Source organism: Chryseobacterium sp. GVT01B, assembly GCF_019970045.1.
In the GTDB taxonomy this organism is placed as follows: Bacteria; Bacteroidota; Bacteroidia; order Flavobacteriales; family Weeksellaceae; genus Chryseobacterium.
The window spans coordinates 1-230,686 of the sequence record NZ_JAHXYI010000005.1 but is presented as its reverse complement, the minus strand read 5'-3'; the positions used below and the strand labels follow the sequence as shown (position 1 = coordinate 230,686).

General features: G+C 36.2%; 203 protein-coding genes, 1 tRNA gene and 1 riboswitch (1 of these 205 cut by a window edge). Of the genes, 116 read left to right on the top strand and 88 right to left on the bottom strand.

The features are described 5' to 3' along the window. The 3 genes in view from LC457_RS13465 to LC457_RS13455 are tightly spaced (at most 31 nt apart) and all read right to left on the bottom strand, a layout consistent with a single transcriptional unit that may run on beyond the window. Positions 1-320: the 5' portion of an organic hydroperoxide resistance protein gene (locus tag LC457_RS13465; RefSeq protein WP_223600337.1), read on the bottom strand. It extends 106 nt beyond the left edge of the window; only the first 320 of its 426 coding nucleotides appear in the window; its start codon is at positions 318-320; the stop codon falls past the left edge of the window. Next, a complete protein-coding gene (locus LC457_RS13460; RefSeq protein ID WP_223600336.1) occupies positions 317-754 on the bottom strand; it encodes a MarR family winged helix-turn-helix transcriptional regulator in 438 nt (145 codons plus the stop codon). Before LC457_RS13460 ends, LC457_RS13465 begins: the two co-directional genes overlap by 4 nt. A gap of 31 nt (positions 755-785) precedes the next feature. Further along, complete coding sequence (locus tag LC457_RS13455; protein WP_223600335.1) at positions 786-1,418, bottom strand: NAD(P)H-dependent oxidoreductase; 633 nt, start codon at positions 1,416-1,418, stop codon at positions 786-788. 257 nt (positions 1,419-1,675) lie between these two features. Between LC457_RS13455 and LC457_RS13450 the strand changes: the two genes are divergently transcribed. Beyond that, positions 1,676-2,428: an SDR family oxidoreductase gene (locus LC457_RS13450; protein ID WP_223600334.1), complete on the top strand. Its 753-nt coding sequence runs from the start codon at positions 1,676-1,678 to the stop codon at positions 2,426-2,428. 28 nt (positions 2,429-2,456) lie between these two features. Here LC457_RS13450 and LC457_RS13445 read toward each other — a convergent pair whose 3' ends face one another. The 14 genes from LC457_RS13445 to LC457_RS13380 form a co-directional block, all read right to left on the bottom strand. Then, positions 2,457-2,768, bottom strand: coding sequence for a hypothetical protein (locus LC457_RS13445; protein ID WP_223600333.1), 312 nt, complete (start codon positions 2,766-2,768; stop codon positions 2,457-2,459). A gap of 69 nt (positions 2,769-2,837) precedes the next feature. Continuing rightward, the gene (locus LC457_RS13440; protein ID WP_223600332.1) at positions 2,838-3,797 is read right to left on the bottom strand and encodes a protein-glutamine glutaminase; all 960 of its coding nucleotides are present in this window, start codon (positions 3,795-3,797) and stop codon (positions 2,838-2,840) included. 500 nt (positions 3,798-4,297) lie between these two features. After that, positions 4,298-5,026: a lipoyl(octanoyl) transferase LipB gene (lipB, locus tag LC457_RS13435; RefSeq protein WP_223600331.1), complete on the bottom strand. Its 729-nt coding sequence runs from the start codon at positions 5,024-5,026 to the stop codon at positions 4,298-4,300. Positions 5,027-5,057: 31 nt separating this feature from the next. After that, on the bottom strand, positions 5,058-5,792 hold the full coding sequence (gene trpA, locus LC457_RS13430; RefSeq protein WP_223600330.1) for a tryptophan synthase subunit alpha: 735 nt from the start codon (positions 5,790-5,792) through the stop codon (positions 5,058-5,060). 92 nt (positions 5,793-5,884) lie between these two features. After that, positions 5,885-7,063, bottom strand: a complete 1,179-nt coding sequence (gene trpB, locus LC457_RS13425; protein ID WP_223600329.1) for a tryptophan synthase subunit beta — start codon at positions 7,061-7,063, stop codon at positions 5,885-5,887. 4 nt (positions 7,064-7,067) lie between these two features. Beyond that, a complete protein-coding gene (locus tag LC457_RS13420; protein WP_223600328.1) occupies positions 7,068-7,613 on the bottom strand; it encodes a GNAT family N-acetyltransferase in 546 nt (181 codons plus the stop codon). Then, positions 7,610-8,119 carry a hypothetical protein gene (locus LC457_RS13415; protein ID WP_223600327.1) on the bottom strand — a complete coding sequence of 170 codons (510 nt, stop codon included), beginning with the start codon at positions 8,117-8,119 and terminating at the stop codon, positions 7,610-7,612. The genes LC457_RS13420 and LC457_RS13415 overlap by 4 nt, the downstream gene beginning before the upstream one ends. A 29-nt stretch (positions 8,120-8,148) precedes the next feature. Next, positions 8,149-8,829, bottom strand: coding sequence for a phosphoribosylanthranilate isomerase (locus LC457_RS13410; RefSeq protein ID WP_223600326.1), 681 nt, complete (start codon positions 8,827-8,829; stop codon positions 8,149-8,151). Positions 8,830-8,849: 20 nt separating this feature from the next. Next, positions 8,850-9,623 (bottom strand): indole-3-glycerol phosphate synthase TrpC, encoded by a 774-nt coding sequence (gene trpC, locus LC457_RS13405; protein WP_223600325.1) that lies wholly within the window; start codon positions 9,621-9,623, stop codon positions 8,850-8,852. A 56-nt stretch (positions 9,624-9,679) separates the two neighbouring features. Next, the gene (gene trpD / locus LC457_RS13400; RefSeq protein WP_223600324.1) at positions 9,680-10,666 is read right to left on the bottom strand and encodes an anthranilate phosphoribosyltransferase; all 987 of its coding nucleotides are present in this window, start codon (positions 10,664-10,666) and stop codon (positions 9,680-9,682) included. 41 nt (positions 10,667-10,707) lie between these two features. Then, a complete protein-coding gene (locus LC457_RS13395) occupies positions 10,708-11,307 on the bottom strand; it encodes an aminodeoxychorismate/anthranilate synthase component II (protein ID WP_223600323.1) in 600 nt (199 codons plus the stop codon). A 111-nt stretch (positions 11,308-11,418) separates the two neighbouring features. Next, positions 11,419-12,843, bottom strand: a complete 1,425-nt coding sequence (locus LC457_RS13390; RefSeq protein ID WP_223600322.1) for an anthranilate synthase component I family protein — start codon at positions 12,841-12,843, stop codon at positions 11,419-11,421. 246 nt (positions 12,844-13,089) lie between these two features. After that, complete coding sequence (locus LC457_RS13385) at positions 13,090-13,734, bottom strand: hypothetical protein (protein WP_223600321.1); 645 nt, start codon at positions 13,732-13,734, stop codon at positions 13,090-13,092. Positions 13,735-13,923: 189 nt separating this feature from the next. Continuing rightward, complete coding sequence (locus LC457_RS13380; protein WP_223600320.1) at positions 13,924-14,376, bottom strand: cupin domain-containing protein; 453 nt, start codon at positions 14,374-14,376, stop codon at positions 13,924-13,926. A 201-nt stretch (positions 14,377-14,577) separates the two neighbouring features. Between LC457_RS13380 and LC457_RS13375 the strand changes: the two genes are divergently transcribed. The 4 genes from LC457_RS13375 to lysS all read left to right on the top strand — a co-directional run bounded on the left by LC457_RS13375 (position 14,578) and on the right by lysS (position 18,054). Next, a complete protein-coding gene (locus tag LC457_RS13375; RefSeq protein ID WP_047423548.1) occupies positions 14,578-14,796 on the top strand; it encodes a hypothetical protein in 219 nt (72 codons plus the stop codon). Then, positions 14,796-15,170, top strand: coding sequence for a c-type cytochrome (locus LC457_RS13370; RefSeq protein ID WP_223600319.1), 375 nt, complete (start codon positions 14,796-14,798; stop codon positions 15,168-15,170). Before LC457_RS13375 ends, LC457_RS13370 begins: the two co-directional genes overlap by 1 nt. 3 nt (positions 15,171-15,173) lie before the next feature. Further along, positions 15,174-16,103, top strand: a complete 930-nt coding sequence (gene rlmF, locus LC457_RS13365; protein WP_223600318.1) for a 23S rRNA (adenine(1618)-N(6))-methyltransferase RlmF — start codon at positions 15,174-15,176, stop codon at positions 16,101-16,103. Positions 16,104-16,356: 253 nt separating this feature from the next. Continuing rightward, entirely contained in the window at positions 16,357-18,054 is a 1,698-nt protein-coding gene (gene lysS, locus LC457_RS13360) for a lysine--tRNA ligase (RefSeq protein WP_223600317.1), read from the top strand. 36 nt (positions 18,055-18,090) lie between these two features. Here the strand turns inward: lysS and LC457_RS13355 are convergent, their stop codons facing one another. The 3 genes from LC457_RS13355 to LC457_RS13345 are packed head-to-tail and all read right to left on the bottom strand — an operon-like array spanning position 18,091 to position 20,956. Further along, positions 18,091-18,606: a ClbS/DfsB family four-helix bundle protein gene (locus LC457_RS13355; protein WP_223600316.1), complete on the bottom strand. Its 516-nt coding sequence runs from the start codon at positions 18,604-18,606 to the stop codon at positions 18,091-18,093. 5 nt (positions 18,607-18,611) lie between these two features. Further along, positions 18,612-19,616: a cytochrome d ubiquinol oxidase subunit II gene (locus tag LC457_RS13350; protein ID WP_223600315.1), complete on the bottom strand. Its 1,005-nt coding sequence runs from the start codon at positions 19,614-19,616 to the stop codon at positions 18,612-18,614. Continuing rightward, positions 19,613-20,956: a cytochrome ubiquinol oxidase subunit I gene (locus LC457_RS13345; protein ID WP_223600314.1), complete on the bottom strand. Its 1,344-nt coding sequence runs from the start codon at positions 20,954-20,956 to the stop codon at positions 19,613-19,615. Before LC457_RS13345 ends, LC457_RS13350 begins: the two co-directional genes overlap by 4 nt. Before the next feature lie 233 nt (positions 20,957-21,189). Between LC457_RS13345 and gyrB the strand changes: the two genes are divergently transcribed. The 7 genes from gyrB to LC457_RS13310 all read left to right on the top strand — a co-directional run bounded on the left by gyrB (position 21,190) and on the right by LC457_RS13310 (position 31,722). Next, positions 21,190-23,124, top strand: a complete 1,935-nt coding sequence (gyrB, locus tag LC457_RS13340; RefSeq protein WP_213278630.1) for a DNA topoisomerase (ATP-hydrolyzing) subunit B — start codon at positions 21,190-21,192, stop codon at positions 23,122-23,124. An 82-nt stretch (positions 23,125-23,206) separates the two neighbouring features. After that, entirely contained in the window at positions 23,207-23,629 is a 423-nt protein-coding gene (locus LC457_RS13335; RefSeq protein WP_223600313.1) for a DUF5684 domain-containing protein, read from the top strand. A gap of 487 nt (positions 23,630-24,116) precedes the next feature. Beyond that, complete coding sequence (locus LC457_RS13330) at positions 24,117-26,039, top strand: DUF3857 domain-containing protein (RefSeq protein WP_223600312.1); 1,923 nt, start codon at positions 24,117-24,119, stop codon at positions 26,037-26,039. A 31-nt stretch (positions 26,040-26,070) separates the two neighbouring features. Next, positions 26,071-27,963 (top strand): DUF3857 domain-containing protein, encoded by a 1,893-nt coding sequence (locus tag LC457_RS13325; protein WP_223600311.1) that lies wholly within the window; start codon positions 26,071-26,073, stop codon positions 27,961-27,963. A 2-nt stretch (positions 27,964-27,965) separates the two neighbouring features. Further along, on the top strand, positions 27,966-29,900 hold the full coding sequence (locus LC457_RS13320; protein WP_223600310.1) for a transglutaminase-like domain-containing protein: 1,935 nt from the start codon (positions 27,966-27,968) through the stop codon (positions 29,898-29,900). A gap of 102 nt (positions 29,901-30,002) precedes the next feature. Then, positions 30,003-30,827: an RsiV family protein gene (locus LC457_RS13315; protein WP_223600309.1), complete on the top strand. Its 825-nt coding sequence runs from the start codon at positions 30,003-30,005 to the stop codon at positions 30,825-30,827. Positions 30,828-30,870: 43 nt separating this feature from the next. Further along, positions 30,871-31,722 (top strand): diacylglycerol kinase family protein, encoded by an 852-nt coding sequence (locus LC457_RS13310; protein WP_223600308.1) that lies wholly within the window; start codon positions 30,871-30,873, stop codon positions 31,720-31,722. 160 nt (positions 31,723-31,882) lie between these two features. On the opposite strand, the gene LC457_RS13305 is transcribed toward LC457_RS13310, so the two are convergent. Beyond that, positions 31,883-33,163 (bottom strand): dicarboxylate/amino acid:cation symporter, encoded by a 1,281-nt coding sequence (locus tag LC457_RS13305; protein WP_223600307.1) that lies wholly within the window; start codon positions 33,161-33,163, stop codon positions 31,883-31,885. A gap of 182 nt (positions 33,164-33,345) precedes the next feature. Beyond that, complete coding sequence (gene ggt, locus LC457_RS13300) at positions 33,346-35,034, bottom strand: gamma-glutamyltransferase (RefSeq protein ID WP_223600306.1); 1,689 nt, start codon at positions 35,032-35,034, stop codon at positions 33,346-33,348. 200 nt (positions 35,035-35,234) lie between these two features. On the opposite strand from ggt, the gene LC457_RS13295 reads away from it, so the two are divergent. Together LC457_RS13295 and LC457_RS13290 are read left to right on the top strand one after the other, a co-directional pair. Beyond that, positions 35,235-36,200 carry an NAD-dependent epimerase/dehydratase family protein gene (locus LC457_RS13295; RefSeq protein WP_223600305.1) on the top strand — a complete coding sequence of 322 codons (966 nt, stop codon included), beginning with the start codon at positions 35,235-35,237 and terminating at the stop codon, positions 36,198-36,200. Between the two features lie 84 nt (positions 36,201-36,284). Next, positions 36,285-37,037 carry a polysaccharide deacetylase gene (locus tag LC457_RS13290; RefSeq protein ID WP_223600304.1) on the top strand — a complete coding sequence of 251 codons (753 nt, stop codon included), beginning with the start codon at positions 36,285-36,287 and terminating at the stop codon, positions 37,035-37,037. 184 nt (positions 37,038-37,221) lie between these two features. On the opposite strand, the gene LC457_RS13285 is transcribed toward LC457_RS13290, so the two are convergent. Continuing rightward, complete coding sequence (locus LC457_RS13285; protein WP_223600303.1) at positions 37,222-38,427, bottom strand: metallophosphoesterase; 1,206 nt, start codon at positions 38,425-38,427, stop codon at positions 37,222-37,224. 69 nt (positions 38,428-38,496) lie between these two features. Continuing rightward, complete coding sequence (locus LC457_RS13280; protein ID WP_223600302.1) at positions 38,497-39,564, bottom strand: 3-oxoacyl-ACP synthase III family protein; 1,068 nt, start codon at positions 39,562-39,564, stop codon at positions 38,497-38,499. Positions 39,565-39,665: 101 nt separating this feature from the next. Here LC457_RS13280 and LC457_RS13275 point away from each other — a divergent pair, with 101 nt between their 5' ends. The 8 genes from LC457_RS13275 to LC457_RS13240 all read left to right on the top strand — a co-directional run bounded on the left by LC457_RS13275 (position 39,666) and on the right by LC457_RS13240 (position 45,952). Further along, positions 39,666-40,235: a hypothetical protein gene (locus LC457_RS13275; RefSeq protein WP_034695976.1), complete on the top strand. Its 570-nt coding sequence runs from the start codon at positions 39,666-39,668 to the stop codon at positions 40,233-40,235. 3 nt (positions 40,236-40,238) lie between these two features. After that, positions 40,239-40,970 (top strand): bifunctional demethylmenaquinone methyltransferase/2-methoxy-6-polyprenyl-1,4-benzoquinol methylase UbiE, encoded by a 732-nt coding sequence (gene ubiE, locus LC457_RS13270; RefSeq protein ID WP_047423526.1) that lies wholly within the window; start codon positions 40,239-40,241, stop codon positions 40,968-40,970. Positions 40,971-40,973: 3 nt separating this feature from the next. Then, positions 40,974-41,756, top strand: coding sequence for a porin family protein (locus tag LC457_RS13265; RefSeq protein ID WP_223600301.1), 783 nt, complete (start codon positions 40,974-40,976; stop codon positions 41,754-41,756). A gap of 48 nt (positions 41,757-41,804) precedes the next feature. Further along, positions 41,805-42,197: a hypothetical protein gene (locus LC457_RS13260; protein WP_223600300.1), complete on the top strand. Its 393-nt coding sequence runs from the start codon at positions 41,805-41,807 to the stop codon at positions 42,195-42,197. Beyond that, positions 42,197-42,484: a cell division protein ZapA gene (locus tag LC457_RS13255; protein WP_077415090.1), complete on the top strand. Its 288-nt coding sequence runs from the start codon at positions 42,197-42,199 to the stop codon at positions 42,482-42,484. Before LC457_RS13260 ends, LC457_RS13255 begins: the two co-directional genes overlap by 1 nt. 228 nt (positions 42,485-42,712) lie before the next feature. Further along, positions 42,713-44,281: a ribonuclease Y gene (gene rny, locus LC457_RS13250; RefSeq protein WP_223600299.1), complete on the top strand. Its 1,569-nt coding sequence runs from the start codon at positions 42,713-42,715 to the stop codon at positions 44,279-44,281. A 73-nt stretch (positions 44,282-44,354) separates the two neighbouring features. Beyond that, a complete protein-coding gene (locus LC457_RS13245; RefSeq protein WP_223600298.1) occupies positions 44,355-45,596 on the top strand; it encodes an MFS transporter in 1,242 nt (413 codons plus the stop codon). A gap of 167 nt (positions 45,597-45,763) precedes the next feature. Further along, positions 45,764-45,952: a hypothetical protein gene (locus LC457_RS13240; protein ID WP_223600297.1), complete on the top strand. Its 189-nt coding sequence runs from the start codon at positions 45,764-45,766 to the stop codon at positions 45,950-45,952. Positions 45,953-46,033: 81 nt separating this feature from the next. Here LC457_RS13240 and LC457_RS13235 read toward each other — a convergent pair whose 3' ends face one another. From LC457_RS13235 to LC457_RS13215, 5 genes are all read right to left on the bottom strand, one after another. Further along, positions 46,034-46,969, bottom strand: a complete 936-nt coding sequence (locus LC457_RS13235; protein WP_223600296.1) for a YeiH family protein — start codon at positions 46,967-46,969, stop codon at positions 46,034-46,036. 330 nt (positions 46,970-47,299) lie between these two features. Next, a complete protein-coding gene (locus tag LC457_RS13230) occupies positions 47,300-48,175 on the bottom strand; it encodes a LysR family transcriptional regulator (protein WP_223600295.1) in 876 nt (291 codons plus the stop codon). Between the two features lie 104 nt (positions 48,176-48,279). Further along, positions 48,280-49,587 (bottom strand): voltage-gated chloride channel family protein, encoded by a 1,308-nt coding sequence (locus tag LC457_RS13225; RefSeq protein ID WP_223600294.1) that lies wholly within the window; start codon positions 49,585-49,587, stop codon positions 48,280-48,282. Positions 49,588-49,618: 31 nt separating this feature from the next. After that, positions 49,619-49,686, bottom strand: a riboswitch (Fluoride riboswitch). Positions 49,687-49,882: 196 nt separating this feature from the next. Continuing rightward, positions 49,883-50,722, bottom strand: coding sequence for a GLPGLI family protein (locus LC457_RS13220; RefSeq protein ID WP_223600293.1), 840 nt, complete (start codon positions 50,720-50,722; stop codon positions 49,883-49,885). 78 nt (positions 50,723-50,800) lie between these two features. After that, complete coding sequence (locus LC457_RS13215; RefSeq protein WP_223600292.1) at positions 50,801-51,268, bottom strand: acyl-CoA thioesterase; 468 nt, start codon at positions 51,266-51,268, stop codon at positions 50,801-50,803. Between the two features lie 121 nt (positions 51,269-51,389). Between LC457_RS13215 and LC457_RS13210 the strand changes: the two genes are divergently transcribed. Together LC457_RS13210 and LC457_RS13205 are read left to right on the top strand one after the other, a co-directional pair. Further along, the gene (locus LC457_RS13210; protein ID WP_223600291.1) at positions 51,390-51,746 is read left to right on the top strand and encodes an arsenate reductase family protein; all 357 of its coding nucleotides are present in this window, start codon (positions 51,390-51,392) and stop codon (positions 51,744-51,746) included. Positions 51,747-51,883: 137 nt separating this feature from the next. Further along, on the top strand, positions 51,884-52,069 hold the full coding sequence (locus tag LC457_RS13205) for a hypothetical protein (RefSeq protein WP_223600290.1): 186 nt from the start codon (positions 51,884-51,886) through the stop codon (positions 52,067-52,069). A 59-nt stretch (positions 52,070-52,128) separates the two neighbouring features. Here the strand turns inward: LC457_RS13205 and gcvT are convergent, their stop codons facing one another. The 3 genes from gcvT to idi are packed head-to-tail and all read right to left on the bottom strand — an operon-like array spanning position 52,129 to position 54,198. Then, positions 52,129-53,205, bottom strand: a complete 1,077-nt coding sequence (gene gcvT, locus LC457_RS13200; protein WP_223600289.1) for a glycine cleavage system aminomethyltransferase GcvT — start codon at positions 53,203-53,205, stop codon at positions 52,129-52,131. Between the two features lie 9 nt (positions 53,206-53,214). Beyond that, a complete protein-coding gene (locus tag LC457_RS13195) occupies positions 53,215-53,688 on the bottom strand; it encodes a hypothetical protein (protein WP_223600288.1) in 474 nt (157 codons plus the stop codon). Next, complete coding sequence (idi, locus tag LC457_RS13190) at positions 53,689-54,198, bottom strand: isopentenyl-diphosphate Delta-isomerase (protein WP_223600287.1); 510 nt, start codon at positions 54,196-54,198, stop codon at positions 53,689-53,691. It lies immediately after the preceding gene. Between the two features lie 316 nt (positions 54,199-54,514). On the opposite strand from idi, the gene LC457_RS13185 reads away from it, so the two are divergent. Further along, complete coding sequence (locus LC457_RS13185; protein ID WP_047376850.1) at positions 54,515-54,925, top strand: phosphoheptose isomerase; 411 nt, start codon at positions 54,515-54,517, stop codon at positions 54,923-54,925. Between the two features lie 87 nt (positions 54,926-55,012). After that, positions 55,013-55,972 (top strand): D-2-hydroxyacid dehydrogenase, encoded by a 960-nt coding sequence (locus LC457_RS13180; RefSeq protein ID WP_142716250.1) that lies wholly within the window; start codon positions 55,013-55,015, stop codon positions 55,970-55,972. A gap of 69 nt (positions 55,973-56,041) precedes the next feature. Here LC457_RS13180 and mscL read toward each other — a convergent pair whose 3' ends face one another. Continuing rightward, complete coding sequence (gene mscL, locus LC457_RS13175; RefSeq protein WP_047432100.1) at positions 56,042-56,419, bottom strand: large conductance mechanosensitive channel protein MscL; 378 nt, start codon at positions 56,417-56,419, stop codon at positions 56,042-56,044. 245 nt (positions 56,420-56,664) lie between these two features. On the opposite strand from mscL, the gene LC457_RS13170 reads away from it, so the two are divergent. Beyond that, positions 56,665-58,182 (top strand): NAD(P)H-hydrate dehydratase, encoded by a 1,518-nt coding sequence (locus LC457_RS13170; protein ID WP_223600286.1) that lies wholly within the window; start codon positions 56,665-56,667, stop codon positions 58,180-58,182. Positions 58,183-58,298: 116 nt separating this feature from the next. On the opposite strand, the gene lgt is transcribed toward LC457_RS13170, so the two are convergent. Next, on the bottom strand, positions 58,299-59,162 hold the full coding sequence (gene lgt, locus LC457_RS23395) for a prolipoprotein diacylglyceryl transferase (protein WP_308116411.1): 864 nt from the start codon (positions 59,160-59,162) through the stop codon (positions 58,299-58,301). Between the two features lie 449 nt (positions 59,163-59,611). Beyond that, entirely contained in the window at positions 59,612-59,863 is a 252-nt protein-coding gene (yidD, locus tag LC457_RS13160) for a membrane protein insertion efficiency factor YidD (protein WP_047423501.1), read from the bottom strand. Between the two features lie 102 nt (positions 59,864-59,965). Between yidD and LC457_RS13155 the strand changes: the two genes are divergently transcribed. After that, on the top strand, positions 59,966-61,243 hold the full coding sequence (locus LC457_RS13155) for a replication-associated recombination protein A (RefSeq protein ID WP_223600285.1): 1,278 nt from the start codon (positions 59,966-59,968) through the stop codon (positions 61,241-61,243). Between the two features lie 46 nt (positions 61,244-61,289). Here the strand turns inward: LC457_RS13155 and LC457_RS13150 are convergent, their stop codons facing one another. The 5 genes from LC457_RS13150 to LC457_RS13130 all read right to left on the bottom strand — a co-directional run bounded on the left by LC457_RS13150 (position 61,290) and on the right by LC457_RS13130 (position 66,698). After that, positions 61,290-61,727 (bottom strand): hypothetical protein, encoded by a 438-nt coding sequence (locus LC457_RS13150; protein WP_223600284.1) that lies wholly within the window; start codon positions 61,725-61,727, stop codon positions 61,290-61,292. 115 nt (positions 61,728-61,842) lie between these two features. Next, positions 61,843-64,074 carry a DUF2339 domain-containing protein gene (locus tag LC457_RS13145; protein ID WP_223600283.1) on the bottom strand — a complete coding sequence of 744 codons (2,232 nt, stop codon included), beginning with the start codon at positions 64,072-64,074 and terminating at the stop codon, positions 61,843-61,845. A gap of 111 nt (positions 64,075-64,185) precedes the next feature. Next, positions 64,186-64,896, bottom strand: a complete 711-nt coding sequence (locus LC457_RS13140) for a hypothetical protein (RefSeq protein WP_223600282.1) — start codon at positions 64,894-64,896, stop codon at positions 64,186-64,188. A gap of 363 nt (positions 64,897-65,259) precedes the next feature. Further along, positions 65,260-66,108, bottom strand: a complete 849-nt coding sequence (gene pheA / locus LC457_RS13135; protein WP_223600281.1) for a prephenate dehydratase — start codon at positions 66,106-66,108, stop codon at positions 65,260-65,262. Positions 66,109-66,284: 176 nt separating this feature from the next. Beyond that, positions 66,285-66,698: a thioesterase family protein gene (locus tag LC457_RS13130; protein WP_223600563.1), complete on the bottom strand. Its 414-nt coding sequence runs from the start codon at positions 66,696-66,698 to the stop codon at positions 66,285-66,287. Positions 66,699-66,833: 135 nt separating this feature from the next. Here LC457_RS13130 and dnaA point away from each other — a divergent pair, with 135 nt between their 5' ends. From dnaA to LC457_RS13110, 4 genes are all read left to right on the top strand, one after another. Continuing rightward, on the top strand, positions 66,834-68,288 hold the full coding sequence (gene dnaA / locus LC457_RS13125) for a chromosomal replication initiator protein DnaA (RefSeq protein ID WP_047376841.1): 1,455 nt from the start codon (positions 66,834-66,836) through the stop codon (positions 68,286-68,288). 98 nt (positions 68,289-68,386) lie between these two features. Continuing rightward, positions 68,387-68,839 carry a low molecular weight protein-tyrosine-phosphatase gene (locus tag LC457_RS13120; protein WP_223600280.1) on the top strand — a complete coding sequence of 151 codons (453 nt, stop codon included), beginning with the start codon at positions 68,387-68,389 and terminating at the stop codon, positions 68,837-68,839. 2 nt (positions 68,840-68,841) lie between these two features. Next, positions 68,842-69,342, top strand: a complete 501-nt coding sequence (locus tag LC457_RS13115) for a nuclear transport factor 2 family protein (protein WP_223600279.1) — start codon at positions 68,842-68,844, stop codon at positions 69,340-69,342. A 4-nt stretch (positions 69,343-69,346) separates the two neighbouring features. Further along, a complete protein-coding gene (locus LC457_RS13110; protein WP_223600278.1) occupies positions 69,347-70,045 on the top strand; it encodes an SAM-dependent methyltransferase in 699 nt (232 codons plus the stop codon). 165 nt (positions 70,046-70,210) lie between these two features. Here the strand turns inward: LC457_RS13110 and LC457_RS13105 are convergent, their stop codons facing one another. Further along, a complete protein-coding gene (locus tag LC457_RS13105) occupies positions 70,211-71,092 on the bottom strand; it encodes a DUF4349 domain-containing protein (RefSeq protein ID WP_223600277.1) in 882 nt (293 codons plus the stop codon). Between the two features lie 181 nt (positions 71,093-71,273). Here LC457_RS13105 and LC457_RS13100 point away from each other — a divergent pair, with 181 nt between their 5' ends. Beyond that, complete coding sequence (locus tag LC457_RS13100) at positions 71,274-72,341, top strand: DUF2891 domain-containing protein (RefSeq protein ID WP_223600276.1); 1,068 nt, start codon at positions 71,274-71,276, stop codon at positions 72,339-72,341. Here the strand turns inward: LC457_RS13100 and LC457_RS13095 are convergent. Continuing rightward, positions 72,338-72,811 (bottom strand): DUF962 domain-containing protein, encoded by a 474-nt coding sequence (locus tag LC457_RS13095; RefSeq protein WP_223600275.1) that lies wholly within the window; start codon positions 72,809-72,811, stop codon positions 72,338-72,340. The genes LC457_RS13100 and LC457_RS13095 overlap by 4 nt on opposite strands. Positions 72,812-72,885: 74 nt before the next feature. On the opposite strand from LC457_RS13095, the gene LC457_RS13090 reads away from it, so the two are divergent. The 7 genes from LC457_RS13090 to LC457_RS13060 all read left to right on the top strand — a co-directional run bounded on the left by LC457_RS13090 (position 72,886) and on the right by LC457_RS13060 (position 82,171). Further along, a complete protein-coding gene (locus LC457_RS13090; protein ID WP_223600274.1) occupies positions 72,886-73,731 on the top strand; it encodes an AraC family transcriptional regulator in 846 nt (281 codons plus the stop codon). 89 nt (positions 73,732-73,820) lie between these two features. Further along, on the top strand, positions 73,821-75,131 hold the full coding sequence (locus LC457_RS13085) for a TolC family protein (RefSeq protein ID WP_223600273.1): 1,311 nt from the start codon (positions 73,821-73,823) through the stop codon (positions 75,129-75,131). A 22-nt stretch (positions 75,132-75,153) separates the two neighbouring features. Then, on the top strand, positions 75,154-76,272 hold the full coding sequence (locus LC457_RS13080; RefSeq protein WP_223600272.1) for an HlyD family secretion protein: 1,119 nt from the start codon (positions 75,154-75,156) through the stop codon (positions 76,270-76,272). Between the two features lie 100 nt (positions 76,273-76,372). Beyond that, entirely contained in the window at positions 76,373-77,965 is a 1,593-nt protein-coding gene (locus LC457_RS13075; RefSeq protein ID WP_223600271.1) for an MFS transporter, read from the top strand. 193 nt (positions 77,966-78,158) lie between these two features. Next, positions 78,159-80,369 (top strand): TonB-dependent receptor, encoded by a 2,211-nt coding sequence (locus LC457_RS13070; RefSeq protein WP_223600270.1) that lies wholly within the window; start codon positions 78,159-78,161, stop codon positions 80,367-80,369. 105 nt (positions 80,370-80,474) lie between these two features. Beyond that, a complete protein-coding gene (locus LC457_RS13065) occupies positions 80,475-81,287 on the top strand; it encodes a siderophore-interacting protein (RefSeq protein ID WP_223600269.1) in 813 nt (270 codons plus the stop codon). 179 nt (positions 81,288-81,466) lie between these two features. Continuing rightward, positions 81,467-82,171: a bifunctional 2-polyprenyl-6-hydroxyphenol methylase/3-demethylubiquinol 3-O-methyltransferase UbiG gene (locus tag LC457_RS13060; RefSeq protein ID WP_223600268.1), complete on the top strand. Its 705-nt coding sequence runs from the start codon at positions 81,467-81,469 to the stop codon at positions 82,169-82,171. A 37-nt stretch (positions 82,172-82,208) separates the two neighbouring features. Here LC457_RS13060 and LC457_RS13055 read toward each other — a convergent pair whose 3' ends face one another. The 3 genes from LC457_RS13055 to metG all read right to left on the bottom strand — a co-directional run bounded on the left by LC457_RS13055 (position 82,209) and on the right by metG (position 86,419). Then, positions 82,209-83,144 carry a hypothetical protein gene (locus LC457_RS13055; protein ID WP_223600267.1) on the bottom strand — a complete coding sequence of 312 codons (936 nt, stop codon included), beginning with the start codon at positions 83,142-83,144 and terminating at the stop codon, positions 82,209-82,211. Positions 83,145-83,445: 301 nt separating this feature from the next. Beyond that, positions 83,446-84,318, bottom strand: a complete 873-nt coding sequence (locus LC457_RS13050; protein WP_223600266.1) for a hypothetical protein — start codon at positions 84,316-84,318, stop codon at positions 83,446-83,448. 64 nt (positions 84,319-84,382) lie between these two features. Then, positions 84,383-86,419: a methionine--tRNA ligase gene (gene metG / locus LC457_RS13045; RefSeq protein ID WP_223600264.1), complete on the bottom strand. Its 2,037-nt coding sequence runs from the start codon at positions 86,417-86,419 to the stop codon at positions 84,383-84,385. A 337-nt stretch (positions 86,420-86,756) separates the two neighbouring features. Between metG and LC457_RS13040 the strand changes: the two genes are divergently transcribed. The 4 genes from LC457_RS13040 (at position 86,757) to LC457_RS13025 (ending at position 94,468) form a co-directional block, all read left to right on the top strand. Continuing rightward, positions 86,757-89,525: a SusC/RagA family TonB-linked outer membrane protein gene (locus LC457_RS13040; protein ID WP_223600262.1), complete on the top strand. Its 2,769-nt coding sequence runs from the start codon at positions 86,757-86,759 to the stop codon at positions 89,523-89,525. Positions 89,526-89,530: 5 nt separating this feature from the next. Further along, the gene (locus tag LC457_RS13035; RefSeq protein ID WP_223600261.1) at positions 89,531-91,111 is read left to right on the top strand and encodes a RagB/SusD family nutrient uptake outer membrane protein; all 1,581 of its coding nucleotides are present in this window, start codon (positions 89,531-89,533) and stop codon (positions 91,109-91,111) included. 18 nt (positions 91,112-91,129) lie between these two features. Next, complete coding sequence (locus LC457_RS13030; RefSeq protein WP_223600260.1) at positions 91,130-92,233, top strand: SusE domain-containing protein; 1,104 nt, start codon at positions 91,130-91,132, stop codon at positions 92,231-92,233. 78 nt (positions 92,234-92,311) lie between these two features. Next, positions 92,312-94,468: a glycoside hydrolase family 97 protein gene (locus LC457_RS13025; RefSeq protein WP_223600259.1), complete on the top strand. Its 2,157-nt coding sequence runs from the start codon at positions 92,312-92,314 to the stop codon at positions 94,466-94,468. A gap of 67 nt (positions 94,469-94,535) precedes the next feature. On the opposite strand, the gene LC457_RS13020 is transcribed toward LC457_RS13025, so the two are convergent. Next, positions 94,536-95,534: a sterol desaturase family protein gene (locus LC457_RS13020; RefSeq protein ID WP_223600257.1), complete on the bottom strand. Its 999-nt coding sequence runs from the start codon at positions 95,532-95,534 to the stop codon at positions 94,536-94,538. A 191-nt stretch (positions 95,535-95,725) separates the two neighbouring features. Here LC457_RS13020 and LC457_RS13015 point away from each other — a divergent pair, with 191 nt between their 5' ends. The 11 genes from LC457_RS13015 to LC457_RS12965 all read left to right on the top strand — a co-directional run bounded on the left by LC457_RS13015 (position 95,726) and on the right by LC457_RS12965 (position 109,979). Next, a complete protein-coding gene (locus LC457_RS13015) occupies positions 95,726-97,585 on the top strand; it encodes a glycoside hydrolase family 13 protein (protein WP_223600255.1) in 1,860 nt (619 codons plus the stop codon). Between the two features lie 9 nt (positions 97,586-97,594). Next, complete coding sequence (locus LC457_RS13010; protein ID WP_223600254.1) at positions 97,595-98,113, top strand: nuclear transport factor 2 family protein; 519 nt, start codon at positions 97,595-97,597, stop codon at positions 98,111-98,113. Beyond that, positions 98,113-99,531, top strand: a complete 1,419-nt coding sequence (locus LC457_RS13005; protein WP_223600252.1) for an MFS transporter — start codon at positions 98,113-98,115, stop codon at positions 99,529-99,531. The genes LC457_RS13010 and LC457_RS13005 overlap by 1 nt, the downstream gene beginning before the upstream one ends. A gap of 490 nt (positions 99,532-100,021) precedes the next feature. Beyond that, entirely contained in the window at positions 100,022-100,750 is a 729-nt protein-coding gene (locus tag LC457_RS13000; protein WP_047423383.1) for a pirin family protein, read from the top strand. Between the two features lie 38 nt (positions 100,751-100,788). Then, positions 100,789-101,340 carry an NADPH-dependent FMN reductase gene (locus LC457_RS12995; protein WP_223600250.1) on the top strand — a complete coding sequence of 184 codons (552 nt, stop codon included), beginning with the start codon at positions 100,789-100,791 and terminating at the stop codon, positions 101,338-101,340. 281 nt (positions 101,341-101,621) lie between these two features. Beyond that, positions 101,622-102,614, top strand: a complete 993-nt coding sequence (purM, locus tag LC457_RS12990; RefSeq protein ID WP_223600249.1) for a phosphoribosylformylglycinamidine cyclo-ligase — start codon at positions 101,622-101,624, stop codon at positions 102,612-102,614. Between the two features lie 75 nt (positions 102,615-102,689). Continuing rightward, positions 102,690-103,253: a phosphoribosylglycinamide formyltransferase gene (purN, locus tag LC457_RS12985; protein WP_223600248.1), complete on the top strand. Its 564-nt coding sequence runs from the start codon at positions 102,690-102,692 to the stop codon at positions 103,251-103,253. Between the two features lie 143 nt (positions 103,254-103,396). After that, on the top strand, positions 103,397-104,914 hold the full coding sequence (gene purH, locus LC457_RS12980; RefSeq protein ID WP_142716286.1) for a bifunctional phosphoribosylaminoimidazolecarboxamide formyltransferase/IMP cyclohydrolase: 1,518 nt from the start codon (positions 103,397-103,399) through the stop codon (positions 104,912-104,914). 90 nt (positions 104,915-105,004) lie between these two features. Further along, entirely contained in the window at positions 105,005-106,243 is a 1,239-nt protein-coding gene (purD, locus tag LC457_RS12975) for a phosphoribosylamine--glycine ligase (RefSeq protein WP_223600247.1), read from the top strand. Positions 106,244-106,405: 162 nt separating this feature from the next. Then, on the top strand, positions 106,406-107,935 hold the full coding sequence (gene guaA / locus LC457_RS12970) for a glutamine-hydrolyzing GMP synthase (protein ID WP_223600245.1): 1,530 nt from the start codon (positions 106,406-106,408) through the stop codon (positions 107,933-107,935). A gap of 535 nt (positions 107,936-108,470) precedes the next feature. Then, a complete protein-coding gene (locus LC457_RS12965; RefSeq protein WP_223600243.1) occupies positions 108,471-109,979 on the top strand; it encodes a carbon-nitrogen hydrolase family protein in 1,509 nt (502 codons plus the stop codon). 215 nt (positions 109,980-110,194) lie between these two features. On the opposite strand, the gene LC457_RS12960 is transcribed toward LC457_RS12965, so the two are convergent. Further along, complete coding sequence (locus LC457_RS12960) at positions 110,195-110,356, bottom strand: hypothetical protein (protein ID WP_167498792.1); 162 nt, start codon at positions 110,354-110,356, stop codon at positions 110,195-110,197. A gap of 210 nt (positions 110,357-110,566) precedes the next feature. On the opposite strand from LC457_RS12960, the gene LC457_RS12955 reads away from it, so the two are divergent. The 3 genes from LC457_RS12955 to LC457_RS12945 all read left to right on the top strand — a co-directional run bounded on the left by LC457_RS12955 (position 110,567) and on the right by LC457_RS12945 (position 114,356). Continuing rightward, the gene (locus LC457_RS12955) at positions 110,567-112,213 is read left to right on the top strand and encodes an AarF/ABC1/UbiB kinase family protein (RefSeq protein WP_223600242.1); all 1,647 of its coding nucleotides are present in this window, start codon (positions 110,567-110,569) and stop codon (positions 112,211-112,213) included. A gap of 103 nt (positions 112,214-112,316) precedes the next feature. Continuing rightward, positions 112,317-112,826, top strand: coding sequence for a hypothetical protein (locus LC457_RS12950; protein WP_223600240.1), 510 nt, complete (start codon positions 112,317-112,319; stop codon positions 112,824-112,826). Between the two features lie 177 nt (positions 112,827-113,003). Beyond that, the gene (locus LC457_RS12945; protein ID WP_223600238.1) at positions 113,004-114,356 is read left to right on the top strand and encodes a DEAD/DEAH box helicase; all 1,353 of its coding nucleotides are present in this window, start codon (positions 113,004-113,006) and stop codon (positions 114,354-114,356) included. Between the two features lie 41 nt (positions 114,357-114,397). Here the strand turns inward: LC457_RS12945 and LC457_RS12940 are convergent, their stop codons facing one another. From LC457_RS12940 to LC457_RS12920, 5 genes are all read right to left on the bottom strand, one after another. Continuing rightward, on the bottom strand, positions 114,398-115,348 hold the full coding sequence (locus tag LC457_RS12940) for a tetratricopeptide repeat protein (protein ID WP_223600236.1): 951 nt from the start codon (positions 115,346-115,348) through the stop codon (positions 114,398-114,400). 10 nt (positions 115,349-115,358) lie between these two features. After that, positions 115,359-116,015, bottom strand: a complete 657-nt coding sequence (locus tag LC457_RS12935) for a GDSL-type esterase/lipase family protein (protein WP_047423368.1) — start codon at positions 116,013-116,015, stop codon at positions 115,359-115,361. A gap of 65 nt (positions 116,016-116,080) precedes the next feature. Further along, a complete protein-coding gene (locus LC457_RS12930; RefSeq protein WP_223600234.1) occupies positions 116,081-116,545 on the bottom strand; it encodes a lipocalin family protein in 465 nt (154 codons plus the stop codon). Between the two features lie 284 nt (positions 116,546-116,829). Continuing rightward, positions 116,830-117,993: an iron-containing alcohol dehydrogenase gene (locus tag LC457_RS12925; protein ID WP_047423365.1), complete on the bottom strand. Its 1,164-nt coding sequence runs from the start codon at positions 117,991-117,993 to the stop codon at positions 116,830-116,832. Between the two features lie 113 nt (positions 117,994-118,106). After that, a complete protein-coding gene (locus LC457_RS12920; protein ID WP_223600232.1) occupies positions 118,107-118,514 on the bottom strand; it encodes a helix-turn-helix domain-containing protein in 408 nt (135 codons plus the stop codon). Between the two features lie 99 nt (positions 118,515-118,613). On the opposite strand from LC457_RS12920, the gene lpdA reads away from it, so the two are divergent. Then, positions 118,614-120,014 (top strand): dihydrolipoyl dehydrogenase, encoded by a 1,401-nt coding sequence (gene lpdA, locus LC457_RS12915; protein WP_223600230.1) that lies wholly within the window; start codon positions 118,614-118,616, stop codon positions 120,012-120,014. Positions 120,015-120,249: 235 nt separating this feature from the next. Here the strand turns inward: lpdA and LC457_RS12910 are convergent, their stop codons facing one another. The 3 genes from LC457_RS12910 to LC457_RS12900 form a co-directional block, all read right to left on the bottom strand. Beyond that, positions 120,250-120,855, bottom strand: a complete 606-nt coding sequence (locus tag LC457_RS12910) for a hypothetical protein (RefSeq protein ID WP_223600228.1) — start codon at positions 120,853-120,855, stop codon at positions 120,250-120,252. A 33-nt stretch (positions 120,856-120,888) separates the two neighbouring features. Further along, the gene (locus tag LC457_RS12905) at positions 120,889-121,290 is read right to left on the bottom strand and encodes a hypothetical protein (RefSeq protein WP_223600227.1); all 402 of its coding nucleotides are present in this window, start codon (positions 121,288-121,290) and stop codon (positions 120,889-120,891) included. A gap of 72 nt (positions 121,291-121,362) precedes the next feature. Continuing rightward, complete coding sequence (locus LC457_RS12900; protein ID WP_223600226.1) at positions 121,363-122,082, bottom strand: hypothetical protein; 720 nt, start codon at positions 122,080-122,082, stop codon at positions 121,363-121,365. A 130-nt stretch (positions 122,083-122,212) separates the two neighbouring features. Here LC457_RS12900 and LC457_RS12895 point away from each other — a divergent pair, with 130 nt between their 5' ends. Continuing rightward, positions 122,213-124,747: a phosphoenolpyruvate carboxylase gene (locus LC457_RS12895; protein ID WP_223600225.1), complete on the top strand. Its 2,535-nt coding sequence runs from the start codon at positions 122,213-122,215 to the stop codon at positions 124,745-124,747. Between the two features lie 221 nt (positions 124,748-124,968). On the opposite strand, the gene LC457_RS12890 is transcribed toward LC457_RS12895, so the two are convergent. After that, entirely contained in the window at positions 124,969-126,570 is a 1,602-nt protein-coding gene (locus LC457_RS12890) for a S8/S53 family peptidase (RefSeq protein WP_223600224.1), read from the bottom strand. Between the two features lie 88 nt (positions 126,571-126,658). Between LC457_RS12890 and LC457_RS12885 the strand changes: the two genes are divergently transcribed. The 4 genes from LC457_RS12885 (at position 126,659) to LC457_RS12870 (ending at position 129,826) form a co-directional block, all read left to right on the top strand. Beyond that, complete coding sequence (locus tag LC457_RS12885) at positions 126,659-127,783, top strand: DegT/DnrJ/EryC1/StrS aminotransferase family protein (RefSeq protein ID WP_223600222.1); 1,125 nt, start codon at positions 126,659-126,661, stop codon at positions 127,781-127,783. Beyond that, positions 127,783-128,193, top strand: a complete 411-nt coding sequence (locus tag LC457_RS12880) for a hypothetical protein (protein ID WP_223600220.1) — start codon at positions 127,783-127,785, stop codon at positions 128,191-128,193. Before LC457_RS12885 ends, LC457_RS12880 begins: the two co-directional genes overlap by 1 nt. A gap of 9 nt (positions 128,194-128,202) precedes the next feature. Continuing rightward, positions 128,203-129,225, top strand: coding sequence for a UDP-glucose 4-epimerase GalE (galE, locus tag LC457_RS12875; protein WP_223600218.1), 1,023 nt, complete (start codon positions 128,203-128,205; stop codon positions 129,223-129,225). A 148-nt stretch (positions 129,226-129,373) separates the two neighbouring features. Beyond that, complete coding sequence (locus LC457_RS12870; RefSeq protein ID WP_223600217.1) at positions 129,374-129,826, top strand: adenylyltransferase/cytidyltransferase family protein; 453 nt, start codon at positions 129,374-129,376, stop codon at positions 129,824-129,826. Between the two features lie 45 nt (positions 129,827-129,871). Here the strand turns inward: LC457_RS12870 and LC457_RS12865 are convergent, their stop codons facing one another. From LC457_RS12865 to pnuC, 5 genes are all read right to left on the bottom strand, one after another. Next, positions 129,872-132,481 (bottom strand): TonB-dependent receptor domain-containing protein, encoded by a 2,610-nt coding sequence (locus tag LC457_RS12865; RefSeq protein ID WP_223600215.1) that lies wholly within the window; start codon positions 132,479-132,481, stop codon positions 129,872-129,874. 133 nt (positions 132,482-132,614) lie between these two features. Further along, entirely contained in the window at positions 132,615-133,640 is a 1,026-nt protein-coding gene (mltG, locus tag LC457_RS12860) for an endolytic transglycosylase MltG (RefSeq protein ID WP_223600213.1), read from the bottom strand. A gap of 31 nt (positions 133,641-133,671) precedes the next feature. Continuing rightward, positions 133,672-134,439, bottom strand: a complete 768-nt coding sequence (gene dapF / locus LC457_RS12855) for a diaminopimelate epimerase (RefSeq protein WP_223600211.1) — start codon at positions 134,437-134,439, stop codon at positions 133,672-133,674. Positions 134,440-134,529: 90 nt separating this feature from the next. Beyond that, on the bottom strand, positions 134,530-135,210 hold the full coding sequence (locus LC457_RS12850) for a hypothetical protein (protein ID WP_223600209.1): 681 nt from the start codon (positions 135,208-135,210) through the stop codon (positions 134,530-134,532). Between the two features lie 4 nt (positions 135,211-135,214). Beyond that, the gene (gene pnuC / locus LC457_RS12845) at positions 135,215-135,886 is read right to left on the bottom strand and encodes a nicotinamide riboside transporter PnuC (RefSeq protein ID WP_223600207.1); all 672 of its coding nucleotides are present in this window, start codon (positions 135,884-135,886) and stop codon (positions 135,215-135,217) included. A 164-nt stretch (positions 135,887-136,050) separates the two neighbouring features. On the opposite strand from pnuC, the gene LC457_RS12840 reads away from it, so the two are divergent. From LC457_RS12840 to hemN, 3 genes are all read left to right on the top strand, one after another. Continuing rightward, positions 136,051-137,568, top strand: a complete 1,518-nt coding sequence (locus LC457_RS12840; RefSeq protein ID WP_223600205.1) for an amino acid permease — start codon at positions 136,051-136,053, stop codon at positions 137,566-137,568. Between the two features lie 48 nt (positions 137,569-137,616). Then, positions 137,617-138,630 carry a glycosyl hydrolase gene (locus LC457_RS12835; protein ID WP_223600203.1) on the top strand — a complete coding sequence of 338 codons (1,014 nt, stop codon included), beginning with the start codon at positions 137,617-137,619 and terminating at the stop codon, positions 138,628-138,630. A gap of 177 nt (positions 138,631-138,807) precedes the next feature. Beyond that, positions 138,808-140,166, top strand: a complete 1,359-nt coding sequence (gene hemN / locus LC457_RS12830; protein WP_223600201.1) for an oxygen-independent coproporphyrinogen III oxidase — start codon at positions 138,808-138,810, stop codon at positions 140,164-140,166. 141 nt (positions 140,167-140,307) lie between these two features. Here hemN and LC457_RS12825 read toward each other — a convergent pair whose 3' ends face one another. Beyond that, complete coding sequence (locus LC457_RS12825) at positions 140,308-141,672, bottom strand: sorbosone dehydrogenase family protein (RefSeq protein WP_223600199.1); 1,365 nt, start codon at positions 141,670-141,672, stop codon at positions 140,308-140,310. A 217-nt stretch (positions 141,673-141,889) separates the two neighbouring features. On the opposite strand from LC457_RS12825, the gene secD reads away from it, so the two are divergent. From secD to LC457_RS12800, 5 genes are all read left to right on the top strand, one after another. Continuing rightward, positions 141,890-144,799, top strand: a complete 2,910-nt coding sequence (gene secD, locus LC457_RS12820) for a protein translocase subunit SecD (protein WP_223600197.1) — start codon at positions 141,890-141,892, stop codon at positions 144,797-144,799. A 441-nt stretch (positions 144,800-145,240) separates the two neighbouring features. Then, entirely contained in the window at positions 145,241-145,813 is a 573-nt protein-coding gene (locus LC457_RS12815; RefSeq protein WP_223600194.1) for a hypothetical protein, read from the top strand. 83 nt (positions 145,814-145,896) lie between these two features. Then, positions 145,897-147,162, top strand: coding sequence for a hypothetical protein (locus LC457_RS12810; protein ID WP_223600193.1), 1,266 nt, complete (start codon positions 145,897-145,899; stop codon positions 147,160-147,162). Between the two features lie 186 nt (positions 147,163-147,348). Then, a complete protein-coding gene (locus LC457_RS12805) occupies positions 147,349-148,587 on the top strand; it encodes a TCR/Tet family MFS transporter (protein ID WP_223600191.1) in 1,239 nt (412 codons plus the stop codon). A 105-nt stretch (positions 148,588-148,692) separates the two neighbouring features. Further along, complete coding sequence (locus LC457_RS12800) at positions 148,693-149,508, top strand: arylamine N-acetyltransferase (protein ID WP_223600189.1); 816 nt, start codon at positions 148,693-148,695, stop codon at positions 149,506-149,508. Positions 149,509-149,571: 63 nt separating this feature from the next. On the opposite strand, the gene LC457_RS12795 is transcribed toward LC457_RS12800, so the two are convergent. Beyond that, entirely contained in the window at positions 149,572-150,522 is a 951-nt protein-coding gene (locus LC457_RS12795; RefSeq protein WP_223600187.1) for a hypothetical protein, read from the bottom strand. A 441-nt stretch (positions 150,523-150,963) separates the two neighbouring features. Between LC457_RS12795 and LC457_RS12790 the strand changes: the two genes are divergently transcribed. From LC457_RS12790 to LC457_RS12775, 4 genes are all read left to right on the top strand, one after another. Next, positions 150,964-151,305, top strand: a complete 342-nt coding sequence (locus LC457_RS12790; RefSeq protein ID WP_047376773.1) for a twin-arginine translocase TatA/TatE family subunit — start codon at positions 150,964-150,966, stop codon at positions 151,303-151,305. Positions 151,306-151,307: 2 nt separating this feature from the next. Continuing rightward, the gene (locus LC457_RS12785) at positions 151,308-151,874 is read left to right on the top strand and encodes a phosphatase PAP2 family protein (protein ID WP_223600185.1); all 567 of its coding nucleotides are present in this window, start codon (positions 151,308-151,310) and stop codon (positions 151,872-151,874) included. Beyond that, the gene (locus tag LC457_RS12780; RefSeq protein WP_223600183.1) at positions 151,871-152,683 is read left to right on the top strand and encodes a lipopolysaccharide assembly protein LapB; all 813 of its coding nucleotides are present in this window, start codon (positions 151,871-151,873) and stop codon (positions 152,681-152,683) included. Before LC457_RS12785 ends, LC457_RS12780 begins: the two co-directional genes overlap by 4 nt. Before the next feature lie 95 nt (positions 152,684-152,778). Continuing rightward, on the top strand, positions 152,779-153,231 hold the full coding sequence (locus LC457_RS12775; protein ID WP_223600181.1) for a tRNA (cytidine(34)-2'-O)-methyltransferase: 453 nt from the start codon (positions 152,779-152,781) through the stop codon (positions 153,229-153,231). Positions 153,232-153,364: 133 nt separating this feature from the next. Here the strand turns inward: LC457_RS12775 and LC457_RS12770 are convergent, their stop codons facing one another. After that, complete coding sequence (locus LC457_RS12770; protein WP_223600179.1) at positions 153,365-153,838, bottom strand: 23S rRNA (pseudouridine(1915)-N(3))-methyltransferase RlmH; 474 nt, start codon at positions 153,836-153,838, stop codon at positions 153,365-153,367. 326 nt (positions 153,839-154,164) lie between these two features. Between LC457_RS12770 and LC457_RS12765 the strand changes: the two genes are divergently transcribed. After that, a complete protein-coding gene (locus LC457_RS12765) occupies positions 154,165-155,178 on the top strand; it encodes a YihY/virulence factor BrkB family protein (RefSeq protein ID WP_142716321.1) in 1,014 nt (337 codons plus the stop codon). Here the strand turns inward: LC457_RS12765 and nhaA are convergent. The 12 genes from nhaA to LC457_RS12705 all read right to left on the bottom strand — a co-directional run bounded on the left by nhaA (position 155,175) and on the right by LC457_RS12705 (position 170,805). Then, on the bottom strand, positions 155,175-156,353 hold the full coding sequence (gene nhaA / locus LC457_RS12760) for a Na+/H+ antiporter NhaA (protein ID WP_223600177.1): 1,179 nt from the start codon (positions 156,351-156,353) through the stop codon (positions 155,175-155,177). The genes LC457_RS12765 and nhaA overlap by 4 nt on opposite strands. 2 nt (positions 156,354-156,355) lie before the next feature. Beyond that, positions 156,356-158,566 (bottom strand): bifunctional (p)ppGpp synthetase/guanosine-3',5'-bis(diphosphate) 3'-pyrophosphohydrolase, encoded by a 2,211-nt coding sequence (locus LC457_RS12755; protein WP_223600175.1) that lies wholly within the window; start codon positions 158,564-158,566, stop codon positions 156,356-156,358. A 109-nt stretch (positions 158,567-158,675) separates the two neighbouring features. Then, the gene (locus LC457_RS12750; protein ID WP_223600173.1) at positions 158,676-159,041 is read right to left on the bottom strand and encodes a hypothetical protein; all 366 of its coding nucleotides are present in this window, start codon (positions 159,039-159,041) and stop codon (positions 158,676-158,678) included. A 298-nt stretch (positions 159,042-159,339) separates the two neighbouring features. Then, a complete protein-coding gene (acs, locus tag LC457_RS12745) occupies positions 159,340-161,277 on the bottom strand; it encodes an acetate--CoA ligase (protein WP_223600562.1) in 1,938 nt (645 codons plus the stop codon). Positions 161,278-161,306: 29 nt separating this feature from the next. Next, positions 161,307-163,193, bottom strand: coding sequence for an AMP-binding protein (locus LC457_RS12740; RefSeq protein ID WP_223600171.1), 1,887 nt, complete (start codon positions 163,191-163,193; stop codon positions 161,307-161,309). Between the two features lie 149 nt (positions 163,194-163,342). Then, positions 163,343-163,702: a response regulator transcription factor gene (locus LC457_RS12735; RefSeq protein ID WP_047383602.1), complete on the bottom strand. Its 360-nt coding sequence runs from the start codon at positions 163,700-163,702 to the stop codon at positions 163,343-163,345. A 9-nt stretch (positions 163,703-163,711) separates the two neighbouring features. Beyond that, on the bottom strand, positions 163,712-166,414 hold the full coding sequence (locus LC457_RS12730; RefSeq protein ID WP_223600561.1) for an ATP-binding protein: 2,703 nt from the start codon (positions 166,412-166,414) through the stop codon (positions 163,712-163,714). Then, positions 166,407-166,601: a hypothetical protein gene (locus LC457_RS12725; RefSeq protein WP_047423800.1), complete on the bottom strand. Its 195-nt coding sequence runs from the start codon at positions 166,599-166,601 to the stop codon at positions 166,407-166,409. Before LC457_RS12725 ends, LC457_RS12730 begins: the two co-directional genes overlap by 8 nt. A gap of 62 nt (positions 166,602-166,663) precedes the next feature. After that, positions 166,664-166,891, bottom strand: a complete 228-nt coding sequence (locus LC457_RS12720; protein ID WP_034696261.1) for a DUF6814 family protein — start codon at positions 166,889-166,891, stop codon at positions 166,664-166,666. 43 nt (positions 166,892-166,934) lie between these two features. Beyond that, on the bottom strand, positions 166,935-168,515 hold the full coding sequence (locus tag LC457_RS12715) for an MFS transporter (protein ID WP_223600169.1): 1,581 nt from the start codon (positions 168,513-168,515) through the stop codon (positions 166,935-166,937). 228 nt (positions 168,516-168,743) lie between these two features. Next, positions 168,744-170,123, bottom strand: a complete 1,380-nt coding sequence (locus LC457_RS12710; protein ID WP_223600167.1) for a porin — start codon at positions 170,121-170,123, stop codon at positions 168,744-168,746. A gap of 265 nt (positions 170,124-170,388) precedes the next feature. Beyond that, positions 170,389-170,805, bottom strand: a complete 417-nt coding sequence (locus LC457_RS12705) for a helix-turn-helix domain-containing protein (protein ID WP_223600165.1) — start codon at positions 170,803-170,805, stop codon at positions 170,389-170,391. A 160-nt stretch (positions 170,806-170,965) separates the two neighbouring features. Here LC457_RS12705 and LC457_RS12700 point away from each other — a divergent pair, with 160 nt between their 5' ends. The 8 genes from LC457_RS12700 to argH all read left to right on the top strand — a co-directional run bounded on the left by LC457_RS12700 (position 170,966) and on the right by argH (position 179,760). Further along, positions 170,966-171,652, top strand: coding sequence for a GNAT family N-acetyltransferase (locus tag LC457_RS12700; RefSeq protein WP_223600163.1), 687 nt, complete (start codon positions 170,966-170,968; stop codon positions 171,650-171,652). Further along, positions 171,624-172,820, top strand: coding sequence for an argininosuccinate synthase (gene argG / locus LC457_RS12695; protein WP_223600162.1), 1,197 nt, complete (start codon positions 171,624-171,626; stop codon positions 172,818-172,820). Before LC457_RS12700 ends, argG begins: the two co-directional genes overlap by 29 nt. Positions 172,821-172,872: 52 nt before the next feature. After that, positions 172,873-173,838, top strand: a complete 966-nt coding sequence (argC, locus tag LC457_RS12690; RefSeq protein WP_223600160.1) for an N-acetyl-gamma-glutamyl-phosphate reductase — start codon at positions 172,873-172,875, stop codon at positions 173,836-173,838. A 114-nt stretch (positions 173,839-173,952) separates the two neighbouring features. Then, positions 173,953-175,092 carry an aspartate aminotransferase family protein gene (locus LC457_RS12685; RefSeq protein ID WP_223600158.1) on the top strand — a complete coding sequence of 380 codons (1,140 nt, stop codon included), beginning with the start codon at positions 173,953-173,955 and terminating at the stop codon, positions 175,090-175,092. A gap of 153 nt (positions 175,093-175,245) precedes the next feature. After that, entirely contained in the window at positions 175,246-176,202 is a 957-nt protein-coding gene (locus LC457_RS12680) for an N-acetylornithine carbamoyltransferase (protein WP_223600157.1), read from the top strand. Positions 176,203-176,267: 65 nt separating this feature from the next. Continuing rightward, complete coding sequence (gene argB / locus LC457_RS12675; RefSeq protein ID WP_223600156.1) at positions 176,268-177,062, top strand: acetylglutamate kinase; 795 nt, start codon at positions 176,268-176,270, stop codon at positions 177,060-177,062. Further along, entirely contained in the window at positions 177,037-178,119 is a 1,083-nt protein-coding gene (locus LC457_RS12670; RefSeq protein ID WP_223600155.1) for a M20 family metallo-hydrolase, read from the top strand. Before argB ends, LC457_RS12670 begins: the two co-directional genes overlap by 26 nt. Before the next feature lie 336 nt (positions 178,120-178,455). Beyond that, positions 178,456-179,760: an argininosuccinate lyase gene (gene argH / locus LC457_RS12665; RefSeq protein WP_223600154.1), complete on the top strand. Its 1,305-nt coding sequence runs from the start codon at positions 178,456-178,458 to the stop codon at positions 179,758-179,760. Between the two features lie 438 nt (positions 179,761-180,198). On the opposite strand, the gene LC457_RS12660 is transcribed toward argH, so the two are convergent. Further along, the gene (locus tag LC457_RS12660) at positions 180,199-180,660 is read right to left on the bottom strand and encodes an Lrp/AsnC family transcriptional regulator (protein ID WP_002980286.1); all 462 of its coding nucleotides are present in this window, start codon (positions 180,658-180,660) and stop codon (positions 180,199-180,201) included. A 239-nt stretch (positions 180,661-180,899) separates the two neighbouring features. On the opposite strand from LC457_RS12660, the gene LC457_RS12655 reads away from it, so the two are divergent. The 5 genes from LC457_RS12655 to LC457_RS12635 all read left to right on the top strand — a co-directional run bounded on the left by LC457_RS12655 (position 180,900) and on the right by LC457_RS12635 (position 188,732). After that, entirely contained in the window at positions 180,900-181,790 is an 891-nt protein-coding gene (locus LC457_RS12655) for an aspartate carbamoyltransferase catalytic subunit (protein ID WP_262904073.1), read from the top strand. 96 nt (positions 181,791-181,886) lie between these two features. Beyond that, positions 181,887-182,960, top strand: a complete 1,074-nt coding sequence (locus tag LC457_RS12650) for a carbamoyl phosphate synthase small subunit (RefSeq protein WP_047383633.1) — start codon at positions 181,887-181,889, stop codon at positions 182,958-182,960. 167 nt (positions 182,961-183,127) lie between these two features. Next, on the top strand, positions 183,128-186,310 hold the full coding sequence (carB, locus tag LC457_RS12645) for a carbamoyl-phosphate synthase large subunit (RefSeq protein WP_223600153.1): 3,183 nt from the start codon (positions 183,128-183,130) through the stop codon (positions 186,308-186,310). 214 nt (positions 186,311-186,524) lie between these two features. After that, a complete protein-coding gene (locus LC457_RS12640; RefSeq protein WP_223600152.1) occupies positions 186,525-188,087 on the top strand; it encodes a rhomboid family intramembrane serine protease in 1,563 nt (520 codons plus the stop codon). Positions 188,088-188,231: 144 nt separating this feature from the next. After that, on the top strand, positions 188,232-188,732 hold the full coding sequence (locus LC457_RS12635) for a hypothetical protein (RefSeq protein ID WP_223600151.1): 501 nt from the start codon (positions 188,232-188,234) through the stop codon (positions 188,730-188,732). Between the two features lie 121 nt (positions 188,733-188,853). On the opposite strand, the gene LC457_RS12630 is transcribed toward LC457_RS12635, so the two are convergent. Continuing rightward, on the bottom strand, positions 188,854-189,255 hold the full coding sequence (locus tag LC457_RS12630) for a nuclear transport factor 2 family protein (protein WP_223600150.1): 402 nt from the start codon (positions 189,253-189,255) through the stop codon (positions 188,854-188,856). Positions 189,256-189,474: 219 nt separating this feature from the next. Between LC457_RS12630 and LC457_RS12625 the strand changes: the two genes are divergently transcribed. The 3 genes from LC457_RS12625 to LC457_RS12615 all read left to right on the top strand — a co-directional run bounded on the left by LC457_RS12625 (position 189,475) and on the right by LC457_RS12615 (position 194,154). Continuing rightward, a complete protein-coding gene (locus LC457_RS12625; protein WP_223600148.1) occupies positions 189,475-191,625 on the top strand; it encodes a TonB-dependent siderophore receptor in 2,151 nt (716 codons plus the stop codon). Between the two features lie 218 nt (positions 191,626-191,843). Further along, positions 191,844-193,118, top strand: a complete 1,275-nt coding sequence (locus LC457_RS12620) for a PepSY domain-containing protein (protein WP_223600147.1) — start codon at positions 191,844-191,846, stop codon at positions 193,116-193,118. Further along, entirely contained in the window at positions 193,102-194,154 is a 1,053-nt protein-coding gene (locus tag LC457_RS12615) for an alpha/beta hydrolase (RefSeq protein WP_223600146.1), read from the top strand. Before LC457_RS12620 ends, LC457_RS12615 begins: the two co-directional genes overlap by 17 nt. 403 nt (positions 194,155-194,557) lie before the next feature. Here LC457_RS12615 and LC457_RS12610 read toward each other — a convergent pair whose 3' ends face one another. Beyond that, positions 194,558-195,571, bottom strand: coding sequence for a hypothetical protein (locus LC457_RS12610; RefSeq protein WP_223600145.1), 1,014 nt, complete (start codon positions 195,569-195,571; stop codon positions 194,558-194,560). A gap of 33 nt (positions 195,572-195,604) precedes the next feature. Next, positions 195,605-196,459 (bottom strand): hypothetical protein, encoded by an 855-nt coding sequence (locus LC457_RS12605; RefSeq protein WP_223600144.1) that lies wholly within the window; start codon positions 196,457-196,459, stop codon positions 195,605-195,607. A gap of 69 nt (positions 196,460-196,528) precedes the next feature. Here LC457_RS12605 and LC457_RS12600 point away from each other — a divergent pair, with 69 nt between their 5' ends. The 9 genes from LC457_RS12600 (at position 196,529) to LC457_RS12555 (ending at position 201,774) form a co-directional block, all read left to right on the top strand. Next, complete coding sequence (locus LC457_RS12600; protein WP_223600143.1) at positions 196,529-197,047, top strand: Crp/Fnr family transcriptional regulator; 519 nt, start codon at positions 196,529-196,531, stop codon at positions 197,045-197,047. 53 nt (positions 197,048-197,100) lie between these two features. Next, the gene (locus tag LC457_RS12595) at positions 197,101-197,646 is read left to right on the top strand and encodes a DinB family protein (RefSeq protein ID WP_223600142.1); all 546 of its coding nucleotides are present in this window, start codon (positions 197,101-197,103) and stop codon (positions 197,644-197,646) included. A 39-nt stretch (positions 197,647-197,685) separates the two neighbouring features. Beyond that, positions 197,686-198,198: a methylated-DNA--[protein]-cysteine S-methyltransferase gene (locus LC457_RS12590; RefSeq protein ID WP_223600141.1), complete on the top strand. Its 513-nt coding sequence runs from the start codon at positions 197,686-197,688 to the stop codon at positions 198,196-198,198. 94 nt (positions 198,199-198,292) lie between these two features. Then, the gene (locus LC457_RS12585; protein ID WP_223600140.1) at positions 198,293-198,433 is read left to right on the top strand and encodes an isocitrate lyase/phosphoenolpyruvate mutase family protein; all 141 of its coding nucleotides are present in this window, start codon (positions 198,293-198,295) and stop codon (positions 198,431-198,433) included. 2 nt (positions 198,434-198,435) lie between these two features. Then, the gene (locus tag LC457_RS23445; RefSeq protein ID WP_308116406.1) at positions 198,436-199,479 is read left to right on the top strand and encodes a methylated-DNA--[protein]-cysteine S-methyltransferase; all 1,044 of its coding nucleotides are present in this window, start codon (positions 198,436-198,438) and stop codon (positions 199,477-199,479) included. A 59-nt stretch (positions 199,480-199,538) separates the two neighbouring features. Further along, complete coding sequence (locus tag LC457_RS12570; protein WP_223600139.1) at positions 199,539-200,144, top strand: CDP-alcohol phosphatidyltransferase family protein; 606 nt, start codon at positions 199,539-199,541, stop codon at positions 200,142-200,144. Between the two features lie 128 nt (positions 200,145-200,272). After that, the gene (locus LC457_RS12565; protein ID WP_223600138.1) at positions 200,273-200,875 is read left to right on the top strand and encodes a DUF2911 domain-containing protein; all 603 of its coding nucleotides are present in this window, start codon (positions 200,273-200,275) and stop codon (positions 200,873-200,875) included. 3 nt (positions 200,876-200,878) lie between these two features. Beyond that, positions 200,879-201,406, top strand: a complete 528-nt coding sequence (locus LC457_RS12560; protein ID WP_223600137.1) for a GNAT family N-acetyltransferase — start codon at positions 200,879-200,881, stop codon at positions 201,404-201,406. After that, complete coding sequence (locus LC457_RS12555; RefSeq protein WP_223600136.1) at positions 201,403-201,774, top strand: cupin domain-containing protein; 372 nt, start codon at positions 201,403-201,405, stop codon at positions 201,772-201,774. The genes LC457_RS12560 and LC457_RS12555 overlap by 4 nt, the downstream gene beginning before the upstream one ends. A 97-nt stretch (positions 201,775-201,871) precedes the next feature. Here the strand turns inward: LC457_RS12555 and LC457_RS12550 are convergent, their stop codons facing one another. Both LC457_RS12550 and LC457_RS12545 read right to left on the bottom strand, forming a co-directional pair. Then, complete coding sequence (locus LC457_RS12550; protein WP_223600135.1) at positions 201,872-202,615, bottom strand: dienelactone hydrolase family protein; 744 nt, start codon at positions 202,613-202,615, stop codon at positions 201,872-201,874. Positions 202,616-202,784: 169 nt separating this feature from the next. Next, positions 202,785-203,216: a type I restriction enzyme HsdR N-terminal domain-containing protein gene (locus LC457_RS12545; protein WP_209785096.1), complete on the bottom strand. Its 432-nt coding sequence runs from the start codon at positions 203,214-203,216 to the stop codon at positions 202,785-202,787. Positions 203,217-203,223: 7 nt separating this feature from the next. On the opposite strand from LC457_RS12545, the gene holA reads away from it, so the two are divergent. From holA to LC457_RS12530, 3 genes are all read left to right on the top strand, one after another. Next, entirely contained in the window at positions 203,224-204,261 is a 1,038-nt protein-coding gene (gene holA, locus LC457_RS12540) for a DNA polymerase III subunit delta (RefSeq protein ID WP_223600132.1), read from the top strand. A 243-nt stretch (positions 204,262-204,504) separates the two neighbouring features. After that, positions 204,505-205,446, top strand: a complete 942-nt coding sequence (gene trxB / locus LC457_RS12535; protein ID WP_223600131.1) for a thioredoxin-disulfide reductase — start codon at positions 204,505-204,507, stop codon at positions 205,444-205,446. Between the two features lie 405 nt (positions 205,447-205,851). Beyond that, positions 205,852-206,229 (top strand): VOC family protein, encoded by a 378-nt coding sequence (locus LC457_RS12530; RefSeq protein ID WP_223600129.1) that lies wholly within the window; start codon positions 205,852-205,854, stop codon positions 206,227-206,229. Positions 206,230-206,661: 432 nt separating this feature from the next. Here the strand turns inward: LC457_RS12530 and LC457_RS12525 are convergent, their stop codons facing one another. Further along, positions 206,662-207,513 carry a hypothetical protein gene (locus tag LC457_RS12525; protein ID WP_223600128.1) on the bottom strand — a complete coding sequence of 284 codons (852 nt, stop codon included), beginning with the start codon at positions 207,511-207,513 and terminating at the stop codon, positions 206,662-206,664. A 203-nt stretch (positions 207,514-207,716) separates the two neighbouring features. On the opposite strand from LC457_RS12525, the gene LC457_RS12520 reads away from it, so the two are divergent. The 3 genes from LC457_RS12520 to LC457_RS12510 all read left to right on the top strand — a co-directional run bounded on the left by LC457_RS12520 (position 207,717) and on the right by LC457_RS12510 (position 209,815). Then, positions 207,717-207,929, top strand: coding sequence for a glyceraldehyde-3-phosphate dehydrogenase (locus tag LC457_RS12520; RefSeq protein WP_223600127.1), 213 nt, complete (start codon positions 207,717-207,719; stop codon positions 207,927-207,929). 141 nt (positions 207,930-208,070) lie between these two features. Beyond that, a tRNA-Ser gene (locus tag LC457_RS12515) sits at positions 208,071-208,158 on the top strand. A gap of 283 nt (positions 208,159-208,441) precedes the next feature. Then, positions 208,442-209,815 (top strand): site-specific integrase, encoded by a 1,374-nt coding sequence (locus LC457_RS12510; RefSeq protein ID WP_223600126.1) that lies wholly within the window; start codon positions 208,442-208,444, stop codon positions 209,813-209,815. A 51-nt stretch (positions 209,816-209,866) separates the two neighbouring features. Here LC457_RS12510 and LC457_RS12505 read toward each other — a convergent pair whose 3' ends face one another. After that, entirely contained in the window at positions 209,867-210,169 is a 303-nt protein-coding gene (locus LC457_RS12505; protein WP_223600125.1) for a hypothetical protein, read from the bottom strand. Then, positions 210,156-210,428, bottom strand: a complete 273-nt coding sequence (locus LC457_RS12500; RefSeq protein ID WP_223600124.1) for a helix-turn-helix domain-containing protein — start codon at positions 210,426-210,428, stop codon at positions 210,156-210,158. The genes LC457_RS12505 and LC457_RS12500 overlap by 14 nt, the downstream gene beginning before the upstream one ends. 187 nt (positions 210,429-210,615) lie before the next feature. Between LC457_RS12500 and LC457_RS12495 the strand changes: the two genes are divergently transcribed. Beyond that, complete coding sequence (locus tag LC457_RS12495) at positions 210,616-211,209, top strand: hypothetical protein (protein ID WP_223600123.1); 594 nt, start codon at positions 210,616-210,618, stop codon at positions 211,207-211,209. An 896-nt stretch (positions 211,210-212,105) separates the two neighbouring features. Here LC457_RS12495 and LC457_RS12490 read toward each other — a convergent pair. Then, positions 212,106-213,371, bottom strand: a complete 1,266-nt coding sequence (locus LC457_RS12490; RefSeq protein WP_223600122.1) for an FISUMP domain-containing protein — start codon at positions 213,369-213,371, stop codon at positions 212,106-212,108. A 1,299-nt stretch (positions 213,372-214,670) separates the two neighbouring features. Between LC457_RS12490 and LC457_RS12485 the strand changes: the two genes are divergently transcribed. Further along, positions 214,671-215,327, top strand: coding sequence for a DUF937 domain-containing protein (locus LC457_RS12485; RefSeq protein ID WP_223600120.1), 657 nt, complete (start codon positions 214,671-214,673; stop codon positions 215,325-215,327). Positions 215,328-215,746: 419 nt separating this feature from the next. On the opposite strand, the gene LC457_RS12480 is transcribed toward LC457_RS12485, so the two are convergent. Both LC457_RS12480 and dinB read right to left on the bottom strand, forming a co-directional pair. Continuing rightward, positions 215,747-218,800, bottom strand: a complete 3,054-nt coding sequence (locus tag LC457_RS12480; RefSeq protein WP_223600119.1) for a DNA polymerase III subunit alpha — start codon at positions 218,798-218,800, stop codon at positions 215,747-215,749. A 7-nt stretch (positions 218,801-218,807) separates the two neighbouring features. Further along, positions 218,808-219,950 carry a DNA polymerase IV gene (dinB, locus tag LC457_RS12475; RefSeq protein ID WP_223600118.1) on the bottom strand — a complete coding sequence of 381 codons (1,143 nt, stop codon included), beginning with the start codon at positions 219,948-219,950 and terminating at the stop codon, positions 218,808-218,810. A 342-nt stretch (positions 219,951-220,292) separates the two neighbouring features. On the opposite strand from dinB, the gene LC457_RS12470 reads away from it, so the two are divergent. The 6 genes from LC457_RS12470 to LC457_RS12445 form a co-directional block, all read left to right on the top strand. Then, positions 220,293-221,582, top strand: coding sequence for an FISUMP domain-containing protein (locus LC457_RS12470; protein ID WP_223600117.1), 1,290 nt, complete (start codon positions 220,293-220,295; stop codon positions 221,580-221,582). A gap of 1,092 nt (positions 221,583-222,674) precedes the next feature. Then, positions 222,675-223,550 carry an FISUMP domain-containing protein gene (locus LC457_RS12465; protein ID WP_223600116.1) on the top strand — a complete coding sequence of 292 codons (876 nt, stop codon included), beginning with the start codon at positions 222,675-222,677 and terminating at the stop codon, positions 223,548-223,550. Positions 223,551-224,058: 508 nt separating this feature from the next. Then, positions 224,059-224,847, top strand: coding sequence for a hypothetical protein (locus LC457_RS12460; RefSeq protein ID WP_223600115.1), 789 nt, complete (start codon positions 224,059-224,061; stop codon positions 224,845-224,847). Then, the gene (locus tag LC457_RS12455; RefSeq protein ID WP_223600558.1) at positions 224,848-226,644 is read left to right on the top strand and encodes a M36 family metallopeptidase; all 1,797 of its coding nucleotides are present in this window, start codon (positions 224,848-224,850) and stop codon (positions 226,642-226,644) included. It abuts the gene before it with no gap. Between the two features lie 709 nt (positions 226,645-227,353). Beyond that, on the top strand, positions 227,354-228,025 hold the full coding sequence (locus LC457_RS12450; protein ID WP_209785073.1) for a porin family protein: 672 nt from the start codon (positions 227,354-227,356) through the stop codon (positions 228,023-228,025). Positions 228,026-229,002: 977 nt separating this feature from the next. Further along, positions 229,003-230,686, top strand: a 1,684-nt coding sequence (locus tag LC457_RS12445; protein ID WP_223600114.1) for an AMP-binding protein, incomplete at its 3' end; no start/stop codon positions are given.

Sequence of the window (230,686 nt, the reverse complement as noted above, 5' to 3'; positions counted from 1 at the left end):
ATAGAAACTCCTGGGATATTCACATCCAGTTCTGCTGCCAATCCGAAACCTCCATTCTCAATTTGGCCGATGCTTACCTGTGCCGTAACAGTTGTTTCTCCTGTTTTTACTTTAGAAAGACTGATTACTCTGTTCAATGCGCTGTCGAAACATGCAGAATATCCGGCTGCAAAAAGCATTTCAGGGTTGGCAAAATCTTCATTGGCTCCTCCTAATGCTTTCGGCATTCTTACATCAAGATCCAATACTCCGTTTTCACTTTTTACATGTCCGTTTCTGCCTCCTTGAGCAGTTACCTGAGTTGTATATAATGTTTTCATTTATTTTCTATTTTGTTTAATATTTTTAGGACTGTGTCTTTAAGATGCAGCAGTTCTTCCGGCTGTATACCCAGTCTTTCCTGAATTTTTCCCGGAATTTCACATGCTTTTTTCTGAAGCTGTTTTCCTGCTTCGTCTAAAAATACTTCAACCACTCTTTCGTCTTCTTTTTTTCTTTTTCTGATGATAAATCCTTTGGTTTCCAATCTTTTAAGAAGAGGTGTCAAAGTGCCGCTATCGAGAAACAGTTTTTCCCCTATATGGGTTACTGTAAGTCCGTCACCTTCCCATAATACCATCATAACAAGGTACTGCGGATATGTCATGTCCAGCTCATCGAGGAAAGGACGGTAAAGTCCTGTGATCTCTTTGGCGATAACATACAGCGGGAAGCAAATCTGGTTTTCTAGTTTGGGTGTTTTCGGATTTTCCATAAGTTTGAGTACGAAAGATTCGATGAAGGTATTACTTTTTTATGATAAATTCATCCATTGGAATTCTGACTTTTTTCATAGAAGACAGCCAGTCATTGGCTTCGTCACGGTATCCAAGGTATAAAAGGCTTACACTTTTTAGTCCTAATTCTTTTAATCCCAATACTTCATCTACCACTTCATTACTGAATCCTTCTGCCGGAGTACTGTCGATTTTAAGTTCTGCAGCCTGAGCCAGGGCAATTCCTAAGGCAATATAAGTCTGGCGGGCCGTGTGTGCAAAATGCTCTTCAGGAGTCTGTGCCCCATACATTTCTTTAATTTTATCGGTATAGCTTCCGAAACGACCTCTTGGAAGGTCTCTTACATCGGTATGATAATCGTAAACTTTGTCAATTTTTTCATTAGAATAGCTGTCCCATGCTGCAAAGACCAAAACGTGAGAAGAATCTCTCATTACTTCAGGGTTTAAAGCACCTGCTACCATTTTTTCTTTCAGTTCCTGATTTTCTACCACGATGATTCGGAATGGTTGTAATCCCGATGAAGTAGGAGCCAGCCTTGCTGATTCTAAAATAGTATTAAGATCTTCCTTTGAAATTTTTTTGTTCGGGTCATAAGCTTTTACAGCATGTCTCCAGTTTAGGTTTTCTATTAATGACATTTTTTCTTTTGTTTTAAATTAAACTACTTGGTGGTTGTTGAACTTCCTGTTTTTTTAATTGAAGTAAAACAACAGTACAAATGTATAAACAATTTAATTGTGTGCAATTTAATTTTGAAAGATTTTATTGATGACGATTATTGATGAATTAAAATAAATAGTAATATAGTTTGCTTTTAACTCATTTTCGCATGATTCGGATTTTTTAAGATTCTCTCGATTGCAATCTTTGCAGAAGAATTTTAAACCAAAAAACAATGCAGAGATTTAAAAACAAAACAGCTTTAATTACCGGAGGAACAAATGGAATGGGCCTGGCTACCGCTCAGAAATTTATTGAAGAAGGAGGAACAGTCATTATTACAGGAAGAACTGAAGATACTGTGAATAAGGCGCTGGAAAAACTTGGTGAAAAGGCTTTTGGAATTGTATCCGATGCCGGAAATATAAAAGACCTGATGAACCTTCAGCAGGAAGTCAGAAAATATACAGAACAGATTGATCTGGTCTTTCCGAATGCTGGATACGGAAGATTTGCTCCTGTAGAATATGTGGATGAAAACCAGTTTGACGAACTTTTTAATCTTCTCGTAAAAGGTCCTTTTTTTACAGTGCAGCAAATATTACCATTGATGAATAGCGGAAGTTCAGTTATTTTTAATACTTCAGTAGCAACGGATATTGCGATGCATAATTTTTCCGTGTATTCTGCTGCTAAATCTGCTGTGCAGTCTTTCATTAAAACCTTTGCGGTAGAGCTTACAGAACGCGGGATCCGTGTCAACGGAGTGAGTCCCGGACATATTAAGACCAATATTTTCAACAATACAGGCCTAACCGGTGAGCAGATTGAAAGCGCTATTGAAGATATTATTCCTATCATACCTTTTAAAAGACAAGGGGAACCGTCAGAAATAGCTAATGTAGTTCTGTTTCTTGCTTCAGAAGAAGCCTCCTATATCCATGGGGCTGAAGTAAAAGTAGATGCCGGGATTTCTGTGATCAGATAATGGCAGACTATTTCAGAGCAATTAAAGGTTATTTCACCTCTTTAATTTCTTTGATGATATTGGTTTTATTTTCAATACCAATATTATAGGTTTTACTTTTCTTAAGGCTCTGGGTTGCCTTTTCCATCAGAGTTTTGTACTCCGGTGATTTTTTTGAAATATAAAAAACCTGAGCACTGATTCCAATGGCAACACGTACTACTTCATTGGGTTTATCCGGATCTTCGGTGATATCTGAAATAGTAGCATTATTATACCAGGTTAAGTTCTGCGAACTGGAATTACCGGAACAGGATGTGATCATAATAAAAAGTAATAATAAATAGAACCAGGCTTTCATAGCAAAAAGTATTAAGTAAAAAGCTCCTGCAATGTATTAAAATAAATGCAGGAGCTCTATATAAATTAGTTAAAATCCACAGCTTCCTACGCTAGGTGCAGGAGAAGGAGAACATCCTGAAAGGGATGAGAAGATATTCAATACACAATTGGTATTTACATAGTTGTTATCATACAGTAAAGAACCTGCCGGGCTTCTGTAGTACACGTTTCCTGCCGTATTGGCATAAGAAGATACAGATGCAGATCCACAGCTTGTGTTTGTACATGCAGCTCTCCATGCAGCATCAGTTACAGGTCCGCTGGAGAATAATGATGGATCAATGATTCTTTTTTCAACAATTCCGGAAGCATTTTTAAAGCTTACCAATATCGCTACGTGATATACCCATGATACGCAGCATGTTCCTGTAGAAGCTCTCAGGTTACCATACACGAATTGTTTTTCACAGTCGTATCCTGCATTCAATAGTATTTGTCTCATTTTATGGGCTCTTGCATAGCATCCGTCAACAGGATATCTGAATGTAATGCACGGAGAAGAAGCTGTAGAAGTTCCGCAAGCCTGATTTTTTATCTGAGCAAACAGATTGTTTAAAGTGGCAAGGTTAGGAATAACGCTTACTGCTTTTCGGCTTTCTTCTTTTATTTCTTTAGTAAGGATAGATTTGAAATAACGGATATCTTCAGCAGTAGCTTTGTCTACTTTTGCGATTTCGCTGGTATTGGCTTTAAGGAAAACCTGAACAGGAGTTTCGTTTTCAACAGCCTGTCTGATCATGGAAATATAGCCTGCATTTTCTTTACTGTCCTTGATGTAGTAGGGCTGAGCAGTAACCATAAATGAGATTTTAAATTTCCCGTCTTCTTTATCAATCCCTACCGGGACAGTTTTACCGAAGTCTTTCATTGCGATTTCGTTTGACTCTTTGGCAACAAGATTAGGATCCTGATTGGCACCTGAATCTGAACAGGAATTAAATGACAGTACCGTCACGAATACCATCATGGATAAAAGAAATTTTTTCATAGTTTTTATATTTTGGTGGTTAATTTTCAGTGAACATTTTAATTTGTAATAGTTCACTATTTTGTGATATTAAAAGTAATAAAATTTAAAATATACGCAAGAGTTTTTTTAAATAAAATAAATTATTCTTTCATTTTATTGATTTTATGATATTGAAAATGGCGAAAAACTAATGATTATAGTGGTGGATTTAAATAAAACAAGTTTTTTAAAAAATTATGAGTTTTTTGGTTTTCATGGGTTAGATTCCTACGGAATGGACAAACTGTGGGGTAAAACCTCGATTCCAATTGTGTCATTCCGTAGGAATCTGGCCAATTTCACAAATCAGCACTATTTTTCAACATCTATAAGGTTTTGAAAACCTTTGATTTCCAAATTAAAAATAAAACGGTTTAGATTCAGTAAGATTTAAATGTTCTGATAATTATGATAGTATTTAAACTAAAAACCCAGTTTCGACTATTGAAACTGGGTTTATTATATTTTAAGTCAATTGACTATTTGTAAATGAGTTCTGCCTGAAAAACGTCAGCAAAATGTTTTCTGATCTTTGCTTTCAGTTCTTCCATTTCTTCCGGAGTAAGCTCTCTTTCAAGTTCTCTTTTCAGAGAAGTCACCTGCTTATCTTTGATCCCACATGGAATGATGTACTCAAAATAACGCATATCTGTATTTACATTCAATGCAAAACCATGAAGAGTTACCCATCTTGAAGCTTTCACACCCATTGCACACATTTTTCTTGCATAAGGTTTTCCTACATCCAGCCAGACTCCGGTTTCTCCCGGAGAACGTTCTCCTTTAATACCATATTCGGCAATGGTTCTGATGATCACTTCTTCCAGATTTCTCATATATAAATGAATGTCTGTAAAAAAGTTCTCAAGATCCAGGATAGGATAGCCTACAACCTGTCCGTAACCATGATAAGTAATATCTCCGCCACGGTTTACCTTTACGAAAGTGGCATCAATTTCTTTCAGTTTATCAATGCCGGCAAGCATATTTTCTTCATGTCCGCTTTTTCCTAAAGTATACACATGAGGATGCTCTACAAAAAGAAGGTGGTTGGGAGTGGTTGTATGTTGTTCCGCAGGAAGATCTCTGTTTTTTATCTTGGTATCAATGATGTTTTTCATCAGCTGTTCCTGATAATCCCAGGCTGGCTGATATTCTTTGACTCCTAAATCTTCAAATTCTACTGATTTATTTTGATTTGTATTCATTTCAATTTTTGATATACAAATTTAGTGAATTTTACCCTTTTATGGAATGGATAAAATCTATGGCACTTTTCTTCCAGTCTCTATCCTGAAGCAGAATATTCACAAAGGCTGTTCCTATGATACCGCCATCCGCTTTTTCTGTTACATTTTCAAAATCCTCTTTCGATTTAATTCCGAATCCGATCATCACAGGATTTTTGAGTGGGAGGGAAGCTACCCTGGAAAGGTAGTATTCATTTTTTAAAACTGCATTTTCATTTCCGGTTGTAGAGGAAGAGCTTACTGCATACAGAAAACCTGAACTTAAAGAATCCAGATACATCATTCTTTCATCAGAGGTTTCCGGAGTGACCAGAAAGGTAAAATTAAGATTGTACTGCTTTAAAACAGACTGATAGTTTTTCTCAAATTCAATAGGGGGAAGGTCAGGAAGAATCAACCCTGAAACACCGCTTTCGGAACATGCTGCACAGAATCTCTCAAATCCAAAACTTAATACCGGATTAATATAACCCATCAGGATAATGGGAATTCTGATTTCGTCTTTGATGGCTTTTAACTGAGATAATAACTTTTCAATCGTCATTCCGTTTTGTAAAGCCAGCTCATGGGCCTTTTGAATAACCGGACCGTCTGCCACAGGATCAGAATAGGGCATTCCGATCTCGATCATATCTGCCCCGGAATCCTGAATCAGTTTTATAATATCAGCGGTATCATCCAGTTGAGGAATTCCTGCTGTGAAGTATATATTTAGTTTTTTCATTTCTTTCTTTTTGTATTGATGTATTTATGTAAAATGTATTTATGATCAGGTTTTATCTGTTAAAGTCATTTTACGTGAATACTTTTTACATTTTACAAATTCTTCAGATACGTTTCCATATCTTTATCTCCACGGCCGCTCAGACAAATGACAATAACATCATTTTCGCCAAATTTCTTCTTGTCTAAAACTGCCAGAGCATGTGAACTTTCCAATGCCGGAATGATGCCTTCCAGTTTAGTCAGCTCGAAAGCACATTTCAAAGCTTCATCATCATTAATGCTAAAGAATTCAGCACGTTTTTCTTTAAATAAATGCGCATGAAAAGGTCCGATTCCCGGATAATCCAGTCCTGCAGAGATAGAGTGGGGTTCTATAACCTGGCCGTCTTCCGTCTGCATCACAAGACTTTTGCTTCCGTGAAGTACCCCAAGTGTTCCTAAAAATGTAGTTGCTGCAGATTTCCCGGAATCTACTCCCAATCCTCCTGCTTCAGCGGCAATGATTTTCACTGCTTTTTCCTCCACAAAATGATAGAAAGTCCCAGCAGCATTACTTCCACCTCCTACGCAGGCAATCACGTAATCCGGATTTTCTCTTCCGATTTTCTCTTTAAGCTGCTCTTTAATCTCTTTTGAAATAATACTTTGAAATCTTGCTACAAGATCCGGGAATGGGTGAGGACCCACCACGCTTCCAATCACATAATGAGTCGTCTGAGGATTGTTGATCCAGTCTCTTAATGCTTCATTCACTGCATCTTTAAGTGTTTTTGATCCTGAAGTGGCTGGTACTACTTCTGCACCCAGCATTTTCATCCTTGCAACATTCGGGGCTTGTCTCTGGATGTCAATTTCTCCCATGTAAACAATACATTCCAAACCAAGCAAAGCACAGGCTGTAGCGGTGGCAACACCATGTTGTCCGGCTCCGGTTTCAGCAATAATTCTGGTTTTTCCAAGACGTTTTGCCAACAGAACCTGTCCCAGAGCGTTATTGATCTTATGAGCTCCGGTATGGTTGAGGTCTTCACGTTTTAAATAAATCTGAGTCTGGTATTTTTGACTTAGGTTTTTAGCGAAATATAAAGGAGTAGCACGGCCTACATAATTTTTCAGCAAATCCTGATACTCAGCCTGAAAATCTTCAGATTCTATAATTTCAAGATAGTTTTTTTGCAATTCTTCTACATTAGGATAGAGCATTTCTGGGATAAAAGCACCTCCAAACTCTCCATAATATCCGTTTTCATCGGGGTTTTTATAATTCATTTTTTTATTCTTTAGTAATTAAATAAGCATTATTCTGTGCGCTTAGCTGATTAAGCAGTTCTTTGGTTTCCTTTGATGCATTAAAAATCAAGATATCATCGTCTTCAGAGTTAACCCATTCCGAATTGATACTTTCTTTGATCATTTTAGCTTTGTCATGAAGAATTTCAATCAAACACTTTTCATAAAAATGACGGAGATCCGAATGGCAGAAACCAATAGTATCCAAATTTCTCTGAATGACATTTTCTTTGAAATGACGAACTAAAGCGGCTCCATATCCTTTCTTTTTATGAGCAGAAACAAGTCCTACAGCTTCCGCAAAAGAATAATCAGTGCCGGCTATTTTTAAAGTAAAATCAAAATTGACACGCATCACTGCCAGAATATTTTCATCGGTATCCATTATAAAATGAAATTCAGAATCTTTGAAAAAAGTCTGGAAATAAGCAGACCTCATGTTGTTCCAGGCAGAAATATCCCAAAGCTGTAAGATATGTTCTATCTCATTTTCCGTTAAATCCTTCGTTTCCTTTACCTGATATTTCATGAGTTTAAGCTATTAATAAATGTAAGATGATAATCGTATTGTTGTTTGGTAATCAGTTTTTTATAATGTAATAATTCTATTTTATGCATTAAATCAATTAGCGTTGCTTTATCTATTTTGGATTGATACATAGTAATTGCAATTTCCAGATTGTCAATCAGATAATAAGAATCAGAGTCTTCATACAGCAGAAATATTTTAGCATAAATCAATCCTAAGTCATAATTTATAACTGATCTTACATGGCTTTCCAGAAACTTATCCGAAATAATAACAAGATAATAGCTGTTCCACAAACTGATTCTTTCAAAAAAATACTGAATATCGGTTTCCTGAAAATCTTTAATGATTTCAATGAACTCAGACAATAATCCGCCAACTTCCCAATGCTCTATATTGCTGTCATTCTCGGCAACAAAATGATACAAGGCCTGGATTTTTTCATTCCCAAACTTAGGAGGAAATAAGTTTTTATAAAATGTCTTTTTTAGCAAATGTATGTTCATCGTTGTGTTTTTTTAGGGGTTATATCTTTTTATTGATATAGGTTTTTAAACTTTTTTATCCGGTCAATATCTTTATTTCCAGGTTCGATTTCAAATTTTGAATTGATATCTAAAGCAAAAGGCTGCTGTTGTAAAGCTTTGATATTTCCAATATTTTCTTCTGAAATACCACCACTTAAAAAGTAGGGCAGTGGAATTTCAAGATCATTCAGTAAAGTCCAGTCAAACTGTTTTCCTGTTCCACCGAATGCTTTCCCGTCTGTATCAAACAGGTAGTAGGTGATAGGCTGCAGGTTGCAGGTTGTAGGTTGTTGACTGAAAGTTTGCAGTATTTTATTTTTGGTTTCTGAATCATTGTTTCCTATCCTTATCACTTTAATGATCTTGACTTTGGGATCCAGTTTTTGTCTTAATTCAGTAATGAAACGATCACTTTCGTCGCCATGAAGCTGTACAAAATTCAATCCTGCTTTTTGAACAATCTGTAGAATGACCTCTGCTTTTTCGTTTACAAAAACGCCAGTTTTTCCCTGGTGATTTATAGTAGAAATCTCTTCCAGGCTCAGATGATTCAAAACATATCTCGGTGACTTTTCATAAAAGATGAAGCCAAGGAAATCTACGTTCATTGCCATCAATTCTTGAATCTGGCTTAATTGCGTTAAGCCACATACTTTGAGTTTGGGAGTGCTGGTAGGTTGCAGGTTCATTTCAGGTATCATTTTATCTATTAAATTTGTACTGAGAAATCTTCAAATGCTTTAGCCGGGTTCGTATTTTTCATAAAATATTCTCCCATCAGGAAGCCGTCAAATCCTTTTTCTTTTAAAAACTGAAAATCTTCAAGGTTATAAATACCGCTTTCCGCTACAGATAAAACTTCTTTTGGAAGCAGGTTTTTCAGCTGAACAGAATGTTGCAGATCCACTTTGAAGTCTTTAAGGTTTCTGTTGTTGATTCCTACAAGATCAATTTTTGAATTACAATGTTTCAGTTCATCTTCCGTATGAATTTCCAGTAAAACTTCCATGTTCAGTTCATGAGCAAGATCTGTAAATTCTTCTACCTGAGCGGGTGAAAGACAGGATGCGATCAGTAAAATAACATCAGCTCCAATACTTTTAGCTTCAAAGAACTGGTATTCATCAATCATGAAATCTTTTCTCAGAATCGGAATGTTAATATCATTTCTTACACTTACAATATCATTTAAGTTTCCTCCGAAAAAATCATGATCAGTCAGGATAGAAATTCCACTGGCTCCAAAATTTTCGTATGCTGAAACCACTTCTAATGGCTCCACGCTATTGTTGATGATTCCTTTTGAAGGAGATTGTCTTTTAAATTCAGCGATAATTCCGCTTCTATTTTTGATAGATTCTTTCAGAGAATGGGTTTTTCTTCCAAAAAAGCCTGTGTTTTTTAACCGGTCAAGAGATATACGTGATTTTGCTCCGGCAACTTCCTCTTTTTTTCGTTCAATAATTTTATCCAGTATAGTCATTTCTTGTGTTTATGTTTGGTCAATGGTGAATTTTGCTTCGCAAGTGAATAATGAATTTAATTAATCAGGAGATTAAAACTGTTTAATGCTTTTCCACTTTGAAGACTTTCCTGAGCCAGAAGAAGACAGTCGTCATACGTTCCGAAGCGGTGCGTGTTGTACAGTGCTACTGAAGCATTGGCCAGAATCACAGAATTTTGTTGTTCCGTACCTTTTGCTTCCAGGATATTCATAAATATTTTTGCCGTTTCCTGGACAGAACTTCCAGCCTTAATATCCTCCAGCGTTACCGGGTTGAAACCTAAATCTTCTGCAGAATAAATCTCTTCTCCGTTTTTTGTAATGATTTTGCTGTCGTCAGTAAGACTTATTTCATCATATCCGTCAAGGCCATGTACCAGAATAAATTCACGTTCCTCTTTTTGAAGGAGGTACTGATAAATTCTTGCAATTTCCAGGTTGTACACTCCAATCATTGAATATTTGGGTTTTGCAGGATTAACTAATGGTCCCAAAAGGTTAAAAAATGTTCTCAATCCCAAAGATTTTCTCAATAATCCAACGGATTGCAGCGCAGGATGAAAGTAAGGAGCATGGAGAAAACAAATGTTGGCTCTTTTAAGGTCTTCATTCAATTGTTCCGAACTGTTTTTAAACTGATAGCCCAGTTCTTCCAGTACATTGGATGAACCAGTGATAGTGGAAGCTCCATAATTTCCATGTTTGGTTACCTTCTGCCCGGCTCCTGCCACCACAAAGCTTGCTAATGTTGAGATATTGATAGTGTCTTTTCCATCACCTCCCGTTCCCACAATGTCAATGGCGTCACTGGCATCTATGTCTGCAGGAACAGCCATCTGTAGCAGAGCCTCTCTGAATCCTTCCACTTCCTTCAGAGTAATATTTCTCATCAGGAAAACACTTATAAATGCGGTAACTTCTGCGGCATTGAACTTATTCTGTGCAATCTCAATCATGGTAGCCTTAGCTTCTGATTTTGAAAGCGTATTATGGTTGAACAGGTATTGCAGTATTTCTTTCATTTGTGGCGTTTTTATTGTTGTTGATGGGACTTCTAGTGTTTTCACGATAAAAGAAAATTTTTAATGATTACTTCTCCTTCGGGAGTTAAAATACTCTCAGGGTGAAACTGTACTCCATGTACATCATAAGTTTTATGCTGTAAAGCCATGATCATTCCGTCTTTGTCTACAGCTGTGATTTCCAGTTCCTCCGGGAAATCTTCAGGATTTACTGCCCAGCTGTGGTATCTGCCCACTTCCAGTCCTGAATTCAGATCTTTGAAAAGTTTGGTATTTTCTTTTACCAGTTCAGTAGTGGTTGCAACTCCGTGGAAGATTTCAGTCAGATTGATTAGATTTCCTCCGAAAGCTTCAGCAATAGCCTGCTGTCCGAGACATACTCCCAGAATACTTTTTGTAGGGGCATATTCTTTAATAAGGTCTAATAAAATACCCGCTTCTTCGGGAATTCCAGGTCCTGGAGAGAGAATGATCTTATCATACTTTCCGATTTCTTCCAGAGTAATTTCATCATTTCTTACCACATCCACTCTTTGATTCAGAATTCTTTCAATAATCTGGACCAGGTTATAAGTGAAGCTGTCATAGTTGTCAAAAACAAGAACTTTAAGTGGCTGCTGAGTGTTTATATTGTTGTTCATTTCTTTTTTGTTAGGTTGTTTTGCTAGTTGCTAGTTGCTAGTTGCTAGTTGCTAGTTGCTAGTTGCTAGTTGCTAGTTGCTAGTTGCTAGTTGGTGTTGGTAGGGCTTATTTTATTTTTCAACTATTTTTTCTGCTTTTTCCACTGCTTTTTTCAGTGCATTCAGCTTGTTGTTGACTTCCTGCAGTTCATTTTCCGGAACTGATTTAGCCACAATACCGGCACCAGCCTGGTAAAAGAGTGTATTGTTTTTACTTAAGAAAGTTCTGATCATAATGGCCTGGTTACAGGTTCCGTTTAATCCGATCATTCCTATACAGCCGCCATAATATCCGCGGGAATCTTTTTCGTATTGATTAATAAGTTGAAGCGCTTTATGCTTCGGCGCACCGCTCAATGTTCCCTGAGGGAAAGTTGCAGATACCATTTCAAGAGGGTTGATATCAGTGGAAACATCGGCTGTTACTTCACTTACCATATGGATTACGTGAGAGAACAACTGAATTTCTTTAAGCTTGGTTACCGTTACATTTTTTCCGAGTTTTCCAAGATCATTTCTTGCCAGGTCAACCAGCATAGTATGTTCTGCATTTTCTTTAGGATCAGCTTTTAATTCTTCAATAGCCTGAAGATCAGTCTCAAAGTTTCCTGTTCTTTTAGATGTTCCGGCAATCGGGTGGATGATTGCTTTATGGTCTTTTATAATTAATTGGCTTTCAGGGCTTGATCCGAATAATTTGTAATTTCCGTAATCAAAATAGAAAAGATACGGAGAAGGGTTGATATTTCTTAAAGCACGGTATACATTGAATTCATCTCCTTTGAATTTCTGTTCAAACCTTCTGCTCAAAACCAGTTGGAAGACATCGCCACGCATGCAGTGTTTTTGGGCTGTTTTTACTAATTCTCTATAGTCTTCATCAGTAATATTAGACGTTTCCTCATCAGTTTTTTCGAAAGGATACACAGGGGTATTCTGATTTTTAATAAGGTTTTCCAACAGATGGAACTCAGATTTTACCCCGTCAATAGAATTTTCAATGATATACATTTCATCGTTGAAATGGTTGATCGCAATTACATATTGATATAATCTGTATCTCAGAACAGGAATTTCAACTTCCTTACTTTGTGCTTTAAGATTGATCTTTTCGAAAAACTGTACCGCTTCAAAACTTGTATATCCAAAAAGGCTCTGAGCGGTTTGTTCTATAGGATCGTTGGTTTCTTCACATTTAAAAATTTTCCTGAATTCCTCAAATATATCTGTGATATTGCGTTCCATCATGAACTGCTTTACAGGAGCAGAAGCAGGAAGCTTGATTTCATATTCGTTGAGGTTTTTTACTTCAATTCCTGCAATGGCATTTACTGCGATGAAAGAAAAGTTGTTATCAATACTTTTTGAATCCGAGCTTTCCAGAAGAATGGTATCACGGAATTTATCTCTGATTTTAAGATAAATATTCATGGGCGTATGAAGATCTCCCAGTGTTTTTTTCGAAACAGTTTTTATTTTAATTGTGTCAGTATGCATTTTGTTTTTTTGTAAGATTAAAGAATAAAAAAAGGCTTCAACGGTATCCGTCAAAGCCTATATATTGTTTTTTGATTATTTCTGCTGTATGATTAGCAACATGACAATACCTTCAGACCCGACGAAGAGTTTGAAAGCCACCACCAAATATTGTTGCTCATTTTAAACATGGGACAAATGTAGAAATTTTTTTAATACAAAAACTAAAAAATAGTAAAAATTAAAAAAACTTAACATAAAAATCTTCTATTTAAGCTGCTTCAGCTCAAGTTGCAATTCTTTGATTTTCTCTTTGTAAGCTGCTTCATCATAATATTTTACATATTCTTCTAATGCTGAAATGTATTCTTCAATGAACTCCTTATTGGTTCTGTCTGCTTCATATTTGATTTTTGCTGAATTGACAGGAGCCAATTTTGAATACTTAAGACTTGCCTGTCCTTCATCAGACTGATTGTAGAGAATCACTATGTTTTTTTCATAGCCCGGAATATATTTTACAGGAAAAGAAACCTCCGTTTGCGGTATTCTGATTGCATTTTCAATCGGATAGATAGAAGCTGTTGTAGTAGAGAAAAATGTTGAAATATATTTTCCGTCCTGTTTCTTTACAATAGCTTCATAATCATGAATATACATGTCATTCAGGGTAGAGTTGGTTTCTACATCAGACGTAATGATTGCAGTGCTTTCCACTCCGTATTTGTTTAAAAACCATGCGTTTAAAAACTGTCCTCCAAATCCGTTTAATATAGCCAGAGGAATAATGGGGATCAAAAACCATGCTTTTTTGGTCAGGTACGAAAGTCCTCCAAAGAGTACCAGTAACAAAATCACAGTATAAAAACCATGATGACTGGTAAAAAAAAGAATTTTTGAAATTAAAACCATGGATTAAATATAACGATAATAATCTTTTATTAAACGCTGGGATCGCAAAAATGTTATTAAATTACTGTTAAAACGGTCGCCAGGGCGTTTCACTTAGTAAAGTTCGCTGTCATTAGCTGAGCGAAGTGCCCTTGCGAACAAAAAAAGAGTTTTATTTTAATTACTTTGCGAACATAGCGCTTAAAACAATTATTTTACCGGTTCAGACAAAGGAATATCAGGCGTTCCACTGTAGAAAACAATTAGAGTTGCGCCTTTATCTCCGGTTTTTCCTCTATGAGCAATGTTAACCATTTCAGGAAGAACCTGGCCTTTTCTTACCCATTGCGTTTTGCCGTCTTCCTTTCTTTCGATCTGGATTTCTCCTTTTTCTACATACGCAACATTAATGACAGGGTGTTTATGCCAGTCCAGAGCTTTGTTGGGGGGTACGGCAATTTTCAGAACCGATATTTCAGACTGTGTTGTGGGATAAGCCGGATACACAGTTCCATCCCAGGACTTTGTAGTTTTTAAAAGCGTTACAGATTCAATTTTATCAGAATATTCTGATTGTGGCTCGTTCGATGAATTATCACAGGAAAAAAGCAGGGAAGAGAGTAGAGCGAAGAAAGCTGTACCCAATAGATTTTTTTTAGTCATAAACTTTTCAATTAATAGATTGATTTGGTTCGGATGATCCGTGATACAAAAATAGCAAGCCTACTTAAATTTCCCTAATGTTTGAATTATTTTTTATTGATCTGATGACAATTCAGCCCTTAAAAAATATTTATCAAAGAAAACATTTGTCATAAGTTTAAAACTTTATTTTTTATATTTTTGCTACCAAATTAGAAAAAAATGAAAAAAGTATTAGCAATCGCATTTATCGGAGGTTTATTATTAGCAAGCTGCAAAAAAAAGCCAGATCATTCTTTACAGGATACTAACACGATGCTTGAAGAACCAGAAGCAACTACCGTTGTAGATTCTACAGCTAAAACTGCTGCTCCTGCTGCTGCAACTCCTGCTACAACTGCTCCTGAAGCTGCTAAAACAGATTCTACAGCGAAGAAATAATGAAAAAAATACTTTTGGTAGGAACACTCGGTCTTCTGATCATTTCCTGTTCTAAAAAAGAAAATACAGCAGAAGTGGCTCCTTCTTCTGAGACAGCAGCTGTTTCAGAACCGGCAGCATCTAATCTTTCAGGTGATCAGATCATGGAAACATTGGATTGCTCAGGATGTCACGCTGTGAATGAGAGAATGATAGGACCTTCTTATAAGGAAATCGCAGGGAAGTACTCTGAAAAGGATACAGAATTGTTGGCTTCCAAAATTATAGAAGGCGGAAGTGGAGTATGGGGAAGTGTGCCTATGGCTGCCCATCCACAGGTATCTAAAGAAGATGCCAAAAAAATGGTGGAATATATTTTAAGTCAGAAGAAATAAAATATGTCCGCTGAAAAATCCAGTCTGCACACAAGAAATCTGCATCGCAATCCCTATGATTTTGATGAGCTTATCTCTTGTGTGCCGGAACTGAAACACTTTGTTTTCGTTAATGCTTATCAGACGGTTACCATTAATTTCAGCATTCCAAAAGCGGTGAAACTGCTCAATAAAGCCTTACTCTTACATTTTTATCATATTAAAGGCTGGGATATTCCCGACACCAATCTTTGTCCTCCAATTCCCGGAAGGGCAGATTATGTACATTATATTGCTGATCTTTTAGCTGAACAGCTGAGTGCAATTCCCACAGGAAATTCTGTAAAAGGATTGGATATTGGAACAGGAGCCAATCTTGTATATCCTTTAATCAGTAACAAAGCTTATGACTGGGAAATGCTGGGAACAGATATCAATCAGGATTCTTTGGTAAATGCTCAAAATATTCTGGATCAAAATGAAGACCTTATCTCTGTTATTCAGTTGAAAAGTCAGCCTGATACTGATCATATCTTTACCAATATCATTAATCCTGATGATAGGTTTACCTTCACCATGTGTAATCCACCTTTTCATGATTCTGAAGAATCTGCAATGAAGGGAAATATCAGAAAAACAAAAAATCTTAATAAATCAAAGAAAACAAAACCTCTTCTTAACTTTAGCGGCCAGCAGTCGGAACTTTGGTGTGAAGGAGGTGAACTGGCTTTTATCACTAAGATGATTAATGAAAGTGCATTATTTTCAACCCAGGTTCTTTGGTTCACGTGTCTGGTTTCCAAAAAAGACAACCTCAATAAGCTCACCAGTCTTTTAAAGAAAGTAAACGCTGTAGAAGTGAAAACTATTGATATGGCTCAGGGACAAAAGGTAAGCAGAATGCTGGCGTGGACGTTTATTCCTCAAAAAGACAGAACAACCTGGTTTATTTAAGGTTCAAGGTTTCTGGTTGCTAGTTTTTTTGTTGCTGTTTTTGTTAGGTTGTCATTATCTTGATTTTCCATCAAAACTCACCATTCGCTTGCGAAGCAAAATTCACTATTGACAGCATCCCGAATCCTGTATCTCAATATCCCGTACCCCGAATCTCAACATCATTCCTCTTCACTTTTTAAAATTTCTGAAAAAAGCCATTGATGGTCATGTCAAAAATGCCTAAATTTGTACGCTTTTAGAAAAATAAGAAATGCAATTATCAGAACAAGAAATCATTAGAAGAGAAAAGCTGAATAAGCTTACTGAAATGGGGATTAATGCGTTCCCTGCGGATGAGTATACCATTACAGATACTACAGAATCTATAAAACAGGACTTTTCTGAAAGTAAACAGGTGAAGATCGCTGGTAGATTGATGTCCCGCAGAATTCAGGGGAAGGCTTCTTTCGCAGAATTGCAGGATTCTAAAGGAAAAATCCAGGTTTACTTCAACAGAGACGAGATCTGTCCGGGTGAAGATAAAGAACTATATAATGAAGTATACAAACACCTTTTGGATATCGGTGATATTATCGGTATCGAAGGAGAATTGTTTACTACGCAGGTAGGAGAAATGACGGTTTTAGTAAAGAACTTTACACTTCTTACAAAGGCTTTGCGTCCTCTTCCTCAGGCTAAAACCGACGAAAACGGTATTGTACATGACGGTTTTACAGATCCTGAATTAAGATACAGACAGCGTTATGTAGATTTAACGGTAAACCCTCAGGTTAAAGAAATTTTCGTAAAAAGAACAAAATTGTTCAATGCCATGAGAACATTCTTCAACGATGCGGGTTATTTTGAAGTAGAAACTCCTATTTTACAGTCAATTCCTGGTGGAGCTGCAGCAAAACCGTTTATCACGCACCACAATGCATTAGATATCCCATTATATTTAAGAATTGCCAACGAATTATACCTGAAAAGATTGATCGTAGGTGGTTTTGACGGAGTATATGAGTTCTCTAAAAACTTCAGAAATGAAGGGATGGACAGAACACATAACCCTGAGTTTACCGCAATGGAGATCTATGTAGCATACAAAGACTACAACTGGATGATGGATTTCACTGAGAAATTATTGGAATTCTGTGCCACTCAGGTGAATGGAAATTCAGAATCTACTTTTGGTGAACATACGATCAACTGGAAAGCTCCTTACCCAAGAGTTTCCATGACAGAAGCGATCCTGAAATATACAGGATTCGATATTACAGGAAAAACTGAGAAGGAATTATACGATTTTGCCAAGTCTATCGGTATTGAAGTAAACGAGACGATGGGGAAAGGAAAATTAATTGATGAGATCTTCGGTGAGAAATGTGAAGGAAACTTTATTCAACCGACATTCATTACAGATTATCCGATCGAAATGTCTCCACTGACAAAGAAACACAGAAGCAAAGAAGGCTTAACAGAACGTTTTGAATTAATGGTATGTGGTAAAGAAATTGCCAATGCGTATTCAGAGCTTAATGATCCTATCGATCAGAGAGAGCGTTTTGAAGCACAGATGACTTTATCTGAAAGAGGAGACGACGAGGCAATGTTCATCGATCAGGACTTCTTAAGAGCATTGGAATATGGAATGCCGCCAACTTCGGGGTTAGGAATCGGTATGGACAGATTAATCATGTTCTTAACGAATAATGCGTCTATCCAGGAAGTATTATTCTTCCCTCAGATGAGACCTGAAAAAGCGGTTCCACAGATTGAATTGGGAGAAGATGAAAAAGTAATCCTTGAAATCCTTAACTCTCAGGAAGAAGCAATGTCTTTAGCTGAAGTAAAAGAAAGAAGCCAGCTATCCGGTAAAAAATGGGATAAAGCCTCCAAAACTCTTACAAAGAACAATATTGTGAAAGTAGAGAAGATTGACGAAAATCTTTTGATGAAATTGGCTTAAGATTTTTCAGAAGATATAAATATAAAAGGTACAGAGCTATTCTGTACCTTTTTCTTTTTTCCATTTCCGAAGCTGTGTTCTGAAGTTTTTAAACGGAGCTATGGTATTAATATGAATCCATTTCCAGACAGGCCACTGAGCAGGAGTTGTGGCCCATTTTCTTTTTCCGGGAATAAATAATGTATCATCATCAAGGCTTTCTATCCATGCAATAATTTCATTCACCTGATTTTGTAATAATGTTCTTTGTTCTTGTAAGCTATAAGATCCGTATTGGTCATAAAATGACTGATATAATCCCTTCAGGTTATTCCATTTATATTCAGGAGTAGGTGTTTTAACATCAATTCCCTTTTTTTCATCAGACTCCCATTGCAAAAGCAGGTGAGTCCAGCCCAGCTGATAAGAAATGTTTTGTGATGGAGTTTTATCAACTCCGGATTGCAGAAGGTCTTTTTCGTCTTCTTTAATATCATCAAATTCCTGATCGTAAAGCTGGAATCTTTTCTTCAGCTCTTCAATAAGTTCTGTTTTATCCTTGTAATTTGGCATATCTATTATTTTCTCAGTTTACTGAACGATGCCATCAGATAAAATAAAAAAGGAAGAATAAATAATGAACCCAGCATTAAAGCCCATCCCAATGCGGCAATGGTTTTTTCAGGAGCCATATGTTCCAGTAATGAAAGATGCTGTCCGTTTCCTAACAAAATAATATTCGGATTATGCTGATACGTTGCAGCTACTAAAATCATGACCATCTGAAATCCTGCCAACGCACGTACCGGAAGCAGTTTTTGTCGGTTCAACGCTCTTAGAATAAGCAATAATGCAATGGTAGCAAAAGCGATTGCCATAATTCCCAAAGGTTTTGAAAAGACCCACATCAAAAGAGGAATATCTGAAATATAAGCTGTTAAAAACACTAATATTCCGGTAATGACAACAAAGATCATCGTTTGCTTGGACTTTCTTATCATCAGCAAAAGATCTGCTTTATCACGGGTCTCTCTTAATGAAAAGATAGAAGCAAGATAAGCGCACAATGCTACAGTGAATAGCCCCACAGAAACTCCAAACCAGTTCAGCCAGCTAAAAATATATAAATCCACAAAACTTACCGCGTCAGGATTGATAGAATGGGAAACAGTTGCAGCAGCTATTAATCCTAAAAAGAAAGGTGTTAAAAGACTCGCGTAATAGAAAATCTGGGTGTATAAAACCTGCCAGTTGTCTTTCACAGCATCATAGTGTCTGAAAGTAAATGCCGTTCCCCTTGCAATAATTCCTACCAGCATCAATACCAAAGGAATATGAAGATAGGTAGACATGGTGGTATAGATTTCGGGAAACCCTACAAAGAGAATCACAATTGCGATGATCAGCCACATATGATTGGCTTCCCATACAGGAGCAATAGATTCATACATGATTTCCTGAGTCTTATGTCTGGCTTTTTTATTACTGAAAAGCTCTACAATACCAGCTCCGAAATCGGCCCCTCCCAGAATAATATAAAGACAGATGGAAAGCCAGAGAAAACCTATAACAACGTAGATCATGATTTTTTGTTTTTATCGTTAAGCTGAGGGTCGGTAGGATCGTAAAGTTTCGGTACCATTTGAATCTGTCTTCTTAAAAGGAAGATAAGAATCATTGATAATGATATGAAAATTGCAGTAAAGAAGTAGAAGGAATACTGTATTCCAGGCATTGGGGTAACAGCATCTACTGTTCTCATAATTCCGTAAATAATCCACGGCTGTCTTCCCACTTCCGTCACAGTCCATCCTGCTTCCAGGGCAATATATCCAAAAGGAGTTGCAATTAAAAAGGTCTTTAACAGCCAGTTTTTATTCAGCCATTCCTTTCTGAAGAAAAAAGAATATAAATAAATAACTCCAATAATTATCATCACCACTCCGAAAAAGATCATGATCTGAAAAGCATAATGAACAACCGCAATCGGAGGCCATTCATCTCTCGGGAAATCCTTAAGACCTTTTACTTCAGCATTAAAATCATTACTCACCAGAAAACTTAAAACTTTTGGGATTTTCACCGCATATTTCACTTCTTCTTTGTCTTCATCAGGAATTCCCCCAACAATAAATGAAGCTCCTTTTTCAGTTTCAAAATGAGCTTCCATAGCAGCCAGTTTTATCGGTTGTCTTTCTGCTACCGATTTTGCCGCAACATCACCGCTTAAAGGCGCTCCGAATGCTCCGATAAGAGCAAAACCTACCGCAATTCTAAACGCTTTGGTATGAAATTCAATATTTCTTTTTCGCATGATCATAAAGGCATGTACTCCGGCTACCGCAAATCCTGTGGCACAAAATGCAGCAACAGTCATGTGAAGAGCCTGTGGAAACCATGCATCGTTGAACATTGCTTTAATAGGATCTATATTAAGATACTGTCCATTAATATAATCAAAACCCGTTGGAGAATTCATCCATGAATTAGCCGCTACTACAAGAATTCCCGAAGCAAGCCCGCTTACTCCTACAAGAAATCCGCAGAACCAGTGAAACCATTTGTTGAATCTTTCCCAACCATATAAAAAGAACCCGATGGCAATAGCCTCAATGAAAAAGGCTGTTCCCTCCAGTGAAAAAGGCATTCCGAAAATAGGACCTGCATGTTTCATAAAACCGGGCCATAAAAGTCCCAGCTCAAAAGAAAGCATTGTTCCAGAAACAGCTCCGGTAGCAAAAAGGATGGCTACACCTTTGCTCCATGCTTTTGTAAGTCCTTTGTATACTTCATTATTGGTTTTAAGGTATTTCCAATGGGCAAAAGCCATCAGAAAAGGCATCACCATACCCACACAGGAGAATATGATATGAAAGCCCAGAGAAAGTGCCATCTGGGCACGGGCAGCAATAAAATCATCCATAATATCAACTTTTCAGTAAATAAATTTACGCATAAATTATTGATGTTGAGTATGATTTAAAACAGTTGATATTTCAGGAATACAGATTAATTTTGATTCTTTTATGGATTACAATTCCTTATGTTTTCAATAAGAAAACTCTACATTTTTTTGACACTTTTTAACTTTCATACCTCGAAAAAAATCACGATATTTGTAAGTCTTTGCATAGAGCAAGATTTTTAATATTTAATATGAGTCAAAAACAATATACAGCTAGTAGTATTCAGGCATTGGAAGGAATGGAGCACGTTCGTATGCGTCCTTCAATGTACATTGGTGATGTAGGAACAAGAGGTCTTCACCATTTGGTTTATGAAGTAGTAGATAACTCTATTGACGAGGCATTGGCAGGATACTGCGATACGATCTTCGTTAGCATCAAGGAAGGAAACGGAATTGAAGTAAGTGATAACGGTAGAGGTATTCCGGTTGATTTCCACGAAAAAGAGCAGAAATCAGCCCTTGAAGTTGTAATGACAAAAATTGGAGCCGGAGGTAAGTTTGATAAAGATTCTTACAAAGTTTCAGGAGGTCTTCACGGAGTTGGGGTATCGTGTGTGAATGCACTTTCCAATGAAATGGTAACTACTGTTTACAGGGACGGGAATATTTATCAGCAGATTTATTCTAAAGGAAAAGCACAGACTCAGGTTGAAGAGATCGGACATAGTGAGAAAAGAGGTACAAAGCAGTTTTTTCAGCCGGATGATACTATTTTTACTGAACTGATTTACAACTATGATACATTAGCCAGCCGTTTAAGAGAACTTTCTTACCTTAATAAAGGAATTACAATTACGCTTACTGATGAAAGAGAAAAATTGGAAGACGGTTCTTTCCGCTCAGAAATTTTTCATTCTGAAGGAGGGTTGAAAGAATTTGTTGCTTATATCGATGGTAACCGTGAATCTATTATGGAGCACGTGATTTTCATGGAAGGTGAAAGAGACGATATTCCTGTTGAAGTGGCGATGCGTTATAACACGTCATTCAACGAAAATCTTCACTCTTACGTTAATAATATTAATACCCATGAAGGTGGTACTCACCTTGCAGGTTTCAGAAGAGCTTTAACAAGAACTTTAAAGAAGTATGCAGACGAATTGGGACTTCCGGCAAAAGAAAAAGTAGAAATTACCGGTGATGACTTCCGTGAAGGATTAACAGCTGTAATTTCTGTAAAAGTAATGGAACCTCAGTTTGAAGGACAGACCAAAACAAAATTAGGAAACTCTGAAGTTTCTGGTGCTGTTGATAAAATTGTAGGGGAAATGCTTACTAACTTCCTGGAAGAGAATCCTAATGAAGCTAAGGTAATCGTTCAAAAAGTTGTTTTAGCTGCTAAGGCAAGACAGGCTGCGAAAAAAGCGCGTGAAATGGTTCAGAGAAAATCTCCAATGGGAGGTTCTGGTCTTCCCGGGAAACTTTCTGACTGTTCATCCAAAGACCCGGCTGAATCTGAACTATTCCTTGTAGAGGGAGATTCCGCAGGTGGAACGGCTAAACAGGGAAGAGACAGACACTTCCAGGCTATTCTTCCGTTAAGAGGTAAAATTTTGAATGTAGAGAAATCTATGCTTCATAAAGTATATGACAACGAGGAAATCAGAAATATCTATACTGCCCTTGGAGTATCTGTAGGTACTGAAGAAGACAGCAAAGCTTTGAATATGGCGAAGCTTAGATATCATAAAATTGTGATTATGACCGATGCTGATATCGATGGTTCTCACATCTCTACTCTTATTCTTACTTTCTTCTTCAGATATATGAAAGAACTTATTGAGAACGGATATATCTATATTGCTCAACCGCCTTTATACCTATTAAAGAGAGGTAACAAAAAAGTATATGCGTACAATGAAAAAGAACGTGAAGAGTTTACTTTAGAAATGTCTCCGGACGGAAAAGGAGTAGAAGTACAACGTTACAAAGGTCTTGGGGAAATGAACCCTGAACAGCTTTGGGAAACAACCCTGAATCCTGAACACAGAATTCTGAAACAGGTAACCATTGATAATGCAGTGGAAGCAGACAGTGTTTTCTCAATGTTGATGGGAGATGAAGTTCCGCCAAGAAGAGAGTTTATCGAGAAAAATGCGAAATATGCAAAAATTGATGCATAAACCTTTTTAAAAATATAATAAAAAAAGCTTCTAATTATTTAGAAGCTTTTTTTATATTTGGATAAACCAAAAAAACAATAATATGTTAACTCTTTTACAAACAGACCCTTACAATGGGGCAGATGCAGTGTCTGGAGCAGCCGCTGCAGGATTAGGGATCGGAACAATGTTCTTCGGCTTACTGTGCTATATCTTTTATGGATACTGCATGTACAAAATCTTTCAGAAAGCAGGAAGACAAGATGCCTGGGCCGCTTTTATCCCGATTTATAATTCAATAGTATTGCTGGAGATCGTGAAAAAGCCAATATGGTGGATTATTCTGTTCTTTATTCCGTTGGTAAACATCTATGCATGCTGGGTTGTATATGACAGACTAGCCAAAGGTTTTGCCAAAGAAACTCCTCTGTACACCATTCTGATTCTTCTTTTTGGGTTTATCTTTATTCCGGTATTGGGGCTTGGCAGTGATCAGTATGATAGTAAACTGGTTCCAAATGATTAAAAAAAAGTAAATGAAAAACTTAAAGACTTCAGAAATGAGGTCTTTTTTTATGGATTGTAGAATTAATTGTACTTCTGCTTATTATTAATTCTACAGCTTTTGAATTATACGAATCATAATTTATTTTAAATTTGAAACGCAGACAATATGAAGTTTTATCCCTTCATGCACAGAATAAATATCTGGAATGAGTATAAATATTCTGTTTTAACTTTTCAGAATCTTAATAATGAAAAGTTGATAATGTGTTCATATCCTTATAGGTACATCAAAAAAGTACCTTTTAAGTATTAGGTTTAAGGCTTCACAATGTTGAAGCCTTTTATATTTTTTTTAACAGTTATTAAGATTTTCTTATTTTTGCTTGATTTTAATAACTATGATGAAAATATTAGTTCTTGGGGCTTTATCTGTTGCCTCATTACATTTTGCACAAAGCTATCCTGCTTCTGCAATTCCTGAGAATTCCAAAAAATAATAACATTCCATGAAAATTAATACTAAAATTACTGTAGCAGTGAGTTGTCTTGTGTTTAATGTATTTTTTACACAACATAAATTCCTCTCTCCACCTGTCTTTGATGAAGCTGATCTTAAGAAAGCTAACTCACTGATAGAAAAAGATGCTCCTGCTGAGATTCTCTACAATAGTGTTCGATATAATATCATGAATGATAATTCTTTGGAGAAAGAATGGTATTCAAAAATTAAAATCTATGATAAAAAGCGTTCCGAAGATTGGCTTAATATAAGTATCCCTCTTCTTACCGATGAATCTCTGAGTAAGTTTGAAGTCAGAATATATAATTTATCCGATAATAAAGTCGAAAAAATCTTAATTGATAAAAAAGAGCAATTAAAAGAGAATTTTACAAAAGGAATAAATATTTATAAGCTTGCCTTACCTAATATTTCAGACGGATCTGTGATAGAATACAGCTATAAAGTGACAAGTAAGAATATATCCAATCCTGTATATTTTCTGGAGTATAATATTCCCGTTGTTTATCAGGAATATAATTTGGAATACCCAGACGAGCCTATTACTTATTCTTTCAATAGTACAGGAAACGTTATCAAACCAAAATATCATGTCTCCACTACTGAGGATCGTTTAGGAGCTTTATATAATGTTTTCAGATTCGGATATTCGGATATGAAATCTATTCAGAAGGAAAAATATGTAAAAGATTTGGATAGATTCAGGGGGAAAATTAAACCTGAACTTAAAAGATTTTCAACCAAGTATTTTACCTATAGTGAGTTTAAAGATTGGAACAGTCTTGCAGAAAAGCTTTATAACTTTGATGATTTTGGAAGTTTTTTAAGAGGTAATGTGAAAGATGTTCTTCCTGAGAATATTAAGACATATTATGATCCTTTAGGAAGAGCAGATAGAATTTTCAATTTTGTCAAAGAAAATTATAAGTGGAACGAGAAGACGGGAATAATGGCCTCCCAAAGCTTAAGACAACTTATAAAAACAAAATCTGGAAATAGTGCAGATATTAATCTTCTTTTGATCATGCTTTTAAGAGATGCCGGAATTGAAGCTAATCCTCTTTTGATTTCTACAGTTGATAATGGTATTTTAAATATTATTTCGCCTAATGTTAATAATTTGAATTTTGTATTAACATCAGTTAAAATTAATAATCAGATTTATTTTTATGATGCGACTTCCTTTAATTCTAAGGTGAATATTTTACCGGAGAGGGATTGGAATGATTTCGGAATTTTGCTGGAAGGAAAAAAAGGAACCTCTCTTTCATTCTCCAATACTAATATAAGTAAAAAAGAGATGACTATTAAAGCCGGCATAGACCTGGAAAACTCTTTAGTGAAAGGAATATTCACACAAAAGGATAGCGGGATGTATGCAATAAACTCTTATGATGAATTTGATATAAGTAAGGATAAATATAAACAAGCGTTTCCGCTGCAATATAATATAGATGGTAAAAATGTGGAACCAAAGCTCTTGGCCAATGGTGATTTTGAGACTCAGATGACATTTTCCGATACGAATCTGATGGATATAATTGGAGACAAAATAGTAATCAACCCAATCATGTTTTTAAATGCTGAAAAGGAATTGTTTGATCAGTCCCATGAAAGAAAACATCAAATTGATTTTATTTCAGCTTTTAATAAAGAAAAAAGAATAGAATTGGAAATTCCTGAAAATTATAAAGTTTTGAGTCTTCCAAAAGATAAAAAGATTGCTACAGATGATCAGGAAATATCTTTTTTATACAAGGTTGAAACACTTGGTAATAAAATAATAATTACTTCAAAAATAGGTGTTGCTAGCCAAAATTATCCTAAAGAATATTACCCGTTTTTTAAACAAATCTGGAAAACGATCTCTGAAACGGAAAATCAGGTGATTAGTTTAATAAAAAAATAAAACAAAAATTTATTATTTAAAATTAACAGTAATGATGAAATTTTTAATTTTAGGGGCTTTGTCCACCGCCTCATTATATTTTGCACAAAGCTATCCTGCTTCTGTAATTCCTGAAAATTTAAAGAAAAATGCGAATGTTGTTATACGAAAAGATTTTACAACAGCTCAGATCAATAAAATTGATCAAATAAAATATCAGTATAATAAGGTTACCACAGTTTTAAACAAAGATGGTAATGATCAGGCCACAGCCTATATTCCTTATGATAAGCAGAGACGTATTTCAAGTGTAAAAGTTACCATTTACGATGAAGTCGGAAAAAAGATTAAAAGTGTTTCAAAATCTGATTTTCAGGATATAGCAAACAACCCTCAAGGGATTTTTTATTCTGATAACAGAGTCCTGGTGTATTCTTATACACCGGCTCAGTATCCTTATACCGTTGACTTCTCTTATGAAACGGACGATGAAAATACCGTTTTCATTCCTGATTTTGTACCCTTTACTTCTATCAAAACATCCCTGGAAGAAGCGCAGTTTAAAATCATCAATACTTCAGGAATTGAACTGCGTACCAAAATCTATCCGTCAAAATACAACTATGCTTCTGTTGTAGAAAGTGGCAGTGCAAATGATAAAACGTATTCATACAAAAACGTACCTGCTATAGATGATGCTTTTATGATTCCACAACCCGTTAAAATACTACCTGCAGTAAACTTTGCTCTGGCAAAATTCAGTCTGGCAGGAAAGCAGGGAACTTTGAATAACTGGACAGATTTCGGAACCTGGATTTATAATGATCTTCTGATACCTGTTTCAGCGTCTACTCCAGCTATCAAGGCAGAAGTGGCATCTTTGCAACTGCAGGGATCTGTGGAAGATAAGGTGAAGAAAATTTATCAGTACATGCAGAACAAAAGCCGTTATATTGCTGTTGCTTTAGGAATAGGCGGCTGGCAGCCTATGATGCCGGATGAGGTTCAGAAAAAAGGATACGGAGACTGCAAGGGACTTACCAATTATATGAAAGTTCTTCTGAATGAAGCAGGAATTCCTTCCAATTATTGTATTATTACTTCTGGCCGTTCACAGGTTTCTTTTGATCCTGAATTCCCTTCTATGGGTGGAAACCACGTTATCCTGATGGTACCGACTGAAAAAGGAAATATCTGGCTTGAAAATACTTCTCAGCAAATGGCTTTTAACCATTTAAGTTACAGTACAACTGATAGAAATGTACTGGCGGTGACCCCAAAAGGAATTGAACTTATCAATACACCTGTATATAAAGCAGAACAAAATAAGGAAAAACAGGTGTTGAAAATTAACCTTAACGAGGATAACAGTATTGCCGGAACAGGAAACTTTTACTACACAGGGAATCAATATGATTATAACTTAAGGTTCGTAAATCTAAATCCAAAAGAGAAAAATGACGCGGTAAAAGCAAATTTTGACATTTTAAACTTTGAAAAAGTGGAAATGAAAAACTTTACTAATGACAGAGATAATGCTGTTATTACGTATGACCTTGATTTTAAAACCAATAATTTCTCTAAAAAAGCAGGAAACAGCCTTTTATTCAGATCTGTACCCATTTTTTCTGATGTTGTTTATAAGACGGATGAGAACCGTGAACTTCCTTTTGAAGTCAATATGTCCTTTGAAGATGAATATGAAATTGCCTTTGTGCTTCCTTTGGGCTATAAAATTGATGAAACTCCGGATAACTCAAACATCACTTCTGAATTTGGATCATATAAGCTAAGCTTTGTTAAAAATGATAATCAGATAAAAGTGACAAGAAAAATGCAGATTAATAAAGGTCTGTACCCAAAAGAAAAATATAATGATTACATCAGTTTCAGAAAGAAAATTCTGAATATGGATAATTCAAAAATTTTAATAACAAAAATATAACCATGAAAAAACTAATAGTATTGGTCCTTTGCTCTGCCAATGCAATAATGATGAATGCTCAGAAGAAATACGAATTTCTGAACCCTCCGAAATTCAACGATGCAGATTTATCCAAAACTAAATCTTTATTGGATGAAAATGCTCCTGCTGAAATTTTGTATAAATCTGCTTACTTTATGATAGATGCGAACACAGGGAATCTGCACAAAAAATATTATTTCAGGGTTAAGATTTATGATAAAGACAAAGCTGAAGACTGGTTGAATCTTGAAATTCCTATTTATAATGTTGGGACCAACAGAGAATCACTGGGTAAATTCAAGGCTTTTACCTACAATCTTGAAAACGGAATAACGGTTCCCGTGAAAGTAGAAAAAAGTTCACAATATAAAAGTAAGGAGAATAAATATGTTACTCTGACAAAATTTGCTTTTCCGAGTGTGAAAAATGGGTCTATCTTAGAATATCAGTATGAAATTATATCTCCGTTCCGTTTTATGATTCCAGAGGTATTGATAGAATCTGATACCCCTTCCCTGAACACAGAATATGTTCTTGATACTCCTATCAATATGTCTTATAATGTAAACTATACTGGAGGACTTTCACCTAAACACAGGGAAATGGAGGAAAGAAATCTGTATGGTACACAATATAAAACCTTCAGATTTGCTTTTGAGAACTTGAAAGGCTTTAAAACTGAAAAATTTGTAAGAAATGACAGGAATTTCAGAACGAAAATCAGTGCAGAGTTGAACTCCACTAACTTCGGTGAGCTTAAACTGTATTCATCATCTTGGGATCAGATTGGGAAAAGACTTTACGAAAGCGAAGACTTTGGAGGCGAACTGAAAAGAACAAAACTGGCAAAAGAAAACATGCCGGCAGGAGTTTCAGAAATGAAAACCGATCTTGAAAAAGCGAATGCTATTTTCTCATACGTTCAGAAAACATTTACATGGAACAAAGACAAAGGGATTTATACTGAGGATGGTATCAAAAAGCTACTGGAAACCAAAGTAGGGAATGCAGCGGAAATCAATCTTTTCCTAGTAATGATGCTTCGTGAAGCCGGGCTTAAGGCTGATCCGTTGGTAATTTCTACCGTGGAAAACGGATTGATTAATCTGGTATCTCCCAATATTTCCAACATGAATTTTGTATTGGCTTCTATCAATATTGATAATCAATTGCATATCTATGACGCCACATCAAAACAATCTTCTCTGGATGAAATACCTCTTAAAAGCTGGAATCAATATGGGATTTTGGTCACTAAGGGAAAGACTCTGCAGATTCAAATGACCAATATAAAATCAAGCAACACTTTCCTTACAGTCAATGGCAAGATCAATGATGACGGAAGTATTTCCGGAACCTATTCTGACAGAGATACAGGTGCTTATGCAATGTATGTGAAAGACAGCTATGATGACAATGCTGAAAAATATAAAAAGCAGTATAAGGAAAACTTTTCTATGGACTTTACAGATATCAATTCAAAAGTTTTAGAAAACGGTGATTTTGAAAGCAGCATGAAATTCTCCTCAATGAACCTTATTGATAGAGTAGGAAAGAAAATGATCATCAATCCAATGTTATTTTTAAATAAAAGCTCAAACGAATTTGATCAGACGGAAGTAAGACAGTATCCTATCGATTTTGGATCACCGATCACCAAAGTGAAAAAAATCGTTCTTGAAATCCCTGAAGGATATGTCATTGAAGAAATGCCTAAAGAAAAAAGAATCGTTACTGAAGATAAAGAAATAGCATATACCTATTCTGTAGAACAAAAAGGAAATAAACTGGAAGTGACTACCACCACAAAAGTGAGCAGTTCAGATTATCCAAAAGAATATTATCCTGCTTTTAAACAAATCTGGGGAGTAGCATCTAAGTTTGAAAATCAGGTTATAAGCCTTGTTAAAAAGTAATATTTAAGAGAAATTAAGCAAGATTTATAAAAAAAATAAAGTTTTTTCAAAAACCATTCATCTTTTGAATGGTTTTTGTATTTGATACCAAAAATCAGAATTATGAAAAATACGATTGCTGTTGTAGCATTATCTTCTTTCTTAGCAGTGACTGCCTGTAAAAAAAATGAAAAGGCAGAGCCAGTAGAAAAAATCGAAAATAAAACCACTGAAGGATTTGTCGTAGACTCTGTGAAAGTGAATGATTCTACAAAGATCACAGATTCTTTAAAAGTGAGCTACACTTCAAAACTGCTGGTTTTTCCTTCATTAAAAGATAAAAAGTTATTAGACAGCATCTATTTCCAGAATGAAAAAATCAAAGACTTTTCCAAAGCAGGTCTTCAGGCTTACCTTGATAGAGAAAAGAATGATTATTTCAGTTCTATAAAAAATGATAATAAAGATTGGGTTTCAGATGTTACCTATGCTCAGAATTGGTATTCGAGTTCACATATGAATTTGATGTCCAATACAAATGATTATATGCATATCCAGTATGTAGGAAGCGGGTATGAAGGGGGAGCTCATGATAATTATGGCTTTTCAGAAAGAGTTTTTGATCTTAAAAACAGTAAAAAATTAGAATTGAAAGATATTACTTCAATGCCTAAAAATAAAATTGAAGCAATTCTGATGAAAAATATCGATAAAATCAACAGTGGAACGATGGATAGTGACGGAGAAGTAAAAAACTCAGAAATGCTGTTAGTTGAGAAAATTCCTGCATCCGATAACTTTTATTTTGATGATAAAAACCTGTATTTCCATTACAGTCCTTACGAAATTGCCGCTTTTGCAGCAGGAGATATCACAATTCCTGTTTCCTGGGAAGACCTGAAAGGCACACTAAATGCAGAATTTAAAGAAAGAATGAAAATTAAGTAAATTAATGCTTCCAGATCAGGAAGCATTTTTTAATTTTGCGTCAATGGAAAAAGTAGCTTTTATTATCAACCCTTTTTCGGCCAAAAAAAACTATCAGCCGTTTTTGAACGAACTTAAAACAAAGGTTAACAACCCGTTGTATTATGTATCAGAATCTATTCCCGGAACCGATGAGTTTATCCAGTCTCATTTTGAAGAAGTGGATGTTTTTGTGGCCATAGGAGGGGATGGTACCATTTCTACCGTAGCCAAAAATCTGATTAATACAGAAAAAATTCTGGCTATTTTCCCGGCAGGTTCAGGAAACGGATTTTCCAATGAAACTCAGTTCAGTAAAAATCTGGATGAACTTCTAGAAAAAATAAAAGTCAAAAACTCCAGAAAGATTGATACTTTTACGGTAAACGACAGGCTTTCTATCAATGTTTCAGGAACAGGATTTGACGGGAAAGTTGTCAAGGAATTTGAAAAAACAAGCCGTGGATTCAAAAACTATATCAAAGTTTCCTTAAAAACTTTCTTCAACTATAAACCTATTAAGGTGAAGTTTTTGGAAGAAGAGTATCAGCAGTACAATGGAAGGTATCTGATGATGAATATTGCCAATACCCGCCAGTTTGGCAACAACGCTTATATTGCTCCGAAAGCCAGCAAAAGTGATGGCCTGGTAGATATGGTTTTGGTGAAAAAGTTTCCTTTAACCTATTCTGCATTGTTTGCTTTCAGAATGTTTACAAAAAGACTGAAAGACGATGACTATGTCACCTATCTTCCAGTCTCTGAAATATCATTTAAAGTCAATACCAAAAACTGGCATCTGGACGGTGAATTCAATAAAATCAAATCGCCGATTCATGTTAAAGTACAGCCAGCGAGTTTGAGTATTTTGGTTTAAGGGTACGGGTTTCGAGTTTACGAGTTGCTGGTTGTTTGGTTACGAGTTAATTTTGTTTTGAGGGTTCGGGTTGCGAGTTCCGTGTTACACACAACATTAAACTTTGAACTTTGAACCTTGAATTCCCCCTAATCCCTGCAACCTACGATTTGCCACCTGTTTACACTTCCAGCTTTTTCTCAACTTCGGCCGGATGATCCAGGCAGTATTGAAGTTGTTTTTTATCAAGCTGTTTTTCCCAGTTGGCAACCACTACTGTAGCTACAGAATTCCCGATTACATTCGTCAATGCTCTGCATTCACTCATAAATTTATCTATCCCAAGGATTAATGTCATTCCGGCAATTGGAATTTCAGGAACTACTGCCAGGGTTGCTGCGAGTGTTACAAATCCGGCGCCGGTAACTCCAGCTGCTCCTTTTGAACTTAACATGGCTACCAGCAGAAGCATTAGCTGTTTTTCAATAGGAAGATGGATGTTTAATGCCTGTGCAATAAACAGAGAGGCCAGTGTCATGTAAATATTGGTTCCGTCAAGATTGAAGGAATATCCTGTAGGCACTACAAGACCTACAATAGCCCTGGAGCAACCAGCTTTTTCAAGTTTTTCCATGATTCCTGGAAGGGCAGATTCTGAAGAGCTGGTTCCCAAAACAAGAAGAAGTTCTTCTTTAAGGTAAAAAAGAAGCTTAAAAATGTTAAATCCGTTATACCATGCCACGGCTCCTAATACCAAAACTACAAATAGTATAGATGTAATATAGAAGGTACCTACCAGAAATATAAGGTTCAGTACAGAATGAAGCCCGTATTTTCCGATAGTAAATGCCATTGCTCCAAAAGCTCCTATAGGCGCCAGTTTCATAAGCATATGAACGATTTTAAATACCGGAGTTGACAGATCCTGTAAGAAATCAGTTACTTTCTGGCTTTTTTCTTTTGTTAAAACCAAAGCAACTCCCATTAAAATAGCCACCAAAAGAACCTGAAGAATATTATCACCCACCAAAGGACTGAATAAAGTCTCCGGAATAATATTCATAATGAACCCCGTAAGCGTTGATTCATGAGCTTTTGCCTGGTATTGTGAGACATCACCTGAAAGAGTAGCAGGATCAATATTTAAACCATGACCCGGCTGTAAGATATTTCCTACTATTAATCCGATGATAAGTGCAAGCGTTGAAAATGTGAAAAAATAGATCATTGCTTTTATGGCAATCCGGCCTACTTTTTTCAAATCGGTCATGTGGGCAATTCCCAGCGTAAGGGTAATGAAGATGACCGGGGCGATGATCATTTTTACTAATTTGATAAATCCATCTCCCAGAGGTTTCATTTTTTCTCCCAGTTCAGGATAAAATTTTCCAAGAAGAATACCGGCAACGATGGCAATAATCACCTGGAAATAAAGCTGATTGTATATTTTTTTTGCTTTCAAAGAACAGTCGTTTTGTTTTTTTAAGGGCGAAAATTAAGAAAATTTATCTGAAAACATGACAAAAGTCATTGAAAAGATCTGTACTGAGGACTGATCAATAAAAAACTCCGGCTTCATTCTAAAAGGCTTTTGCCTTTTTACGAATGAAGCCGGAGCTGTATTTAATTTTTTGAAAAATACGATTATTCCACTGCAACAGAATCATCTCCACGGCCGTCTGCTACTGCATGGATGCTTCCATTCTCATCAAGAACAATCATTTCTGTTTTTCCAATGTATTTTGTTTTTTCAATAACATAGTTTTTGCTTTTCAGATCCGAAATTGTGCTTTCAGGGAAGTTATTTTCTACCGTAATCGTTTCCGGAAGCCATTGGTGATGGAATTTTGGTGCGTTCACTGACATATTGGCGTTCAGTTTAAAATCAACAACATTTACAATAGACTGGTATACTGAAGTAGGGATGGTAGTTCCTCCGGGAGTTCCCACTACCATATAAGGTTTTCCATTCTTAAGGAGAATAGTTGGGGTCATGGAGGACAGCATTCTCTTATTCGGCTGGATAGAATTGGCTTCTCCGCCCACTGCACCGAACATGTTGGGTACGCCTGGTTTAATAGAGAAATCGTCCATTTCATTATTTAAGAAGAATCCGGCTCCTGAAACCAATACCTTACTTCCGTAATAACCGTTAAGAGTTGTGGTTACAGAAGCTGCATTCCCATCCTTGTCCAAAACGGAAATATGGGTAGTCTGCATAGATTCTTTTGGCTGTTCTATAATTTTACCTACTTCTGCACTGGGTGTAGCTTTATCAAAACTGAAACTCTTCCATCTTCCTTTCAGATAGTCGTCAGAGATCAGGTAAGAAGTTTTATCCTGAATAAAATCCGGATCACCCATATATTCTGCTCTGTCTGCAAAGGCTCTTCTTTCTGCTTCAGCCATGATCTGAACGGCTTTTGTAGAGTTCTGCTGATACTTTTCGAGGTTTTCAAAACTTGCCATTCTCAGCATTTGAGCCAGAAGAACTCCACCGCTTGAAGGTAAAGGCATCGTTACTACATTGCTTCCTTTATATTCAAATTCCAGGGCTTTTCTCTCTGCAACTTTATAATTTTTAAGATCTTCCAGCGTGATAATTCCGTTGCCTCTTTTCATTTCAGCAACTAAAAGATCAGCTGTTTTTCCCTCATAAAAACCTTTTGCTCCTAATTTTTGGATCAGTTTCAAGGTTTCAGCCAGGTCTTTTTGAATTAATAAATCTCCGGCTTTCCATGGAGCGTCCTTTACAAAAATGATAGAAGATTTGTTATGTTTCTGAAATTTTTCCCTTTGGTTATTCAGCATTTCTGCTTCCTTATCTGTAATAGCAAATCCTTGTTCTGCAAGATCAATGGCGGGTTGAATAATCTTTTCCATAGGGAGTTTGCAGTATTTAAGGGTAGCAAAAAAACCGGCCACACTTCCGGGAATACCCACTGCCAGTCTTCCATTTTGAGAAAGATCCGTATCTGCTTTTCCTTTTTTATCAATGTACATATCGCGGGAAGCTTTTTTCGGAGCGGTTTCCCTGTAATCCAATGTGAATTTTTCTCCATTGTTTTTTACGCCTACCAGAAATCCACCACCTCCGATATTTCCTGCTTGTGGGTAAACAACAGCAAGGGCATATTGCGTTGCGGTAACAGCATCATAGGCATTTCCGCCCATCTTTAAGATTTTGGCACCCGCTTCACTGGCTAATGGATGTGCAGAGACTACCACGCCTTTCTTTTTTACCTGTACTTCCTTGATAATATTGATATCTGTGAACTGAGCCCAGCTGAGTTGAGCAGCTAACAGCATCGAAGCAATTAAAATCTTCTTCATATGATTGTTTTTTCTTGAAACAAAATTATTGAATTTTCACTGAACAGCAACCTGATGATCATTGCATTTGATTTTTTCTTTCATTGAAATTATCTAATTGAAAATACAGAGCGTTATTGTGATACTATTTTAAATACACCTTTTTTATTATGGTTGGCATGTTTTTTTTACTTTTGTACAATTCTAAAAAAATCTGAAAAATGGAATCCTATACGGAAAGAATACTGATTACAGGTGCCTTGGGACAAATTGGTACCGAACTTACGAACAGACTTGTTGAAATCCACGGAGCGGAGAATGTTGTTGCTTCAGGATTAGACAGATGGCAGGAAGGAATTACTTCTGCCGGACACTATGAAAGAATGGATGTTACCAATACACAATTGGTAAGACAGGTGATTCATGATTACGAGATTACTACAGTGTATCACTTAGCGTCGCTTTTATCCGGGACTTCGGAAAAGCAACCTATTTTTGCCTGGAAACTGAATCTTGAGCCACTGCTTCATTTTTGTGAAATGGCGAAAGAGGGGCTTCTTAAAAAGATCTTCTGGCCTAGTTCTATCGCTGTATTTGGAAAAGGAATTCCAAAGCATGATGTAGGACAGGATGTAGTGTTGAATCCGACAACCGTTTATGGGATCTCCAAAATGGCAGGGGAGAAGTGGTGTGAATACTATTTCGATAAATATGGTGTAGATGTAAGAAGTATCAGATATCCTGGATTGATCTCATGGAAAACTCCGGCGGGAGGTGGAACTACTGATTATGCGGTTGAGATTTTCTATAAAGCAATTGAAGATGGAAAATATACAAGTTTCATTTCCGAAGATACAGGAATGCCGATGTTGTATATGGACGATGCCATCAATGCAACCTTGAAATTAATGGACGCTCCGAAAGAAAGTTTATCAGTTCGTTCTTCTTATAATTTAGGGGGAATGTCATTTACTCCAAAAGAACTGGCAGCAGAAATTACGAAAGAAATTCCGGATTTTGCTATTGATTATAATCCGGATTTCAGACAGGCAATTGCAGATTCTTGGCCGGCTTCTATTGATGATTCTGTAGCTAAAAAAGACTGGGGTCTGACTTATGATTTCGGAATTTCTGAAATGACAAAGGACATGATCAAGAATCTTAAAGTAAAATTAAGCAAGGATTAATAATGTAAAGTAATACTTTAATTAATAATCTTTTTAACATCTGATTTTTAATATTTTATATAATTTATATAAACTTTAATTTAAATGGTATTATTGACTTTTAACATCACATGTATTGAAGCTGAAGTAAAAAACGGCTCCCAAATTACTGATGATGAGCGATTGAAAATTATAGAAAATAATACCAAAGCAATTCTTAGAATTTTAGATATTCATGATATCAAATCAAGTTTTTTCGTAGAGATTTCTCTTGTCGGAAAACTTCAAAATTTAATAAAAGCAATTTCATCCAAAGGGCATGAAATTGCTTTTTATAATAAAGACTCCAATCCTGAAGAAATTGAAAATGCAAAAAAAAATATTCAGGATCTTCTGGAAAAACAGATCAGGGGAATCCGTCAGAAAGATGTAAAAGTTTCGCAGGAAATTTTGAAGCTGATGGAATTTAATTATGTTTCCAATATCGACAATGCCAATATTCTTTTTCCTTTCAAAAGACTCAAAAGAGATACGGAAATTACAGAAGAGGACGGACTGAGTATTGTCCCTGAAAGTATCTCTCCCTACAGTCAGCTTCCCTATAATGATTTCGTGTTCCAGATCCTGCCGATGAAGTATTATCAGAATATGGTGCTGGAAACATTACAGAATGAAGAATTTGTATTGATCTACCTGAACACGTGGCAATTTACAGATTTTAAGAAATACCGTTTTGATATTCCTTTTTACAGAAGCTTATTTTCGGGCAAAAAAATGGAGGACAAACTAGATGCCCTCCTTACTTTTCTCAATGACCGGGAAATGGCTACTTCCCGTATGAAAGATTATATTTTTTAGGTAGCAGGTTTTAGGTTAAAGGGATTAGGGAGAGAATCTAAGGTTTAAAGTTTAAGGTTGTGTAACCAGCAACTAGTAAACTCGAAACAAAAAAAACGCAACTCGTAACCCGAACCCTCAAAACAAAACTAACTCGCAACCAAACAACCAGCAACTAATAACTCGCATCCCGAACCCCGCATCTCTAACTCAGCTCAAAAAGCGTAATCTCCGGCAATACACCCACTCTTCCCGGATATCCCAATACTCCGAATCCTCTGTTTACATACAGTAGTTTTCCTTCGCTTTCATATAAATCTGCCCATTTTGGATATTTATATTGCACCGGTGACCATTTTACATTTTTAAGATCCAGTCCAAACTGCATCCCATGCGTATGTCCTGAAAGGGTCAGGTGGATGTTTGCAGGGTGTTTTTTTACCACATAATCAAAATGAGTAGGGTCATGGCTCATCAGGATCTTTGTGGCAGATTCCGGTACGTTTTTTAAAGCATCATCTATTTTTCCAAATTGAGGGAACGGTTTTAACCCCCAGTTTTCAACACCCAGAATGTAAAGTTGTTCTCCGTTTCTTTCGATGACTCTGTGTTCGTTTCTCAACATATCAAAGCCAGCCTGCTTTTCATAACCAATCAGTGTATCAAGGTTTTCTTTTTTGGCTGCAGGTGATTCCCAGGATATATAATCTCCGTAATCGTGGTTTCCTAATACTGCAAACTTACCATCTTTGGCCTGGATTTTTGAAAACAACGGAATGAAAGGTTTGAACTCATCTGCAACGTTATTTACCATATCTCCGGTAAACAATACCAGGTCAGGTTTTTGTTCGTTAATCAGATCTATCGCATGTTGTAATTTGCTGGGGTCAGAGAAGCTTCCACTGTGGACATCAGAAATCTGGATGATTTTATATCCTTTGAAGCTTTTTGGGAGGTTATTGAATTTTACCCTTACTCTTCTTACGGTGTGGCGGTATTTACCAAAAGTAATCCCGTCTATGAAAAGGGCGGAAAGAACGCCTCCCATTCCCAAGCCTACGATGCTCAGGAATTTCCTTCTTTCCGGGAAGAAGTTTTCTGAAGACTTGGCAAAGCCGATCAGGTATCCTCCGGTTCTGAAGATATCATCAATTAATAAAAACAGAACTACAAAAATTTTAGGAAGGATGAAAATCAAAAATAACGAGATCATAATCTGAGCCCTTACCGTACTTCTGTCTGATCTTTGGAAGTGGGTGACTTCGTAAGCGAAAATCCCATACACGGCTAATGAAAGTACCCAATATCCGATTCTTATCCATGAATTATCAGTGAGTGTTCTGATAGTCTGATAAATATAAACTTCCAAAAACAGGAAGATTCCAGCGATGATTAAAAAATTCTTTTGCATGTTCTGATCAAAAAAAGCACAAAGAATAACTTCCCTGTGCTTTTATATTTTTTTTGTTTATTAAATATTTTAAGGAAATCTGTAAACGAGCGCATTGATGTTCATTCCGGCACCTACCGAAGTCATCACAATGTTCCCTTTTTGTTTAAACGTTTGACCCTCCATTTTTCCTTTAATTATTAAATCATACATGGTAGGAATTGTTGCCACAGAGGTATTTCCAAGATCCTGAATCGTCATAGGAGAGATCGCGTGGTCATATTCTTTGATGTCATAAAGCCTGTGAAGTCTTTCAATCATCGCGTAATCCATTTTAGCGTTTGCCTGGTGAATTAAGATTTTATCTATATCTTCAATAGAAAGACCTGCATCTGTAATGGTCTCTTTAATGGCAACGGGTACGTTTTTAAGAGCGTATTCGTATATTTTTCTTCCCAGCATTCTTACATAAAGACGTTTTTGGTCTACTTCTTTATTGATAGAAGGGGCATTTTCAAGATAATTCAATTCCGGACCATTGTCACAGATTGTATTGTGGGCAATAATTCCTACATTTTCTTCGTCAGTAGCTTTTACCACAACTGCTCCGGCACCGTCAGCAAAAATCATTCTGTTTCTGTCATGCGGATCTGTTACACGGCTCAGTGTTTCACCTCCAATTACAAGAATTGTTTTTGCTACTTTAGCTTTAATAAGGTTATCAGCCAAAATCATTGCTTCTACCCATCCCGGACATCCGAAAAGCATATCATACGTTACGCATTTTCTGTTTTTGATTCCCAGTTTATTCTTCACTCTAGCTGCCATTGTAGGCATAAAATCAGCATATCCGTTTTCGGTAACTTCTCCGAAATTGCTTGCATAGATGATATAATCCAATTCCTCGCCGTCTACTTTTGCATCCTCAAGGGCAATTTTTGCAGCTTCATAACCGATTTGTGAGTTGGAAAGATCATCCTCAATGAATCTCCTGTTTTCGATTTCTGTAATCTCTACAAATTTCGCAATGGTCTCTTCCACAGGCTTTTCAATCTTTACTCCGTCTTCAGTGTAGAACTCGGAATTCATGAAGTAATCTCTACCAATAACTCTGTTCGGAATATAACATCCAGAGCCAATAATGATCGTATTCGGCATTCGTTTATATGATTTTTTTAAAGATGCAAAGTTAATAATTAATATTAATAACGGAGAATTAAAAATATTATTAAATTTGCAAAAATTGTACTTTACAATCTATGAAAAACAACTCGTCCTTAAAAGGCTTACTTATTGCAGCTGTGGCGTTTATCGTTGCCTTTGGGATCTACTTCCTTTTTTTAGCCAAGAAGAATTATTATGTTGTAGATAATCCTACCCCGAATACGTATTACTTTAAGATCAATAACGGATCTGAAGGAATCATCTCTGCCGGGCAGTATGTGCATGTGGATTTGAATAAAGGGAAAAACTCTATTCAGGTTTTTGATCAGAACAAAAAAATGCTGTATGATTCGGCATTTGAAGTAAATAAACTTCGTGGTCTGATTAATATTACCCATCAGGATTACTATGTAAATGACCAGTATTATGGATACAATCTTAAAAAAGATTCATTACTGGCCAACCTTGATAAAACGGTCATTGACGGAAAAGATTATTACGGAGGAGCCAGACGCTTCAATAAGCTTTACACAGAAGATTTTTATTACAATGTGGATGAAGACTATGACAAAGTGATCAAGAATATCCAGAAAGTGGAATCCCGATCTAAAATCTTCAGAAAGCAGGATTACCTAAATTATTATAAAGAATATTACAAGTTTTAAGTTTTGACAAAAGATATCACCAAAGTTACTCCCTACAATTCAGAGGCTACGAAAAAAAGCCAGGTAGAGGATATGTTCGACAATATTGCACCGAAGTATGACCTTCTGAACCATGTTTTATCCATGAAAATTGATGTTTTGTGGAGAAATAAACTGGTAAGATGGATGAAAAATGATAATCCGCAGGAAGTGCTGGATGTGGCTACAGGAACGGGAGATCTGGCAATTACTATTGAAAAAGGAACCGGTTCTAAAGTAGTTGGATTAGATTTATCACAACAAATGCTGAATGTTGGCGTTATTAAAATAAAAAAACTTAAATTAGACGGCAAAATTTCCATGCAAAAAGGGGATGCGGAAAATTTACCTTTCGAGGACAATAGATTTGATGCTGTTTCCGTTGCATTTGGAGTAAGGAATTTTGAAAACCTTCCCAAAGGTTTAGCAGAGTTAAGAAGAGTAGTTAAAGATAACAAAAGTGTTTATATACTGGAGTTTTCAAAGGTAGAGGGTTTCATGGGGCCATTTTATATGTTTTATTTCAAAAATATATTGCCTGCCATCGGCAGATTGGTTTCTAAGGATAATAGGGCGTATACATACCTTCCGGATTCTGTAAATGCTTTTCCTTTCGGGGAGAAGATGAAGCAAATTCTTTTAGATACGGGATTTAAGAAAGTAGAATATAAAAAATTAAGTTTAGGTATAGCCACAATTTATAAAGCAACAAAGTAACCTATGAATAAATTTCTATTAAAAGCACTGGTTTTAACCTCAGTAAATGTTGCCGTTTTTGCAAACGCGCAATTCAGAACCCGAAACAGAATGGATAAGTTGGAAGATTTCGACGAGCAGAAATTCAGTTGGGGGTTTTATTTGAACGGGAACAGACTGGATTACCGCATTGTTTTGCATCCGAAATATGGGATGAATGATAATGAAAACCTTGTTACCTCCAAGGAAAGTTATAGCTTCGGTGCCGGACTTATTGCAAAATGGAGACTGAATGATTATCTTGATGTAAGGATAGAACCAGGTTTACAGTTTGCACAAAGACAGTTGACTTTTAATACTCAATCCAATGACATTTATGCAGGCGGTTCTTTGACCAATCCTCCTTTTATGCCATTCCCTTTACAGGAAAAGGATAAAGTAAGAGAAATTAAATCTACATTAATTGACATTCCTGTAATGTTGGAACTTCACGGACAAAGATGGTACAATTCAAGACCTTACATTGCTGCGGGGGTGAACTATGTTGTAAACCTTCAGTCTAACTCAACTTCTACAGATGATAACATGCAGGGAATCTACAGATCAACGACTCACAATTTTGCGTGGTCTGCAGAAATGGGAATCCAGTTTTATTTCAACAAATTTAAACTGACTCCTGCCGTAAGAGGAACATTCTTCATGAACAATGAGAAAGTGGCTGATAACGCTACTACACCTCCTTACTGGGCTTCTGCAATCTCAACATTACAGACAAGAGCCGTAATGTTTGTTCTGAAATTTGAATAAAAAATATTTTATTGAAAATACATAGGAGGTGCATCAGCGCCTCCTTTTTTGTTGGTATATCAAAATATAGAGCGTTTTATTTTTGTTAGTGTTATTATTTTTTTATTTTTGCTTCTAGTTAGAATATACAAACCTGAAATGCTTCAAGATTTAGAAAACAATTTTTCAGAATTAGAGAGAAAAATTTTGACTCTGCAAAAGAATTATAAAAATCTTACTGAAAATCTAAGAGAATTAAATATTGAGCATGAAGAGTTGAAGAAGAAGTATGATGAGGAAAGAAGAAAGAATCAGGTATTAGCAGAAGAACAAAAAAATATAAAACTTTATTCAGCAATATCAGGAAATCCTGAACACAATAGATTAATGAAAAACCATATCAACAGATTGGTGAAAGAAATTGATTTCTGTATTGCTCAGCTTCAAAACAGTGGATTATAATGGAGATAAGGAGAATAACCGTCAACATTGCAGGAAGAGTGTATCCGCTGAACGTACCGGCAGCAGAGGAAGAAACTTTGCGTAAAGTAGGGAAGCAGATCGAGAATATGATTAAAGATTTTGAACAGAACTTCGATGTAAGAGATAAACAGGATGCTTTGGCTATGTGTGCCCTTAAACTGGGAACCAATGCAGAAGTAGTTTCTCTTAACTACGAAAAAAATATTAATTCTACCAACGAAAGGTTAACGCAGATTAATCAGTCGTTGAATGAAATCGGGAAATAGATTTTTTTTCCTGAAAAATTACTGCCTACAATAATTCTAACACATTAAAGGTAAACTCAACGCTAAACAATTACCGAACAAATGTCCATCGAATGGCGTGCCGGATTTCCGGATTACAGACAATGGAAATCAGTTCAAATCGTGTTGATTAGGAGTTTACTCTCAATCTCTGGATTATTGTAGGCTTTTTTATTTGGATATGAAGACAATTAAAACTCAATATATATTATGACAACAGCCATTATAGCCGGCGTTATTTGCTTAGTTATTGGGGCAATCATAGGGATGTTTTTCTCTAAAAGCTCATTGAATACTAAGGCAAAATTTATCATAGATGATGCAACAAAAAATGCCGAAAACCTTATAGAAAAAGCTAACGTACAAGCTGAATCCATAAAGAAAGAAAAAAACCTTCAGGCAAAAGAAAAATTCCTGGAATTGAAATCTCAGCATGACGCAGACATTCAGTCCCGTGAAAAGAAAATGCAGGAAGTTGAAAAGAGAACGAAAGACAAAGAGCATAAGCTGAATGATGAACTTAGCAAGACCGGAAAACTTGAAAAAGATTTAGACAAACAGATTGCAGACTACGCTAAGAAGAACGAAATTCTTGAAAGAAAACAGCAGGAATTAGATTTAGCTACGGCTAAGAAAGTAGAAATACTTGAAAAAATATCTAATTATACTGCAGAGGAAGCTAAAGCAGAATTGGTAGAAACCATGAGAGCTGAGGCTAAAACAAGAGCACAGGCACACGTTCAGAGCATCATGGAAGAAGCTCAGATGAATGCGAAAAACGAAGCAAGAAAAATCGTTATTCAGACTATTCAGAGAATTGGAACTGAGCAGGCTATTGAAAATTCAGTATCCGTCTTCAACATTGAGTCTGATGAAGTAAAAGGTAGAATTATCGGTAGAGAAGGTAGAAATATCCGTGCTTTGGAAGCTGTAACAGGAGTTGAAATCATCGTTGATGATACCCCGGAAGCGATCCTCCTTTCATGCTTTGATCCGGTAAGAAGAGAAATTGCAAGATTATCCCTTCACAGATTGGTTACCGATGGTAGAATTCACCCGGCAAGAATTGAAGAAGTCGTTGAAAAAACAAGAAAACAAATTGAAGAGGAAATTATTGAAGTAGGTAAAAGAACGATCATTGATTTAGGAATCCACGGATTACACCCTGAATTGATTAAAATTGTAGGTAGAATGAAATACCGTTCTTCTTACGGACAAAACTTACTACAGCACTCAAGAGAAGTAGCTAACATTGCTGCAACTATGGCTGCTGAATTAGGATTAAACGTGAAACTAGCCAAAAGAGCAGGTCTTTTACACGATATCGGTAAAGTTCCTGAGCAGGAATCAGAACTACCACACGCACTTTTAGGAATGCAGTGGGCTGAGAAATATGGTGAAAACCCTGAAGTAGTGAACGCTATCGGAGCTCACCACGACGAAATTGAAATGAAATCATTATTATCTCCGATCATTCAGGTTGCCGATGCGATTTCAGGAGCAAGACCGGGAGCAAGAAGACAGGTATTGGAATCATACATCCAGAGATTGAAAGACCTTGAATCTGCAGCATTAAGCTTCGACGGAGTATCCAGTGCTTATGCAATCCAGGCTGGTAGAGAACTGAGAGTAATGGTAGAGAGCGGGAAAGTGAACGATGAAGTAGCTTCTCAACTTTCTTACGATATCTCAGAGAAAATTCAGAATGAACTGACTTATCCGGGACAGGTAAAAGTAACAGTAATCAGAGAAACGAGAGCTGTGAATATTGCCAGATAATAATCAGAAAAAGATATTTAATAAAAACCTTTCAAGAAATTGAAAGGTTTTCTATTTTTATCAAAACTTAAAAATGCAAGAACTGTCCATGTCTTCAAAACTGAAGTACATTTTCTCCATTCCCGTTATTATTTCAGCCTTAGGCTATTTTGTAGATATTTATGACCTCCTTTTATTCGGGATCGTCAGAATACCAAGTTTAAAGGCACTGGGACTTAATCCTGATGCCGACGGAACCTTTATTCTGAACTGTCAGATGGTGGGACTTCTTATAGGCGGTGTTTTCTGGGGGATTTTCGGAGATAAAAAAGGAAGACTTTCCGTGCTCTTCGGATCTATTTTAGTGTATTCCTTAGCTAATATTGCCTGCGGGTTTCTTCCTTACTTTCCAAAAGAACATTTGGTGTACCAATATGCCGGTTTGAGGTTTATTGCAGGTATTGGGCTTGCCGGAGAGCTTGGAGCGGGAATTACGCTGGTTTCTGAAAGCCTGCCGAAGAATCTTAGAGCAATTGGAACCTCAGTGGTGGCTGGTTTTGGATTAATGGGAGCTGTAGTAGCTCAGCTTACAGTAGAACTGGCCGGTGGGTGGAATATCTCTTATATTATTGGCGGTATTATGGGAATTATGTTATTGGTACTGAGAATAAGTGTATCCGAATCCGGGATTTATAAGAATATTGAACATAAAAATGTTTCAAAAGGTAATTTTCTATCCTTTTTTACCAATAAAGACAGACTGACAAGGTATTTAAAATGTATTGCTGTAGGATTGCCTACATGGTATTGTATAGGGATTCTTGCCGTTTTAGCCAATCAATTTGCCCCTGAATTAGGGATAAAGGAGATTAACCCCGGAAAAGCAATTATGTGGGCGTATGTAGGGATTTCTGTCGGAGATCTGTTGAGTGGATTTATTTCCCATGCTTTAAAATCACGTAAAATGGCCATCTTCTATATGCTGATCTTTACCCTGATTGGAGTAGCCATCATGTTATTTGGGAATACCAACACGGAGACAAAATATTATCTGTTTTGTGTATGGTTGGGCTTCGGGACAGGTTATTGGGCTATGTTTGTGACCTTGGCTGCGGAACAGTTTGGAACCAATATCAGAAATACAGCAACAACAACGGTGCCCAATATGGTAAGAGGATTGGTACCGGTGATGATATTTGCTTTTGATTCTCTGAAAGGACATTTTCCTGTTGTAGAAAGTGCTGCCATAGTCGGGGTAGTGGTATTTGGCCTTGCATTTTATTCCTCGCTTACCATTTCTGAAACTCACGACAGAGACCTTGAATTTACAGAATAATCTGAACTGTTTAATAAATAAGCCTGTGCTATTCCTTGTTTTGAATATAATAATTAGTTTAAAATCAATAATTTATTAATTTTGTTCTGATTATTGTTGCGTGTAATTAATATTTGTTTAACTTTGGAAGGTAACTAAAACTATATTGTTTAATCAAACTAAATCTCATGAACATTATGAAAAACGCTAAAAAATTAAGAAAACAAGACCTTAAGAATATCGCAGGAGGAGTAAGCGGAAACCCTGATTTATCTCTTTGCGGATGCAGTTGCTCAGGTTCTGTAACAGGACCATGGTATTGTGTACAATATATCGGATGTCCACAGGTTTATACTTGTGATGATGCCGCAATCTAAAAGAAATTATTTCAGTACGAAATAAACATTTCCACATTTAATATGCAGAACCCTTTTGATATCAAAAGGGTTCTGCTCATTTTAATGGATAATATACAGAAGGCTGCCGACACTTATGGTAATCCACAGAAGTACTGCGGTGACTAAAGGTTTAAATCCTATTGATTTTAGGGTTTGGAGAGAAAGGGTAGAGCCAATGAAAAATAAAGTCAGATTCAATCCGGATTTTGCCAAAACAGTGATTGAAGTACTGAAACGGTCAAGAAACGGAAAATAAGTGTTCAGAAGAATGGCTACAATGAAATAACCGATGAACCACGGAATTTTTATTTTTGAATCTTTACTTTTAAAAATAAACATGGTAATCAATGAAACCGGAATAATCCAAAGGGCACGGGCTAACTTAACAGTCGTTGCTATTTTCAGAGCTTCATCACCATATTTGCTGGCTGCACCTACAACAGAGCTTGTGTCATGAATTCCCACTGCACACCAAAGCCCAAACTGTTCCTGTGAAAGATTCAGCAGATGTCCTATGGCAGGATAGACAAACAAAGCAATAGAATTTAAGGTAAAAACAATCGCTAAAGCAAGAGAAATCTGTTTGGTGCTAGGCTTAATAATCGGAGATACTGCGGCAATAGCACTCCCCCCGCAAATAGCTGTTCCTACAGAAATAAGGTAAGACAGAGGTCTTTCCAGCTTAAATATTTTACCCAGAAAATAGCCTAATACCATTACTGTAACAATACTCACAACCGTTAACATCATGCCTGTTTTTCCGGCGTGTAAAGCTTCATCCAGTTTCATCCCGAATCCAAGGCCCACAATTGAGATCTGCAAAAGTAAATGAATATAATGATGAAGATGTTTCTCAAAAGGATTTCCTATAAAAACAGCCAGTCCAAAACCTAAAACAAGGGCAATTGGTGAAGATACAAGAGGGGTAAGGCACAGAACTGCCAATACAATAAAAAATACTTTTCGGGTCATTTCATTCTGAATGAAATCTTTCATAATGCGAACTTTTAAAATCTGCATCAAAATTCCGGAAAATAGTATTACGAAATAAATTGTATTTTGTTATATTGGATAACTAAAAGTTATAATTGATAAAAGCTAAAAGCTAAAAGCTAAAAGCTAAAAGCTAAAAGATGAAAGATGAAAGATGAAAGATGAAAGATCTTGTCGTTAAATTTTACTATTTGCTTAATTATATCAATAGGGTTGGGCTTTAGCCCAGCCAAATAAATTTTAAAAATTCCATTGGCTTTAGCCAAAACTTAAAAGCTTTGTATATTTTTAATAACCATGCTAAAAATAATAGAATTTACATCATAAGTGGAATTATTCTGCAAACCTCAGAAAAAGCTTAATCAGTTCAGATTGTTCTCCTTTAGGCAGAATAAAATGGAAGTCTCTTTCAATACTAAAGTTTTTAATGTCAATCACAGTCAGGACATTGTTTTTAAGTTCATTCAGGATGGTACTGATGGAAAGAAATGCCATACATTCCGAGTGGAGAAGATAATTTTTAATGCTTTCACTGCTTCCCAGCTGCATGACGGTATTCAGTTCATGGATATTGATTTCTTTTTCTTTAAGTCTGTTTTGTATAAACTCAAGAGTTCCGGAACCTTGTTCTCTGAAGATCAGATCCAGATGATAAAGATCTTTTAAGTTTAAGGTTTTATGCGCAAGTGGGTGATCTGATTTTGCTGTCAGAACAATTTCATCAGGTTTAAATGTTTTATATTCAAAATAAGAAGACTGTGATTCTCCTTCAATGATGCCCAGATCAATTTTTTCTTCTTTTAAAAGGGCAGAAATAGCTTCCGTATTTCCAGTAAGAAGCTCAATCTTAATATCTTTATAATACGTATTAAATTTCGCTAAAATTTCAGGTAAAATATACTGCGCAACGGTTGTACTCGCCCCGATAATCAGTTTTCCCTTATGCTGCTGATTGATCTGGCTGATCTCAAATTCCATGTCGCGGTAGATATTTCTGATCTTTTCTGCATGTTCGTACAGAATCTTTCCACTTTGAGTCAGCTGAATAGAAGTTCCTTTACGGTCAAACAGCTTGGCGCCTATCTGAGTTTCAATTTCTTTAATGTGTTTTGTAACAGCTGGTTGCGAAATATGAAGCTCTTCTGAAGCCTTAGTGAAACTTAATCGGGAAGCTACCGTATGGAAAACTTTTAATCTGTAATCGAACATGGGGTAAAATTACGAATTATTGTTGGAAATGTTGAGAGTTGCGGGATTCGGGGTTTAAAGTAACTAGAAACAAAAACAACTATAAACTAGCAACAAAAAGCAACTTATAAAAAATCCGAAATTGAACGATCCTGCTGACTTTCAAATCTTCTGTTTTTTGCTTCTCCGATTTTCTGTTTGCTATAAATACTGTTGTGCCCTGAAAGAAGATAAGATACCACACAGGCAATAGCGACATAAACGCCACATTCTGCTCCAAATAATTCGATTCCCATCAGCATACAGGCTAAAGGAGTATTGGTTGCTCCGGCAAATACTGCTACAAAACCCATTCCTGCCAATAATCCGAACGGCAACGGAATAAAAAGAGATAAAGCACTGCCTAATGTAGCTCCGATAAAGAACAACGGGGTAACTTCTCCACCTTTGAATCCGGCTGAAAGCGTAACAATGGTAAAAATCATTTTTAACGCAAAATCATATAAAGGAAGCTGTTTTTCAAAAGATTCTACAATCACAGGAACACCTAATCCGATATATCGGGTGGTGCCCATCGCAAAAACTGCCAGGGCAATAATAATTCCACCTGCTACAGGACGAAGGGGTGGATATTTAATTTTTGATTTGAAAACAGAGCCTGCCCAATGAATAATCTTACTGAAAGCAGTAGCACAGACCCCGAAGGCTATTCCTGCCAGAATACTGTATAGAATGGGTAAAAACTCCAGCTTAGGAATAAAATCAATGTGATAATGGGTATGTTTTACATTCCATAGGTTGGTTGCCCAATCAGCCAGAATAGCTGAAGCAAAAGCAGGGAATATCGCATTATATCGTATTCTTCCGATCAGAAAAACCTCAAGTCCAAAAACAGCTCCGGCCAAAGGAGTCCCGAAAACAGAACCGAATCCGGCAGCAATGGCCGCAATAATCAATATTTTTCTTTCATTTCTGTCAAGTTTAAAAGGTCTGGTAAGCTGATCTGCTATAGCTCCTGCCATCTGAAGAGCTGTTCCTTCACGCCCTGCAGATCCTCCGAAGAAATGAGTTATCATTGTACCCAGATACACAAAAGGAGCCATTTTAAACGGAATAATTCCTTTGGGCTCATGAATAGTGTCAATCAACAAGTTGTTTCCTGCCTCAACATCTTTTCCGAAGTAATAATAGAGAAGTCCAATCAGAAGTCCTGCTACAGGAAGCAATGCAATCAGCCAGAGATGATTTTCCCTGAAATCTGTTGCCCATTCCAACGATTGCAGAAATCCTGCAGAAGCAGTTCCTACCAATGCACCGATAATGATACTAATACATAGCCATTTTAAAATATAAGGCAGAGCCGGAAATTTTCTGAAGAAAAAGTGAGTGTAAAAAACTGCTTTTTTATCAAGTGTTCTTTGACTTTTTGACATAATAATCCTGATTAGTTATTTGTTAATAATCTTTTAATCAGGCGTCATCAGCTTTTGTAAAGCGGTTGGGTAAGGAAGAACACCATTTCCTTTTGATTATGCAAATATATGAATAAAGATAAAAGATAAAAGATAAAAGATAAAAGATAAAAGATAAAAGATAAAAGATAAAAGATAAAAGATAAAAGATAAAAGATCTTGTCGTTAAAATTCAATAGAGGTGGGCTTTAGCCCGCCCACATCAATTTAACACTTTGCACTGGCTTTAGCCCAAACTTAAAGATAAATCAGAGTTTTAATAGATTGGATAATGTATAGCCTTATCGATTTCGAGCGGGTTGTTGTATTTTCTTATCACTTCCTGCATACTTTTGGTTTGGGTATTCAGTTCATCCACATTATGGATTTCTTTTCCGTTGATATTTATTTTCAGGTCATTGTTGGATTTGTTGAAATTGTTCCTTTCAAAAGCAAAAGGATCATTATAAAATTCCATGATCAGCTTATATTTTTGCTTTTCATTAATGGGAACAGCTTTATTCCCAAAATTGGATTCAAGAAAATCATTGGTAGGATAGAGTTGTGCGAGTTCCTGACTTTTGATAAGATGATAAATGAAATTTTTCTTTGTATCAGACAGTTCAAAGATTAAACCGGGTAGTCCGCGGAGTTTAAACGGACCTTCATTAAATGGAATATCTTTACAGAACCAGGCGATCCAATTTCTTCCTCCAAATTGTGTAGTCGCTTTTTGTAACGTATAATTTTCTACTTTTTTGGTTTCATTAGAAATAACCCAGTTTATTTTATCAGTGGTTTTAAAGGAATAATATCCGTTTTTAATATTGATGAAATTTTCATTATCAAAAGAATTGACTTTTCTTTTTACTACCTGCCCGGACATATCAGTATGACTGGTATTCATCCCGAATTTTTTATTTAAAGAATCTGTAGTTATCAGATTTCTTCCGTAAAATTTTACCTCTTTCGGGGTAATATCCAGTATCATATTCAATTTTTCATAAGTGGTTTCTGTAGAATCCATCTTATACTGCAGTTCATAAATAAACCGATGCGTCTGAGCCTGGCATAACGCCATCATAAGCAAAGCCATTAAAGTAAGAATACTTTTCATATAAGGTGATTGGTCATTTTTTTGTTAATGGTTACTCAAAACTTTAAACCTCGAACCTCGTAATCTCGAAACCCGCTCTTACAAAAATGGTTTCATCTCATCCTCAATCTGCGTTCTCAGTTCCATCAGGCGCTTAGCGTAAATTTCCTGCTGTTTTTCTTCCTCTGTTTCCGGGATCCATTTCGGTACAGGAAGTTTTTTACCATTTTCGTCTACCGCAACAAAAACAATAATACAGTGGGTTTTTTTCTCAAAATTTGGCTGTTTCAGATTTCTCGAAAAGACATTAATGGCGATATGCATGCTGGATGTTCCGGTAAAAATCACCTGAGCATCTACTTTTACCACTTCCCCAATTTTGATGGGATCATAAAAACGAATTCCGCCCACATATACTGTGACAGAATAATCACCACTCCAGGTTGTTGCACATGCATAACCTGCCTGGTCAATCCATTTCATAACACTTCCTCCATGTACATTTCCTCCGTAATTAACATCTGAAGGCTCCGAAATAAACTGAAAAGTAATAGGCTTGTTCTGCATCTTTATAAAATTTGAATAAAGTTATTTAATAATTTCCAAAGTTTTAGATTAAATCCTACTTTTGAAAGACGAAACTTTCAATGAAAGGGAATTTTAACCAATAACAGATTTAGAAACAGTAATGAAGAAAGTATTTTATCTCAACACATGTGATACCTGCAGAAAAATTTTAGCCCAATTTGATCTTACAGACTGGGAACTTCGCGAAATTAAAAAAGAGCCGATCACGAAAGAGGAATTGGCTGAAATGCATAAAAAAACAAAATCATACGAAGCGTTATTCAGTAAAAAATCTACTCAGATCAAATTGAGAGGATTGGATGTGAAGTCTTTAACCGAGAAAGATTTTAAAGAATTACTGCTGGATCATTATACTTTCCTGAAAAGACCTGTCTTTATTACAGACAAGGAGATTTTTGTAGGGAATGATAAGAAAAATGTTGAAGAATTGCAGAAGTTCTTTGGGGTAAACGAATAAATTAAACTTTAAATAGTTGATCTATCCGGCTTAATAATGAATTCATTATTGAGCCGGATATTTAATTATATGTGTTGTAAGTGTTTGATTTATAATGTTATTTATGACTATATTTATAATCGCCAAAAAATTACAATATGAAAACAAACTTTTCAAAAACAAAAAAACTGACCAGGTCAGAATTAAAAGAGGTGAGTGGAGGAATTGCTTTCATCCCGCCTTGCAGTATTTTATGTGGACCTGCAGGAGGAGTGATTTCCAATACACCAGGCGTAGGAGATGTCTGTAGCCCGGACAGGAAAGTCTGCTGTATCTGTTATTAAACAAAAAAGAGGCTGTGAACATCACAGCCTCTCTTATTTAAGTATATCTTCAGAACAGATTATACAAAAGGAGCTTTTACCACTTTTGCAGGAATGTTCTTGTTTCTTACCTGAATAAAGATCTCAGATCCTAATTTGAAATGAGGCTTGTCTACATATGCAAGACCCAATCCGATTTTCTTCATTGGAGACTGTGTTCCGGAAGTTACTTTTCCGATTACATTCCCTTCAGCATCTACTACTGGATAATCATGTCTTGGAACTCCTTTGTCTGTAAGCTCAAAACCAACTAATTTTCTTGTAACTCCTTCTTCTTTTTGTTTTGCGAAAACATCTTTAGAAACGAAATCTTTATCAAACTTAGTGATCCATCCTAGACCTGCTTCGATAGGAGAAGTCGTATCATCGATATCATTTCCGTATAAGCAGAATCCTTTTTCTAATCTTAAAGTGTCTCTGGAAGCTAATCCGCAAGGAATAATTCCTTCTTCTTTACCAGCTTCCATTACAGCGTCCCAAAGTTTTTCAGCACTTTCGTTATTGAAATAAATCTCAAAACCACCGCTTCCAGTGTATCCTGTATTTGAAATGATCACATTATTTTCTCCTGCAACACTTCCCACTGTGAAATGGTAGTAAGGAATTTCTGAAAGATTTACTTCTGTAAGCTTTTGAAGGATTTCAGTAGCTTTAGGCCCCTGAACTGCCAATAATGACATCTCATCAGAAGCATTCGTCATTTTAGCCCCGAAAGTATTGTATTTTGAAATATGATTCCAGTCTTTGTCGATGTTGGAAGCGTTTACAACCACGAAATATTTGTCATCTTCCATTTTGTAAACGATAAGGTCATCTACAATTCCTCCGTTTTCGTTGGGAAGACAAGAATACTGAGCTTTTCCATTTTCCAAAGCATCTACATTATTAGTAGTTACAAACTGTAATAGATCTTTTGAACCCGGCCCTTCGATGAAAAACTGTCCCATGTGGGAAACATCAAATAATCCTGCTTTTTCTCTTACTGCAAAGTGCTCTTCTGTAACCCCTGAATATTGAACAGGCATTTCAAAACCTGCGAAAGGTACGATCTTAGCTCCCAAAGAAACATGTTTGTCGTACAAGGCTGTTTTCTTCATATTTAATTTTTATTTCTTTATTTTAAAACTGTTAAAAGTCTCATTGAATTGGGTCATGTAGTTTCCGTTCCAGAATTTCTGGCCACAGTTGATGGAAACTAAATATAAGTTTTTGTCTTTTTGAAAGACTTTGGTTATCCAGAACAACTTCTCTTTTTCATCAAAGTGTTCATACAGATATTCCGTATATCCTTTCTGGCTTTTTTTATCTTTTATCTTATTCTCTTGATCTTGTGACTGATAAAGTGCCAGGATGAATTTTTTTACTTCTTCTTTTGGAAGTGCCAAATCGTGATATTCCGAAATCGTAATGGCTCCTATCTGACTGGTTGGAAAAATATTGACGATCTCACTGTCATTCGTAGATTTCCAGCCGTCCGGAACATTAATAGAGTAGTTGGGACTTTCATAAACTTTTGCTTTTTGGGCAAAAAACAGACTTCCCGTTAACATTGCAGAAAAAAACAATATTTTCTTCATCATTTAAAAATGGTGTTTATATTCTTCGAGGATGATTTTGAACCATTCTGTAAAATTTTCAGGATGTTCGGAGATTTCTTTATCGAGATTTTCAGGAGAGATGAATCTTACATCTTCCACTTCTTCTTTATTCAGATTGAAATCGGCTTCATGGTTTCCCACAAATACATGATCCAGCTCGTGCTCCCAAAGGCCGCTGCCAACATCTGCTTTATAAATAAAATTGAATTTTTCTGAAAGTTCTGCCTCAATTCCGAGTTCTTCTCTCAGTCTTCGTATTGCTCCTTCCTTGTAGGTTTCCCCATCTCTTGGATGTGAGCACACCGCATTGGTCCATTGATTGGGAGAATGGTATTTTCCTGAAGCCCTTTTCTGAAGAAGCATTTCTCCTTTACTGTTGAACAGAAATACAGAAAAAGCACGGTGTAACAGGCCATTGATGTGAGCCTGCTGTTTTTCCATCAGCCCTAAAACTTCATCCTTAGGATTTACTAAAACAACAAATTCTTCCATTCCTACAAATGTAAGAGTAATAAATGTATTTTGGAAATTTTTAGATAAACATCATGCTTTTTGTAATATCCGGGGATGCCAGAGAATGTTTACCGGCAAATCTGCAAATTCATTTTTGTCTTTTTATCTGTTCTTATATATTAATCATAAAAAGAAATATCAAAACGAAAAATTTTAACTATTTGCAATGAAATGGTTGATAAAATATTGATATTATTCTTTAAATACTATTTTTTGTAGTATATTTTTAACTTAAACTAAGATTAATGTGCCTGATAGTTGTAAAAACGCTAACTTTGTTACTTAATATTTAGTAATGGAATTAGAATACATTGAACACATTAGTCCTATTCTAAAGGATGGCGTAAAAAATTACTTAATAGATATCGACGGAACCATTACAGATGACGTTCCAAACGAAGAACCGGAAAGAATGGTTACCTGTGAACCTTATCCTGATGCATTGGAAACTGTCAACAGATGGTATGATGAGGGGCACCAGATCTGCTTTTTTACTTCAAGAACCGAAAATCTGAAACAAATCACTATTGACTGGCTGGATAAGCATGGTTTCAAATACCACAGCGTACTTTGCGGAAAACCTAGAGGAGGAAATTATCACTGGATAGACAATCACCTGGTAAGAGCTACAAGATACAAAGGAAGATTTACGGATTTGGTAGAAAAACAAGTAACCATTGAAGTATTCAAAGAAGACGGCGAATAAAAATATAATTCAAAGATTTAAAGATTAAATGCGAACCCGGTTCCTTTAATTTTTAAATCTTTCATTTTTTAATATACTCGATATTTTATGAAAGTTTTAGCAAACGACGGCCTGGATCAATCTGGAATAGATGCATTGACAGAAAAAGGCTTTGAAGTGATTACTACAAAAGTTCCACAAGAGTTTTTGGTAGATTATATTAACGAGCACAAAATCCGTACTCTATTGGTGAGAAGTGCTACGCAGGTAAGAAAAGATATTATTGACGGATGCCCATCTATCGACATTATTGGAAGAGGTGGAGTAGGTATGGATAATATTGATGTAGACTATGCAAGAGAAAAAGGAATCCACGTGATCAATACTCCTTCTGCTTCTTCGGAATCGGTGGCTGAGCTTGTTTTTGCTCATTTATTTTCCGGAGCAAGATTTCTTCAGGATTCCAACAGAAAAATGCCTTTGGTAGGAGATACTGAATTTTCAGGTCTTAAAAAAGCTTATGCTGCCGGTATTGAACTGAGAGGAAAGACGATTGGTATCGTGGGAATGGGAAGAATCGGGCAGGAAGTGGCAAGAATTGCTTTAGGACTAGGGATGAGAGTGGTTGCTGCTGATAATAATGTAGGGAAAGCCAGCATCAAAGTAAAGTTTTATAACAACCAGTTTATCAATGTTGATATCGAAACTGAACCATTGCAGGAGGTTTTAAAGCATTCAGACTTTATTACGCTGCATGTTCCGGCTCAGAAAGACGGCTATATGATCGGTCAGAATGAATTTGAAATCATGAAAGACGGAGTAGCTGTTGTAAACTGTTCTAGAGGAGGAGTTATTGATGAAGCTGCTTTAATTCAGGCTTTAGATTCCGGAAAAGTAAGATTTGCCGGATTGGATGTTTTCATTAACGAACCAACACCTTCTAAGGAAATTCTTAATCACTCTAAAATTTCTCTTACCCCTCACACAGGAGCATCTACTCTTGAAGCACAGGACAGAATTGGGCTTTCTTTGGCAGAGCAGATTTCAAGTATCTTACAGATTCAATAATTGAATGATATTATACAACAAAAGCACCTCAGTTGAGGTGCTTTTTTATTTTGAATTATTGTTATCAGATTAGATATTTTTGCTTTTCAACAAATCTCTGATCTCTGTCAGTAGTTTTTGATCCTCTGTAGGTCCTGCAGGAGCCGGAGCATCTTTTTTGTTGACTTTATTGGCTAGTTTGATGATCCAGAAAAGAACCATGGCAATACAAAGGAAGCTGATTACTGCTGAAAGGAAATTTCCATACGCAACCCCGTTCCATGTAAGTTTTGCGATGTTTTCTGCGCCGGCTGCTTTCAACGCCGGATTCAGTATCAGAGGAGTGATTACATCTTCTACCAAAGACGAAACAATTTTACCAAATGCTGCACCAATGATCACACCGACAGCAAGATCGAGAACATTCCCCTTAAAGGCAAACTCTTTAAATTCTTTTACAAATCCCATAATTTATATTTTTTTAATTAGTATATACACAAAAATATAATTAAAAAATGTAAAAAACACTACTTTTTATAGTTTTTTATTCCCAAAACATTGAGTTTTATGATAAATTCATAGAATTGGATTTAATGAATATTTTAGCTTTATACAGATACTTTATTTCATTCATGAGGTCTCCTTATTTTTATTATTGAGGTGATACCATAATGAAAAATCTTTTGTAATTTGCTTAAAAGTTTGTTTTACCTATGAAGATTTTTACCGCAGAACAGATTCGCAGCTGGGATCATTTTACGATTTCCCATGAACCGGTTTCATCCATCCAGTTGATGGAAAGAGCTTCAATGGCAGCAGCCCACTGGATTTCGGAACATTGTAAAAACCATAAAAAGCTGGTCGTGTTCTGTGGCAACGGAAACAATGGAGGAGATGGATTGGCGGTAGCAAGAATACTCTACCTCAAAGGTTTTGATGTCGATGTATTTGTAGGCGATTCCAAACGGAAATTTTCAGACGATGCTTTGGTCAATCTGAAAAGGCTCCGCGATTTATCAGGAATTTCGGTCAGAAAATTTGATCAGAATGAACACTATAATTTTGATGATAAAACAATTATTATTGATGCTCTTTTCGGAACAGGTTTATCCAGACCGTTGGAAGGGGAGTTTAAAGGACTTGTGGAGCAGCTGAACTCCAAAAAGAATATTAAGATATCCATTGATGTTCCTTCCGGATTATCTTCAGATGAAATATTTGATAATGATCCCGTTATTCTGAAGTCTGATTACACATTGACTTTTCAAGGCTGGAAAAGAACTTTCCTTCATCCCGAAACCGGAAAATATACCGGGAAAGTAGAAGTGCTGGATATTGATTTAAACAAAACCTATGCTGATACCACAGATTCGGAATATTTTATCATTGATGATCAGCTGATAGAATCTATATTCAAGCCCAGACAGGAGTTTTCCCATAAAGGAAGCTATGGTAAGGTTGCAATCATAGGAGGAAGTTATGGGAAAATAGGAGCTGCCGTTCTGGCTACACAATCTGCCTTAAAAACCGGAGCCGGGCTGACCTTTACGCTGGCACCGGAATGTGGATATGAGATACTGCAGACCTCTTGTCCGGAAGCCATGTTTATAACGGGAGGAAAACAGTTTATAACAAACTTTGAGATAGACAAAGACCTTACCTGTGGCATAGGACCTGGACTGGGAACTCATCCGGATACTGAGAAAAATTTTCTGAGCTTTCTTAAAAACTATACCAGTCCGATGATTCTGGATGCCGATGCATTGAATATCATTTCTAAAAAGGCAGGAAATCTAAAATTAATTCCAAAAAAATCAATTATTACGCCTCATCCTAAGGAGTTTGAAAGGCTTTTCGGAAGTACAGAAAATTCTTTTAAGAGACTTGAGCTGGCCATAGAAAAGGCAAAAGAGTATTATATTTATATCGTATTGAAAGATCATCATACACAAGTTATTACTCCGGAGGGAAATGTATTTTACAATATAACGGGAAATGCGGGTCTTGCGAAAGGAGGCAGTGGAGATATCCTTACCGGAATTCTGACTTCACTTTTAGCACAGGGATATTCTGAAGAAGAAACCTGTATTTTAGGGATATGGATTCACGGAAGATCGGCTGATCTTGCTTCGGAAAGACATTCAAAAGAATCTATGCTTCCTACGGATGTTATTAGTGAATTTGGAAGCGTTTTTGAGGAGCTGAATCGAAAAGTTGCCAGAAGTTTGTAACAGAAAATGAACTGAACGGCTTTTAAAATAAGTTTAAAAGAAAAAGGCAAATCTGTAGTAGTACAAATTTGCCTTTTTTATCTTAAAACTGAAGTTATTCTATTTCCAGTTTGTGCTTATGCCTTTTCAATATACTCAGGTTTTTCATTTTCTTCCGGAGTAATCTTAAATTTCTTAGAAACGATCATGATAACAACACCTGCAATCATAAATGGAATGGAAAGTACCTGACCTGTGTTCAGACCTCCGATCTGGATGAATTCATCACCTTGCGGCTCTTTAAGGAACTCAACAAAGAATCTGATCGCCCAAAGAATAATAAAGAATAAACCGAATAGCCATCCCTGCTGATATTTTTTATCTGTTTTTCTGTAAAGTATCCATAACAAAATGAATAGAAGAACATACCCTACAGCTTCAAATAACTGACTTGGATAACGAGGTACGGTAAGGCCATATTCACTGCTTTGCTGTGGGAAAAGTAATGCAAACGGAGAATTTGGATCAGCTGGTTTACCAACGATTTCAGAATTGAAAAAGTTCCCCATTCTTACAAATGCACCTCCTAACGCAACTACAATACCTAATCTGTCATATACCCAGAAAGGATTTTTTCTGATGATTTTAAATGAGTAATACAGCGTCGTGAAGATCAAAGCGATAGTAGCACCATGGCTTGCCAGTCCTGAAAACCCTGTGAATTTAAAACCATTTTTTGTGCTTATGGGTAAAAATACACTCCAGAAATCCTCTTTAAACAACTCTGGCTGATAGAAAATAACATGTCCTAATCTCGCCCCAAGGATTGTTCCAATTAAAGTCCATGTGAAAAGAGGTTCCAGATATCTTTGGTTAATATTGTCAATCTTAAAGATTCTCGTCATTAAAATATATCCGAAACCAAATGCAAATACAAACATCAAACTATAAAAGTGAAGAGTAAATGATCCGATATGAATTCCTTTCGATGGATCCCATATTTTGAAGGGAGTTTTAAGTTCTACCTTATCAGAATCAGTAATGGGTTTTACAGTTTTTACCGCATATTTAAATGCTGTAACATTTTCCTGAGTCGCAGCGGTATTGATCAGCTTAAAGTTTTTATCAAAAAACTGATAGTTGGAATCTTTGAACCTTGCTAATGCTGAAGCTGCATAATTATAATAAGAAGGCTCAAGGCTGGATCCGTTAAGGATCACAACAAAAGAATGGCTCTTATCTGATTCTCTGTCCGGAAAAGCGGTAAGGTCTCCCATTTCTGTAGTAGAATAGATTTTTACAGGAACATTGCTTCCGTTGACATCTAAAGTTCCGTCAGATAAACCTCCAGAGTATTCCTGTGCAAAAAAAAGCTGCGTTGTGAACGCAAACAGCACAAGATAAATTCTGAAAAAAATAGTATTCATTTTCTATTGATTTAATAGTTTGATTATTGACATTTATGTTTGGGCGGAACGGGATCATAACCGCTGCCTCCCCACGGATGGCATCTCAAAATTCTTTTAAATCCCAGCCAGAATCCTTTAAAGATCCCATGAACCCGAAGAGACTCAATCATATAATGAGAACAGGTGGGTTCGTAACGGCAGTTTTTGGGAAGTAAGGGCGAGATGAACCATTGGTAAAATTTTATCAAAATTACCAGCGGAAATGTAATGATTTTATTGAATGTAAGTTTCAAAACAATGCAAAAATAGGGTAAAAAAATGAAAATTAGTTTAAATTTGTTATAAGTTTCGGTGATCGAAAATCCGGAACATTGATCTTAAAAAATAGAATTAGTTTGAATCAAAATATTCCATTAGCTGAAAAATTAAGACCTAAAACCCTGAACGATGTATTGGGGCAGGAGCACCTTACCGGCGACAAAGGAACAATCAGAAAAATGATTGAAAATAACACCCTGAATTCTCTGATTCTTTGGGGACCTCCCGGAACCGGGAAGACAACACTCGCTGAAATTATTTCAGAACAATCAGGAAGGAAGTTCTATAAACTATCTGCTGTTTCTTCAGGGGTGAAAGATGTTCGTGATGTCATTGATGATGCTAAAAAACAGAATTTGTTTTCCGGAAAATCACCCATCTTATTTATTGATGAAATTCACCGTTTCAACAAATCTCAGCAGGATTCATTGCTGCATGCCGTAGAAAAAGGCTGGATTGTCCTGATAGGAGCGACTACTGAAAATCCAAGTTTTGAAGTGGTTTCAGCGTTGCTTTCGAGAAGCCAGGTTTATATTTTAAAAGCTTTGAGTTATGAAAAACTTGAAGAATTGATTGATATTGCTTCTGAAAGATATAATAAAGATGAAGGAACCGATTTTAAAATCCTTGAAAAAGAAGCTTTCATTCAATACTCGGGTGGTGATGCCAGGAAGCTAATCAATTCTGTAGAATTGGTTTTGAATCAATATAAAAACTCCCGTACAACAGAAATCATCAATACGGATGTCCTTGAAGTTCTTCAGGAAACAATGGCGCTGTATGATAAAAATGGTGAGCAGCATTATGATATTATTTCTGCCTTTATCAAGTCAATGCGTGGTGGTGACCCGAACGGAGCCGTGTATTGGCTGGCAAGGATGATTGCCGGAGGAGAAGATATTAAGTTTATTGCCCGTAGAATGCTTATTCTGGCCGCTGAAGATGTAGGACTGGCTAATCCCAATGCGCTGGTTGTTGCCAACAATTGTTTTCAGGCGATCAATGTGATTGGAAATCCTGAAGCAAGAATCATATTAAGCGAAACTGCGGTCTATCTTGCGGTTTCTCCTAAAAGTAATTCTGCGTATATGGCTATTAATGAAGCATTGGCTTTGGTAAAGAGAACCGGGAATCTACCGGTACCACTTCATTTGAGAAATGCTCCTACAAAACTGATGAAAGATCTGGACTATGGGAAAGAGTATAAATATGCACATTCCTATGAAGGAAATTTTGTGGAACAGGACTTTCTTCCTGAGGAAATCAGGGATGTGAAATTATATGAGCCCGGTAATAATTCTACCGAGAAGAAGATTTATGAGGAGCTTAAGAAAAAATGGAACAATAAATATTAAAATAAAAAAGGATGCTGAAAATGGCATCCTTTTTATTTTATTCAAGTTATTCGGTAGTGTAGATAAACAATGTTTTCTTACCGTTGTGATCTTTTGTTTCAGCTCTTTTCTTGATCTCAGGATAGATCATTGTGCTGGTATCCGCAAATTCATAACCTTCAATAAATACCGGGTTGTCTGCCGGAATATTATATTGTGCGTTGATGTTGGATAATGACATTCTGTCCAATGTATTTTCTCCATTTTTGAATTTGTATTCAGTTACCCCTTTTGTAAAAACAGAACTGTATTTTTTAAAACTTTGGGGAAGGTTTGCCGGAGTATTGTATACTTTAGAAACCTGCAATACGTTCTTTTTCGCATTGAACAATTCTACTGTTCCGATAGCGTTGTCAGCAACTGCAAACTTTACAGCAGGATTTTTTTGCTGTGCAAATAAAGTAGCCGAAGAGAGTATTAAAAAAGAATAGAGTAATTTTTTCATAATCAGAATATGTAACTGTTAAAAACGCGATAAATATAGTTATTTTTTATAAAATATGAATGAAATCTCAGATTGTTTTACATTTTATTTATAATAAAAACTTTTATTTTGATTATCAGTCTATAGTTTCTTCATTTTTATCTTTTTTGTCAACCATATTTCTGATGATATTTTTCAGTCGCTGAAAAGCGAAAGAACTTAACAATAAGATAATTCCGAGAGCAATAAAGGCGCTGATTCTTGAAATATTATCCATTTGCCATACATCATAACCGTAGAGTTTTAAAACCATGAGCCCTATCAATGCAAAACCAACCTTATTGTATTCCTGAATATTCTTTTTCAAACTCATATAAATAAAAATACTCGCAAGAACAGTCCATACAATAGGAAGATAAAGAATATTGAAGTGGGCGCTTGCTTCAAAAGAATGAGGAAGATCATTAGAAACCATTAAAACATAAGAATGATGAAGCTCACAGCTTACGGAAATGATAAGTGTCAATGACAGGATCCAATAAGAAATCCAGACTTTATGAAATTCTGATGATGGAATGATCCGGGAACATACATATATAAAAGGAATCCACTGAAGCAGATGCAGTAAGTAAAAGCTTAAATGAAGTTTTTTTGTTAATACAGCCGTTACAACTGGTAGTGTGGAAACCGAAGTATTAAGAATAATCAGAAAGAGAAACATATAGATCAGAGCGGTTTGAACATCATTTCTGATACTTAGTGGTTTTCTGAAAAGTAATAATATAAACAGATAATAAATGCTGAATAACAGTCCTATGCCGACAACCGCCGACCAGGGCATCTCTGAAACGTGATAGGTAAGTTCAAGAAGAAGACTTATATAAATAATTCCATAGCTAATCACAGTCACAAGATCTTCAAAAAAAGTGCTGACTTTCTCCTGTGGTTCTTTTCCGGTATTCCTTAATAAATATAAATTGATCATTAGGGAAACGATGGTAAATGAACTGGTAATAAACGGAGGATTAAATATGATAGTAAAATCTGTTGTTCCCAGATACTCTGTCCAGGTTACAATCTGAGCAATCATGACCAATGGAAAAAGGATGTAAAAGAAAATCCTGAAAATCTTATGACCTGTTTTTTTCCAGATGAAAAGCAGAAGAGTAGTTTCTATTGCCCAGATACTGGTGATAAGGTGGGTTTTAAACTGAATAGCTATGGCAATAGTGATAAGACTGGTAACGAGTCCTGCAAATACAGAATAAGCAACTCCGAAGCTTTTTCGTCCATATTCTCTAAGGAGCAGAAAAGAATTGACTGCAGCAAAGGCAAGTGGAAAAATGATGGGAGGTTCATAGGCTAAAGTATCAAAAATATAAAGCAGTCCCAGAACACTCGAAAAATTAGCAAAAGCAAGTATTAAAATATCAGAAGTTGAAAGTATATTTTTTTTGATATAGTCATGCAGAGCAAAAAGGTAGAAAATCACATAACTGATCATGTAAAAAGTAATGCTTAAAAGCTCCGTGCTCTCATTCGTCCAATAAAAAAGATAAGCGGTTGTAAAAATATAAGCTGTCCATCCTACGCTTTTCCAGTGTTGAAGAAAAGAGACTACCAGCATTCCAATATTTAAAAGAGTAAGATAAATAAAAAGGAAAGGGTAGTTGCTTTGTCCGGTACTGATCATCAAAGGAGCACTAAAACCTCCAATTAATGAAAAAATAATCAGGACTTCACTTTTATAATAATAGGATAAAATAATAGATGCCGCTGTAATCAGGGCGGTGATAACAAAGGCTGTATTCTGTGTAAAAAGATGATATTCCCGGAAAGCAATGGTGGCAGTGAAATAGAGCATGGCAATCCCGCCTCCGGTTATAATAGAAGCAAATGCTGTATAGTTTTTTCTGAGAAAATGTCCTATAATTATAATTCCTGCTCCGGTACAAAAACCAATACCCGCTCTTGCAGTTTCTCCGATCCAGTTTTTATCAATAGCATACTTTACAAAGTAGCCGATTCCGAGAACAAGAGTAAAAATACCAATGATGGTGAGTGCATTTTGTTTTAAAAAATCAAAAACAGGAGTCAGCCAGTCTTTTTGAACAGGTATCGGGATTTCTTCATTTTCTTCCCTGTTTTTTATTTCTTCAGGAACAATTTGATGAGACTGTACTTGCTGAGGAACAATAGTTTCTTCTGTTGAAGCTTTTGTTGGGATTACTTCAGACTGATCCGGGGCCTTATTAATTTTATGGTTAAGGTCAGTGATTTCCTTTTCAAGTCTTCTGATTTTAGTGTTCAGATTGTTGAAAATGATGAAGATTACTATAAGTATGACAACAGCAATAAGTTCATTCATTTCATTAGTTTTATCAAATATAAAGAAATGTTTGAAAAGCGATTTAAAAAATTAACCCATCACAGTATAAGTGATGGGTTAAATGGTATAGATAACTAACAATATGTTTTACTAGTTGGATACTTTGTAAATGTAGAATGATGAGATACTGGATCCTAATAATGATCCGGAGAAAATACCGGAATCAGTAAGCCCGAAAGATACTTTGTCACCTGCCTGGAACGAGTAAAGAGAATTGATACTTGCATCAGAAAGTGTTAAGTTAATTGCTAACGCAAGATTAACACCACTGAAAGGACGACTGTCGATAATTGTGGTTACCCCCGTTCTGGTTCTGGCGATTCCAATTCCTGGAGCCCCTGACAATAATGATGCCTGTAGCCCTGTTCCATATCTGAATGCGAATCCAACGGCATATACTCCTGTAGATGGGACAGTATAAGAACCGTCAGCGTCTGTAAATAAAGCGGCACTTCCTATATTTCGGTCAGCTGCTACAAAGTTAACAGGCAGGAATGATGCTGGGAAAATTCCTATATTCAGAAGGCTTATACCTGTCGCTTTTTTTGCTGCATATACAGAAGTATTGGTTCCTGATGCGGCAATTAATAGCGCAGGATCTACAGTGTAAACCTGAGTACTTCCCTGGTTAATTGCTAAAACCTGATAGCCAGGTAATGCTGTAGCTGCGGGTGTATCTCTAACTTTCAGTGTTCCATTAACATCTAGAGTTGCAGATGGAGTAGCTGTATTGATACCAACTTGGGAAAATAAAGGTAGGGTTGCGCATGCTAACATTAAGCTGTAAAGTTTAGTTTTCATGATCAAGATTTTTAATTAGTTGCTTAGCAAATATACAATAAAAATTATACCCTTCATTGTGAAATTTATAATTTTAATATTAATATGATGTAATATATTTAAACATATGTTTATATTTTGTGTAATATTACCTCATAATTTAATTACGAGTTATTATATTTATCTTCTAATTAATCGCTTGTTTATAAGGTATTTAAAGAAAAATATTTCTCCCTGTTGTGTGGGTTATTTTAGTAGTAAATGTATCGTATTGGATCTTGGATATTTTTTTGTAAAAAATATTTTTTTTCAGGTTTTTAATAGGTTTAAAAACAAAAACACTGCACAAATGGCAGTGTTTTTAATCTATTTATTTACTTTTTTCTAGCTTTCTAAGAGGAATTCTTTATAATTTCCAAGAAAATCAACATTAGCATTGATTGATTCAAGTTCTTTGAGGGCGTTTCCATGTAAGACTTCTTCCCAAGGCCCTTCCACATTGATAAAAAAGAAATAATTGCCCAGTCCGGTCTTTAATGTTCTGGATTCAATTTTGCTAAGGTTCATCTTTCGCCATGCAAAAACCGATAAAACCTGATGTAGCCCACCGGGATGATCTTCCGGAAGAGTGATCAGCATTCCTGCTTTTTCTCCCAAAGTTTCCAGATTGTTATTCTGGTAGGTATCCTGTTGTTTAGAGATAATGATAAACCGGGTGTGATTCTGTTCAAAATCCTGAATATTACGGTTGATAATTTTCAGCCCATACAAATTAGCGGCAAATTGGTTGGCAACAGCAGCAATAGCCGTTTCCTTGTTTTCTGAAACAAATTTCGCAGCAGCAGCAGTAGAAGAAAAATCCTGCTTTGGAATCTCTTTATAATGAGTGTCCAGAAAATGGAAGCTCTGTGCCAGTGCTTGTGGATGTGAATATATTCTTTCAATATTCTCAATAGAGTTGTTCGGGTGAATCATCAGGTGATGCGCAATAGGCATTACCGCTTCTGCTTCAATCTTAATAGATGGGGTCTTATACAAATAGTCCAGCGTCATAGAAACTGTTCCCTCAATAGAGTTCTCCAAAGGTACAACGGCCTTTACTGCTTCGCCGCTTTCAACAGCCTTAAAACAATCCAGAATACTGGCTTGGGGTAATAACTCTTCATCAGGGAAAAGCTGCGCTGCAGCAAGCTGTGTGAAACTGGCATGAGGTCCCAAAAATGCAATCTTCATAATATAATATATAAGGGATGATTAAAATAAAGGTACAAAGGTGCGAATTAATTCATAAATGGAGTTCAATGTTTTATGTTTAAAGTTTAATGCTGCGGGTTACGAGTTACGGGGTTCGGGTTACGTGATGCGGTTGTCCAGAACCTTAAACCTTGGACCTTGAATCTCCTAACATGTTACTTTTCCTTCCAGTTTTTCTCAATCATTTCCATTAGAAAATCCGGGCATTTGATAACCTTATTGGTTTTTGCATCCAGAAAAAATAGAGTAGTGGAAGCTTCTGTTATTTTAATATGCTCTTCATTGTAAATTTCATATTCAAATTCGATCCTTACTCCCGGAATTTTTTTAACATAAGTATGAATTTCTAATTTTTGATCATACAAAGCTGGTCGGATATACTTAATTTTATAGTCCGAAACAGGAAGCCAAATTCCTTGGTTTTCAATTTCATCGTATGAAATTCCGATGCTTCTGAAGAGCTCAACTCTCCCCACTTCAAAGTACGTTGCATAGTTACCATAGTATACATATTTCATCGGATCTGTTTCTGCGTAACGTACTCGTATTGAGTGTGTTGTGTGTATCATTTTAGGTGTTAAATTATACATACAAATATATTTTTAAATAATCAATACCTGCAATATTTTTTTTTGAAAAGAAAAAATTGGACCTTTGTCTTCCTTCTAAACACAGTACAAACAAAGAATAATCGGGGCATAAAAATGGATGACAATTTAATGATGATATGGCAGAAATGCCTTCAGTTTATGCGTGATAACCTGAACGCAGCTGAAGACAATTCTGACCTGAAAAAACTTGAAAAATCTTTCGATATGTTATTCGATAAGGTTCAGCCGCTTTCATTAGTAGCAAACAACCTTACGCTTATCGTACCGAGCGATTTTTACAAGGAATATATAGAGGACAATTACCTGTCCTTACTTTCTGCTGCCCTGAAGAAAAATATTGGAAAAGGAGTGAAATTATGGTATTCTGTGATGGAAAACAGACCAAAAGGTGAAGAAAAACCGGTTACCATGAACATCAAGGGACAAAGTGTTCCAACTCCAAAAACACAGGAAACAATGCCACAAGGATTCTCTGCTAATATCGTAAATCCTTTTGTAGTTCCTGGAATAAGAAAAGTAAATATAGATTCTAACCTTAAGCCTGACTATTCTTTTGATAGTTATGTAGAAGGAGAAAGCAATAAATTTGCAGCGACTGTAGCCAGATCCATTGCAAAAAGACCTGGAGCAACTGCTTTCAACCCGTTATTCTTATATGGAGGTTACGGAGTTGGAAAAACGCACTTAGGACAAGCAGTAGGGCTTGAAGTAAAGAATCAGTTCCCTGATAAAGTAGTTCTTTATCTGTCTTCTGAAAAGTTTATCCAGCAGTTTATCTCTGCTGCCAAAGCACACAAGCAGACTGAATTTGCGAATTTCTATCAAATGGTAGATGTACTGATTATTGATGATATTCAGTTCTTATCAGGAAAATCAGCTACACAGGATAGTTTCTTCCATATTTTTGATCACCTGCATCAGAACGGAAAACAGATTATCCTTACTTCAGATAAAGCGCCTGCTGATATTATGGATATTCAGGACAGAATTGTTTCCCGTTTCAAATGGGGGCTTTCTGCAGAAATCAAATCTCCGGATCTATCAACAAGAAGACAAATCATTGAAGATAAACTAAGCAGAGATGGAATCGTTCTTCCGGGAGATATGCTTGACTTCCTTGCTGTGGAAACGAAAACCAATGTAAGAGAACTTATCGGAGTAATCAACTCTGTGATCGCTTACTCTACAGTATATAAGAGAGATCTGAGTCTTGAATTGTTAAAGGAAACGATCAACAGAATTGCTGCCAACCAGAAAAAAATCATCAACATTCCTTACATCCAGGAAGTTGTATGTGATTATTTCGGAATCAAAAAAGAACAATTACTGTCAAAAACAAGAAAAAGAGAGATCGCATTACCAAGACAGCTTGCCATGTACTTCTCTAAAGAATTCACCAATTCTACATTTACTAAAATCGGTGAAGAAATGGGAGGGAAAGATCACTCTACAGTAATGTATGCATGTGATACAATCAAAGACGTATCAAAAATTGATAAAGAAATCAAGAAGTACGTAAAAGATCTTACAGAAAGAATCAAACAATAACATTGTTGACCAGAAATAAATTGAAATGAAGGATAGTTTTATTCTTCATTTTTTATTTAGTTTTGTTGTGGCAAAAGACTCTTTTAAATAGATAGTATATGAAAATATTAATGGTTTGTCTGGGAAATATATGCAGAAGTCCTCTGGCAGAAGGAATCATGAAAACAAAGGTACCGGAGAATTTTATGGTAGACTCAGCCGGAACTATTTCAATGCATGAAGGAGAACATCCCGACAAAAGAGCCATTAAAACTGCTGCCAATCATAATATTGATATCTCAAAACAAAGATCAAGACCCATTACCAGAAAAGATTTTGAAACCTTTGATAAGATCTACTGTATGGATATTGATGTATTTGAAGATGTGGTTTCCAAAACAAGAAACGAAGAAGAACGACAGAAAGTATCTTTGTTTTTAGAACTATTGGGAGATCATCAAAATGCTGAGGTTCCCGACCCTTATTGGGGAGATATGAGTGATTTTGAAAAAGTCTTTCAGCTTTTGGATAGGGGATGTGATGCTATTAAGAATCAAATACCCCAATCATAATCATGAAAAAACTGCTGTTACTGCTCCTGGTAAGCTTTAATTTATCTTTTGCCCAAACCAAAGATGAAATAGAAATCCGTAAAGTAATGGATGACTTTATGGAATGTATTAAAACCAGAGATAAAGCCAGATATCTCTCTTTATTTCAGGAACCTGTACTTTGGACTGGAATTTACAAAGACAGGACGTATGCTAAACGTTTAGAGAAAAATCCTAAGGCAGACTACTACTTTGCTGATGATTATAAAGCTTTTATCAAAAGTTTTAAAGATGATAAATCTGAAGAGAAATTTGACAATATTAAGATTGTGGAAGATGGAGCAATAGCTTCTGCCAATTTCGATTACAGCTTTTGGTACGACGGTAAAATGGAAAACTGGGGAAAGGAGATCTGGACACTGATGAAGATCAACGGAACCTGGAAGATCACTTCCGTTACCTTTTCTATGGACCTTACAAAATATTTTCCGCAACCTTCATTAAACGAAAGAACTAAAAAATAATACGATGCTTTTTTTACTCCCTGCTTACTTATCAGAAAACACTTCTATCAACCACTTTTCGCCTGTTTTGAAAGATTATATCATGCAGACAGACTATTTCTTTGTGGAAAATGAAAAAACAGCAAGAAAGGTTGTTAAATTTTTTGCCCCGGAAAAGAAGCAGGCTGATCTGAAGTTGTTTTTATTGGACAAATACACGGAAAATGCGGACATCAAAGAAGCTCAGGAGTTGATGCTGAAAGGGCAGGACTTCGGATTGTTATCAGAAGCGGGATTGCCTTGTATTGCTGACCCTGGAAACCTGATCGTTAAATGGTGTCATGAGAAAAACATCAGAGTAATCCCTGTTTCAGGACCTTCATCCATTATTCTGGCTTTGATTTCCAGTGGATTTAACGGACAGGAATTCACTTTCAATGGTTATCTTCCTATTGATAAGGGAGAGAAAAAGAAGCACATCATGAATCTTGAAGGACTTGTTCAGAAAACCGGATATTCGCAGATTTTCATGGAAACACCTTATAGAAACAATCAGCTTTTTGAAGATCTGTGCAAGTTTTTATCACCGAATACCAAGCTCTGTATTGCGGCCAATATCAACGACCCGGAACATGAATTTATAAAGACAAAATCTATAAAAGACTGGCAGAAACAGAAGCCGGAACTTCATAAAATTCCTGCGGTATTTGTACTTGGAAAATAGTAGCATATGGCAGAATTGCCGTGATATAGCTATTTCACTTAAAAATATTTAACAGCTCTTAACAAGACTATTGCATTATTCTTGTTTTTTAAACTATACTGGAAACAGTTTAAATGTTGATAATGCAGTGAAAACCCGGGCATCGAAGATGCCCGGGTTTTCATATTAATTTTTATCTTTTTTGCCAGATTTCCATTTCCTCCAAAAGAAAATAATAAACGGAATGATTAAAAAGAAGGGCCAAAGAGAAACTATTCCGAGCATAAAGCTTACAAAACTGTTCCAACCTTCCGTTACCGAATCTACAAAACGGCTTCCAAAACCTATTTTAGAGGTTGCTGAACTTCTCACTTTTTCTTTATATAAATTTAAACTTAAAGTGCTGTAATTCACACGGTCATCAATAAAACGAAGTCGGCCTTCTGCCACATCAATTTCATCTTCAAGCTCGCGGATTTTTTCCTGAATTTCAAGCATATCTTTAGTCGTGGCAGCACTTTTAAGCATGTCCCGATACTTTTCAAGATAGATTTTTTTGTTGGCAAGTTTTATCGATACATCAGTATACTCTTCCGTGACATCATTGGATGAAATGTTTTTGGATAAAACAGAACCGACTCCGTCTGAAAATGAACTGATAAGAGCATCAAAATTTTTATGAGGAACCCTGATGATCAGGTTAAGATTATCATCCATATCCGTATTTTGAAAATCCTCTTTCTGAATATAAGCATTGTTTTTCTTTAAGATATCATTCACCTGACGCTGAGCTTTTTTAATATCGCCCACCTGGATCTTCATGTCACCGTTTTTGATTATTTTTCTGGAAATAGTGTCAGTTTTCTTAGAGGTAGAAGGCTCTTTGTTAGATTTGTTTTCGTCTGGAATCAGTTTTTCAGATAGAGAAGGAGGTGGAGGTACGGGAGAATATGATTTCTCTTCAGTAATAACTTCCATCAGATCTGCCTTCACTTCCTGTTTGGCCACTCCTGATTTATTACAATTGATAAGAATAAGTCCTGATAAAAGGAGAATAATTTTTTTCATGGGATAGTTTTTTATGGATGTGATCAAAAAGTGTGCTTAAAAGTAATCCTATTTCAAATTTATTTGAAATTTTTAAATAAAATATTAAAACACAGGCAGGAAATCAAAAAATTAAATCAAATGATCTCAAAATCGGTCCGGAAAATTGTTGAAAACAGTAAATAATTTCTATTTTTAATTCATGAAAAAAAGTCTTTTAGCATTTGTGTTTTCTCCATTTCTGATGTATGCCCAGAAAGTTCCGAAACTTACAGACGAAATGGCGATGAAATTATCTGACAAACCACTTCACTGTATCAATCAGGAATATCCGAATAAAACAGCGCATATCATCAATAATGCAGGCGAAGTTCCTTTAACTCCAAAAGATCTTCACCCTAGTTTTTATGGGTGTTTCGACTGGCATAGCTCTGTTCATGGACATTGGATGCTCACAAGACTTTTAAAAACAAAACCCAATCTTTCCAATGCCAAAGAGATTGAAAAAATTCTGGATGAATCTTTTCAGAAGGATAAATTGAAAACAGAGGCTGATTATTTTACAAAATATCAACTGACAGGAACTTTCGAAAGAACTTATGGTTGGGCATGGATCTTAAAACTGGACGAAGAGCTTATCAACTGGGATCATCCGAAAGCTAAAATATGGCACGAAAACCTGAAACCGTTAACTGATCAGATTCTGAAGTCCTGGAAAACGTACCTTCCAAAACAAACCTATCCAAACAGAACCGGAGTTCATCCTAATACGGCATTTGCAATGTCTTTTGCCTTAGATTGGGCAAGAGCAAATAAAGATAAAGAATTTGAAAGCCAACTGATCGAAAAGGCTAAATACTTTTTCTTAAAAGAACAGAAAACACCTGCTTATCTGGAACCGGACGGATCGGATTTCTTTTCGCCAAGTCTTGAAATTGCTGATCTGATGCGCAGAGTTCTTCCTCAAAAAGAATTTGTGCAATGGCTGAATGCTTTCTACGAAAAAAGAAGTCTGGAAAATGTTGAAAAAATTCCTGTGGTAAGTGATCTTAGCGATTATCAGACTGTTCACCTTGTGGGATTATCATTTTCAAAAGCATGGTGTATGAAAGGAATTTCCAATGCACTTCCTGCCAATCATCCACTGAAAAAAGATTTCAGGAAAACAGCAGATGTATTTCTTGCCAATGGATTACCGTTACTTTTTCAGGGGAATTATGGTGGGGATCACTGGCTGGCAAGTTTTGCAGTGTACGCCCTTGAAGATTAATATCTGATTCCTGTTTTTTTAAGAATAAAACCTAACAGCCAGATTGGGCCTATCAGCAGAAATTGAAGATCTTTGAGGAAGGACGGCTTTTGTCCTTCTATTTTATGACCTATCAACTGAAAAATCCAGGTAATAATGAATACAGAAAGATAAACGATCCATGATTGTTTACCGAAACTGATATTGGCCAGATAAATAAAATGCTCCATAATAAGCATAATGACAGTCATAACAATAGCGATCAAAAGAGAAAGCCTGATATAGAATAAAGTAACAAGAAAAATCACAATACAGCTGATGATACTGACACATCCGAAATAGGAAGCACAGAAATGAGGAGCGGGAATGAGGGAGGCAAAACCCAGAATCGTCCAAAAGATTAAAGGCACACAAATCCAGTGAATGAACTTGTTGGTAGCGTTTCTATGGCTTTTACTGTATTCTGCAAATAATAGATCAACCTTTCTCATACTGACAGGAAATTGGATTGATGCTAAAATAATAAAATTTTGTAATCACTGGTAAGATTGCTTACATTTGTCATATGTCTGCCCTAGAAAAATTCGGAGTTGATATTTTTACGGAACGCAATATTTTCGAAAGAATAGCTGTGGATAAACCTTTTCGTCCCGATAATCCTGCTTTTATTTTTATTAAATCAGGAACTATAAAACTTCGGCAGCACTTCAGTGATCTGGAAGTTTCCGCCAATATGTTTATGGTAACAGATCCGCAAACCATCTATGAAGTGGTTTCTGTGACCGATGATTTTCAGTCCCGCATGGTTTCTTATAAAAGAGAATTTATTTCTGCTCTATCATTGAAATTTAACCGTTTGATTACCTATCGTTATTTCAGACAACAGATGAATAAAGGAGTTCCTTTTCCTGAAGATGAGATGGAAGTGGTCTGGAAAAGTGTCAATTTCCTGAAGTATATTTTGGATTCTGAAACAGAAATGCTGTACAAGAAAGAAATGGTAGAACATCTTTTCTCTGTTTTCTGCTACCAGATGGCCGGGATTATTTCCAAGGAAGACAATAGTTCTATGAATCAGATGTCCAGACAGGAAGAGATTGTATTTGTATTTCTTACCGATCTTGCAGAACATCATCTTACAGAAAGAACCGTTGAGTTTTATGCCGAACGGCAGTCGATTACAACCAGACATCTTTCTTCTGTGGTGAAGACTATCACAGGTAAATCTGCAAGTCAGATCATCGCTTTAATTGTTATTAATGAGGCGAAAGTACTCTTAAACTCTTCCAATAAACCGGTTTCAGAGGTTTCTTCTATTCTCGGATTTAGCGATCAATACTCGTTTTCTCACTTTTTTAAGAAGCATCTGGAAGTAAGTCCTACACAGTACAGGCATCTGTTCGAAAGCTAAAATCTTACATTTGAACATCTTTTTCCAAAAATCAAACATTTGATTGATTTTGTTGTTGCCCTAACTTTGCATCTGTAAAACAAGGTAAAATGACAAAGAAAATAAAAACAGCACTATCAGTTTTGATAGCCGCTTTTCCCGCGCTGTTTTTTTCACAACAGATCAAGCAGATGACCGCAGGTGAGGTGGCGGAACTCGCTGTTCAGAACCATCAGCAGCTTAAAGTGTCTGCACAGAACATAGATATTGCAAAGCAAAACACGAATGTTGTTAAACTTCAAAAACTGCCCACTATTACAGCTTCTACAAGCCAGTTCTATTTAGGGGATGCAGTAGCAATTGACAAAGATTTTTCAAATTCTACAAAAGTTCCGATGCCGCATTACGGAAGTTCATATGCTGTACAGGCTACACAACTTATCTTCAAAGGAGGATTGGTGAATAAGTCTGTTGAAATGGCAGGACTTCGTGAGCAGCTTTCTGAACTGGACTTAGAGAAAAATAAACAGGATGTAAAGTTTTTGGTAATTTCCAATTATCTGGATGTCTATAAAACGATCAACCAGGAAGAAGTATTTCAGAATAATAAAAAACTGGCACAAGAACGTTTGAAAAATATCCAGAAGTTCTATCAGCAGGGGATGGTAACCAGAAATGAAGTAATTCGTGGAGAATTGGCCATCAAAAATCTGGATCAGGGAATTCTGACACTTTCCAACAATAAAAAAATCCTTAATTATAATTTAAATATTGCTTTAGGTTTATCCTCGGATACAGAAATTGTTCCTACAGAAAACTTAGAAAATAAAGAATCGGGGATAGGCATGGATTATTATACAGACCTTGCTCATGAGAAAAACCCATTGCTTAAATCTGCTCAAAAAAACATTGATGTTGCAGATAAAAACATTGAGATCATAAAAACCGATAATGCGCCTACCGTGGCCGGATTTGGAGGCTATACCCTGCAAAGACCCATTACCACCAGAAATCCTGTTTTGGATATGTATTCCGGAGGATGGCAGACAGGAGTTTCTTTGAGCTATAATATCGATACACTCTTTAAAACGAAAGAAAAAGTAAAATTAGGTGAATTGCAAAAGAACCAGGCGAATGATGCCATGACTCTGGTACAGCAGAATGTAGATATGGGAGTGAATGCAGCCTATACAAAATATCAGGAAGCCATCCAGCAGGCGGATATTCTGAATGATTCCAAAAGACTGGCAGAAGAAAACTACAAGATTACGGAAGCCAAATATCTGAACCAACTGGCAGTACAGGCAGAAATGATAGATGCCCAGAACCAGAAACTGCAATCAGAGCTAGATTATGCCAACGCTGAAATCAATGTTTTGTATCAGTATTATAACCTTTTGAAATCTACAGGAACACTTTAATTTTTAAAACTGAAAATCAACAATGGAAAACAAGGAACAAAACACTCAAAATACGACACCAACTCCTGCTGCACCAAGCGCAGAGAATAAAAAAAAGAAAAATAAAACCAATAAAATAAGAGCTATTATTTCCAATATTATTGTCTTTCTGGTCATTGGCTTTGGATTATTCTGGCTGGTACGAAATTATTTCCATATCGGAAGTAAAACCTATACAGAAGCCGCGCAGGTAGAAGAATTTATCAATCCGATTAATACAAGGGTTTCTGCTTATATCAAAGAAATTAAATTCATCGAACATCAGCATGTAAAAAAAGGAGATACACTCGTTATTCTGGATGACCGTGAAATTATTACCCAGTTGGGACAGGCTGAAGCCGCCTACCAGAATGCGATGGCACAAAGAACAGCAACGAGTTCCTCTGTGAATACCGTTTCCAACAATATCAATGTGATGCAGTCTAATATTGCAGGAGCAAAAGCCAGACTATGGAACGCAGAACAGAACTTAAACAGATACAGAAATCTTTTGGCAGCTGAAGCGGTTACAAGACAGCAATACGATCAGGTAAAAACTGAATATGATGCGCAAAAGGCGGCTTATGAAACGCTGGTGAATCAAAAACAGTCAGCAAACCTTTCCACTACTGAAGTGAAAAGCAAACTGGGAATAAACGATGCGGAAATCAAAAGAACGAAATCTGCATTGGATATGGCTAAGATCAACCTTTCCTATACAGTGATTACCGCACCTTATGACGGCGTGATGGGAAGAAGAACCCTTTCTGAAGGTCAGCTGATCCAGCCGGGACAGCAAGTAGCAACCATCGTTCTGAATGGTCAGAAATGGGTAACAGCTAACTTCCTGGAAAGCCAGATGCCCAATATTAAAATTGGTGAGAAAATATCCATGACAGCCGATGCTTTAGGAGGTAAAACATTTGAAGGAGTAGTGACTGCTGTTTCAGCTGCTACCGGATCAAGATATTCAAGTGTGCCGACAGATAATTCTACCGGAAACTTCATTAAAGTACAGCAGAGAATTCCTGTAAGAATAGAGTTTACAGCTTCCAACAAAAAAGAAGACCTGGATAAACTTAGCGCAGGAATGAACATGAATGTGAATATTAATAAAGACTAAAAGATGGAAGATATCAGATTCCGGACATTATGTTGTGGAAAGTTAAGGTTGATGTTGAAAGTCTGCCATCTGATATCTGAAATCTATTACCTAAAAAATCATGTACAACAAAGGATTATATAGCGATTGGGTACCGAAACCCGTACAGCTGCTGCTGATTGTATTGCTGCTTGCCGTGGTAATGCCTATCGGTGGGGTTTATACTGGGAATATCAGTTATCTGACAGGAGGTACCGGTGCCATGACAGAATACTTCATGTGGGCCAACTATGCTACAACAATAGGAATGGGGGCCTGTATGCCCATTGTTCTCAGAATGAAAATGAGATTCAAAGTAAGAGATAAGATGGTGGCTTTACTGGTGATTCTCGCATTTCTGAACTTTGTGAATGCAACAACCCTGCAGCCTATGATTTTTGTATTTACTTCTCTGCTTATAGGGTTTATGAAAATGATGATCACGATAGAACTGTTTCTTCCGCTGATGATGATGATCGGAAACCGGGGAATGTTTTACGGTCTGTTCTATACATTTGTTTTGGTGATGAATCAGGTTGCGACTTATTATGCTGCTGAAGTGGCCGTTTCTTACAACTGGCAGCAGTTTTATATTCTGACATCGGTTTTATGTATGATATTGGCACTTATCCACTGGATTTTTATGCATGATAAATACTTTGCCCTGAAAGTCCCATTACATTATATCGACTGGCTGAGTATTCTGCTTTTTATCTCCACTTTCATGTTTTCAGCGTATGTATTTTCTTTCGGAAAACAGCAGGACTGGCTGAATTCAAAGAATATCGTCAATGCAAGTATTGCTGCTTTTACAAGTTTTGCATTACTTACCATTCGTCAGTTGACGCTGAAGAGACCTTATCTTTCATTTAAAATATTTGCAAAGAACAATGTACAGCACGGTTTGTTTATGTTAATCTGGCTGGGAATGTTTTTAGGAACAGCATCTATTCAGAATACTTTTGCGGTAGGAGTGCTGGGATATGACTCGGTGACGAATGCGAAACTCAGTATGCTGATGATTCCCGGGATTATTCTGGCAGGAGTGATTGCTGTATTTTGGTTTAAAAAAGAGAAGCCGCTGAAAATGTTCATCTTTTCAGGATTTGCAGCGATGATGGGATATGCAATTATCATGTACTTTTCCATGGTACTGGAATTCAATTATGACAACTGGTATCTGCCGATGTTTCTGAAAGGTTACGGAATGTGTGCATTATTTATCTCGGTGTGGTTTTATACGTTGGATAAACTTGAAATGGATGATATGCTGGCTGCGATCGGGCTTGTTCTGGTTTGGAGAACTTTCCTTGCGGTAGGGCTTTTTTCAGCAATTTATTCATGGTTTCAGTACCATTTCCAGGTGATTGCCATAGGAGATCTTGCCGTTTATATGGATGGGATGACGATTACACCTCAGAATGTTGCTTCCAATATGAAAGCAATTCAGCTGAATGCTATTATTATAGCAGGTAAAAAACTGTTCGGATACATTATTTTGGCCGGTCTTGGCGTATTGATATACGTTCTTACTCATCATTTTGGAAGAGAACGTTTCCAGTATTTAAGATTTATCAGAGTTCTTGGCGGTAAATCAGTTATCGCGAGAAGACGACTTCGTGAAAGAAAAAAATTACTAGAAGAAATAAAAGATGCTGCAGGGCCTGCAGTATAAAAGAAACCTTGTTTTTCACTAGTAGAATCCCGGATCTGTAAAGGCCGGGATTCTACGCTTTTTATAACGTGTAAATTCCCGGGAAAACAGAAGTTAAAATAGTAAAATAAGGGAAAATCTCATAGTCTCTTATTTTTATTCTTTCTAAATAAGAATTATCTTTGTGAGATTATAAAACTTTGAAGTAGAAAGAATGAAAAAGCAGTATGCGTTCATAGGTCTTTTGATTTCGGGAGTGATGATTTCCCAGACAGTGAAAGATTCTATTGCCTCTAAAGGTATTGAAGATGTGGTGATTGTAGCGTCCAGAAAACCTACAAAAATCTCTGAAGTTCCGGGAACCGTTTGGGTAGTACAGAAAGAAAAGATTCAGGAACAGGCTAAAAGCGGAGTTCCCATCAAAGAAATGTTATCGATTCTGATTCCCTCTATGGATATCGGTCCACAGGGAAGAACCAACTACGGGCAGAATATGAGAGGCCGTTCAGCGCTGGTAATGATCGACGGAGTTTCTCTGAACAGTATCCGCGCAATAAGCCGTCAGCTGGATGCCATTGATCCTTTTAATATTGAAAGAATTGAAGTTCTTTCTGGAGCAAGTTCAATCTATGGGGGAAATGCTACCGGAGGGATTATCAATATCATTACAAAAACACCTTCCAAAAAAGGAATCAGTGGAGAAACAGAACTTGGAGTGCGTACAGGTTTTATGGGTAAAGACGACCATGATTTCCGTGCCGCTCAATCCATTGCTGCCAAGGGTGATAAGTTCTTCGGAAGGCTAGGAGTTGCTTATCAGCAGAACGGAGGCGTGTATGGGGCAGATCAGAAACAGCTTTTTACAGATATTACACAAACGGACCTTCAATACAACCAGTCGATTGACATTTTGGCTACAGGTGGATATCAGTTTAACAATAAACATAAAATAACAGCTTCCCTTCAGTATTACAATTCTAAATTTAATGGCGACAGAAGTTTATTTTTAGGTGAGAATTTAAGTGCTTTCACTACCAAAAATGCTTCATTACTTGAAATGAGAGATGGTTTCTCTTCCGATAAAAACGTAGGTACAGAGCGTTATATGGCAACAGTAGCTTATAATGCAAACGGAATTTTGGGCGGTCAGGACCTTTATGTGCAGCTGGCAACCCGTGGTGAAAAATTAGGATTCTATCCATTCCCTGGAAATGTTACATTACAGTCAGGAAGAATACCTTATATGTCCTCTTCTCAGCAGGATACTTATTATTCCGGGATTAAAGCTTTACTATCCAAATCATGGCGTGGATTAAACGTTACCTATGGGGCAGATTTTGATTTTGAGAAGTTTGAAGGAACACAATCCGTTTATGATATTGCCAAAACAATGTCCAGCGGAGGTTTAGTGAATGAGACAAAATACAGCCTGGGAAGATATCCTACCAACCACTCACAAAGCTATGCAGGATATGTTCAGGCAAAATATAATATTCTTCCAAAACTACAATTGAATGCAGGAATCCGTTATCAGCATATCAACGTAAAAATGGACGATTTTGTCGGTTCCGAACAGCAGACACAGGTTGCGATGGGATATGGAAGTTCGGCATCTGCAATTCCGGGTGGTGAAAGTTCCTATAATGTGACATTGGCTAATGCAGGATTATTATACAAGTTTAATGAGCAGCACCAGGTTTGGGGAACTTTTTCTCAGGGGGCAAGTTTAGCCGATCCTGCCAAGTTTTACGGAATCGGGCAATATAAACTTGTGGGGACCAACTGGGATGTTGTATCCAGTATCAATGTAAAAGAGCAGCCGCTGCAGGCGATCAAAACCAATCAGTTTGAAGTAGGATACCGTGTAAACAGAGGTGGTTTAAGAGCCCAGGTTGCTGGATTCCTGAGTACTTCTGATAAAACAGTTGCCGTAGATAAAAAGACCTTCCAGATTCTCGTGAATGATCTTAAATTAAGAAATATGGGAATTGAAGCTGAGGTTTCTTATTCCTTAAGCAATGGCGTTTATTTCGGAGCAAGCGGACTTTTGATTAAATCTGAAGTTGATAATAAAGGAGAATGGCAAAAACAGGAGATTTACAATGCTTCTCCTTCAAAATTGGTAACCTATATCGGGTATAATATTAAAAACTGGTCATTCAGATTCCAGTCGTTACAGAATTTTAAACAGAAAGACGAGCTTAATAATGTGGTGGAAGGCTACAATACTTCTGATCTGATGATGGGATACAGATTTCATTTTGGAAAATTCAATTTAGGAATCCAGAATTTGTTTAATACAGATTATCAGACCATTTGGAGCAAGCGTTCCCAGGTTTTATATTCTACCTACGGACTTCCGGAATTGTTTAATTATAAAGGAAGAGGCAGAACATTCAATCTTTCTTACACTTTTGAATTTTAAAAGTACGATTAAGGTTTAAGTGCCTTGATCTGAAAACATATTATATTTCAAATCCGGTTTCTGAGATTGATCGGAAACTGGATTTTAATTTTTAAAAAATCAGTTATGGCTAAAATTTCAACAGGGCAGATTGTTGCCGAAGTCACCAGAAAAGAATACATTACTGACCATTTTATCAGAGTGTATTTATACTCACCGGAAGTTCAGGTATTCAAAAATACTATGGTGGGGGACAATAATAAGATTGCAGTTCCTCCGGCTGGATTGAACGAGATTCATTTCCCCACACTGGACGAAAACCATCAGTGGGTGTATCCACCAAAAGAAGTGGCTCCATCCATCAGAACTTATACTCACAAAGGAATTGATCTGGAAAAAAATGAACTGATCATAGATTTTGTAGATCATGGAGACGGCGGTCCGGCCTCCAAATGGGTGAGGGAAGCTGAAGCAGGTTCAAAACTGGGTGTCATGATGCGTTTGGAAGGAAAAGAACTGTATCCTGCAGCAGATTGGTATTTGTTGGTAGGTGATGCTACGGCCATTCCAGTGATCAGTGCTATTTTGGAAACACTTCCTTCAACAGCAAAAGGAATATGCATTATTGAAGTTCATGGAAAGGAAGATGAACAACTGCTTGAAACGAAAGCTCAAATTGATTTTAAATGGTTACACAATGCACAGCCTCAGATCAGCAGTGAAATTTCAAATGCAGTAAAAAGTATTGAGATTCCGGAGACTACAAAGTTTGGTTATGTAGCTTGTGAATTTTCAAGTGTGAAAGAAATCCGTACTTATCTGAGAAAAGAAAAAAACTGGACCTCACAGGAATTATACGCTTATTCTTACTGGAAAGCAGGCGTAGCAGAAAATGAATCTCAGGCAGACAGACATAAGGAGAAGGATTCGATGGAGTAGAAGGCAGGGATTTTGAGTTTGAGAGTGGGAGGGTTTGAGAGTTTAAAGTTCAAGGTTTAAAGTTGTAAGTACACCACACCTCGTACCCCGAAACCCGCACTCCGCATCTCGCAACCCGAAACCCGCAACATTCAACCAAAAACTTTGAATATTGAACTCCGAACTATTATCTTTGCACTATGAAAGATTTAATGGGCAGAGCGATCTGGGATTATTACCACAATGACAATCCTGAAGATCTGCAGACTGAAACATCAATTTCTGAACTGGATGAACTTCCGGTAGAATATTTATTCAGAGATTTTGAAGAAATGAATGATATTGAGCAGAAAGCATTGGAATTATCTGAAGGGAAAGTCCTGGATATCGGAGCTGGAGCAGGTTCTCATTCTTTATATCTTCAGAATGAAAGAAATCTTGAGGTAACCGCATTGGATATTTCACCAAAATCTATTGAAGTCTGCCAGCTGAGAGGCATTAAAAAAGCAGTTTTTGAAAATATGCTTGACTTTTCAGGGGAGACTTTTGACACGGTTTTATTATTGATGAACGGTACCGGTGTTTTTGAAAGCCTTGCGAAAATTGATACCTATCTTCAGAAATTATATACTTTGTTAAATAAAGGAGGACAAGTTCTGATCGACAGCACGGATATCCTGTATATGTTTGACCGTGATAAAGATGGCGGAGTGTATATTCCTGCAGGCGGATATTATGGAGAGCTGGATTACGTAGTTCATTATAAAGGTGAATCTGAAGAACCAATTACCTGGCTGTACCTTGATTTCAACACTTTGAAAAATGCAGCTAAAAATAACGGCTTTAAAATAGAAAGAGTTTTGAAGGACGAAGATTCTTATTTGGCAAAGCTTACCAAAAAATAAAATAGCTCAGAGATTAGTCTCTGAGCTATTAACTTTATTAACTTACATTTTCATAATACGTTTGGTACACTATCATTTCTATTTCTTCATCACTTAAACATGCGACTTTATCATGTAAATAATCAGACTTAAAGTCAACCATTAATCTTGGATATTTATTATTCCATTCACCTAAGGTTTGTTTTGAAATTGGAAAATGATTCTTGATGTCTTTACTTAGATGTTGCCCATCCTTTCCAGTAGGGAATATTCCTTTTAGAAGACTAGGGTCATTAAGAATATATTCTCTAATAGCAAATCGATAAAAGCAAGAAATAATATTTTTTGAACCACCTCTTAATCTAACAATATTCTTAGGAATAAGTATAATAGGTTTACTATCAAAGATTGGTAAGTCTACGAATTTAGACTCCCATTCTCCGTTTTCAAAATTCCAAATATCCTTTTGAAGAAATGTGTGAGTTTTTAAATTGTGTTTTCTACATTCTTCAATTGTAAAATCTATTAAGACTTGTTTTACAATTTTAGTAGTTATATCCGAGATTCTGTCTTCTCCAACTCTATCAATGAAAAATTCAATGTCTTCAAGATTGGTTACATGGCTGTTTGTATTATTAATTAAGCTAAATAGCTCTCTAATAAATTGAGGTTTTAATTTATTCCCAACAGAATTACCACTTTGTTTTTTTTCAGAAAAACCAAGATGAGTTTCTTTAGGTTCAGCTAAACCTCTCATTAATTTAAAAACCTGACTGAAATTTTCTTTTTTTATTTCAGCAATAAGAACACCCCAGTATTTTCTGAGGTATTTGTCCATTTCTTTAGAAAACTTATCTGAATTGTAAGAAACAAGTCTTGGGTCAAGAAATAATAAATTATCTTTTTTATGTAGATTGATATCAATAAAATCTAGTTGGTTTTGTTTTTTCTCTAAACCAAAAATAAAAGAGAAATTGTGTAAATTTAAAATCATAATTAACTATATTTAAATATTAAAAAAATGTTAGCTAGTATGCTAACTGTAAAAAAAAACTTTGTTAAAATCTTAAAAATATTTTGTCAATTATAAATTTAGTTATACATTTGCGGAAGGAAAAACGATTAATGATTTATTAAGAGCATTAGATGACAAGTCTTTTGCTCATAAATCTTTGTAAAGGTGCAAAATTTATTTAATATAACCAAATAAAAAGGGTGTTTTTTTATTTGATCACGTGTATCTATCTGGTTTTCAATGGTAAAAATTTACTCAGAGTGTTGTTTTCTTACTGTATTTACCAAGAAATAATTAACGACAAGTCATTGCGAGCTGAAAGCGAAGCAATCTCAACAAATAATACATTGTCATTCTGCGAACAGGATGGCAATTTTTGGTTTTTGTACTTTTCTCTAGCCCCGATAGTAACGGTTACCCCACAGCATGTAGTTGGCTCCCGGGCTAGGCGCGAGGAGTAAAAGTGGATAGCGGGAAAAAGCTCCTTATTATTGTCTGAAAAGATGGATGGCTCTTGAAACGGATAAAAAGAAAACCATTCCTGAAAATAAAAATACATCAGAACAGTGGTTCCGGCACATAAAATCACTGGAAGAATATAAGATTCTGCACGGTAAGGAAGTTTTTTGGGAGTTGCTAAAACACTGATGACAAGTAAACCCAAAGCACCTACTGCAATAACTCCAATTTCGGGACTGTATCTGGAAGTGGTACCAAAGTCAAAATGGGAAAGCAGAACGTATTTTTGAAACATAAAAAAAAGAAAACCAAATGCCAGTGCTAAGAAACTTGCAGGATATTTTTTAAGTTTAACTAAATTAAGGAACAGTAAAATAGACCCCGGAATCGGAGAGAAAAAAACGGAGCTGACAAAAATAGTCCTTCGGGAATAAAGTTTAAGAGCCTTCGGATCTTCTGTGATATGGTCTTTCCAGACTTCTACCTCTTCTGTATGTTTTGCTTCCTCTTCTTCTTTTTTATTCTGAATTAATTGCTGAACAGTTTCTTTTTCCTGTTCACTGAAAATACGTCCTCTTTCTTCCAGAATTTCAAAAGCGATCTGAACGGCTTCCGGAACAAAGCGGTTACCTTCTTTTAAATATTCCTCTAATTCCTGATTGGAAAGCTTTCTTAAAACATTTTTACTGACCATAATCTGTATATAAAAGAAAGGCTGCTTCTAATGAAACAGCCTGTGATCTTTATAAGGATTTTAATTATCCGATCTCAATACCGTTTTCAACATTGCTGTCGTCCGGTGTTACGAAAGATAATTTTCCGTCTGGTTTTGTTGTTAATAATAACATTCCCTGAGATTCAATTCCTCTGATTTTTCTAGGAGCAAGGTTCAACAGGATCATTACCTGCTTACCGATTACTTCTTCAGGAGTGAAACTCTCTGCAATCCCAGAAACAACAGTTCTTACATCCACTCCTGTATCTACAGTAAGTTTCAATAATTTATCTGCTTTTTCTACTTTTTCAGCTTCTGTAATGGTTGCTGTTCTAAGGTCTATTTTAGTAAAGTCATCAAACGTGATCTCTTCTTTCATAGGATTTGCGTTAGGGTTTGTTTTTTTATTGTTTTGTTTTGTATCTTCTAATTTCTGGATCTGAGCTTCAATGACATCGTCTTCAATTTTTGAGAAAAGAAGGGATGATTCATTGATTTTATGACCTGTTTCAATTAATACTGATTGGTTTTCAATTGCATTCCAGTCTTTCTTCTCAACGTTGAACATGTTCAATAACTTTTCAGAGCTGAAAGGCATAAAAGGTTCACATAACTGAGCTAATGCAACAGCTATTTGAGCTCCAACGAATAATGAGTGAGCCGCTTTTTCAGGATTATCTTTAATCGTTTTCCAAGGCTCTTCAGTCTGAAGATATTGGTTACCAAAACGGGCAAGATTCATTAATGCTGTTAACGAATTTCTGAACTCATAATTTTCAAGGAATCCGGAAATTTCTTTTGCAGACTTACTTATTTCCTGCAGTTCAGGGCTGTTCACATCTCCTTGTGGAACAACTCCATCGTAATATTTATGAATAAGAACTGCAACTCTGTTGATGAAGTTTCCGAAGATACCTACCAATTCAGAATTATTCTTAGTCTGGAAATCCTTCCATGTAAAATTGTTATCTTTAGTTTCCGGAGCAGATGAAAGAAGAGCGTATCTTAAAACATCCTGCTGTCCAGGGAAGTCTTCTACATATTCATGAGCCCATACCGCCCAGTTTCTTGAAGTTGAGATCTTATCGTTCTCAAGGTTCAGGAATTCAAAAGCAGGAACATTTTTAGGCATAATATAATCTCCGTGAGCTTTCATCATGGCCGGGAAAATAATACAATGGAATACAATATTATCCTTTCCGATAAAGTGTACCAGGTCACTGTTTTCGCTCTGCCAGTAATCTTTCCAGTCTTTTCCGTTCTTCTCAGCCCATTCTTTGGTGAAAGAGATATAACCGATTGGAGCATCAAACCATACATACAAAACTTTTCCTTCTGCATTCGGAAGTGGAACCGGAACACCCCAGTTCAGGTCTCTTGTCATTGCACGGGGTTTAAGGCCGTCATTCAACCAAGATTTAACCTGTCCGTATACGTTAGGTTTCCAGTCATCTTTATGGCCTTCAATGATCCATTCATTTAAAAAGTCTTCGTATTCGTTTAATGGCAGATACCAGTTTTTTGTTTCTTTAAGAATAGGAACATTTCCGCTAAGCATTGATTTCGGATTGATCAGCTCAGAAGGAGAAAGGGTAGAGCCACACTTCTCACACTGGTCACCATAAGCATTTTCGTTACCACAATTAGGACATGTTCCTACAATATAGCGGTCAGCAAGGAATTCTCCTGCCTGCTCATCAAAATACTGCTCAGAAATTTCTTCTGTGAATTTTCCTTTTTCGTATAAAACCTTGAAGAAATCCTGGCTGGTTTCATAATGCTTTTTAGATGTTGTTCTTGAATATTCATCAAATGAAATTCCCAGATCAGTAAAAGATTTTTTTATGATCCCGTGATATTTGTCAACGATATCCTGAGGAGTAACTCCTTCTTTTTTAGCTCTTATGGTAATAGGAATTCCGTGCTCATCTGAACCACAGATAAACGCTACATCTTTTCCTAATCTTCTCTGAAATCTTGCGTAAACATCCGCAGGAATATAAACACCTGCCAAATGTCCTATATGAACCGGCCCGTTTGCATAAGGCAAAGCTGCCGTAATCATCTTTCTGTTTGACATTTATAGTAAAGTTTTAACTGCAAAGATAAGGAATATCTGTTGAATACCGCTATTGATGGTGTTATTATGATGTAGAATGCAGTTTTTTTAAGGTTGAATATGAATTTAAGTTAAACAGTTGTTTAACTAAATATTAAATTAATCCAAATGTTATGCAATGCATAAGACGTCGCAAATTATTGAAATCTAAAAAACTAACTAAAATCGGTTTCGTAATATACATAATTTTAACTAAAATTATATTAAAATTATGATAATTCTATTTTTTTTTTAAATTGCGAGTCTGGCTACAAGCCAAATTAAGACTGAAAAAACGAAACTATAAAAAAATATGATTGTGAATAATTTTACAACAGTATTGAAAATTGCGCCTGCTTTTTTATTGGCCAGCACAATAATGCATGCGCAGACTAAAGACTCTGTTCCTCAGGAGAAGAAAATTGAGGAAGTTGTATTAATCGGGTATGGAAAGCAGAAAAAATCTGATCTTACCGGTTCTATAACTTCTGTTACGGCAAAAGACTTCAACGGAGGAGCAACTTCTGCCGGACAGCTGATCCAAGGGAAAACACCAGGAGTACAGATTACCAATAACAGTGGAGCCCCGGGTTCCGGAACAAAAATCAGAATTAGGGGTACTTCTTCTTTAAATGGTGAGAATTCACCATTAATTGTGATTGATGGTGTGCCACAGGATTTTACAGGAATAAACGGAGCATCGGATCCCTTATCCCTTATTAATCCAAATGATATTGAAAGTTTTGATATTCTTAAAGATGCTTCAGCTACGGCCATTTATGGTAACAGAGCGTCTAATGGTGTTATCTTAATCACGACTAAAAAAGGAACTGCAGGTAGATTAAAAGTTAACTTTTCAACTCTTACTACTGTTTCTACAAAAATGGATAACGTGAATGTTCTTGATGCCAATGAATACAGATCGTTTGTAAATGATCTTGCAAAAACAAACGCTGCGGTTGCCAATAATGCATCAAGAATGGGTACAGCTAATACCAATTGGCAGGATCTTATTTATCAGAATGCATGGGGAACGGATAATAATCTGGCATTCTCAGGAGGAATTAAAGGCCTGCCGTACCGTTTATCAATTGGATATAATGATCAAAATGGTATCGTAAAGACAAATTCTTTTAAAAGAACATCTGTAGGGTTGAATTTGAATCCTAAATTTTTTGATAATCATTTGACTGTAAATGTAAATGCAAAAGGTACTTTCACTGACAATAGATTTACTGATGATAAAGTAATTAAGGCTGCTACATATTTTGACCCTACCCAACCTGTTTATTCAGGAAATACAAAATACGGAGGGTTTTATGAATGGACAGATCCTAATAATGATATTACCGGTCTTAATGTAAATGGAACTTCTAACCCCGTTGGTCTTTTAAATGGTGTACATGATGTGTCTTCTCTTTGGAGAGGATTAGGAAATATACAATTAGATTATAAGTTACACTTTTTACCAGATTTGCATGTTAATGTAAATGCAGGTTATGACTATTCTAAAAGTAATGGTGCAAAAACAGTGAGTCCTTTATATAGAGCGGGAATTGGTGATTTAGGTACCTATAATCAATATACTATGGAGAAAAAGAATAAGTTGCTTGAAACTTATTTAAATTATCTTAAAACAATTTCTTCAATTTCCACTACTGTTGATCTGACTGCAGGGTATGCATATCAGGATTTTCATACAATCATTCCGGGATCAACTACTTTTAAAGGAAGAGGACAAAATACATTTACCAATGATTTTGAAACGAAAAGTGTATTATTATCATTCTATGGTAGAGGTATTTTTACGATAGCTAATAAATATATTATTTCAGCTTCCATAAGAAGAGATGGATCTTCAAGATTTTATAATGGTACCAGCAGTAATGTTTGGGGGAACTTCCCAGGAGTGTCTGTTGCATGGAAAATTAATGAAGAAAACTTCCTAAAAGATACAGGGATCAATGTTTTAAAATTAAGAGCTGGTTGGGGTAAAACCGGACAGCAAGAACTCCCTACATTAGATACAAATAAGCCAAGAAACTATCCGTCTTATGCTGCTTATAATTTAAGTTTTAGTGGGGCAGAATACCAGTTTGGAGATCAGTTCTTTTTTATGATGAGACCTGAAATCTACAATCCAAACCTGGGATGGGAGATAACGACAACAAAAAATGCTGGTATTGACTTTGGTTTTGCAAAAAACAGAATTACAGGTTCCATTGATGTTTATCAGAAAGACACGAAGGATCTTATAGTAGATTCCCCAATTGCAGCAGGAGATTTAAGTAATCATAACCTTTTGAATGTTGGTAATATGCAGACAAAAGGTATAGAAGCTTCAGTTACATTTGTCCCTGTAAAAAAAGAGAATACAACATGGGAGGTATCTTTTAATGCAACACATTATAAATCCAAAATTACCAAACTTATTAATGGGGCAGATTCTTCATATAGAATTCTGGTAGGAGGAATTGATGGTGGAGTGAATAATACAATTCAGGCTCATACTGTAGGACGTCAGCCTAATGCATTCTATGTATTTCAACAAGTTTATGATGCTAACGGGAAACCTTTGGATGGGATCTATGTTGATAGAAACGGAGATGGTAAGATTGATGTTAATGACAGATATTATTACAAATCAACACAGCCGGATGCTATCATAGGATTTAACACTAAATTCTCTCACAATAACTGGGATATTGGTTTAAGTGCAAGGGCTGTATTAGGTAATTATGTTTATAATAATGCGGCTTCCAACAGTTCTGTTCAATCATTAACAACCAATAATTATCTGCAGAATGTGTATTCTACTGCAGCAGATTACAGATTTTCAAGCCCACAATATTTCTCCGATATTTTTGTAGAGAATGCTTCTTTCTTAAGATTAGATAATATCAACGCTGGATATAATTTTAAAGATGTTTTCTATAAAGGTAGTAATATTAGAGTTTATGCAATGCTTCAAAACGTATTTGTAATTACTAAGTATTCAGGGATAGATCCAGAAGTATTTGGAAATATTGACAATGGATATTATCAGATGCCAAAAGTGTATTCTTTAGGGTTTAACTTTCAATTTTAAGAGAAATGAAACAATTTAAAACAAATATAATAGCTGTTGCAGCATTATTTAGTATTCTTACTGCAACATCTTGTGTGAATGATCTAGAACAGCAACCAATTACGGATGTTACTTCCGCAAGTGTATTTACGGATTTCGCAAATTACCCATTGGCTTTAGCAAAAATTTATGGAGGCTTTGCAAATGGGGGACAGAATACAAACGGAGGGAACTCAGATATTAATGGGATTGATGGTAACTTTTCACAATATACCAGAGTTTTGTATACACTGCAGACACTGCCAACAGACGAAGCTGTGATCGCATGGAATGATGGTTCTTTACAAACTATTCATAAAATGACCTGGGATTCTTCCAGTGAATTTGTGGAGGGAGCTTATTATAGGATTTTTACGCAAATTGCTACCAGTAATGAATTTTTAAGAAATGTAACTGATGAAAAACTAGCATCGAATAATATTACTGGTGCTAATTTGACAGAAGCAAAATATATGCGTGCAGAAGCAAGATATCTTCGTGCATTATCATATTATTACGCATTGGATCTGTTTGGAAATGTACCTTTTGTAGATGAAAGCTATTTGCCAGGTTCAGTTAATCCTCCTAAAAGAATTACTAGAGCAGAGTTATTTAATTTTATTGAAAGTGAACTGCTCGCAGTATCTGGAGACCTGAAAGATCCTAAAGCAAATGTTTATGCAAGAGTAGATAAAGCTGCTGCATGGGCTTTACTGGCTCGTCTGTATCTTAATTCACAGGTTTATAATGGATCTAATCATTATACAGACTGTATTACGTATTGTAATAAAATAATTCAGTCTGGATATTCTTTGAAAACAAAATTTGCAGATTTATTCCTTGCTGATAATGATAAAAATAACCCTGAAGTTATTCTTCCAATTGCATTCGACGGTGTTCATATTCAGACATCAGGAGGTACCACTTATCTGATCCACGCGGGAGTGGGGGGAAGCATGCCTGCTTCAAGCTTTGGGATCAGTGGAGGCTGGGGAGGTTTAAGAACTACCAAAGCTTATGTGAATTTATTTGCAGGATCTCCTTCAGATCAGAGAGGTAATTTCTATACGGATGGACAGAATCTTGAAATTAATGACCTAGGAGTCTTTACGGATGGTTATGGATTTGTTAAATACAAAAACCTTACAAGTGCAGGAAAACCGGGATCTGATGCTGCGGGAAATTTCTGCGATACAGATATTCCGTTATTCAGGCTGGCTGATGTATATTTAATGTATGCAGAAGCTACTTTAAGAGGAGGAAGTGGTGGAAATGCTGCTACTGCTCTTGGATATGTAAACGCTCTTAGGACACGTGCGGGAGCAGGAACTGTTGCTTCAATTAATACAGACTATATACTGGATGAGAGAGGACGAGAGCTTGGATGGGAAATGACAAGAAGAACAGACCTTATCCGTTATGGTAAATTTACGACTGCTTCATATTTATGGCCTTGGAAAGGAGGAGTGAAAGACGGAAAAAGTGTAGAAGACTATAGAAACCTTTATCCTATTCCTGCAAAAGATATTATTGCTAATCCAAACTTGGTTCAAAATCCTGGATATTAATTTAAAAAATTGATTACAATGAAAAATTTATTTAAAATATTTACACTTCTTGTTTTAGGATTTTTGGTTGTTTCCTGTGAGAAAGATGAAGATAGAGCAGTATTGGGAAAGCCTTCTGCATCTAGTCTTACTTCAGATAAAACAAGTTTGGTTCTACTTAAAGATAATGCTTCACAGGCTGCGGTTACATTTAGTTGGAAAGCTCCGGATTATGGTGTTGCGGTTGCGCAGAAGAATCAACTTCAGATTGCTGTTAAAGGAACAAACTTTGCCAGTCCAAAAAATGTGGATTTGAATGATGGAGCTACTAAAGTAACCTTTACGGTAGCAGATTTCAATAATTATGTATTGGATGCAGGATTAATTCCAGAAACTGCAGCTGATGTTGAAGTGAGACTTTCTTCAAAACTGGGAGAGAATGCTGCCATCGTTTCAAATGCAGTTACTATTAAGGTAACACCTTATACTACTGCTTACCCTTCATTTTATATTGTTGGAGATGCATCGGCTGTAGGTTGGAATGCAACAACAGCACAACTTCTTTATAAAAAAGATAATTATTCTACAATCTATACTTATCTGGAGAATGATAAATCATTTAGATTTTTGGGACAGCAGGATTGGGGCCCTCTCAATTATAGTTTAGATACAGCAGGAATGAGTTATAAGTATTTTAAAACCTGGTCAAATAATTTAGTGGCATCACCAGCTGAGAATATTAAGTTTACGGGAGCAACGGGAATGTATAAAATAGTTATTGATGCAGATGCTACACAAAAATCAATTACTGTAACTCCGTCACCTATTAATAATTGGAATCCGGCAAATATGTATCTGGTAGGTACTATTAACGGATGGAATGCTGCTACGGCTATTTCAATGAATAGTTTAGGAAATGGAAAATTTGAATATACAATAGCTCTTCCGGCAGCTTCTGAATTTAAATTTCTTGGTCAGCAGAGCTTTGGTGATTTAGATTGGGGTAATATAACAGCTGACGGGAATACAGGATATTTGGGACCAAAAGGAAGTAATGGAAATATCAAATTTGATGGTACAGGAGGAAATTATAAAATTACTGTAGATGTTAAATTAGGAGTTTATACAATAAAACCATTATAATAGATTAATCTGATAATAAAGCAAAGTGCTGCTTTACCGCAGCACTTTATCTATTTTTAAAGTTAATAAATAGTCATTATGAAGAAAATTACAGTTGGAGCGCTTTTGCTCTCAATGATGTTTACAGGTGTGAAAGCCCAATCTTTAAAATCTCCGGACGGAAAGTTTGAAATGAGCTTTCAGCTGAAAGAAGGAGTACCTTACTATAACCTGAAATATAACGGTGCGGTAGTAGTTGAAGATTCTAAATTGGGATTGCGATTATTTAAAGACACAGCCATAAAATTCGCTTCTGAGATTGCCAAACCAGAAGATGCAAAATACGATCTGAACAACGGTTTTGCAAAGACAGATGAAAAAAGAGACTCCAAAAATGAAACCTGGCAGCCGGTTTTAGGAGAAAAGAAAAATTATATCAATAATTACAACGAACTGGCAGTTACCCTTAATCAGGCTTCTACAGACAGAAGTATTGTGGTAAAGTTCAGATTGTTTAATGATGGATTAGGATTTCGATATGAATTTCCTCAGCAGAAGAATTTGAATTATTTCGTGATCAGAGAAGAAGACTCTGAAATTGATTTCCCTACCGATATGAAGGCATGGTGGATGGTTGCAGATTACGACTCTCAGGAATATCAGTATCAGGAAACAAAAGTTTCTGAAATTCCATCAAAATGGGATAAAGCATACGATGCGAACGCTTCCCAGTCATTGGTGAAAAATGCAGTTCAGTCTCCTTTAATGCTTAAAAAAGAAGGAAAAGAACCATTGTACATCAACATTGCTGAAGCTGCCGTATTAGATTATCCGGCTTCACATCTGGAAGTAGATGCACAGAACTATAAGTTCAAAACGCATTTGACAGCTGACAGACAAGGAGCGAAAGGGTATATTCAGACTCCTTCGGTAACGCCTTGGAGAACTATTATTGTAGCTCCGAAAGCAGAACAGGTTATGGGTTCTAAAATGATCTTCAACCTTAATGAGCCTACAAAATATACCGATACTTCTTACATTCACCCTACAAAATACATGGGAGTTTGGTGGGAAATGATCATCGGAAAATCTCAGTGGGCATATTCTACTGCAGAAAATGTTCATTTAGGTAAAACAGATTTTGCCAAATTGACTCCAAACGGAAAACATGCAGCCAACAATACAAAAGTTAAAGAATATATTGACTTTGCTGCAGAAAACGGTTTCCAGGGATTATTGATTGAAGGTTGGAACATTGGTTGGGAAGACTGGTTCGGACACTCTAAAGAATTCGTTTTTGATTTCATCACACCTTACCCGGATTTTGATATCAAAATGTTGAATGAATATGCCCATTCAAAAGGAATAAAGCTGATCATGCACCATGAAACTTCAGGTTCTGCAACGAACTATGAAAGATGGGCTGATAAAGCATTCCAGACGATGAACAAATATGGCTATGATGCTGTGAAAACCGGATATGTAGGAGATATCATTCCTAGAGGAGAACATCATTACTCTCAATGGACAATTAACCATTATTATAGAATTGCAGAAAAAGCAAACGACTATAAAATTATGGTCAATTCTCATGAATCTGTAAGACCTACAGGAGAAAGTCGTACTTATCCGAACTATATCTCTGCAGAAGCAGCCCGTGGAACAGAATACGAAGCATTTGGAGGAAATAAACCTGATCACCAGACTGTTCTTCCGTTTACAAGATGGATGGGAGGTTCTATGGATTATACTCCGGGAATTTTCCAGACGAAGTTAGACTATTACTTCCCTGGAGATAACCGTTTCGTAAAAACTACGCTGGTAAAACAGTTGGCCCTTTATGTAACAATGTATATGCCGCTTCAGATGGCTGCTGATCTACCTGAAAACTACAAAAAGCATATGGATGCATTCCAGTTTATCAAGGATGTAGCGGCAGATTGGGATGATACAAAGATTTTATCCGCAGAACCGGGAGATTATGTGATCACGGCAAGAAAAGCAAAAGGAACTGAAAACTGGTTTGTAGGTGGTATTACTGATGAAAACAAACGTGAGTACACTGTAGACTTCTCATTCCTGGATAAAGGAAAGAAATATGAAGCAATAATCTATGAAGATGGAAAAACTGCTGATTATATTGATAATCCTCAAAGCTATAATATCTATAAGAAAGAGATTACAGGAAAATCAAAAATTAATTTTAAAATGGCAAGAAGTGGCGGTTTCGCAATTTCTATCAAGCCAGTAAAATAATTAAAGATACACTAAGGTGCCCCGGTTCATTAATTTTTTAATGTTCCGGGGTATTTTTTTTAACAGATTATTTATCTCCTGCCTGTTGATTCAGTTGTGGATATTGATATTCAGTATTGGGTGTTTGTTCCTTTAAAGGTGTACTTTCATTTTTTAGCTTTTCCTTATGCTTGTACTCCTTTTGATACTGCTTTACCGTTTTTCCGGTACCGTCATGTCTCCATCCCGGTGAATAGAAAAGATACTTTATACGGTCTTTGAAAGAAAGTCCCGGCTGTCTGATATCTTTTCCTATTCTTCTCCATTCATAGAATAAAGTAGTTGCCGGATCTTTAGATTCCATCTTAGGATAGATTCCATATTTCACTGGAACCTCAGGATCCTCCTTCTCGAATGTTCCAAAAATTTTATCCCAGATAATCAGCCCCATTCCCATATTACGGTCCAGATATTTGATATTACAAGCATGATGTACTCTATGGTGAGAAGGAGTAACCAGAATATATTCTAAAAATCCCATGCTTTTAATAGATTGCGTGTGAACAAAAGTGCCGTAAATCTGTATCGCAGAATAGGCTACCAGAATATGCCAGGGATGAAAACCCATAAATGCTAATGGAGAGAAAAACAAATACCTGTACAAAGGTTGAAATACAGGACTTCTGAATCCCGTACTGATGTTGAAATAATCAGAATTGTGATGGGTAATATGTACAGCCCAGAAAATGCGTGAATGATGATCTACATAATGATGAACATAATAAGCGAAATCCTGAGCGAGAAATACAGCAATCCAATACCAGATTCCCTCTTGCCAGTCGAAGATGCGGTGATGATAAAAAAACATCATGACAAACAAAGAGAAACCTTTCATGATGATGTCTAACCCATAGTTGAGCAAAGCAAAAAGAACATTGGTTGCTACATCTTTAGTCTCATAAATCTTCTCTTTATTGAAGTGGCTGTAGGCCATTTCTGCAAAAATAATTACAGCAAACACAGGAATAGTCCATGTGTAAACAACATCTGGCCCCTCAGCGTGGAACATACTACTGAAATTAAACATTTTTTCTGTAAAACTAAAAATAAAAAGGGGGATAAATTAACTTTTAGCATGAATTTTTTATGAAAAATTTAACTTTTATAGGAAAAAGTTAAAAAATGAATGTTAATTATTGATTTTAGAATGAAAAAAAGGGTTGTTGTATCATATTTTAAATACCTATATGAAAATTAAATGCTAAATTGAACACTAATATGAAGACAATATTTGCCGCATTAGCACTTTCAATAGCTTCTGCAGCCTTTTCCCAAAAAGTGTTGGACAGAATAGAGCCGGCTTTCTGGTGGAAAGGAATGAAAAACCCTGAACTTCAGATCCTTGTGTATGGAAAAGACGTTGCCCACAATGAGATTGCACTTTCGGATGGAATACAGATCAAAGACATCCGGAAAGTTGATAATCCGAATTACGTTTTTATTACCGTAAATACCAATGAAATAAGCGTTTCGAAGTTTACTATTACCATCAAAAAAGGAAACAAAAGCCTGAGTTCCTATGCCTATGAATTGAAGCAAAGGAATCCCGGATCAGCCAACCGTGAATCTTTTACCTCAAAAGATGTCATGTATCTGATCATGCCAGACCGCTTTGCCAATGGCAATGAAAAGAATGATTCAACACCGGAACTTACAGAAAAAGCAAATCGAAGTCTGCCTAATGGGAGGCATGGCGGAGATCTCAGCGGTATCATCAATCAACTAGACTATATTCAGAATCTGGGAGCTACGGCAGTCTGGCTGACCCCGGTAAATGAAGACAATGAAAAAGTATATTCTTATCACGGATATGCCCAGACAGATCTGTATAAAATTGATGGTCGATACGGAACAAACGAGGATTATAAAACCTTATCAACAGAGCTGAACAAACGAAATATGATGCTGGTGATGGATTATGTCACCAATCATTGGGGTGGCTCTCACTGGATGATCAAAGACCTTCCTTCAAAAGACTGGATACATTGGTTTGATGAAGGAGAAAAAGGATTTAAACGTTCCAATTATAAAACGACAACGCAATTCGATACCAACGCTTCCGATATTGATAAAAAATATGCGCTGGACGGATGGTTTGATACCACCATGCCGGATATTAACCAAAAAAATCCACTGGTTTTGAAATATCTGATCCAAAATGCAATCTGGTGGATAGAATATGCAGAATTGGGAGGATTCCGCGTAGATACTTATCCTTACAATGATAAAGATGCCATGGCAAAATGGGCTAAAGCCATTACCGATGAATATCCGAAATTCAATATCGTAGGAGAAACCTGGCTTTATACGGCAGCACAGATTGCAGCGTGGCAGAAAAACTCCAAAATAGGAGCCATAGAAGGGTACAATTCCCATTTGCCATCAGTGATGGATTTTATGCTGTTTGAAAATATGCCTAAAGCTCTTAAAGAAAAAGAAGGTTGGGATAAAGGTATGATCAGAATTTATGACTCCTTTACCAGCGACTTCCTCTATCCGGATATCAATAATCTTCTGGTTTTCTTTGAAAATCACGATACAGAAAGATGGAATGAAATATTTAATGCAAACCCTGACGCTTACAAAATAGGACTTGCCCTGATCTCAACAGTAAGAGGAATTCCGCAGATCTATTACGGATCTGAAATAGGAATGAGAGGAGATAAGACGAAAGGAGGTGATGCCGATATCCGAAGAGATTTTCCCGGAGGCTGGAAGTCTGATGCTCAGAATGCTTTCAATCCATCTGCTCAGACTCAGGAACAGAAAGAATTTTTCCGGTTTACTCAAAAATTATTAAATTGGAGAAAAGGCAAAGACGTGATTCATAATGGGAAAACTAAAAATTTCGTTCCTCAGGACGGTGTTTTTGTCTATTTCCGATACAATGAAAAAGAAAGTGTAATGGTCATCATCAACAATAATGAAAAGGATCAGACGTTAGACTTGAAACGATTTGCCGAATCACTTAATGGATTTACAAAAGGAAAAGAAGTGATTTCCGGAAAAGAAATTTTATTAGAAAACAGTATGAATATCCCTGCAAAAACACCATTCATCATTGAACTTGAAAAATAATTAATACATATGAAAAAACTAACGACTGCTTATACCTTAATCCTTTTTGTATTGGGATTTTCTTTATTCAGTGCTCAGTCAAAAAATACATTTGAAAAAGAAAAATCGGAAATCAGTACGATGCTGGATGCATTCAATGTAGCCGCTGCAAAGTCAGATTACACAGGCTATTTTAACTTCTTTGCGGATGAATCTACCTTCATCGGAACAGACGCTACTGAAATATGGAATAAAAAAGAATTCATGGTATGGGCTAAACCTCATTTCGACAAAAAGAAAACCTGGAATTTTAAAGCTCTTAAACGAAATATTTACTTCAGTAAAGATGGAAAACTGGCGTGGTTCGATGAACTATTGGATACGCAGATGAAAATATGCAGAGGTTCCGGTGTGCTAGAAAAAATTAACGGAAGCTGGAAGGTAAAACAATACGTTCTTTCTGTAACAGTTCCCAATGAGGTGGTAGATAAAGTGGTGGTTGAAAAAGCCCCTATCGAAAATGCATTAATTCAAAAACTGAAATCATAATGGCAGAAATGGTGGGGAGATATGATACTGGAGCAGCAGGAAAAAGAAAAAAGCCAAATTTATCCATGCTCCAGATTATTAATATGAGTATGGGATTCCTTGGAATTCAAATGGCGTTTGGATTACAAAATGGAAATGCAAGCCGTATTCTGGGTAATTTAGGAGCCGATGTTCATGAATTATCATGGTTCTGGCTCGTTGCTCCCGTTACAGGGCTCATTGTTCAGCCTATCATCGGGCATATGGGAGACAATACCTGGAGTCCGTTGGGAAGAAGAAAACCTTACTTTTTAATTGGAGCCGTTTTATGTGCTATAGGGCTGGTACTTCTTCCGAATGCTGCATCCGTTACTCAGATGTTTGCAGCTAATGCTTTATTGTTAGCGGTAATATTTCTCGCGATGATGGATGCTTCGGTGAATATCGCAATGGAACCTTTCCGGGCTTTGGTAGGAGATATGCTTCCCAAACATCAGGGGACAATAGGATTTTCAGTACAGACAATTCTGATTGGAATCGGGGCTGTATTGGGCTCTTATCTGCCAGATTGGTTAACGAAAATGGGAATTTCCAACGAAGCCCCGGCCGGATTTGTAGCAGATAATGTAATTTACTCATTTTATATAGGAGCAGCATTGCTTATCATCTCAATTCTGTATACCATCATGACAACCAGAGAATATTCTCCACAGGAATTTGCTGATTTTGAAGATGGGAAAGAAGCAGAAAAACAGGAATCCAAGTTTTCAGATATTTTCAAAGACTTTGCTGCGATTCCTGCACAGATGAAAAAGCTGGGAATTGTTCAGTTTTTCTCATGGTTTGCATTGTTTACGATGTGGGTTTTCACAACCAGCGCATTGGCAACCCATCATTTTGGACTTTCCCCGGAAGATACCCATTCCAAGGCATTTAATGATGCGGGTGACCTTACCGGAAAACTTTTCGGAATGTACAATCTTTGGGCAATTCCGTTTGCCTTTCTGTTGACACCCATTGCTAAACTTATTGGTAAAAAACAAACTCACGCATTAGCTTTGCTGTGTGGAGGGTTGGGTCTTGTTTCAATGTATTTTATTAAAGATGTCAACAATTTATGGATCTCAATGATCGGCTTAGGGTTTGCCTGGGCTAGTATTCTGGCAATGCCTTATGCTATGCTTATTGAGGTAATTCCACAGAGAAAAATGGGGGTCTATATGGGGATTTTCAATTTCTTTATTGTCATTCCGCAGATTATTAATGGATTATTTGGAGGTCCGGTGGTAAGTGGTGTTTTCGGAAAACAGGCTATGGATTATGTTGTTGTTGGAGGTATTTGCATGCTGATAGGAGCTGTAGTAACCATGATTTTTGTTAAATCTGAAGATGAAACTCCTAAGGAGATTGAAGAGGAGATCAAACAGGTACACTTTTAAAAAATAAATAGTTTTATTGACCTATCCCTTTTAATAATAGCTTCGACAGGATCAGCCTGACATCGCTTAAAAATTTCGGTTGGTATTCGGGTTGTCACCCTGAGCCTGTCGAAGGGTTATTAATAAGTAAAGGTTTAATTGAAATATCAATAGAAGCGGGCTTTAGCCCGCTTTTTTATGAGTTTATCAATTGGCTTTAGCCGAAACTTAAATTGATAATTAATACTCAGAATCTATTAGTTTCCCGCAGACTTCACAGATAACAAAGATGTTTGCGCTTATTCATATCTGCTCGATCTTCGGAAAAAAGGATATTCGCGGTATGAAATTTTATCGCAGATAAAATCGTCGCACCTTAAAACATATAGAATAAAAACCTTTGCGCCTTAGCGTTTTCCAACCTCTTTTGACCATAAATTTCCTTTCTTACCCTACATCAACTTTTTTAATCAACCCATACCGTACATTTGTACCATAAATAATCACAGAAATGAAAACAGTATATCATAAAGCAGATTCAAGAGGCCATGCCAATCACGGATGGTTAAATTCTTACCATACATTCAGTTTTGCCAACTATCAAAACAGAGACAGAACCAACTTTGGTGTTCTGAGAGTGTTGAACGATGATACCGTTTCTCAGGGAATGGGCTTCGGAACACACCCACACAGAGATATGGAAATTATTTCTATTCCTCTGGAAGGAGATCTTGAACACAAAGATTCAATGGGAACTACAGCAGTAATCAGAAAAGGAGAAATCCAGGTGATGAGTGCAGGAACGGGTGTGAAGCATAGTGAGTATAACAAAAATAAAGATGAAGAGGTGAAATTCCTTCAGATCTGGGTTTTCCCAAGAGAACTTGATGTTGAACCAAGATACGATCAGAAAAGTATCAAAGAAGGTGAAAAAATCAATGGATTCCAACAGATTTTATCTCCTGATAAAAATGATGACGGAGTTTGGATCCACCAGGATGCATGGTTTAATATTGCCAACTTTACAAAAGGAAACGGCAAAAATTATATGCTCAACAAAAAAGGAAATGGAGTTTATGCGTTTGTTTTAAAAGGAAGTGCAAAAATCGGTGACCGTGTTTTGAATGAAAGAGACGGATTGGGAATCTGGGATACCCAGAGCTTTAATATCGAAGCTGTAGAAGACACTGAAATATTATTAATGGAAGTCCCAATGGAACTGCCGTCTTATCTTAAATAAAAAACTAAATTTGTAATCTTAAAAAATAAATCTCACCTATGAAAATTTTAGCAATAGCAGGAAGTAACTCAGACGTTTCAATGAACAAGCAGTTGGTAGCATATGCGTCAACATTATTTGAAAATGCAGAAGTGGAAGTAGTAGATCTGAATCCTTTCGAAATGCCAATCTATAAGCATGAAAGAGAATTAGCAGGTGGTGTTCCTCAGGAAGCTCATGACTTTGCTGCCAAAATTGACGGTGCCAATGTACTATTGGTGGCTCTGGCAGAACACAACGGAACCTATTCTACAGCATTCAAAAATGTGTTCGACTGGGTATCAAGAATCAAAGACAGAACGGTTTGGAACGAAGTACCAATGCTATTGATGTCTACATCTCCGGGAGGTAGAGGTGGAGCAGGTGTTTTAGAAGCTGCATCAAAGCGTTTTCCTTTCCACGGAGGAAATGTGGTGGAAACTTTTTCACTGCCTTTCTTTAATGATAATTTTGATAAAGCAACTCAAAAGATTTCTAATGAAGATAAAATCAATGAGTTAAAAGAAAAAATCAAGAAGATTGCGGCTATTGAAACCATCCTTGAAAAATAGAATTTGAATATTCATTTAAAATTACTATTTTTGCAAAAAGAAAAGAGATGAAAATTCAGACCTCCTATAAACAATGTTTTTCTCATAAAGGGAAAATTGTGGGCTCTGAAATTCTGAGATAAAATAACGGCCGATAATCTGAAAAGATTGTCGGCTTTTTTGTTTTCTAAATTGAGTATAAAAGTAATTGAAATATTAAAAGATAAGAAGACACAAGACGCCAGATGTAAGACAATTAATCATCTGAAATCTGAATCCGATATCTAAAAATCTAAGCAGACATGAGCAACACTTACAAATCAGCAGGAGTAGACAAAGAAGAAGGATACAAAACGGTTGACAAGATCAAAAAAGCGGTCGGTGAAACCCACAATTCCAATGTACTGAATCATTTGGGAAGTTTTGGAGCTTTCTATGAGATCGGTGGATACAAAAATCCGGTTCTTGTATCAGGAACAGATGGAGTAGGAACAAAACTGAAAGTAGCTTTAGATACCAAAAAATATGATTCTATTGGTGTTGATTGTTTCGCAATGTGTGCCAATGATATCCTTTGCCACGGAGCAAAACCTTTATTTTTCCTTGATTATCTGGCTTGCGGAAAGCTTGATTCAGAAATCGCAGCAGAAATTGTTTTAGGAATGGTAGCTGCTTGTAAAGATAACAACTGTGCATTGATTGGTGGTGAAACTGCTGAAATGCCGGGGATGTACCAGCCGGGAGATTATGATGTTGCCGGATTCTGCGTAGGAATTGTAGAAAAAGATCAGATCATTGACGGTTCTACGATCAAAGCAGGTAACAAAATTATTGCATTACCAAGCTCAGGATTTCACTCAAACGGATTCTCTTTAGTAAGAAAAGTATTCCCGAACTTTGAAGAAGAGTTTGAAGGAAAACCATTATATGAAACTCTTTTAGTTCCTACAAGATTATACTATAAAGATATTCATAAAGTACTGGAAGAAGTAAAAGTAAGCGGAATTGCCCACATTACCGGAGGTGGACTTTATGAAAACGTTCCAAGAATTATTCCTGAAGGACTTTGTGCTTCTATTGACGAATCAAAAATCAGAATCCCTAGTGTGATGCTTGAGCTTGAAAAAAGAGGTGGAGTGAAACGTGAAGAAATGCATGGAACATTCAATATGGGTGTAGGTATGGTGATTGTTGTAGATGCTGAACATGCTGAAAAAGTATTACACCTTTTAGATGATGCTTACGAAATCGGGGAAATCACTGAAGGAGTAGAGAAAATCAATTTAAAATTTTAAATGACATCAGATTTCAGAGCCTAGACATCAGACCGTAAGTCTGTAATCTTAAATCTGACATCTAACATCTGAATAATGAAGAACATCGTTGTACTCGTATCCGGTTCAGGAACCAATCTGCAGAGAATCATTGATACCATTGAAACTGGGGAAATCCAGAATGCAAAAGTATCTTTGGTAGTGGCAGACAGAGAATGTTTCGGATTGGAAAGAGCAAAGAATCACAATATAGAAAACATACTCATTCCAAGAGGAAAGAATTTCAGCAGTGAACTGGCTAAAGTAATCCCGGAAAATACAGATCTGATCGTATTGGCAGGATTTTTATCCATCTTAAAATCTGAATTCTGTGAAAACTGGAATGGTAAAATAATCAATATTCATCCTGCTTTGCTTCCGAAATTCGGAGGAAAAGGAATGTGGGGAATGAACGTTCATAATGCAGTCATTGAAGCCAAAGAAGTAGAGAGTGGGGCAACTGTACATTTTGTGACACCAGGCATTGATGAGGGAGAAGCTATTCTTCAGAAATCTTTTGAAGTAACCGCTGACGATACTCCTGAAACCCTGGCTCAGAAAGTTCACCAGATTGAATATGAAATATTTCCGATAGCGATTAATAAGGTCCTTGGAAACTAATCCCCTTTCTTTAGAAGGGTGTCAGAAATTAAGAGTTTTTGACAGGATAATTAAAGAAATCTAAGTAAATAAAAGTAAATCCGGAGGTGAAAGACCCGGATACAGTTTGAAATAGCTGTAAAAAGTAAAAAATTGAAAGTAAAATGAGTAAAAAGAGAGTTTTAATCAGTGTTTCTGACAAAAGTGGATTAGTAGAATTCGCACAGTTTTTGGAAGCTCAGAATTATGAGTTGATCTCCACAGGAGGAACGTTCAAACATTTGAAAGACGCTGGTTTAAATCCTATTCAGATTGATGAGGTAACCAATTTCCCTGAAATGCTGGACGGAAGAGTAAAAACTTTACACCCGAAAGTTCACGGAGGATTGCTGGCTGTTCGTAACAACGAAGAGCATATGAAAACCGTTCAGGAGCACGGAATTGGTCTGATTGACATGGTGATCGTAAACCTATACCCTTTCTTTGAAAATGTGAACAAAGACATTTCTTTACATGAAAAGGTAGAATTTATCGATATCGGTGGTCCGTCAATGCTTCGTTCTGCAGCAAAGAACTTTGATTCTGTAACGGTAATCACTGATGTAGAAGATTATGCAGCAGTGAAAATTGAAATGGAGCAAAACGGAGATACATACATTGAAACCCGTAAAAAGCTTGCAGGAAAAGTATTCAACCTTACCTCTGCTTATGATGCAGCGATTTCAAGAATGCTTTTAGATGAAGAATATCCTACATATTTAAATGCTTCTTACAAAAAAGTTGCTGACCTAAGATACGGAGAAAACCCTCACCAGACAGCTGCTTACTATGTTTCTACTTTCGAGAATGGAGCAATGAAAGACTTTGAACAGCTTGGTGGTAAAGAACTTTCTTTCAACAATCTTCGTGATATGGACCTTTGCTGGAAAGTTGTTACTGAGTTCAAAGAAGAAATGGCTTGTTGTGCCGTAAAACACTCTACCCCTTGTGGAGTTGCTATCGGAACTTCAGCGTTGGAGACTTACCAGAAAACATTTGAGTGTGACCCGGTTTCTATCTTTGGCGGAATTGTTGCAATGAACTATAAAATTGATGCTGCAACAGCGGAAGAATTAAACAAAACTTTCCTTGAGATCGTGATGGCTCCTGCATTCGATGAAGAAGCTCTTGAAATTTTAAGAAAAAAGAAGAACTTAAGAATCATCAAAATTGTAAACCCTGTTTCTGACAAACAGACCTGGGTGAAGGTAGACGGTGGTATTCTGGTTCAGGACAACGATACTTACTTCTCTGACGATATCAAAGTGGTTACAGAAGTACAGCCTACAGAAGAGCAGAAAAAAGCATTACTTTTCTCTCAGAGAGTGGTAAAATATGTAAAATCAAATGCTATTGTAGTTTCTAACGGAATTCAGGCATTCGGTATCGGTGGCGGACAGGTAAACAGAATCTGGGCGACTCAACAGGCGATCGAAAGAGCAAAAGAAAAATTCTCCGGAGATTTGGTATTGGCTTCAGATGCGTTTTTCCCTTTCCGTGATGTGGTAGATTTCTGCGCTCAGGAAGGTATCAAGGCGATTATTCAGCCAGGTGGAAGTGTAAAAGATCAGGATAGTGTAGAGGCTGCAAATGAACACGGTATCCCAATGATGTTTACAGGGGTTAGACACTTTTTCCACTAATTAAAATAGAATTAAAAAATAATTAGGGATTGTATTTTTAGCATTCAAAATTATATATTTGTAAAATAAGACTAGATAATAATATAAAGTATGAGAATATTAATCATAGGTGAAGGCGGTAGAGAATCTGCTTTAGCGGCAAAGCTTCAGAATGACTCAAGAATTTCTAAAATGTTTTTTGCTAACGGGAATGCTACTACCGATGTAATAGGGAAAAATGTTCATTTATCGGAAATCAAAGAACTTAGAGATTTCGCTATTAAAGAAAAGATTGATCTTACGATTGTAGGTCCGGAAGCCCCTCTTGTAGCGGGTATCAAGGACGAATTTAAAAAACACGATCTTAAAGTTTTCGGTCCTACGCAGAAAGTAGCAAGCCTTGAAGGAAGTAAAGCTTTCTCTAAGAAATTTATGCAGACCTATGATATCAAAACAGCTAAGGCGGTAGTATTTGATTCATATAATGATGCTAAAGAATATGTGCAGACACAGCAGTATCCTTTGGTGATCAAAGCCAGTGGTTTAGCAGGCGGAAAAGGTGTTGTTATTTGTGACAACCTTGAAGAAGCTGAGGCTACCATTCATGACTTTATGATCAGAAGAATCTATGGAGATGCAGGAATCCGTTTAGTTATTGAAGAATATTTACAAGGTTTTGAAGCGTCTATCATTGCTTTCTCTAACGGGGATAAATTGTTCCCATGTGTAGCAGCAAAAGACTATAAAAAAGCTGGAAACGGAGATACAGGGCCTAATACAGGAGGTATGGGTTCAATAGCACCAAGCCCGGAATTCACTCAGGAGCATTATGCAGATTTTGAGAAGAATATCTTGGAACCAACTGTTAAAGGTCTTAAAGCTGAAGGTTTCGGATTTAAAGGAATCATCTTCTTCGGATTGATGGTAACGAAAAACGGAGCTTACCTTCTTGAATACAACATGAGATTCGGAGATCCTGAAACTCAGGTATTGATGGCGTTGATGGAAAACAATCTTTTGGATGTGATCCAGGACTGTATGGAAGGAAAAGATATTCAGCTTAAGTTTAAAGACGAAAAAGCAATTTGTCTTGTAATGTGTTCAGGAGGTTATCCAAGAAATATCGAAACAGGTTTCGAAATTACGGGAGAAGATAAGCTGAAACATAGTAAACTTCTATACGCAGGAGCAATCAACAAAGGAGACAAGGTCGTATCCAACGGTGGTAGAGTTCTGAACATTGTAGCTACAGGTGCTACTTTCGAGGATGCCCGCAAAAAGGTTTATGAAGACGCAAGTCATGTACATTTCGATTACGGCTTCTACAGAGAAGACATCGGAAAGTTTTAATAAAAATCACGGAAAAAGATTTGGAGCCATTCCAAGTCTTTTTTTGTAAAGCAGTTAATATTTAGAAATAAAGATTCAGATGCTGGATTCCAGACTTCAGACCAAAAATCTGAAATCTGATCTCTGAAATCTGATTTCTTTCAAACAAATCAATTATCAACAATGAACAACGGTATTATTATTTTAGATTTCGGATCCCAGTACAACCAGCTTATCGGAAGAAGAATCCGTGAGATGGGAGTATATTCTGAGATCTTACCTTACAATACACCATTACAAGATATTTTAGCAAAACAGCCAAAAGGAATTATCCTTTCCGGTGGACCAAGCTCTGTAAATGCAGAAAATGCTCACCTGGTTGAAAAAGCTTTATATGAGCAAGGAGTTCCTGTGTTGGGAATCTGCTACGGAATGCAGATGACTGCTCACCTTTTAGGAGGGAAAGTAAACAAAGGAGAAAAAGGAGAATATGGTAAAGCAAACCTTGAGATCGTTAAAGAAAGCTCTTTATTAAAAGGAGTTACTCAGAACTCTGTAGTTTGGATGAGTCACTTTGACGAAGTGGGAGAATTGCCTGCAGGTTTTGAATTGAACGCAAAATCAGGAGTAATTGCTTCTATCTCTAACGAAGAAAGTAAAATCTACTGTGTTCAGTTCCACCCGGAAGTATCTCATACAGAAGAAGGTGGGAAAATGCTTGAAAATTTCGTTTTCGGGATCTGTAACTCAGAGAAAAACTGGAAACTGACTAACTATATCGAGAAAACAGTTGAAGAAATCCGTGAGAAAGTAGGAGACAACAAAGTGATCCTTGGACTTTCAGGAGGAGTAGACTCTTCTGTAGCTGCTGTTTTGATCCACAAAGCAATCGGTGATCAGTTAACTTGTATCTTCGTAGATACAGGATTATTGAGAAAAGATGAAGGCAAAAAAGTAATGGATCAGTATGGAGAGCATTTCCATATGAACATTAAAATGGTGGATGCTCAGGAAAGATTCCTTACAAAATTAGCTGGTGTTGATGACCCTGAAGCGAAGAGAAAAATCATCGGAAACGAATTTATCCACGTATTTGACGAAGAATCCCACAAAATTGAAGGTGCTAAATTCCTTGCACAAGGTACTATTTACCCTGACGTTATCGAAAGTCAGTCTGTAAACGGACCATCTGCAGTGATCAAGTCTCACCACAACGTTGGAGGACTTCCTGAAGATATGGAATTTGAATTGTTAGAGCCATTAAGAGAGCTTTTCAAAGACGAAGTAAGAAGAGTTGGAGAAGAATTAGGAATTCCTCATCACATGGTATACAGACACCCTTTCCCAGGTCCTGGATTAGGAATCAGAGTATTGGGAGCGGTAGATGCTGAGAAAGTAAGAATCCTTCAGGAAGCTGACGATATCTTCATCGAGGAATTATATAAAAATGACCTTTACGAAAAAGTATCTCAGGCATTCGTTGTACTTCTTCCGGTAAAATCTGTAGGAGTAATGGGTGACGAAAGAACTTACGAATATACAGCTGTAGTTCGTTCTGCTAATACTATCGACTTTATGACGGCAACGTGGAGCAGACTTCCTTATGAGTTCCTTGATACTGTTTCAAGCAGAATCATCAACGAAGTAAGAGGGATCAACAGAGTAGCTTACGATATTTCAAGCAAACCACCTGCAACCATTGAGTGGGAATAATCTTTGATTTGAATTTAAAATATAAATCCTGCCCGTTTTGGGTGGGATTTTTTTTGTTAAAATTGATGATCTGAGAAAATTGTAGAATAATCTTCACTGTAAAGTATCATATTCCCGAATTTTTTGATAAATCAACTCTTTCATAATCTATGATGTTTTACATTGGGGCTTTAAAATTGTTTCAATGAAGAAATGATAAGTATAATATTTATCATAACTAGTACACAGTAGATTAGCTTGAATAATATATGTTTATGGAAAATAAGATAGTTTAAAAATACTAATCCGGCTAAATATAAATAAACAAGGGTTTTAACTTCCTGAACATTTAGTTCAGATATTGAAAACAAGTTTAAATTGTGTGAAATATTTATTATTGATTCAGGATAAAAAAATCTTAAGATAAAAATAATGATGACACTTATAATTAAGGTTAGTGCATATGGCTTCATTTAAATAAAAATAGTAATAAACTGGTTATTTTTTAAGCTGTATTTGTCTAATTTTTCCCTAAATTTAAGTAAAATTACATCAAATGCAAATAGAAACAAGAAACCTGGCCCTTCAGGATTACAATGAGCTGGCGGAAACGATGAAAAGGGCCTATCCGCAAATGTCGGAATCCATTTGGTCCAAAAAAAGTATTGATAAGCTTACAAAAATGTTCCCTAATGGACAGATTTGTATTACGGTAGACGGCAAACTGGCTGCTGTAGCGCTTTCCATCATAGTCAATTATGAAGAATTCGGGGATGATCATACCTATAGCGATATTACAGGAAATTATACCTTCAATACCCATACTTCCACAGGAAATGTTCTCTATGGAATTGAAGTTTTTGTAGATCCCGAATTTCGTGAATTACGTTTGGGAAGAAGACTATATGATGCCAGAAAAGAACTTTGTGAATTATTAAACTTAAAATCCATTGTTCTTGGAGGTAGAATCCCCAATTATCACAAATACAGCCACGAGTTTTCTCCAAGAGAATATATCAGAAAAGTAAGAGATAAAGAGATTTATGATCCGGTATTGTCTTTCCAGCTTTCCAATAACTTTCTTCCGATAAGAATCCTGAAAAAATACCTTCCGGAAGATGAAGCTTCAAGAGAAAATGCAGTTCTTTTGCAATGGAATAACATCTATTACAGCAGAAAACCGAATACCATGCAAGACAGCATTATCCGTCTTGGACTGGTGCAATGGCAGATGAGGCACTTCAAAGATATAGAAGCTTTTTATGAACAGGTGGAGTTCTTCGTGAATGTAATGGGAGATTATAAATCAGACTTTGTTCTTTTCCCTGAACTCTTTAATACTCCTTTACTGGCTCCCTTCAATAACCTTTCCGAAAGAGACAGTATGATAGAGCTGGCAAAACTTACTGAAGAGATCAAAAATAAAATTTCAGAACTGGCGATCAGCTACAACGTGAATATTATTTCCGGAAGTATGCCTGTTTTTGATAATGACAATAATGATTTGTATAATGTAAGTTATCTTTTACACCGCGACGGCCGCGTGGACGAATACCGAAAAATTCACATTACTCCGAACGAAAAGAGATATTATGGAATGAAAGGAGGAAATGAAATCAAAGTTTTTGATACCGACTGCGGAAAAATAGGTCTTGTGATCTGCTATGACGTAGAATTCCCGGAATTACCAAGGATTTTAGCTGATCAGGGCATGAAAATACTGTTTGTTCCTTATCTGACAGATACCCAAAATGCCTACATGAGAGTACGCCACTGTGCTGCTGCCAGAGCTATAGAAAATGAATGCTATGTAGCGATTGCCGGTTGTGTGGGGAATCTTCCGAAGGTTAACAATATGGATATCCAGTTTGGGCAGGCTGCCGTATTTACCCCTTCAGATTTTGCCTTTCCGTCCAATGCAGTAAAAGGCGAAGCGACTCCCAATACAGAAATGACACTGATTGTGGATGTAGACTTGAATTTATTGAAAGATCTCCATCATAACGGCTCTGTTCAGGTAATGAAAGACCGCAGGAAAGACCTCTATGAAACCTATCTTAAATAAAGATAATCATCAAAAGGTAATTCAGATAGATTTTATATCAATAGAAGCGGGCTTTAGCCCGCTTATTATGTATTTATCTGTAATAAAGGCTTTAGCCAAAACTTATGATCTGTTGCCGTTTGGCATTGTTTAAAGTTGTAGCCATCCTATAAAAAAGACTGCCTAGAAAGACAGTCTCTTTTTATTTTACCTAAAATTTTCTTTGAGTGGACAGATTACATGTACTGAGGACATACTACAGCAGGGCAGATCAGTTTTGGACATCTTGGTCTACCGTCTGTAGGACAGCATTGATTTGAGCATCCGATGATGATTCCGTTTCCTGCAATCCCTTTTAATTGCTCTCTTGAAAGTTTGTTGTTACGTAAATTTTTCATGTTGTAATACTTTTGGTTTGTTTTATTTGTACGCTGTAAATATATTAATTTTTATGATAAATGAATGTTTTTGTAATTATTGATGTATTTAATTCTTTAAAACACTGATTACGTGTTGCTATTTTTAACTTTGTGGATTGATGTTGATGCAATAATTCTTTTCATAAAGGAACAGTTTTTGGAGTAAATTGCACCTACTATTGATATACTATGTTTGATAAGCAGCAAAGAAAACTGAAAAGATCCGCAAGACTGATTTCCGTATTGAGTAAATATGGATTTAAAGATATGCTGGCAAGGATGAATGGAGGAAATAAGCAGGAAGAAACTCCCAGCTCAGACGAGATTATTTCAAAAGGAACCGTTTATGAAAGAATAAGGCTGGCTCTTGAAGAGCTAGGACCTACTTTTGTAAAATTAGGCCAGACATTCAGTAACAGAGAAGACTTATTACCGCCGGAATTGATTCAGGAGCTGCAGAAACTTCAGGACAAAGTGGAAACAGTAGATATGGACGTGGAAGAAGCACTGGAAAGTGAATTCAATATTTCCGTGAAGGACTATTTCCGTGAAATTCAGAAAGAACCTCTGGCCACAGCTTCCATTGCACAAGTGTATAAAGCGGTTTTGCTGGATGGCAGTCCGGTGATTTTAAAACTGAGAAAACCTGATGTACAGTCAGTTATTGAGGATGATTTATTGTTGATTAAAGACATTGAAAAGCTGATTTCTGCCTATTCTGAAATAGGAGAAAAACTGAATCTGAAACAGGCGATTTCCACCTTTGAAAGATCTTTGCTCGAAGAGGTTTCTCTTACGAATGAAAGAAATAATATCCTGCAGTTCCGTCTGAACTTTAAGAATAATAAAGAAACCTATGTTCCTAAAGTCTACGAAGAATTTTCCAACAACAATATTCTTTGTATGGAATTTATCGACGGGATAAAGGTTACCGATAAATCAGTGCTGCTGGCAAATGATATTGACCCTGTAAAAGTTTCCGAAGCAGGATTAAGACTGTTTGTATCACAGATCTTAGACTATGGATTCTTCCATGCAGATCCTCATGCCGGTAATATTTTAGTGAAAAAAGACGGTAAAATTGTGTTCATTGATTTTGGAGCGGTAGGAAAAATTCAGCCTAATGATAAAGAAATTCTTGAAAATCTTATTGTAAGTTTTGTCGCTAAAAACTCCCATAAAATAGTCCGGTCACTCAAAAAAATGGCCATAAGCTATGAAATACCGGACGAAAGACGGTTTGAAAATGACGTAGAAGATATTTTGAATTTTGTTCACAGCTCATCACTGCAGGATATTAATGTACAGGTGATCATTAACAAGATGAAGGATATTTTAAAGGATAACAGGCTTTATATGCCGGATTATTTCTATCTTTTATTCAAAGGAATCAGCCTGATAGAAGGTGTTGGAAGAAGTATTAACCCTGATCTGGATATCGTTAAAAGTCTTCATCCTTACACGAAAAAGATTTTCACCAAAAAAATAAATCCCAAAAACCTTTTAAAAACAGGGATGGATAGAATGATGAATTTCACGGATAATGTAGATGAAATCCCGAAAGAGCTCCGTTCTGTTCTTCAAAAACTGGATGAAAATAAATTCACCGTTTCCAGCGAAATCAAAAATATAGACAAGACCAACCAACTGATCAAATCCAGTGTGATCAATCTGATTCTGGCTATGGTCTTAGGCGCAAATATCATTGCAACAGCCATCGTTTTTAGTTCAGAATCAGGACCAAGAATAGGAGAATTGTCGTTAGTAGCAGTCTTAGGTTTTGTATTTTCAATTATTCTGGTATTAATACTTTTACTGAGAGTGACAAGAAAGTGATAAACGAATTAAAAATGAAACAATTCCAATAATTTTTCCGTTCTGCACTATAAACCCGAATCTCGCAATCCGAAACCCCGCAACTAAAAACCAAAAACCCACAATGAAAACACTTATTATAACCGCAATCACCTTATTCAGCTCATATGGTATGGCTCAGGAAACCAATGGAGAGAATATTCAGGGAGATTTTGACGGAAACGGAACCAAAGAATATGCCTACACAAAAGTCAGCGACTGTGGTGACGAATGTGAAGGAAAATGTGAAACAACTATTTATTTCAGTGATAAAAACATAAAGCCTATCACGATTTCACCAGCCAATCAGGGAAGCCTGTATAATCTGGGAGATCTTAATGGTGACGGGAAAGAAGAAATCGGCTTTTATCCGAATTGGTGTACCAGCTGCTGGCATCCATTCTATGTATATACTTTAAGTAAAACCGGCTGGAAGCCATTATTACCATCTATTTCAACGCATTGCAATCAGTGGGAAGAAGACAAATTTCCGATCAAAAAAGATCCCAAAAAGAAAGGATACGTTATCGTTACCTCCAGCAAATGGGAAGATGATGACATTAAAATTAAGGTCAATAGTGTAAAAGTGAATTAGGAAATTAATTTGTTGCTGGTTGTTTTTTGTTGCTGGTTTAACGTATTGTTATAAATGTTCTTTGGGTTAATTAAATATAATCAGTGAATCACTTTTAATAACGAGTCCCTGCAACCTGTTGCCTAATATCTGCAACCCCTAATTTTTAACTTGTAATTAAATACCTATCTTTGCAAAATGGAAAAACTCACTTTTGCAGATTTTGACCTGCCGGTTAAAATTCTTGATGTTTTAGCGGATTTGGAATTATTTGAACCTACACCCATCCAGGAGAAGAGCTTGAAACCTATTCTTTCAGGAAGAGATGTAATGGGAATCGCACAGACCGGAACCGGAAAAACATTGGCTTATCTTTTACCCGTTCTGAAAACATGGAAATACAGCAAGACAGGAAATCCAACTGTTTTGGTGCTTGTTCCTACAAGAGAATTGGTAGTACAGGTAACTGAAATCCTTGAGAAACTGACAGAAAATATTACTGCAAGAGTAATCGGAATATACGGAGGGAAAAATATCAATACCCAAAAACTATTGTTCAACGATGGTTGTGATATTTTGGTAGGAACACCGGGAAGAGTGATGGACCTTTCCATAGACAACGCTATTTCTCTTAAAGAAGTTCAGAAATTAATCATTGATGAATTTGATGAGATGCTTAATTTAGGTTTCAGACCGCAGCTTACTCACATTTTTGAAATGATGAAACCAAAGAGACAGAACATCCTTTTCTCTGCAACCATGACGGAAGCGGTAGATGAAATGCTGGATGTGTACTTTGCAAGCCCGATTGAAATTTCATTGGCAAAATCAGGAACACCTCTTGAAAAAATTGAGCAGACTGCCTATAAAGTAGAAAACTTCAATACCAAGATCAACTTACTTGAGTATTTGCTGAAGAACGAAACTGATATGTCTAAAGTATTGATTTTTAACAATAATAAAAGACATGCCGATCTGCTCTTTACTAAAATTGATGAGCTTTTCCCTGGACAGTTTGACGTGATTCACTCTAACAAATCTCAGAATTACAGACTTAAGGCGATGAAAAGCTTTGAGAATGAAGAGGTGAGAGGTCTGATTACTACGGATGTAATGGCAAGAGGTCTTGATATTTCAAATGTTACCCATGTTATCAACTTTGAAACACCGGATATTCCTGAACAGTACATTCACAGAATCGGTAGAACAGGTAGGGCAGACAAAGAAGGAAAGGCGGTTACGTTTGTCACTAAAAAAGAAGAACCTTTGATTCTTGATATTGAGCTATTGATGGATAAAGAATTGAAATTTAATGAATTCCCGGAAGGAGTTAAAATCAATCCTAAAAAGATCGCGGCTGAAGAAGATCAGGTGGTAATGAAAAATCCTGCACAGGTAAAACTGAATGATGGAGGAGGAGCATTCCATGATAAGAAAGCTAAAAATACAAAAGAAAACTGGGGAGGACCTTCCAAAAGAAAGGCACCTAAGAAGTTTGGAGCCAACAGAGCTCAGCAGAAAGCAATATCGAAATCGAAAAGAAAGAAATAAAATAGAAAAACGATTCCATTATCAGGAATCGTTTTTTATTTTTAATCGAATTGGATGTTGTTGTTTTTTAAGATCTCTTTAAACTTACCTGTTTTACCTTCATCTTTCATGCTCTTGTAAATGTATCCTATCATTTTTTCAGCATCAGATCGGTACGGTGATTTTTGTTCAGAATAAATCCTGTATGCTTTACAAATATTATCAAGACCTTTCTCATTATTTTTCAGATGAGTAAAGTAGACCTGTCCCATTCCATAATAAACTTCCGGATCACCTGGATATACTTTGTCAAAATCGTTGTATGCATCAATAGCTTTCTGATATTCCTTTTTATAAACATACGTGATTGCTATATTCTGTAAAGGCATTTTACCTTTCGGATCAGCAGCTAATGATTGTCTATAAGCATTAAGAGCTTTATCATATTCTCCGACTCTTCTATAGGTGATTCCCAGATTATCCCACGCATAAATAAATTTAGGGTCAGCTTTTACCGCTTGTTCATAATTTTGAATAGCTTCCTTCCAGTTTTCCGCTTTTCCCGCATCAGCGGCTTTCTCATAGAAGTCAATTGCTGTATCATTTTTTGAGAACTTATCGTAACTGGTTTCAATAGTTTTGGTTGCTCTTTGCACACTCTCGCAATTTTGCATCAGATAGCGTTCAAGTTCATTGTAGCTGTCTTTGTACTGCTGTGAATTCTTATTTGTATTAAAAGTCAGGTTAATCTCTTTTTTTTCATTTCCCTTAGATGCTTTTTCTGCTCCTTGCAAAAGAGTAGATATTTGAAGCGCTCCTGTGTATTTGTCAATACATCCGTGAACATCTTTGATGATATCTTCTTTCTTTCTGTTAGACAGGGCAATAGAATCAGCACATTTACACGCGTTTTCTGAGAGTTCCTGAAGAACTTTTTCATTAGGCTTCTCCTGAGAAAATGAAAGAGAATACAATAAAACGGAAAATAAAATGGTTATTGTTTTTTTTATCATGGGTTATAGTTTATTTCAGATAAGGAGTGATCACTTTGGTCCAGATTTTATATCCCTCCGGCTTAAAATGAAGCATATCTTCCACAAAAATATCTTTTCTTACATTTCCATTAGCATCTTCCATGGCTTTAGTCACATCAATAAATTCAGCATTGGGTTCTTTTTTCATAAATGCAGCAATCTTTTTGTTGGCAATTTTCATCTGCGGCCAGATCACTTCTCTGCTTGGCGAGTATTTGATAGAGATATAATCAACTTCAATATTAGGAAATCTTTCACGTATTTTTTTATAAAAAGCTTTATATCTGTCAACAACTACTTTTGCTTTTAACTGATGATTGTCTGCAAAATCATTTTCACCACAATAAATAATGATCTGTTTAGGTTGATAAGGAGCTAAAAGGTCCTCCGAAAAATCATTAAGGTCTGTAAGTCTGGATCCTCCGAATCCTCTGTTGATGATTTTTTTATCAGGAAAATAATCTGCGATATCAGTCCATTTTGTGAATGATGAACTTCCCAGAAATAAAATCGCATCCTTTGGCGGCGGGTTTTGCTGATCCTGTTTTTTGAATTCCTGGATGTCCTGCCAGAACATTGGTTTTTTCTCCTGAGAAAAGGCAATAGCAAAATACAGCAATAGAAATGCTGATAGAATCTTCTTCATTATATTCAGTTTTAAATTAGATATAAAAGTAATAAAAAACTCCCGGTTAACGGGAGTTTTATGATTTATCTTTTGTAAGTAACATAAGTAACTTCAGGAATTTTGTCTCCATCCAGATCAAAATTTCCGAACTGCTGGGCAAGTCTAAGTTCTTTACCCGTCAGGACATCTACCCTGTAGTTTGCCGATGCTTCTTCATCACCAAGCTTAATTCCCAAAACTTTTGAGTCAGCATCATAAGTATACCTTCCCTCGCTTTTTTGATCCATTTGACAGTCTGCACCTACTCCTGTAAATGCTGTATAACTCACATAATAATCTGTTCTGAAGAAAAGAGTATTTTTAGCTGCACATCCGGTGTTTGGATAAGATTGAAGCACTGTTTTATTATCTTTTCCGGAAATTATTTCCCTTTTAACTTCCTTCCAATCTCCCTTCATGATATCCATTTCGTAAGCTTCAAGATTGTCATCTTTACAAGAAGTAAGCGCCAGGGCAGAAAAGGTAAATAAAAGTAGCTGTTTTTTCATTTTCACAAATTTTAAGAATATGCTAAAATATAAATAAATTTGAAATATTTATAATGAAATAATGATTTTTTAAACGAATGTTTGTAAATTGAATAATTTGGATAGCGTAATCAGTATTTTCAAGCGTATAAAACCGTTAAACATAAAAAATTGATTGTCGATATCATCTAAAATAAAAGAAGCGGGCTAAAACCCGCTTCCTATAAATAAATTGCTACTTTAGCTTCAGTCAAAACTTAGAAGGTTCAGCAAACTTTACACCTTAAATTTTGAACTTTGAATTTTTAGTAGCTCATCTCTACAATCTTATAAGCATCCTGCGGAGTTAGTTTTTTATATTCTCCAAGACCTAGCCATTTTCTGTCTGTAAAGGCTTTTTCAACTTTTTCAGCGGTTCCTTTAAAGTCTTCTGTGTACTCAGAAAGTTTGGTTTTGATATGAAGGCTGTGGAAGAATTCTTCCATTTTTCTGATACCCAGTTCTGCTTTTTCTTCTACACTTCCGTCTTTTATTCCCCAGACTCTCTCTGCATATTGTGCCAGTTTTCCTTTCTTGTCATCAAAATTATAACGGTAGTGGGATGGAGCGATAATTGCCAGTGTTCTTGCGTGATCAATACCGAAATAAGCCGTCAGCTCATGACCCATAGCATGTACTGCCCAGTCTGTAATCACTCCTTTCTGGATCAGTCCGTTCAGAGCCATTGTACAGCACCACATAAAGTTTCCGGCAGCATCATAGTTGAAATCATCAGCCAATACTTTAGGAGCGGTTTCCTGAAGACTGATCAGGATGCTTTCAGCAATTCTTTCCTGAAGGTCAGCAGAAGAAGGTGCAGTCATGTATTGTTCCAACACGTGAGTGTAGGCATCTGTAATTCCGTTCACAATCTGGTTTTTTGGAATTGATCTGACTACTTCCGGATCCAAAACAGAAAACTGTGGGAAAAGTCCGGGGCCTCCTGAAGATAATTTCTCATTGGTTTCCCTTCTTGAAATAACATACCCTGAATTCATTTCAGAACCGGTTGCAGGAAGCGTTAAAATACTTCCGAACGGCATTCCTTGTCCTTCAAAAGTTCTTACCGAATTTCTAAGGATATCCCATGGCTCACCATCATAATTAGCTGCTGCAGAGATAAATTTTGTTCCGTCAATTACAGATCCGCCACCAACAGCAAGAAGATAGGTAATGTTTTTTTCTTTAATAAAACTTAAAGCATTGATTAAGACTTCATATTCAGGATTGGCTGGAACTCCGCCAAATTCATATACTTCATGATCTTTTAAAGCCTCTTTTACCTGATCGTAAACACCATTATTTTTGATGCTTCCGCCTCCGTAAATCATTAATATTTTGGCATCTTTAGGAATTTCTTTGGAAATTTTAGCAATTTCACCTTTCCCGAAAAGTATTTTTGTTGGATTTTTAAACTCGAAATTAAGCATTGTTCTAAATTTATTTTACCCAAATTTACGGAATGGAAAAGGAAAATTGAGTTAACGAAATTTTAAAATTGCTATTATTATATTTTATGAAAGCTATGGCTCTATGAAGCATGCTAAACTTCAGATGAAAGATAGGCTTTAGCTCTTCTGATAAAATCTTCCTTATCCTTTTTAATCTCTTCCAGTAGTTTTTTCCGGTCATCGGGAATCGTGAGGTATTGGTCTCCCCAAAGATTGATTTCAACGATTACCGGGATAAGATCAATACCCTTCTGAGTCAGAAAATAAAGAATTTTTAACCTGCTGTCCGGATGGTCTTTTTTATCAATAATCCCATTATCCAGAAGATTTTGAAGTCTGGAAGCCAGAATATTGGTGGCAATTTTTTCATCTGCTTTCAGGAAGTCTCCATAAGTACATTCCTTTTTCAGCATAAGATCTCTTATGATTAGCAGGGACCATTTATCACCCCATATTTCCAGCGAGCAACTGATAGGACAATCTGATCTTTTTTTACTCATATTGTTAATTTTGAAATAATACTTGCAGAATGAAAGTGTTTGTTTTAATTTTGCTTTTATTTTGCAAGTAAATTTAATCATAAAAAATTAATAAATCAAATGGATCATTATGACATTGCCGTAATCGGCTCAGGACCCGGAGGATATGTGGCTGCTATAAGAAGTGCACAGCTGGGATATAAAACTGTAATTATAGAAAAGTATGATACACTGGGAGGAACATGTACCAATGTAGGATGTATTCCAACTAAAGCTTTACTGGACAGTACCCATCATTATGCAGAGGCACACCATCAATTCAGTGAACACGGAATAAAACTGGACAAGATTGAACTTGATTTCCAGCAAATGTACAGGAGAAAAGCGGAGGTAGTTTCAAAAAATACCGGAGGTCTCGATTTTTTAATGAATAAAAATAAAATTACCCGCCTGAAAGGAACGGCAGGTTTTATTAATAATTCTACTGTGAAAATTATAAACGGATCTGAAACAAAAGAAATTACAGCGCAGCATTATATCATAGCGACAGGATCAAAACCATCAAGTATTTCGGGAGTGGAAATTGATAAAAAAAGAATCATTACTTCTACAGAAGCATTGTCTTTACAGGAAAAACCGGAATCGATGGTGATTATTGGCGGTGGGGTAATTGGGGTAGAAATGGCTTCTATTTTTAACCGTATCGGAACGAAAGTCACCATTCTGGAATATGCTGATCATCTTATTGCCGCGATGGATCATGAACTGGGAAAAAATCTTCAGAAAATCCTGAAAAAAGAAGGAATTGATATCCGTCTTAATCAGGCTGTTTATAGAACTGAGAATGCGGGTTCTAAAGCTAAAGTATTTTTTAAAGATAAAAATGGAGCAGAAGGAGAGTTGGAGGTGGACTATATTTTGGTTGCGGTAGGCAGAAGTCCTTATGTAAAAGGTCTTGGTCTTGAAAATACGGATGTAAAGCTTGACGAGAGAGGATTTATTAAAGTGGATGAAAATAGCCGGACATCAGCTTCAAATATCTATGCAATTGGCGATGTTATCGGTGGGGCAATGCTGGCTCATAAAGCGGAAGAAGAAGGTGTCTTTGTAGCAGAAACCATTAACGGACAAAAACGCCACATTCATTACAACAGAATTCCTTCTGTGGTGTATACGTGGCCTGAAGTAGCTTCAGTAGGATATACCGAAGAATATCTGAAAAAAAATAACATCGCTTACAATGTTGGAAAATTTCCGTTTTCTGCCAGCGCAAGGGCCCGGGCTTCAATGGATATGGAAGGTTTTGCAAAAGTACTGGTAGATCCGAAATACGGAGAAGTGCTGGGAGTTCACATCATTGGGGCAAGGGCAGCAGATTTGATCGCTCAGGGTGTTATTGCTCAGGAATATGAAGTAACAGCAGAAGACATGTTCCGGATTTCCTATGCCCATCCAACCTATTCCGAAACTCTGAAGGAAGCTTACCTGATTGCATCAGGACAGGGAGCTGTTAATATATAAGAAATTAAACCATTAAGATTAATGAAGGCAATAATAGAGTTAAGATCATCTTTGATTGAAAATGAAGCACATCGATAAAAAATAGCTTCAGCTATTTCCCTTAACTACTCTTATAAGCTTTAAAATCTTAATGGTTTAAAATATGAGATTATCAATTTTATCGCAGATAAAATCCTTGCGTCTTAAAACATGAATTATATAAAGCTGTTTTGCGCCTTGGCGTTTTCCCAAAAAATTATAAAGCAGAACAGTTTTCATCCTTTGCATAGATTCCATTACTTTTCGCTTCCAATTTTCCGGTTTTTCTATTGATTTTAACCAAAAAAGATTCTTTCACAACCGGACAGCCTTTAGACTGCATAAGATACATAGAGATATGGCGGTCCTCAATTTTATAAGCTCCGGTAAAACGGTGACTTGTATCAACTGAATAACCATAAGTTTTTGCCAGCAAAATAGCTTCCGGAAGATTGTCCACAGTTCCGATAAAATCTCTTAACTGCTGTTCATTTGAGAAATAAACAGATCTTTCATTTTTGCATGCAAGGATGTATGAAAAGCAGTTGTTGCCCATACATTTCTGGAAAAAACCTCTTTCCGGAACGGGCTCGTTGATTGTCATAAAATCGGGAGCCTGGCTTTCATAGATCACTGCTTTTTCATAATCAGTGTCATTGCTGAGTACACGCCAGTAGGCATAATCTTTATCAGGAATAACGAAAGGATAGAGATAATCTACCGTATCAAGGATATCAGGAATTTTTTTATAATCATCAGGAACCTTGATCTGGCCAAAAAGCAGATTGGAAAAGATCAGGGAAAAAGTGATGATGAACTTCATAGAGAAAGTACTTTTGTGCAAATGTAAAGAGAATTATTCCAATACAATTTTATAATATCCTTTTTCATCAGTTACATCAATATTGATGCCCGTAAAAGTCAGTTTATTGATTTGATACCCATCACAAGCACCTTTAAACTCCGATGACTGTATTGCAAAATCAAGGTTTTTAATATTAGAATAAAATTTATAATTTTTTGTTCCGTTATAAGCACCTACATTTTCTACAATAACCTTGTTGTCTGATGTTTTGGTTAATTGTACATTAACATTATTTTCATCCTGTACCGAATAGGTGGTCAATGTTCCGTTAGCAATAAGATTTTCATTATTGGAATTTACGAACTCAAAGATAATGGGTAACGGTGGATTATAACAATCTTTTTCACAAGAGATAAACAGAATTGCTAAGAGTAAAAAAGTAAATATTTTCATGGATTATGGATGTTATATGAGTAAAATTAATGAAAATTATATTAAACAGACTCTTACACATATCTCAAAGAATTAGTCGAGCATATGTTCCACAAACGGAACAATTCTGTTATTCTCAATTTTTCCTTTGATATAAACAGAATCACCATTCTTGAAAATATATTCATTGACAAGAAGATTGTTTAATCCGCCAGGTTCAAAAAAAGACTGAATCCAGGGATGCTGATCTTTTAATAAAGAAATTTTTTGAGTTCCTCTGGGTTTATAATCTTGCAGATAGTACGGTGTTCTATCGCTGGTTGTATAAGTTTCGTAGACAAACGGTATATTTCTTTGGTCTGGATTTTTTATGATGCAGCTATTAAAATCAATAGGATATAGTTGCCCATTGATTAAAAGTTGAGCTCCTTTGGGATAGCCTGCTGCCATAACGTAATCGAATTTTTCGTAAATCCCTTTAGATCGTTTGTTTTGTTTAACGGTACCCACGCGCAGCAGATAGAATGCCGCATCTTTTCCTGATAGAGGAGCTGAGATCGTTTGGTCTGTATAAACGGTGCATTTAAGAACAGGTAATGAGTGAATGACATCTATCTGCTTATTGTACTCATCAACTCTTTTCTGCATTGATTCCATACTGCCAAACACAAAAGAGCTAAAAGCTATTGCTGAAAAAACAAAGACCAGCATAAACACTCCAAATATGATTAAAATAGTTTTCAGTCCCTTTTTGTCAAGCTGGGTTCCGTTGGTTTTAATATTTACATTGGCGTTGAAATTGAATTTAATCATGGTTCGTTTAAATAGCTTTCAAAACTAAGTAATTCCTGAATAAAAATTAATATAATTTTTTGCTTTTCCTCCTTTAATTTTTTGTCATTTGTCAACCCAACTCATTCCAAAATCACTTACATTTGTTATTATGATACACGACCAACGCGCAGAAAAATTCAGGCAGATCGTGGAAAATAAGTTCCAGATCTACAATTCATTATTTATGAGCCTGCCCTATGATAAAATGACGAATATCGGAATGCTGCTTCCGTTTCTTTATGAGGAAAGCAAAACTGGCTATGAAGCAGGAAAAACTCCCGAAAATATCGTCGAAGAATTTTTTAAAAACCATACCGATCTTCAGACCGAGGAGCAGAAACTCGAACTGCTTTTTAAGATCATTCAGTATATAGAAAGACAGGTAGTCTTATTTGACAGTATTGAAGATGCTGCTTTTCCCAATCTTCACTCTGAAAGTGACAGCGGAACCGTAACCAATCTCTTTGAACGTTCTTTTCAGGATCATAAAATTGAAAAAGTACGCGAAAAATTAAAAGATTTTAGCGTAAAGGTTGTATTTACGGCGCATCCCACTCAGTTTTATCCAAGCTCAGTACAAAGGATCATTCAGGATTTAAGAGGAGCTATTACCAGTGATTCCGTTACTCAAATTGATATGCTTCTGCAGCAATTAGGGAAGACTCCTTTTGTCAACAAAGAGAAACCTACTCCTATAGATGAAGCTTTAAGCATCATTTCATACCTTAGATATGTGTATTACGATACCATTGGCGAATTGTTTACGAAGATCAAAAAGACATTCGGAAACGGACATTTTCACCTTCATGAAGATATTATCCAGCTTGGATTCTGGCCTGGAGGAGACAGAGACGGAAATCCGTTTGTAACAGCAGAGGTAACGAAAAGAGTAGCAGAAGAACTTCGTTCAGCCATTCTGAAGTCCTATTACAGCCATTTGAAATTTATCAGAAGAAGATTGAGTTTCAGAGGAGTTTCTGAAGTTTTAACCCAATTAAGTGAAGCGTTGTATGCTGCCATTTTTGATGGAAAAACTATTACAGCTGAAGATATTTTAAAGAAAGCTGCAGAAGCGGAAAAAATATTAGTTAATGAACATAACGCTTTGTTTTTAGACCTTCTGGCCAATTTCAGGGATCGTGTGATGATCTTCGGAACTCACTTTGCCACGTTGGATATCCGCCAGGACAGCAGGATTCATCAGAAAGTGATTGATGACGTTTACGCAAAAGTATACGGAAATGAAGAGACTGATTACGAACAGAAATTCAATAAACTGATTCAGATTTCGGAAAATGTAAATCCTGAAGATTTTGAAGATATTGTAAAAGATACATTGTTAACGGTTTCACAGGTTACAGATATTCAGAATCTGAACGGACTGAGAGGAATGAACCGTTATATTATTTCCAATTCCGATGCAGTGAAAGATGTGATGAATGTCTATGCATTCTTTAAGATTTGCGGGTATAAAGATGAAGAGATCAATATGGATATTGTTCCGCTTTTTGAAACGATGGAAGGTCTTGCCAACGCAGAAAATGTGATGAATGAGCTGTATCATAATCCTGTCTATAAAAAGCATCTTGAAAAAAGAGGGAACCAGCAGACCATTATGCTTGGATTTTCTGATGGAACCAAAGATGGCGGATATTTAAAAGCCAACTGGGAAATTTATAAAGCAAAAGAAGTATTGACCAAGCTTTCCGAGCAGAACAATATCAAAGTTGTATTCTTCGATGGCAGAGGAGGGCCACCAGCCAGAGGAGGTGGAAAAACCCACGATTTTTATGCTTCTCAGGGAAAAACGATTGCCAATAATAAGATTGAACTTACCATTCAGGGCCAGACCATTACCAGTATTTTTGGAAATAAAGAGCAGGCAAAATACAATTTTGAACAGCTTCTGACCGCTGGTGTTGAAAATGATGTATTCAAAAATGCAAAAAAAGAGCTTACGGAAAAAGAAAGAGCTTTGATCATCGAATTGGCGGATATCAGCTACGGAAAATATTCAGATTTAAAGGCTCATCCTATGTTTGTTCCTTACCTTCAGGAGATGAGTACCCTTGAATATTACGGAAAAACAAATATCGGAAGCCGTCCTTCAAAAAGAGGAAACGGAAGCGAACTGAAATTTGAAGATCTGAGAGCGATTCCGTTTGTGGGTTCATGGTCACAGCTGAAACAGAATGTTCCCGGGTTCTTCGGTTTTGGATATGCCATGCAAAAGATGAAGGAACAGGGAAGATTTGAAGAAGTAAGAGAGCTGTATAAAGGGTCAGATTTCTTTAAAACTTTAGTATTGAACTCTATGATGAGTATGAACAAATCCTATTTCCCTCTGACTTATTATATTAAAAATAACCCCAAGTTTGGTGCATTCTGGAATGTTCTTTTTGAGGAATATGAGCTTTCAAGAGATATTATGCTGGAACTGACAGGATTTAAAATGCTTCAGGAAGAAGATCCTTTGTCAAGAAAATCAGTGAAGATCCGCGAAAAGATTGTACTTCCGTTATTGAGCATTCAACAATATGCGTTGATGAAAATACAGAAAGGTGAAGGGAATAAAGAAGCTTATGAAAAGCTGGTAACACGTTCACTATTCGGAAACATTAACGCCAGCAGAAACTCTGCATAAGCTATTTTATATCAGTTTTTTGTACAAATTGTACAGCTATATATCAATAGGAATGGGCTTTAGCCCATTCTTTTTTATTGACCCATCCATAGCCATAGGCTTTAGCCAAAACATATTGTATGCTGTGTTAAAAGAATATCTCCCGCAGATTACGCAGATCACACAGATGTTTATGTTGTAATAAATCTGCTCAATCTAGGTAATCTGCGAGAAACAAAAAATTATTCCTTTAAGAATTTCTCGTAGTAAACCTTATCCTTCATCTGAATTTTCAGATAATAAGTTCCCTTTGCAAAATCCTCTACTTTTATAGATTTCTGATGGCTGCTTTTTCTGATCAGTCTTCCCAGGTTATCATAGATTTCCAAAGACAAAACTTCCTGCTCTGATGCTATATTCAGAATGTTTTTAGCAGGATTCGGGAATATGGAAAACTTTTCTTTTTTTACCATTTCAGAAGTATTCAGAACCATATTGTACAGGCTTCCGAAGTTGAGAATACCATATCCTATCTGATCTGAATGGCCAGGATAAAGCGAAGCCGTTTGTCTTAGCTTTGTTCTCATCTGCTCCCTGTCCATCGTAGGGAATGCCTGGATAAGACATGCCACACCTCCTGCAGCGATAGGAGTCGAAATAGAAGTTCCGTTCACAATTGTAGTGGCATTATCATACACTGTGGTGGTAGCAGTTCCCTGAGTACTTCCGTCAGGTTTTACCACTCCAAGAGAATTAGGTCCGAAAGAAGAAAATCCGGATGCATTTCCTGCAGAATCTACAGAACCGATGGAGAGTACTTTAGCATTATCAGACGGGGTCATCAGATAATGCCATGGCTGCAACCCTGAATTTCCGGCAGCAGCAAGAACAAAAATTCCTTTTTCAGCAGCAATACCCGCTCCACGGGCAATGAAAGAAGTGCTTCCGTTCATATCTGCATACGTATAATTGTAACGGCTTTCATCAAAAACATTGTATCCCAGTGATGAGGTGATAATTTCTACCCCTTTTCTGTCCGCTTCCTCGGCAGCTTCAATCCAGTATAGCTCTTCTTCCGGAACTTCTACATTGGCATTTTCACTCCTGTAGAGATAGAAATCAGCATCAGGAGCCGCGCCAACAAATATGTTTTCCAGATATCCGCCGATAGCTCCTAACACAACAGAACCATGCGGACTGAGTGTTGTATTGTAAATGTTTCCGGTTTTAGTGACGAAATCATAGGCCGCTTTTATATGATTACCATTCCATAATCTGGAAAAAGCAGTTCCCGTATTCACTGTTGGGAATCCGGCATCAATGACTGCTATAGAAATTCCTGTTCCGGTATAACCCGCCAGGTGAAGAGGGCGGATATTGACCTGATCAATTTGGCCGGCACCGGAACCATAATTAAAGGTGGTTAGTATTTTATTGAGACTGGCATCATCTTTCCATTTTGTGGACACAGTTTTTACAGTGGTTGAACTGTTTCTTGCAAAACTTTCAACAGATAAAACAAAAGACTGAGCCTGCAGCAAAGTTTTTTGAGCAGGAGTAGCATTCACTGCCGCTCCGTTAAGCCATTTTGAATAATCGGTAACGGTAAATCCTAAATTTTGAAGATTCTGAAGATAAGACTGTTCAATAGGCGCATCCTGATCGTTAAGAGGAATTCCCAGCGTCGTACGTCTGTTGAGCGATTTCTGGCTGAGTTCGGAAAGCGGATTTGCATAAAATGCAGCTTTGTTGGGCTTATCAGTAAAGAAAACAAAAACAAGTTCTGTTTGGGCAGATACATGAAGATAACCCGTTAGGAAACAAAAGAGTAAAAGTTTTTTCATAACATTATTTTGTATAAAGATAAAAACAAAATCAATAAAATTTTTGATAGGATATTAAATTCCTTATTTTTACAGAAATATTTATTATATGAAAAAAATTCAGATGGTTGACTTGCAAAGTCAGTATTACAAAATAAAGAATGATGTAGACAATGCTGTTTTGAATGTAATGGACTCTGCAGCGTTTATTAACGGACCTGAAGTAAAGTCTTTCCAGAATGAATTGGAGTCTTATTTAGAAGTAAAACATGTGATTCCATGTGCCAATGGTACAGATGCATTACAGATTGCCTTAATGGCCCTGGATCTGAAAGAAGGAGATGAGATCATCACAGCTGATTTTACTTTTGCTGCAACGGTAGAAGTAATTCACCTGCTTAAGCTAAAATCTGTATTGGTAGATGTAGATTATGATACATTCACCATTTCTACAGAACAGATTAAAAAAGCCATTACGCCAAGAACAAAAGCGATTATTCCGGTACATATTTTCGGACAGTGTGCCAATATGGAAGAAATTTTGAAAATTGCTGAAGAGCACAATCTATATGTTATTGAAGACAACGCTCAGGCAATTGGTTCAGAATATACATTCTCTGACGGAACTGTAAAACAGGCAGGAACAATGTCTACAGTAGGAACAACTTCTTTCTTTCCTTCAAAAAACCTTGGATGCTACGGAGATGGTGGAGCGATTTTTACCAACAATGATGAATTAGCACACCGTTTAAGAGGAATTGTAAACCACGGAATGTACGAAAGATACTATCATGATGAAGTAGGAGTAAACTCCCGTCTGGACAGTATTCAGGCTGCGGTTTTAAGAAAAAAACTTCCTCACCTGGATTCTTACAACGAAGCAAGAAAAAGAGCAGCTGATTTTTACGATGAAGCATTTGATGGAAATCCAAATATTCTGACTCCAAAAAGAGCTGAAAATTCTACTCACGTATTCCACCAGTATACTTTAAGAATCCTGAACGGACAACGTAATGAACTTCAGAAGTTTTTAACGGAAAAAGAAATCCCTGCAATGATCTATTATCCTGTAGCACTAAGAAAGCAGAAAGCATACTTCCAGGAAAGTAATGATGCAGACTTTGTGAATACAGATAAGCTGTTGGATCAGGTAATTTCTTTACCAATGCATACAGAATTAGACGAAGAGCAACTGAAGTATATTACAGATGCTGTTCTTGAGTTTATGAAATAATGAAACAAAAGATATTTAAGTATAAGTTGGTATACTACTTAGCAGTAATCACCAGCTTATTACTTTTTATAATATCAGCATTTTTGGTTCTTGAAATATTTAATGATTTTAGTTTATTGAAAACATTATTTATTGGTATTTCGTTAGTTATCAATTCATTTGCATTTATCAATTTAGTTGAAAAATATGATAAAGCTATTTTGTTCCTGAATCTTAGTCTGTTTTTATCCATAATGAGTTTAGGTTATCCTTTATTACTTGGATTTTTAAATGGATATTATATTGTAGGACATTTTACTTTTAAATTTATAATTGTATTGATATTGAGTTTACTGATTGTAAACCTATTTAAAGTGAAAAGATATAAAGGTGTTAACGAAATAGAAAATATAGGAAAACACGAAGATTAAAAAATAAAAATGGCAATACTTGTTACGGGAGGACTTGGATATATCGGTTCTCATACGGTGGTAGAACTTATCAATAGCGGCTTTGAAGTAGTTATTGTAGATGATTTATCCAATACGGAAAGGTTTATTTTAAAAAATATAGAAGAAATTACAGGTAAAAAGCCGGCTTTTTATCCTTTTGATCTAAGAAGGAAAGAACTTCTTACTCAGGTTTTTGATGCCCATCAGATCGATGGCTGTATTAACTTTGCAGCTTCTAAAGCAGTAGGAGAGAGCCAGATAAAACCTGTGGATTATTATGAGAATAATTTGTTCTCACTGATTAATATTCTTAAGGAATTTAAAGAAAGAGAGATCTCCAACTTTATTTTCAGTTCATCCTGTACAGTATACGGGCAGGCAGATGTAATGCCGATTGATGAAAATACGCCTTTAAAAGTACCTGAAAGTGTGTATGGGAAAACAAAACAAATGGGAGAACAGATCCTGATTGATTTTGCAAATGCCTATCAACGTAAAATTTCGTTATTAAGATATTTTAACCCAATCGGAGCCCATCCTTCTGCAAAACTTGGAGAACTGCCGATAGGAGTTCCCAATAACCTGGTCCCTTATGTGATGCAGACCGCTTCAGGAGTACGCGAGAAACTGAATGTTTGGGGAGATGATTATGCTACAGAGGACGGTACAGCCGTTCGTGACTATATTTATGTTGTTGACCTGGCGAAAGCACACGTTGCAGCATTAAAAAAACTGATGGAAGACTCTTCATCTGAAGCTGTGATTGATACCTACAATCTGGGAACAGGAAAAGGTTCATCTGTGCTAGAAGTGGTAAAAGCATTTGAAAAAGCAAATAACGTAGAGGTGCCGTATCAGATCTGCGCCAGAAGAGAAGGAGACATCACTATTGCGTATGCCAATCCTGAAAAGGCCAAAAAAGAACTCAACTGGAAGTCTGAAACCTCTCTGGAAGAATCTTTAAGAACGGTCTGGGAATGGCAGAAATATTTGAATACAAGAAATGTATAGTTTCAGTGGTTATGAATTTTACTAACCATATGAAGAACAGTTAAAGAACGAATTATATAAACAAATTACAAAACACCTTCCCTGAATCTTTGTTTTTATCTTTTTAATAGAACATTTAATTCAGTGAAGTTTTTAATTCAAAATTAATATGAAGACACAGAGAATAGGGATTACATTTTCCTCATTTGACTTATTACACGCTGGCCACATCAAAATGCTTGAAGAAGCTAAAACGGTATGTGATTATTTAATAGTTGGACTTCAGATCGATCCTTCCCACGATCGTCCCAACAAAAATAAGCCAAGTCAGACTATCGTTGAAAGGTATATTCAACTGAAAGCAGTAAATGCTGTGGATGAGATCATTCCTTATTATACGGAAGAAGATCTGCTGGATATTTTAAAATCATTTGTGATTGATGTAAGAATCATTGGGGATGATTATATGGACAGAGACTTTACAGGTAAGGCATACTGTGAAGAAAAAGGAATTGAGATCTTTTACAACAAAAGAGACCATAGGTTTTCCACCAGTGATCTGAGAAGAAGAATCTATGAAGCTGAAAAAGAAAAAGATTCCAAAGCTGAAACTGTAAAATAGAAAAATAAAAAATCCCGAAAATTACTTTTCGGGATTTTTGTTGTATTACATCGGGCCGCCTTGTTGGTCGTCTCCGGCTGCATTGGAATTGATATCCTTTTTCTTTTTAGGCTGATCTACTTTTTCACCCTGTTTGAATCTATAGGTTAAAGAAATAGAAAACTGTCTTGGCTGCCACTGCATATAGTTTCTTCGGGTATAATCCTCATTGAAACTAAGTACTTCTCTGCTCCTTGTATTGAAGATATCCTGAATGTTGAAGGAAATTGTTCCGTCTCCTTTCCAGATCGTTTTAGAAGCACCAAGGTTCAGCGCATACATATCCTCCGTATTTTGGTTGGCAGATTTCTGAGCTCCTCTATAGAATCCCTGCAGTTGTACACTTAAAGTTTTATCAAGCTTGAATGTCGTATTAAGACGTGCTCTGGTAGAGAAACCATCTCCGGTAAAGTCCATATTACGGGTTTGCTTCTGCTTATCCTTATCAAGAGCATCATAATAGGCAATTCCGGTCGTTTTATATCCGAACATGTCTAAACTACCCATTATTTTTAACCATGCAAAAGGATCGTAGGTAAAGTTCAGATCTAAACCATAACGGTCATCACTTCCCAGGTTGATAGGTTTTGTATAGAATACGCCCAGATTTTCATCAGGTCTGTAAACTAGCATTTTAGTATCATCTGTGGCATGTCTGTAGTATAAGGTAGGGTTAATAGTAAACTTCTTTCTTGTAATATTATATCCTACTTCAAATGAATCTACATACGATGGGTTAAGATCTATATTTCCTTCAAAAATATTCTGGCTGTTGCTGTAATTCGGGAAAGGAACCATGAAGAAAGATCTTGGTCTGTCTATTCTACGGGAATAATTAACCAAAATCTGATTGTTTTTAGAAACATCATAGCTTAAGAACACACTCGGAAATAAATTGTTGTAGTTCTTTGTTTTATTTAATTGCGGATCATTAGGATTTTGATTGATGTAATTGATCTTTACATTGGAAAGTTCATCTCTTAAACCAAGCTGATAAGCAAATTTTTCTCCGATTTTACTTTTAAACTGTAAATAGAAAGCATTGAAGATCTCTCTGTAATCCGTATCGTTATTATAGTTCGGGATATAAGGATTATTGGACGTGCTGCTTACAAAATTATTATAAGTATTATCATTCACATCCAATCTGTATCCTGCTTCAATCTTAGACTGTTCTCCTATTGGTAATTCGTAGTCTGCTTTCCCGATAATCGTTTTGCTTACAGAATGTCTTCTGGTAATATCCTGTGTATCCGGAAGCAGGTCATTGGTTTCAAGAATATCTGCATTATTATTGCTTCTGTTTCTCTGTAAACTTAATGATACTGATAAATTCTGACCGTTATCATCAAATTTGTGATCTACCCCTACATCTCCCTGGAAAGCAAGGTTATTAAATATCGTTTTAGATTCTCTTTGTCCGTAAGGGTTTAATAATTGCCATGTTCCCGCAGTTCCAGTTGGATCTGACGGATCTCTGAAAAATCTGTGGAAACTGTCATACGTCTGCAGAAGTTCATTTCCGTCTCCTTCAAAAGTTCTTACCAATCCTGTTACATTGATCGATGTTTTGTCAGACAGATCATACACAAAACCGGCACTTACATTATAATTTTTATTATAGGTTTTACTGGTAGAATTTTGCAGCTGATGTACAAGAACATCATTTGGCTGCGTATTAGGAAGGATCTTAGGAAAAGTAATATTGTGATATGTCGTTTCCGAATTATTTTTCGTTTTGTTTTCCGTGTAACCGCCGCCGCCGTTTACAAACCATGTCCAGTTATTTTTTCTCCAGCTCAGATTGGTATTAAGTGATGTTCTCGGGAAATATCCTAAAGATCCTACAACACTACCATTAAATCCGATTTTTTTGTTCTTTTTAAGGATGATATTCAGAATACCGGAAGTTCCGCTTGCTTCAAATTTAGAAGAAGGATTGGTGATAACTTCAATTCTTTCAATCTGGTCAGCCGGGATACTTTGTAAGGCATTCGCTCCATCATCTATTCCCAGAAGGGCAGAAGGCTTTCCGTTAATCAGAAATTTTACATTGGTACTTCCTCTCATAGAAACCGTTCCGTCCGTATCTACAGAAACTGAAGGAACATTAGTCAGAACATCCTGAAGATTTCCTCCTTTACTCACGATATCCTGTGAAGGATCATATGTTTTCTTGTCAAGTTCTACTTTATAAGGTTTCGCTGCTGAAGCGGTGATCACAACACCCTGGATTTCTTTTGTTTTCCCATCAATGGTTGTAGCCGCCTCAGGCTCTAAAGATAATGCTCCGATATTGCCTGCTGCTGCGATATTTTTACTGACTACATTTTTTTTGTAATCAATTGCCTCTACTGTGATATCATAATCTCCCGGTATAAGCTCAAGTTTATACTGTCCCTTTTCATCTGTCAGTACAGCATCACTTAAAGTTTTGTTGGTCTTGTTGCTGAAAGTTACAGAAGCGTAAGGAACCGGTTGATTTTTTTTGTTGACAATGATTCCTGAAACTCCAGCCTTCTCCTGTGCAAAAGCCATCGCCGCCGCTGAAAGTACTAACGTAAGTCCTAAAGTTTTTCTGGTGAAAATATTGACAATTTCTGTCTTATTCTTCATAGGTTATTTTTTTGTATAAAATCGTGAAAGGATAACCCATACTGTTTTGAATATCCATATCAATTTGATCTTCAAAATAGTATGACTGTTTATTGTTTTTCTAACTGTATAAATTTTTAGGTGCTTTCTAAACTTATTTTATATTTTTTGAGTTGAGCCAGTCCTGGTAAGCCTTTGCATTTACAGCATGTTCTTCAGCACTTGCCGTAAACTTATGGTATCCAAACCTTGCCGGATCAGCACACATAAATATATAATTGTTGTTTTCAGCATTTAAAACAGCATCAATCGAGTTCTTATCCACTACACAGATCGGTCCCGGAGGAATACCTGCGTTTGCATAAGTGTTGTAAGGTGATGGTGTAGACAAATGCTTATATAATACTCTTTTAATAGATTCTTTAAAATTTGTCTGCTTATTGATCGCATAGATTACCGTAGGGTCAGACTGAAGTTTCATCCCTTTTCTGTAACGGTTTAAATACAATCCAGCAATCGTTTTCATTTCATCTTTTTTTCCTCCGGATTCCTTATAAACAATAGAAGCTAGAGCATAAATCTGATCTCTTGTAAGGCCAGACTGCTGTTCTTTGTTTTTTCTTTCACTTGTCCAGAAATCATTGTACTGACTTTCAAACTTGGCGAAAAATTCTCTTGGGCTTACGGTCCAGAAGAAATTATAAGTATCAATGAAGAAATATTTTTTTAAATCTTCAACATTTTTATAACCTTTCTCTTGTGCCACAGCATCCAGATCATTGATAAAATGTAACGAATCAATTTCCGTTTTTTTGGTCACCTTACCGATCATCTGATACATATCTCCAAAATCTCCGATTCTGTAAGAGTTTGCTGTTTGGTTCCCAGCTTTAATCATATTAACAAGGTTCTTATTTCCTGTTCCGCTCTGGATATGATAACGTCCTGCTTTAAAATTGGTATCAAGACCCTTTTCTTTAGCCACAGCTTCAAAAGATTCCCTGTTTTTAATATAAGGAGCAATAGAATCGAGGATCTGTTTAAAACCGGCTCTGTGAGGAATCAGAACATAACCGTCTTTTTCTACGTTATTTCCTAAATATTTATTATAAAATCTCAAACCAAAAAATCCTGCAGCTGCAAAAACCAGCAGAATGATAATGAGAATAGCTTTTTTCATTCTTATAAATGTTGATTAAAAGTTTTTGTTTTTAAAGAAGATCTGTTTTACCTCTAAAAACTTGCTTTGCAGGACCTTCCAGCCAAATATTCTGGAATGTATCTCCACTTTTTTCAGCATATACTTTAAGATTTCCACCTAAAGTTTTAACTTTTACAGAGGTTAGATTATGTTTTTGAAGAAAAGTTAAAGCAGAAGCTGTAACTCCTGTTCCGCAACTGTAAGTTTCGTCCTCAACGCCTCGTTCATAGGTTCTTACAAAAATTTCATCATCAGAAATTTTTTCTACAAAGTTTACATTGATTCCTTTTTCTTTATAATTTTCAGAATTTCTGATCCCGTTTCCTTCAGTATACACATTGTAATCCGGAAGATTTTCTACATATTTTACATAATGTGGAGATCCTGTATTCAGAACAAAATCATTTCCGTCTTGTGAAATGGTATCCACATTAATCATTTTCAATTTAATGATCCCGTTATGGATTTCTGCTTCATGCTCTCCGTCTGTTGCAATGAATTTGCATTTATCTTCAAAGATGTCAAGGAAAAAAGCAAAAGCTACAAGACATCTTCCTCCGTTTCCGCACATGGTACTTTCTCCTCCGTCAGAATTGTAGTAAACCATTTTGAAATCATAGTTCGCATCATTTTCCAATAGAATAAGGCCGTCAGCACCTATTCCGAAACGTCTGTCACATAATTTTTCAATACTGTTTTTATCTTTAGTAAATTGCAGATCACGGTTGTCTACCATTACAAAATCATTTCCTGTTCCCTGATATTTATAAAATTCCATATTTTTTTGTCTAAATGAAGAAGCAAAATTAATATATTTAAAATGAAAAACGAACAGTGTTAACTGTTCGTTTTCTTATTTATAATCGTTTTATCTAAAGCCGCCTCCGCCGCTCTGTTGTCTGCCTGAACTAGTGCTTTGGCCGCTGGAGCTGTTTCTGAATCCACCGCCGGAAGATTCTGATCTGCCACTGCTTTGGCTGCCGCTGTTTTGGTTCCTGAATCCACTGTTATTTTGGTTACCCTGATTATTCTGGTTACCGCTGCTTTGGTTTCTGAATCCGCTATTACTGTTGGAATTTCTGAATCCGCTGTTGTTTTGGTTACCTTGATTGTTCTGAGAACCGCTATTCTGGTTTCTGAATCCACTATTGCTATTGGAGTTTCTATTATTATTGAACCCTCCGTTATTATTGTATGAACCGTTACCATTCGTTGTACGCGTGTTCTGGAATCCGTTTTGAGGTCTTGAAGAAGAAGCAGATCTTCTTTCTACATAGACTTTTCTTCTGGAGTTATTATAACTGTCATAGTAATAAGGAATTCCATTATCATAGTAGTAATTAACGTTGTTTCTGTAATAATAGCCGTCATTACCATAATACCCGCCGCTTCCGTAATATCCGGAAGGTGCATAGTAATACCCGTTGTTATAATAAGGATCTCCATATCCATAATTTCCGTTACTTCCGTATCCGTCGGTATATGCTAAACAAGAGGTTAAACTGGCAATAGCAAAAATACTGACTGCTATTTTAAATAAATTTTTCATGACTTTATTGTACTTTTTTTTCTTTAAAACTTTTTTTCCAATTGACGTATCCTAAGATAGCCATTATAGTAAATACCAAATATTGAACCGAAGTGATTCCAAGTCCCTTAAAAATCATCATAGGGATGCAGATAATATCTCCGATAATCCAGAAAATCCAGTTGTCAATGCGCTGTTTGGCCATCAACCACATTCCTACTAAAAATATTGAAGTTGTAAAAACATCCATCCAATTTGCCCAGTCCAGATGATACAATCCTAAACTGGTTCCTTCCATAGAAAACTGATTATCAATATAAGGCTTATAATAATAAATAAGAGTAACCAATATCAAACTCAGCACAAAAAGAATACTTGCATATATCCATTCTTTTCGGGTAGCCCAGGTAACCTCTACATGAACATGATCTTCAGAATTTTTTGCCCACAGAACCCAACCGTAAATACTCATAACAGTATAATAGACGTTAATCATGCAGTCTCCCAACAGACCGGCATTGAAAAGAAGGTATACATAGATCAGCGTTGAAATAATGCCGGTAGGGTATACCCATATATTTTTCTTAATGGAAAAAAATACGCTCAGTATTCCGAAAATTGCACCTGATGCTTCCAGCATAATTTGTAAAGAATCATAGCTTTCATAAGGCTTTACAAAAAGATCATATAAATTCATGCAATCAAAAATAAGCAAAAATATGGACTTTTTAAAATGGATTTTATAATGCGTTGTTCAGGTTTTAAATACTTTAATGTAAAATAATTAAGGAAAGTTTAACGATAAACGTGGGAGTTCCTAAATTTTTTATATTTTCGTAAATCCTTAATAAATAAAAAAACATGTCGAAAATTTGGGTTAAAAAGCCACTAAGTGCCTATGAGGCAGATATGAAGAAAAGTGAGCTGAAAAAAGTCCTTGGAAAATGGAGTTTAACAGCAATTGGAGTGGGTGCTATCATCGGAGGTGGAATCTTTGTTCTTACCGGAACAGGAGCCTATTATCACGCAGGACCAGCGCTTGCCATTTCCTTTATCATAGCAGGTATTGCCTGCGTTTTTGCTGCACTGTGCTATGCAGAGTTTGCATCCATTATTCCTGTAGAGGGTTCAGCTTATGCTTATGCATATGGAACGGTAGGAGAAATTTTTGCATGGGCCATGGGGTGGTGCCTTATCCTCGAATATGCCATGGCGAGTATGGCTGTTTCCGTGAGTTGGTCCGGATACTTTAACAAATTTTTGAAAATCTTTAATATTCATTTACCGGCTTATCTTACATCAGATCCTGCCAGTTATACAGGAGATGGTTTTTCAATGAACCTGCCGGCATTTATTCTTGTTCTTTTAATTACTGCATTATTGGTAAAAGGGACTAAAGAAGCAGCAGGGGCTAATAACCTGATTGTTTTGATGAAAACTTCTGCCGTTATCTTTGTAATTATCGCAGGAGTCTATATTATTTTTTCCAATACTGATCTTTACAACGCTGTAGACGGTGTTAAAAACTGGAAACCTTTTATTCCGGATCAGGTACAGATCAAAAATTCTGAAGGAGACCTGGTCTCCGCCTATGGTATTAAAGGAATTATTTCCGGAGCAGCTGCTATTTTCTTTGCTTATATTGGTTTTGATGCCGTTTCTACACAGGCAGGAGAGGCTATTAACCCTAAAAAAGATGTTCCTTTCGCTATTATTGCATCACTATTGGTGTGTACAGCGCTTTACATTTGCGTATCACTTGTTTTAACAGGGATGATGCATTATACAGACTTTAACCCTGAAGGGAAATATCCTGATGCAATCAAAGCGCCTGTAGCGTATGCATTTGAAATTGCAGGAAAACACTGGGCTAGTAATGTAGTAACGATCGCTGCAACAGTAGGATTGATCTCTGTAGTAATGGTAATGATGATGGGACAGTCAAGAATCTTCATCGGTATGGCAAAAGACGGATTAATTCCTGGATTCTTCGGTCAACTTCACCCAAAAACAAAAACACCTTACAAAGGAATCATTTTGTTGGGCGTTGTAGTGGCATTCATCGCAGCATTTACTCCAATTTCAACATTGGCAGATATGACAAGTTTCGGAACCCTGTTTGCATTTACACTGGTTTGTATTGCTGTTTGGGTGATGAGAAAAAAAGAACCTAATCTGATCAGACCATTCAAAGTTCCGGCTTATAAAATAGTTGTTGCATTAGGAGTATTTATCAATATTTATTTGATATTTAACTTAAGTGCTCATGCATTGGAACTTTCTGCTGTGTGGTTATTCTTAGGAGGTTTGGTATATTTCCTTTACGGAAAATCAAACAGTAAACTTAACAATCCTGAAAAATATCAGAACCAAGATTAATAATAATATAAACCGCTTCGGCGGTTTTTTTTGTCCCAATACGATTATATGAAAAAGATTTTTTCCATTTTATTTTTATCCGTAGGTCTTACAGCGTTTTCCCAGCAGGTGGAAAGCCTTGAAACCATTCTTAATGATAAAATAAGTATCAGAGCGCTGGAATTATATGACAACAAAGTCTGGTATAGCGGTACGGATTCCAAGTTTGGGTTTGTAGATCTTAAAGATTATAAAAATCAGAAACAGATCAAGCTGTCTGAAGATAAGCTTCAATTCAGAACGTTAGCACAGAATAAAACTTCTTTTTACGCTATCAATATTGAAAGCCCCGGACGTTTTTTTTCTATTGATAAAAAAACGCTGGAGTCACAGGTTGTTTTTAAAGATACCGCAAAAACCGCTTTCTATGATGCCCTGCATTTTATCAATGATAAGATAGCCTATACTTTTAGTGATGCAGATAAAGATCAGATGCTGAAGCTGGCTATATACAAAGAGGGTACATGGAGTATGTTTAAGAATAATATAAAATTAAACGAGGGTGAGGCTGCATTTGCTGCCAGTAATACCAATATTTCATCATCTAAAAAATACCTGTGGATTGCAACCGGAGGGAAAGCTTCAAGAATCTTGAGAATGAACTTGAAAGATGAAAAGTTTGAAATCTTCAATACACCAGTTGTACAGGGAGAATCCTCACAAGGAATCTATTCCATTGATTTTTTTGAAGATCGTTTCGGGATTGCAGCTGGAGGTGATTATACAAAACAGGATGCCAATGTCAATAATATTGCAACAACTTATGATGGTGGGGAAAGCTGGCAAATTCAGGCTTCAGGACAGAATGCAGGATATACAACCTGTGTGAAAATTAAGCCCGGATCAAAAGGAAAAGAAGTTATTGCAGTTGGAGACAAACATATCAGCTATTCCTCAGATTTTGGAAAGACCTGGAAGAAAATTTCCGATGAGAAAGCGTTTTTCGTGTGTCAATGGATAGATGATAATCATGTTGTTCTTGCAGGAAATAGCAGAATTGCTGTCATGAAATTAAAATTTTAAATATAAGGTATAGAATTTATCACTATTTGTCAAAAGCCTGATCATACGTATTTAGACTCATTATAAAATAGAACCTAATATAATTCATAGGTTAAAATTCATAACTAATAGTTAATTTTGTAAGATGAATTTTAATGATGTTAAATTTCATGCCCTTATAAAATTTTAAATTTCAAAATGAATTCTTTAATAGATAAGTATAATATTCCCGGACCGCGTTACACTTCTTATCCTACCGTTCCGTATTGGGATGAATCAACCTTTTCACCGGAAAAATGGAAGGAAACTGTAATCAGGTCTTTTCATGAAAGCAATGCAGAGGAGGGGATTTCTATTTATATCCATTTACCTTTCTGTGAGGCTTTGTGTACGTTCTGTGCATGCCATAAACGTATTACCAAGCAACACAGTGTTGAAGTACCTTATCTGGAAAGTGTTTTGAAAGAGTGGAAACTTTATCTTGACCTTTTCAACGAAAAACCTAAACTAAAAGAATTGCACTTAGGTGGAGGAACTCCTACATTTTTCTCTCCTGAGAACTTAAGAACATTACTGGAAGGAATTTTTTCAACTGTAGACATTGCGGAACATCCGGAATTCTCTTTTGAAGGACATCCTAACAATACCACGAAAGAACATCTTCAGACTTTATATGACCTTGGTTTCAGAAGAGTAAGCTTTGGAGTTCAGGATTATGATCCTAAAGTTCAGAAAGCGATCAATAGAATCCAGCCCTTTGAAAATGTAAAAAATGTTACAGAATGGGCAAAGGAAATAGGGTACAGAGGAATTAGCCATGATCTTGTATTCGGACTGCCGCACCAGAATTGGGAAGCGATGGAACACACGATCAGAAAAACAATGGAGCTGAAGCCGGACAGACTTGCATTTTACTCTTATGCACACGTTCCATGGGTAAAAGGAGTCGGGCAGAGAGGTTTTGATGAAAATGACCTGCCAAGCGGAGAAGAAAAACGTCGTTTGTATGAAGATGGTAAAAGACTGCTTCAGGATTTGGGATATATCGAGGTTGGGATGGATCATTTTTCTCTTGAGCATGACGATCTGTATCAGTCTTTGATTCATAAAAAACTTCACAGAAATTTCATGGGATATACTTCAAGCAAAACCCAACTAATGGTAGGACTTGGTATGTCTGCCATTTCTGATTCATGGTATGCTTTTGCCCAGAATGTAAAAACGGTTGAGGAATATCAGAAAATGGTTGAAGAAGGTGAGATTCCTGTTGTAAAAGGACATGTTCTGAGCGAAGAAGATCTGATTGTAAGAAGACATATTCTGAATCTGATGTGCCAGCTTGAAACAACTTTTGATATCAACAATTCTTTCCCGGAGCTTGAAAATGCTTTGGAAATGTTGAAAGAAATGGAAAATGACGGGTTGGTGGAGATTAAGGGAACTGAAGTTAAAATTACAGAAGCCGGAAGAGCTTTCACAAGAAATGTAGCCATGGTTTTTGACCTGAGAATGATGAGAAATAAGCCTGAAACAAGGATTTTCTCAATGACAATATAAATCAAAAGCGGTTCAGATCTGAACCGCTTTTTTATTTGCTTTAAAATTTTAGTTGATTATTTTGGTGGTAGTTGTCATGCTGAACATAAACTGAAAGTTTACGGACATCGTTCACGAAGCATGCTATGTTAAAGAATAATTCTATTTAATAATCAATTTCTGACTGTAAGACTTCAATTCTCCGGATTTCAGGTTAATGTAATAAACCCCGGCGGGTATTCCTGAAATATTGATTCCTTTTCCGTTAGATATTTTATCTGCTTCCAATACTTTTCTACCTTCTGCACTGATAATCTCCAGAATTGCTTTTTTATCTGTAATACCATCAATAAAAATTTCTTTGGAAGCAGGATTAGGATATACTTTTATGGTGCCTAAAGTATTTTCCTGAGTTCCTAAAGTCCCTGTGGATATTTTAAAAATCTTTCCGTTATTCACGGCTGCTACATACAATCCTTTTTGATAATCCTCTCCAAAAGTAGAAAAATTATTTCCCGAATAAGGACCTGTCCATGTGATAGCATTATTGTTATCAAGAATTCCAATTTGTGTAGAGCAGTAGTCTGCGAAAAAATATTTCCCCTGAAGTGACGGATATTGAGTTCCTCTGTAAACATAACCACCCGTGATAGAACATTTTCCACCTGAATGGTCATATACGGCAACAGGGAAGGTCATAGTAGACTGAGCTGCACATCCTGCAGTATTGTAAACATTATTTCCTTCATAGCAGCGCCAACCATAGTTTAACCCTGCTGTCGTAATGGGCATTTTATTGATTTCTTCTATAGCTCCCTGGCCAACGTCTGCAATCATCGCATTTCCTGTAGTCAGGTCAAAAGAAAATTTCCAGGCATTTCTGAGTCCATAAGCCCATATTTCATCCGCACCAGCTACGGTTCCTGCGAAAGGGTTATCCGGTGGAATATTATATGGCCCGGTAGCATCCACGTCTATTCTCAACATTTTTCCAAGCAATACATTTTTATTCTGAGCATTATTGTTCGGATCTCCGCCGCTTCCTCCGTCTCCGGTGATGATCCAGAGTTTTCCGTCAGGAGCAAAATGAATGCTTCCTCCATTGTGATTGTCGAATGGTTTAGGAATGTTGAGCAGGATTTTTTCAGAAGCAGGATCAGCCACATTAGAATCAGTTGAACTGACACTGTATCTCGCAACGATGATATTCCCTGCGGAGTTGTTGTAATATACAAAAAAATACCCGTTGGAAGAGTATTGCGGGTGAAAAGCAAGTCCCAGAAGACCTCTTTCACCGCCAAAAATAATCTTTGAACTGATATTCAGAAAATTAGTGGTATTAATTGTCCCGTTGGGTTGAATAATTTTAATAATTCCGTTCTGCTGAACAACAAAAAGCCGGCTGTCATTGGCGTTTGTAATCTCTACCGGGCTGGTAAGTCCCGTGGCAAATTCTTCCAAATTAATGCTTTGAGAATTAGCAATTAAGGAAGAAAAAATACTAATGGTAAAAAGTAATTTTTTCATAATATTTTGATAGTTAGTGTGTTGATTAAGTGAATGAAAATTTTGTACCAATCAGATTTTGAAGACTTCATTACGATAGCATGAAAAAATTGTTAAATCTTAAATAGAACTCAGAATACCAATATATCTGAAAATAAACCATTTCTGTTGTTAAAAATTCATAAAATACAAGAAAATCATTATATTTGCCGACTTAATTTAACGTAGTTATAACAAAATGCAAGGAAAAGGACTTATTACAATTGTCGCTATTGTACTAGGGTTGATTTGCTTAAACGAGCTATTACCAACATGGTACGCCAGCAAAATTGAAAAGCAGGCGACTGCTATTGCAGGAGACAATCCGGAGAAGTATCAGAAAGAAATTGCTAGACTTTCTAAGGATACTTTGAATCTAGGATTCACAAAACTTTATTACACTAAAGCCAAAGACAAGGAAATGAAACTTGGTCTTGACTTGAAAGGAGGGATCAACGTTCTTTTGGAGATCAACCAGAGAGATCTTGTGAATGATTTAACAAATTATTCTACAAATCCTGTTCTTATCGAGGCTTTAAACAAAACTGATGAAGCACAGAAGAATTCTACAAAAGCTTACATCGATAACTTTTTCGAGCAATTCGATCTGGTTAACAAAGCTAAAGGAACAAACCTTAAGTTGGCAGATCCGGAAATTTTCGGAAATACAACCCTTACTGAGGTAAAGTACAACACTCCTGATGAGCAGGTGAAAAGCATTGTTAAAAGAAAAATTGATGCATCTGTAGGAACAGCTTTTGAGGTAATCAGAACGAGAATTGATAAAATGGGTGCTGTGCAGCCAAACGTTCAGAGAGTACCTGGAACAGCTAGAATTTCTGTGGAAATGCCTGGTATGAAGGACATCGATAAAGTGAAGAAAATGCTTCAGACTTCTGCAAAACTCCAGTTCTGGGAAGTACAGCAGGTTCCTGAAATTGCACCTTATTTCCAGACTTTGACAACTATGGTTGCTGCAAAAGGAGATTCTATGGGAGTGGCAAAGAATGTGAACTTCATGAATCTTTTACAGCTTGACAAATTAAGAACGAACGGTGTTGCTAACGTAAAATTATCCGATACAGCTGTTGTAAATAAAATTTTAAACAGTAAAGTAGGTCAGTCTTTACGTCCGGCTAACATTAAATATACACAGTTCATGTGGGGTTACAAACCTGAAGCTACAGATGCTGAAAGCTTGGTATTGTATGCCATCAGAGGTAACATCAACCAAAAGGCTCCGGTAGACGGTGCTGTTGAAACTGCAAACATCAGCTATGATGAGCTGAGCAGAGTTGTGGTTGATATGCAGATGGACTCCAAAGGAGCAAAAGATTGGAAAACATTAACTGAGAAAAACGTTGGTAAGCCGGTTGCTGTAACGCTTGACGGTAGAGTTTATACTGCACCAAACGTTGTAAATGCAATTCCAAACGGTAGAACTCAGATCTCTGGTAACTTCTCTCAGGAAGAAGCTAAAGAACTGGTTGACGTTTTAGGAGCAGGTAAATTACCGGCAGGAGCAAAAGTAGTTCAGGCTACAGTTGTAGGGCCTTCATTAGGACAAGAATCTATTGATGCGGGTGTAATGTCATTCGGTATTGCATTCTTATTAATTATTGCTTATATCATTTTCTATTACGGTGGAGCTGGGGTTTATGCAGTAATTGCAATGATTATCAACCTATTCTACATTTTCGGAATTATGGATTCCGTAGATGCTACCCTTACACTTCCTGGTATCGCAGGTATTGTACTTACAATGGCCATGGCGGTAGATACGAACGTAATTATCTATGAAAGAACTAAAGAAGAACTTTTTGCAGGAAAAAGTATTCTTGAAGCATACAAAGACGGTTTCAAACATGCATTAAATGCTATTGTTGATGGTCACTTAACGACATTATTGACAGCGGGTGTACTATTCCTTTTCGGAACAGGGCCAATCAAAGGTTTTGCATTAACGTTAGGAATCGGTATCTTGATGACATTCTTTACTTCGGTATTGATTTCAAGAGTAATGATCTTCTCCAGATTGAATAAAGGAAAACACCTTTCAGTTTGGACAGGTGCTACAAAAAATCTTTTCAGAAATACATGGATCGATTTTATTGGAAAAAGAAAATATGCATACATCATTTCCGGTGTTTTAACTGTTGTTTGTATCGCATCTATTGCCATCCACGGATTCAAATATGGTATCGACTTTACTGGAGGTAGAAACTATGTGGTGAGATTTGATAAGGCTGTAAATGCTGAAGATGTTGAGGCTAATTTAGTGAAGGTATTCCAGACTGAGGATGGTAAAAACTCTTCTGTAGAAGCTAAAACTTTCGGTAATGACAAGCAGTTGAAAATCTCTACAGATTACCTTATCGAAGATGAATCTTTAAAAGCTGACCAGACTGTTGAGCAGAAATTGTATGACGGATTAAAATCCAGCTTACCTGCAAACATGACGTTAAAAGATTTCAAATCTGCAGATAAAGATCACTCAGGAATTATTTCTTCTGAGAAAGTAGGACCTACGGTTGCTGACGATATCAAGACTCACGGTATTCTTGCTGTAGTCGCAGCATTAGCAGGTATTTTCATCTATATCTTGGTAAGATTCAGAAAATGGCAGTTCTCTCTTGGTGCTGTTGCAGCTTTATTCCACGATGCGGTTATCATTTTGGGAGCTTATTCATTGCTTCATAAGTTTATGCCGTTCAACATGGAGATCAATCAGGATTTCGTTGCTGCAATCCTTACTGTATTAGGTTACTCAATCAATGATACGGTAATTATCTTCGACAGAATTAGAGAATACTTAAGAGAGAAAAAATCTTTAACATTAGCAGGTCTTTTTGATGACTCTATCTCAAGTACATTGGGTAGAACGTTCAACACCTCATTTACTACGATTCTGGTTATCCTTGCGATCTTCATTTTCGGTGGTGATAACTTGAGAGGATTCATGTTTGCTATGTTAATTGGTATTGGATTCGGTACGTATTCATCTATCTTTATTGCGTCTGCAATTGCTTATGACTTCCTTAAAACAGGAAAAGAAGAAGAGGTACATGGAAAAACCACTTCTACAAAAGAAGAGCTTGCTTCAAAGTAATACAAACTACAATAAATTAATAAAGACCGTTTCGAAAGAAGCGGTCTTTTTTTATATACTTTTACCGCTTTATGAGTTTATAATCAGTTTAATAGCAAGTAACAGATGTTTTCAGAGATGTAGATATTCTTTCATAAGTAACAGTTGAATTTTCAAGTAATTATTAATTATTTTATTCATTTTTTATTGGTAACTATTTATTAGTTGTTTTCATTCTGATTTTATTGTTTATTTTTTAATAAATTTCATTTTTTTAAATTGTGTTAAAGTAGACTTATGTTTAATAACTCAAATTTTAGAGAGTAAAACTTTTTGTATAATTGCCGAATAATAGAGGGTTTTTACGAGTTTCTATTGAAATGGTTATTTTATTTAAAAATTATTAAAAAATAAGAGTTTTATGTAATTAATTATTTTATATTTACTGTAAACAAAACAAAAATGAAAGTCGAAAAATTATTCGTTGCTGCGGCATTATGTGCTGCCAGTTTCCTTTACGCTCAGGTTGGGATTAGTACTTCAAATCCTGATAAAAGTTCTGCATTAGATGTTACAGGCACCAATAAAGGTGTATTGATCCCCAGAATTGCCGATCTCACAACAATAGCTACACCAGCTAATGGTTTATTGGTTTATGATCTTACAAGACAGGCATTGGCTCAGAATATCGGAACACCTTCCAGTCCAAACTGGATCCCGATCAGTGGAAATGTCGTTAAGTTCTTCTATATGCCTTCCATCAGTATTGATACTTCTACGTTAGGTACAGGAAGAACAAAGGACTTATTCCAGCTTTATAAAACTCAGTTTTCCACCCCAAAAGTTTCAAGTACAGGAGCTCCGGGAGCGATTCCTTTTTTTGTAAATGCTACAGATCTGTATTATTATGTGACTGATTTTGACAGTACAGTTTTAAGCAATGTAAGCATTGATGCGAATGGAATTCTTCGCTATGATGTGATAGGATCGGCTACTGCCTGTTCTTTTGTGAATATTGTATTTGTAATCAAATAATTTTAAGAGATATACAGTCATTATGACCATCCTTGTTCAGGGGTGAGTATCCCGTGTATAATTAACTTTAAAAATTGTTGATGATGAAAACAAATTCAATATTACAATATATGCTTATAGCAGTTTGTCTTTTTGTATCAGGCAAAATGACATCTCAGGAGATGGTAACACTTCCCAATGGCGGATGTGGGAGATTATTGGATACCAATACATCAAGCTCAAGTGATGGCGGGTTTCTTTGTTTCAGATTGGGAAAAGAAGCGGCTAATCCTAATAATATGACTGATACGGATGTCAATTCATTTGCCTCTTTAAAGCCGGGTACAGGTGCCGGCCTTTTCTGCAGCATGTATGTAGGGGTTGGAACCAATGGTGCCGATTTTCAGGCTAATAAACCTGTGTATATTGACTTTGCTTCGGATGGTTTCAATTTTAATCCCAGTTTTAACGGGGGAAATTTTGTTTTCTATAATAATGGACAGGAAATCTACCGTACAGGTATCAATGGTCATTTCTTCTTTGATTTTGGTGATAATCAGGGGCGCAGGATAATTAAAGTAATTCCCACAGCAGCATGGGATGAAGTAAGGCTGGACTTTGGAGAAGCTATAGGGGTGGGTTTCTCATTCAGTCAGATGAGGGTGTATAATATTCTTTCTGAATATTATCTGGCTCCTATGACGTATCTGTCCCAACCTTCGGATAAAATTGTGGCTGCAGGCGGATCAACAACTATGACTGCTGTGATCAATAATACTCCTACAGATGAAACTCCGGATAATATTACTTATCAATGGCAGGTTCTTAACGGAAGTACCTGGACTAACCTGACGAATGGTACTAACTACAGCAATGTTACTTCGTCCACTCTTACGATCAGCAATGTTCCTGTAGGATTTAATAATAATCAATACCGTGTAGTGGCCAACTCCAGTTTTCATACCTGTTCCTTCCAGGCAATTTCTACTGTGGGAAGACTTTTTGTCAACTCTGTAAATGATCCCGGAGCTATTTCGGCAGACCAGACGGTGTGTATGGATATCAGCAATGATCCGGCTGCGTTTAATCAGACTACAGCAGCACAGGTAAGTGGTTCAGCAGAATATCAATGGCAAAGTTCGGCAGATAATATAACATTTGTGAATATTACCAATGCAACATCTGTTACTTATGATGCCCCACCAGTTACACAGACTACTTATTATCGCAGGGGCGTGAGGTCTGTACTCAGCGGAAATACTACTGGCTATCAATACACCAATGTGGTAAAAGTAACTGTAAAACAAAACTGTCTGATCAAATGTATTATTACAAACCGAATGATATATACAAAGTTGAATTCCAATTAAATAGTTTGATTTCTGATTGATTATACAAGTCTGTTTCAAAAGAAAAATTTGGAACAGGCTTTTTTCTTGTTGAATAGCTGATATAAATACTAAAAAGTAAATTAAGGATATTATTCATGTTATACTTCTTTAATACATGGAAATTTAGAACCATTATTTTTAAGATTTGATTAATTTTGCACCATCATGGAAAATTCAAAGAAAAAAGCAGCTATAGGCTTTATATTTATTACTTTACTGATTGATATTACAGGATGGGGAATCATTATTCCTGTTGTTCCCAAATTAATTGAGGAACTTATTCACGCAGATATTAGTGAAGCCGCAAAATATGGTGGCTGGCTTGGATTTGCCTATGCATTTACCCAATTTATATTCTCTCCGCTTGTCGGAAACCTGAGTGATAAATATGGACGCAGGCCTGTGATCCTGATTTCTCTTTTCGGATTTGCCGTGGATTATATTTTCCTTGCTCTGGCACCCACAATCTGGTGGCTGTTTCTCGGAAGAATTATTGCCGGAATAACGGGCGCAAGTGTCACCACGGCCAGTGCCTACATAGCAGATATTTCAACTGATGAAGACAGGGCCAAGAATTTTGGACTGATAGGTGCCGCTTTTGGGCTCGGATTTATTATAGGTCCGGTTCTGGGAGGAGTGCTTGGTCACTATGGAGCCAGAGTTCCTTTCTATGCAGCTGCGGGCTTGTGTCTGCTTAATTTCCTGTATGGATATTTCATCCTTCCCGAAAGTTTGGATAAAGATAAAAGAAGAGAGTTTGACTGGAAACGTGCAAATCCTATTGGTTCATTTAAATTTTTAGGTAAGCACCCTGAAATTTCGGGACTTATTCTTTCTTTAATATTGATTTATATTGCAGGTCATGCTGTACAGAGCAACTGGAGCTTCTTTACGATGTATAAGTTCAACTGGACAGAAAGAATGGTGGGAATTTCATTAGGAGTAGTAGGTTTATTGGTAGGTCTTGTACAAGGTGGGCTTATCAGATGGACTACACCAAGACTTGGAGAGCAGAAAAGTATTTATTACGGACTGGCTTTCTACGCAGTTGGAATGTTGCTGTTTGCTTTTGCCTCTGAAGGATGGATGATGTTTGTATTTTTGGTTCCTTATTGCTTAGGAGGAATCTGTGGACCGGCATTACAGTCTGTCATCACAAAAAGCGTTCCTTCCAATGAACAGGGTGAACTTCAGGGAGCGTTGACGAGCTTAATGAGTGCAACTTCTATTATTGGACCTCCGATGATGACGAATCTGTTTTACTTTTTCACGCATGATGAAGCGCCGTTCAAGTTTTCCGGTGCTCCTTTCTTTTTAGCATTTATTTTAATGGCGGTTAGCGTTGTGATTACTTATTCTGCATTTCAGAAAAAAGGAAAAGTAAAAATAGAAAAGGAGTTTTAGAATCAATAGATTTGTTGTATTCTGGCCATATATGCCGCTCGGGTCCAATCTATTCAATAATTTTACAGGAGTAGTTTTTCTACTTTTTTAAACACAAAATAAATTATGAATACATTAAACCTGGAAAAGTATTTCGAACGGATTCATTTCTCCGGAACTCCGGAAATGAGTATGGAGGTATTGAAAACAATACATCAGCTTCATCCTAAACATATTCCTTTTGAGAATATTGACTCTTACACAGGAACAGTTCCTTCTCTGGATCTGGATAATATTTTCAAAAAACTGGTTACAGAATCGAGAGGCGGGTATTGCTATGAACAAAATTTACTTTTAAGAGAAGTGCTTTCAAGCCTGGGATTCCTTGTTGAACTGCAATTGGGAAGGGTCGTATGGCGAAGAGAAGAAGACAGCAGTGCTGCCAGAAGCCATTTGATGCTTATCGCTGATATAGAAGGGCAAAAATATCTGGTAGATTGCGGTTTTGGAACGACTACACTTACCACACCTTTATTATTAAATAACGAAGAACCACAACAGACCCCGAACGGTCTCTTTAAGATTTCACAAAAAGAAGGAATGTATCTCCTGTGGATCTGGAAAGAAAAATGGCTGCCGATTTATCGTTTTGCACTCGAACAAGTTGAACATGCAGATCTGGAAATTTCCAACTGGTACTTGTCTACACATCCTGAATCCAACTTCAAGAAAAATCTGGTGCTTTCCAAAGTAGATGAAGAAGCCCGTTACACTTTCAGTCAGAATACTCTGAATATAAGATATGAAAAAGGAGAGAAAGAATCTGTTTTGATTCATAATAATGAAGATTTGTTTGCCATGCTGAAAGCCACCTTCGGACTGAAAGAAAATGCAGTAGAACTATTGAAATCAAAACTGGAATTGAAATTTTCAAATCCTTAATATAAAATACAAACGGGAAGCCCAGCGAGTTTCCCGTTTTTTGAAATCTGATTTTTATGAAAATTATGGATAAAGGGATTTTGTCCCGTTACTGACAATATTACTGCCCAATCCTGAGAATGACACAGAAAAGTTAGTGGAATTAAAGCTTAAAGAACCTGTAGGCGTACAAAGTCCCAATGCATAACGACATTGTCCGTAAGCACCTGTTTTCTTTGTAATCTTACTTTCACTTTTCGCTTTCCCTAAACTGATATATCCCCAATCGCTTACATCTGCATTGGAAACTGTAGAACCGGAATAATAAATCGTAATCTGATATCCGGCTTCACCTCTTTTGGAACCCCACAGCCAGCTTGCTGTCCACCATTGTTTATACCAGGTAGAGACTACTTTTGCTGCCTGATTGTTGTCGGAAGATTCCGAATTTCCACGCGGATCCATCATGATAAGACCTCCGAAAATGTTGTCCCAGATAATCCCTGAATCTTTGTAAAAACATAGAGTGGTAAATGTTCCGTTTTTTCCGTTCCATGTTATTTCCATAACGTTGGTTCCGGCTTTCACTTCTTCAGTGACAGCTTCTTTCAGCCCCTGCTGAGCTGTTGTCAGATCATCACCATTGTATAAATCTCCAATTTTTCCAATCTTTACTGAAGAGGGATCCATAATGTTTCCCGATGCGATAAACTGGTCTTTGTCGGTGATCAGATTATTGGAAAGATCAATACCTTTTTGAGTTGAAATTTTTCCCAATACTTTCACTTCTGCAATCTGCAGATCATTTTTCAGATAAGTTTCAAGATTTTTTCCGGATTCATTCAGTTGAAGCTGTACTGCTTCAGGAATAATTTGAGAGGAAAGAGGAGTGATCTCTTTTTTCAGGTCTGCGACGGTTGTTTTTGCCTGAACTGTTTCCTGCTGATTGATTTCGTTGTTTTCATTCTGGCAGCTATTGAATGCCAATACCGATAATACGGCGAAAACTTTAAAAGTAGTCACTAGTTTTTTCATAATATATTTGTTTGGTTGTGCATTATAAATATACAGAATTGTTGTGTAATTCTCATTGTTTTGAATTAAATATTTGTTAATTTGTAGTTTGTAGGGATTAGATGATAGGTAGCAGGTAGCAGGGAAAATATTCTGTGAAATAGTAATACATGTCTATTGAAAGTCAATTGTGAATTTTGCTTCGCAAGTTAATGGTGAATGTGGAAGAGACAAGATTCATGAGGTAATAGAACCAGCAACAAAAAACCTTGAACCTTGAACGAAGATAATTACAACTGAAATAGAACCATCAACAAAAAGCAACCAACAACCATCAACAAAAACAACCATCAACAAAAACAACCTTGAACTCAAAACTCTGAAATTTTACAAAATCTTAAAATTTGTTTAAATTTTTAGTTTACCATTCATAAATGCAATAATCTTTCGTAATTTTACCGGATGGAATTAAGCATTGGAGAAATGGCACTCATTGCCATTGCAATCGTTGTATTATTCGGCCCGGATAAACTGCCTCAGATTGCGCGTGACTTAGGTGCAGGCGTTAGAAAAATGCGTGGAGCAGTAGAAGATATCAAGACTGAAATCATGAAGGAAACAGATAATCCTGTTTCTGAAATAAAGCGTGAGATTGAAAAGGTAAAAGATGCTGCCAAAGATTTTAACCCGATGAAGGATATTGAAAAAGATATTCTGACAGAACCTGGTACTCTTGCTTCTAACGAACCTCCAAAGCCGAAGCCGGCTGATGATGAGACTTATGAAGGACCTGTAAGCAGATAATCATGGAGGAAATCATTCAGGAAGATAAAAAGGTATTTCTTTACCTTAATAATCTGGGCGATTCATCTTTCGACCAGTTTTGGATGCTGATTTCAAGTACTTGGATCTGGGTACCTCTTTATATTATTTTTCTTTATTTTTTATACAAAAATTATCAACTAAGAACTTTAGTTTTTATTCTCATATTTATAGGGCTGGGGGCTGTTGTTTCTGATCAGCTTGCCAATGTTTTCAAATATGGGGTAGCTAGGTTAAGGCCATGCCATGACCCTACCTTAGAGCATCATATGAGGATTGTGAAATGTGGCGGACAGTTTGGGTTTTATTCGGCTCATGCTTCCAATACCTTCTTTTTGGCAACTTATTTAGGTATTTTACTGAAAAAGAAGATTAAATGGTTTCCTTATACTATATTTGCATGGGCTCTGGTTGTTTCGTACAGCCGAATCTATTTAGGAGTGCATTTCCCAATTGATATTTTGGTGGGGGCGTTTGTTGGATCTTTATTGGGAGTGATATTTGGTGCACTCGCCAAAAAAGTGATCAATAAACAAACTATAACCTCATGAAAAAAACTTTATTATTAGTAACTTCCCTTTGTTTTTCCCTTAATTTCTATGCCCAGGATAAAAAACTGGCCGCAGACTGTTTTAATAAAGCTGATTATAAATGTGCTGAAGAGCAATACTTAAAACTGGCTGAGAAAGAGCAGATTCAAAAATTTCAGTCGGAATATTATGATTATCTCGGGACAGCTCAGAGAAGGCTGGGGAAGACCACTCAGGCTTTTAAATCTTATGATTCTGCCTTAAAAGCAAACCCTATGTCTGTTTCAGTATATGTCAATCTGTCATCGCTTTACAGCCAGAAAGGAAACAAGATAAAAGCACTGGAATATGTAGAAAAAGGATTAAAAGTGAATCCTGAAACTCCGGATTTATACCTTACCCGTTCCAAAATTTACGACAGCCAGGGAAAAAAGGATCTTGCCATCAAAGATCTCAATCAGATTCTGACTTTTGCACCCGATAATATTTTTGCAAAAACAGGACTGGCCAATCTGAAAAAAAATAATGGTGACCTGGACGGCGCTTTAAAAGATTACAATACACTTATTTCTGAAAAACCAGAATCATTGCTTTACAATGGCCGCGCTGATGTGTATTTTAAAATGAAAAAATATAAAGAAGCGCTTACTGATGCTAATAAAGCCATTTCCATAGATCCGAAATTTGCGCAATCCTATGTGAGCAAAGCTATGATTCTGATGGATACTTCTAAACTTAAGGAAGCATGTACAAATCTGGATAAAGCGGTTGCTTTGGGTTATGAAAAAGCGGTGCTGACGGATTCCTATGCTAAATGTGGCAAGAAATAAATTGAAATTTATAACCCTGACTATTTAACTAAATCCAAACTAAAATACCAAAATCTGGTTTAACTGTTTTTAAAAACGAATAAAGAAAAAGAGAGATGCTGAATATTGTTCTTGTAGAACCTGAAATACCGAATAACACAGGAAATATCGGAAGATTATGTGTAGGAACCGAAAGCAGATTACACCTGGTTCATCCATTTGGATTTGTAATTAATGACAAAAACCTGAAACGTTCCGGGCTGGATTATTGGGTACATCTCGATGTTTCTGAATATGAAAATGTTGAAGAATGGATTCAGCAGATCCCTGATCAGTCCCGTGTTTTTTTAATGAGTTCACATGCTGAAACATCATATCTGGAAACCGATTTTCAGGATGGTGACTGGCTGGTTTTCGGAAAAGAGAGTGTAGGCCTGAGTAAAGATGTTCTGGATCGTTTTGAAAATCATCTGACCATTCCTATGTCTAAACTGATCAGGAGTTTTAATATCGCTAATTCCGTTGCTTTTGTAGTGGGGGAGGCGAAAAGGCAGATTGGCCTGAAATAGAGATAAGTTAGCTCAAAAGTCAAATTATTTGGCTTTTGTCATTCTGAACGAAATGAAATGTAGTGAAGAATCTCAGAAATTGTATTGGTGAGATTCTTCCTTCGTCAGAATAACATTCTTGAGAACCTCTTTTTTAATCGTTATGATAAGGCTTGCCCTGCAGAATCTGATCAGCGCGGTAAAGCTGCTCAACAATGAACAGGCGGATCATCTGGTGGGTAAAAGTCATTTTGGATAAAGAGATTTTTTCATTCGTTCTGCTGTACATTTCTTCAGAAAAGCCATAAGCACCTCCAATCAGAATATGTACTTTTTTCACAGAAGAATTCATCCAGGTATCAATTTTCTGCGAAAATTCACGGCTGGTAAACTGTTTCCCTTTTTCATCAAGAATCACTACCAGATCGTTTTTGTCGATATGATTTAAAAATAATTTGGACTCTTCCTTTTTAAGAAGATCAGGAGATAGATTTTTAGCATTTTTAACATCCGGAATTTCAGTGATTTCAAAATTCCAGTGTTTAGGTAAACGGTTGAGATAGTAATTGATTAAAGACGTAATTTCCTTATCGTCTGTTTTACCGATACAAAGTAAACTGATTCGCATTGTAAGAAGTTTCAGAGTGCAAAGATAGGGCTTCGGGGAGAAAAGTTCAAAGTTTTGGGTTGAATGTTGCAGGTTGTTTAAAGTTCAAGGTTTAAAGTTTAAGGTTTTTTGTTGCTAGTTCTATTACCTCATGAATCTTGTCTCTCCACCAACATTCACCATTCATTTGCGAAGCAAAATTCACTATTGACTTCCAATAGACATGTATTACTATTTTACAGAATATTTTCCCTAATCCCTGCTACCTTCAATCTGCCACCTATCACATTCAATCTTTTCCTTATTTAATTTAATTCCCCTACATTTGTATAAAGACAAACAGATCGATGAGTGTAAAGGTTCCCAGATTTATTTTGAAGATTCAAGAGTTTTTTGACAGCATCCATATTCCTGTTTTGGGAATATCGCTTTGGCAGATGTTTCAGATCTATATCTCCGGGATTTTCAAAGGAAAAATTGGTAGAAAAGCGGCGGCTATTTCCTGGAGCTTTACCATAAGTCTTTTTCCGTTTATTCTGTTTCTGCTTTCTGTTTTACCTTACATGCCGCATTATGATAAACTGCAGTTCTATATTTTTGATGTGCTGATGCATAATGTGTTCCCTTCAAATATGGAAGGTGACGTAAGAGGATATATAGAAAGCAATATCATCCCAAATATGAGAGGGATCAGTAATCTGACCATTGTTCTTGCGCTTGTTTTTGCTACAAATGGTACATTTTCTCTGATTAATGGTTTTAATGAAAATACGGATGAAAAACTGAGTGATGTAAAGGAGTTTATTCTTTCATTCTTTATCACAATAGGTTTTATTACCATTGTTTTTTTAGCACTTTTCGGGGTGTATTATGTGGAGGTCGTAATGAAGCTGTTTACACCTGCTTATGATATTACCTGGCTTGTAGATAACCTCTCCAGTATTATTGGATTCGTTTCTTTTCCTCTTTTTTACTTTATCCTTCTGACCTTATTTTATTGGTTAGGAACGGTGAAGATTACAAGATTCCGACAGGCGGTTCCTGGTGCTATTTTAACCACAATACTGTTCGTTGTTACTACTTATATTTTTGCGATTTATGTAAAGGATATTGCGCGGTATAATGTACTTTACGGATCTATCGGAAGTATGATCCTGCTGATGGTTTGGGTGAATGTGAATGTATATCTGCTTTTATTCGGAAATGAGCTGAATATGGCCATCAGAAAGCTCAGAATAGAAAAGCTGCTGTCTGATGAAATCCAGAGAGAAACCATACACTATCACAGCCAGATTACAGAACCTGACTTTGATGGTGACGAAGAACACAAGAGAAAACTGGAAACCCGAAAAAAAGATTAATTCTCTTCCAGTTCGGGATTTTCTTTTGAACTTATACTTAATATGGTAAATCCTGCAATAGCAGCTATAAAGGAAGCAATCAAAATAGCAAATTTCGCTTCATCCTGAATAGGAATTTCTCCTTTAAAAGAAAGCAGTGCAATAAAAATGGACATGGTAAATCCAATTCCGGCCAACAGACCTACACCAATCATTTGAAGCCAGTTGCTGTTTTGAGGCAGAGAACTAAGCTTTAATTTGATGGCAATAAGTGAAAACAGATTGATACCGATCAGTTTACCCAAGACCAAACCGCAAATAATTCCCAATCCTAATGTACTTGTAACACCGGCAACCATTTCACTGGAAAAAGTAATATTGGTATTCGTTAAAGCAAATATAGGCATGATCAGGAAGCTTACCGGAATGTGAAGCTGGTGCTCCAGTTTTTCCAATGGTGATATTTCTACATGGGAAGCATTGGTAGGTATTGAAAAGGCAAGTAAAACACCTGCTATAGTAGCGTGAATTCCGGAGTGATGAAGGAAATACCATAAAAACAGCCCGGGAATAATATAAAATATAGTTTTGGTTACTTTTAAGAAATTTAAAATAAACAGCAGGGCAGTCACTCCAAAAGATAACAGGAGATAGCTCCAGTGGATTTGTTCGGTATAGAAAATAGCAATCACAAGAATCGCTCCCAGGTCGTCTACGATAGCCAATGCTGCTAAAAATATCTTGATAGAATTGGGAATCTTTTTACCCAACATCGAAATAATTGCCAATGAAAAAGCAATATCAGTGGCCATAGGAATTCCCCAGCCATTGCTGTATTCCGTTCCGGTATTAAAAATGCTGTAGATTACAGCAGGAACAAGCATTCCGCCTACCGCCGCAAAAATGGGAAGCGAGGCATTTTTAAAGGATGAAAGCTCACCTTCTACAAGTTCCCGTTTTATTTCAAGACCTACCAGAAGGAAGAATACGGCCATCAATCCGTCATTGATCCAGATGCTGACAGGATATTCCAGCCCAAAAATATGGGTGCCTACTTCTTTGTCTAAGAAATGCTGAAAATTCTCTGCAGCAGAGGAATTGGCAATAAGCAATGAAACAAGTACACAGAAAATAAGAATAATTCCTGAAGACTGACTGTTGTTGAAAAATTTTTTAAAATATAGAGATAAATTCATGTTTATGATTGTAGTCGTCTCACTCTTGAAACACCATTAATATTTTTAAGCTTTTTGAAAGTTTCTTCCAGCTGGCCTTTATTTTTAACTTCGAGAATGATATTTCCTGTGAAAACTCCATTGTTGGATTCAATAGAAAGACTTTTCATATCCATTCCCATACTTCCGCTGATGACCGTAGTGATATCATTAATCATACCCATTCTGTCAAGTCCTTCAATTTCAATTTTCACTCTGTTTTTGAAGCTTTCGGCATTCACCCATTTGGCAGGAATGACACGGTAGTCATACTGAGCTCTCAGGTTGATGGCATTCGGGCAGCTATCACTGTGAACTTTAATTCCGTCTGAGATGGTGATAAATCCGAAAATTTTGTCCCCTGGAATTACCGTACAGCATTTTGCATAGCTGTAGTTCAGTTTTTCTTCATCTTTCCCAAAAATAATCATGTCAAGGTTTTCCTCTTTCGGTTCCTCGAAATGCTGATTTTTATTAGGTGATTTTCTGAATCTTGACAGTAAGTTGTTAAATACGTTTTTACTTTCAATGTATTTTCTCAAACTACTGACATCCAATTCATTGCTTTGGAATTTAAGAAATAGCTCCTGAGAAGATTTTAAATTAAAGAACTTTTGAAGTTTATTAATTTCTTCATCATTGAAATTGATTTTTGCGTGACGAAGTTTTCTTTGCAGGATTTCTTTTCCTTCTTCTACCAGTTGATTTTTCTGAGAGTTAAGATAACTTTTGATCTTTGATTTGGCTTTTGAAGTCACTACGAATTCCAGCCAGTCAGATTTTGGTTTCTGATTCTGTGATGAAAGAATATCCACCTGATCCCCATTTTGGAGGATATAGGAGATTGGAACCAGCTTTCCATTGATTTTAGCTCCCAGACATTTCATCCCTAAGTCAGAATGGACTGAGAAGGCAAAGTCCAGAGCGGTAGCATTGGTGGGCAGAATTTTAATTTCTCCTTTCGGGGTAAATACAAATACCTCTTTGGAGTATAAATTAAGCTTAATATTATCCAAAAGTTCCGATGTAGAAAGGTTTTGCTGCTGTTCCAGAACTTCACGGATTTCGGTTACCCATTTTTCAAAGTTTCTGTCATCAGAACTCTGTTTGTAGCCTTCTTTGTATTTATAGTGAGCGGCAACACCCTTTTCAGCAATTTCATCCATCCGTTCAGAGCGGATCTGAACTTCAATCCATTTTCTGTCCGGACCTAAAACCGTTAAGTGTAAACTTTCGTATCCTGTAGAACGAGGCTGTGTAATCCAGTCACGCATTCTTGACGGGTTACTGTGGTATACATCCGTAACGATAGAGTAGATCTTCCAGGCAAGAAATTTTTCATTTTTTGCATCCGATTTGTAAATAATCCTGATGGCATAGTTATCAAAAACTTCCTCAAAGGAAACTCCCTGCTTCAGCATCTTTCTGTAAATAGAGGATATTGCTTTTGCACGGCCTTTGATTTTAAAGTTTAAGCCTTCTTCACGAAGTCTTTCCGATACTTCTTTGGTAAACTCTTCGATATATCTTTCACGGCTTTCTTTGGCAAGTTCCAATTTTTCCGTGATCTCGTTGTATACTTCGGGGCTATTATATTTTAAAGAAAGGTCTTCCAGCTCAGATTTGATGTTGTACAATCCAAGACGGTGGGCCATGGGAGCATAGATATAAACCGTTTCTGAAGCGATTTTTTTCTGTTTATCGGGAGCCATACTTTCCAATGTCCTCATATTATGAAGACGGTCTGCAATTTTAATCAGAATAACTCTGAAATCCTCGGATAAAGTCAGTAACAGTTTTCTGTAATTTTCAGACTGTACAGAGATATTCTGGTGGTTCATGATGGAGATTTTAGTCAGCCCATTCACGATACTGGCGATTTTTTCTCCAAAGATTTTTTTCAGATCTTCGTAAGTATAATCAGAATCTTCAATCACGTCATGCAACAGTGCACAGGCAATAGAAGTCGCTCCAAGACCAATCTCTGTCGCTACAATTTTAGCAACAGCAATAGGGTGGTAGATGTAAGGTTCTCCGGATTTTCTCCTTTGATCCTTGTGAGCATCCAAAGCGATATCGAATGCTTTTCGGATAAGTTTATTATTTTCCTCATCCAACGTTCTGTATGTGTTAGAAATCAGGTCCTTATATCTTGCAAGGATCTCTTTATTCTCTTGTTCTAAATCGTAACTCATTTGTGCACATGCCTATAATAAGACGAAAATACGAAATTTTTTAGTTTTTTCAAACATAAAAGATCCGCAGAATACACTACGGATCTTCGGCTATTAGATTTTATATCGATTAGAATTTCACTTCAGAATTCATACCGTCACTTGACGTTTTAATCTTAATTTCGGGACTGGTGTGGATTTCAGCTCTGTTTCTTGCATCAATATACCTTTTGATGGTATCGTAATTGGTTTCATTGATCTTCATGTTTTCAAATAAATATGATTTCAATGCTGCATTCTGAACAAATGCATTTCGTGCAAGGTCTATCTGATTGAGATCATTTACGGTAACGCTTGCCAAATATTGGGAATTACCGGAACCATCATTAAGGTATACAATGTAATCTGAAGTTCCGAATCCTAAATTTTCCAGATCACTTTCCAGTTTTTTGTAGTCGCTGTGATGACCAAATACTCCAGCTAATATATGTGACATAGTTAATTGGTTTTAAAGTTCTCATTAAAGTTAGTAATAATTTTCTGATTATTATTGTGTTTAAGGCAATATAATTTGTTAATTAATATTCTGTTTTCAATAGAGTAAAGTAATATTTAAGAATAATTATTGAACGGGTGTTTAATTTTAACAATTGAATAATGTGGGTTTTTGAAAATAAGTCCGTTTATTATTCTCCTGTTTTAGGAAAAATGTACATTAATTATACAATTAAAACCAATAAAAAAGCCCCGAAAGTAACTTCCAGGGCTTTCATTGGTTAAAAAATTGAATATAATTAAATTCTTTCGTTTTTGATTTCTTCTACAATCTCAGGATTTAAAAGTGTACTGATATCTCCAAAATTACTGAAGTCACCCTCTGCAATTTTTCTCAATATTCTACGCATGATTTTTCCTGAACGCGTTTTCGGAAGTCCGGAAACAAACTGTATTTTATCCAGCTTGGCAATTGGACCGATCTGATCTGAAATCAATTGATTAATCTCTTTTTTCAGGTTTTCCTTATCACGTCCTTCACCAGATTCTTTAAGCATCACATAACCATACAATGCGTTTCCTTTAATGTCGTGCGGATAGCCTACAATAGCAGATTCTGCAACGGCAGGGTGCTGGTTGATACTATCTTCAATAGGTGCAGTTCCAAGATTGTGTCCGGAAACGATGATCACATCATCTACACGCCCCGTAATTCTGTAATAACCCACTTCATCCCTCAATGCGCCATCTCCGGTGAAATATTTTCCTGGGAAAGCCGTAAAATAGGTTTCTTTATACCTTTGATGGTCTCCCCAGATCGTTCTGGCGATTCCCGGCCATGGAAAACGGATGCAAAGATTTCCTGTCACCTGATTTCCTGTAATTTCATTTCGTTTGTCATCCATCAAAACAGGCTGTACACCTGGCAGTGGAAGAGTGGCGTAAGTAGGTTTCGTTGGGGTAACAAAAGGAAGCGGCGAGATCATGATTCCTCCTGTTTCAGTTTGCCACCACGTATCTACGATCGGACATTTTTTCTTTCCAACATGGTCATTGAACCAATGCCACGCCTCATCATTAATAGGTTCACCTACAGAACCAATGACTTTAAGAGAGCTGAGATCATGTTTATCTACCCATTCCGCACTTTCCTTCGCTAAAGAACGGATTGCAGTAGGAGCAGTATAAAACTGAGTAATCTTGTGTTTTTCAATCACTTCCCAGAAGCGGTCCGGTTCAGGATAAGTAGGAACTCCTTCAAAAATTACGGTGGTAGCCCCATTTAATAACGGTCCGTAAAGTATATAAGAATGTCCCGTAATCCACCCGATATCTGCAGTACACCAATAAATATCATTTTCTTTATAATTGAATACATTTTTGAATGTATAAGCTGTGTACACCATATATCCGGCACAGGTATGAAGCATTCCTTTTGGTTTTCCTGTAGATCCGGAAGTATATAAAATGAAAAGCGGATCTTCAGAATCCATAATTACCGTAACGAAATCAGGAGATGCTTTCTCATACAGGTCAGCCATCCAGTGATCTCTTCCTTCTTTCATTGTAATTTCGTTATGGGTTCTCTTGACTACAAGAACGTTTTCAACTGTTGGTGTTTTTTCCAAAGCATCATCCACAATACTTTTCAGGTCAAGAACTTTATTTCCTCTGTAACTTCCATCCGATGTGATCACCATTTTGGCTTCACAATCATTTACCCTTGAAGCTACTGCCGAAGCTGAGAATCCTGCAAAGATTACAGAGTGTACTGCTCCCAGCTTTGCACAGGCAAGCATGGTAATAGCCAGTTCAGGAATCATGGGAAGGTAAATACAGACTCTGTCTCCCTTTTCAATCCCCATATCACGTAAAACATTGGCTGTTTTATTAACGCGTGTATACAATTCCTGATAAGAAATATGCTGTACTTCTTCCTTCGGATCATTGGGTTCCCAGATGATCGCTGTTTTCTCTCCTCGTATGGTAAGATGTCTGTCTATACAGTTTTTGGTAATATTGAGTTTAGCATTTTTGAACCAGGTGATTTTAGCTTCATTCATATCGTACTTAACAACCTTGCTCCATCTTTGGTACCACACAAAATTTTGATCTGCTACCTTATCCCAGAATTTTTTAGGATTTTTGATAGACTTTTTATAATCTTCAAAATACTGTGGTAAATCTTCTATTAAGTAATTTCTCATATCCCTTTCGTTTTTGAAATTTGAATTTATTTTATTTAAATTTATGTTTAATTTCTGGCTTAAGCCTTGTATTCCCTGATTTTTTCCTGAATTTCATCAATGATTTTCTCATCGTCAATCGTTGAAGGAATCTGAAAACCTTTTCCGTCAAGTAAAGTTCGGATCAGTTTCCTTAAAATCTTTCCGGAGCGTGTTTTAGGTAAGCGTTTGACAACCATAGCGTTTTTCAGAAAAGCCACTGCTCCGATTTTATTGCGAACCATCTGAATGATATCTTTTTCAATGTCTTCTTCAGAAATGGTTGAGCCATTCTTTAAAACCACTGTAGCAAAAGGCACCTGTCCTTTTAAATCATCATCAATACCTACCACAGCACATTCTGCAACATCCGGATGTGAAGAAACAATTTCCTCCATTTCAGAAGTTGAAAGTCTGTGTCCCGCAACGTTGATTACATCATCCACTCTTCCAGTGATGAAAATATAGCCGTCTTCATCTTGTATTGCACCGTCTCCAGAGAAGTAATAGCCTTGATATTGAGACAGGTAACTGTTTTCAAAACGTGCATAGTCTTTCCATATTCCAAGCATAGCACCGGGGGGAAGAGGAAGTTTAATCACCAGATAGCCTTCGTGATGGGGATCAAGTTCCAGTCCGTTTTCATCAAAGATTTTAATGTCATATCCTGGAACAGGTTTTCCTGCTGAAGCTCTTTTGATCTGATAACTTTCATCCTGAGTCAGCAATCCGAGCATAGGCCATCCGGATTCTGTCTGCCACCAATGGTCTATAGCCGGAATTCCGATATGTTCTGCAAACCAATCCAGTGTAGCTACATCGCATCTTTCACCCGCCAGAAACTGTTTTTTGAAATGGGTTAAATCGTATTTTTTTATAAGTTCTCCGTTGGGATCTTCTTTTTTGATTGCCCTGATAGCGGTAGGTGCAGTAAACATCACCGAAACCTTATATTCTGAAATGATTCTCCAAAATGTTCCTGCATCAGGAGTCATGATAGGTTTTCCTTCAAAAATAATAGTTGTATTTCTGTTGATGAGCGGTCCGTACACCGAAAAACTATGGCCCACTGCCCATCCGAAATCTGAAGCTGCCCAATAGGTTTCTCCCGGTTCCACTCCGTAAACATACGTCATAGAAAATTTTAAGGCAGTCGCATAACCTCCGGTATCACGAACAATGCCTTTGGGTTTGCCTGTAGTTCCCGAAGTATAAAGTAAATAAAGCGGATGGGTAGATTCCACAGAAATACAGTCTGCCGGAGCTGATTTTTCAACCAGTTCTTCATAATCAATCAGTCCATCGAACATTTCATCCTGATTATCTACTAATTTTCTGTTGTATACAACAATATGATCAACTTTATCCTGTGCCAGTTCAATCGCTTTTTCAACCAGCGGGAGGTAAGGAATTCTTTTGGCAATTTCTACTCCTGCAGTTGCTGTGATTAAAACTTTAGGTTTGCAGTCGTCAATTCTTACCACAAGTTCATTGGGAGCAAAACCTCCGAAAACCACATTATGAATAACCCCGATTCTCGCACATGCCAGCATAGCAAAAAGAGTCTGAGGGATCATTGGCATATAGATAACCGCTGTATCTCCTTTTTTTAAACCTAAAGAAGCCATCCCTCCTGCGAATTTTGAAACTTCCTCTTTTACCTGATTGAAGGTGTAGGTTTTCTTTTGATTGGTGACAGGTGAATCATAAATGACTGCAATCTGATCTCCAAATCCGTCTTCAATGTGCTTGTCGATACACAAGTAACACATATTGAGCTTTCCGTCGGAAAACCATTGCGGGTAATCATTTTCGTCTTTAGAGAGAATCTGCGTAGGAAAATCAAACCATTGTATTTCTCCGGCCTGTTCTTTCCAGAAATCTTCTTTGTTTTCTATACTTTGTTTAAATAATGTATCAGTATCCATATCATTAGTCTTGTGTTTGGTTTTTTGCGTATCCTTTCAAGGTTTTAAACTTTGACAAGGATAAGCGCCGTGTCATTGCGAGCCGAAGGTGAAGCAATCTCTTAATACTCTTAATTCCTTTATAAATCTTAATGGTTTAATTTTACATGTTAAAACATCTCTTCAATCTGCTGCATCAGTTTTTTGATGGAGTAGGGTTTTGTGACATAAGCATCTGCGCCCATTTCCAGGCCTTTTTCAATGTCTCTGGGATTGTTTTTGGCACTCAGAAAGATAACTTTGGTGTCTTTCAGTTTTTCGTCCTGTTTGATGAGGTCCAAAGTGCTGTATCCGTCAAGATTCGGCATCATAATGTCTAGAAGGATCACATCCGGGACCATTGTTTTCAAAAAGTCGAGAACTTCCGTACCGTCACGGGCAATATAAACGTCATAGCCATTTTTCTTGAAGCTGTATTCCAGCGACATTAGTATCTTGTGTTCGTCATCCGCAATAATTATCTTTCTCATAAAAAGGTTTTAATGGTGTTCAACTTCATCTGTAATCTCTTTTTTAGTTTTTTCGGGAATGCTTATAGTGAAAGTTACGCCCAGACCGCTGTTTTCTGCTTTTATACTTCCTCCGTGTGCCTGTACTATTTTTTTGGAAATGGCCAGTCCCAGTCCGCTTCCTGTTGGCTTTATAATGTTTTGATTTTTAGACTGATAAAATTTGTCAAAAATCATTTCAAGATCTTCTTCCGGAATGTGTTTACCGGTATTGAAAATACTGATGGCCAGCTGTTGATCTTTTTCAAATAATTTGGTCTGGATAGTTCCCTGCTCATCTGTAAATTTTAAAGCATTTCCCCATATATTCTGAAACAGCTGAATCATTCTTGCTTCATCATATTCAAATATAAACTGATTCAGAAGATTAACTTCACTTAAATGAATATTTTTTTGTTGGATCAGATGAAGAAGCGGGCTTAATGCTTTTTTATACGTTTCAATAATATTATTTTCCTGAATGTGCAGAGAGATTTCGCCATGCTGTAGTTTGTCCAGATACAAAATATCATTGATGATTTCACTTAATCTGTCAGATTCTGTAATGATGTTGTTTAAAAATTCCTGTTTGATATCGAAAGGAATATCGTCATCGTCAGCCAATATTTCTCCTGCAGAACGGATAGCGGTGATCGGAGTTCTCAGTTCATGGGCAACAGAATCCAGGAAGTCGTCTTTTTGACGGTCTTTGACAATGAGGTTTTCATTGGCGGTTCGGAGATCGTCAGAAAGTTTTTGAAGTTCTTCGGATTGTTCGGTAAGTTTTTTATTTAAGCTGATGTTTTCCTTAGATTCTTCGAGGATATTTAAAACCTCTTTTAAAGATATTTTATCTTCTTTGGTGACACCTTCAATTAATATTTTTGCAGAAGCTGTTCCTATTCTTCCGGCTAGAAGGTTTTCTGAGAATTTTATAAATCTTGAGTCGGCGGTTTCCGTTTTTGAATCAATATTATATTTTAAATTAAAAATTCGCAGTGCCTGCTCTGTTTTATTTTTGCCTAAAAAACGCTCAAGAATATTCTGAATATCCGAAATATAAGCTGTTCCACGCCAGATAAAAGCATTTTCATGATTCTGAATGTATTTGTCAATGTCTACATACAATTCAGCAAAGTTTCTTTCACGGTAATTTCCTTTAGAACTTACCGAAACAATGGTAAACAGGCTTGTATTGACCAGCATAGACCAGAAGAAAATCTGTGGAATTCTTCCCAGATAAGGAATGGTGAAAAATCCGAAAGCATCATACATGTCTCTCAGTGCCCCTTTGAACTCCTGGTTATATGAAAAATAGTACTGTGGAATAATCAATCCGAAATAACAGATTGCTAATCCTGCTATAAGCCCTGTAACAGCGCCTTTATAGCTTCCTCTTCTCCAGAATAAAGCTCCGAAAAACGCAGGGGCCAGCTGTGCAATAATAACAAATGAGATCAATCCTACGGAATCCAAAGATGTTTTCAGAATGAAATACTTATAAAAGACAAAGGCCATGATAATCAGTCCGAAAATGCTGATTTTCCTGATATTGGTGATGATTCTTGTATTTTGTTCCTCACTTTCGGATTTTAATTTTCCAAGCAATCCATAGGGAATGATGAGGTTGTTGGAAAGCATGATGGATAGGGTAATGGCAGAAATAATAATCATGGAAATGCATGAGCTCAATCCTCCCAGAAAAACAAGCACAGTGATCAAAGTATTGTCAAAATGCTGCGGAATCAGAATAGAATAGAACTCCGGGTTTACATTCTGACCATCAAAAATCAACCTTCCACCCCAGGCAATCGGGAAAATAAATACAGTGAAGATTAAAAGATAAAGAGGAAAAAACCAAATCGCAGTTTTGATATGTTTCTCTTGTCTGTTTTCAACAATAGCGGTGTGGAATTGTCTTGGTAAAATACATATTGCTGTTGCGGAAATCATGCACAAGATCATCCAGTTCATAGCGCCTTCAATGCCATTAAAGGTATTTTTTTCTTTAAAGTCTTTAAACCTGCTGGCTTTCTCATAAATATCTGAAAACCCATCAAAGGCATAATAGATTACGAAAAGCCCGAGAATGATAATAAAGAATAATTTTAAAAAACTCTCCAGTGCAATGGCTGAAATAATCCCCAGTCGTTTTTCCGAAGCATCTACATATCGCGTTCCATAATAAGAAGAAAACAAGGCAATTAAAACCACAACAAAAGTAGCATTGTCGGTCAGGATATTTTTTGACATCGGAGTTTCCGTTACCAAATGGAATGTTTCCGAAATTGCTTTAATCTGCAATCCGATATAAGGAACAATAGCCAAAAGGCAAACCACAGTAATAATAGCACTCAGGCTTCTGCTGTTCCCATATCTTAACGAGATGAAATCGGCAAGACTGCTTATTTTATTAACCCTTGAAATTCTTACAATTCGGGTGTTAATATAGATCCAAGCCGGAATAATCATAATAGGACCAATGTAAATCGGGAGATAGTTTAATCCGCTTGTAGCTGCAACGCCAATGCTTCCATAATACGTCCAGGCAGTACAGTATACCGCAAGAGACAATGCATAGATGTAAGGATTGTTAATCCATAGCTTACTCTTTTTCTTCTCTGCCAGATGGGCAACTAAGAAAAGAAGTGCCAGGTAAAACAGGACTACAAAAAATAATGCGAAACTACTCATCATGTCTTTTTACGATTACAAAAGAAATCACAATGGAAATCATCCAGACCACGAACAGATAGATAAGGATCATAGGATAGCCTAGAACTTCCCTTTCACTGTTGAAAAGCAATGAAATAGGAATGCTGAAAGCGATCATTAGCCCTACGCTCAGTATGATAAGTTTTTGCTCGTGTCTCTTTTTCATAAATGATTATTAATAAAAGATAATTGATGGACGTACTATCCATCAATTATCTATTTTGGTTTTTAAATTTTATCGTCAGAATATTCTCCTTTCAGGGCATAATAGCCGAAAATGGCCATTCCTCCCGAAATAATTGGCATCAGTACAAAAAGAATGATGATGCCAAAAACCAGATCTTCCTGCTTTCCGGATGCGATTTTTGGGATTCCCAGTACTGTAATTCCGAAATATCCTACAATCACCGCGATTGCGATCCAGAGAATGCCTAATATTTTTTTTAGTCCGTTCATTTTAGTAGTTTTAAAATTAATAAAAATTTGAGTGATTCAGTACCTAATCGTGAAGATTATTGTTCTTATTTTTAAGATAAAATAATCCGATAACCAGACATACTGCGGCGACTCCAATTGGGTACCAGAGTCCTTCAAGATACCATGTTGCATGACCTGCTTCTTTTCCGGTAGTTACCAGGTAGGTTGCCACTGCCGGAAGAAGTCCTCCGAATACTCCGTTTCCGATGTGATATGGTAACGACATTGAAGTATACCGGATTCTCACAGGGAACATCTCGACAAGGAAAGCGGCAATAGGCCCATATACCATTGTTACAAATATTACCTGTATAAATACAAGGAAGACCAGATACCATTTGGTGTCGTCACTTAGTTTTACAGAGGTGGAGATTTTTGGTTCTTCCGCTTTTCCGTCTTTCATAACAGGTCCTGCGGGCGACCAATGAGTAATACTGTCTTTTTTGATCAGAGTGCCGTCTGTGTAAAGAGTTTCTTTATGAAAAGTAACCAGGCTGTCCGTGGCAATATCACTGTGGATTTTAGCGGTTCTTTTTTCTGTAATTCCATTGGCTGCAATAGTTTTGCTTTCAAGATTCACACTCTTGAACATGCTGTTATAAATAGGTCTGTAAGCTAAAATAGCGACTAACATTCCGGTCATCATTACTGCTTTTCTTCCAATTTTGTCAGAGAGCCATCCAAAGAATACAAAGAAAGGGGTTCCTAAAAACAAAGCAGTAGCCATGAGTGAGTCCACCTGTGCGGATTCTACATTCATTACCTTTTGAAGGAAACTCATGGCATAAAATTGACCCGTGTACCAGATAACTCCTTGTCCCATTGCCGCTCCAAATAAAGCCAATAATACAAACTTGAAGTTGTATCTGTTCCCGAAACTCTCTTTCAAAGGGTTTTTAGACGTTTTTCCCTCACTTTTAGCCTTCGCAAAAAGAGGAGATTCTTTCATGTTCTTTCTGATAACATAAGAAACGGCAACCATCAGAATCGAGATCCAGAAAGGAACTCTCCATCCCCAGTTGTCAAACTCTTCTGCCGAAAGGGTTGATTTTGTGATTAAAATAACGATTAATGAAATAAAAAGTCCGGCTGTTGCAGTCGTCTGAATCCAGGAAGTCCAGTAGCCTCTTCGGTGAGGCTGGGCATATTCTGCAACATAAGTGGCAGCACCTCCGTATTCACCACCAAGGGCAAGTCCTTGAAGTAATCTTAAAATTAAAACTAAAACCGGTGCCATAAATCCAATAGTTTTATAACTTGGAATACAGCCGATCAGGAAAGTGGAAAATCCCATGATCAGTAAGGTGACAAGAAAAGTATATTTTCTTCCGATGATATCACCCAGTCTTCCGAAAAATAAAGCTCCGAAAGGTCTTACCACAAATCCGGCGGCAAAAGTTGCCAGGGTAGATAAAAATGCTGCGGTAGGATTATCTGCAGGGAAAAATTTAGTAGCTAAAACAATGGCTAAACTTCCGAAGATATAGAAGTCGTACCATTCTATCAATGTACCGAGTGAAGAGGCGGTGATCACACTCCATATGGTGCGGTTTTTCTGCCTGTCGGTCATATTTTCGTAGCTTTCGTGATGATTTTCGCTCATATTGATTAGTTTTTGATGTTAATGGAATAGGATATTAATTTGATTTTTTTTAACCCTTAAGGGCTTTAAATGAAACTATTTCAAAAGTGTCATTCTGAATGAAATGAAATGTAATGAAGAATCTCATGTGTGTCTGGCTGTTAGTAAGATTCTTCCTTCTTTAAATTATTTGAATTTTAGGAACGTATCCCTAATTTATCTTACAATCTTTTTTTAATAGTTTAAATTTTACAAGTAGATTTGAAACTGTACAATGAATTCTCCTTTAGAAGAAGGGCTTTCCGTAGGACTGGTATAAACTGGTCTTGTTGAATATTGAGTCGTGATTTTTGCATGATGACCATCTATGAACCAATTGGCTCCTACATCAAACTGAGAGGAAGATTTATCGAAAGCCTCAAAGCTTTTGTGAGTATAAGCTGCAAAAGGCTGTATTCTGATTTTTGGTTTTTCTGCCTGACTTGGTAATAGTAAACCTGCTTGAGCGTAGATAATATTACCTGTCCCGATGGTCGGTTGCAGATTTCCCGGTCCTGCGATGGCCTTATTTCCGATAAAATTAGGATCTGAAGCTGCGATATTCATTGTTCCGAGGTTTCTTACGTAGTTTGGACCGAAATTGTAATTGTAATATCCTGCATAGGCGGAAACTGCCATTTTGTTTTTCGCTTCTCCCAAAGGAATATCTGCAAAAGCATCTACGGCAAAAAGAGTAATGTCGTGCTTTTCAATGTTGGAATTCACAGATGTTCTCGTTCCGTCTGCCTGATGATAGAAACCTGCGCCTACATTGAAAACTTTCTTCGTTCCCAGATAAGATCCTACTTTGTATGGAAGCGTATTAGATTCCTCATCAAGGAACTGGTATTCCACATATCCTGCTTTTGAAAAACTGGGATTTCCGTTGTTGTCTACCGCAACAGCTTTTGATGGATCTGTTACATTTACAGGAACAAGATCTGTGGCGAAAGGTTTATTTAAACTGAAACGGTATTCCAGTTTTCCGTATTTACCTTTTGCAAACATTCCCAGCTGCCTTGCGAATTGATCAGAATTGTCAATCAATGGCCATGAAAAAACGGGAGAATCTAAGGTGAGGAAATTCAGTGTAGAAGCCATCGTCATACGGGAAAGTCCCATATAGTAATGAAGACCTGCCCCTAAAGATAAACTGAATTTTCCGGCTTCTCCAGGTAAAATAACTGCATATTCGTTCCAGGCATCATGAAAAAATAACTGGGTTTTCTTTCCGTTTCCATAACCTCCTGTACCTGAAGTGCCTGTGGCTCCTCCATTGATGAAGGTCTGGTTGTTGATTCCGAAATGAAGGAGGATCATGTATCTTTTAGAGACCTGTGCATACGCTAAAGCACGTAATCGTCTGTTTCCTATGCTCCAGGAGTTGTCTGTAGGTTCGCCACCTACCATACTTCCGGGATTCATAGAAGTGTTTCTTAGCCAAAGCTGGTCCCATAAAATAAAACGGACGAATTTATCACCGTCCGGGTTGAGGTTTATTTTTAAGCCATTGCCGTAATCAGGAGAACCTTGAGAGTATAGAGAACTGCTGATTAAGGCTACTCCAATAAATGTAAGTAATTTCTTCATAAATTATCAATTTTTGGCGTTGTTTTTTGTGAATGCCAAATTGTAATTAATAATTTGTTTATGAAAATTTAATATATATTAGTGGTAATAGTATAGTTGTGATTTATTAGATTATGAGTTTCGAGTTCCGGGATTCGGGTTTTACAATCCGTGTTGCGAAGCACAAGATTCAAGACTTGGGATCCAGGGAATATTTGTTTAATAGTTGATATTTAGTATGTTACTCCGTATTTCATATCCAGAAACTCGCACCCCGCATCCCGCACTATTTCTTAAACCTTTCCCATTTGATCAGCATATACTTATCAGCAAACTGAGTAATGATAATCCCTGAATTTTTAATGTTTTCTTCCTGTGCAATATAATCAATCAATTCGTTCTGTTTCAATATCTTATAAACAGGGTGGAATTCAGAATGGGGCGGTCTTGTGATGTTATACTTTTTAATCCAGGAACTTATGGTGACATGTGAAACCCCGATAATTCTTTCAATTTCACGATAACTTAAACCTTCCAGGTACAGCTGTAGCGCTTTGGTGACATAATAATCATCAATCTGTTTTCCCAGCTTTTTAACGGTAAAATAATAGTTGCAGTCTTTACAATGGAAACGTTGCTTTTCATTGATGATGCCGCTTTTTACCACTTTGCTGCTGCTGCATTTAGGACAGGTATTTTCCATAACTATATTATTTTAGCAAATATATAATAAATTAGCAAATGTATATTTTTCAATAAAGATAATTTTACCTGTTTAAAATTTTAAAACAAAAAAAATATCTTTTTTATTTGGATTTAAAAGAAAATATATTTTAAATTTGCCAAAAAAATTAGATAAATAAATGGAAATAGAAATTTCCTCATGCGAACATCTCATGTATGTGGGTGAAATACAGCAGGAAATGTATGATTCTGCACAGCGCAGAGGAACGGGGATCGCAAAACGTTCCATAGAATATTTGAGTAAGAAGATTTCAGAAGGCAATGCTGTGGTAGCCACTGAAAACGGTGAGTGGGTAGGTTTCTGTTATATAGAAACCTGGTCGCACGGGAAGTTTGTGGCCAATTCGGGATTGATTGTATCACCGAAGTTCAGGAACGGGGGCGTAGCAACTCAAATCAAGCAGAGAGTTTTCCAATTATCTAGAGATAAATATCCGGAAGCAAAAGTATTCGGATTGACAACAGGTTTAGCAGTAATGAAAATCAACAGTGATTTAGGATATAAACCAGTAATTTATTCTGAACTGACTCAGGATGAAGAATTCTGGAACGGCTGCAAGAACTGTGTGAACTATGAAATTTTAATGATGAAGGAACGTAAGAATTGTTTATGTACAGCCATGTTATTTGTTCCTGAAAATATAGAAAAAAAAGAGGTTGCAAATAATCAGCCTGAAAATAAATATAATGGAGTGAGCCAAAATGATTTTGTGTATTCTGCACAAAACTCTGCAAGCGAATTCCATGTGACCATTAATAAAAATAAAAAAAGTCCAGATGAAAAAGAAAGTCATCTTAGCGTTTAGCGGAGGTTTAGATACTTCCTACTGTGCAAAATATCTTAGTGAAACACTTGGATATGATGTGTATGCAGTCACTGTAAATACCGGAGGTTTTTCAAAAGAAGAAGAAAAAGAATTGGAGAGAAAAGCTTTAAATCTTGGGGTAAAAGAATACAGGTGTGTAGACGCTCAGGAAGATTATTATAATTCATGTGTGAAATATTTGATTTTCGGGAATGTGTTGAAAAACAATACTTATCCTTTATCTGTAAGTGCTGAGCGTACTATTCAGGCGCAGGAAATTGCAAAATATGCCATTGAAGTAAACGCAGATGCTATTGCTCACGGAAGTACAGGGGCTGGAAATGATCAGGTTCGTTTTGATTTGATTTTCCAGGTAATGTGTCCGAATATTGAGATCATCACTCCCATCCGTGATATGGCTTTGTCCCGTGAAGAAGAGATTGAGTTTTTGAAGGAGCACGGATATGAAATGGAATTCCAGAAAGCACAATATTCTGTAAATAAAGGACTTTGGGGAACTTCAGTAGGAGGAAAAGAAACATTGACATCCAGAAATAATCTTCCGGAAGAAGCTTTTCCGTCTCAGATTAAAGAAACTCAGCCTTCAGAACTGGAAATTGAGTTTAAAAACGGAGAGGTAATAGGAGTGAATGGAGAAAGCTTTGAGTATTCTGTATATGCGATTCAAAAAATAGAAGAATTGGCTTCAGCATACGGAATCGGCCGTGATATCCACGTAGGAGATACGATTGTTGGGATTAAAGGACGTGTAGGATTTGAAGCAGCTGCAGCATCAGTGATTATCAAAGCACATCATTTATTAGAGAAACATACACTTTCAAAATATCAGCAAATGATGAAGTCTCAGTTATCCGACTGGTACGGAAACTGGCTTCATGAAGCGCTATTCTTAGATCCTGTCATGAGAAATATTGAATCTTTCCTGACTGATTCTCAGAAAACAGTGACCGGAAAAGTATTTGTAACCCTTCATCCATACAGATTTGTTCTCAATGGAATTGAATCTGATCATGACCTGATGTCCGATAAATTCGGAAGTTATGGAGAAGCGAACAGAGCATGGACAGGAGAGGATGTGAAAGGCTATACTAAAATCGTAAGCAATTCTTTAAATATATACCACCAGATTAACCAGAATATCAACTAGTTCCGAAGGGACGATTTAATGAAAGACAGAACAAAATGCTGTCAGAATCAAAATGAAGAAAACAGTAGGAATCATTGGTGCCAACGGTTATACAGGAAGTGAACTGATACGTTTACTGGCTTTTCATCCCCATGTGACATTGAGTTTTTTATATAGTCGTTCGAATTCGGGAACTAGAATTTCGGATCTGTACCCGGATTTAACGACGGTTTGTGAAATGATGTTGACGGACAAACCTGAAGACGTAGATATTCTTTTTCTGTGTCTTCCACATAAAGAAAGTCAAAACTGGTTAACTCAGAATCCTGTCAAGGAAGAAACGCTGGTAATTGATCTTGGAAACGATTTCCGTTTAGAAGGAAACTTTGGAAACAGAGATTTTATCTACGGATTACCTGAAATCAATAAGAAACAACTTGTGGGAGTAAAAAGCATCGCCAATCCGGGATGTTTTGCTACCGCTATTCAATTGGCTTTGTTGCCATTGGCAGAAAAAGGAGTGTTAAGTGAGGTTTTTACCACAGGGATTACAGGTTCTACAGGAGCTGGACAATCTCTGCAGGCAACCACCCATTTTACCTGGAGAAATGATAATGTTTCAGCCTATAAAACTCTAACGCATCAGCATGTGAATGAGATTTTACAACAGCTGATTGCATTCAATAATAAAGAAGTAACCCTGAATTTTGTTCCATGGAGAGGAGATTTTGCAAGAGGAATTTTTACAAGTTCCACAATGAAGACGGATTTGGAGCTGGAGGAGATAGAACAATTATATCAGGATTTTTATGCGGAGGAGCCTTTCGTTACGGTAAGTAGGAAGGCGGTGGATTTAAAGCAGGTTGTCAATACCAATCGCTGTGTGATTCAAATCGAAAAGAGTGGAAATGTTGTCGTTATTCACTCAGCGATTGACAATTTGTTAAAAGGTGCTTCAGGGCAGGCAGTTCAGAATATGAATCTGGCGATGAACTGGGAAGAAAATGCAGGCCTGAATTTGAAACCGATAGCATTCTAAGGTAAAATGTATTAATGAGGTAGAAGGTTGCAGATGATAGGTTGCAGTAGTATAAAGAATAACTATTTGGACCTGTAAACTTTCAACCATCAACTAACAACTAGCAACAAAAAAATGAATTTATTCAACGTATATCCATTATTCAACATAAATCCGGTAAAAGCTCAGGGATCTTTTCTTTGGGATGATAAAGGAGAACAATATCTTGATTTCTACGGAGGTCATGCTGTAATTTCTATTGGCCATAATCATCCGCATTATCAGAATAAGCTGAAAGGTCAGCTGGAAAAAATATCTTTTTATTCCAATTCCGTTCAGAATGAATTGCAGACTGAATTAGCTGAGAAATTAGGAAAGCTTTCAGGATATGAAGATTATAATCTTTTTTTATGTAATTCGGGGGCTGAAGCTAATGAAAATGCATTGAAACTTGCTTCATTTCATAATGGAAAAAGTAAAGTACTTTATTTTTCAGGTTCATTCCACGGAAGAACTTCGGCGGCAGTTTCAGTGACAGATAATCCTAAAATTGTTGCTCCGGTTAACTTTTCAGAAAGATTTATTAAATCAGAATGGAATGATGTGCAGCAGCTTGAAGAGACTTTTGAGAAGTTTGGGAATGAAATTTCTTCTGTCATCATCGAGGGAATTCAGGGAGTAGGTGGAATTATGATTCCTACAACGGAATTTTTATCTAAAATTAAAGAACTGTGCGAGAAATACAATGCAGTTCTTATTTTAGATGAAGTGCAGTCTGGATACGGAAGAAGTGGATATTTCTTTGCGCATCAGGAGTTTGGACTTGAAGCAGATATTATTACAACGGCAAAAGGAATGGGGAACGGGTTTCCTGTAGGTGGAGTTTTGATCCATCCTAAATTCGAGGCAAGCAATGGTTTGCTGGGCACTACATTTGGGGGGAATCATTTGGCATGTGCCGCTTCTATTGCTGTGCTGGATGTCATGAAAGATGAAAATCTTATCGAAAACGCTCAAAAAATGGGCGGGTATATTGAAAATGAAATTAAAGATTTACCACATATTAAATCCATCCGAAGGAAAGGATTGATGATCGGAATAGAACTCGATAGAGACTGTTCAGAAATAAGGAAAAGCTTATTATTCGATCATCATATTTTCACAGGAAACTCTAATGATAAAAGTGTCTTAAGGATTCTTCCTGCACTGAATATCAAAAAAGAGGAAACGGATCTTTTCATCAATGCTTTGAAAACAGTATTGGGAAATATCTAAACGATTTAAAAACAGAATGGAAAAGTTGAGTGGAGTATTTGTCATTCTGACGAAGGAAGAATCTCGTTGTTCTTGATTACAGATTCTTCATTCCACTGCGTTTCATTCAGAATGACAAAAATGTGTAAACACAATCTTTAAAATTAATTCAAAATGAAAAAATTCACCTCTGTAAGTAATGTAGAAAACTTACAGGAAATCATAAAAAAAGCCTTAGAAATAAAAGCTGACCCCCTTACCGAAACAGAAAAAGGAAAAGGAAAAACAATAGGACTTGTATTTTTAAATTCAAGCCTGAGAACACGTCTGAGCAGCCAGATTGCAGCACAAAACCTTGGTTTAAACGTATTGACATTAAATGCTGCACAGGAAGCCTGGAATCTTGAATTTGCTGACGGAGCTGTAATGAACGGAGATACGGTAGAACACATCAAAGATGCTATTGAAGTCCTGAATCAATATTGCGACATCATCGCAGTACGTTGCTTTGCAGGAATGAAGAGCAAGGAAGATGATGTGAATGAAAGCATCTTAAGTCAGTTTGAAAAACATGCGAAAGTACCTGTTGTTTCACTGGAATCTGCTACCCGTCACCCGTTGCAAAGTTTAGCAGACTGTATCACGATTACAGAAAACTGGAAAAAAGACCATAAACCGAAAGTAGTGTTAACATGGGCTCCACACATCAAACCTATTGCTCATGCTGTTGGAAATTCTTTCGCAGAATGGATGCAGGAAATGGATGTGGAACTGGTAATTGCTAATCCCGAAGGGTATGATTTAGATAAAAACTTCACAAAAGATGTGACAGTGATTCATGATCAGGATGAAGCCTTGAAAGATGCAGATTTTGTCTATGTAAAAAACTGGTCTTCTTTTGATGATTATGCCGCAATGCCTGAAGTGAAAGGAGACTGGATGCTTACCAACGAAAAATTAGCCAATACCAATGAAGCAAAAGTGATGCACTGTCTTCCGGTTCGCCGTAATGTGGAATTGAGCGATGAAGTGATGGATGGAGATCATTCTATCATTTATCAGCAGGCAAAAAATCGGATTTTCTCTGCGCAGGCAGTGTTCAGTGAAATTTTAGATGAATTAAAAGCCTAGTGATCCTTGTCAAGGTTCGAAACCTTGACAAGGATAGAAAAGGTATGGATCACAAAACGTTTACAATGAAAGAAAAGTTATACATCATAAAAATTGGCGGAGCTTTAATTGATGATGAAGAATTATTAACCCAATTCTTAGAACAGTTTTCTGAAATTCAGGAAAAGAAGATCCTTGTTCATGGCGGAGGAAAATTAGCGACTACATTAGCTGATAAACTCGGTATCGAACAGAAAATGATCAACGGAAGGAGGATTACAGATAAAGAGACATTGGACATTGTAACCATGGTGTATGCAGGAGGAATCAATAAAAATATTGTTGAAAAGCTGCAGCAGAAAAAATGCAATGCTATAGGCTTTTCCGGGGCGGACGGAAATTTAATTAAAGCTAAGAAAAGAGAACATCCTGAAATTGATTTTGGATTTGTGGGGGATATTACCAAGAAAAGTGTGAACAGGAAGCTGGTTTCAAAATTAATCAAGCTGGATCTTGTTCCTGTATTTTCTGCGATTACCCACGATAGAAAAGGAAATCTTTTTAATACCAATGCAGATACTATTGCTTCTGTGATTGCACAGGCGTTATCGGAGAAATATGAAGTGGAGCTTTTGTATTGTTTTGATAAAGAAGGGGTTTTAGAAGATCTAAACGATCCTGAATCAGTGATCAAAAGTGTAAATGAAGAAGAGTTTGAGGTATTAAAAGAAGAAGGAAAGCTTCACAAAGGGATTTTACCTAAGCTTGAAAATGCTCTTGGAGCTGTAAAGAATAATGTAGAAAAAGTGTTTCTGATCAAGGAAACAAAACTGAAAAACCATATAGAAAATCATCATGCAGGAACTGAAATCTGTTTATAATAAAGAAGAGCTGTTAAATAACGCGATCGGATTGCTTAAAAATTTGATTGAGATTCCTTCATTCAGCAAAGATGAGTTTAATACGTCGGTGGAAATTGAGAATTTTTTCAAAAAGCATCAGATTCCTACCAAACGTTTTAAAAACAACATCTGGGCGGTGAATAAACATTTTGATGTGTTTAAACCTTCCGTTTTACTGAACACGCATCATGATACGGTAAAACCTAACAAAGCGTATACACTTGATCCGTTTGTTCCTGTTGAAAAAGACGGCAAACTGTTCGGATTGGGAAGTAATGATGCCGGAGCTTCTTTGGTTTCTATGGCGCAGGTTTTTTTGCATTTTTATGATAAAGAAGATTTAAAATATAATTTAGTTATTGCTTTGACGGCAGAGGAGGAGATTTCAGGATTTGATGGAATTGAAGCTTTATTTCCGCAGCTACCCAACGTAGAACTCGCTATTGTAGGAGAACCCACGCAGATGAATCTGGCGATTGCAGAAAAAGGACTTCTTGTGATTGATGGAGAAATGAAAGGTACTCCTTCTCATGCCGCTCATCCTAATCATGATAATTCGATTGTAAAATGTATGCAGGATCTGCAGAATATTTTAGCCTTTAAATTTCCAAAAGTTTCAGAATATCTTGGAGAAGTTAAAGTTACTTTATCAGGAATTCATGCAGGAGTACAGCACAATGTTGTTCCGGAATCGTGCAATTTCACGCTGGATGTAAGGGTAACAGACGAATATTCCAACCAGGAAGCATTTGAAATCATCCAGTCTCAGATGGAATCAACACTCACCGCAAGGTCTTTCAGGTTGAATTCTTCAAAGATCGAAATGGATCATCCGTTTGTAAAAGCGGGAATTGAAATCGGAAGGACTACTTATGGTTCACCTACTTCCTCAGATCAGGCGATTATCCCATGTACATCAGTGAAAGTGGGTCCTGGAGACAGTAGGCGCTCTCACACTGCAGATGAATTTATCTATATCCGGGAAATAGAAGAAGGAATAGAGATCTACATCAGTATTTTAGAAAAAGTGTTATAAATAATGGGAAAATGAAGCAGAAAGATGGAAGTTATTATAGTTTATAATTTCACTTCCTGCATCAGGCTTTCAGCTCAATATATGTTTTGACTCCGCCCGGCAGGCACGAAGTTTAGTTTTTAATAAGATTTATGCAAAAAGAAAATTAGAAATGAAAGCTTCTCATAAGGAAATGTTTTTTTATAGTTAATAGTAATAAGGATTGCCTTGCCGGGCATGTCAAAGCCAACAAATATTTTAAATCAGATATTATGAATCACTACCAACGAATTTTTTGGTAATATAACAGATGGAAGTGGTGATTGCATATGATTTAAAAAAAATAAACAATTACATATGAAAAAAATATGGCAGAAGGATAACCTTGCCACCAATATATTAGTCACTCAATTTACCGTTGGGAAAGATCTTGACTTCGACGAGCGTTTGGCAAAATATGATGTCAAAGGTTCTATGGCACATTGCAAAATGTTAGCAGAAACCGGAATTATTTCCCAGGAAGAATCAGAGCAGATGTTATCTGTTTTAAATACTATTTTAAATCAAATTGAAAATGGGACTTTTGAAATTGATAAAGAAGCTGAGGATATCCATTCTCAGGTAGAAGCAATCTTAATTGAAGAATTAGGAGATACAGGAAAGAAAATCCATACCGCAAGATCCAGAAATGATCAGGTTTTATTGGATATTAAGCTGTATTTATTGGATGAGATCCGTGAGATCACAGCTCTTACTGACGAGTTTTTCCAGATTCTGATTCAGTTGGCAGATCAGCATAAAAATGTTCTGCTTCCGGGATATACCCATTTGCAGATTGCGATGCCTTCCTCATTTGGATTGTGGTTCGGAGCTTATGCGGAAGCGCTTTTGGATGATGTGGAAATGTTGTTTTCTGTAAAGAATATAATTAATAAAAATCCATTGGGTTCAGCGGCAGGTTATGGTTCGTCTTTTCCGATTAACCGTGAAAGTACAACCTATAACTTAGGATTCCAGTCGATGAATTACAATTCGGTATATGCTCAGATGACCCGTGGAAAGTCAGAAAAACTACTGGCGATGTCTATGGCAACTTTAGCGGGAACACTTGGAAAATTTGCTTATGATGTATGCTTATATTTGAATCAAAACTTTGATTTTATCAGCTTTCCAAAAGAATTTACTACGGGAAGCAGTATTATGCCTCATAAAAAGAATCCGGATATCTTTGAGCTGGTTCGTGCACGATGCAACAGAATTCAGTCACTTCCGAATGAACTTATTTTATTGACAAATAATCTTCCTTCAGGATATCACAGAGATGTGCAACTGACCAAAGAAATTCTTTTCCCGGCTATTGATTCCCTGAAAGAATGTCTGGAAATTCTAAGCTACACTTTACCTAATATTCAGGTAAAAGACGGGATTCTGGAGGATGAGAAGTACAAATATCTTTTCAGTGTAGAGAAGATCAATGAAGAAGTAAAAAACGGCAGTTCTTTCCGTGATGCTTATGTGAAAGTAGGGCAGGAGATTGAAAACAATGAGTTTGAATTTGAGCCTGGAAATCTTGAACATACCCATCAGGGAAGTATCGGAAATCTTTGTCTGGATAAAATAGAATATCAGTTCAATAAACTGAAAAATAAATTATTGGGTTAGAATCTAAGCCATTAAGGTCATCAGAAACTTAAGCAAAAATCAGTAGAATTTCTAAATTATTTTAGCCTGCTGTCTTTTCGTTGTGGAAGCCTTAATCTTATAAATCTTATCTGCTTAAGTGATCTTAATGGTTAGATTTTACTCCGCTCTTTGAATTTGATGATTGATAAATTGAACCATTAAGGTAGATGAAGACTTTAAGGTTAATTAAGGAAATCTACTGCATAAAATTTTATCGGAGATAAAATCTTTGCGCCTACACCATGAAGTTTATGAATTTCTTTTGCGTCTTTGCGTTTTCTAACAAAATACGAGTTTATTAAAGAAGTTGGTATACGCAAAGGCGCAAAGATAATTATGTGAATTATTTTTAAGTCGCAGGAAATCAAAGATTTTCAGCAAGAAGTTTAAATCAGTTTTGGTTTAAAAAGAGAAGATTTATTCCAGATCAATTTTAAACTTGGTAGATTTTTTCACCTCGTGAAGCACAATTGAGCTGTGGTATTGCCCGATATTAGGAATGTTTGAGATCACATTCACAGCAAATTCATTATACGAATTGATGTCCTTGGCAATGATCTTCAACATATAGTCATACTCTCCGGAAAGACTGATGATTTCCTGTACTTCATCATATTTACCGATGTGGTTCTCAAAAGTTTCCAATACTTTCTTGGATTGTTCTTTGAGACGGACATTACAGTAGACTACAATATTTAAACCCAGTTTTTCACGGTTTAAAAGACCCACATACTTCTGAATGATTCCTTGTTTCTCCAGTTGTTTGATTCGCTCATACGTAGGAGTGAAGGTAAGACCAATTTTTTCGGAAATTTCTTTAACCGATAATGTAGAGTCTTCCTGAATAATGCTGAGAATCATTTTGTCTTTTAAATCCATAAAATAATTTGAGTTGTAACAAAAATATTAATTTTAAATGAGAATAAGGAAATACTGAGGTTTTTAATTTATTTTAAACTTTGTTTTTGTAGGTTCGTAAAATTGTTGTATCTTTGCACCTAATGAATAAAAAAGCATTTATATCATTAGATTTACCGGGCGAAAGCGCCCTTTACGATATTTATTGTTATTAGCGAAGATTGTTGTCTTCGCTTTTTTTATGCCCAAAAATAAGAATTATGTTTACGATTACAGAACTAAGCACCGAGAGAATCAACAGTATACTGACAGAAGCGATGGCTTTTGCGAACGGTAAAACTGCTAAAATTGAAGGAGAAGTTTTTTGCTCAAACCTTTTCTTCGAAGACAGTACAAGAACGAAAACAAGTTTTGATCTTGCAGAAAGAAAACTGGGACTTCAGGTAGTTCCGTTTGATGCATCACACAGTTCGGTAAACAAAGGCGAAAGTCTTTATGATACAGTAAAGACCATTGAAAGTATAGGAGTAAACCTGGTGGTAATCCGCGATAAGAAAGACAGATACTTCGAGGAATTAAAGAATATCAGCATTCCTGTAATCAACGGAGGAGATGGAACAGGAAACCACCCTTCACAATGTATGCTGGATTTACTGACCATTTATCAGGAATTCGGAAAGTTTGAAGGATTGAAAGTAGGAATTGTAGGCGATGTAAAACACAGCCGTGTAGCGAACTCAAATGCGGAGGCTTTAAGGAGATTAGGCGCTAAAGTATACTTCTCAGGACCGGAACAATGGTTTGACGAAGGAGCTTTAATCAACGGAACTTATATGTCGGTAGATGAGCTGATCGGTGAAGTGGATGTTTTAATGCTATTAAGAATCCAACACGAAAGACACGATTCTGCCATGAGTTTTACTGCTTCAGAATACCATAAAAGATATGGTTTGACTAAAGAAAGAGAGCAGTCGATGAAAAAAGAAGCAATCATCATGCACCCGGCTCCCATCAACAGAGGAGTGGAAATAGATTCAGACCTTGTGGAATGCAAGAGATCAAGAATCTTCAAACAAATGCAAAACGGAGTATTCGCAAGAATGGCCATTTTAAAAGAAGCGTTGGAAAGTAAAGGGTATACCTTTAAGTAAGAGCCAGGGTAAAAGTAAGAAGTTAAAAGTTAATGAGTCCCGTAGGGGCGGCCTGTTAATGACATATAAATAAATAATAAGAGATAAAAGTTTAAAATGAAGAAAAAATTAATACTGGAGTCCGGTGAAGTGTTTCATGGAGAAGGTTTCGGAGCAGAATTGGAAACTGCAGGGGAAGTAGTTTTCAATACCGGAATGACAGGGTATCAGGAATTGATTTCTGATCCGTCGTATTGCGGTCAGATTGTTTGTATGACCTATCCGCTTATCGGAAATTATGGTATTAACCGTGATGATTATGAAAGTATTGAGCCGGCAATCAAAGGGCTTATCGTAAAAGAACTTTGCGATCTTCCTTCCAATTTCCGTACTCAGATTACTTTAGATGAACTATTTAAAAAGAAAAACCTTTCAGGAATTTCAGGAATTGATACAAGAAGACTGACAAGAATTCTTCGTAACTATGGAGTTGTAAAAGGGAAAATTGTAAATGCTGACGCTGATGAAGCTGCTGTAGCTTCTGAATTGAAATCAACAAACTTCCCAACCAATCAGGTAGAAGAGGTTTCAACAAAAACGCCTTATGCTAACCCGAACAGAGGTTTCAAAGTAGTATTGGTAGACTTCGGTGCAAAACTGGGTATTATCAGAGAGCTATCTCAAAGAAACTGTGATATCATCGTAGTTTCTCAGGATACTACAGCAGAAGAAATCCTGTTGATGAACCCAGATGGAATTATGTTGTCAAACGGTCCTGGTGACCCTGAAGATGTACCACATGCTTTAGATATGATCAGAGGATTATTAGGAAAAGTTCCAATCTTCGGAATCTGTTTAGGACACCAATTGATCGGTCTTGCTTGCGGAGCAAAAACTTTCAAGCTGAAATTCGGGCACAGAGGAGGAAACCACCCGGTATTGGATTTAGAGAAAAATACAGTAGCCATTACTTCTCAGAACCACGGATATGCGGTAGATCAGGAAAGCTTAAAAGGAACAGACCTTATCGAAACGCACATCGCATTGAATGACAGAACCAACGAAGGATTAAAACACAAAATCCACCCATGTTTCTCAGTTCAGTATCACCCTGAAGCGAGCCCGGGCCCTGAAGATGCAAACTACCTGTTTGATGAGTTCATTCAAATGATGGAAGACTTTAAGAAATAAGACTGCTTTTTGTCATTCAGAACGAAGCAATAGCGAAGTGAAGAATCTCTACAATAAAATTAGATTCCTCGATTCCTCGGAATGACAAAATACAACCGCAAGTCTTATAAAAGTAAAAAAATACGAAGTTTAAGAATTTGATTCTTAACCCCAATTAAAAAAGAAAAATGGCAAAACGTACAGATATAAAAACAATTTTAGTAATCGGTTCAGGACCTATCATCATTGGTCAGGCAGCTGAATTTGATTACGCAGGAACGCAGGCTTGTCTGTCTTTAAAAGAAGAAGGCTACAAGGTAATTTTGATTAACTCAAACCCTGCAACGATCATGACGGATGTGGAAATCGCAGATAAAGTATATATCGAGCCGATTTCATTACAGTTTGTAAGCCACATCATCAGAAAAGAACGTCCGGATGCATTATTACCAACATTGGGAGGCCAGACAGGACTGAACATGGCGGTAGAACTGGAAAAATCAGGAATTCTTGAAGAATGCAAAGTGGAAGTATTGGGAACTAAACTTTCTGCCATCAACAGAGCAGAAGACAGAGACCTTTTCCGTGAGTTGATGAGAGAATTGAATGAGCCGGTTCCGGAATCTGATATCGTAAATACGGTAGAAGGAGCACTTGCTTTTGCAGATGAAATCGGATATCCTGTAATTGTTCGTCCTGCCTTTACAATGGGAGGAACAGGAGGTGGTATTGCTTCCAACGAGGTAGAATTGAAAGAAATTGCCGAATTAGGATTAAAGCACAGCCCGGTTACACAATGTTTGATTGAAAAATCAATCGCTGGTTTCAAAGAAATTGAATATGAAGTAATGCGTGATGCAAACGACAACGCCATTGTGGTTTGTAACATGGAAAATATTGATCCGGTAGGAGTTCATACAGGAGACTCTATCGTAGTAGCTCCTTCTCAGACCCTTTCAGACAGAGAGTATCAGTTATTGAGAAATGCTTCTTTAAAAATCATCAGAGCATTAGGTATCGAAGGAGGATGTAACGTACAGCTTGCTTTGGATCCACACTCTTTTGAATACTATATCATCGAGGTAAACCCTAGAGTATCGCGTTCATCAGCTTTAGCAAGTAAAGCAACAGGATACCCGATTGCAAAAATCGCGGCAAAAATCGCTGTAGGATTGACACTTGATGAAATCATGAACCCGGTAACTGGAAAAACATACGCATGTTTTGAGCCGGCTCTTGACTATGTGGTAACAAAATTCCCAAGATTCCCATTCGATAAATTTGAAACGGCAGACAGAAGACTTTCTACTCAGATGAAAGCTACTGGTGAAGTAATGGCTATCGGAAGAAACCTTGAAGAGTCTTTACAGAAAGCTATCCGTTCATTAGAAACCGGAATCAAGCATTTAGGATTAAAAACAAAACAAGCTGAGGCACTTACTGCTGAGGAAATCGAAAGAAGAATCAGAGTGTGTGATGATGAGAGACTATTCATCATCGGAGATGCTTTAAGAAGAGGATACGACTGGGAACAGATTGTAGAATGGAGTAAAATCGACAAGTTCTTCATCTGGAAACTGAAAAAGTTAGTTGACTTCGAAAAAGTAATCGCTGCCAACAAATTTGATAAAGAGACATTGATTGAAGCGAAGAGATTAGGTTTCGCAGATATCAATATCGCAGTTCTTTGGGATGTAAAAGAACGTGAGGTTTTCAACTTCAGAAAAGAAAACGGAGTAATGCCGGTTTACAAAATGGTAGACACTTGTGCTGCTGAGTTTGAAAGTGAAACGCCTTATTTCTACGGAACTTACGAAGAAGAGAACGAAAGTGTTGTTTCAGACAAAGAAAAAATTATCGTACTAGGTTCCGGACCTATCAGAATCGGGCAGGGAGTTGAGTTTGACTACGCTACTGTTCACTCAGTATGGGCGATCAAAGAAATGGGGTACGAAGCGATTATCATCAACAACAACCCTGAAACAGTTTCTACAGACTTCTCAATCTCAGATAAACTATACTTCGAGCCGCTTACAGAAGAAGATGTAATGAACATCATCGAGCTTGAAAAACCTAAAGGAGTAGTGGTACAGTTCGGAGGGCAGACTGCAATTAACCTTGCAGATAAATTAGCATCTCACGGAGTACAGATCTTAGGAACTTCACTGGAAGACCTTGACAGAGCTGAAAACAGAGATAAATTTGAGAAAGCACTTCAGGAGCTTGGAATTCCTCAGCCAAAAGGAAGAACTTCAACTTCTAAAGAAGAAGCTATAAAAATTGCTAACGAAATCGGTTACCCGGTATTGGTGCGTCCGAGCTACGTTCTTGGAGGTAGAGCAATGGAAATTGTATATGCAGAAGCAGAACTGGCTTACTATATGGAACATGCAGTAGAAGCGAGCCCTGAGCACCCAGTTTTGGTTGACAAATACATGGTAGGAAAAGAGATCGAAGTAGATGCCATCTGCGACGGAGAAACAGTAGTGATTCCGGGAATTATGGAGCACATCGAAAGAGCAGGAGTTCACTCCGGAGACTCTATTGCAGTATATCCGCCGCAAAATATCTCTCAGAGCGAAATTGATACTTTGGTAGACTACACACAAAGACTGGCAAAAGGATTAAAGGTTATCGGATTAATGAACATCCAATACGTTCTTTTTGAAGGAAATGTATATGTAATCGAAGTAAACCCTCGTTCTTCAAGAACAGTTCCTTTCTTATCTAAAATCACAGAAGTTCCGATGGCTAACCTTGCAACAAAGGCAATCTTAGGACAAAAGCTGAAAGATTTAGGATACAAAAACGGATTGGTTCCAAATAAAGAAGGGGTATTTGTGAAAGTACCAGTGTTTTCTTTCTCTAAACTAACGAAAGTTGATATCTCTTTAGGCCCTGAAATGAAGTCTACAGGAGAGGTTATGGGGAAAGATACAACTCTTGAAAAAGCACTTTACAAAGGATTGGTAGCAGCAGGAAGAAAAGTTCCTATGCACGGTTCTATCCTGTTCACAGTAGCAGATAAACACAAAGATGAAGCAGCAGCTCTTGCAGCAAGATTCCATGAAGTAGGATTCAGAATCTGGGCTACAGAAGGTACTGCGAAGTTCTTTGAAGAAAAAGGAATCCCTTGCAAAATCGGATACAAAATCGGTGAAGAAAGTGTAAACCTTATCGACCTGATTCAGAAAGGAAAAGTTCAGTATGTTGTAAATACCACTACAAAAGGTAAGCAGGCAGAAAGAGACGGATTCCAGATCAGAAGAATGAGTGTGGAAAACGGTGTTCCTTGTTTAACTTCAATGGATACAGTAGAAGCAATCCTAAAAGTAATCGAAAGCATGAGCTTCAAAATGGAGACGATGTAATTTCGAACAAAATAAATATGGTAACCCTCATAGATTTAAGAAATCTATGAGGGTTTTTATTTTTAAATTTTTAAGAAATAAGTAACTTTGAAATCTAGTTATTAGAACGGTTAGAAGCTGGACAAAGCTAAAGGGATCTGATAGCTGAACATAATGATAAAGACAAACCCAACAAGAGAAAAATTGAGGACAGTCAGAAATATTGAAAAACAGAATGAAAGATAAACTACAATTTATTTACAAACCATTTTTATTAATTGCATTAGGCTTTATTTTAGTATATACCTTTCTGAATTGGTTACTTTTTATAAAAATAGGTATCCCATTGAAAGAAGATATTGTTGAGTTTTGGCTACCCTTTGGGTTGCCTTTTATCCCAATTTTGATTTGGCTTCAACCAAGGATCAAATTGTTGAAATTTAAGAATGAGAACTCTTCTTTTGTTTATCAGTTCTTAGCTTGTATAGCTATCGCTATTCCGACAATTATTGCTCAAAAATATTTAGCAGCTGCTACAGGAAAGCTGACGAATCTGAATGTCATTTCAGAACTTTCTAAAACAGACAATACAAAATATTATACTCTTAAAAATTATTATATAGATAAGCATCATATTGCAATACAAAATACGGTTTCTACTACAGGAAGAAATAACGAACGTTTTAATATGCTTATTTATGTTACAATGCCAATCTTAGAAAGTGTTTCTGATACGATTAATAAAACCCCCAAATATTGGTTAGGAAAACTCTACTCAGAGCAAATAAGCAATAACCTTTCTGATGAAAAGAAAAAAGAAAAGTATAAGCTATTGGCAGAACGTTCACAGAAAGAATTTGAAAATACAGATTTTCATAAATTCACTTATTTAGAAACTATTGGAAATACAGAGGATCATGATGAATATAATAAAGCTCTTGAAAAAATAGAACAAAATTTATCTCACGATAATATAATTTTTGAAGCAAGAACAGAACCATTTGAAACACGAAATGGAAATAAATTTTCTTGGGTATTAGGTTCTTTTGCAATAGGTGCCCTTGTTTATTTTCTCTTATTGTTGTTTCCTAAATTTAATAAAAATAAATTAGAAAATTTTAAGAAAAAAGGTGTTACGAGAATAGATTCAGACTTAAAGGAGATCCTTGATATATTTATTCCAAAAGAAGGATTTTTTATAACTCCTATTTTATTTGATTTAAATCTACTAGTTTACATATTAATGGTTTTTTCAGGACTAGGATTAGTTTCTTTTAAAAGTGATGACTTGTTAAATTGGGGAGCTAATTTTAAACCATTGACCACTGATAATCAGTGGTGGCGATTGCTGACAAATACATTTCTGCACGGAGGATTAATGCATATTTTCGCAAATATGGTTGGACTATTATTTGTCGGAATTTTCCTTGAACCTTTATTGGGTAGAGGAAAATACTTGTTAATATATTTAATAACAGGCATTATGGCTAGTTTTACAAGTATTTTGTGGTATGATGCAACGGTAAGCGTTGGTGCCTCTGGAGCAATTTTTGGTTTATATGGTTTTTTTCTTGCTTGTATGCTTTTTAAAGTATTTCCTGCGGATTTTAATAAAGCTTTTTTAATCAGTACAATTGTTTTTGTTGGTTTTAACTTGCTTATGGGGTTCACAGGAGGGATTGATAATGCGGCTCACATTGGTGGATTAATGACTGGATTTATTATTGGAATGATTATGTCGGGGCAATTGAAAAAAGAAATTGAGTTCACTGCAGAACATCAAAGCAAAGAAGATTAATATAATTAATTATCAAACGTTTTTATCGAATCAGCTTAAAAATACATGATGTTTACCGAATTATTTATAAATTAGAGCGTTAAAATTCAAGCTGTTATTATTATTTAAAAACTAATAAGAATTCCACCAAATCAAAATATAACCATGGCAGAATATTACGCAAAATCAAGCAATTCTTTATCTTTTGAAGTCACAAAAGAAGAAAAATTAATTGGGAAACTTACTTATACAAGCTGGTTTAAATTTAATGCTGTCATTGAAATTGCTGAGGGTCAGACCTATCAGGTGGAGCCAAAAGGTTTTTGGGGAACTACCATTGAGCTGAAAGACCATGAAAGAGTCCTTTTAAAATTCAGGATGAACTGGAATGGTGAAATCGTGGTACAGACCTATTTTGATGGCGTGAAAAACGGTTATCTCTTTAAACACAGAGGTATTTTTAAAGAATCATTTGTCCTTACCGATCAGGAAGGAGTTGAACTTATGATTATCAAGCCGCATTTAAAATGGACCTCCATGAATTATGAATATCAGATTACAACATCTGATGCCTTTGAAATGTTTCCCGATAAAGAGATTGTTTTAATTAATGCCTTGCATTGTGCTAATTATTACATGTCGATGATGGCTGCTGCCGTGATATAGAAAAGATAATTTTAGATCATAAGAGAAATTATATAAAAGAGCTATCTCAAAAGTCGAATTATTCGACTTTTGTCATTCTGACGAAGGAAGAATCTCATTTACTATCAATAATAGTCCTTAACTACTTATCCAAAGCCTTTGAAACAGCCAAACTGTCTTCCAGCAGTCTGTAGCGCGTAATTTTATTATTTTGAATACGCATCTGAATACAGAATAAAGACTCTACAATACGACCTGTTGCAAGCATTCTCGTTACAAATTCTCCCGTGATAACCGCATTTTCATCATCGTTGAAAATATTTTCGATTTTAGCAGAAATGGGTTCTGTATTTTTCCATAAAAGTTCAAAAGAATCGGATACTTCCTGCCTATTATTTCTTATGCCTAGCCAGGGTGCTTTTTCTTCATCCCCAGGGATATACCAGTCTATAGTATCAGAAAATAGATTAGTTAATTCTTTTAGATTTCTTTCCGAGAGAAACTGAAGAAAGAGCTGAATGATTTCTTGGATATTACGATTCATATTTGAAGATTATAATCAATAATTGAATTTATTAGACCTTATTAATATACGAAAATTTAAGTCTCATATAAGATAAATCAGAAGTTATCTGCTTTTTTATTTTCATTAAATCCCTTTGTTGGTGACTGTTTCAGAGAAATTATTTTTATGACATGTGTCATATTTTTATTTAGAATTAATAAAAATAAATAATTTTGTAGAACTAACTTAATTATAAACATGAAAAAAACAATTATTTCTGCAGCTTTATTAGCCGTAACGATGCTGAGTGCCCAGGAAACAGATACCATTAAAGTGGCTGAAATCCAATCCGTATCCCTCCAGGGAACTCATAATTACAGAACCAAAAAATCGGAATCCATCGCAAGACTTCCTCTTGAAAACCTTGAAAACCCTACTGTTTACAACCTTGTTCCCAAAGAAATCATCAGTGAAATGGGGGCAATGGACTTTAACACAGCAATGGCTTCTGCGCCTGGAGTAGTGGTAAGTAACAGTGTAAACGACAGCGGGAATGATATTTTCATGAGAGGATTCAGTTCCAATGCAAGTTTCAGAAACGGATTGACTCAAAATCCAAGAGTACAGTCCGAAATCGCTAATATTGAAAGAGTAGAAGTAATTAAAGGACCGTCCGGAACCTTATTTGGAGGAACATTAGCCAACTATGGTGGAGTGGTGAATATCGTTACAAAAAAACCACAGGAAAACTTCGGAGGAATTATCAATTATACTACCGGAAGCTGGGGAATGAACAGGATCACGGCAGATGTAAACACCCCTTTGAATAAAGAAAAAACAGCATTGGCAAGATTCAATGTGGCAGCTTATTCTCAGGATTCATTCCAGGATGCCGGTTACAACAAAGGATTGTTCTTCTCTGGAAGTGTTTTATATAAAGTAAGTGACAAAACCACAGTAACACTTGATACCGAGTTTCATGCTCCGGATAAAACATTAAATGCTTATGTAAGAAACTCAGAAAAACTGACCTTACACTCGATGAAGGACCTGGAAGTAGCTTATAAAAGAGCATTTACAAGCAATGATATCGGTTCCAAAAGAACCAATTTTGTAACGATGGCTGAAGTAACCCATAAATTCAATGACCAATGGACTTCAAGAACGTCTTACCAGAGAGGAGAAGCCAATGAAAATGAATCTATATTTTTAGTACTCAGATATCTGAATAATAATCAGGTTGAAAGAATGATTCGTCCTTTTGACAGCTTTAAAGTGACCACAGACAATATCCAGCAGAATTTTACAGGAGATTTTAAAATAGGAGGCTTAAGAAACCGCCTGGTAGTAGGAATAGATTATTTCCAGCAAAGAACAAAATATCAGTTCCCTTACTATGAAGCTAACGGATACAGCAATGTTTTCATGCCATACGATAAAGTTAGCCTTGACAGCTCTTCCGCTTGGGATCCTATTTCAAGAAATAAATTCATGAATAAGGAAAGAAAATCTACAGAATCTGATATTACAACATTCAGAACGATCAGCGGTTATATCTCCAATGTTTTGAATATCACAGACAATTTACTGGTAATGGCAAGTTTGAGAGTAGACAGCTACAAAAATGATGATACGGTTATAAATGGGGTAGAGATTTCTACGAAAAACGGATATCCTGAAAATAAAGTTACGGGATACAGCCAGACCCAGTTTTCTCCAAAATTCGGATTGGTGTATGAAATTGTAAAAGATCAGATTTCATTTTTTGCCAATTACGTAAATGGATTTAAAAACTATGCTCCGTCATTGAATGAAGTCGGTGTATTGACAAAATGGGATCCGGAACAGGGAAATCAGGTTGAAACGGGCTTTAAAGTGGATCTTTTCCATAAAAAATTATTGACAACGGTGAGCTATTATAATATTAATGTTAAAAACCGTCTTGTAGCAGATCCGGGCGGAATAGGAAGCATTCAGGATGGAAATATCAAAAGCCAGGGACTGGAAATAGGGATTATCGCCAATCCTTTCAAAGGATGGAATATCGTTGCCGGATATGGATATAACGATAATAAATATGATGACCGAAGCAAAGACAGCGGAAAAAGAATCGCCTGGACACCAAAACATGTAGCTAATTTATGGACAAGTTACAAGATTGTGGATGGAGCGTATGAAGGTCTTGGTTTCGGAGCTGGATTCAATTTTGTGGATCAAACCTATATCAATATTACCAATCATTTCCTCGCTCCTTCTTATACTACAGTGGGGGCTACGGTTTTCTATGACAAGAAAAAATACAGAATCGGTTTGAAAATGAATAATGCTTTGAATGAAAACTACTGGAACTTCTACGGACAGCCACAGAAGCCAAGAGAAATCCTTGCCAATTTTGCATTTAAATTTTAAAACCTGAAAAACAAAAAATAATCTCGAAAATATAAGGATGAAAACCGCAAAGGTGTAACGCTTTCATTGATAGTAAACAACTGTTTCTGATGCCCTCAAATATGCTAAAGTAAATGGCAGCAGGAATAACTCTTTTCACTTTTCAAACATGCCATTATTATCACCTTGTTGCGCCTTTGCATTTTCAACTATTACATTTTTGAATGATGAAAACAGATATGGAAAACAAAAAAATTAATCCTAAAAAAAAGCAGGGAAAATCCCTTACCAAAAAGATCACCGGATGGCTGCATCTCTGGCTCGGACTGGTTTCCGGGATTATTGTGCTTACAGTTACTCTTTCAGGGACTGTATTTGTCTTTTGTGATGAAATCATTGATCTGTGCGGCGGAAGTGCTAAATACGTTAATGCTCCGGCTCATACTAAAAAGATGACACCTGAAGCGTTGCTTGTACAGTTTCATCAACAGGTTCCGGACAGAAAAGCGTTCTATTTTGATACTTACAAAGATGCTGGCAGAAGTTTCAGAGTAGCTTCAGCAACGAAGCCACCTAAAGATAAAAGTGCGGACAAAGCAGAAAAACCAAAGAAAAAAGGCCGTGGTCCCCGTGGTGTATTTGCTTATCATTATCTTGATCCTTATACCGGAAAAGTAATCGGTTCTACAAAAAGTTATGAGTTTTTCTATATTGTAGCCCATATTCATGCGCAGTTGTTGGCAGGAAACTTCGGGAAAACGGTGGTTGGAATTGCTTCTATCATATTTTTTGTTCAGCTCATCGGCGGATTGATTCTCTGGTGGCCAAAAAAATGGAACAAAACAACAAGAACAACAGCTTTTAAAATCAAATCCGGAACAAAATGGCGCAGAAAAAACTACGATTTTCATAATGTCTTTGGTTTTTATTCATTGCTTCCGGCAGTGTTTATTACCATTACGGGACTCATTATGGCCTATGAAGTTTTAACCAATCTTACCCAGCAGGCTTTCGGCGGAGCAGTAGATGCCCATACTATTGCAGAAAAATATGAACCTAAATTTGATCCTGAGAAAAAAGCCTTGTCTTATGCTGATTTCGTTGACAAAAAATTCAAAGAATTTCCCAATGCAAAACAGTTCAGGATGAGTCTTCCAAGAAATGATTCAGCAACAGTGTATCATGTGGTTGCAGCTCAGTTTATCGGGCTAAAAAGCCTTGTCAACGGGAAGAGTATGGAAACAAATAAATACACCGGAAAAGAAATTGATTATCCTAAAGAAGTTCAGATGCATGAAGTAATTGAACACATGAATTTTGATCTTCATGTAGGCTATTGGGGTGGGATGTTCGGTAAAATATTCACCTTCATCATCGGAATTATCTGTACCAGTCTCCCGATTACGGGATTCCTGATCTGGTGGGGCCGAAGAAACAAATCACCCAAAAAGAATAAAGAAATTAAAAATATTCATCAACACAGAAAAGATTCACACCATGAACAACTGGTTTAAAATTATCACACTCTCATTACTTTTAGTATTCGCACCTGGAAAAGCCCAGGAAAAACTGACAATAGGAGAGAAGCAAACTATATTTTCAAAAATTTTAAATGAAAACAGGGAAATCTGGGTTCACTTGCCTAAAACCTATAATGACAATGCCATAAGTCCCGCCAAATATCCGGTAATCTATCTTTTAGACGGAGAAATCAATTTTGAATATTATACAGGATTAACGGATTTTATTGCCAGAACTCCTTATGCTGATATTCCCGAATGTATTGTTGTGGGAATTAAAAATACCGAAAGGACAAGAGATCTTACTCCCACAAAAGCTCAGAAGAAAAGCCCTGTAAATCCGGATATCATACTTTTTGCCGACAGTGGCGGAGGCGAAAACTTCTTGAAATTTATGCAGGAAGAGCTGAAACCATTCATTAATAAAAACTACAGAACTCAGGATTATTCTGTATTGGTTGGGCATTCTTTCGGGGGATTATTTGCCATCAATACATTCCTTTTACATCCGGAGTATTTCAATGCTTATGTTGCGAACGATCCAAGTTTATGGTGGGATAATAAAGTGACCATCATCAGAACAAAAGAGTATCTGGAAAAGAATAAAAAGTTTCCTGCAAAAAAATCTTTGTACGTTTCTCAGGCAGACAATGAAGAACAGCAGAAAAACTGGAATTCTGATATGACTCAGGCCATTGAAGAGTTTAAAGGAATCATAGAAAAAAACGGATCTCTGAACTATAAACATAGTTTTTTTGAAGGAGAAACCCATGGAACTGTTTCCTATCCGGGAAATTATGAAGCATTAAAATTCATATTTAAAGGTTTCAGAACGGATATAAAACAACTTGCCAAAAATCCCATACTGCTGGAAGAAGATTATAAAAAGTTTTCCGAAAAAATGGGTACAGAGTTTACCCCTTCAGAAGCTTATCTGAATGTAGTCATCAAATTCATGAAAAGCAACAGTTTCAAAGAATCTGAAAACTATTTTACGAACCTGAAAGACCAATATTATCCTAAAAAATAATATACTGAAAAGAAACTGTGCCAAAAGTCAAACAATTTGGCTTTTGACACAGTTTCTTTTTTATATATACTAATTTTAAAATTAGGTTTTGGCTAAAGCCAATGGAATTGCTGATGTAATAAAAAACGGGCTAAAGCCCGTTCCTATTGAATCTTTTCTCGCAGATTTTGTTGATTGAGCAGATTTATTCTCAAAGATTATCCACCCAGTTTGTCATTCCGTAGGAATCCAGATGCTGTATTTGGCCATTGGGAAAGAATTAAGGCTTTTTTGGGATTGGAATTGAGTTTTATGGATTAGAGTGTTGATATTAAGGGTATAGATTCCTACGGAATGGACACACTAAGTGTATAATTGATCATTCCGGTAGAATCTAAACATATTCATTTTCAAGAGCTCTTTTTTAATGTCTGTTATCGCAATTGATAGGGAAATCTTTCTCCGTTTTATCTAAAAAACTAATGGAAGGACAACCAAAAGACTGTGCTATGAACCCAAAAATCACAGGAGGTTTTCCTTTAAAAAGATGACCCGTATATTGGAAAATATTAGCTTCATCAGCATCTATCCCGTACAAAGGAAGAAATTCTCCGCCATCACTTCCTGCAAGAGAAAATGTTTTCTCAGCAATCTTTTCCTTATCATCATTAATCACTACCAATTTGCGTTCTACAGTATTTCCTTCTTCAAGATAATCCTGCAGATAATAGGTCAGGTTTTCATACTGTGACTGATAGGTTTTTCCCTGAACTAATTTTGAATGAGAAAAATATTTTTTTGAAATATCGGCACCTGCTTTTTGCCATTTGATTGCTTTCATTTTATTTTCTACGAAAGGATTTGTACTTCCAAAATATGCGACGGCATTATTAAATCGGTCGTACTCTGTGGTTTTTTGGTGAGTAGCTACCTGAAAGCCCACCATATAAGAATCTGGATCTAAATCTTCACTATCTGTGTAAGGACTTAGATAAGCTACTGCTTTTAATTGGCTTATCGGCATTTTTTGAAGTTTATTAGAGCCATACTCATAAATATAGAGCGAATCCTTTTCCGTGAGATGAACTCCGTTGAGAAGTTTTTTTCTGCTGGGAGCATCCAGTTCAAAATGCTGGCGTTCTTCATAAGTCATCTGCTTATGATTTTTAACAATGTCTGCAGGAATAGGTTGCTCTCCTTTGTAGATATCTGAAACAGAAATAAAAATATCCATATCAGAATCTTTTTCAGCGGATGAAATAACAGATAAACTGAAAATATTAAAATCGGTATAATCTATTTTCTCTTCGGTTTTTGTTGTTTTTATAGAATCATTCGCGGGTTTTATTTCTGTGGTAACTGTTTTCTTTTCTTCTTTCTGACAGCTTATAATAACCAGTGAGGAAAATAAAAGGGCTGCAGCAGTTTTGGTTTTCATGATTTTTCTTAGTTTTAAGGTGTTTATCATATTCTAATTCATTTTGTAGTAAGGCTCTGAAAAGTATTTGCTGGGTTTTATATAAGCCATTTTCCTCTCGGCATCAAAAATCCAGATAAATCTGCGGAGCATATCGGCACCCAGATAGCTTACATTTTGTGTTTTAAGTTCTCCTGAGAAAAATCCTGCCGGGATATCTTTGAAAACACTCTTTCCCAGTTTAAAATAAGGAAGAATGGCCTGTTTGGTGGTTAGAGTTTTTCCTTCAGAATTTTTCAGCGTTTTTTCTCCGGTTACTTTTAGCTTTTTGTCAAGATGCTTTTCTTCAGCAAATTCATTACTGTACAGAATCGCTCCGGAAAATCCTGATTGCAGTACAAAATAGGCTTCCTGCTGTTGATCTCCATCAATAATATTATCTCCGGCAAGATAGAATCCGTCATGATCTAAGATGATATTTAAAGGCTGGTACTCTTTCAGGTCCGGCATTTTATCATACATCACAAATTGGTTGTTATCATAATCAATTTTAAATGCTTTACCATCAAAAATTCCGGTTCCGATTTTTCCGTCAGCTTCATGTCCTGTTAACTGATTATCAAAAAAGCGTACATTTTTCTGGATGATTTTTCCAATTTCTACGGTATTATGATCACTAATTTCTTCTTTATTGAAAATAATATGATCTGCTTTCCGCTTTCGTTCGGGTGAAATTGAATAATCTTTCATCGCAATCTGAAACATCAGATCCAGAGAATCCTTTTTGTTGACAAGGGTTTTCACAATGATATTATTGTGTTTTGTGATCCGGAAAGGAATGGTTTGCTGAGCTTTCATCCCGGAAAATCCAATAGAAAGCAGCATAAAAAGGGCTGTTTTTTTGAGCATTATAAGTGATTAGTGTTTTAAAACATTAAAATTACCTATTATCTTTGGAAAAGCAAATAATAAAATAAAATGGTTGAAAAATTGCTTCAAAGCGGAATCCATTGGGAAAAGAAAGAATTCAAACGGAATGAGTTCCTTAAGATTTCGGGCAGTACAGATACTAATATTTATTTTATTGAAAACGGCAGTGTCCGGATTTTCATGATGGACGAAAATGAAGAGAGAATTATCCGTTTCGGATATATCGGAAATATTATTGTCAGTCTTGACTCTTTTTTATCAGGAAAACCCTCAGATTTATATATTCAGACTATTAAAAAATCAACTGTGAAAATTGCTTCAAAAATAGATTTTTATGAGTTTGTACAATCCGATGAAGAACATATGAAATTTTGGATGAATATTCTTGAAGATCTTGTATTGCAACAGCTGGAAAGAGAAAAAGATTTGCTGATCAATGCTCCGGGAGAACGTTTTGAGAGAGTTTTAAAACGAAGTCCGAAGCTATTTCAGGAAGTTCCCAATAAATACATTGCCAATTACCTGAGAATGTCACCGGAAACTTTGTCAAGGCTTAAAAAATCTTGAGTTCAGTCAAGATTTAAGAAAAATCTGATGATGATATTTGCATAAAAAACATCATGAAAACTTCAGTTTCAATATTATTAAGTGAATTACAACAAAGAACCAGTCAGCATTTAGAATACGCACAGACCCTTTTAGAAAAAGCAGAAAGAGAGCTGAATTTCAGAAATTCACAAGATAGTTGGAGTTCACTGGAATGTCTGGAACATCTCAATCGTTATGGAAACTTCTATATTCCCGAAATCACCAATAGAATAGATGGCTCTAAAATTTCTCCGAAAGATACTTTCAAACCGGGAATTCTAGGGAATTATTTTGCTAAAAGCATGCTTCCCAAAGAGAATTTGAATAAAATGAAAACGCTTAAAATAATGAATCCTATCCACAGTCAACTCAATAAAACAGTGATAGAGAAATTTATCAGTCAGCAAAAACAGCTGCTCGGATTATTAGAAAAAGCGCAGAATATTGATCTTGAAAAAACAAAAACGAGCATCAGTATTTCAAAACTTATAAAACTGAAGCTGGGAGATACCTTCCGTTTTGTTATCTATCATAATGAAAGACATATTGAGCAGATAAAAAGAATTTTAACTTCTTAAAAAAGAGATGTAATTTCTAAAAAGCTTACTTTTAGACTAATGGAAATTATACACCAAAAAAATATATCAACTCCACTGGGAGAAATGATTGCCTGTGCCGTATACCAGGGAATCTGTCTGCTTGAATTTACAGATCGAAAGAATATTGAAAAACAGCTGAAGGCCCTTTCAAAAGCTTTAAAGGCAGAGATCGTAGAAAAAGAGCATCTTCATTTTCTCCAATTGGAAGAAGAATTAACAGAATATTTTGAAGGAAAAAGAAACCATTTTGAAGTTCCGTTGTTTATCACAGGTACTGAATTTCAGGAAAAAGTCTGGCAGCTTCTCCGCGAAATTCCGATGGGAGAAATAAGGACGTATAAACAACAGTCGGAAATCTTAGGAAATCCCAAGGCAATACGTGCTGTAGGAACAGCTAATGGAATTAACAAAATTGCCATTTTAATCCCTTGTCATCGTGTGATAGGCTCGAATGGAGAATTGGTAGGGTATGCCGGAGGTATTTGGAGAAAACAAAAGTTGCTGGAACTTGAAAAAGCAATTTTATTCTAAATCTGAACTTATTTTCCTGAATCATTAAAAAATAGATGTTCATTTTTCGGTTGCATGCAGCTCCATAATCTTTCTACTTTTGAATAAAAAAACAATGATTAGCTTTAAACAACTGCATCAGAGCGAAGAGCCATTACTATTGGTGAATGTATGGAATGTAGAAATCTACATAGAGCTTGAAAAAGCAAGTCAGAAGATTACAAACAGAAGAAGTTTTTCACCTCTTTTTATTTAAATATGGAACTCACAGAAAAAATAATGTATGAGGCATCATATACCAAAGATGTTTCGTTTGAAGGAATATTCTGGATGGGAGTAAAAACTACGGGAATATTCTGCAGACCTACTTGTACAGCAAGAAAACCAAAATTTGAAAATGTAGAATTTTTTTCCAATACCAAAGATGCGATGCTCAAAGGATATCGCCCGTGTAAAGTATGCAGACCTTTGGAAAATCTTAATGCGACACCAGAATCTATTAAAGAATTGCTCAAAGAAATTGCAGATGATCCGGCATTAAAATTTAAAGATTATGACCTTGTAAAAAAGGGACTGGAACCGGCAACAGTTCGCAGATGGTTTCTGAAACACCATGGAATAACATTTCATGCCTTTCAGAGAATATCAAAGCTGAATACCGCATTTAAAAGACTTCAGCAGGGAGAATCAGTTACGGATGTGGCTTTTGACACAGGCTATGAAAGTCTCAGTGGTTTTAATGATAGTTTTAAAAATGTTTTTGGAGGATCACCTAAAAATAATGCCATGGAGAAAATCATTGATCTGAAGAGAATTGAAACCAGGCTGGGAACCATGATCGCCTGTGCTGATGAAAACGGAATCTGTCTTCTGGAATTTTCAGACAGAAAAGCACTTCCTACAGAGCTGAAAAGTATTTCTACCTATTTTAAAGCAAATATTATACAAGGTGAAAACTCTCATTTTGACACTCTGGAAAAACAGCTTTCTGAATATTTTGAAGGAAAAAGAACAACGTTTACAGTGCCTCTATCTCCCGTAGGAACAGATTTTCAGAAAGAAGTCTGGAATATTTTGCAGGAAATTCCTTACGGAGCAACCCGGAGTTATCAGGAACAGGCAGATATTCTGGGAAATCCTAAATCTGTGAGAGCAGTAGCCAATGCCAATGGTTTGAATAAAATATCCATTATAATACCGTGCCATCGTGTGATTGGAAGTAACGGACAGCTAACAGGCTATGGTGGAGGAATCTGGAGAAAACAAAAGTTACTGGAATTGGAAAAGGCTATATTGTTTTAGAAATATATAAATAAAATATCCTATATTTCGGCATTTACAATACGTTTTGTCACCTTTTTATGAAATCGAAGATTCCGGTTATTTTAATTTTTTCCAGACTGATTATTGGATTTATCATTGTTTCTTTAAGCCTCATTAAAATAGAAAATTATCAGGCAATTGCTGTCACTCTTTTATCCATAGGATTATTGACTGATATTTTTGACGGAATTATCGCCCGACATCTGAATGTTTCCACTCAGAAACTCAGGCGTCTGGATTCTACAGTTGATCAGATTTTCTTTGTTTTAGTAGGAATCTCCGCTTTTATACTATGTCCCGAATTCTTCAAAACAAATGCTTACAAAATAATTATTCTGGCGGGTGCAGAAGTTTTGATTTATCTGGTAAGCTTTTTAAAATTCAGAAAAGAAGTGGCAACGCATTCTATCGGGGCCAAAATTTGGACCTTATTTCTTTTTGGAACACTTATTCAGGTTATCTTAGATTGTCAGTCTGTTATTTTGTTTAATCTATGTTTTTGGATAGGATTACTCACCCGGGCAGAGATTATTGCCATCCTTTTAATCCTTAAAAAATGGACGAATGATGTGCCTTCTGTTTTTCATTCCATACAGCTGAGAAAAGGGAAAACGATTAAGAAAAGTAAAATGTTTAATAGTTGATAATTTACTTTTTAAAAGAATTTGGTTAAAAAATCCCTTCATAGAAAAATATCGGTAAAACAAAATTTAACGAAGTTTATGAAAGCTATTTTGTTTTGATTTTTGTAATTTTAAACAAAAATTTACACGTGAAAAAGTTATTAGCAGCAGTTTGCATTTCAATTTCAGCATTAAGTTTTGCTCAGGATTATTCTGTGCCGGCAGCAAGTCCGCGTCAGAAGGTTGAGCAGCAGTTTTCTATGTCTAAAATCTCCATCGACTACGGAAGACCGGGAGTGAAAGGACGTAAGATCTTCGGAGAATTGGTTCCTTATGGTCAGGTTTGGAGAGCAGGTGCTAACTCTTCTACAAAAATTACTTTCGGACAGGCCGTTAATTTCGGTGGAAAAACAGTTCCTGCAGGAACTTACGGATTGTTCATCGTTCCTACAGAAAAAGAATGGAAAGTAATATTGAATAAAGATTTCCAACAGTGGGGAGCTTACACTTACGATCCTAAACAGGACGTAGTAGATGTTACCGTACCGGTAAATACCCTTACAGACAAACAAGAGTGGTTTGAAATTACTTTAAATCCTACAGATGAAAACACAGGAAATTTAGTGATCAAATGGGATATGGCTCAGGCAGAAGTTCCTTTGAAACCATCAAAATTAGACACTGTAATCAAGATTTCTGACAAATTGAAGGAAATCAAGAAAATAGAATCAGATTCTACTAAAAAGAGCTAAGTAATGAATTTTTCTGTTCAGCCCGTTTTAGAGAATGAAGAATTTCAATTGATCCCCTTACAGCAAGGGGATTTTGAATCTTTATATGAAGTAGCTTCCGATCCTAAAGTCTGGGAACAGCATCCCAACAAAAACCGTTATCAGAGAGAGGTTTTCGAAAACTTTTTTACAGGAGCTATGGAGAGTGGCGGAGCTTTCAAGATTATTGAGAAAGCTACCGGAGACGTATTGGGAAGCAGCCGTTATTATGACTTTGATGAAGAAGACAGCCATATTTTCATCGGATATACTTTCTATGGAACAAAATTCTGGGGTAAAGGAATCAATCCACAGGTTAAAAAACTGATGCTGGATTATATTTTCCAGTTTGTAGATAAGGTTCATTTTCATATTGGAAAAGAAAATTTCCGTTCACAGACAGCTTTGGAAAGACTTGGAGGACAAAAAATTGCTGAAGAAGAAGTCGCATATTTTGCAGAGCCTACAAGAACCAATTTCGTATATGAAATCACAAAAGAAGCCTGGATATGAAAAAATATAAAATTCAACATTCACCATTTATAGTTCCTACTAACGATGGGAAACTGATAGAAGAGCATTGGGGAAATTCTACCGGAAATTCTAAAGTTTCTATTGCTCATATGGTGGCACCTCCGGACTGGAGTGAACCTCATCAGACCCCCGAATTTGATGAATTTACTTACATCATTTCAGGAAAAAAACAGTTTGAAATTGATGGAGAGATCGTTACTCTGGAAAAAGGTCAGAGTATTCTAATTGAAAAAGGAGCAAGAATCCGTTACAGTAATCCATTTTCAGAACCTTGCGAATACCTTGCCATCTGTCTGCCTGCATTTTCTATGGAGTTGGTCAACAGAGAAGAGGAAGGAGTAGATTAAGAAAATTTTTAAAATATAAAAAAGCAAATCCTCGGATTTGCTTTTTTGTTTGGGTATTAAATTAGAATTATTTTCTTGAATGCCTATAATTCTATATTTATTTCAAAATTTCTTTCAGAAACATCAGGGTATGATTCCAGGCTCTTTTTGCCATGGTTTCATTATAGTCCGGTGATTTCGGATCTGTGAAAGTATGTTTGGAGTGAGCGTATGTGATAATCTGCCAGTCGGCATTTCCTTCATTCATTTCTTTGATGAGGTTATTGTAATCATCAGGAGTTACACTTTTATCATCAGCGGGATTTTCAACCAGAATTTTAGCAGTTAGGGCTTCATTTTTTCTGCTCTGATCCCTTGCAAGACTTCCATGGATAGAAACCACTCCTGCAACAGGTAAATGACCTCTGGCTGATTCTAACGCTCCGGTACCACCGAAACAATAACCGATAACAGCTGTTTTGTCAGAAATAGCCCCGTTTTTCTTCAGCTGCTCCAAAGCCAGCGAAATTCTTTTCTGGTATTCGTTATAATTCTGTTTGTAATATCCTGAACTTTTAGCAGCAGATTCATTGTCTGCAGGAATTTTTCCTTCGCCATAAATATCAGCGATAAAGGCAATATAACCTTGTTTTTCAAGTTCAAGAGCAGCCGTCTTAGCTTCTTCGTCAATCCCTTTCCAGGCTGGGAGAATCAAAACTCCCGGAAGTTTCTTTCCTGCATTGGAAGTGATAAGACCATTTAGTTTCTGCGCACCGTCCTGATAGGAAACAGATTTAAGTTTCTGACTGAAAAGAGTTCCTGAAGCCATAATCATTGTGGTTAATAAGATAGAACGTATCATAATTAATTATTTGTGAATTAGTGAATTGTAAAACAGATTAAAATTAAGAAAATATTTAAAAGAGTTCAACGTCAATTCCAATTTTCTTCAACTTCTTGGGTAAATTGACATCAGAAAATCTGAACGGTAATGAAATTCAGTGAGTGTGTGATAGTCTGCTTGTATTTCTTTACTCTGGTCTGTAAAACTGATACTGCCCGTCTTTATAATAAGCATTGATATGCTGAAGTCCATTGGTCAGAATAATTTCTCTGGCTCCGATAATGGAATTATACCTGGCGGTTTGTTCAAATGTTTTCTCCGTTAATTTGATCTGTGGCGCTTTACATTCGATCAGAATAACAGGCTCTGTTTTCTCGGTAATCAAAAGGTCAATACGTTTGGTCAGCCCATTCAGGACGATCTTTTTTTCGGTGATCAGGGCTGATGTAGAATAGGATTTTACAGTAAGGTAATAATGTATCCAGTGCTGTCTTACCCATTCCTCAGGAGTGAGCAGAAGATAAGTTTTACGAACCAAATCATAAATAAAAAACTTATCTTTGTCTTTCTTGAATTTAAAATCAAAAGTTTCCTGAAAATTCAGTTTTGGAAGTTCCATTTATAAGATGAAAGAATTAGATTTAATCCTCAAAAATATTAAAAATAAAGAAGTTTTACCTATTTATTTTTTCCACGGAGAAGAAGCTTACTTTATTGATGTCGCTGTGAAAGCCCTTGAACATAACTTTCTGGAAGAAGATGAAAAAGCTTTCAATCAGACAGTTACTTACGGAAAAGATACTTCTTATCAGGAAGTTCTTTCTCTGGCCAGGCAGTTTCCGATGATGGGAGACAAACAGGTGATTATCGTGAAAGAAGCTCAGGATTTACGATTCAATGAAGAGGAAAACAGAATTTTGGAATCTTATGTAGAAAGCCCTGTTCCTTCTACAGTATTGGTTTTTGCGCACAAACATAAGAAACTGGACAGCCGGAAAAAGGCAGCCAAAGCTTTAGATAAAGCCAAAGCTCTTTTTTTGAGTGAATCTGTAAAGGAAAGCAATCTCCCTAAATGGATTTCAGATGAATGTGCGAAACTGAAAATCAATACAGCCCCTAATATTTCCCATCTCCTGGCAGAATATCTTGGGAATGACCTGTCAAGAATTGTTAATGAACTCAACAAATTAAAAATCATTCTTAAAGAAGGAGAAATCCTCGACGGAACCATTGTTGAAAACCATATTGGGATCAGTAAAGAATACAATATTTTTGAGCTTCAAAAGGCTTTGGGGACCAAAAATGCCAATACTGCTTTTAAAATTGCCCATTTTATGGGAAAAAACCCGAAGAATAATCCTTTTGTAATGATGCTGGCAAGCCTTTACAATTACTTTTCAAACGTTATTATCTATCAGACGATGGCCGGGCAGTCTCCACAGACCATTGCATCCCAGATGGGTGTAAATCCTTATTTCATTAAAGATTATGCAGAAAGTGCAAGACTTTACCCTTTAAAACATGCCACGAGAGTCATTTCTATTCTCCGTGAGTTTGATATGAAAGGGAAAGGACTTGGAGCGGTGAATATGGGAGAAGCTGAATTGATCAGGGAGTTGGTGTATAAAATTATCAATGTAGATAAAATTAAGATGAAAGTGTGAGGCGAGGTGAAGAGATACGGGGTGCGGGATATGCTAATTACGGAAATGAAAACACAAGTTTTTTAATTTTTACAACCCGAATCAAATAACTCGAATCACGAATCACAAACCCCAGAGCAGTTACTATCGAAATTCAACATATCAGATATTGACAAGTATCATTAAAATAACTTTAAGGAGAAATTAAAAATTCCGAAATTAGCAGTCTTAATTCAAATTAAATCTTTTCGAACAAAGTAAATTATGGAGCAAAACATTTTAGATTGTGTGATCGTTGGATCTGGGCCTTCTGGTTTCACCGCTGCTATCTATGCAGCAAGAGCAGACCTTAAACCTGAATTGTATACAGGTTTGGAGCCAGGCGGACAATTAACTACCACCACAGAGGTGGATAACTTTCCAGGGTATCCAGCTGGGATTACAGGTCCTGAAATGATGATGGATCTGCAAAAACAGGCAGAAAGATTTGATACCAAAGTTCATTATGAAATGATCACTAAAGCTGAGTTTTCTAAAGAAGTTGGCGGTGTTCACAAATTATATGCAGGAAACAAAGAGATTCTTGCAAAAACAGTAATTATCTCTACAGGAGCTACTGCAAAGTATTTAGGTCTTGATGATGAAAAAAAATATGCAGGAGGTGGAGTTTCAGCTTGTGCTACATGTGATGGATTCTTCTACAGAGGAAAGGATGTTGTAGTAGTAGGAGCGGGAGATACAGCTGCTGAAGAGGCAACTTACCTTGCCAAACTGTGTAAAAAAGTAACTTTATTGGTAAGAAAAGACGTTTTCAGAGCTTCAAAAGCAATGGTTCACAGAGTGGAAAGTACTCCGAATATCGAAGTTAAATTTCACCATGAATTAATCGGGATTGAAGGTGAAAACAGTCTGGTAGAAAGAGCGGTAATCATCAATAACCAGACTCAGGAGAAATCTAAAGTAGATGTAGAAGGAATCTTTATTGCAATCGGTCACAAGCCGAATACTGATATCTTCGCAGGACAGGTAGATCTTGATGAAAACGGATATATCTTAACAGAAAAAGGTTCTTCAAGAACCAATCTTCCGGGAGTATTTGCTGCTGGAGATGTTCAGGATCATATCTACAGACAGGCTATTACAGCTGCAGGAAGCGGATGTATGTCTGCAATGGATGCTGAAAAATATTTAGCTGAATTACACTAATAGTATTCAGTTTATGCAATACAAAGCGTGCCTCTTGGGTGCGCTTTTTTCGTTTTCCTATATCTGGAGTGTTTTTTTTGAAAACGCAAAGACGCAAGGTTTTTAAGTTTATGATCTATTTTTAAGGCGCAAGAAAATCAAAGATTTTCAGCAAGTGGAATATTATTTTTCGCAACTCAAGTACACAGTATATAATTTTATCGGAAATAAAATCTTTGCGCCTTATAAGCAGTCTTTTTAAGATCACTTGCGTCTTTGCGTTTTCCAATGAAAATATTTCTTCATATCAAATATCCGATAAAAAATTCATGAAATATCTAATGAAAACATTAATATATTTGTGAAACTGCAAACAACCCCGAATTGCATTCCATTAATATTAAACTTAAAAAAACGAATAAAAAAATGAAAAGAGTAACCGCTATCGGAGGTATCTTCTTTAAGTGTAAAGACCCTGAACAGGTAAACGAATGGTATAAAACCCACCTTGGATTACCCACCAGCCCATATGGAGCCAAATTCGACTGGAAAGAGGCCGATTCTGATAAAAAGGGATATACACTGTGGAGTCCTTTTAAAGAATCTACCCAGTATTTTGAGCCTTCATCAAAAGAATTCATGATCAATTACCATGTAGAGAATATCGAAGCTTTGGTAGAGGAACTAAAGAAAGAAGGGGTAACTGTTCTGGATGAGGTAGCTACGTATGAATATGGAAAATTTGTACACATTCTTGATCCGGAAGGAAACAAGATAGAATTGTTTGAACCTGCAGGAGAATAAAAGACGGAAAAGACTGTAATTGAGAACCTGCTAAAACTATACGTAAAGCTTGTTATTCAGAGCAGAACAAAGTGAAGCGTAGAATCTAAAGTATTTCAATAAATTTAGATTTCTGCGGAATGACACAATAGGAATGATTACCTACCCGCAACGTTTGTCATTCCGTAGGAATCCAGTCTCAATAACTCAGAAAGAATAAGGTCATAAGAAATAAGAACTCAGGCAAAATTCTGACTGAATTCTCATTATTTCCCTTCCTTGGAAAAGGATGGTGAAAGTTCAAAGAATTTTTGATGGAGAGGCTTTTCCAGCATACTTTTCCACATTGTCATTGACTGCATCGAATCTTCGATTTCTGGCAAAGGAAGAATCTTATTGAGTTTTTAAGTTCTCCTTTGGTCAGAATGACAGTTTTACAACATTTCTGTAATTCTAATCCAAAATATAAATCTTTTTCTCTTTAAGATTGAATCCCAGTTTTTTACCCAGCCAGTTAATACTCGTTTTACCTTCATAAATAAGACCTTCCACAAAAGCGACTTTAGGCTTTTCAACAGTAGTAAAGGGGGTAGAAATAGAGCCAATATCACCTATATAAAACTTAGTTGTCAGATCGGGATTGAATTCACTTTTCTTTTCCATCACCTGCAGGGTTTCCTTTTTGATATCCAATGTATTCATCAGGTGTTCACTCAGCCAAAAAGAATCTTTACCAGAGCCGGAATCCAGAAGAACATTAATCTTGTATTTATTGTTTAATAGCACATAAGTAGTAATATCCATGGACTGGTCTGCGTTGGTAGACAGCTGGATATCCATCACTTTCTTACTGCTCAGTTTTTCTTTTGGAAAGATAAGCTCGTTAGTAGTATAATCAATGATAAACTCTGTATCATAAAGCATGGGAAGGGAGATCAAGCCGTCAATTCCTTTGATCTCCATATCATGAGTGGAGTACCAGGTATCTTTAAATTTTTTACCATTAAAAATAATCTCTTTCGATTTGAAAAGGGGAATAGTCATTTTTTCACCGGTAGCCCGGAAAGCCGTCAGATAATTATAAGTTTCTTTTGGGCCAAGCTCTTTGGAAAAATTTCCCAGAAAAAGATTAATTCCTCCTCCGGTATCGAAGATAAAATTTCCTTTTTTGCCATCTATTTCAGCTCCGACAATCAGGTGGCCGGATGGAAGAACAGACATAGGCATTTTCTGAGCAAAAGCCATTGAGGAAAAAGCTAGAGAGGCAGTAATAAACGTATTTTTAATAAAAGATTGAGTAAACATTTGAAAATAATGTTATTAGTTTTTAATATTGCGATGAATCCTTACAAATATAATGTAAAATTCAGAACAGAAAATCGGATAACTCAATGATTGATTATCCGTTAAAATGCTTTTGAGTCATTTCTAAAGGGCTTTCTGTTCCTGGTAATAAATGACTCTTACTTAAAGTAAAATCCCTACATTTAGCAACTAATCAAAAGAATATGGAAACAAAAATCATAAAAATCACGCACGTTACTGGAATTTATATCATTGAGGTTCCCAATGGGGCACTTAATGACATGAAAACCCAGTTGGACAAATGTCTTAATGATGAGCAAGGTGCTATTGTAGTAAAAGGAGAAGATGGAGATCAGTTTGTATATCCGTCAGATCTTTTAAAAAACAGTTTCATTGCTATAGTAGACAGGGAATAGGAGTTACTGCAGGAAAAATAATTCCCTTGATTTCTAGTCTATTATTAAGTTTTGTTAAAATTTGTGTGGCAAAAGTTTTGCAGAAATTAAAAATCGTTCTATATTTGCACCACTGAAAACAACGGTATAGCCGGGGTTTAAGGAGAGTTGGCAGAGTGGTCGATTGCGGCAGTCTTGAAAACTGTTGACTGTAACAGGTCCGGGGGTTCGAATCCCTCACTCTCCGCCAGATGCGAAAACGTAAGTTTTCAAAAAGCATCAAAAAACATTTAAATCCTGCAAATCATTGATTTTGCAGGATTTTTTTATTTATAGCAATTACTGTAATTTTCAAAAATACTCCAAAAGTTTATGGCAATTGTGTGGCAATTTTTAAATTGATTGAAAATTGCCATAGAAAGCAGACTCAAAAAACGCATTTAAATAATGTGTAATGAACACGTTGCAGATCTAAACATCTTGATTCGAGGAACTTTTAGTTTGACATTTATAACCTTAAAAAATGTTGAATTATGTTAGTAGAACAAAGCTATGGGCTCACTTTCTTTTTAAAGAGCTCAAAAAATGAAAAGATCCGCCATATTTATGTGCGGATAACTGTAGATGGCATTCCTAAAGAAACCTCTACGAAAAGAAAATGGTATCCCAACCGATGGGATCAGAAAGAAGGCAAAGCTGTTGGAACGAAAGAAGATGCAAAGATTATTAACCTTTTCCTAGAATCTTTAATGAGTAAGATTAACAGCCATAGAACTGAACTTATGAATAATGGTATTCCCATTACCTCTATTGATCTTATAAACTTCATAAACGGAAAATATAAACCTAGAAATAAGGTACTTGAAGAATTTCAGGAACATAATGATGAGATGGGTAAATTGGTAGAGACCGGAGAATATGCCAAAGGATCACATGACCGTTATATCACTGCAAGGTCCCATGTTCAAGAATTTATCAAGTATCAATATAATAAAGAAGACATAGAGTTCAGAGCACTGAACTACGAGTTTGTAAAGGATTATGATCTGTACTTAAAAACAGTAAGGAAATGTTCTAACAATACTTCATTGAAGTATATTAGCAATTTTAAGAAAATAGTGCTGAGAGCTGTTGCAAAAGAGATCATTCCTAAAGATCCGTTTAAGCTATTTATTGGAAAGAAAACCAAAGTTAAAAAGAAGCCGCTGACAAAAGCTGAACTAAAACGAATTGAAGAAAAAGAATTTAGCTCAGAAAGGTTGTCAGTAGTACGGGACATTTTTGTTTTTCAGTGTTACACAGGATTGTCCTATATAGATGCTTTCCAACTCAAATGGGAAGATATTAAAGAAGCTAATGATGGAAGTGCCTGGATTATGTCTAGCAGGCAAAAATCAAAATCTGACACCGATATCCCACTTCTGTCTAAAGCGTTGGAAATTATATCGAAATATAAAGATAATCCATTATGCATAAAAAGAGGCTCCGTACTGCCGGGTCGCTCAAACCAGAAAATGAATGAATATCTAAAGGAGATAGCGGTTTTATGTAATGTTAATGCAATACTTAATACTCATAAAGCACGACGTACCTTTGCCAGTACGGTTACTTTAAACAACGGTGTATCAATACACGTTGTTAAAGAAATGCTGGGTCATCATTCAGTGAAACAGACAGAGGATTATGCAATCACTGAACAGGAATCAATTGCTAGAGAAATGAAAGATCTTGAAGCCAAGCTAAGAGGTAACAATAATTTCAATAGGGGTCTGGTTAAACTTCTCGAACAGCTCGAAAAAGAATTCCATGATTTAAAAAACACTCAGAACGCTTATTCAGAGCTTTCTCTTGCTGAGAGATGTAATGCTTTTGAAAATATGCTCATTAGGGCAAAGGCTATTATTTAATAGAAACAATCCCCTCAATGCATAAAGTTTTGAGGGGATTGTTTTTCTGTCTCAGCTTTTCTGTATAGACAGAATTTCTACTGTGCTGCGATAATCTGGATGATAAGATGGAATGTACTTAATGTATCCAAACTGTTGAAGTTGCTTAAAATATTTATGATAACTGGTTATTGTAGTAATATGCGAAAACTCCATAAGCTTTCTCCTGCTCACTCTGATAATCCATTTTTCATTTTGCTTGCAAGCAAGGCGGGCAATTGCAGTTAACAAAGCAATATGCCAAACATTCAATTTTGGATCACTTTGAATTTCATCAAGGAAATCAAACCAGTGCTGTATATTATTCCTTTCCATAATCAAATAGATGTTGAAGGTCTTCACAGTTGTAATAATACGAGCCCAATAATTTCTTGAATCGAATTTTGCCAGTGATCCTGAGATTTTGTAATGTCGAAGCAGAAATATTCAGTTTTCTGCGAATTACCTTACTCCGCATCCAGCCAAATTCTTCATCCTCTCTTGAATTAGATGGCTTAGATTTTAGTAGGTTCTCAATATCCGAAACTATTAGGTTTCTCAATGCTGTTAAATCATTTTTCGTTATTGTATCCATATTTATAAATTTTGATTAATTCAAAATTTAAACTTTAGACTTACAGATATCCTAAATGAGGAAGTAACAGGCACATTTTTTCTTTGTATTTCTTATTGCCTGTGCAGGAAATTTAGAAAAGGAGTTTTAAGTAGACCAAGATGAACAATTGCCGAACCACTTAGTTGCTGATTTAATTAAAAATTTCATGAAATCAAATCTTATTCTATTGTTGATCTTTTTTTTAAGTTCTTGTCAAGAGCCGAAAAATAATAACAATCACGTTTTAACAGATTCAAGATCGACTATTGTGTATGAAAATATAGTAATTAATAATTCGGAAGCGAAATCTTTGTTTGAAAATGGATTGAAGTCAATAGAAAGTAATAACTATGATGAAGCTTATACATATTTTACCGATGCAAATTTTTTAGAACCAAATAATGTAATAGTATTAAATGGAATTGCGAACATTGAAAGTATGCAAGGCAAAATTAATGATGCCGAGAAAAACTATGAGAAATCACTTTCCATTGATAGTTCATATGTTATTAGTTACGTCAATTATGGAAAACTATTAAATAAGAAAAAATTTTACGAGAAAGCAGAAAAGATATTGAGAATTGGTTTAAGTAAAAGCCCTTCAAAGGCCGAAAAAACGAACTTATACTATAATCTAGTATATACATTGGTCGAAGTTGGTGAATGTGAAAAAGCTAAGGAGTTCGCTATTTTGGCAGAAGCAAATTCTGAATTTGAGGATCAGAAAAATAAAATTTCAAAAAATGATAAAGGGAATTGAAATTTACTGCGATAAATTATAGAAAAATTACATCAAATAACAGCTTATTAGCAACGGTACGGAGAAGTCGAAAGTTTCGCCATTTTAAATTTCCCAAAGACTAATTTATAATAATAAAGTTCCCGCGGTAGAGCCACACCATTGACAATACGAGATACGTTTAAATTGCTACTAAAGTCTCAAAAAACGATAAATTACTGTAATCATACTAGTAGAACAACAAACTATTCGAACACTTATGGGAATTCTTTGGGTTTATTGTCCATATTTATGTAGTGAATGATTTATATACTTTGTATTTATAGGAAAATTCAATAAATAATATATTAGATTGAAATTGAAGTCAGATTTTCTAAAAAAGTAGAAAGCGGATTTCTATGTTATTTTAAATTAGTTTACTATTTATACCTCTTATATAAATTAAAGGAACGGTAAAAAGAGCGATGTGTAAAATGGTTTTGAACGGTATCATACAATATTTAAAAAAACTACCATAGAGAGAAGCTTTTCAAACTAGTCTTCCCAATCCTTTTTCATCATCATCATTATTATTAGTAGTACTAATTTGTATAGCTTCTGAGTGAGGGCACCCTCTTCCTACTTTGCAGGAACAATCTAACATAAAAAACCAGCTTGATACAGGCTGGTTTGATTAAATAATTCGGATGAGAAAATTTGTATTTCAAGCCTGATAAAAGTTGACAAAATTTTTTTTAATCATAGCAGGTTTTGGGTAGTATTATCACTGATATACAGTAGTTTTCAATCTTAATGTCATGTAAAGATTTTGTACTGCCGGGTACTAACTTTTTCTTTTTGCCTTTTATTTATATTAATTCTAAACTAAATATAATGTAGATTTTTCCTAAATAGAGAAATTAATACAATCAATAGAATCAATTTTCTGAAATACAGCGTACTGAAAATCCGAACGTACGACTGTTGGCATAGGCTGGAGTTATCGTATTGCTATTGAAGGTGAAGGAAAAGGCGTTTGTACTACTTTCCGTACTGCTCCAATAGTCTGAGGAGTAGGCGCGATTAATTGAAGCGCTGTTTCGGCTGCCGGCAGCAGGAAAGACCAGCGTACTCGTTCCATTAACAAATTTTTTACCCACACCGAAGTTCGTAGCACTACCGGGAAGAGCAACAAACGTTCCTACATTAGAGACCGTACTGTTATTATAAAATGAAATCCACTCATTTCGGGTAGGAACACGAAAACCCTGAGGGCAAGGATCATTGGTGGTCTTTACAGGAATGGCCTCTGTACCTGAGTTCCATGCTTTATTAGCTGCAGCCGTGGTACTCCAGCCAGAGATTGACGTAGCGGGGGTATAGGCGGTAGCTACAGCCGCTTTTTTACCCCACTGGTAATAGTTTCCGTGAACACCCTGTACCATCTGCTCAGGATCTAGTGTAGGATCAGCTCCTAAATTGTGGGTCATCATCTGGCGGGTTTGGTTGTCAATCGTTACATCTACTACATCAGCAAAGCTGGTGGAAGGTTCTACCGTAAGGTTAAAACCACAATTAAAGCCAAATAGATCTATATTAAAGGTAGCGGTACCTGCTGCAGACGGTGTTCCGGTAATGGTAAATACCAACGTGCCATTTCCGTTGTTTAAGGTGCCGGAAGGAAGGACTGCCGTAAGGCCGGTTACACCAATAGAAGGAATACTCAACGCAGAATAGATCCCACCGTTTCCTCCTGTGTAAGGAACGTTGGTACTCACTCCCGCAGCAGGACTGGTAGTTTCTAGTACCCCTGCATGCGTGGCATTAGAACATAAAAGTTCAGTGACCGAACCCGTGATTGTTCCACTGGACACCATTTTCACCCAGCGGTTACTTCCTGCATCAAAATAATAGAAGCCCTTAGAGTCCATACCCTCTACCTGACCGGTACGATTGCCTTCATCAGGAGCAGCGGTCACAAAGACTAAAGTAGCATCCTGATCATTAGCATAAACGCCTGCCGTTTCAGCAGCTTTAAGCTGGTTACCCGTTACCTTCGGAAGAAGGAATCCTTCAGAAGAACTTCCGTCTGAAGTCTTACTGGATATTTCCAATGTTGTTTTGGGAGCAGTGTTGTTGATTCCCACCTGGCTGTAGGATACAATGCCTACGAAAGCCAATGCTAATAAATAATGTTTTTTCATCTGTTACAATTTTTGTTAATTTTTAACCAAGAATCCGCTTAAAGAAAATAAATCCAGACTCTTACAAATTTAATTTATTAAATGACAGTACTTTAACTGATTGTTATAGTATCATCACTAAACAAGTGTCGTATTTTCACTAGCGTGTTGTAGTGGAATCATAAATATTCATTTGCTGCCATCATAAACGCTCAGAAGCTTTAAAGAAGTAGTTTTTGTTTTTAAATACTTAATATTTTGAAATTATTGTATTCAGTTGTATAAAGGGAATTTTCTAATTTTTGAGAATATTTATTGTTCGAGTAACTCTATATATTCTATTTAATGTATTCGCTTAATAAAGACTTTGGACACCCAAGCTAAAAGAAACTTTAAGTATGTAAGAAATAAAATAAACCTCACTCTTATTTTGTAGCGAATCTATTGTTAGCACAATTAATGTTAAATCTTGTAAGTAAATTCAGGATAAGACATACCAAAAGGTAAATTAAAAATTTAGGCTGGATTTTATTAACTGAGCTTTTGTAATATATTTATTGTAGTAATAAAATCACAATGTGTTAGATTTAATACTACGCTTTGTTTATAAGGTATTTAGTGAAATGTGGTTATATTTGTTTATGATCTTTAATAAATAATTTACATTGATAATTTCAAAAAAACACAATTTATATTTTAAAATACGTAACTCATGAAAAAATGTATTTATTGCCAATTTCCCTCACTGGTACATTAACTTTTGCGCAAGCCGTAATGAATAGTGTGAAATCTGAAATTACTCTCGATGTAACCGGTAAACAAATGACGGAACTTTTTCCGAATGCTTTCTATTCCAATAAGAACAGGAAACACAACACAGAAGTGATACTATGAACTCCTATCTGGGTCTTATGAAACATTGTAATGCTTTCAGATTTTTTAGTGAATGATCAGCCAAATTCATTACAAGTATGGATTCTATAGCGAAAATTTGGATAAATACACATTAGTTGACATAAAATTTAATTAAACTTTTCATTGAAACAAAGTCAATATAGATTTTAAGACATTATAATATTTTTACAAGTAACTGTTGCTCCAAATGCCGAGCTAATAGCTCAGGCATCAAAAACCTAAAATATAGGGATTATTAAATAAAAAAGGATAGAACTCCTGATAAACGTTACAGTGGAGGTAAATAAAGTAATGTGACTACACCCAATACAGGCTCAAACTGTTAACAGATAAACTGTTAAGACACTCCTGAAGAACAGCATATTTTTAATAATTTCAATATACTAATACCTAAATAGATATACAATGAGTTTAATTGATTTAATTACAGGAAACACAGGCAATCAGGTAGCTGAACAAGCCGGAAATAAATTCGGAATCAGCAAAAACCAAGTGATTGCCTTGTTAGCGGTAGCAACTCCTCTCATTATTTCTCATCTTAGAAATAAATCCAAGGATGCTAAAGAAGCAGAAGCTTTAAACAACGCTTTAGACAAAGATCATACTGGAAGTATATTAAATGATGCATCTCAGGCTGAAACAAGACAGGCTGAAGGTGGATCTATTCTTGATCATATCTTTGGCAGACAAAGAAGTGATGTTGAAAACCAATTGTCGCAAAACACAGGAATTTCAGCAGATAAGATAGGTCCTGCCCTTGGAATGCTTGCTCCTGTGGTCATGGGGTATATAGGTCAGCAAAAACAGCAAAATAATGTAGGTGCAAGCGGTCTCGGAGATCTGTTAGGAGGAATCCTTGGAAATGCATCAAATCAGGCTCAGGATCAAGAATCTCATCCTATCAATGATATTCTTAGAAATGTTATGGGAGGTAGCACCCAATCCTCGGGAAATCCCTTAACTGATATACTGGGAAGTGTGTTGGGTGGTGGAAGTGGAAACGGGCAGCAAGGCGGTAGTGGTTTAGGCGGCTTCCTGGGTAATATATTTGGAGGTAAATAACTGACTTATTTAATATTTTTGATAAATAAACTCTTAATTTAATTGCTAAGAGTGATCAAGTCAGGTTGTTAATAGGATAAAGTACAGTAATTGCACTCATCTGAGAATCAATGTTTGAGTAAAGTGAAAAAGAGCATGTTTGTACTCAAAAAAATAACAGATATCTTCCATTTTTTCTATATAATAAGCAATTTAGCTTTTTGCAATGTCAAAGTAAAGATCTCATTTTCTTTTCTCTTTATTTTATGTAGTAACCCAATAAAAGAAATAATCTGAAAAAGATTAATACAAATGCTATTAATTTTATGATTCGCTCCATAAAGTTGATAAGAGTAGCTTTCTCATAATTGAGAATGCTTCTAACCCAGCAGCATTACGCTTATAAAATTTTCTTCGGTTAATCCAGTACCAAAATCCTATTATTGCATTTTTTGTCTTGGCAATCTTATTTCATGCTCCTGAGGATAAGGCCTTCGCCATGTCATACTAATATCTTCATGTAGATTATGCTGGGCTTCCAATGATTTTTCTTTATCCATGGAATATCTGGGATCTGGAATAAAAGGCATTTTGGCCATTTTATGAATAGTAACAGTAGGAAAGTGAAAATCTACTTCTACCGTTCCTAATAAGAGATAGCAGCCCCCTCCCTGAAAAGGATATTCTTCAAGACAGCTGGGAAAATGAGCGGTATCAAAGTATTCTCCTTCCGCATCAATCCAGGTACCAAAGTACATCGTCCCTTTTTTGGTGGGGACATGCTTTCTTGAAATAAGATAAGCAAGCATTTTAACCTGTTTTTTATGATATTGGGTAAGGTCTTTAGCCATTACATTACCTCTGTATCTGATTTGTAACAAATCAAAAGGGCTGAATGAAATGGGAAAACCTAATATTTCTATTTCATCAAATGCATCTTCAAATGGGTTTCTTTCAATTTTCGGAAGCTGATAATCTTTCTGAGGTTCATTAAGTAAAGTTGGATGCCTGAAGGTAATCTTATTATTTCCCAAAAGAAATCTTGATTCAATCAGCAGTTCATGTTTCTGTTTGCTAGTAAAACTGAATGCTCCAATAAAGATTAGAATTTGCAGTGCTTCTATACCAATAGGAATCCTCTTTACAAAGTTTTCCAGGGAGGTATAATTTCCATTTTGATTTCTTTCTTCAGGAATCAGCTGTGCTAATGATGTTTCCAATCGTTCAATATGCATCAGCCCTAAATAAACATCAGTGCTATAAACCGTTGTCTGGTATTCACTTAAATTGACACATGGATTATGAATAGAAGCTCCTGACATCCGGGCTTCATGAATATATACTTCAGTTCTGTAGAACCCGCCACCATTATTGATAGCGGAAACCATAAATTCAATAGGGTAGTAAACCTTTAGATATAAACTCTGATAGCTTTCCACGGCATAGGATGCGGAGTGAGCTTTGCAAAAGGAATATCCTGCAAAAGATTCGATCTGCCGGTATACCTCCATAGATAACTGCTCAGAATGCCCTAGTTTTTTACAGGATTCAAAGAAATTATCTTTTACCCTCTGTAAGGCAGATAAAGACCGGCCCTTACCACTCATCGCCCTCCTTAGCACATCACCATCAGGAGCTGATAACCCACCGAAGTGAAGCGCAATTTTAATAACATCCTCCTGATATACCATAATGCCATAAGTTTCTCCTAATTCTTTTTCAAAAACCTCATGAAAGTACTCAAATTTTGTAGGATTGTTATGTCTGAAAATATATTCCCGCATCATTCCGCTTTGGGCCACTCCGGGCCGGATAATGGATGAGGCAGCAACCAACACTTTGTAATTGTCACACTTCAGTCTTCTCAGTAATCCCCGCATGGCAGGGGACTCAATATAAAAGCAGCCGATGGTTTTTCCTGAACTTAAATATTCATTGCATCTGGCTTCATCTTTTGATATAGAAGTCTCCTGGATGTCTATATCAATTCCTCTTTTTTCTTTAACCAGCTTTACAGTGTCATTGATAGTACCTAAACCTCTCTGTGAGAGAATGTCAAATTTTTCCAGCCCAATATCCTCAGCAGTATACATATCAAACTGAACAATCGGAAAGCCTTTGGGGGGCATTTCCAAAGCGGAATAATTGGTAATGGGCTCTTCTGAGATCAGAATTCCACAGGAATGCATGCTTCTCTGGTTAGGAAACTTTTCTAAAAGTTTTCCATAGTAATGAACCTGTTTGGATATTGAGTTATTATCATGTTCTTGTACTGGTTTTGTTGCCAGTGTATCCAACTCATCTTTTGGAAGTCCGAATACTTTTCCTATTTCCCGGAAAATAGATCGGTATTTGAATTCGACATTGGTCCCACAGAAAGCAACATGGTCTTTACCATATTTGTTAAAAATATATTCCAGAATAATATCTCTGGTATGCCAACTCCAGTCAACATCAAAATCAGGAGGGGTTTTACGGTTGAGGTTTAAAAATCTCTCAAAATACAGATCCAGTTCCAGAGGACATATATCAGTTATTCCAATGCAATAGCTGACAATGGAATTGGCACCGCTTCCTCTTCCTACGTGCATAAATCCCATACGATTGCTGTATTGGATGATATCCCAGGTAATCAGAAAATAGGCACAGAAATTAAGCTGATCAATAACTCCCAATTCTTTATCTACTCTTGCTTTTGCCTGTAAGTTATTATTGGAATATCTTTTTGAAAGTCCCTGATAAGCTAACTTTTTTAAAAGTTTAAAATCATTTTCTTTGCTTTCTGTGAAATACTTTTTGTTTTTAGGCGTTGAAAAATCAAAATCAAAACTGCAGGCATTGACAATGTATTTTGTATTCTCAATGATTTGAGGTTCATGTTGAAATTGAGCCAGAAGTTTTTTTTTGCAGGCAAACATTTCATGGGCTTTACAGTAATCATGCTCTGTAAGTTTGCTGATTAATGTATTGTGATCAATTGCTCTTAATATTTTATGGAGCTCATATTCTTCAGGTGTGGTAAAGGTAACCGGATGTAGTATAACCATTTTATGGATCAGCAGTTTCAATTCCGGCTGAATCAAAAAGTTTAACTGATCTTGTCTGATGCCTATAAATTCATGATTAGATAACTTTTCAGGAATATTCTCCAATGGATATATGACAATAGTATCTTTAAAAACAGGATTTATTTTGGGGATTTCAGTGCCATCACAGTTATAAGCCGTTAAAAGTCTGTTGATTTCTCCAATACTCTGTTGATTTTTGGTCAGACAGATATAGTACAGTTCATCCTGAACCCGTATTTCAACTCCAACGATCGGTTTGATATGATGATCCTGGCAGAGTTTGTAGAAATCATAAATTCCTGTAATGGTATTGATATCAGTAAGAGCCAGGGTTTTTATATTAAAGTTGACAGCCTGCTTTACCAAATCTTGAATAGAAATGGTACCGTAACGTAGACTATGATAGGAATGGCAGTTCAGAAACATATTGTAATTATTTTAATAAACCGGAAGCTCTTCCAACACTTGAGGCCCCAAACCTATCTTTGATCTTATCCATCGTCTGATACAGTGAGATCAGTTCTTCTGTATCTTCAAAAAGATCCATTTGATGACATCCGTGAACCAGTCCTGTAAATTTGACTCCGACCAGCCTTATTCTCATACGTCTGGTATACACTTTTTTGAATAGTTCTAAAACATACTTGAGCAGTGTGTGGTCAGCCGAGGTGTAAGGAATCCTGCATTGTTTGGTTTCTGTATCAAAATTGGAGTACCGGAGTTTTACAACCACTACTGATACCAGCCATTTTTCTGCTCTGAGCTGATAGCAAAGCTTTTCAACCATTCCGGACAAAATACTTTTGATGCCTTGAATATCTATAGTGTCCTGTGCAAAAGTATCTTCTGTAGAGATGGACTTTCGTTCTGAGTAAGAAATAACAGGAGTTTCATCAATTCCATGTGCTTTTTTCCAGAGCTCATTCCCATTTTTGCCAATCAATTGCTGTAGTACTTCAGCGGGCATTTCAGAAAGGGTTTGAATTGTTCTTATGCCCAACCTTGAAAGCAACTGAAAGGTAACATCTCCCACCATTGGAATTTTTTTAACTGATAGCGGATTCAGAAATGGCCGAATATCAGGTTGCTTTACTTCGAATCTTCCGGATGGTTTGGATTCTCCTGTCCCAATTTTGGATACAGTTTTATTGGTAGACAAAGCAAAGCTTATGGGCAGCCCAGTATTTTTCCGTATAGTTTCAGCTATGTCAACTGTCCACTGATAGCATCCGAAAAATTTATCCATTCCAGAGAGATCAAGATAAAATTCATCAATGCTTGCCTTTTCCAGAACAGGTACTTTTTCCTGTATAATTTCCGTTACCATATGAGACATATTGGAATACATTTCCATATCTCCTTTAATTACTATTGCTTCGGGGCAAAGCCGTAAAGCCATTTTAATGGGCATAGCACTTCTAACTCCGAAAAAACGGGTTTCATAAGAGCAGGAGGCTACTACACCGCGGTCTCCACCTCCGATGATCACAGGCTTTTTCTCCAGTTCGGAATTTTTCAGCCTTTCACAGGAAACAAAGAACGTATCCAGATCCATATGTACAATTGCCCTTTCCATATTGCAAAATTAGATAAATTTTGTATCATTTATTACAAGTTATTAGATATAATTTGTATCATTTTTTAAATTCCAGGTTTAATGGCCTTTTACAATTATTATACTCCTACTACAAGTTGTCGTAATTATCATACAAGCCATGCGATATAAAACTACATGATCTCCAATCCCTTTATTAGTGTGGTATTTTAAATTTGTAGCCATCCTTCAGCTTGAAATTTCAATCGTAATGAAGCAGAAACATGGATGCTGTAAAATCTAAAAATGACTTCAAAATGACATATTTTGAAATTATAGGACCTTTTCGGAAATTAAATTAAAAAAATTAAAATATTTAGGTAAATGAGGAAAACATATTTATTATCGATTTGTTTGATGAGTGTTTTGTCTTATGGACAGGTGGGAATTAACAATAAAGTTCCCAGATCTACTTTAGATGTAACAGAAAAAACAATAGATGGGAGTCACGCAGAAGGCTTAATGATTCCACGTGAAACAGGGAATGCCCTTAAATTGGCCGATAACGCTGGAGTATATGGATCGGATCAGGATGCTACATTGATTTTTGTAACTAAAGAAGCAGATTTATCAAAACGTACTGGACAGGTTGAAAAAGTAGATTCACGTGGGTTTTATTTTTTTGATGCAGGAATTAACCGTTGGGTGAAAATTGTGTCGAGCAGCAATACCAATATAGGTCAAATCACACAGTTGCTGTGTTCATCTTCAGTCCATTCAGGAGTTTTGACTTCCGGAACTCCTGCTTCAGGAGTTACAACCCAGATACCTTATAATGGAGGTAATGGAGGTTCGTATAGCAGTTTGAGTTTACCTTCCATCGGAGTGACAGGACTTACTGCCATACTTACTGCAGATTCATTTCAAAACGGAAGCGGTACCCTTAATTTTAGTATTACGGGAACTCCTGCAGCATCAGGGACGGCTACTTTTAATATTAGTCTAGGCGGACAGACCTGCAGCTTTAGCCGTACTGTGAAGGCAGGCAGCTCTTTTGCTGATGATATTGAGGTGATTATTGACGGAAAGATCCGTAGAATGAAAGCGCATAATGTAGGAGCTGATACATCAGAAAATCCCGATATTCCTGGTCAGTCTATTATAGGTGATTATTTTCAATGGGGCAGGAAAGACCCTGTAGCAACAGCTTATACTTCCTCTTCTGCCATTTCAGGTTACAACACGACCAATGCTGCTAACAAATCCTGGAATAAAGGCAGTGAGTCGATACCTCAAAAAAATACCCTGAATGATCCCTGTCCTAGCGGATACAGGGTTCCTACAAGAGCGGAATGGCAGGGATTTATTACTGCCAGTACAACAACCAATATAGGAACATGGGCCTTAAGCGCTACTGATGGTGCTTCCAATTTCAGTGTTGCCAAGGTATTTAAGAATAACGGAAATACGATTACTTTCCCTGGCGGCGGAAATCGTTTCTATGCTACGGGAGCATTGGGTTATCGTGCTAATAATGGAAATTACTGGAGCAGCACAGAGAATGAAGTACTTAACACAGATGCCTATTTTATGTCATTCTTTAAGGATATTGCTCCTGCCAACTATTCACTTAGTCGTCCTTATGGTTTTTCTGTACGCTGTATCTCAGAGTAAATAATAAATAAGGGAAAATGGACTTTGATAAGCCATTAAAATACTGTAAGTAAAATTATGAATATTGTTATTAGGGCTGCTCTATGAGCAGCCTTATTTATAATTTATCATTATACATATAAAGAGCTATGTCAAATCAATTCAAATCAAGCAACACTTTAATTTCTATGGCTACACAATATTTTTTAATAGATGGGAAAATGAAGGTGAAAATGGTGGATCTATTTAAACTTGATAGATGATGGATTTTGATCAAAATATTTATAAAAATTTTACATACCCTAATCCTTTTTATTCTTATGCCTAGCGGTTTTATATCCTGGTTTTTATTTGTAGTTTAAAAACGATAATTTCTTAGATCAAATACGATAGTGATGTAGTGGATATAATGTATTATGTTCTGTATTTTTATAAAGTATCTTCATTTATGGTTTACATTATTTAAGATACTAGTATTATATAGGTGAAAAAATAAGCTTAGGCTGTTGAAGTGGTTAATGATGTAAGAGGTTTAATATCAGAATGATAATATTAGTTATTGTATGATTTTCTTGTGAATAAAGAAAATCATTCCTTAGAATTATTTCGAATGGTAAATATCATCAGTTATCAAGGAGATAAATTACAAAATTAACATTCGAATTTTTGATTTTAATTATCTTCAGATTAACTAGTTTACATACCTTATTATTTATAGAAAAATGTATTAATAGATCCAAATAAAACTAATCATCAAATATTTAACACATGAGAAAAATGTATTTAGTACCAATGTTTTTTCTTGGTAGCTTATTTTATGGACAAGTTTATACTGATACTTCAGAAGGTATTATAATACCTCGTCTAGCGGGTAACATACTTAAAACGGCTGAAGCAAATGGTATTTATTCTAATGCTAAGAATGCCATTCTGGTATATGTTACAGCTCCTCCTGATCCTGATAAACGTACTGGCCAGGTAGAAGGAATAGATGATAAAGGTTTCTACTATTTCGATGCAGCTAGTAATCGATGGATCAAAATTATCTCTACTGATAACACCATAACAGTCTTATCACAGTTGTTATGTTCTTCTTCTTCTAATGTTGGACTCTTGGAAACAGCACGGCCTGCTTCTGGGGTAAGTTTAATTTTACCCTATAGCGGTGGGAATGGAGGCGCGTATTCTGCTTTAAGTATTCCTTCTACTGGTGTTACAAATCTTACTGCAAATCTCTCCCCTGGAAACCTTAGTATTGGTGGTGGCTTTTTAATATTTAACATCAAAGGAACACCTCCTACAACCGGAACGGCTACGTTTAATATTAATCTGGCGGGTAAAACCTGCAGCTTCAGCCTTCCTGTACAACCTCGGACTAGATTTGATGATATAGTAAATGTCTCGATTAATGGTCAGATCCGCCAAATGATGTCCCGAAATCTAGGCGCTAATCCTATCCTGGACCCTGATTTGCCTACACAAGCTATTATGGGGGATTATTATCAATGGGGTAGAAAGGATGCAGTGGCTACATCTTATACGTCTGCTGAAGCTATTTCAGGATGGAATAAAGAAAAAGCACCTGATAAAGCATGGAACAATGGTACAGAAACTGAGCCAATAAAAACGGAGAATGATCCTTGTCCACCAGGCTTCCGTATTCCTACACGACATGAATGGGTGGGATTTAAAGCGAGCAGTACTGCTAGTCAGATTGGAACTTGGACTACATCATCTACAGATGGAGCCAACAATTTTACTGCTGCCATGGTATTCTCCAACAATGGAAACACCTTAACCCTACCTACTACAGGATACCGATTCTATAATACAGGAGCATTAACAAATCGAGCTTATAACGGTAATTATTGGAGTAGTACAGAGTACGCCAATTCAAACGCGTACAATTTTTCCTTTAGCAGTACAATTAATCCAGAGAACAACGGAAACCGTGCAAATGGCGTGTCGGTACGCTGTATTTCAGAGTAAAATATTATAATATATTGCTTTTTAAATAACTTCTAGAAACCAATGCAGCAAATATTATTTATTGTATTTTCTAAGTTTGTTATGCCTGTTAGTTATTCTCGCTTTTTTTCAATAGTAAACTAAATGTACTCATTATTTAATATGTGATTCAAATAGTTTTAATTTTATGCTATAGTCTATATAAAACTATATTGTTTTTCTGGGAGGAAAAATATAATTACTTTATGTTTGTAATGTACAATCAAGAGATTATTTAAGATATCATTCATTATTAGATTATCTCAGAAATCCGTGTAACACGAATTAACTGTACTATTCAATCAGTGTCCCCCTATGGTAATATACTGATGTATTAGCAAGAAAAATTATTTAACATAGAAGCTAATTTATGTTAGATTAATTATAATATCCAATACAACAAAAATCATTTTTGATACTGTTGTTTTATTCTATTATCACTAATGAGAGAGATATAATATTTTTTCTCCTCTTGCAAATACAGTACAATATGAAAAAGCAAAAATTACCTCTGCTGCTATACGCAGTTTTATTATTTCTGTCAAATGATTTGTTTTCTCAGAATAATGAAGATCTGATAAAAAGCTATATTTCAAGAAATAAACTTAAAGAGTTTAGAAAGATTGACCTCACCAACTTCACTATTGAGAATATTGACCGATCAGAGTCCTTAAATGGAAGTATTGTTAAATTCCAGCAAGTTTATAATGGAATTCCTGTATATAGATCTGGTGGAACGGCTTTCATAAGAGACAATAATATACTTTATTATACTGATAACTTTATTAAAGACTATCAAGGAATTGTCTCTGAACACCGAAAAATTACTGACAAAAAATTTATTTTACAAACATTAGCTGATTTCTTTAAGAAACCAGAAATCAGAAATTATGCCCTGTTTGGTTTTTATGATTCCAGTTCTGGTAGTAGTAATATAGTAAGAGAAAGGCAGGTGTATGCAATACATAATGATGTTCTTATCGTTTGTCATGAAATATTAATTTCTGAGCCAGAAACTTCTAATTACTGGAATATATTAATGGATGCAGATAGCGGTAATATCATTAGTAAGGTCAATTTGGCATCCTATTGTAATTTCACCACAAATAGATATTCCCATGATTTTGCAAACCGTAAAAATAACTCTTCTATTTTTATTGGCACACAATATCAGCCGTCCAGTTTATTATGGACCTCAGATCATGCTTCTTATAACGTATTTAAATTACCTGTAGAGGCACCTACTTTTGGTAACAGAATGTTGGTCAATGATCCCTGAATTCCTACTGCCTCGCCAGAAGGATGGCATTCCGATGGTACCAATCATTATACGATTACTAGAGGAAACAATGTGTATGCTTATATTCGTAATGAAATTGCTGACTATTCGCCAGATGGAGGAACTTTAAGAACTTTTGACTATCCATTTAATATAGATGGGACTTCTTTGGATAATCGTGATGCTGCCATTACTAACTTATTTTATATCAATAATAAAGTTCATGATATTTTTTACCAGCTTGGTTTTACGGAGTCAGCAAGGAATTTTCAGCAAAATAATTTTAATAATGGAGGAATTGGAAATGATTATGTATTGGCAGAAGCACAAAATAATCAAGGTACAAACAACGCTGTTTTTTTTCCTACTCCTGAAGGGATTAACCCCACTATGAAAATGTTTTTATGGTCTCCTATTAAAAGGTTATATTATAATACACCACCTCAGGCAACAACAAGGAAGCCGATAGCCAAAGCTGCCTCTTTTGGATCTGTTTTAAATAGTACAGGAGTTACCGAGGATGTTCAGTTAGTTACTGGAGCTTCCAATGCTTGCACAGTATTATCTGCCGGTTCACTTACCAATAAAATTGCATTGGTAAAAGGGTTAACGATGTCAGAACTTCAGCAAAATCCTCCCTGTACATTTACCACTAAAGTAAAAAATCTACAAAATGCAGGTGCGAAAGGTGTCATAATATATGAAGATACCATGTTAGAGAATATGGCCCCTATAGGGAATGATAGTACAATAATAATACCCTCAGTATTAATAAGGAACTCTGAAGGAGAGTATATTAAAAATTTGTTGCAAGCCGGAACAACCGTCAATATAACTTTAAAAAGTGGTCCGGGAGACACTGCTCCGGATGGTAGCTTTGATAGTGGAATCATGATTCACGAATTTGGTCATGGAGTTTCAAACAGGTTAACTGGTTCGGGATATAATTGTTTAGAAACAATTGAAAGTCAGGAACAAATGGGAGAGGGATGGTCAGATTTTTTTGCTTTGATGCTAACCAATACACAGAGCAGCAGTGAATCAATTCCACGAGGTTTAGGAACCTATATAATCGGAGAGCCAACTACAGGCAATGGAGGTCGTCTCTCCAGATATTCTCCAGATTTTGCCATTAATAATTATACTTATGGAGATACCAATGGCATGGCGGATGAACATTCCATAGGTTTTGTTTGGGCAACAATGCTTTGGGATCTTCATTGGAAATATGTAGAAAAATATGGATATTCAGCCGATCTTATAGCCAATACGACCAATGGTAGTACAAAAGTTATGCAGCTTGTCATAGATGCTCTCAAACTTCAGGCCTGCAATCCGACATTTATTGATGGAAGAGATGCAATTCTTGCTGCTGAACAGGCATCCACAGGTGGGATAGATAAGTGTATGATCTGGAAAGCTTTTGCTAAAAGAGGTTTAGGAGTCAACGCTTCTGCAGGAAGTAAAACAGATATTAATGATCAGACTGAGGATTTTACTGCTCCCTCTGTGTGTAATTCATTAGATTCAAAAGAAGTAAGTATAAATAGTGCTGAAGTTACACTTTATCCTAATCCTGCTAAAAATGAATTCTTTATCAATTTTTCCGACCATATATTAGGAAAGATCGGTATTGAAATTTATGATATGTCAGGTAAATTGATCTATACTGAAAATAAAGTACCACCAGATACAAAGAAGGCGATATCTACAATGGGTTGGGAAAATGGTACTTATATGATTACTATAAAGGGATTGGGCATTGAGATTGTACGTAAGGTTGTAGTGAATAAGTAAATTATTGCGACAATTTATTGAAGTATTAAAAACAGGGGATCAGATGGCATTTGGTTTCCTGTTTATTATTTGGTTATCTGTTACGTACAACTTTAAAATGTTATTATGAAGTTAATTCTACAATAACCCCTTAAAATGTAATCTTTGAGGTGTTCCCTATAAGCAGGTAGTCGGTCAGTTTTATTTTAAATGAGAATTTATATCATTCCATAGCATTAGCTGTAGGCTTTGTTCCCTATTAAGAAGATTGACCTCTTTCAAACAAATTAACTATACATTTTGTATGTAAAATCAAAATTATGGTTGAGCTTTCCGACTGAGATACATGTTTTTTTGTTTTCACAGGTTGTAGTTTAATTAATGTTGGCACCTCTTGATTCAAGCGACTGAATTAATGCATTGAGTTTATAGTAGTGATAAAACTACTTGATATTAGTGATAATACTATTGATATTCAGTTATATATGAGGAAATATCTATTTACATTTGTCATGTCTCTTTAAAGAATTTTCTACATTATTGTTTCATACTGTAGATATTTATGTTTTTAATGATCCGGCATGGCCACACAATTGCCGGATCTCTTTTATATCATAGCAATAGTGCTAGTATTTCAGATTAAGATATAGTCTTACAATTATGTTGATTTATTATCTCTTAATATTGAAATGACAGTGAAAATTTTCAAAACAATATAAAACCACAGCACATGAAAAAACATTTATTATTCTCAACTTTGATTCTTTCTGGTTTGTCTTTTGCTCAAGTGCAATTGAAAAACACAAGGTTTGGCCTTACTGCAGGTGCGAACTATTCAAGGGTAGCCAATGCCCATAATCCCTCCGGTGCAAGATATACTTTTCAAGGAGGAGCTTTGGCAATGATACCGATGGGTAAAACTAATCAATTCTTTATCCAACCGGAAGTGTTATATTATGGGGCGGGAGAAACCGGGAAAGATAAAGATGCCAAAGGAAAAGATGGTTATGATGCGGTATATGCTAATAATTATCTAAGTGTACCTCTTTATTTCAAAGGATACTTTTCAGAATCCGAATCTGAATTCTTTGGATTAATAGGTCCTAGATTTAATTTTTTAGTCAATCAGAATGTAAAAAATACTCCTGTAGGAAGACCTTATTACAATCCTGATGTTACTGATCCAAAACAGCCTTCAGGTGTAAATGGTAAAGCTAAGAGTTTCAACTGGGGACTTGGACTAGGAGTAGGATATAGTTACAAGCGGCAAGTTGAATTGGCTTTAAGGTACGATTTAGGATTCTCAGATACATATCCAGGCCTTGTAAATGAAATTGGAGGTAATGATAGTAAAAAGTCAGAACAGGTGATAGCCTTAACTTTAAATTATATATTCAAATAGATAATTTTCAAAATATAGAAAATCCCGGAGAAAGAAGTTCTCCGGGATTTTTATGCAATATAAAATACCTGCGCTTAGATTTGTAGCAAAAATTTTACTTTCAATTATCTATAACGGACGAATTGTAAGATAGCTTTAAAAACAAAATGAGCTGTCTCATTTTTGAGACAGCTCCATCTGTAATTAAAATAAAACTTATGTATAAATACGTCAATTATAGGGAGTTAAAAAGCGCGGCAATGGGAATGATGATATGCATTGCCGCCACATAGTTAAAAAAAATAACTTAAAAAACACTTTAAAAAGGATATTAGATGGCGCGAACCATTCCGAATATATATGTTCGTTTATTAATTTCATGGTTATATAAATAATATAAATTTTAAACCGATTTATCAAAATTCATGTCGGTACACTGTGAATACATAAAGCATATGTTCTAGACTATGTACAGCAACCCGAATGTTGAGATAATTTTATCGAGATTTCTATCAATGTAATACTTAACTTACATTTCAATATTTCTTTGATCAGTTTGATCGGCTTCTCTGAAAGTGATCATATACAAAATTACATTCTTATCACTTAGGTAACTATAAACTAACAGTCGTATTATCACTATTTAAATGTAGTTTTTTCACTAGCACACAACGTTCTTTAGGGATCATACAAAAGCTTTCAAGGGGATGTTTTATAGATATTTTTCTTGATGTATTGCAATATAAAACTACACAGTATTGGTAATCAGTATGATATGAGTGTGTTAATTTTACACTTGAAAAAGAATACTTATTACCATTATTTCTTATTTGTAAACAAATGGTAAATATATATTGAAGAAAATGAAGCTTGTATCATGACTAAAAATATAAAGATTCTTCTTTTCATTACACTAATAATCATTAAGACATAGCTATCAAAAGATAATTAAAGTATCTGTTATTCAGGAGAGGTAATATGTAATTAATATTCTTATTATGATGAAGAAAGAATTTTTATTAAAACTGACTCCCTATCAGGAAGTTTTTTATGACAATTGGAAGTTAAATCCTTTGAAAGGTGATCCTCACATTATTTTAGATCAGACCTTCTCAGGAACTATTGATATAGAAAGGCTCAATATAAGTCTGGTAAGATTTGTTAATCATAATTTATTGGTTAATAGTAATATAGTTAAGGTGGATGGAGAATTGTTTTGGAAAAGCAAGGTGCAGTTGTCTGATACGACTCCGCTGCTCGTATCTCTCCCTAATCAGACTGATTATGAAGAGCTTTTAAAGCTTGTACTAAAGCCATTTGACCTTGAAAATGATCTACTGTCAAGATTTTATATTATTAAACAGGATGATGGAAAATATAGAATAATCTATGTGTTTTCCAGCATTCTTATTGATCGGCTGACAGATAATTTTCTTCATAGTGAATTGAGTAAATATTATAATAATAGCAGTTATGACAATCCAGTAAGCCTTTTCGAGCAGGCACATTTACTTAATGAAATGAATAAGGAGGTAAGGACTATATTGAATAATGGAAAGGAGGTAATTGCTGATTTTTGGAAAAGACATTTAACAAGCATTGAAAATCCGGGTTTCAAGTTTCTAGAAGTGTATAATAAGTCTGTAAGTGATTATAGTTCATTCAATGAAATAAACTTTGAATTTTCCAAAGAAATACTTTCCAAAACAAATTTGTTAACGGAAACTTATAAACTGACTCCTTATGCCTATGGACAGCTAGTACTTGCTATTTTACTCCATCGAATATCAGAGGTTAATCATCTGATTATTAATTACCCGGTAAGTATTAAGAAACAGCAAAACTATATTTTAGGCTCACATGTTAATACTACTGTTAAAGGATATTATTTTTCTTCTGATAGCAGACTTAAGGATCTGATTAAGCAAAATATGGAGTACCTCGATAGTTTATGGAACACCAAAGCGGATTACTTGCCTATATTGGATCTTATGAAGTACGCTCCAAGACCTGATATTCTGGAGTTTAATTTTTCTCAGACTAGCTTCAAGGACCTTTTTATTGATTATCATGGAATTGCTGATATAACAGTTAATGATGAATTAAGTTTAAATGCAGTTGACATGATTTCTATGGAACAGGAAGTTAAAAATGAAATACTTTACTTTAAGATAATATATAATAGCTCTCAACTTAATCCCGAATTGATTATAAACTTTATAGAGCTTTATAAAAATCTGTTTATCTGTATTCTGGATGATTTATTGGATAATAAAACCAATCGATTAATTTCTGATTACCATTTATTGAATTATGAAATGCATCACCGAGTAGTTTCTTCCCAGAATGATACGATTAAATATTATGATAAGGAGGCTACGATTCATGGATTATTTGAGGAACAAGCGCTTTGGACTCCTGAGCATACGGCATTGGTATCTGGAGATGTACGTCTTTCTTACCGAGATCTTAATGAAAAGGCTAACCAGCTTGCCCATTATCTGATCCAGCATTATGATATCCGTCCTGATGAACTGATCCCTATTTGCTTTAATCGTTCAGAAAAGATGCTGATAGGTATTTTAGGTATTTTAAAAGCAGGCGGAGCTTATGTTCCTCTTGATCCTGGTTACCCTGTAGAGAGGCTGGGTCATATCCTGAATGATACAGGGGCCCGTCTTA

What these genes read in the sequence shown, in the direction of transcription:
- LC457_RS13075 (WP_223600271.1), top strand. Translation starts at nt 76,373, where the DNA reads ATGTACAACAAAGGATTATATAGCGATTGGGTACCGAAACCCGTACAG.
- LC457_RS13030 (WP_223600260.1), top strand. Translation starts at nt 91,130, where the DNA reads ATGAAAAATTTATTTAAAATATTTACACTTCTTGTTTTAGGATTTTTG.
- LC457_RS12725 (WP_047423800.1), bottom strand. Translation starts at nt 166,601, where the DNA reads ATGAAAAAGAGACACGAGCAAAAACTTATCATACTGAGCGTAGGGCTA.
- LC457_RS12840 (WP_223600205.1), top strand. Translation starts at nt 136,051, where the DNA reads ATGTCGAAAATTTGGGTTAAAAAGCCACTAAGTGCCTATGAGGCAGAT.
- LC457_RS12615 (WP_223600146.1), top strand. Translation starts at nt 193,102, where the DNA reads ATGAACAACTGGTTTAAAATTATCACACTCTCATTACTTTTAGTATTC.
- LC457_RS12780 (WP_223600183.1), top strand. Translation starts at nt 151,871, where the DNA reads ATGAAAAAAACTTTATTATTAGTAACTTCCCTTTGTTTTTCCCTTAAT.
- LC457_RS12510 (WP_223600126.1), top strand. Translation starts at nt 208,442, where the DNA reads ATGTTAGTAGAACAAAGCTATGGGCTCACTTTCTTTTTAAAGAGCTCA.
- LC457_RS13090 (WP_223600274.1), top strand. Translation starts at nt 72,886, where the DNA reads ATGTCTGCCCTAGAAAAATTCGGAGTTGATATTTTTACGGAACGCAAT.
- LC457_RS12905 (WP_223600227.1), bottom strand. Translation starts at nt 121,290, where the DNA reads ATGAAAATATTTACTTTTTTACTCTTAGCAATTCTGTTTATCTCTTGT.
- LC457_RS13205 (WP_223600290.1), top strand. Translation starts at nt 51,884, where the DNA reads ATGAAAACAAACTTTTCAAAAACAAAAAAACTGACCAGGTCAGAATTA.
- LC457_RS13085 (WP_223600273.1), top strand. Translation starts at nt 73,821, where the DNA reads ATGACAAAGAAAATAAAAACAGCACTATCAGTTTTGATAGCCGCTTTT.
- LC457_RS12995 (WP_223600250.1), top strand. Translation starts at nt 100,789, where the DNA reads ATGAAAATTTTAGCAATAGCAGGAAGTAACTCAGACGTTTCAATGAAC.
- LC457_RS12560 (WP_223600137.1), top strand. Translation starts at nt 200,879, where the DNA reads ATGAATTTTTCTGTTCAGCCCGTTTTAGAGAATGAAGAATTTCAATTG.
- LC457_RS13290 (WP_223600304.1), top strand. Translation starts at nt 36,285, where the DNA reads ATGGTATTATTGACTTTTAACATCACATGTATTGAAGCTGAAGTAAAA.
- LC457_RS12570 (WP_223600139.1), top strand. Translation starts at nt 199,539, where the DNA reads ATGAAATCGAAGATTCCGGTTATTTTAATTTTTTCCAGACTGATTATT.
- LC457_RS12850 (WP_223600209.1), bottom strand. Translation starts at nt 135,210, where the DNA reads ATGAAAAATTTATTTAAAATAGCAGTCAGTATTTTTGCTATTGCCAGT.
- LC457_RS13010 (WP_223600254.1), top strand. Translation starts at nt 97,595, where the DNA reads ATGAAAAAACTAACGACTGCTTATACCTTAATCCTTTTTGTATTGGGA.
- LC457_RS12955 (WP_223600242.1), top strand. Translation starts at nt 110,567, where the DNA reads ATGTTTGATAAGCAGCAAAGAAAACTGAAAAGATCCGCAAGACTGATT.
- LC457_RS12630 (WP_223600150.1), bottom strand. Translation starts at nt 189,255, where the DNA reads ATGAATCGTAATATCCAAGAAATCATTCAGCTCTTTCTTCAGTTTCTC.
- LC457_RS12940 (WP_223600236.1), bottom strand. Translation starts at nt 115,348, where the DNA reads ATGATAAAAAAAACAATAACCATTTTATTTTCCGTTTTATTGTATTCT.
- LC457_RS12460 (WP_223600115.1), top strand. Translation starts at nt 224,059, where the DNA reads ATGAAAAAGCAAAAATTACCTCTGCTGCTATACGCAGTTTTATTATTT.
- LC457_RS13295 (WP_223600305.1), top strand. Translation starts at nt 35,235, where the DNA reads ATGGAATCCTATACGGAAAGAATACTGATTACAGGTGCCTTGGGACAA.
- LC457_RS12720 (WP_034696261.1), bottom strand. Translation starts at nt 166,891, where the DNA reads ATGAACGGACTAAAAAAAATATTAGGCATTCTCTGGATCGCAATCGCG.
- LC457_RS13130 (WP_223600563.1), bottom strand. Translation starts at nt 66,698, where the DNA reads ATGATACACACAACACACTCAATACGAGTACGTTACGCAGAAACAGAT.
- LC457_RS13420 (WP_223600328.1), bottom strand. Translation starts at nt 7,613, where the DNA reads ATGAAATATCAGGTAAAGGAAACGAAGGATTTAACGGAAAATGAGATA.
- LC457_RS12450 (WP_209785073.1), top strand. Translation starts at nt 227,354, where the DNA reads ATGAAAAAACATTTATTATTCTCAACTTTGATTCTTTCTGGTTTGTCT.
- LC457_RS12960 (WP_167498792.1), bottom strand. Translation starts at nt 110,356, where the DNA reads ATGAAAAATTTACGTAACAACAAACTTTCAAGAGAGCAATTAAAAGGG.
- LC457_RS13185 (WP_047376850.1), top strand. Translation starts at nt 54,515, where the DNA reads ATGGAATTAGAATACATTGAACACATTAGTCCTATTCTAAAGGATGGC.
- LC457_RS13110 (WP_223600278.1), top strand. Translation starts at nt 69,347, where the DNA reads ATGCTTTTTTTACTCCCTGCTTACTTATCAGAAAACACTTCTATCAAC.
- LC457_RS12815 (WP_223600194.1), top strand. Translation starts at nt 145,241, where the DNA reads ATGAAAGTCGAAAAATTATTCGTTGCTGCGGCATTATGTGCTGCCAGT.
- mscL (WP_047432100.1), bottom strand. Translation starts at nt 56,419, where the DNA reads ATGGGATTTGTAAAAGAATTTAAAGAGTTTGCCTTTAAGGGGAATGTT.
- LC457_RS13080 (WP_223600272.1), top strand. Translation starts at nt 75,154, where the DNA reads ATGGAAAACAAGGAACAAAACACTCAAAATACGACACCAACTCCTGCT.
- LC457_RS12685 (WP_223600158.1), top strand. Translation starts at nt 173,953, where the DNA reads ATGAATTTATTCAACGTATATCCATTATTCAACATAAATCCGGTAAAA.
- LC457_RS13060 (WP_223600268.1), top strand. Translation starts at nt 81,467, where the DNA reads ATGAAAGATTTAATGGGCAGAGCGATCTGGGATTATTACCACAATGAC.
- LC457_RS12925 (WP_047423365.1), bottom strand. Translation starts at nt 117,993, where the DNA reads ATGCTTAATTTCGAGTTTAAAAATCCAACAAAAATACTTTTCGGGAAA.
- nhaA (WP_223600177.1), bottom strand. Translation starts at nt 156,353, where the DNA reads ATGAATTTATCTCTATATTTTAAAAAATTTTTCAACAACAGTCAGTCT.
- LC457_RS12920 (WP_223600232.1), bottom strand. Translation starts at nt 118,514, where the DNA reads ATGAGTAAAAAAAGATCAGATTGTCCTATCAGTTGCTCGCTGGAAATA.
- LC457_RS12655 (WP_262904073.1), top strand. Translation starts at nt 180,900, where the DNA reads ATGTTTACGATTACAGAACTAAGCACCGAGAGAATCAACAGTATACTG.
- LC457_RS13320 (WP_223600310.1), top strand. Translation starts at nt 27,966, where the DNA reads ATGAAAAAACTAATAGTATTGGTCCTTTGCTCTGCCAATGCAATAATG.
- LC457_RS12625 (WP_223600148.1), top strand. Translation starts at nt 189,475, where the DNA reads ATGAAAAAAACAATTATTTCTGCAGCTTTATTAGCCGTAACGATGCTG.
- LC457_RS13440 (WP_223600332.1), bottom strand. Translation starts at nt 3,797, where the DNA reads ATGAAAAAATTTCTTTTATCCATGATGGTATTCGTGACGGTACTGTCA.
- LC457_RS13015 (WP_223600255.1), top strand. Translation starts at nt 95,726, where the DNA reads ATGAAGACAATATTTGCCGCATTAGCACTTTCAATAGCTTCTGCAGCC.
- LC457_RS13005 (WP_223600252.1), top strand. Translation starts at nt 98,113, where the DNA reads ATGGCAGAAATGGTGGGGAGATATGATACTGGAGCAGCAGGAAAAAGA.
- LC457_RS13370 (WP_223600319.1), top strand. Translation starts at nt 14,796, where the DNA reads ATGAAAAAAATACTTTTGGTAGGAACACTCGGTCTTCTGATCATTTCC.
- LC457_RS12620 (WP_223600147.1), top strand. Translation starts at nt 191,844, where the DNA reads ATGGAAAACAAAAAAATTAATCCTAAAAAAAAGCAGGGAAAATCCCTT.
- lipB (WP_223600331.1), bottom strand. Translation starts at nt 5,026, where the DNA reads ATGAATACAAATCAAAATAAATCAGTAGAATTTGAAGATTTAGGAGTC.
- LC457_RS13220 (WP_223600293.1), bottom strand. Translation starts at nt 50,722, where the DNA reads ATGAAAAGTATTCTTACTTTAATGGCTTTGCTTATGATGGCGTTATGC.
- pheA (WP_223600281.1), bottom strand. Translation starts at nt 66,108, where the DNA reads ATGAAGATTGCATTTTTGGGACCTCATGCCAGTTTCACACAGCTTGCT.
- LC457_RS13065 (WP_223600269.1), top strand. Translation starts at nt 80,475, where the DNA reads ATGGCTAAAATTTCAACAGGGCAGATTGTTGCCGAAGTCACCAGAAAA.
- LC457_RS13375 (WP_047423548.1), top strand. Translation starts at nt 14,578, where the DNA reads ATGAAAAAAGTATTAGCAATCGCATTTATCGGAGGTTTATTATTAGCA.
- LC457_RS12930 (WP_223600234.1), bottom strand. Translation starts at nt 116,545, where the DNA reads ATGAAAAAACAGCTACTTTTATTTACCTTTTCTGCCCTGGCGCTTACT.
- guaA (WP_223600245.1), top strand. Translation starts at nt 106,406, where the DNA reads ATGAACAACGGTATTATTATTTTAGATTTCGGATCCCAGTACAACCAG.
- LC457_RS13385 (WP_223600321.1), bottom strand. Translation starts at nt 13,734, where the DNA reads ATGGTTTTAATTTCAAAAATTCTTTTTTTTACCAGTCATCATGGTTTT.
- LC457_RS12635 (WP_223600151.1), top strand. Translation starts at nt 188,232, where the DNA reads ATGGCAGAATATTACGCAAAATCAAGCAATTCTTTATCTTTTGAAGTC.
- LC457_RS12480 (WP_223600119.1), bottom strand. Translation starts at nt 218,800, where the DNA reads ATGTTTCTGAACTGCCATTCCTATCATAGTCTACGTTACGGTACCATT.
- LC457_RS13280 (WP_223600302.1), bottom strand. Translation starts at nt 39,564, where the DNA reads ATGCCGAATACGATCATTATTGGCTCTGGATGTTATATTCCGAACAGA.
- LC457_RS13455 (WP_223600335.1), bottom strand. Translation starts at nt 1,418, where the DNA reads ATGTCATTAATAGAAAACCTAAACTGGAGACATGCTGTAAAAGCTTAT.
- LC457_RS12550 (WP_223600135.1), bottom strand. Translation starts at nt 202,615, where the DNA reads ATGATACGTTCTATCTTATTAACCACAATGATTATGGCTTCAGGAACT.
- gyrB (WP_213278630.1), top strand. Translation starts at nt 21,190, where the DNA reads ATGAGTCAAAAACAATATACAGCTAGTAGTATTCAGGCATTGGAAGGA.
- LC457_RS13395 (WP_223600323.1), bottom strand. Translation starts at nt 11,307, where the DNA reads ATGAACAACAATATAAACACTCAGCAGCCACTTAAAGTTCTTGTTTTT.
- LC457_RS13100 (WP_223600276.1), top strand. Translation starts at nt 71,274, where the DNA reads ATGAAAAAAAGTCTTTTAGCATTTGTGTTTTCTCCATTTCTGATGTAT.
- hemN (WP_223600201.1), top strand. Translation starts at nt 138,808, where the DNA reads ATGAATTCTTTAATAGATAAGTATAATATTCCCGGACCGCGTTACACT.
- LC457_RS13450 (WP_223600334.1), top strand. Translation starts at nt 1,676, where the DNA reads ATGCAGAGATTTAAAAACAAAACAGCTTTAATTACCGGAGGAACAAAT.
- LC457_RS12705 (WP_223600165.1), bottom strand. Translation starts at nt 170,805, where the DNA reads ATGGAAAATACCTGTCCTAAATGCAGCAGCAGCAAAGTGGTAAAAAGC.
- LC457_RS12650 (WP_047383633.1), top strand. Translation starts at nt 181,887, where the DNA reads ATGAAGAAAAAATTAATACTGGAGTCCGGTGAAGTGTTTCATGGAGAA.
- LC457_RS12900 (WP_223600226.1), bottom strand. Translation starts at nt 122,082, where the DNA reads ATGATTAAATTCAATTTCAACGCCAATGTAAATATTAAAACCAACGGA.
- trpC (WP_223600325.1), bottom strand. Translation starts at nt 9,623, where the DNA reads ATGACTATACTGGATAAAATTATTGAACGAAAAAAAGAGGAAGTTGCC.
- LC457_RS12805 (WP_223600191.1), top strand. Translation starts at nt 147,349, where the DNA reads ATGGAAAATTCAAAGAAAAAAGCAGCTATAGGCTTTATATTTATTACT.
- LC457_RS12965 (WP_223600243.1), top strand. Translation starts at nt 108,471, where the DNA reads ATGCAAATAGAAACAAGAAACCTGGCCCTTCAGGATTACAATGAGCTG.
- LC457_RS13020 (WP_223600257.1), bottom strand. Translation starts at nt 95,534, where the DNA reads ATGTTTAATTTCAGTAGTATGTTCCACGCTGAGGGGCCAGATGTTGTT.
- LC457_RS13055 (WP_223600267.1), bottom strand. Translation starts at nt 83,144, where the DNA reads ATGATTTTAAATTTACACAATTTCTCTTTTATTTTTGGTTTAGAGAAA.
- holA (WP_223600132.1), top strand. Translation starts at nt 203,224, where the DNA reads ATGAAAGAATTAGATTTAATCCTCAAAAATATTAAAAATAAAGAAGTT.
- LC457_RS12775 (WP_223600181.1), top strand. Translation starts at nt 152,779, where the DNA reads ATGCTGAATATTGTTCTTGTAGAACCTGAAATACCGAATAACACAGGA.
- dnaA (WP_047376841.1), top strand. Translation starts at nt 66,834, where the DNA reads ATGGATGACAATTTAATGATGATATGGCAGAAATGCCTTCAGTTTATG.
- LC457_RS13390 (WP_223600322.1), bottom strand. Translation starts at nt 12,843, where the DNA reads ATGCATACTGACACAATTAAAATAAAAACTGTTTCGAAAAAAACACTG.
- LC457_RS13000 (WP_047423383.1), top strand. Translation starts at nt 100,022, where the DNA reads ATGAAAACAGTATATCATAAAGCAGATTCAAGAGGCCATGCCAATCAC.
- argB (WP_223600156.1), top strand. Translation starts at nt 176,268, where the DNA reads ATGAAAGAAAAGTTATACATCATAAAAATTGGCGGAGCTTTAATTGAT.
- purH (WP_142716286.1), top strand. Translation starts at nt 103,397, where the DNA reads ATGAGTAAAAAGAGAGTTTTAATCAGTGTTTCTGACAAAAGTGGATTA.
- dinB (WP_223600118.1), bottom strand. Translation starts at nt 219,950, where the DNA reads ATGGAAAGGGCAATTGTACATATGGATCTGGATACGTTCTTTGTTTCC.
- purN (WP_223600248.1), top strand. Translation starts at nt 102,690, where the DNA reads ATGAAGAACATCGTTGTACTCGTATCCGGTTCAGGAACCAATCTGCAG.
- LC457_RS12835 (WP_223600203.1), top strand. Translation starts at nt 137,617, where the DNA reads ATGAAAAAGATTTTTTCCATTTTATTTTTATCCGTAGGTCTTACAGCG.
- LC457_RS12595 (WP_223600142.1), top strand. Translation starts at nt 197,101, where the DNA reads ATGAAAACTTCAGTTTCAATATTATTAAGTGAATTACAACAAAGAACC.
- LC457_RS12750 (WP_223600173.1), bottom strand. Translation starts at nt 159,041, where the DNA reads ATGTCACATATATTAGCTGGAGTATTTGGTCATCACAGCGACTACAAA.
- LC457_RS12610 (WP_223600145.1), bottom strand. Translation starts at nt 195,571, where the DNA reads ATGAAAACCAAAACTGCTGCAGCCCTTTTATTTTCCTCACTGGTTATT.
- lpdA (WP_223600230.1), top strand. Translation starts at nt 118,614, where the DNA reads ATGGATCATTATGACATTGCCGTAATCGGCTCAGGACCCGGAGGATAT.
- metG (WP_223600264.1), bottom strand. Translation starts at nt 86,419, where the DNA reads ATGTCAAACAGAAAGATGATTACGGCAGCTTTGCCTTATGCAAACGGG.
- LC457_RS13285 (WP_223600303.1), bottom strand. Translation starts at nt 38,427, where the DNA reads ATGCAAAAGAATTTTTTAATCATCGCTGGAATCTTCCTGTTTTTGGAA.
- LC457_RS13025 (WP_223600259.1), top strand. Translation starts at nt 92,312, where the DNA reads ATGAAGAAAATTACAGTTGGAGCGCTTTTGCTCTCAATGATGTTTACA.
- LC457_RS12545 (WP_209785096.1), bottom strand. Translation starts at nt 203,216, where the DNA reads ATGGAACTTCCAAAACTGAATTTTCAGGAAACTTTTGATTTTAAATTC.
- LC457_RS13145 (WP_223600283.1), bottom strand. Translation starts at nt 64,074, where the DNA reads ATGAATGAACTTATTGCTGTTGTCATACTTATAGTAATCTTCATCATT.
- LC457_RS12935 (WP_047423368.1), bottom strand. Translation starts at nt 116,015, where the DNA reads ATGAAGAAGATTCTATCAGCATTTCTATTGCTGTATTTTGCTATTGCC.
- LC457_RS13445 (WP_223600333.1), bottom strand. Translation starts at nt 2,768, where the DNA reads ATGAAAGCCTGGTTCTATTTATTATTACTTTTTATTATGATCACATCC.
- LC457_RS12770 (WP_223600179.1), bottom strand. Translation starts at nt 153,838, where the DNA reads ATGCGAATCAGTTTACTTTGTATCGGTAAAACAGACGATAAGGAAATT.
- LC457_RS13410 (WP_223600326.1), bottom strand. Translation starts at nt 8,829, where the DNA reads ATGAACCTGCAACCTACCAGCACTCCCAAACTCAAAGTATGTGGCTTA.
- argH (WP_223600154.1), top strand. Translation starts at nt 178,456, where the DNA reads ATGAAAAAAATATGGCAGAAGGATAACCTTGCCACCAATATATTAGTC.
- LC457_RS12700 (WP_223600163.1), top strand. Translation starts at nt 170,966, where the DNA reads ATGGAAATAGAAATTTCCTCATGCGAACATCTCATGTATGTGGGTGAA.
- LC457_RS12505 (WP_223600125.1), bottom strand. Translation starts at nt 210,169, where the DNA reads ATGGAAAGGAATAATATACAGCACTGGTTTGATTTCCTTGATGAAATT.
- LC457_RS13210 (WP_223600291.1), top strand. Translation starts at nt 51,390, where the DNA reads ATGAAGAAAGTATTTTATCTCAACACATGTGATACCTGCAGAAAAATT.
- LC457_RS13050 (WP_223600266.1), bottom strand. Translation starts at nt 84,318, where the DNA reads ATGGTCAGTAAAAATGTTTTAAGAAAGCTTTCCAATCAGGAATTAGAG.
- dapF (WP_223600211.1), bottom strand. Translation starts at nt 134,439, where the DNA reads ATGGAATTTTATAAATATCAGGGAACAGGAAATGATTTTGTAATGGTA.
- LC457_RS12945 (WP_223600238.1), top strand. Translation starts at nt 113,004, where the DNA reads ATGGAAAAACTCACTTTTGCAGATTTTGACCTGCCGGTTAAAATTCTT.
- LC457_RS12870 (WP_223600217.1), top strand. Translation starts at nt 129,374, where the DNA reads ATGAAGACACAGAGAATAGGGATTACATTTTCCTCATTTGACTTATTA.
- LC457_RS13245 (WP_223600298.1), top strand. Translation starts at nt 44,355, where the DNA reads ATGCAAGAACTGTCCATGTCTTCAAAACTGAAGTACATTTTCTCCATT.
- LC457_RS12785 (WP_223600185.1), top strand. Translation starts at nt 151,308, where the DNA reads ATGGAGGAAATCATTCAGGAAGATAAAAAGGTATTTCTTTACCTTAAT.
- lysS (WP_223600317.1), top strand. Translation starts at nt 16,357, where the DNA reads ATGCAATTATCAGAACAAGAAATCATTAGAAGAGAAAAGCTGAATAAG.
- LC457_RS12795 (WP_223600187.1), bottom strand. Translation starts at nt 150,522, where the DNA reads ATGAAAAAACTAGTGACTACTTTTAAAGTTTTCGCCGTATTATCGGTA.
- LC457_RS12910 (WP_223600228.1), bottom strand. Translation starts at nt 120,855, where the DNA reads ATGAAGTTCATCATCACTTTTTCCCTGATCTTTTCCAATCTGCTTTTT.
- LC457_RS12735 (WP_047383602.1), bottom strand. Translation starts at nt 163,702, where the DNA reads ATGAGAAAGATAATTATTGCGGATGACGAACACAAGATACTAATGTCG.
- LC457_RS12485 (WP_223600120.1), top strand. Translation starts at nt 214,671, where the DNA reads ATGAGTTTAATTGATTTAATTACAGGAAACACAGGCAATCAGGTAGCT.
- LC457_RS12605 (WP_223600144.1), bottom strand. Translation starts at nt 196,459, where the DNA reads ATGCTCAAAAAAACAGCCCTTTTTATGCTGCTTTCTATTGGATTTTCC.
- trpA (WP_223600330.1), bottom strand. Translation starts at nt 5,792, where the DNA reads ATGAAAAAACTAAATATATACTTCACAGCAGGAATTCCTCAACTGGAT.
- LC457_RS13035 (WP_223600261.1), top strand. Translation starts at nt 89,531, where the DNA reads ATGAAACAATTTAAAACAAATATAATAGCTGTTGCAGCATTATTTAGT.
- LC457_RS12525 (WP_223600128.1), bottom strand. Translation starts at nt 207,513, where the DNA reads ATGTTTACTCAATCTTTTATTAAAAATACGTTTATTACTGCCTCTCTA.
- LC457_RS13380 (WP_223600320.1), bottom strand. Translation starts at nt 14,376, where the DNA reads ATGACTAAAAAAAATCTATTGGGTACAGCTTTCTTCGCTCTACTCTCT.
- LC457_RS13325 (WP_223600311.1), top strand. Translation starts at nt 26,071, where the DNA reads ATGATGAAATTTTTAATTTTAGGGGCTTTGTCCACCGCCTCATTATAT.
- LC457_RS13070 (WP_223600270.1), top strand. Translation starts at nt 78,159, where the DNA reads ATGAAAAAGCAGTATGCGTTCATAGGTCTTTTGATTTCGGGAGTGATG.
- LC457_RS12765 (WP_142716321.1), top strand. Translation starts at nt 154,165, where the DNA reads ATGAGTGTAAAGGTTCCCAGATTTATTTTGAAGATTCAAGAGTTTTTT.
- LC457_RS12670 (WP_223600155.1), top strand. Translation starts at nt 177,037, where the DNA reads ATGCAGGAACTGAAATCTGTTTATAATAAAGAAGAGCTGTTAAATAAC.
- LC457_RS13170 (WP_223600286.1), top strand. Translation starts at nt 56,665, where the DNA reads ATGAAGATTTTTACCGCAGAACAGATTCGCAGCTGGGATCATTTTACG.
- LC457_RS13350 (WP_223600315.1), bottom strand. Translation starts at nt 19,616, where the DNA reads ATGATCTACGTTGTTATAGGTTTTCTCTGGCTTTCCATCTGTCTTTAT.
- LC457_RS13095 (WP_223600275.1), bottom strand. Translation starts at nt 72,811, where the DNA reads ATGAGAAAGGTTGATCTATTATTTGCAGAATACAGTAAAAGCCATAGA.
- gcvT (WP_223600289.1), bottom strand. Translation starts at nt 53,205, where the DNA reads ATGAAGAAAACAGCCTTGTACGACAAACATGTTTCTTTGGGAGCTAAG.
- argG (WP_223600162.1), top strand. Translation starts at nt 171,624, where the DNA reads ATGAAAAAGAAAGTCATCTTAGCGTTTAGCGGAGGTTTAGATACTTCC.
- LC457_RS12470 (WP_223600117.1), top strand. Translation starts at nt 220,293, where the DNA reads ATGAGGAAAACATATTTATTATCGATTTGTTTGATGAGTGTTTTGTCT.
- LC457_RS12740 (WP_223600171.1), bottom strand. Translation starts at nt 163,193, where the DNA reads ATGGATACTGATACATTATTTAAACAAAGTATAGAAAACAAAGAAGAT.
- galE (WP_223600218.1), top strand. Translation starts at nt 128,203, where the DNA reads ATGGCAATACTTGTTACGGGAGGACTTGGATATATCGGTTCTCATACG.
- LC457_RS12555 (WP_223600136.1), top strand. Translation starts at nt 201,403, where the DNA reads ATGAAAAAATATAAAATTCAACATTCACCATTTATAGTTCCTACTAAC.
- LC457_RS13215 (WP_223600292.1), bottom strand. Translation starts at nt 51,268, where the DNA reads ATGCAGAACAAGCCTATTACTTTTCAGTTTATTTCGGAGCCTTCAGAT.
- LC457_RS12530 (WP_223600129.1), top strand. Translation starts at nt 205,852, where the DNA reads ATGAAAAGAGTAACCGCTATCGGAGGTATCTTCTTTAAGTGTAAAGAC.
- LC457_RS13105 (WP_223600277.1), bottom strand. Translation starts at nt 71,092, where the DNA reads ATGAAAAAAATTATTCTCCTTTTATCAGGACTTATTCTTATCAATTGT.
- LC457_RS13415 (WP_223600327.1), bottom strand. Translation starts at nt 8,119, where the DNA reads ATGAACATACATTTGCTAAAAAAGACATTTTATAAAAACTTATTTCCT.
- LC457_RS12825 (WP_223600199.1), bottom strand. Translation starts at nt 141,672, where the DNA reads ATGAAAAAATTACTTTTTACCATTAGTATTTTTTCTTCCTTAATTGCT.
- LC457_RS12710 (WP_223600167.1), bottom strand. Translation starts at nt 170,123, where the DNA reads ATGAAGAAATTACTTACATTTATTGGAGTAGCCTTAATCAGCAGTTCT.
- LC457_RS13225 (WP_223600294.1), bottom strand. Translation starts at nt 49,587, where the DNA reads ATGTCAAAAAGTCAAAGAACACTTGATAAAAAAGCAGTTTTTTACACT.
- LC457_RS13265 (WP_223600301.1), top strand. Translation starts at nt 40,974, where the DNA reads ATGAATAAATTTCTATTAAAAGCACTGGTTTTAACCTCAGTAAATGTT.
- LC457_RS12495 (WP_223600123.1), top strand. Translation starts at nt 210,616, where the DNA reads ATGAAATCAAATCTTATTCTATTGTTGATCTTTTTTTTAAGTTCTTGT.
- LC457_RS12715 (WP_223600169.1), bottom strand. Translation starts at nt 168,515, where the DNA reads ATGAGCGAAAATCATCACGAAAGCTACGAAAATATGACCGACAGGCAG.
- argC (WP_223600160.1), top strand. Translation starts at nt 172,873, where the DNA reads ATGAAGAAAACAGTAGGAATCATTGGTGCCAACGGTTATACAGGAAGT.
- LC457_RS13140 (WP_223600282.1), bottom strand. Translation starts at nt 64,896, where the DNA reads ATGAAAACTAAACTTTACAGCTTAATGTTAGCATGCGCAACCCTACCT.
- LC457_RS12660 (WP_002980286.1), bottom strand. Translation starts at nt 180,660, where the DNA reads ATGGATTTAAAAGACAAAATGATTCTCAGCATTATTCAGGAAGACTCT.
- ggt (WP_223600306.1), bottom strand. Translation starts at nt 35,034, where the DNA reads ATGAAGAAGATTTTAATTGCTTCGATGCTGTTAGCTGCTCAACTCAGC.
- LC457_RS13255 (WP_077415090.1), top strand. Translation starts at nt 42,197, where the DNA reads ATGGAGATAAGGAGAATAACCGTCAACATTGCAGGAAGAGTGTATCCG.
- LC457_RS12950 (WP_223600240.1), top strand. Translation starts at nt 112,317, where the DNA reads ATGAAAACACTTATTATAACCGCAATCACCTTATTCAGCTCATATGGT.
- LC457_RS13115 (WP_223600279.1), top strand. Translation starts at nt 68,842, where the DNA reads ATGAAAAAACTGCTGTTACTGCTCCTGGTAAGCTTTAATTTATCTTTT.
- LC457_RS12500 (WP_223600124.1), bottom strand. Translation starts at nt 210,428, where the DNA reads ATGGATACAATAACGAAAAATGATTTAACAGCATTGAGAAACCTAATA.
- LC457_RS13460 (WP_223600336.1), bottom strand. Translation starts at nt 754, where the DNA reads ATGGAAAATCCGAAAACACCCAAACTAGAAAACCAGATTTGCTTCCCG.
- LC457_RS13315 (WP_223600309.1), top strand. Translation starts at nt 30,003, where the DNA reads ATGAAAAATACGATTGCTGTTGTAGCATTATCTTCTTTCTTAGCAGTG.
- LC457_RS13355 (WP_223600316.1), bottom strand. Translation starts at nt 18,606, where the DNA reads ATGCCAAATTACAAGGATAAAACAGAACTTATTGAAGAGCTGAAGAAA.
- LC457_RS12885 (WP_223600222.1), top strand. Translation starts at nt 126,659, where the DNA reads ATGAAAAAAATTCAGATGGTTGACTTGCAAAGTCAGTATTACAAAATA.
- rlmF (WP_223600318.1), top strand. Translation starts at nt 15,174, where the DNA reads ATGTCCGCTGAAAAATCCAGTCTGCACACAAGAAATCTGCATCGCAAT.
- LC457_RS12600 (WP_223600143.1), top strand. Translation starts at nt 196,529, where the DNA reads ATGGTTGAAAAATTGCTTCAAAGCGGAATCCATTGGGAAAAGAAAGAA.
- LC457_RS12640 (WP_223600152.1), top strand. Translation starts at nt 186,525, where the DNA reads ATGAAAGATAAACTACAATTTATTTACAAACCATTTTTATTAATTGCA.
- LC457_RS12800 (WP_223600189.1), top strand. Translation starts at nt 148,693, where the DNA reads ATGAATACATTAAACCTGGAAAAGTATTTCGAACGGATTCATTTCTCC.
- LC457_RS12810 (WP_223600193.1), top strand. Translation starts at nt 145,897, where the DNA reads ATGAAAACAAATTCAATATTACAATATATGCTTATAGCAGTTTGTCTT.
- LC457_RS12590 (WP_223600141.1), top strand. Translation starts at nt 197,686, where the DNA reads ATGGAAATTATACACCAAAAAAATATATCAACTCCACTGGGAGAAATG.
- LC457_RS13335 (WP_223600313.1), top strand. Translation starts at nt 23,207, where the DNA reads ATGTTAACTCTTTTACAAACAGACCCTTACAATGGGGCAGATGCAGTG.
- LC457_RS13150 (WP_223600284.1), bottom strand. Translation starts at nt 61,727, where the DNA reads ATGAAAAAATTACTCTATTCTTTTTTAATACTCTCTTCGGCTACTTTA.
- LC457_RS12585 (WP_223600140.1), top strand. Translation starts at nt 198,293, where the DNA reads ATGATTAGCTTTAAACAACTGCATCAGAGCGAAGAGCCATTACTATTG.
- LC457_RS12865 (WP_223600215.1), bottom strand. Translation starts at nt 132,481, where the DNA reads ATGAAGAATAAGACAGAAATTGTCAATATTTTCACCAGAAAAACTTTA.
- idi (WP_223600287.1), bottom strand. Translation starts at nt 54,198, where the DNA reads ATGGAAGAATTTGTTGTTTTAGTAAATCCTAAGGATGAAGTTTTAGGG.
- LC457_RS13195 (WP_223600288.1), bottom strand. Translation starts at nt 53,688, where the DNA reads ATGATGAAGAAAATATTGTTTTTTTCTGCAATGTTAACGGGAAGTCTG.
- purD (WP_223600247.1), top strand. Translation starts at nt 105,005, where the DNA reads ATGAGAATATTAATCATAGGTGAAGGCGGTAGAGAATCTGCTTTAGCG.
- LC457_RS12490 (WP_223600122.1), bottom strand. Translation starts at nt 213,371, where the DNA reads ATGAAAAAACATTATTTATTAGCATTGGCTTTCGTAGGCATTGTATCC.
- LC457_RS13330 (WP_223600312.1), top strand. Translation starts at nt 24,117, where the DNA reads ATGAAAATTAATACTAAAATTACTGTAGCAGTGAGTTGTCTTGTGTTT.
- LC457_RS12880 (WP_223600220.1), top strand. Translation starts at nt 127,783, where the DNA reads ATGAAACAAAAGATATTTAAGTATAAGTTGGTATACTACTTAGCAGTA.
- carB (WP_223600153.1), top strand. Translation starts at nt 183,128, where the DNA reads ATGGCAAAACGTACAGATATAAAAACAATTTTAGTAATCGGTTCAGGA.
- trxB (WP_223600131.1), top strand. Translation starts at nt 204,505, where the DNA reads ATGGAGCAAAACATTTTAGATTGTGTGATCGTTGGATCTGGGCCTTCT.
- LC457_RS12755 (WP_223600175.1), bottom strand. Translation starts at nt 158,566, where the DNA reads ATGAGTTACGATTTAGAACAAGAGAATAAAGAGATCCTTGCAAGATAT.
- LC457_RS13275 (WP_034695976.1), top strand. Translation starts at nt 39,666, where the DNA reads ATGAAAAACAACTCGTCCTTAAAAGGCTTACTTATTGCAGCTGTGGCG.
- purM (WP_223600249.1), top strand. Translation starts at nt 101,622, where the DNA reads ATGAGCAACACTTACAAATCAGCAGGAGTAGACAAAGAAGAAGGATAC.
- LC457_RS12520 (WP_223600127.1), top strand. Translation starts at nt 207,717, where the DNA reads ATGGAAACAAAAATCATAAAAATCACGCACGTTACTGGAATTTATATC.
- LC457_RS12730 (WP_223600561.1), bottom strand. Translation starts at nt 166,414, where the DNA reads ATGAGTAGTTTCGCATTATTTTTTGTAGTCCTGTTTTACCTGGCACTT.
- mltG (WP_223600213.1), bottom strand. Translation starts at nt 133,640, where the DNA reads ATGAAAAAAGCTATTCTCATTATCATTCTGCTGGTTTTTGCAGCTGCA.
- LC457_RS12790 (WP_047376773.1), top strand. Translation starts at nt 150,964, where the DNA reads ATGGAATTAAGCATTGGAGAAATGGCACTCATTGCCATTGCAATCGTT.
- pnuC (WP_223600207.1), bottom strand. Translation starts at nt 135,886, where the DNA reads ATGAATTTATATGATCTTTTTGTAAAGCCTTATGAAAGCTATGATTCT.
- trpD (WP_223600324.1), bottom strand. Translation starts at nt 10,666, where the DNA reads ATGAAAGAAATACTGCAATACCTGTTCAACCATAATACGCTTTCAAAA.
- LC457_RS13240 (WP_223600297.1), top strand. Translation starts at nt 45,764, where the DNA reads ATGAACATTATGAAAAACGCTAAAAAATTAAGAAAACAAGACCTTAAG.
- LC457_RS12890 (WP_223600224.1), bottom strand. Translation starts at nt 126,570, where the DNA reads ATGAAAAAACTTTTACTCTTTTGTTTCCTAACGGGTTATCTTCATGTA.
- LC457_RS13235 (WP_223600296.1), bottom strand. Translation starts at nt 46,969, where the DNA reads ATGAAAGATTTCATTCAGAATGAAATGACCCGAAAAGTATTTTTTATT.
- LC457_RS13345 (WP_223600314.1), bottom strand. Translation starts at nt 20,956, where the DNA reads ATGGATGATTTTATTGCTGCCCGTGCCCAGATGGCACTTTCTCTGGGC.
- trpB (WP_223600329.1), bottom strand. Translation starts at nt 7,063, where the DNA reads ATGAATTATAAAAACCCCGATGAAAACGGATATTATGGAGAGTTTGGA.
- rny (WP_223600299.1), top strand. Translation starts at nt 42,713, where the DNA reads ATGACAACAGCCATTATAGCCGGCGTTATTTGCTTAGTTATTGGGGCA.
- secD (WP_223600197.1), top strand. Translation starts at nt 141,890, where the DNA reads ATGCAAGGAAAAGGACTTATTACAATTGTCGCTATTGTACTAGGGTTG.
- LC457_RS12680 (WP_223600157.1), top strand. Translation starts at nt 175,246, where the DNA reads ATGAAAAAATTCACCTCTGTAAGTAATGTAGAAAACTTACAGGAAATC.
- LC457_RS13120 (WP_223600280.1), top strand. Translation starts at nt 68,387, where the DNA reads ATGAAAATATTAATGGTTTGTCTGGGAAATATATGCAGAAGTCCTCTG.
- LC457_RS13180 (WP_142716250.1), top strand. Translation starts at nt 55,013, where the DNA reads ATGAAAGTTTTAGCAAACGACGGCCTGGATCAATCTGGAATAGATGCA.
- LC457_RS13230 (WP_223600295.1), bottom strand. Translation starts at nt 48,175, where the DNA reads ATGTTCGATTACAGATTAAAAGTTTTCCATACGGTAGCTTCCCGATTA.
- LC457_RS12895 (WP_223600225.1), top strand. Translation starts at nt 122,213, where the DNA reads ATGATACACGACCAACGCGCAGAAAAATTCAGGCAGATCGTGGAAAAT.
- LC457_RS13310 (WP_223600308.1), top strand. Translation starts at nt 30,871, where the DNA reads ATGGAAAAAGTAGCTTTTATTATCAACCCTTTTTCGGCCAAAAAAAAC.
- LC457_RS23445 (WP_308116406.1), top strand. Translation starts at nt 198,436, where the DNA reads ATGGAACTCACAGAAAAAATAATGTATGAGGCATCATATACCAAAGAT.